Annotated in this window: 202 protein-coding genes and 5 pseudogenes (1 of these 207 cut by a window edge); 78 read left to right on the top strand and 129 right to left on the bottom strand. The window is 38.4% G+C overall.

What is annotated here, in order from left to right; genetic code table 11:
* The 5 genes in view from I6F54_RS01030 to I6F54_RS01010 are tightly spaced (at most 9 nt apart) and all read right to left on the bottom strand, a layout consistent with a single transcriptional unit that may run on beyond the window.
* Positions 1–1,033, bottom strand: partial view of a glycogen/starch/alpha-glucan phosphorylase gene (locus I6F54_RS01030; RefSeq protein WP_121954772.1) — the beginning only. 1,505 nt of this gene lie to the left of the window's left edge; only the first 1,033 of its 2,538 coding nucleotides appear in the window; it begins with the start codon at positions 1,031–1,033; its stop codon lies off the left edge, out of view.
* The gene (glgX, locus tag I6F54_RS01025) at positions 1,026–3,089 is read right to left on the bottom strand and encodes a glycogen debranching protein GlgX (protein WP_197139374.1); all 2,064 of its coding nucleotides are present in this window, start codon (positions 3,087–3,089) and stop codon (positions 1,026–1,028) included. Before glgX ends, I6F54_RS01030 begins: the two co-directional genes overlap by 8 nt.
* A complete protein-coding gene (gene glgB, locus I6F54_RS01020) occupies positions 3,082–5,352 on the bottom strand; it encodes a 1,4-alpha-glucan branching protein GlgB (RefSeq protein ID WP_197139373.1) in 2,271 nt (756 codons plus the stop codon). The genes glgX and glgB overlap by 8 nt, the downstream gene beginning before the upstream one ends.
* Positions 5,353–7,347, bottom strand: coding sequence for a 4-alpha-glucanotransferase (gene malQ / locus I6F54_RS01015; protein ID WP_197139372.1), 1,995 nt, complete (start codon positions 7,345–7,347; stop codon positions 5,353–5,355). It lies immediately after the preceding gene.
* Between the two features lie 9 nt (positions 7,348–7,356).
* Positions 7,357–7,659: an isoamylase early set domain-containing protein gene (locus I6F54_RS01010; protein WP_007580752.1), complete on the bottom strand. Its 303-nt coding sequence runs from the start codon at positions 7,657–7,659 to the stop codon at positions 7,357–7,359.
* A gap of 383 nt (positions 7,660–8,042) precedes the next feature.
* Here I6F54_RS01010 and I6F54_RS01005 point away from each other — a divergent pair, with 383 nt between their 5' ends.
* A complete protein-coding gene (locus tag I6F54_RS01005; protein ID WP_007580756.1) occupies positions 8,043–8,975 on the top strand; it encodes a hypothetical protein in 933 nt (310 codons plus the stop codon).
* Between the two features lie 59 nt (positions 8,976–9,034).
* Here I6F54_RS01005 and I6F54_RS01000 read toward each other — a convergent pair whose 3' ends face one another.
* Both I6F54_RS01000 and I6F54_RS00995 read right to left on the bottom strand, forming a co-directional pair.
* The gene (locus tag I6F54_RS01000) at positions 9,035–10,204 is read right to left on the bottom strand and encodes a cache domain-containing protein (protein ID WP_007580758.1); all 1,170 of its coding nucleotides are present in this window, start codon (positions 10,202–10,204) and stop codon (positions 9,035–9,037) included.
* 557 nt (positions 10,205–10,761) lie between these two features.
* A complete protein-coding gene (locus I6F54_RS00995; RefSeq protein WP_002958609.1) occupies positions 10,762–11,190 on the bottom strand; it encodes an Lrp/AsnC family transcriptional regulator in 429 nt (142 codons plus the stop codon).
* Between the two features lie 194 nt (positions 11,191–11,384).
* On the opposite strand from I6F54_RS00995, the gene I6F54_RS00990 reads away from it, so the two are divergent.
* Genes I6F54_RS00990 through I6F54_RS00975 form a run of 4 tightly spaced genes read left to right on the top strand, consistent with a single transcriptional unit; the run spans position 11,385 to position 15,989 of the window.
* Positions 11,385–12,590 (top strand): aspartate aminotransferase family protein, encoded by a 1,206-nt coding sequence (locus I6F54_RS00990; RefSeq protein ID WP_007580760.1) that lies wholly within the window; start codon positions 11,385–11,387, stop codon positions 12,588–12,590.
* Positions 12,591–12,640: 50 nt separating this feature from the next.
* On the top strand, positions 12,641–13,675 hold the full coding sequence (gene astA, locus I6F54_RS00985) for an arginine N-succinyltransferase (RefSeq protein ID WP_007580762.1): 1,035 nt from the start codon (positions 12,641–12,643) through the stop codon (positions 13,673–13,675).
* A 7-nt stretch (positions 13,676–13,682) separates the two neighbouring features.
* Positions 13,683–15,149: a succinylglutamate-semialdehyde dehydrogenase gene (gene astD / locus I6F54_RS00980; protein ID WP_197139371.1), complete on the top strand. Its 1,467-nt coding sequence runs from the start codon at positions 13,683–13,685 to the stop codon at positions 15,147–15,149.
* 36 nt (positions 15,150–15,185) lie between these two features.
* Positions 15,186–15,989: a DUF1338 domain-containing protein gene (locus tag I6F54_RS00975; RefSeq protein ID WP_197139370.1), complete on the top strand. Its 804-nt coding sequence runs from the start codon at positions 15,186–15,188 to the stop codon at positions 15,987–15,989.
* Positions 15,990–16,060: 71 nt separating this feature from the next.
* On the opposite strand, the gene I6F54_RS00970 is transcribed toward I6F54_RS00975, so the two are convergent.
* Positions 16,061–17,341, bottom strand: a complete 1,281-nt coding sequence (locus tag I6F54_RS00970; protein WP_008169642.1) for a flavohemoglobin expression-modulating QEGLA motif protein — start codon at positions 17,339–17,341, stop codon at positions 16,061–16,063.
* Positions 17,342–17,486: 145 nt separating this feature from the next.
* Here I6F54_RS00970 and I6F54_RS00965 point away from each other — a divergent pair, with 145 nt between their 5' ends.
* The 7 genes from I6F54_RS00965 to I6F54_RS00935 all read left to right on the top strand — a co-directional run bounded on the left by I6F54_RS00965 (position 17,487) and on the right by I6F54_RS00935 (position 24,265).
* Positions 17,487–17,744 (top strand): DUF3081 domain-containing protein, encoded by a 258-nt coding sequence (locus I6F54_RS00965; protein WP_101216982.1) that lies wholly within the window; start codon positions 17,487–17,489, stop codon positions 17,742–17,744.
* Positions 17,744–18,049 (top strand): hypothetical protein, encoded by a 306-nt coding sequence (locus tag I6F54_RS00960; RefSeq protein ID WP_007580773.1) that lies wholly within the window; start codon positions 17,744–17,746, stop codon positions 18,047–18,049. The genes I6F54_RS00965 and I6F54_RS00960 overlap by 1 nt, the downstream gene beginning before the upstream one ends.
* 409 nt (positions 18,050–18,458) lie before the next feature.
* A complete protein-coding gene (gene betI / locus I6F54_RS00955) occupies positions 18,459–19,034 on the top strand; it encodes a transcriptional regulator BetI (protein ID WP_010553010.1) in 576 nt (191 codons plus the stop codon).
* 1 nt (position 19,035) lies between these two features.
* Positions 19,036–20,499 carry a betaine-aldehyde dehydrogenase gene (gene betB, locus I6F54_RS00950; RefSeq protein ID WP_101217061.1) on the top strand — a complete coding sequence of 488 codons (1,464 nt, stop codon included), beginning with the start codon at positions 19,036–19,038 and terminating at the stop codon, positions 20,497–20,499.
* Between the two features lie 11 nt (positions 20,500–20,510).
* Complete coding sequence (gene betA / locus I6F54_RS00945; RefSeq protein ID WP_197139369.1) at positions 20,511–22,178, top strand: choline dehydrogenase; 1,668 nt, start codon at positions 20,511–20,513, stop codon at positions 22,176–22,178.
* A 158-nt stretch (positions 22,179–22,336) separates the two neighbouring features.
* Positions 22,337–23,554: a BCCT family transporter gene (locus I6F54_RS00940; RefSeq protein WP_197118926.1), complete on the top strand. Its 1,218-nt coding sequence runs from the start codon at positions 22,337–22,339 to the stop codon at positions 23,552–23,554.
* A gap of 9 nt (positions 23,555–23,563) precedes the next feature.
* Positions 23,564–24,265 carry a TorF family putative porin gene (locus I6F54_RS00935; RefSeq protein WP_197139368.1) on the top strand — a complete coding sequence of 234 codons (702 nt, stop codon included), beginning with the start codon at positions 23,564–23,566 and terminating at the stop codon, positions 24,263–24,265.
* 83 nt (positions 24,266–24,348) lie between these two features.
* On the opposite strand, the gene I6F54_RS00930 is transcribed toward I6F54_RS00935, so the two are convergent.
* The 4 genes from I6F54_RS00930 to fdxA all read right to left on the bottom strand — a co-directional run bounded on the left by I6F54_RS00930 (position 24,349) and on the right by fdxA (position 29,657).
* Positions 24,349–26,103 (bottom strand): bifunctional diguanylate cyclase/phosphodiesterase, encoded by a 1,755-nt coding sequence (locus I6F54_RS00930; RefSeq protein ID WP_165741158.1) that lies wholly within the window; start codon positions 26,101–26,103, stop codon positions 24,349–24,351.
* 365 nt (positions 26,104–26,468) lie between these two features.
* Complete coding sequence (locus I6F54_RS00925) at positions 26,469–26,927, bottom strand: Sbal_3080 family lipoprotein (RefSeq protein WP_007580787.1); 459 nt, start codon at positions 26,925–26,927, stop codon at positions 26,469–26,471.
* Between the two features lie 26 nt (positions 26,928–26,953).
* Entirely contained in the window at positions 26,954–29,197 is a 2,244-nt protein-coding gene (locus tag I6F54_RS00920; RefSeq protein WP_197139367.1) for a carbohydrate binding family 9 domain-containing protein, read from the bottom strand.
* 136 nt (positions 29,198–29,333) lie between these two features.
* Positions 29,334–29,657, bottom strand: a complete 324-nt coding sequence (gene fdxA / locus I6F54_RS00915; protein ID WP_007580791.1) for a ferredoxin FdxA — start codon at positions 29,655–29,657, stop codon at positions 29,334–29,336.
* 194 nt (positions 29,658–29,851) lie between these two features.
* On the opposite strand from fdxA, the gene I6F54_RS00910 reads away from it, so the two are divergent.
* Entirely contained in the window at positions 29,852–31,459 is a 1,608-nt protein-coding gene (locus I6F54_RS00910) for an NAD(P)/FAD-dependent oxidoreductase (protein WP_197139366.1), read from the top strand.
* Between the two features lie 95 nt (positions 31,460–31,554).
* A complete protein-coding gene (locus I6F54_RS00905) occupies positions 31,555–33,054 on the top strand; it encodes an amidase family protein (RefSeq protein WP_197118921.1) in 1,500 nt (499 codons plus the stop codon).
* 31 nt (positions 33,055–33,085) lie between these two features.
* Here the strand turns inward: I6F54_RS00905 and I6F54_RS00900 are convergent, their stop codons facing one another.
* From I6F54_RS00900 to dapA, 21 genes are all read right to left on the bottom strand, one after another.
* Positions 33,086–34,390 carry a DEAD/DEAH box helicase gene (locus I6F54_RS00900; protein ID WP_002958629.1) on the bottom strand — a complete coding sequence of 435 codons (1,305 nt, stop codon included), beginning with the start codon at positions 34,388–34,390 and terminating at the stop codon, positions 33,086–33,088.
* A gap of 90 nt (positions 34,391–34,480) precedes the next feature.
* A complete protein-coding gene (locus I6F54_RS00895; RefSeq protein ID WP_165740383.1) occupies positions 34,481–35,710 on the bottom strand; it encodes a beta-ketoacyl-ACP synthase in 1,230 nt (409 codons plus the stop codon).
* Complete coding sequence (gene fabG / locus I6F54_RS00890) at positions 35,710–36,435, bottom strand: 3-oxoacyl-ACP reductase FabG (protein ID WP_007580797.1); 726 nt, start codon at positions 36,433–36,435, stop codon at positions 35,710–35,712. Before fabG ends, I6F54_RS00895 begins: the two co-directional genes overlap by 1 nt.
* A complete protein-coding gene (locus I6F54_RS00885; RefSeq protein ID WP_024591752.1) occupies positions 36,432–36,887 on the bottom strand; it encodes an ApeP family dehydratase in 456 nt (151 codons plus the stop codon). Before I6F54_RS00885 ends, fabG begins: the two co-directional genes overlap by 4 nt.
* A complete protein-coding gene (locus I6F54_RS00880; RefSeq protein WP_197139365.1) occupies positions 36,880–38,049 on the bottom strand; it encodes a beta-ketoacyl-ACP synthase in 1,170 nt (389 codons plus the stop codon). Before I6F54_RS00880 ends, I6F54_RS00885 begins: the two co-directional genes overlap by 8 nt.
* Positions 38,046–38,606 carry a DUF3261 domain-containing protein gene (locus I6F54_RS00875; protein ID WP_165740373.1) on the bottom strand — a complete coding sequence of 187 codons (561 nt, stop codon included), beginning with the start codon at positions 38,604–38,606 and terminating at the stop codon, positions 38,046–38,048. The genes I6F54_RS00880 and I6F54_RS00875 overlap by 4 nt, the downstream gene beginning before the upstream one ends.
* Positions 38,594–39,832, bottom strand: a complete 1,239-nt coding sequence (locus I6F54_RS00870; RefSeq protein ID WP_165740371.1) for an NAD(P)/FAD-dependent oxidoreductase — start codon at positions 39,830–39,832, stop codon at positions 38,594–38,596. Before I6F54_RS00870 ends, I6F54_RS00875 begins: the two co-directional genes overlap by 13 nt.
* A 1-nt stretch (position 39,833) precedes the next feature.
* Positions 39,834–42,074 (bottom strand): transporter, encoded by a 2,241-nt coding sequence (locus tag I6F54_RS00865; RefSeq protein ID WP_197139364.1) that lies wholly within the window; start codon positions 42,072–42,074, stop codon positions 39,834–39,836.
* 46 nt (positions 42,075–42,120) lie between these two features.
* A complete protein-coding gene (locus I6F54_RS00860) occupies positions 42,121–42,630 on the bottom strand; it encodes an outer membrane lipoprotein carrier protein LolA (RefSeq protein WP_101216993.1) in 510 nt (169 codons plus the stop codon).
* A 23-nt stretch (positions 42,631–42,653) separates the two neighbouring features.
* Positions 42,654–43,082 carry an acyl-CoA thioesterase gene (locus tag I6F54_RS00855; RefSeq protein ID WP_007580812.1) on the bottom strand — a complete coding sequence of 143 codons (429 nt, stop codon included), beginning with the start codon at positions 43,080–43,082 and terminating at the stop codon, positions 42,654–42,656.
* Entirely contained in the window at positions 43,075–44,619 is a 1,545-nt protein-coding gene (locus I6F54_RS00850; RefSeq protein WP_024593020.1) for an HAL/PAL/TAL family ammonia-lyase, read from the bottom strand. Before I6F54_RS00850 ends, I6F54_RS00855 begins: the two co-directional genes overlap by 8 nt.
* Complete coding sequence (locus tag I6F54_RS00845) at positions 44,612–45,580, bottom strand: LpxL/LpxP family acyltransferase (protein ID WP_165740770.1); 969 nt, start codon at positions 45,578–45,580, stop codon at positions 44,612–44,614. Before I6F54_RS00845 ends, I6F54_RS00850 begins: the two co-directional genes overlap by 8 nt.
* Positions 45,570–46,319: a glycosyltransferase family 2 protein gene (locus tag I6F54_RS00840; protein ID WP_197118918.1), complete on the bottom strand. Its 750-nt coding sequence runs from the start codon at positions 46,317–46,319 to the stop codon at positions 45,570–45,572. Before I6F54_RS00840 ends, I6F54_RS00845 begins: the two co-directional genes overlap by 11 nt.
* On the bottom strand, positions 46,312–46,677 hold the full coding sequence (locus I6F54_RS00835; protein WP_197118917.1) for an ApeI family dehydratase: 366 nt from the start codon (positions 46,675–46,677) through the stop codon (positions 46,312–46,314). The genes I6F54_RS00840 and I6F54_RS00835 overlap by 8 nt, the downstream gene beginning before the upstream one ends.
* Complete coding sequence (locus I6F54_RS00830; protein WP_197139363.1) at positions 46,661–48,025, bottom strand: AMP-binding protein; 1,365 nt, start codon at positions 48,023–48,025, stop codon at positions 46,661–46,663. Before I6F54_RS00830 ends, I6F54_RS00835 begins: the two co-directional genes overlap by 17 nt.
* Complete coding sequence (locus I6F54_RS00825) at positions 48,018–48,584, bottom strand: hypothetical protein (protein ID WP_197139362.1); 567 nt, start codon at positions 48,582–48,584, stop codon at positions 48,018–48,020. The genes I6F54_RS00830 and I6F54_RS00825 overlap by 8 nt, the downstream gene beginning before the upstream one ends.
* 4 nt (positions 48,585–48,588) lie before the next feature.
* Entirely contained in the window at positions 48,589–48,834 is a 246-nt protein-coding gene (locus I6F54_RS00820) for an acyl carrier protein (protein WP_002958648.1), read from the bottom strand.
* Between the two features lie 21 nt (positions 48,835–48,855).
* Positions 48,856–49,113 (bottom strand): phosphopantetheine-binding protein, encoded by a 258-nt coding sequence (locus I6F54_RS00815; RefSeq protein ID WP_007580830.1) that lies wholly within the window; start codon positions 49,111–49,113, stop codon positions 48,856–48,858.
* Entirely contained in the window at positions 49,110–49,892 is a 783-nt protein-coding gene (locus I6F54_RS00810) for a lysophospholipid acyltransferase family protein (RefSeq protein ID WP_197139461.1), read from the bottom strand. Before I6F54_RS00810 ends, I6F54_RS00815 begins: the two co-directional genes overlap by 4 nt.
* A complete protein-coding gene (locus I6F54_RS00805) occupies positions 49,885–50,598 on the bottom strand; it encodes a beta-ketoacyl synthase chain length factor (RefSeq protein WP_173585785.1) in 714 nt (237 codons plus the stop codon). The genes I6F54_RS00810 and I6F54_RS00805 overlap by 8 nt, the downstream gene beginning before the upstream one ends.
* A 118-nt stretch (positions 50,599–50,716) precedes the next feature.
* Positions 50,717–51,634, bottom strand: coding sequence for a 4-hydroxy-tetrahydrodipicolinate synthase (gene dapA / locus I6F54_RS00800; protein WP_024608419.1), 918 nt, complete (start codon positions 51,632–51,634; stop codon positions 50,717–50,719).
* Positions 51,635–51,805: 171 nt separating this feature from the next.
* Here dapA and I6F54_RS00795 point away from each other — a divergent pair, with 171 nt between their 5' ends.
* Complete coding sequence (locus I6F54_RS00795; protein WP_165740781.1) at positions 51,806–52,459, top strand: DUF6058 family natural product biosynthesis protein; 654 nt, start codon at positions 51,806–51,808, stop codon at positions 52,457–52,459.
* A 9-nt stretch (positions 52,460–52,468) separates the two neighbouring features.
* Here the strand turns inward: I6F54_RS00795 and I6F54_RS00790 are convergent, their stop codons facing one another.
* From I6F54_RS00790 to dkgB, 6 genes are all read right to left on the bottom strand, one after another.
* The gene (locus I6F54_RS00790; protein WP_197139361.1) at positions 52,469–53,233 is read right to left on the bottom strand and encodes a 2-keto-4-pentenoate hydratase; all 765 of its coding nucleotides are present in this window, start codon (positions 53,231–53,233) and stop codon (positions 52,469–52,471) included.
* Positions 53,234–53,363: 130 nt separating this feature from the next.
* The gene (locus I6F54_RS00785; protein WP_197139360.1) at positions 53,364–53,768 is read right to left on the bottom strand and encodes a hypothetical protein; all 405 of its coding nucleotides are present in this window, start codon (positions 53,766–53,768) and stop codon (positions 53,364–53,366) included.
* 109 nt (positions 53,769–53,877) lie between these two features.
* Positions 53,878–54,036 carry a hypothetical protein gene (locus I6F54_RS00780; protein WP_007378675.1) on the bottom strand — a complete coding sequence of 53 codons (159 nt, stop codon included), beginning with the start codon at positions 54,034–54,036 and terminating at the stop codon, positions 53,878–53,880.
* Between the two features lie 26 nt (positions 54,037–54,062).
* Positions 54,063–54,407, bottom strand: a complete 345-nt coding sequence (locus tag I6F54_RS00775; protein ID WP_165740778.1) for a hypothetical protein — start codon at positions 54,405–54,407, stop codon at positions 54,063–54,065.
* A gap of 430 nt (positions 54,408–54,837) precedes the next feature.
* The gene (locus I6F54_RS00770; RefSeq protein WP_165741650.1) at positions 54,838–55,125 is read right to left on the bottom strand and encodes a putative quinol monooxygenase; all 288 of its coding nucleotides are present in this window, start codon (positions 55,123–55,125) and stop codon (positions 54,838–54,840) included.
* Between the two features lie 78 nt (positions 55,126–55,203).
* The gene (gene dkgB / locus I6F54_RS00765) at positions 55,204–56,019 is read right to left on the bottom strand and encodes a 2,5-didehydrogluconate reductase DkgB (protein WP_165728061.1); all 816 of its coding nucleotides are present in this window, start codon (positions 56,017–56,019) and stop codon (positions 55,204–55,206) included.
* A gap of 211 nt (positions 56,020–56,230) precedes the next feature.
* Here dkgB and I6F54_RS00760 point away from each other — a divergent pair.
* Together I6F54_RS00760 and I6F54_RS00755 are read left to right on the top strand one after the other, a co-directional pair.
* Positions 56,231–56,534, top strand: a pseudogene (locus tag I6F54_RS00760) (LysR substrate-binding domain-containing protein); the annotation flags it as partial.
* A 152-nt stretch (positions 56,535–56,686) separates the two neighbouring features.
* Entirely contained in the window at positions 56,687–57,727 is a 1,041-nt protein-coding gene (locus I6F54_RS00755; RefSeq protein ID WP_197139359.1) for a metal-dependent hydrolase, read from the top strand.
* 74 nt (positions 57,728–57,801) lie between these two features.
* On the opposite strand, the gene I6F54_RS00750 is transcribed toward I6F54_RS00755, so the two are convergent.
* Together I6F54_RS00750 and I6F54_RS00745 are read right to left on the bottom strand one after the other, a co-directional pair.
* Positions 57,802–58,764, bottom strand: coding sequence for a sensor domain-containing diguanylate cyclase (locus tag I6F54_RS00750; RefSeq protein WP_165741646.1), 963 nt, complete (start codon positions 58,762–58,764; stop codon positions 57,802–57,804).
* A gap of 328 nt (positions 58,765–59,092) precedes the next feature.
* Entirely contained in the window at positions 59,093–59,362 is a 270-nt protein-coding gene (locus I6F54_RS00745; RefSeq protein ID WP_007580861.1) for a hypothetical protein, read from the bottom strand.
* A 241-nt stretch (positions 59,363–59,603) separates the two neighbouring features.
* On the opposite strand from I6F54_RS00745, the gene I6F54_RS00740 reads away from it, so the two are divergent.
* Complete coding sequence (locus tag I6F54_RS00740) at positions 59,604–59,870, top strand: type B 50S ribosomal protein L31 (RefSeq protein WP_165728066.1); 267 nt, start codon at positions 59,604–59,606, stop codon at positions 59,868–59,870.
* Positions 59,867–60,001: a type B 50S ribosomal protein L36 gene (ykgO, locus tag I6F54_RS00735; protein WP_002958669.1), complete on the top strand. Its 135-nt coding sequence runs from the start codon at positions 59,867–59,869 to the stop codon at positions 59,999–60,001. The genes I6F54_RS00740 and ykgO overlap by 4 nt, the downstream gene beginning before the upstream one ends.
* A 62-nt stretch (positions 60,002–60,063) precedes the next feature.
* On the opposite strand, the gene I6F54_RS00730 is transcribed toward ykgO, so the two are convergent.
* Positions 60,064–60,450: an OsmC family protein gene (locus I6F54_RS00730; RefSeq protein WP_010553069.1), complete on the bottom strand. Its 387-nt coding sequence runs from the start codon at positions 60,448–60,450 to the stop codon at positions 60,064–60,066.
* An 83-nt stretch (positions 60,451–60,533) separates the two neighbouring features.
* Positions 60,534–60,923 carry a cytochrome b562 gene (locus I6F54_RS00725; protein WP_165728067.1) on the bottom strand — a complete coding sequence of 130 codons (390 nt, stop codon included), beginning with the start codon at positions 60,921–60,923 and terminating at the stop codon, positions 60,534–60,536.
* Positions 60,924–61,494: 571 nt separating this feature from the next.
* Between I6F54_RS00725 and I6F54_RS00720 the strand changes: the two genes are divergently transcribed.
* Positions 61,495–64,335, top strand: coding sequence for a TonB-dependent receptor domain-containing protein (locus tag I6F54_RS00720; RefSeq protein ID WP_165741868.1), 2,841 nt, complete (start codon positions 61,495–61,497; stop codon positions 64,333–64,335).
* Between the two features lie 373 nt (positions 64,336–64,708).
* Here the strand turns inward: I6F54_RS00720 and I6F54_RS00715 are convergent, their stop codons facing one another.
* The 8 genes from I6F54_RS00715 to I6F54_RS00680 form a co-directional block, all read right to left on the bottom strand.
* Complete coding sequence (locus I6F54_RS00715) at positions 64,709–66,487, bottom strand: sugar phosphorylase (protein ID WP_165741444.1); 1,779 nt, start codon at positions 66,485–66,487, stop codon at positions 64,709–64,711.
* Between the two features lie 55 nt (positions 66,488–66,542).
* Positions 66,543–67,763, bottom strand: coding sequence for a glycosyl transferase (locus tag I6F54_RS00710; protein WP_002958673.1), 1,221 nt, complete (start codon positions 67,761–67,763; stop codon positions 66,543–66,545).
* Positions 67,756–69,501 (bottom strand): HAD-IIB family hydrolase, encoded by a 1,746-nt coding sequence (locus I6F54_RS00705; RefSeq protein ID WP_165741446.1) that lies wholly within the window; start codon positions 69,499–69,501, stop codon positions 67,756–67,758. The genes I6F54_RS00710 and I6F54_RS00705 overlap by 8 nt, the downstream gene beginning before the upstream one ends.
* A gap of 144 nt (positions 69,502–69,645) precedes the next feature.
* Positions 69,646–70,884 carry a uracil-xanthine permease family protein gene (locus I6F54_RS00700; protein WP_007580880.1) on the bottom strand — a complete coding sequence of 413 codons (1,239 nt, stop codon included), beginning with the start codon at positions 70,882–70,884 and terminating at the stop codon, positions 69,646–69,648.
* Between the two features lie 9 nt (positions 70,885–70,893).
* Entirely contained in the window at positions 70,894–71,523 is a 630-nt protein-coding gene (gene upp, locus I6F54_RS00695; RefSeq protein WP_007580883.1) for a uracil phosphoribosyltransferase, read from the bottom strand.
* A 146-nt stretch (positions 71,524–71,669) separates the two neighbouring features.
* Positions 71,670–72,626, bottom strand: a complete 957-nt coding sequence (locus I6F54_RS00690; protein WP_165729564.1) for a phosphotransferase — start codon at positions 72,624–72,626, stop codon at positions 71,670–71,672.
* 925 nt (positions 72,627–73,551) lie between these two features.
* The gene (locus I6F54_RS00685) at positions 73,552–73,788 is read right to left on the bottom strand and encodes a hypothetical protein (protein ID WP_197139358.1); all 237 of its coding nucleotides are present in this window, start codon (positions 73,786–73,788) and stop codon (positions 73,552–73,554) included.
* A gap of 482 nt (positions 73,789–74,270) precedes the next feature.
* The gene (locus tag I6F54_RS00680; RefSeq protein ID WP_197139357.1) at positions 74,271–75,245 is read right to left on the bottom strand and encodes a transposase; all 975 of its coding nucleotides are present in this window, start codon (positions 75,243–75,245) and stop codon (positions 74,271–74,273) included.
* Between the two features lie 57 nt (positions 75,246–75,302).
* Between I6F54_RS00680 and I6F54_RS00675 the strand changes: the two are divergent.
* Positions 75,303–75,596 (top strand): annotated as a pseudogene (locus I6F54_RS00675) (transposase); the annotation flags it as partial.
* A 37-nt stretch (positions 75,597–75,633) separates the two neighbouring features.
* On the opposite strand, the gene I6F54_RS00670 reads toward I6F54_RS00675, so the two are convergent.
* The 5 genes from I6F54_RS00670 to I6F54_RS00650 form a co-directional block, all read right to left on the bottom strand.
* Complete coding sequence (locus tag I6F54_RS00670) at positions 75,634–76,584, bottom strand: hypothetical protein (RefSeq protein WP_165729605.1); 951 nt, start codon at positions 76,582–76,584, stop codon at positions 75,634–75,636.
* A gap of 321 nt (positions 76,585–76,905) precedes the next feature.
* Complete coding sequence (locus I6F54_RS00665; RefSeq protein ID WP_166421944.1) at positions 76,906–77,607, bottom strand: DUF2971 domain-containing protein; 702 nt, start codon at positions 77,605–77,607, stop codon at positions 76,906–76,908.
* A 297-nt stretch (positions 77,608–77,904) separates the two neighbouring features.
* A complete protein-coding gene (locus I6F54_RS00660; RefSeq protein ID WP_165729621.1) occupies positions 77,905–78,288 on the bottom strand; it encodes a hypothetical protein in 384 nt (127 codons plus the stop codon).
* A 144-nt stretch (positions 78,289–78,432) separates the two neighbouring features.
* A complete protein-coding gene (locus I6F54_RS00655; protein WP_197139356.1) occupies positions 78,433–78,870 on the bottom strand; it encodes a hypothetical protein in 438 nt (145 codons plus the stop codon).
* Between the two features lie 109 nt (positions 78,871–78,979).
* On the bottom strand, positions 78,980–79,696 hold the full coding sequence (locus tag I6F54_RS00650) for a hypothetical protein (RefSeq protein ID WP_231616967.1): 717 nt from the start codon (positions 79,694–79,696) through the stop codon (positions 78,980–78,982).
* Between the two features lie 241 nt (positions 79,697–79,937).
* Between I6F54_RS00650 and I6F54_RS00645 the strand changes: the two are divergent.
* Positions 79,938–80,683, top strand: a pseudogene (locus I6F54_RS00645) (integron integrase).
* A gap of 187 nt (positions 80,684–80,870) precedes the next feature.
* On the opposite strand, the gene I6F54_RS00640 reads toward I6F54_RS00645, so the two are convergent.
* The 5 genes from I6F54_RS00640 to I6F54_RS00620 form a co-directional block, all read right to left on the bottom strand.
* Positions 80,871–83,126: an acyl-CoA dehydrogenase gene (locus tag I6F54_RS00640; RefSeq protein ID WP_197139354.1), complete on the bottom strand. Its 2,256-nt coding sequence runs from the start codon at positions 83,124–83,126 to the stop codon at positions 80,871–80,873.
* 339 nt (positions 83,127–83,465) lie between these two features.
* A complete protein-coding gene (locus I6F54_RS00635; RefSeq protein WP_197139353.1) occupies positions 83,466–84,494 on the bottom strand; it encodes a zinc-binding dehydrogenase in 1,029 nt (342 codons plus the stop codon).
* A gap of 10 nt (positions 84,495–84,504) precedes the next feature.
* A complete protein-coding gene (locus I6F54_RS00630; protein WP_197139352.1) occupies positions 84,505–85,917 on the bottom strand; it encodes a TolC family protein in 1,413 nt (470 codons plus the stop codon).
* Positions 85,910–89,062 (bottom strand): efflux RND transporter permease subunit, encoded by a 3,153-nt coding sequence (locus I6F54_RS00625; protein ID WP_165729477.1) that lies wholly within the window; start codon positions 89,060–89,062, stop codon positions 85,910–85,912. Before I6F54_RS00625 ends, I6F54_RS00630 begins: the two co-directional genes overlap by 8 nt.
* A 9-nt stretch (positions 89,063–89,071) precedes the next feature.
* Positions 89,072–90,241, bottom strand: a complete 1,170-nt coding sequence (locus I6F54_RS00620; RefSeq protein ID WP_165729476.1) for an efflux RND transporter periplasmic adaptor subunit — start codon at positions 90,239–90,241, stop codon at positions 89,072–89,074.
* 119 nt (positions 90,242–90,360) lie between these two features.
* On the opposite strand from I6F54_RS00620, the gene I6F54_RS00615 reads away from it, so the two are divergent.
* Positions 90,361–91,299 (top strand): LysR family transcriptional regulator, encoded by a 939-nt coding sequence (locus I6F54_RS00615; protein WP_165729475.1) that lies wholly within the window; start codon positions 90,361–90,363, stop codon positions 91,297–91,299.
* Between the two features lie 10 nt (positions 91,300–91,309).
* On the opposite strand, the gene I6F54_RS00610 is transcribed toward I6F54_RS00615, so the two are convergent.
* The 7 genes from I6F54_RS00610 to I6F54_RS00580 form a co-directional block, all read right to left on the bottom strand.
* Positions 91,310–92,347: a GGDEF domain-containing protein gene (locus tag I6F54_RS00610; protein WP_165729474.1), complete on the bottom strand. Its 1,038-nt coding sequence runs from the start codon at positions 92,345–92,347 to the stop codon at positions 91,310–91,312.
* Between the two features lie 170 nt (positions 92,348–92,517).
* Positions 92,518–93,489, bottom strand: coding sequence for a GTP 3',8-cyclase MoaA (gene moaA / locus I6F54_RS00605; protein ID WP_024593165.1), 972 nt, complete (start codon positions 93,487–93,489; stop codon positions 92,518–92,520).
* A gap of 186 nt (positions 93,490–93,675) precedes the next feature.
* The gene (locus tag I6F54_RS00600) at positions 93,676–95,967 is read right to left on the bottom strand and encodes a xanthine dehydrogenase family protein molybdopterin-binding subunit (RefSeq protein ID WP_197139351.1); all 2,292 of its coding nucleotides are present in this window, start codon (positions 95,965–95,967) and stop codon (positions 93,676–93,678) included.
* Positions 95,968–95,979: 12 nt separating this feature from the next.
* Positions 95,980–96,468 carry a (2Fe-2S)-binding protein gene (locus I6F54_RS00595; protein ID WP_007582016.1) on the bottom strand — a complete coding sequence of 163 codons (489 nt, stop codon included), beginning with the start codon at positions 96,466–96,468 and terminating at the stop codon, positions 95,980–95,982.
* Positions 96,469–96,667: 199 nt separating this feature from the next.
* Positions 96,668–97,261, bottom strand: coding sequence for a nucleotidyltransferase family protein (locus I6F54_RS00590; RefSeq protein ID WP_197139350.1), 594 nt, complete (start codon positions 97,259–97,261; stop codon positions 96,668–96,670).
* On the bottom strand, positions 97,255–98,283 hold the full coding sequence (locus tag I6F54_RS00585; RefSeq protein WP_197139349.1) for an XdhC family protein: 1,029 nt from the start codon (positions 98,281–98,283) through the stop codon (positions 97,255–97,257). The genes I6F54_RS00590 and I6F54_RS00585 overlap by 7 nt, the downstream gene beginning before the upstream one ends.
* Before the next feature lie 85 nt (positions 98,284–98,368).
* On the bottom strand, positions 98,369–99,232 hold the full coding sequence (locus I6F54_RS00580; protein ID WP_024593161.1) for a DUF6279 family lipoprotein: 864 nt from the start codon (positions 99,230–99,232) through the stop codon (positions 98,369–98,371).
* A gap of 688 nt (positions 99,233–99,920) precedes the next feature.
* Between I6F54_RS00580 and I6F54_RS00575 the strand changes: the two genes are divergently transcribed.
* Complete coding sequence (locus tag I6F54_RS00575) at positions 99,921–100,646, top strand: tetratricopeptide repeat protein (protein ID WP_007582012.1); 726 nt, start codon at positions 99,921–99,923, stop codon at positions 100,644–100,646.
* Positions 100,647–100,776: 130 nt separating this feature from the next.
* On the opposite strand, the gene I6F54_RS00570 is transcribed toward I6F54_RS00575, so the two are convergent.
* The 12 genes from I6F54_RS00570 to dnaK all read right to left on the bottom strand — a co-directional run bounded on the left by I6F54_RS00570 (position 100,777) and on the right by dnaK (position 114,018).
* Entirely contained in the window at positions 100,777–102,195 is a 1,419-nt protein-coding gene (locus I6F54_RS00570) for a coniferyl aldehyde dehydrogenase (protein ID WP_024593160.1), read from the bottom strand.
* Positions 102,196–102,451: 256 nt separating this feature from the next.
* Complete coding sequence (locus I6F54_RS00565; RefSeq protein ID WP_024593159.1) at positions 102,452–103,927, bottom strand: SLC13 family permease; 1,476 nt, start codon at positions 103,925–103,927, stop codon at positions 102,452–102,454.
* An 8-nt stretch (positions 103,928–103,935) separates the two neighbouring features.
* The gene (locus I6F54_RS00560) at positions 103,936–104,892 is read right to left on the bottom strand and encodes a porin (RefSeq protein WP_197112693.1); all 957 of its coding nucleotides are present in this window, start codon (positions 104,890–104,892) and stop codon (positions 103,936–103,938) included.
* 174 nt (positions 104,893–105,066) lie between these two features.
* On the bottom strand, positions 105,067–106,431 hold the full coding sequence (locus I6F54_RS00555) for a sigma-54-dependent transcriptional regulator (RefSeq protein ID WP_197139348.1): 1,365 nt from the start codon (positions 106,429–106,431) through the stop codon (positions 105,067–105,069).
* Positions 106,424–108,154, bottom strand: a complete 1,731-nt coding sequence (locus I6F54_RS00550; protein ID WP_010553936.1) for a sensor histidine kinase — start codon at positions 108,152–108,154, stop codon at positions 106,424–106,426. Before I6F54_RS00550 ends, I6F54_RS00555 begins: the two co-directional genes overlap by 8 nt.
* A gap of 169 nt (positions 108,155–108,323) precedes the next feature.
* On the bottom strand, positions 108,324–108,587 hold the full coding sequence (locus I6F54_RS00545) for a CBU_0592 family membrane protein (protein WP_010553937.1): 264 nt from the start codon (positions 108,585–108,587) through the stop codon (positions 108,324–108,326).
* Between the two features lie 203 nt (positions 108,588–108,790).
* The gene (locus tag I6F54_RS00540) at positions 108,791–109,042 is read right to left on the bottom strand and encodes a hypothetical protein (RefSeq protein WP_010553938.1); all 252 of its coding nucleotides are present in this window, start codon (positions 109,040–109,042) and stop codon (positions 108,791–108,793) included.
* Positions 109,043–109,188: 146 nt separating this feature from the next.
* Entirely contained in the window at positions 109,189–109,557 is a 369-nt protein-coding gene (locus tag I6F54_RS00535; RefSeq protein WP_010553939.1) for a response regulator, read from the bottom strand.
* A 92-nt stretch (positions 109,558–109,649) separates the two neighbouring features.
* On the bottom strand, positions 109,650–110,054 hold the full coding sequence (locus tag I6F54_RS00530; protein ID WP_197139347.1) for a DUF1761 domain-containing protein: 405 nt from the start codon (positions 110,052–110,054) through the stop codon (positions 109,650–109,652).
* Positions 110,055–110,204: 150 nt separating this feature from the next.
* Complete coding sequence (gene ybaK / locus I6F54_RS00525; RefSeq protein ID WP_010553941.1) at positions 110,205–110,666, bottom strand: Cys-tRNA(Pro) deacylase; 462 nt, start codon at positions 110,664–110,666, stop codon at positions 110,205–110,207.
* A gap of 96 nt (positions 110,667–110,762) precedes the next feature.
* Positions 110,763–111,902 (bottom strand): molecular chaperone DnaJ, encoded by a 1,140-nt coding sequence (dnaJ, locus tag I6F54_RS00520; RefSeq protein ID WP_010553942.1) that lies wholly within the window; start codon positions 111,900–111,902, stop codon positions 110,763–110,765.
* Positions 111,903–112,104: 202 nt separating this feature from the next.
* Positions 112,105–114,018 (bottom strand): molecular chaperone DnaK, encoded by a 1,914-nt coding sequence (dnaK, locus tag I6F54_RS00515; RefSeq protein ID WP_008171317.1) that lies wholly within the window; start codon positions 114,016–114,018, stop codon positions 112,105–112,107.
* A gap of 242 nt (positions 114,019–114,260) precedes the next feature.
* Here dnaK and I6F54_RS00510 point away from each other — a divergent pair, with 242 nt between their 5' ends.
* The gene (locus I6F54_RS00510) at positions 114,261–115,076 is read left to right on the top strand and encodes a thioesterase family protein (protein WP_197139346.1); all 816 of its coding nucleotides are present in this window, start codon (positions 114,261–114,263) and stop codon (positions 115,074–115,076) included.
* Here I6F54_RS00510 and I6F54_RS00505 read toward each other — a convergent pair.
* A complete protein-coding gene (locus tag I6F54_RS00505) occupies positions 115,065–115,811 on the bottom strand; it encodes a substrate-binding periplasmic protein (RefSeq protein WP_024593152.1) in 747 nt (248 codons plus the stop codon). The two genes, I6F54_RS00510 and I6F54_RS00505, sit on opposite strands and share 12 nt — an antisense overlap.
* Positions 115,812–115,975: 164 nt before the next feature.
* On the opposite strand from I6F54_RS00505, the gene I6F54_RS00500 reads away from it, so the two are divergent.
* From I6F54_RS00500 to I6F54_RS00485, 4 genes are all read left to right on the top strand, one after another.
* Positions 115,976–117,142 (top strand): paraquat-inducible protein A, encoded by a 1,167-nt coding sequence (locus I6F54_RS00500; RefSeq protein WP_024593151.1) that lies wholly within the window; start codon positions 115,976–115,978, stop codon positions 117,140–117,142.
* Complete coding sequence (gene pqiB / locus I6F54_RS00495) at positions 117,139–118,794, top strand: intermembrane transport protein PqiB (RefSeq protein WP_007582433.1); 1,656 nt, start codon at positions 117,139–117,141, stop codon at positions 118,792–118,794. Before I6F54_RS00500 ends, pqiB begins: the two co-directional genes overlap by 4 nt.
* The gene (locus I6F54_RS00490) at positions 118,794–119,402 is read left to right on the top strand and encodes a PqiC family protein (protein ID WP_166420043.1); all 609 of its coding nucleotides are present in this window, start codon (positions 118,794–118,796) and stop codon (positions 119,400–119,402) included. Before pqiB ends, I6F54_RS00490 begins: the two co-directional genes overlap by 1 nt.
* 459 nt (positions 119,403–119,861) lie before the next feature.
* Positions 119,862–121,244, top strand: coding sequence for a Na+/H+ antiporter NhaC family protein (locus tag I6F54_RS00485; protein ID WP_197139345.1), 1,383 nt, complete (start codon positions 119,862–119,864; stop codon positions 121,242–121,244).
* Between the two features lie 71 nt (positions 121,245–121,315).
* On the opposite strand, the gene I6F54_RS00480 is transcribed toward I6F54_RS00485, so the two are convergent.
* Positions 121,316–124,198 carry an insulinase family protein gene (locus I6F54_RS00480; protein WP_197139344.1) on the bottom strand — a complete coding sequence of 961 codons (2,883 nt, stop codon included), beginning with the start codon at positions 124,196–124,198 and terminating at the stop codon, positions 121,316–121,318.
* A gap of 239 nt (positions 124,199–124,437) precedes the next feature.
* On the opposite strand from I6F54_RS00480, the gene I6F54_RS00475 reads away from it, so the two are divergent.
* Positions 124,438–124,854, top strand: a complete 417-nt coding sequence (locus tag I6F54_RS00475) for an MAPEG family protein (protein WP_197139343.1) — start codon at positions 124,438–124,440, stop codon at positions 124,852–124,854.
* Between the two features lie 64 nt (positions 124,855–124,918).
* Here I6F54_RS00475 and I6F54_RS00470 read toward each other — a convergent pair whose 3' ends face one another.
* Positions 124,919–125,659 carry a peptidylprolyl isomerase gene (locus I6F54_RS00470; RefSeq protein WP_101163565.1) on the bottom strand — a complete coding sequence of 247 codons (741 nt, stop codon included), beginning with the start codon at positions 125,657–125,659 and terminating at the stop codon, positions 124,919–124,921.
* A gap of 248 nt (positions 125,660–125,907) precedes the next feature.
* On the opposite strand from I6F54_RS00470, the gene I6F54_RS00465 reads away from it, so the two are divergent.
* Entirely contained in the window at positions 125,908–126,093 is a 186-nt protein-coding gene (locus I6F54_RS00465) for a hypothetical protein (RefSeq protein WP_024591811.1), read from the top strand.
* A gap of 87 nt (positions 126,094–126,180) precedes the next feature.
* Positions 126,181–127,812, top strand: coding sequence for a bifunctional UDP-sugar hydrolase/5'-nucleotidase UshA (gene ushA / locus I6F54_RS00460; RefSeq protein ID WP_121953579.1), 1,632 nt, complete (start codon positions 126,181–126,183; stop codon positions 127,810–127,812).
* 26 nt (positions 127,813–127,838) lie between these two features.
* On the opposite strand, the gene I6F54_RS00455 is transcribed toward ushA, so the two are convergent.
* On the bottom strand, positions 127,839–128,783 hold the full coding sequence (locus I6F54_RS00455) for a hypothetical protein (protein ID WP_165741119.1): 945 nt from the start codon (positions 128,781–128,783) through the stop codon (positions 127,839–127,841).
* Positions 128,776–129,642, bottom strand: coding sequence for a hypothetical protein (locus tag I6F54_RS00450; RefSeq protein WP_197119942.1), 867 nt, complete (start codon positions 129,640–129,642; stop codon positions 128,776–128,778). The genes I6F54_RS00455 and I6F54_RS00450 overlap by 8 nt, the downstream gene beginning before the upstream one ends.
* 251 nt (positions 129,643–129,893) lie before the next feature.
* Between I6F54_RS00450 and I6F54_RS00445 the strand changes: the two genes are divergently transcribed.
* The 3 genes from I6F54_RS00445 to I6F54_RS00435 all read left to right on the top strand — a co-directional run bounded on the left by I6F54_RS00445 (position 129,894) and on the right by I6F54_RS00435 (position 137,424).
* The gene (locus I6F54_RS00445; protein WP_165728351.1) at positions 129,894–130,748 is read left to right on the top strand and encodes a S1/P1 nuclease; all 855 of its coding nucleotides are present in this window, start codon (positions 129,894–129,896) and stop codon (positions 130,746–130,748) included.
* A 43-nt stretch (positions 130,749–130,791) separates the two neighbouring features.
* Positions 130,792–133,965 (top strand): TonB-dependent receptor, encoded by a 3,174-nt coding sequence (locus I6F54_RS00440; RefSeq protein WP_024607515.1) that lies wholly within the window; start codon positions 130,792–130,794, stop codon positions 133,963–133,965.
* Positions 133,966–134,301: 336 nt separating this feature from the next.
* Positions 134,302–137,424, top strand: coding sequence for a TonB-dependent receptor (locus I6F54_RS00435; protein ID WP_197119939.1), 3,123 nt, complete (start codon positions 134,302–134,304; stop codon positions 137,422–137,424).
* Between the two features lie 52 nt (positions 137,425–137,476).
* Here I6F54_RS00435 and I6F54_RS00430 read toward each other — a convergent pair whose 3' ends face one another.
* Positions 137,477–137,908: a MarR family winged helix-turn-helix transcriptional regulator gene (locus I6F54_RS00430; RefSeq protein WP_197139342.1), complete on the bottom strand. Its 432-nt coding sequence runs from the start codon at positions 137,906–137,908 to the stop codon at positions 137,477–137,479.
* A 153-nt stretch (positions 137,909–138,061) separates the two neighbouring features.
* Between I6F54_RS00430 and hmgA the strand changes: the two genes are divergently transcribed.
* Together hmgA and maiA are read left to right on the top strand one after the other, a co-directional pair.
* Positions 138,062–139,363, top strand: a complete 1,302-nt coding sequence (gene hmgA / locus I6F54_RS00425; protein WP_197139341.1) for a homogentisate 1,2-dioxygenase — start codon at positions 138,062–138,064, stop codon at positions 139,361–139,363.
* 2 nt (positions 139,364–139,365) lie between these two features.
* Entirely contained in the window at positions 139,366–139,995 is a 630-nt protein-coding gene (maiA, locus tag I6F54_RS00420; RefSeq protein ID WP_197139340.1) for a maleylacetoacetate isomerase, read from the top strand.
* A gap of 33 nt (positions 139,996–140,028) precedes the next feature.
* Here maiA and I6F54_RS00415 read toward each other — a convergent pair whose 3' ends face one another.
* Positions 140,029–140,262 carry a TIGR02647 family protein gene (locus I6F54_RS00415; RefSeq protein WP_007582405.1) on the bottom strand — a complete coding sequence of 78 codons (234 nt, stop codon included), beginning with the start codon at positions 140,260–140,262 and terminating at the stop codon, positions 140,029–140,031.
* Positions 140,263–140,400: 138 nt separating this feature from the next.
* Between I6F54_RS00415 and I6F54_RS00410 the strand changes: the two genes are divergently transcribed.
* Together I6F54_RS00410 and I6F54_RS00405 are read left to right on the top strand one after the other, a co-directional pair.
* Positions 140,401–140,703, top strand: coding sequence for a DUF1496 domain-containing protein (locus I6F54_RS00410; protein WP_008134362.1), 303 nt, complete (start codon positions 140,401–140,403; stop codon positions 140,701–140,703).
* A gap of 54 nt (positions 140,704–140,757) precedes the next feature.
* A complete protein-coding gene (locus I6F54_RS00405) occupies positions 140,758–141,066 on the top strand; it encodes a VF530 family DNA-binding protein (protein ID WP_010553962.1) in 309 nt (102 codons plus the stop codon).
* Positions 141,067–141,116: 50 nt separating this feature from the next.
* On the opposite strand, the gene I6F54_RS00400 is transcribed toward I6F54_RS00405, so the two are convergent.
* Positions 141,117–142,736: a diacylglycerol kinase family protein gene (locus I6F54_RS00400; protein WP_197139339.1), complete on the bottom strand. Its 1,620-nt coding sequence runs from the start codon at positions 142,734–142,736 to the stop codon at positions 141,117–141,119.
* Between the two features lie 349 nt (positions 142,737–143,085).
* On the opposite strand from I6F54_RS00400, the gene I6F54_RS00395 reads away from it, so the two are divergent.
* From I6F54_RS00395 to I6F54_RS00370, 6 genes are all read left to right on the top strand, one after another.
* Positions 143,086–143,610 carry a sigma-70 family RNA polymerase sigma factor gene (locus tag I6F54_RS00395; protein ID WP_007582398.1) on the top strand — a complete coding sequence of 175 codons (525 nt, stop codon included), beginning with the start codon at positions 143,086–143,088 and terminating at the stop codon, positions 143,608–143,610.
* Entirely contained in the window at positions 143,607–144,290 is a 684-nt protein-coding gene (locus I6F54_RS00390) for an anti-sigma factor (protein WP_197139338.1), read from the top strand. The genes I6F54_RS00395 and I6F54_RS00390 overlap by 4 nt, the downstream gene beginning before the upstream one ends.
* A gap of 158 nt (positions 144,291–144,448) precedes the next feature.
* Positions 144,449–146,041, top strand: a complete 1,593-nt coding sequence (locus I6F54_RS00385; protein WP_197139337.1) for a DUF4331 domain-containing protein — start codon at positions 144,449–144,451, stop codon at positions 146,039–146,041.
* Between the two features lie 11 nt (positions 146,042–146,052).
* Complete coding sequence (locus I6F54_RS00380) at positions 146,053–146,562, top strand: Ig-like domain-containing protein (RefSeq protein ID WP_165728360.1); 510 nt, start codon at positions 146,053–146,055, stop codon at positions 146,560–146,562.
* A 53-nt stretch (positions 146,563–146,615) separates the two neighbouring features.
* The gene (locus I6F54_RS00375; protein ID WP_165728361.1) at positions 146,616–147,641 is read left to right on the top strand and encodes a hypothetical protein; all 1,026 of its coding nucleotides are present in this window, start codon (positions 146,616–146,618) and stop codon (positions 147,639–147,641) included.
* On the top strand, positions 147,638–148,750 hold the full coding sequence (locus I6F54_RS00370; protein WP_165740725.1) for a HupE/UreJ family protein: 1,113 nt from the start codon (positions 147,638–147,640) through the stop codon (positions 148,748–148,750). The genes I6F54_RS00375 and I6F54_RS00370 overlap by 4 nt, the downstream gene beginning before the upstream one ends.
* 66 nt (positions 148,751–148,816) lie before the next feature.
* On the opposite strand, the gene I6F54_RS00365 is transcribed toward I6F54_RS00370, so the two are convergent.
* The 7 genes from I6F54_RS00365 to I6F54_RS00335 form a co-directional block, all read right to left on the bottom strand.
* Positions 148,817–149,443: a TetR/AcrR family transcriptional regulator gene (locus I6F54_RS00365; protein ID WP_165728363.1), complete on the bottom strand. Its 627-nt coding sequence runs from the start codon at positions 149,441–149,443 to the stop codon at positions 148,817–148,819.
* 97 nt (positions 149,444–149,540) lie between these two features.
* Positions 149,541–150,959, bottom strand: a complete 1,419-nt coding sequence (locus tag I6F54_RS00360) for an efflux transporter outer membrane subunit (protein WP_165728364.1) — start codon at positions 150,957–150,959, stop codon at positions 149,541–149,543.
* Positions 150,956–154,090, bottom strand: coding sequence for an efflux RND transporter permease subunit (locus tag I6F54_RS00355; protein ID WP_165728365.1), 3,135 nt, complete (start codon positions 154,088–154,090; stop codon positions 150,956–150,958). Before I6F54_RS00355 ends, I6F54_RS00360 begins: the two co-directional genes overlap by 4 nt.
* A gap of 12 nt (positions 154,091–154,102) precedes the next feature.
* Positions 154,103–155,272 carry an efflux RND transporter periplasmic adaptor subunit gene (locus I6F54_RS00350; protein ID WP_010553970.1) on the bottom strand — a complete coding sequence of 390 codons (1,170 nt, stop codon included), beginning with the start codon at positions 155,270–155,272 and terminating at the stop codon, positions 154,103–154,105.
* Positions 155,273–155,561: 289 nt separating this feature from the next.
* Positions 155,562–156,863: a hemolysin family protein gene (locus I6F54_RS00345; protein WP_197139336.1), complete on the bottom strand. Its 1,302-nt coding sequence runs from the start codon at positions 156,861–156,863 to the stop codon at positions 155,562–155,564.
* A gap of 149 nt (positions 156,864–157,012) precedes the next feature.
* Positions 157,013–157,702 carry a transporter substrate-binding domain-containing protein gene (locus I6F54_RS00340; protein WP_197139335.1) on the bottom strand — a complete coding sequence of 230 codons (690 nt, stop codon included), beginning with the start codon at positions 157,700–157,702 and terminating at the stop codon, positions 157,013–157,015.
* A gap of 129 nt (positions 157,703–157,831) precedes the next feature.
* The gene (locus tag I6F54_RS00335; RefSeq protein ID WP_165740761.1) at positions 157,832–158,941 is read right to left on the bottom strand and encodes an arginase family protein; all 1,110 of its coding nucleotides are present in this window, start codon (positions 158,939–158,941) and stop codon (positions 157,832–157,834) included.
* 454 nt (positions 158,942–159,395) lie between these two features.
* Here I6F54_RS00335 and udp point away from each other — a divergent pair, with 454 nt between their 5' ends.
* Positions 159,396–160,151 (top strand): uridine phosphorylase, encoded by a 756-nt coding sequence (udp, locus tag I6F54_RS00330; protein WP_007582384.1) that lies wholly within the window; start codon positions 159,396–159,398, stop codon positions 160,149–160,151.
* A 185-nt stretch (positions 160,152–160,336) separates the two neighbouring features.
* Here the strand turns inward: udp and cdd are convergent, their stop codons facing one another.
* Together cdd and ppc are read right to left on the bottom strand one after the other, a co-directional pair.
* On the bottom strand, positions 160,337–161,263 hold the full coding sequence (gene cdd, locus I6F54_RS00325; RefSeq protein ID WP_197139334.1) for a cytidine deaminase: 927 nt from the start codon (positions 161,261–161,263) through the stop codon (positions 160,337–160,339).
* A gap of 159 nt (positions 161,264–161,422) precedes the next feature.
* Positions 161,423–164,068 carry a phosphoenolpyruvate carboxylase gene (gene ppc / locus I6F54_RS00320; protein WP_165724946.1) on the bottom strand — a complete coding sequence of 882 codons (2,646 nt, stop codon included), beginning with the start codon at positions 164,066–164,068 and terminating at the stop codon, positions 161,423–161,425.
* 120 nt (positions 164,069–164,188) lie between these two features.
* Here ppc and I6F54_RS00315 point away from each other — a divergent pair, with 120 nt between their 5' ends.
* From I6F54_RS00315 to I6F54_RS00295, 5 genes are all read left to right on the top strand, one after another.
* A complete protein-coding gene (locus tag I6F54_RS00315; protein ID WP_197139333.1) occupies positions 164,189–164,587 on the top strand; it encodes a thiol-disulfide oxidoreductase DCC family protein in 399 nt (132 codons plus the stop codon).
* Positions 164,584–165,306, top strand: coding sequence for an SDR family NAD(P)-dependent oxidoreductase (locus I6F54_RS00310; RefSeq protein ID WP_197139332.1), 723 nt, complete (start codon positions 164,584–164,586; stop codon positions 165,304–165,306). The genes I6F54_RS00315 and I6F54_RS00310 overlap by 4 nt, the downstream gene beginning before the upstream one ends.
* A gap of 9 nt (positions 165,307–165,315) precedes the next feature.
* Positions 165,316–165,927 carry a flavin reductase family protein gene (locus tag I6F54_RS00305; protein ID WP_197139331.1) on the top strand — a complete coding sequence of 204 codons (612 nt, stop codon included), beginning with the start codon at positions 165,316–165,318 and terminating at the stop codon, positions 165,925–165,927.
* A 73-nt stretch (positions 165,928–166,000) separates the two neighbouring features.
* Positions 166,001–167,221, top strand: coding sequence for a M24 family metallopeptidase (locus tag I6F54_RS00300; protein WP_197139330.1), 1,221 nt, complete (start codon positions 166,001–166,003; stop codon positions 167,219–167,221).
* Positions 167,222–167,342: 121 nt separating this feature from the next.
* Positions 167,343–168,002, top strand: coding sequence for a DsbA family oxidoreductase (locus tag I6F54_RS00295; RefSeq protein ID WP_008134379.1), 660 nt, complete (start codon positions 167,343–167,345; stop codon positions 168,000–168,002).
* Positions 168,003–168,738: 736 nt separating this feature from the next.
* Here the strand turns inward: I6F54_RS00295 and I6F54_RS00290 are convergent.
* The 4 genes from I6F54_RS00290 to I6F54_RS00275 all read right to left on the bottom strand — a co-directional run bounded on the left by I6F54_RS00290 (position 168,739) and on the right by I6F54_RS00275 (position 171,071).
* Entirely contained in the window at positions 168,739–169,278 is a 540-nt protein-coding gene (locus I6F54_RS00290) for a hypothetical protein (RefSeq protein WP_197139329.1), read from the bottom strand.
* A 329-nt stretch (positions 169,279–169,607) separates the two neighbouring features.
* Positions 169,608–169,886 (bottom strand): peptidylprolyl isomerase, encoded by a 279-nt coding sequence (locus tag I6F54_RS00285; protein WP_008171402.1) that lies wholly within the window; start codon positions 169,884–169,886, stop codon positions 169,608–169,610.
* A gap of 120 nt (positions 169,887–170,006) precedes the next feature.
* Positions 170,007–170,429: a hypothetical protein gene (locus I6F54_RS00280; protein WP_197139328.1), complete on the bottom strand. Its 423-nt coding sequence runs from the start codon at positions 170,427–170,429 to the stop codon at positions 170,007–170,009.
* A gap of 192 nt (positions 170,430–170,621) precedes the next feature.
* On the bottom strand, positions 170,622–171,071 hold the full coding sequence (locus I6F54_RS00275; protein WP_197139327.1) for a DUF3592 domain-containing protein: 450 nt from the start codon (positions 171,069–171,071) through the stop codon (positions 170,622–170,624).
* 863 nt (positions 171,072–171,934) lie between these two features.
* Here I6F54_RS00275 and I6F54_RS00270 point away from each other — a divergent pair.
* From I6F54_RS00270 to I6F54_RS00255, 4 genes are read left to right on the top strand one after another with little or no spacing between them, the layout of a single operon-like run.
* Positions 171,935–172,084: a recombinase family protein gene (locus I6F54_RS00270; RefSeq protein ID WP_197139326.1), complete on the top strand. Its 150-nt coding sequence runs from the start codon at positions 171,935–171,937 to the stop codon at positions 172,082–172,084.
* 26 nt (positions 172,085–172,110) lie between these two features.
* The gene (locus I6F54_RS00265; protein WP_197139325.1) at positions 172,111–172,932 is read left to right on the top strand and encodes an ABC-three component system protein; all 822 of its coding nucleotides are present in this window, start codon (positions 172,111–172,113) and stop codon (positions 172,930–172,932) included.
* Entirely contained in the window at positions 172,929–173,156 is a 228-nt protein-coding gene (locus I6F54_RS00260; protein WP_197139324.1) for an ABC-three component system middle component 6, read from the top strand. Before I6F54_RS00265 ends, I6F54_RS00260 begins: the two co-directional genes overlap by 4 nt.
* Complete coding sequence (locus I6F54_RS00255; RefSeq protein WP_197139323.1) at positions 173,147–174,865, top strand: DUF2326 domain-containing protein; 1,719 nt, start codon at positions 173,147–173,149, stop codon at positions 174,863–174,865. The genes I6F54_RS00260 and I6F54_RS00255 overlap by 10 nt, the downstream gene beginning before the upstream one ends.
* A gap of 383 nt (positions 174,866–175,248) precedes the next feature.
* Here I6F54_RS00255 and I6F54_RS00250 read toward each other — a convergent pair whose 3' ends face one another.
* From I6F54_RS00250 to I6F54_RS00225, 6 genes are all read right to left on the bottom strand, one after another.
* Positions 175,249–175,527: a peptidylprolyl isomerase gene (locus I6F54_RS00250; protein WP_008171402.1), complete on the bottom strand. Its 279-nt coding sequence runs from the start codon at positions 175,525–175,527 to the stop codon at positions 175,249–175,251.
* Between the two features lie 102 nt (positions 175,528–175,629).
* Complete coding sequence (locus I6F54_RS00245) at positions 175,630–176,052, bottom strand: thiol-disulfide oxidoreductase DCC family protein (RefSeq protein ID WP_197139322.1); 423 nt, start codon at positions 176,050–176,052, stop codon at positions 175,630–175,632.
* 24 nt (positions 176,053–176,076) lie between these two features.
* Complete coding sequence (locus I6F54_RS00240; RefSeq protein ID WP_197139321.1) at positions 176,077–176,604, bottom strand: response regulator transcription factor; 528 nt, start codon at positions 176,602–176,604, stop codon at positions 176,077–176,079.
* Complete coding sequence (locus I6F54_RS00235; protein WP_197139460.1) at positions 176,601–177,842, bottom strand: sensor histidine kinase; 1,242 nt, start codon at positions 177,840–177,842, stop codon at positions 176,601–176,603. The genes I6F54_RS00240 and I6F54_RS00235 overlap by 4 nt, the downstream gene beginning before the upstream one ends.
* 61 nt (positions 177,843–177,903) lie before the next feature.
* A complete protein-coding gene (locus I6F54_RS00230; RefSeq protein ID WP_165735897.1) occupies positions 177,904–178,308 on the bottom strand; it encodes a nuclear transport factor 2 family protein in 405 nt (134 codons plus the stop codon).
* Positions 178,309–178,316: 8 nt separating this feature from the next.
* Entirely contained in the window at positions 178,317–179,624 is a 1,308-nt protein-coding gene (locus tag I6F54_RS00225) for a metal-dependent hydrolase family protein (protein WP_197139320.1), read from the bottom strand.
* A 153-nt stretch (positions 179,625–179,777) separates the two neighbouring features.
* Here I6F54_RS00225 and I6F54_RS00220 point away from each other — a divergent pair, with 153 nt between their 5' ends.
* The gene (locus I6F54_RS00220) at positions 179,778–180,857 is read left to right on the top strand and encodes a ketoacyl-ACP synthase III (RefSeq protein ID WP_197139319.1); all 1,080 of its coding nucleotides are present in this window, start codon (positions 179,778–179,780) and stop codon (positions 180,855–180,857) included.
* 70 nt (positions 180,858–180,927) lie between these two features.
* Positions 180,928–181,314: an SMU1112c/YaeR family gloxylase I-like metalloprotein gene (gene gloA2, locus I6F54_RS00215; RefSeq protein ID WP_165741174.1), complete on the top strand. Its 387-nt coding sequence runs from the start codon at positions 180,928–180,930 to the stop codon at positions 181,312–181,314.
* A 38-nt stretch (positions 181,315–181,352) separates the two neighbouring features.
* On the opposite strand, the gene I6F54_RS00210 is transcribed toward gloA2, so the two are convergent.
* Both I6F54_RS00210 and I6F54_RS00205 read right to left on the bottom strand, forming a co-directional pair.
* Positions 181,353–182,717, bottom strand: a complete 1,365-nt coding sequence (locus I6F54_RS00210; protein WP_165741173.1) for a leucyl aminopeptidase family protein — start codon at positions 182,715–182,717, stop codon at positions 181,353–181,355.
* An 87-nt stretch (positions 182,718–182,804) separates the two neighbouring features.
* Entirely contained in the window at positions 182,805–183,227 is a 423-nt protein-coding gene (locus I6F54_RS00205) for a hypothetical protein (RefSeq protein WP_165741172.1), read from the bottom strand.
* A gap of 112 nt (positions 183,228–183,339) precedes the next feature.
* Here I6F54_RS00205 and I6F54_RS00200 point away from each other — a divergent pair, with 112 nt between their 5' ends.
* The 3 genes from I6F54_RS00200 to I6F54_RS00190 all read left to right on the top strand — a co-directional run bounded on the left by I6F54_RS00200 (position 183,340) and on the right by I6F54_RS00190 (position 187,927).
* Entirely contained in the window at positions 183,340–183,510 is a 171-nt protein-coding gene (locus tag I6F54_RS00200) for an oxidoreductase-like domain-containing protein (RefSeq protein WP_197139318.1), read from the top strand.
* A gap of 310 nt (positions 183,511–183,820) precedes the next feature.
* Entirely contained in the window at positions 183,821–186,403 is a 2,583-nt protein-coding gene (locus tag I6F54_RS00195) for a TonB-dependent receptor plug domain-containing protein (RefSeq protein ID WP_010553992.1), read from the top strand.
* 90 nt (positions 186,404–186,493) lie between these two features.
* Positions 186,494–187,927 (top strand): tetratricopeptide repeat-containing sulfotransferase family protein, encoded by a 1,434-nt coding sequence (locus tag I6F54_RS00190; protein WP_165728406.1) that lies wholly within the window; start codon positions 186,494–186,496, stop codon positions 187,925–187,927.
* Positions 187,928–188,092: 165 nt separating this feature from the next.
* Here I6F54_RS00190 and I6F54_RS00185 read toward each other — a convergent pair whose 3' ends face one another.
* Positions 188,093–188,995 (bottom strand): alpha/beta fold hydrolase, encoded by a 903-nt coding sequence (locus I6F54_RS00185; protein ID WP_197139317.1) that lies wholly within the window; start codon positions 188,993–188,995, stop codon positions 188,093–188,095.
* Between the two features lie 128 nt (positions 188,996–189,123).
* Here I6F54_RS00185 and rlmF point away from each other — a divergent pair, with 128 nt between their 5' ends.
* Together rlmF and ltaE are read left to right on the top strand one after the other, a co-directional pair.
* Positions 189,124–190,056: a 23S rRNA (adenine(1618)-N(6))-methyltransferase RlmF gene (gene rlmF, locus I6F54_RS00180; protein WP_197139316.1), complete on the top strand. Its 933-nt coding sequence runs from the start codon at positions 189,124–189,126 to the stop codon at positions 190,054–190,056.
* Positions 190,057–190,096: 40 nt separating this feature from the next.
* A complete protein-coding gene (ltaE, locus tag I6F54_RS00175) occupies positions 190,097–191,101 on the top strand; it encodes a low-specificity L-threonine aldolase (RefSeq protein ID WP_197139315.1) in 1,005 nt (334 codons plus the stop codon).
* Here the strand turns inward: ltaE and I6F54_RS00170 are convergent.
* From I6F54_RS00170 to I6F54_RS00140, 7 genes and pseudogenes are all read right to left on the bottom strand, one after another.
* Positions 191,075–191,668 (bottom strand): thymidine kinase, encoded by a 594-nt coding sequence (locus tag I6F54_RS00170; RefSeq protein WP_166377125.1) that lies wholly within the window; start codon positions 191,666–191,668, stop codon positions 191,075–191,077. The two genes, ltaE and I6F54_RS00170, sit on opposite strands and share 27 nt — an antisense overlap.
* A gap of 53 nt (positions 191,669–191,721) precedes the next feature.
* A complete protein-coding gene (locus tag I6F54_RS00165) occupies positions 191,722–192,192 on the bottom strand; it encodes a methylated-DNA--[protein]-cysteine S-methyltransferase (protein WP_197139314.1) in 471 nt (156 codons plus the stop codon).
* Positions 192,192–193,543 (bottom strand): annotated as a pseudogene (locus tag I6F54_RS00160) (DNA-3-methyladenine glycosylase 2 family protein). Before I6F54_RS00160 ends, I6F54_RS00165 begins: the two are co-directional and overlap by 1 nt.
* 75 nt (positions 193,544–193,618) lie before the next feature.
* Entirely contained in the window at positions 193,619–194,230 is a 612-nt protein-coding gene (locus I6F54_RS00155; RefSeq protein WP_197139313.1) for a superoxide dismutase, read from the bottom strand.
* A 16-nt stretch (positions 194,231–194,246) separates the two neighbouring features.
* On the bottom strand, positions 194,247–194,753 hold the full coding sequence (locus tag I6F54_RS00150; protein WP_165740464.1) for a hypothetical protein: 507 nt from the start codon (positions 194,751–194,753) through the stop codon (positions 194,247–194,249).
* Positions 194,754–194,833: 80 nt separating this feature from the next.
* Positions 194,834–195,316 carry a GNAT family N-acetyltransferase gene (locus tag I6F54_RS00145; protein ID WP_165740462.1) on the bottom strand — a complete coding sequence of 161 codons (483 nt, stop codon included), beginning with the start codon at positions 195,314–195,316 and terminating at the stop codon, positions 194,834–194,836.
* Between the two features lie 12 nt (positions 195,317–195,328).
* Positions 195,329–200,092 carry a PAS domain-containing protein gene (locus I6F54_RS00140; RefSeq protein WP_197139312.1) on the bottom strand — a complete coding sequence of 1,588 codons (4,764 nt, stop codon included), beginning with the start codon at positions 200,090–200,092 and terminating at the stop codon, positions 195,329–195,331.
* A 252-nt stretch (positions 200,093–200,344) separates the two neighbouring features.
* Here I6F54_RS00140 and I6F54_RS00135 point away from each other — a divergent pair, with 252 nt between their 5' ends.
* The 5 genes from I6F54_RS00135 (at position 200,345) to bfr (I6F54_RS00115) (ending at position 205,776) form a co-directional block, all read left to right on the top strand.
* Entirely contained in the window at positions 200,345–201,220 is an 876-nt protein-coding gene (locus tag I6F54_RS00135; protein WP_165740457.1) for a cation diffusion facilitator family transporter, read from the top strand.
* 57 nt (positions 201,221–201,277) lie between these two features.
* Entirely contained in the window at positions 201,278–202,348 is a 1,071-nt protein-coding gene (locus I6F54_RS00130; RefSeq protein ID WP_197139311.1) for a PepSY-associated TM helix domain-containing protein, read from the top strand.
* Positions 202,349–202,420: 72 nt separating this feature from the next.
* A complete protein-coding gene (locus tag I6F54_RS00125) occupies positions 202,421–204,556 on the top strand; it encodes a TonB-dependent receptor (protein ID WP_197139310.1) in 2,136 nt (711 codons plus the stop codon).
* Positions 204,557–204,828: 272 nt separating this feature from the next.
* Positions 204,829–205,299 carry a bacterioferritin gene (gene bfr, locus I6F54_RS00120; protein WP_197139309.1) on the top strand — a complete coding sequence of 157 codons (471 nt, stop codon included), beginning with the start codon at positions 204,829–204,831 and terminating at the stop codon, positions 205,297–205,299.
* Positions 205,300–205,311: 12 nt separating this feature from the next.
* A complete protein-coding gene (gene bfr / locus I6F54_RS00115) occupies positions 205,312–205,776 on the top strand; it encodes a bacterioferritin (protein WP_024593101.1) in 465 nt (154 codons plus the stop codon).
* Between the two features lie 65 nt (positions 205,777–205,841).
* Here bfr (I6F54_RS00115) and I6F54_RS00110 read toward each other — a convergent pair whose 3' ends face one another.
* Both I6F54_RS00110 and I6F54_RS00105 read right to left on the bottom strand, forming a co-directional pair.
* The gene (locus I6F54_RS00110; protein WP_002960627.1) at positions 205,842–206,036 is read right to left on the bottom strand and encodes a (2Fe-2S)-binding protein; all 195 of its coding nucleotides are present in this window, start codon (positions 206,034–206,036) and stop codon (positions 205,842–205,844) included.
* 483 nt (positions 206,037–206,519) lie between these two features.
* Positions 206,520–207,101, bottom strand: a complete 582-nt coding sequence (locus I6F54_RS00105) for a helix-turn-helix transcriptional regulator (protein ID WP_101164255.1) — start codon at positions 207,099–207,101, stop codon at positions 206,520–206,522.
* A gap of 598 nt (positions 207,102–207,699) precedes the next feature.
* On the opposite strand from I6F54_RS00105, the gene I6F54_RS00100 reads away from it, so the two are divergent.
* Complete coding sequence (locus tag I6F54_RS00100) at positions 207,700–208,257, top strand: TMEM165/GDT1 family protein (RefSeq protein ID WP_165728421.1); 558 nt, start codon at positions 207,700–207,702, stop codon at positions 208,255–208,257.
* Positions 208,258–208,318: 61 nt separating this feature from the next.
* On the opposite strand, the gene I6F54_RS00095 is transcribed toward I6F54_RS00100, so the two are convergent.
* The 3 genes from I6F54_RS00095 to I6F54_RS00085 form a co-directional block, all read right to left on the bottom strand.
* Positions 208,319–208,843, bottom strand: coding sequence for a DUF6436 domain-containing protein (locus I6F54_RS00095; RefSeq protein ID WP_007581838.1), 525 nt, complete (start codon positions 208,841–208,843; stop codon positions 208,319–208,321).
* Positions 208,827–210,293 carry a methyl-accepting chemotaxis protein gene (locus tag I6F54_RS00090; RefSeq protein ID WP_197139308.1) on the bottom strand — a complete coding sequence of 489 codons (1,467 nt, stop codon included), beginning with the start codon at positions 210,291–210,293 and terminating at the stop codon, positions 208,827–208,829. The genes I6F54_RS00095 and I6F54_RS00090 overlap by 17 nt, the downstream gene beginning before the upstream one ends.
* A 148-nt stretch (positions 210,294–210,441) precedes the next feature.
* Positions 210,442–210,993 carry a hydrolase gene (locus tag I6F54_RS00085; protein WP_165728423.1) on the bottom strand — a complete coding sequence of 184 codons (552 nt, stop codon included), beginning with the start codon at positions 210,991–210,993 and terminating at the stop codon, positions 210,442–210,444.
* A 166-nt stretch (positions 210,994–211,159) separates the two neighbouring features.
* Between I6F54_RS00085 and I6F54_RS00080 the strand changes: the two genes are divergently transcribed.
* Complete coding sequence (locus I6F54_RS00080; RefSeq protein WP_197139307.1) at positions 211,160–215,659, top strand: EAL domain-containing protein; 4,500 nt, start codon at positions 211,160–211,162, stop codon at positions 215,657–215,659.
* Positions 215,660–215,733: 74 nt separating this feature from the next.
* On the opposite strand, the gene I6F54_RS00075 is transcribed toward I6F54_RS00080, so the two are convergent.
* Entirely contained in the window at positions 215,734–216,627 is an 894-nt protein-coding gene (locus I6F54_RS00075) for a cation diffusion facilitator family transporter (RefSeq protein ID WP_007581834.1), read from the bottom strand.
* A 383-nt stretch (positions 216,628–217,010) separates the two neighbouring features.
* Between I6F54_RS00075 and I6F54_RS00070 the strand changes: the two genes are divergently transcribed.
* The 3 genes from I6F54_RS00070 (at position 217,011) to I6F54_RS00060 (ending at position 220,010) form a co-directional block, all read left to right on the top strand.
* Positions 217,011–218,462 (top strand): diguanylate cyclase domain-containing protein, encoded by a 1,452-nt coding sequence (locus tag I6F54_RS00070; RefSeq protein WP_197139306.1) that lies wholly within the window; start codon positions 217,011–217,013, stop codon positions 218,460–218,462.
* 117 nt (positions 218,463–218,579) lie between these two features.
* Complete coding sequence (locus I6F54_RS00065) at positions 218,580–219,533, top strand: slipin family protein (protein WP_007581832.1); 954 nt, start codon at positions 218,580–218,582, stop codon at positions 219,531–219,533.
* A gap of 21 nt (positions 219,534–219,554) precedes the next feature.
* On the top strand, positions 219,555–220,010 hold the full coding sequence (locus I6F54_RS00060; protein ID WP_197139305.1) for an NfeD family protein: 456 nt from the start codon (positions 219,555–219,557) through the stop codon (positions 220,008–220,010).
* A gap of 34 nt (positions 220,011–220,044) precedes the next feature.
* Here I6F54_RS00060 and I6F54_RS00055 read toward each other — a convergent pair whose 3' ends face one another.
* Positions 220,045–220,917, bottom strand: coding sequence for an SMP-30/gluconolactonase/LRE family protein (locus tag I6F54_RS00055; protein ID WP_024593088.1), 873 nt, complete (start codon positions 220,915–220,917; stop codon positions 220,045–220,047).
* A gap of 366 nt (positions 220,918–221,283) precedes the next feature.
* Between I6F54_RS00055 and I6F54_RS20225 the strand changes: the two are divergent.
* Positions 221,284–221,417 (top strand): annotated as a pseudogene (locus tag I6F54_RS20225) (DUF6363 domain-containing protein); the annotation flags it as partial.
* Positions 221,418–221,426: 9 nt separating this feature from the next.
* On the opposite strand, the gene I6F54_RS00050 reads toward I6F54_RS20225, so the two are convergent.
* Genes I6F54_RS00050 through I6F54_RS00040 form a run of 3 tightly spaced genes read right to left on the bottom strand, consistent with a single transcriptional unit; the run spans position 221,427 to position 223,548 of the window.
* Positions 221,427–221,672 carry a hypothetical protein gene (locus I6F54_RS00050; protein ID WP_007581829.1) on the bottom strand — a complete coding sequence of 82 codons (246 nt, stop codon included), beginning with the start codon at positions 221,670–221,672 and terminating at the stop codon, positions 221,427–221,429.
* Positions 221,669–223,264 carry a PepSY-associated TM helix domain-containing protein gene (locus tag I6F54_RS00045; protein ID WP_197139304.1) on the bottom strand — a complete coding sequence of 532 codons (1,596 nt, stop codon included), beginning with the start codon at positions 223,262–223,264 and terminating at the stop codon, positions 221,669–221,671. Before I6F54_RS00045 ends, I6F54_RS00050 begins: the two co-directional genes overlap by 4 nt.
* Positions 223,261–223,548, bottom strand: coding sequence for a hypothetical protein (locus I6F54_RS00040; RefSeq protein WP_024591874.1), 288 nt, complete (start codon positions 223,546–223,548; stop codon positions 223,261–223,263). Before I6F54_RS00040 ends, I6F54_RS00045 begins: the two co-directional genes overlap by 4 nt.
* Positions 223,549–223,783: 235 nt before the next feature.
* Between I6F54_RS00040 and I6F54_RS00035 the strand changes: the two genes are divergently transcribed.
* The 4 genes from I6F54_RS00035 to I6F54_RS00020 all read left to right on the top strand — a co-directional run bounded on the left by I6F54_RS00035 (position 223,784) and on the right by I6F54_RS00020 (position 227,328).
* Positions 223,784–224,554, top strand: a complete 771-nt coding sequence (locus tag I6F54_RS00035; protein ID WP_165729517.1) for an undecaprenyl-diphosphate phosphatase — start codon at positions 223,784–223,786, stop codon at positions 224,552–224,554.
* 15 nt (positions 224,555–224,569) lie between these two features.
* Complete coding sequence (locus I6F54_RS00030; RefSeq protein WP_165729518.1) at positions 224,570–224,791, top strand: penicillin-binding protein; 222 nt, start codon at positions 224,570–224,572, stop codon at positions 224,789–224,791.
* A gap of 214 nt (positions 224,792–225,005) precedes the next feature.
* A complete protein-coding gene (locus I6F54_RS00025) occupies positions 225,006–227,027 on the top strand; it encodes a GAF domain-containing hybrid sensor histidine kinase/response regulator (RefSeq protein ID WP_165740004.1) in 2,022 nt (673 codons plus the stop codon).
* Positions 227,028–227,067: 40 nt separating this feature from the next.
* A complete protein-coding gene (locus I6F54_RS00020) occupies positions 227,068–227,328 on the top strand; it encodes a hypothetical protein (RefSeq protein WP_010555288.1) in 261 nt (86 codons plus the stop codon).
* 130 nt (positions 227,329–227,458) lie between these two features.
* Here the strand turns inward: I6F54_RS00020 and ahpF are convergent, their stop codons facing one another.
* Together ahpF and ahpC are read right to left on the bottom strand one after the other, a co-directional pair.
* Positions 227,459–229,033 (bottom strand): alkyl hydroperoxide reductase subunit F, encoded by a 1,575-nt coding sequence (ahpF, locus tag I6F54_RS00015; protein WP_197139303.1) that lies wholly within the window; start codon positions 229,031–229,033, stop codon positions 227,459–227,461.
* Positions 229,034–229,187: 154 nt separating this feature from the next.
* Complete coding sequence (gene ahpC, locus I6F54_RS00010) at positions 229,188–229,757, bottom strand: alkyl hydroperoxide reductase subunit C (protein WP_011329895.1); 570 nt, start codon at positions 229,755–229,757, stop codon at positions 229,188–229,190.
* A 364-nt stretch (positions 229,758–230,121) separates the two neighbouring features.
* On the opposite strand from ahpC, the gene I6F54_RS00005 reads away from it, so the two are divergent.
* Positions 230,122–230,559 carry a PACE efflux transporter gene (locus I6F54_RS00005; protein ID WP_165729524.1) on the top strand — a complete coding sequence of 146 codons (438 nt, stop codon included), beginning with the start codon at positions 230,122–230,124 and terminating at the stop codon, positions 230,557–230,559.
* Positions 230,560–230,686: the final 127 nt, after the last annotated feature.

The raw sequence follows: 230,686 nt of genomic DNA, 5'->3' as shown, positions 1-230,686 counted from the left end.
GCTCTGCAACAGCAATACTTGGGTGTGTATCGTTTAACTGAAAAACATGAAAATCAGCAAAGTCGCTAAAGTTCTCGCCATGTTGGGAAACCCACTGATCAACTACGTCTTGAATACTCGCAGATGATAAAAAGTATTGTTGGCGCAATCTAAGCTCTTTACCATTTTCGCTGCTGTCGTTTGGATACAGCACCATGGTAATTTGTTCAGCTAGGTTTTTTTGTGCGACGGCTTCTGAGTAACTGCCTGCATTAAATTCGGTCAAATTAAATTCATCTGTCGCTTCTGATTTCCATAAGCGTAGCGTATTTACAATATTGTTTTTATATCCTGGGACAGGGACATCGTAAGGGACAGCTAATACATCTTGTGAACTCATCCATTGACGATGCTCTCGGCCAAATTTATCCGTGTAACTTTGCACGTAGCCGCCAAATTTCACACGTTTTGCATGCTCTGGCGCGCTTAGCTCCCATGGGTGCCCTTCGCGCAGCCAGTTATCTGGTTGCTCAATTTGGTTACCATCTTTAATGGATTGGTTAAACATGCCGTATTCGTAACGAAGGCCATAACCAATGACAGGTAACGCTAGACTTGCACAACTATCTAAAAAACAAGCAGCTAGGCGGCCTAAACCACCGTTACCTAAACCTGCGTCGTGCTCGGCATCTTCAAGCGTTTCTACTGTTGTGCAGTATTCTTGTAATGCAGCAGCAACTTGGTCGTCTAAATCTAGGTTTAGTATTGCATTACCTAGCGCACGTCCCATTAAAAATTCAAGAGAAAGGTAAGCCGTTTTGCGGCGTTTCTCTTGCTTAATTTGTTGATTCGTTTCTCTGCAGCGGGCAACAAGTCTGTCGCGAATAGTCAGCGCTAAAGCATGGTATAAATACAGTCTTGATTCGCCGACCTTATCGCGACCTAGGGTATAATAAAAATGCCGTGTTAAGTCATCTTTAAGCGTACTTTCATCTATAACAGGACCTTCTTGCCAGCCCTTTACTACACACACTTGTTCACTTTGTTTAGCCATGACTTACATCCTCTAAATTAGCACTAAAAACCCAACTACTTTGTGCTGAAATTTCAACCATCACATCTTCATTACTACTCACAGATGCATTATTTACACTTGATAAAACCATTTGCCACGGCGCATTAATAGGCGAAGGCGGCATTTGGCAAAAAACTGTTTTTTTACTGGCATTAAATACCATCAGTAATGCATGATTGTTTTGCTTATCAAGTAAGCTATACATTAAAAACTGTCTGGTATCTTCATGCCAATGAGCGTCGGTCATGGTTTTACCTTGTTCAGTAAACCACTTAACGGTAAAACGCTCGTCTATATCATCTAAAAATACACTGTGTTTGAACGCACTGTGCCCGCGTCTAATTTTTAAAGCATCATCAATAAATCGTGTTAGCGAATGATTAAGTTGAGAATCTTTCCAGGCAAGCCAGCTAGTGCGATTATTTTGGCAATAAGCATTGTTATTACCCCCTTGAGAGTGCGCCATTTCGCTGCCAGCGGCAATCATGGGAACACCTTTTGAGAGTATTAAAGTAAGTAAAAAGTTCTTTTGTTGTTGCAAACGCAGTGCGTTTATTTTTGAGTCACTGGTAAAGCCTTCTACTCCACAGTTAAACGAATGATTTGCACTGTGCCCATCTCTGTTTTGCTCACCATTAGCTTCGTTATGCTTTTCTTCATAACTCACTAAATCGGCAAGCGTGAAACCATCATGACTCGTTATAAAGTTAATGCTATTAAGTGGTCCACGTTGGCTGTGCTCAAAAATATCAAACGATCCATGCAAACGTTTTGCAACGCTTGCTATAATGCCTTTTTCACTTTGCCAAAAACGCCTAATTACATCGCGGTATTGATCGTTCCATTCTCGCCACGGCGGCGGAAATGCACCCAACTGATAGCCACCAGGGCCGATATCCCACGGCTCGCTTATTAGCTTAACCTTGTTTAGCACAGGGTCTTGAGCTACCACTTGTAAAAAAGTATGTGCGGAGCTAAAGCCTGTTTTTGAGCGACCTAAAATGGTCGCTAAATCAAACCTAAAACCATCAACCCCCATTACCTCAACCCAATAACGAAGGCTATCAAGTACAAGTTGCAGTGTTTTAGGGTGGTCAATATTTATGGTATTGCCACAGCCGGTATCGTTTATATATACATCAGGCTGCCCCTCTACTGTGCGGTAATACGCTAAGTTATCAAAGCCTCTTAGCGATAATATAGGGCCATCTGCCCCCGCCTCTGCTGTATGGTTATAAACAACATCTAAAATAACTTCTATGTCGGCTGCATGAAGCTCTTGCACCATTTGCTTAAACTCGTTTATATCGTCGTTTACCAAATAGTCTTTATGAGGGGTAAAAAAGTTAAGCGTGTTATAACCCCAGTAGTTTTGCAGCCCTTTTCCTGTTAAAAATTGCTCACTAATAAATGAATGAACAGGTAAAAGCTCAACTGCTGTAACGCCAAAGCTTTGTAAGTGCTCAATAAAGCTTGGGTGGCTTATCCCTAAAAACTTTCCTTGAAGAGATTTAGGGATTTTAGGATGACGACACGTTGTGCCCTTAACATGACACTCGTAAATAACCGTGTTTGACCAACGGTGGTTTGGCTTTTTATCCGCATACAAAGTAGGAGCCGCTACTTTTGATTTAGGTATATCAATGGCATTATTTACGGTGCTTTTAGTGCCAATTGGCATTTGCCCGTAATGGCGTTCGCTCCAAGTAAACTCACCAAACAAGTCTTTTGCGTACGGGTCTATAAGTAGCTTATTTTCGTTAAATAGTTGACCATTTTTAGGATTATATTCACCCTCAACTCTAAAGCCATAAAGTGCGCCTGCGCTTAATGGCGAAATATGAATACTCCAAACCCCCCCTTCGTTGATATTCATCGCCATTTTTAGGATTTCTGAATGGCCACTTTTATCAAACAAACACACATAGGCTTGGCTTGCACCTGGCGCATAAAGCGCGAAGTTAACCCCATTATTAATAACACTAGAACCTAGCGGTTCTACATTACCGGGGGCTACATCAAATTGGTTACTCATCATCAACCTTTTGTAAGTAAATAGTTGTTAAGCCACCAATGGCAATTGAAATACTGTGTTTAAAGCCATGATTTGATTCATTTATTGCCTGAACTATCTGCGATGAATCTTTAGTTACCTCAACGCCAGAGCCAAAAAACTGAGTATCGTCTGTATTTAAAACAACTTTATAACGCCCTTTACTCGGTACGCCAATAACGTAGTTTTCATATGACGCGGGGGTAAAATTAGCAATAACAACCACAAAGTCTTTTGCGTTTTTAGCATAGCGAACAAAGCTTAAAATGCTCTGCTGATTATTATTGTTATCTATCCAGGTAAAACCAGCCGCGCTCGAATCTAACTCATACAATGCGGGTTGGTTTTTATAAACGGTATTGAGCGCTTTTACGGTGTGCTTTATACCGTTATGGCTTTGGTGCTCAAGTAAATGCCAATCGATAGAATGATCGTGTCCCCACTCTTTTCGCTGTGCAATTTCACCGCCCATAAACAAGAGTTTTTTACCCGGATGTGCCCACATAAATGCGTAGTAAGCGCGTAAATTAGCAAATTTCTGCCAATCATCGCCTGGCATTTTTTCAATTAACGATCCTTTACCGTGGACTACTTCATCGTGGCTTAATGGCAATATATAGTTTTCACTAAAAGCGTATACTATCGAAAAAGTCATTTCGTGATGATGATGCTGACGGTATAAAGGGTCGTGCTGCATGTAATGCAAACTATCGTTCATCCAACCCATATTCCACTTATAGCCAAAGCCTAAGCCGTTGTGCTCAACACTTTGGGTGACACCCGGCCACGCTGTTGACTCCTCAGCCACCATCATAATGCCTGGGTTGTTTTTATAGCTGCGCATATTGACTTGCTTTAGGCACTCAATTGCACCTAAGTTTTCGCGCCCGCCATAACAATTAGCAATCCACTCGCCTTCTTTTCGGCTGTAATCTAAATACAACATAGAGGCTACGGCATCTACACGCAGACCATCTAAACCAAATTGATGTAACCAATACATAGCATTTGAAATCAAAAAGCTTTTAACTTCAGGGCGGTCGTAGTTATAAATGTAGGTATTCCAATCAGGATGAAAACCTTGGCGCTTATCGGCATGCTCATATAAATGAGTGCCATCGAATCGATGTAAGCCATGCGGATCGCTGGGGAAATGCCCAGGCACCCAATCAAGTAAAATACCTAAATTAGCTTTGTGGCATTGCTCTACAAAGTATTTAAAGCTGTTGTAATCGCCAAAACGACTGGTAGGTGCAAATAAACCAACAGGCTGATACCCCCACGAACCATCAAACGGGTATTCACTTATTGGCATAAGTTGAAGGTGGGTAAAATTCATTTCAAGGGCGTAGCTAACGAGTTTGTCAGCAAGCTCTGTGTAACTTAAATAGCGGTTGTTTTCAGCGCGTTGCCATGAGCCTAAATGCACTTCATAAATACTAATTGGCGCATCAATATGATTACGCTTTTGTCGGTTTTGAAGTGCCTGAGCGCCGAGCGTTATAGGTTCTGGTTTATACTGCAGTACACTTGCAGTACCTGGTGCTTGTTGCATTTTAAATGCATAGGGGTCAGCTTTTTCGAGTACTTCTCCACTTTGGGCGGTAATTGCAAATTTGTAGCACATGTCGGCTTTAAGACCTGGTACGAATAACTCCCATACACCACTTGCAGGATGGAAACGCATAAAGTGGCGATTAGCTTGCCAAAAATTAAACTCACCAATAATAGAGACACTTGCTGCATTAGGCGCCCATACACAAAAGCGCACACCCTCTACATTTTGTTGAGTGCTAAAATGTGCACCAAAATGAGAGTAAGCATGTTCAAGGCTGCCTTCGTTAAATAAATACATTGCCTCTGCATCAAGTGTGCTTTCAAAGCTGTATTCATCATAAAAGGTAGTGCTGCTATTTGTGTACTGAGCAATGCATTGATAAGGCGCAGTGGGCAGCGCATCAACTTTGACTATAAATAAGTCACTTTGTTGGTAGCGCTGCGCCTTAATACTTTTATTATTTAATGTAACACTCACACTTATTGCACAAGGTAAGTAAAAACGAATTTCAACCTCAGCATCCGTTTTATGTGCCCCTAAAAAGCTAAATGGGTCTTTAAATCGTCCGGTATTTAATGCATGTACTTGTGCATCGTAACTATTTTCATGTACTGAGCTGTCCTGTAATGAATTAGCAAGCTCTGAGCTGTCCTGCGCTGAAGATTTTTTATTAATTGTACTGCTCATTTAACCTTTCCTTATTGAATCGATTGCAGCTAAAAGTGAGGCATTTTTGGTAAAAATTTCTTCACTGGTATGCGTTAATACACGTCGCCAATTAGGATATTCTTTGTCTGTCCCGGGGATATTAACCGGATACTTCTGCTCATCTAAATCATCTATTTGTATTGCAAATAAACGCGATTGAGAACCCGCCAAACATAATGCTAGTGCGTTATATACTTCGACTGAATTACTATGTAATAGAAGCTCGGTTGTATTGGTATGGCGATTAATAAATCGTAGTATCCTATGTTGCTCTTCTATTCGTTGTTGCTTTAATTGCTCGTATTCATTGCAAGTAATAAGCTTGTATTGTTGCTTAATATTTAAATCAGCATGCTGCCACCAACCTGTAAAAGGCGGTACATCATGATTGGCTATCATTAACAAACACTGTGTTGCTAGCTCATCAGTCGATAAAAACTCACCACTGTGTTGTTTTTCAAAATAAAATAAGCTGTTAGAAAAAATACCGCTAGATGCCAAAGCCTGCCTTACCTCTGGCGGCACAACGCCTAAATCTTCTCCAATAACAATACTCTGATTAATATGTGATTCAATTTTTAAAATGGCGAGTAAGTGCTCAAACGGGTAGTAAACATAACAGCCATCTTGTTCACTATTGCTTTCAAAGCACCACCATAGGCGCCTAATAGCCATTACGTGGTCAATTCTAAGTCCACCTACATTTTGCATGTTTGCGCGAATGAGCGAGCGATAGAATTGGTAGTGATTATTACTAAGACTTTGAGGATTTAGTGCTGGAAGCCCCCAGTTTTGGCCAGCTTCGGCCCATGGATCAGGTGGAGCGCCTACACTTGCACCTTGGCTAAACAACGACTGCTGATTTTTAAACTCGGCCCCATCGCCAGCACAACCAACAGCTAAGTCGTTTATTAAGCCAATAGCCATACCTCGCTCTGCACAACTTTTTTGACACAGTGCCAATTGCATATGCGCTTGCCACTGCAGGTAATAATCAAATGTTAAGTTGTCTGATTCGAGGGTATTTAACGTAGTTGAATGAGTATTACAAAAATCAGTAAACGCTTGGCGACGCTCATCACTTGCCGTTAATTCAAACTGATTATAAAGCGCTTCAAATAACGCATACTTTATACGGCTTACATTTTCATAATCTATAAATTGATCATTACTTTTTATAAGTGTAATTACATCGTCTCGTTGCATGAGGTCATGTAGAACTGCGTTATTTTGTGCGTCTTCGCTTAATACTATAGAAATATAAAGAGGGTTTAATAAAGCCCGACTACTAGGGCTATAAGGGCTTGCACGCTCTGGCATATCAGCAAATAACAAATGCAGTGGGTTAAGTAATATGTAATCCATATTTTGCGAGCTGCATAATTTTGTAAGCGTTAGTAAATCGTCAAAGTCGCCAATACCTAAATGCGCTTTATTTTTTAATGTGTAAAGCTGAATAGATAACCCTGTGCGCTTTGTGTCTTCAACTTGATAGACTTGCTCAGGCACGCACCAAATTTGTGTAATAGCGTGTTGCTCACCTACCTGAACATTGGCGTCATGATAGCCAATTGGCATATTATCTATGGGTAGTGCCAGCTCAATATAGCGAACGCCATGTAAGTAATATTCACCTGTAACTGCCAAATTATAAAGGTTCTCAACCGCTATATTAATCCCAAGAGAAGGGACATTAATGTTGGCGGCTAAATACTGCTGACGTTCGTCTATACGAAGCTTTAAAGCGCATTTTTTTTGGTCAACCAAACTCACACTGGGTACTAAATCCAGCCAAAGCGATGCATCTAAATCATAAGTTAGTTGAGTTATTTCGGCTTCGTTATTTGTATCAACACCGCAACATTGCAAAGCACGTTTACGCGTGTCTTCGCTAAAGAACACCTGTTCACCTGTATACTTAGTGAATTCAAAGCCAATACCATGCAGGTAAAACAACTGCGAAAGAGCATCCATTGAATCGCCTTAATTAATGCGTTGAGTATTTACTATGCTGTTTTCTGTGCCAAATGTATTGCCAATATAACCATCAGCTTGGTGGTCGTTATCCCAAATGTCTCCATTTATTAAATAACGAAAGTGAAATTGTTGATCGATAGGTAAGCGTTGCTTAAATTTAAACACACCTTGTTTTTTATTAAGCTTCATTGGCACAGGTTGCCAATCATTAAATTCGCCTAGTAAGCAAACTTCTTCTGCCTCTGGATGAGAAAATTCAAAGGTTACTTCAGCTTCATCTTTTGTTTTAAAAAAACGTTTATTCAACATAGCAGGCTCCAACTAAACCAAAAAGGGTACTTAATCTTTGCCACAGGCCATACAACTAAACAAAAAGGCGATGTGGATTCCATTCAAAATCATTAAACACGTTGTAAGTTAACCAAAACTTTATTTACGCATTGTTACAGTGCAACAATTCATTTTTTCTGCACTTAAAAAGTGCGGTTAGTATATAAACAATCTTTTTTAAAAAGCTCAGTAGTACAGAGCAATATTTGAACCAACTAAGCGTACATCACATATTATTTATTTAATCGAATTTAAAGTTAAATAATCCAAAAGTATTGCCTAAATTTATAAAATTCTTTTGTTCTGTACTTTCATCAGCGATAATACACAGCATCTTAATACTCTGAAATATCATAATTTTCATGTTGAAAAAAAGCATTTTAATAACTATAGCCATCATCTTTTTAATAATAGCCACACTTGTTGGTTCTTCAATCTATACCCTTTATAGTAAAAAAGAAATCTCAGTTGATCCTAAATTAAAAGAAATCTCAGGTATTGAATTTGATAAACAAAAACGTCTATGGGCTATTAACGACGGAGGCAACGAACCCAAGCTTTACCGCCTTAACAAAGATGGTTCTATCGCCAAAGAAATTTTGGTTGAAAACGCTAAAAACATTGATTGGGAAGACATGACCCAAAACAAATTTGGGCACTTTTTTTTAGGGGATTTTGGTAATAACAAAAATGATCGTAGATGGCTCACTATTTATAAAATAGAAAACCCTATAGATATAAAAACAAACACAACCCAAGCCGAAATAATTAAGTTTACCTACCCTGAAATGGATGGCAGTCCAATAAAACCCAATGACCGCAATTTTGATTTAGAAGCATTTGTAGCACTAGGTCGTCATTTATATTTATTTACTAAAAACCGCACAGAACCTTTCGATGGTATTACTAAAGTGTATAAAGTGGGCGATCATGCAGCAAATTTTGATGCTGAGCTAATTGACTCTTTTAAAACGTGTACCACGCTTGAAAAACTATGCTGGATAACCTCTGCGGCGCTCAGCCCCGATCGTAAAAAATTAGTCTTACTTGATTCAACAAGTCTTTGGTTATTTGAAAACTTTGAAGGTGATAAGTTTTTCTCTGGTGATGTATCAAAAATAGACTTAGGGATTGTTACTCAAAAAGAAGCAGTCACCTTTTTTGATGACAATACGATTGTATTTACAGATGAAGAGTTTAAAGGCATAGGCGGTAATGCTTATTTTATAAAGCTTGATAAAGCCAAAAAAGAAGTTATAAGAAAAAAACCTATTTCAGAAAAAACACTTCCATAGCATATAGTTAGCTAAGCTGAAGCATTAAAGCTTAGCTAACTTATGTGAAAGGTAATGAGTTAATTACTCTTTGCGTTTGACGAATGAAGTGCTTTTTCTACATCAACACCTAAAATTAACACTCCAATATGACTATTATTATCATCTAAAACAGGAAAACTTAGCTGAACTTGAAAATGATGTGTTGATGCATCATATGTGACGCTATCAAAGTTAAAATCTTTTGACTGTTTAAATATTTTAGTAAACTTATTTTCATCTCCTTGCCAGTAGTCACTGGTTAGCTTACTAATAGCGATGTTTTTTCCTTGGTTATCAGTCAATATCAGCTCAGTAACAACACCTTTAAATTGTAATTGCCATTTTTTAAATACTTTAGATAACGGTAAATTAAGCATAGTTAACCCATCAGGGTGCTCAACTTGTTTACTTTCTTTTATCCATAGCCGGTCTAGTTTTTTAATTTCAGATTCACTTAAGGGAGACTCATTACTTATTTGAACTTGTTCTACTAAACTAGGTAAGTTTAGTAAGGTTTTAGCACTACTGGACAACCTATCAAGTATTTGCTTTTCTTCACTTTTTGATAGTGAAAATGGAGCCTGCGCGCAAGTATTTATATTTTCATCAAACTGCTGCATAAATTTAGGGAAGCGTTTAATAAGTGAATGCGAAGCAAATAATCCCAAAGGCACATACCTAAAAAATTCTCTTTGATACTCATCTTCATTAATGCCTAGCTTAGAGGCTGCTAATTCAAAATCGTCTAAATCAAGTAGAATTCTATCAATCCGCTTATGGTGCATAACATTTACTATTTCTTCTAATGAATTTACTTCTACCTCAGCAATAATATTCTGAGTTTTAAACCAATTAGCCTGATAACTCCCTCTTACTGCACCATAACGCATTTTATTTTTTGGTTTATTAATGCTCTCTGGATGAGTAAACCAGTACCAGCTTTCTAAAAAGATGGGGGATGATATGCGCCCATAGGCCTTCATTTCAGGCATTAAATGAGTTGTGAAATAACCATCTAAGCGGTCTAACTTTACTTCTCGACGTGCACGTAACCATGGCAAGGTTTGTAGCTGAAAAGGGGCTCCCATTTCAAATAAAATACACTCAACTTGGTTGACTGCATTATCAGGTGCAGTGGTGGGTAAGTTTGTTCCAAACTGAAGAGGCTCAGTTAAACCCAATAAGAGGGTAAAAAAATATGCAGGCATAATCCATTACTAAATATTGTACAAATTAAAATGAGTATAGTCATCCATATTAAAAAAGCATAAATTCTCCTTACAAAATTTTGTATCTTATCAATGGCTTCAATTTTTAAATCTATGTTCTACTGCTATTAGCTTATAAAAAGTACACTTAAATATTTAAATTAATGCATTTATATCTAGGGTCTGTTGATCTTTGAGGATTAAAATTCGTTCAAACTAGGCGCTATTTAATCGCGGCGCGAGATTTGTAACCTAGTGGGCTCAATAACTGCTCCTGCGTTGTTCTAATGGCTTACATCCATGTAAGAATAAGTAAAAACCGAGCAAAGAGTAAATAGCGCCTAGGAAGGACCCTTTGAGCAGCGCCTGTTTGGCATTAATGCTACGTTATCGCCCATTTATGGGGAGTAACCACACTGCATAGGCTCTGCCTTGCCTGAATACTAAACAGGCTACTGAAATTCAACCTTGAAAGATCAACAAACCCTAGCCTTTCTATTACTTACCTAAAGTATACCGAGTGTTCACTTAACGACTAAAACAAAAACTCACTGACTCTAGCGCTTAAATTTAGTTTCTAAAATAACAGAAGATGTTGTGCGCTCTACTCCATCCAGATTTCCTATATCGTCTAGTAAATGGCTAAGCTGCTCTAAATTTTGAGCCTGTACTACAGCAATTAAATCAAACTCACCACTTATGGCATAGAGCTGCGAAATTGCATCAATTTGCTTAAGCTCGATATTTGTTTTAGTTGTTAATTTTTGTCTTACTTTTATAGACACATGAGCTGATACCATTTTACTGAGGTAGTCGTCACCATAATCAACGCTATAGCCTTTAATTACACCCGTTTCTTCTAGTTTGAGCATACGGCTTTGTACCGTTGAACGAGATAAGTCAAGCATACGAGCAAGGTCAGAAATACTCGCTCTAGCATTTGTTTTTAGTACAGAAAGTAGCTTTTCATCTTGTGGAGTTATCATAATGGTTATTTTCTTCGTTATTTTGTCTTTTATTTTAATCATTTTTCACAAAATAGCACTGCAATTTTAATAGCTAACCTTCGATAATGACCTCTACAAGAAATAATAACGTGTTTGCTGAAGAATAAAGGCTATATTCTTCTTTGAGTTAGCAACTAATCTTTTATCTAAGCCCATTAAATTTAGGTGTAAAAATGCAAGTAACAAGAGACTTATTTAACGACGTAATGGTACCAAACTATAATCCATCAGCAATCATTCCAGTTCGTGGTGAAGGTTCACGCGTTTGGGATCAAAATGATAACGAGTTTATCGATTTTGCTGGTGGTATTGCCGTTAACTGTTTGGGTCACTGTCATCCTGCATTAGTTAAAGCATTAAAAGAGCAAGGTGAAAAAATTTGGCATTTATCAAATGTTATGACTAATGAGCCAGCACTTCGTTTAGCTCAAAAAATGGTTGAAGCAACATTTGCTGATAAAGTTTACTTTGCAAACTCAGGCGCAGAAGCCAATGAAGCAGCGCTTAAGTTAGCGCGTCGTTATGCATTGGACGTATATGGCGCTGAAAAAACGCAAATAATTGCATTTAATAAAGGTTTTCATGGTCGCACATTCTTTACAGTAACTGTGGGCGGGCAAGCTGCATATTCTGACGGCTTTGGTCCTAAACCTGCTGACATAGTACATTGTGATTTTAACGATATAGCAGCATTTGAAGCGCTGATCAGCGATAAAACATGTGCTGTTATGATGGAACCATTACAAGGTGAAGGCGGTATTATTTCACCAACAGATGAATTTGCTAAAAAAGTACGTGAACTTTGTACTAAACATAACGCGTTACTTATTTTTGATGAAGTACAAACGGGTGTTGGTCGCACAGGCGATTTATACGCTTATGAAGGTTTAGGCGTTGTTCCTGACATTTTAACAACGGCAAAAGCATTGGGTGGTGGTTTTCCAATTGGCGCTATGATCACTCGTACACCAATTGCTGAGCATTTAAAAATTGGTACTCACGGTTCTACTTATGGCGGAAACGCACTTGCTTGTGCGGTAGCCGAAGCGGCATTTGATACAGTAAATACACCTGACGTACTAAACGGTGTTAAAGAGCGGGAGCAATTATTCCGTGACGGATTAAACGCAATCAACGAAAAATACAACGTATTTAGCGAAGTACGTGGTAAAGGCTTATTAATTGGCGCAGTACTAAATGACAAATTTGAAGGACGTGCACGCGACTTTTTAGTAGCCAGTGCTAATAATGGTTTAATGAACCTTGTAGCTGGCATGAATGTAATTCGCTTTACACCGTCTTTAGTTATCCCGTTTGAAGATATTAAAGAAGGCTTAGCGCGCTTTGAAAAAGCCGTTAGCGATGTAGTAAACGGTTAATATAGTTTAAATTAGCACGCCTACTGGCGTGCTATTGGAGCAAGCAATAAATGCAAGTATTACGTCCTATTACTGCCAATGATTTTGACGCGCTTAAACAAATAGCGATTGAGTCCGGTCATGGGTTCACCTCTTTACCTGTGGACGATGCACAGCTTAAAGAAAAAATTGAACGTGCTGAAAAAAGCTTTGCCAAAAACATTAACCAGCCACTTGATGAAAGCTATTTATTTGTTTTAGAGGACAGTGAAACAGGTGACGTTATTGGCACAACCGCTATAGAAGCTGCGGTAGGTTTATCGGTGCCTTTATATCATTATCATTTAGGTAAAACAGTACACCACTCGCCTACTTTAAATGTATATAACACCGTTGATATTTTGAGCATGTGTAACGACTACACAGGTTGCTCTGAAATATGCACATTATTTTTGCGCGAAAATAGCCGTAAAGGTTTAACGGGTCGATTTTTATCGCGTTCACGCTTTTTATTTATGGCTCAGCATAGCGAGCGTTTTGCCGATACTGTTATCGCAGAAATGCGCGGTGTTAGCGACGAAGACGGCCATTCTCCTTTTTGGCAATGGCTGCAAGAGCACTTTTTTAGTATTGAATTTCCAGAAGCGGATCACTTAGTTGGCTTAGGCGATAAGGTATTTATTAGCGAGTTAATGCCTAAATACCCTATTTATGTGAACTTGCTTAGCAAGAAAGCCCAAGCAGTTATTGGGCATGTGCATGAAAAAACGAAACCTGCGCTAAAATTATTAGAAAAAGAAGGTTTTGAGCACAGAGGCTACGTTGACTTATTTGACGCAGGCCCAACGGTTGAAGCAAAGCTTGGTAATATTCGCAGCATTCGCGACTCTCAAGTTTGCCCTATTACTATTGGTGAGCTTGATCACATATCACAAAATAGCTCTGATACGCTGGCTGTATGTAATCAAGGCGTAAGTGGCTTTAGAGCAACATTTACCAAAGACGCACATTACAATCATGCAAAACATACTCTCGTCATTAGCCAAGATGTGGCTAAAGCACTTAATTTAAGTCAAGGAGATGCAGCGCGATTTTTCCGCCTGTAAATTATTTATGAATACACACCTAATTAATAACCAGTGGCATGTGGGCCTTGGTCCAGCATTTGAGTCAATCAATCCAAGTAATGGCGATGTGGTATGGCAAGGTAATGGCGCAAACGCTGATCAAGTAGATTCAGCTATAAAAGCAGCCAGAGCAGCACAGGTACAATGGGCAGATAAGCCGCTTGAAGAGCGTATAGCCATTTTAGAAAACTTCGCAGCTCAATTAAAAGAACACAGTGAAGAATTTGCGACCATAATTGCACGCGAAACAGGTAAGCCATTATGGGAAACCCGCACCGAAGTGGGCGCAATGACAGGCAAAGTAGCTATATCTGTAAAAGCATACCATGAACGTACCGGTACAACCGAAAACCCAATGCCAGGTGCTAAAGCGTTTATTAGACACAAACCGCATGGCGTTGTGGCTATTTTTGGTCCGTATAACTTTCCGGGGCATTTACCAAACGGGCATATTGTTCCTGCAATTTTAGCAGGCAACACCGTGATATTTAAGCCATCAGAACTGACGCCGCACGTTGCAGAATTCACCCTCTCACTTTGGCTAAAAGCGGGCTTACCAGCAGGTGTTATTAACCTTGTGCAAGGTGAAATTGAAACAGGTAAAGCACTTGCCTCTCATCAAGACATAGATGGATTGTTTTTTACTGGTAGCTCAAACACAGGTCACTTACTACATAAGCAGTTTGCAGGACACCCTGGCAAAATTTTAGCACTTGAAATGGGCGGTAATAATCCTCTTATTGTAAAAGACGTGAGTGATGTAAGCGCTGCTGTGCACGATATTATTCAATCAGGCTTTATTACCTCAGGCCAGCGCTGTACGTGTGCACGCCGCTTATTTATTGAAAAATCGCTCAATGGTGATGCTATTTTAGAAAAGCTAATAAGCGCGACTAAAAACATAGTTGTAGACGACAGTTTTGCTACAGAGCAGCCTTTTATGGGTGCAATGATAAGCGAAAAAGCAGCATTAGGCATGGTCGCTGCGCAAAGTGAATTAGTGTCAAAAGGCGCGCAAATCCTTGTTGAACTTAAGCAATTAAAATCAGGCACCGGTTTTGTAAGCCCGGGTATTATTGATGTAACAAACATTACCGACATGCCAGATGAAGAACATTTTGGACCGCTTATTAAAGTGTATCGTTACAACGACTTTGACAGCGCAATCATTGAAGCCAATAACACAAGCTTTGGTTTATCTGCAGGTTTACTTAGCGACAGTGAAGATGATTACACTCACTTTTTAAAGCGCATCCGTGCAGGTATTGTTAACTGGAACCGCCCTATTACGGGTGCCTCAAGTGCAGCTCCATTTGGCGGTATTGGCGCCAGTGGTAATCACAGAGCAAGTGCCTATTACGCCGCTGATTATTGTGCATACCCTGTAGCATCTGTTGAGTCAGACAAAGTGAGCTTACCGCAAACCCTAGCGCCAGGCTTGGTAATTGAATAAGCAATAAAACCAAAATTTTAGATTTAAGGATTTAACATGCATACTGATGTAAACACATTATTTGAGAGCCTTTGGGAAAACTACTTAAACGTAACACCATCGGCAGACAAAATTCATGACCTTTTAGGGTCAACGCAAAAAGATGACATTATTAACGATCATATTGCGCTGCGTACGTTTAATATTGAAAAAGTGGGTCTTGAAAAGCTCGCTGCTCACTTTTTAGCTATTGGTTACAAAGAATGTGGTGAGTACCACTTTGAAGCTAAAAAACTTTACGCAAAGCACTACGAGCATAGCGATCCGAATCAGCCAAAAGTGTTTATCTCTGAGCTACTAGTAGAAAAATGCTCGCCTGAGTTACAAGCCATCGTAACCGACATGGTTGATAAAATTGATGAAAGTGCTGTTACTGCTGATAACTTTTTGTATTCAGGCACGCATTGGCAAGTAAGCACCGATACTTACAAACAACTGCTAGCTGAAAGCGAATATGCAGCGTGGATGTCGGCGTGGGGTTACCGCGCCAATCACTTTACCGTAAATATTAATACGCTTGCTAAGTTTGATAACATTCATGATGTTAACCAAGCCCTAAAAGACGCCGGCTTTTCGCTTAATACGTCAGGCGGCGAAGTTAAAGGCTCACCAGAGGTGTTACTAGAGCAATCGTCAACACTTGCTGATGAATACTCTGTTACCTTTAGTGACGGTGATATGAGCATCCCTAGCTGTTTTTATGAGTTTGCTATTCGTTACCCTAAAGCCGACGGTGAGCTTTATACTGGTTTTGTTGCAGCCTCAGCTGACAAAATATTTGAAAGCACCAACGCTCGATAGCAAAACCTAAAATACTTTATTTAAAAAGCCCGTTATGGGCTTTTTTTATGTCGGTAAGTTATGTTGATTAATTATAAAAATAACGGTTTATAATCGTTTTCTAACTTTTCAAACGATAAATCGCCAATAAAGCGGCCAAAGCTCAACCAAGTTGCCAAACCGCGTAAGTCTTTAAAGTGTGGTGGCACAAATTGTGGACTCTCTATTACACCTAAATCATGAAGCTGCGATATTAATCTAAAATCATCTATCGATATTTTACCTACCAGTAATAAAGGGAGTCTATCGATTCGACCAAGCTGTATCGCCACGCGTATTAAGTTATAAACCAGTACAAAGCCTTTAATGTAGGCAATATCTTTTGTAAAAGGCAGACCTGTTGGCGTACTGCCTCTAAATACACGCTGCGCGAGTGTGTAGCTGTCATCTTTTGATAAACCTTGCGCTACATAGTCACGGTAAATATCTACAAATTCAGCGCCATCTATTACCTTTGTAACGGCTTGAATACGATTCACTAATTTAGATAAACGCCTTGGAGTCGATTTTAAAGTAATAATTTCGGTTAATACCGCTAGGCCTTCTTGGGTAATAGTAGAGCTAGGCGTGCCTTTACTCAAACACGTTAAATAAGGCTGAGCTAAACCATTTTGAGTGGTACCTACGTGTATCCACCCTTCGTGAACTTCCAATATATCAAGTTCACGCTGAGAAAACTTAACATCTTGATTAAGCTTTATATTATTAGCACCTGCGGCTGCATCACTGACAATACCATCGCTAAGCATTACCTCTACGTTTATGCCTGCCATACTGGCATTTACTTGCTCAGACAAAATACGCACAGCATCAACAGCATCAATATTTTTAGGGTCGTCAGGCAGTATGTCGGCTATAAGTAAATTTTGCAGCGGTTTATCTAGCATATTAGCTAGCTCAGAAAGTGAGGGCTCACCAGCATGGAATAAATCTTTAGGGTGTCCAAATAACTCCACTGATAAGTCATGAAACTCTGGCGTTCCACGATACTCAAGCATACTTAATACCGTTTTATACTCGGTGCACATTTTTCCCATATATTGAGCAATCGGATTTAACTGTCCCAATTGGTTAATAATGTTACGGTGCAAAGTAGAAAATGCTTGGCGCAGCTCGCTAGGTACAAAACCAAGGTCGCGCTGTTGATAATATGCACGATCGATGAGTGGGTTTTTTTGACATTTCTGTCTAAAAAACTCCTCTTTAGTTTGTTTATCCCAATTAATAGCATCGAGTATCCTAATTGGAGTTTGCAATGCAATTAATTGATCCGATAACTCACGAGTTTTTAGTAGTAACGCCTTGTCTATCATGCTCTAAGCTCAACAATAAATGAGTTTTGAGCATAATTTAAAAAAGCGAAATTACAAAGCAATATCACACATTTTTAGCTATTGTTTTTAAGATGATCGACCCTCATATCATTATCGTATGAGGTATTAAATAAAAGGGTGAAGTATGAAAAACGAAATCGATAACAAACAGATTTTGGCTGTGTATGAACGTATCATCCAAAAAGGTGAAATGACTAATGAAGGTAAATATTATCAGGGTGTTACAGCTTATTCAGACGTAGATGGCTATACGATATATTTACAAGGTAGCGGCGTTGAACTGCGCTTTGGTTTTCATAATACTTACCACCTTGACTACGAACATGAAAAGCATAAAGACGACTTTTTGAAAAAATTATATAACATTGCAAACGAGAGCTAATGCAACCACGAAAACGCAGACACCGCCCTACCAGTAAGCTCAATACTACTTTTATAAACCAAGTAGTAGAAGAGCTTAGAGCTGATCCAAGCAAAGTCTCAATTATTCAAGAAAATTTAGAACAGTACCGTGCTCAAACTCATTTAAAGCGTGGTTTTTTACTGGCTATAGAGCGCTTTGATTGGGTTTTTGAAGCAAGCAAAGATATAGACTTTATTTGCCAGCAAATTTTAGCTGATGACTATATTGGCAATAGACTAAGACGTTACCCCCTCCTTTTTAAAGGCGTTATTAATAATGCCTGACCTTTCAAAACCAAGCCCTTTAAAACGATAAAACCACAAAGTTTACTCTCTATATAAATTTATTAGAGCACTAAGCAATTGCAGGTTTAGCCCGCTTTTGTATTAATTTAATACTATTAGTACTCTAACTATTACTGCACTAATGATTATTGATCATTTTATTCATTTATTGCTGTAAACAAATCATTACTATTATTTAATTTCAAAATAAAATTCACAAGCCTTTGTTTTAAATAAAATAAAACAAAGTAAAACCTTATCTTCTTTATCGCATTAGTTGCGCTTTTATTAATGATTAATCTACATTTTGGCATCTAGATATTTACTTCAGCCTTGAATTGTTAGAGCTATTACCTTAAGCTTATGTTTATTGAACGCTCAATTAATAAAAATTATGCCTAAAGTCGGAATGGAACCTGTCAGACGTCAGCAGCTAATTGACGCGACTATAGAGTCAGTTGCAACTAATGGACTACAAGGCACAACTATAAACAGCATTAGTAAAAATGCCGGTTTATCGTCAGGCATTATTAGTCATTATTTTGGTGGTAAGCAGGGGTTAATTGAAGCCACTGTTAGATACTTACTAACAAGCTTAAAACAAGGCTTGATAAGTAAAGTAAATAACCAAACGAATGCCATTGAACGTTTAATGATTATTATCGAAGCCAACTTTGCGCTTGTACAACAGCGTAATGATACAACCCGAACGTGGTTAAGTTTTTGGGCGCAATCGATGCATGATGAAGAATTACACAGACTACAAAACGTAAACAGTAAACGCTTGCAAAGTAATTTAGCATTTTCTTTTAAGCAATTAATGCCTATTGAGCAAGCAAAGCAAGCTGCAGAACTTAGCGCCGCAATGATCGATGGCCTATGGTTAAGAGCAGTACTGAGTAAATCAGACAATAATCAGTTTAAACACAGTGAAAAGTTAGCAAAAAGCTACGTACTTTCACTTATCAAGCAATATGGAGCCTAGCGTGACTACACCTGTCTATCAAAATTTTATTAACGGCCATTTTCTTGCAAACCAGAACGGCAAAACATTTGATGTAACAAACCCAGCAACGGGCGAGGTTATTTACGCAGTAGAAATTGCCGACGAATTTATTCAAAACGCAGCCATTGCCAGTGCAAAGCAAGGTTTTGCTCAGTGGTCAGCAATGACACCCATTGAACGTAGTCGCATTTTATTAAAAGCAGTGGCTATTTTACGCGAGCGCAACGATGAGCTGGCACTTGTAGAAGTACTCGACACCGGTAAACCAATGCAAGAAGCAAATTGTGTTGATATTGAAACCGGCGCTGATGTAATTGAATACTTTGCAGGCCTTGCGCCAGCACAAGTAGGCCAACAACAAATGGTTGGCGATGACTTTTACTACACACGTAAAGAGCCATTAGGTATTTGTGCGGGTATTGGTGCATGGAACTACCCACTACAAATTGCATGTTGGAAGTCGGGCCCTGCCCTTGCAGCTGGTAATGCATTTATATTTAAACCATCTGAAGAAACACCACTTGGCGCAATTAAACTTGCAGAAGTATTTGTTGAAGCTGGCGTACCTGCAGGTGTGTTTAATGTTGTTCAAGGCGCGGGCGATGTAGGCCAGTGGCTAACACAGCATAGCGACATTGATAAAGTATCGTTTACGGGTGAAGTAGGCACAGGTAAAAAAGTAGTGGCAAGTGCTGCCGGTACTTTAAAAGATGTCACGATGGAACTTGGTGGTAAATCTCCATTATTAGTATTTGATGATGCCAACATTGAGCAAGCAGTTAGCGCTGCTATGTTAGGTAACTTTTATACGCAAGGCGAAATTTGTACTAACTGTACACGTATTTACGTTCATAAAAATGTATATCAGCAGTTTATTGATGAGCTTAAAGCGCGCACTGAGAAAAACATTATTGCTGGCGACCCACAAGATTTAAATACTAACTTTGGCGCACTTATTTCTAAAAAGCACCAAGAACTAGTAATGAGCTACGTTAATAAAGGCATCGAAGAAGGTGCAACGCTATTAACCGGTGGTACAACGCTTTCACCTAAATCTGCACCTAATGGCTATTTTGTAGCACCGACTGTGTTTATTGATTGTAATGACGATATGACTATCGTTAAAGAAGAAATATTTGGCCCTGTAATGAGCGTGCTTGTTTTTGACGACGAAGACGATGTTATTGCACGCGCTAACGGGACTCACCTAGGCTTAGCCGCAGGCGTATTTACTAGCGATATTAAACGTGCGCACCGCGTGATTCATAAGTTACAAGCCGGTATTTGTTGGATTAATGCATACGGTAACTCACCTGCTGAAATGCCAGTTGGCGGTTATAAGCAATCGGGTATTGGCCGTGAAAATGGTATACAAACTCTTGATCAATACACGCAAACTAAGTCTATTTATGTTGGTATGGCCGACATAGAAAGCCCATTTTAAGGCGCCTTACTATGAGTAATCATTACGACTATATTATTGTTGGCGCGGGTTCGGCGGGTTGTGTTTTAGCAAACCGTTTGTCTGAAGATTCAAATAACCGCGTGTTACTACTTGAAACTGGTGGTAGCGATAAAAGTATTTTTATAAAAATGCCAACCGCGTTATCTATTCCTATGAATAGTGACAAATACGCATGGCAGTTTCATACGCAGCCTGAGCCTCATTTAGATAACCGTGAAATGCATTGTCCTCGAGGCAAAGTATTAGGCGGCTCATCATCTATTAATGGCATGGTGTATGTACGTGGCCACGCAAAAGATTTTGACGAATGGCAGCAACACGGTGCAAACGGTTGGGATTACCAATCATGTTTGCCGTATTTTCAAAAGGCAGAAAGTTTTTACCTTGGTGAAAATACTTATCGTGGTGGCAAAGGTCCGCTTGGCGTTAATAACGGCAACGAAATGCAAAACCCACTTTACCGCACCTTTATCAAAGCAGGTGTACAAGCCGGTTACGCCTCAACAGATGATTATAATGCGTCGCAGCAAGAGGGTTTTGGCCCAATGCACATGACCGTAAAAGACGGCGTGCGCAGCTCTGCTTCTCGTGAGTATTTAGACCCTGTTAAATCGCGTAGTAATTTAACAATTATTACCGGTGCACTAGCACAACGCGTGATTTTAGATGGCAAAAAAGCCACTGGCATTGAATACAAAGTAAATGGCGACATTAAAACTGCACATGCTGCAAAAGACGTTGTACTAAGTGCAGGGCCAATTGGTTCTCCACATATTTTACAACTCTCTGGTATTGGTGATACTCAAGCGCTTGAAAAAGCAGGCGTTGAAGTACAGCATCATTTACCTGGTGTTGGTCAAAACTTACAAGATCATCTTGAGTTTTACTTTCAATACAAGTGTAAGCAACCTATCACACTTAACGGCAAGCTAGGCATTGTTTCAAAAGGGTTGATTGGCGCGCGCTGGTTATTAACGCGTTCGGGTTTAGGTGCAACGAATCATTTTGAATCGTGTGCGTTTATTCGCTCAAAACCAGGTGTTGAATGGCCAGATATTCAGTATCACTTTTTACCAGCGGCTATGCGTTACGATGGTAGAAGTGCATTTGCAGGTCATGGTTTTCAGGTACATGTTGGTCATAACAAACCAAAAAGTCGCGGTAGTGTCACTATTGCTTCTGCGAATCCTGAGCAACCACCAACCATTTTATTTAATTACCTTGAACACCAAGACGATATTGAAGGTTTTAGAGCGTGCGTTCGCTTAACACGCGACATAATCGAGCAAAGTGCCTTTGATGAATACCGCGATGAAGAAATTCAACCCGGTAAACATATTCAAACAGATGAAGAAATAGATGCCTTTGTACGCCAAGCCGTAGAAAGTGCCTACCACCCTTCTTGCTCATGCAAAATGGGTGAAGATGATATGGCCGTTGTTAACTCAAATACGCAAGTACATGGTATTGAAGGACTACGTGTTGTTGACTCATCTATATTCCCAACTGTTCCTAACGGAAACTTGAATGCGCCTACTATTATGGTTGCCGAAAAAGCAGCTGACATAATTTTAGGTAAAGACCCATTACAGAAATCGGATGTGAATGTTGCCATAACAACAAACTGGCAAGACACACAACGTAGTTCGGAGATCTAACTTTAGCCACATGCTTAGGTTTAGTCTCGTCGGGCTAAACCAATGCGTGCCTTGCAGTGGCACACGATGTAAATAGGTTACGTTGTGTTAATGCGAGAATAAAACAATAAAATACGGAGTGCTTATGAATTATTTTTATTCATTACTGGAGGGTAACAATGACTATTTGGCTTAATGCAGGGATCATTTTTACCTTACTTGCCATTATCACTATTTTAATTAAATGGGGTAATGTTCGCGTAGTAGGTGTAACACCAGTTCGAACCTTTACGTTTATAGCAATACTATTTACTTCTGGCCTAGATGTTGGCCTTATCATGTTTCCTTTAACTGAGTTTGCAGGTTATGCAGACATAAAAGCAAGCCCAGAATACGCGTTTGCAAATCCACTAGCTATTGAGTTTGGCTATTGGGGATTTTTGATCTGGGGATTTTACTTTCTTACGTGCTTTTATTTCTGTGTAATAGAACCTAAAGTGAAATTTTTCGAAATTCCTTGGGTTAAATTTATCAATAATGTTGTAATTATTGGTACATGTGCATTTACCGCTTATTTACTGCTTACAAACCTACCGTGGTATTTACCCGAATTAGGTGATGGAACAAGCATAGTTTCTGAGTTTTATTTAATTGTGTTTGCGGCTATCTGTTTTGCGGTTTACTCAAGTACTGATATTAAATATGTGCGTATTTTAAGTATTTCTACTACGTGGTTATTTTTAGCTTTAATCGCCTTTATGTGGGCTGGCGCATTTGTAATTGGTGATAGTCAAATGTCAGCATTTACGAATAACTTAGGCTCTATTGGTACTTACTTTGCCAACATTAATGAATTTGTTTTACCGCTTAATGATTACCATGAGTTTTACTTATTCTGGTGGTTTGCGTGGAGCATAATGATTGGTCAATTTACATCACGCTTTGTTGGTGGACTTAAAACATACCAAGTATTGGGTGCGATGTTGATTTTCCCTTCTATTCCGATTGCGATTTGGTTTAGCGTACTTTATCACTACCATGAGGCGGGCATCCCTACTCAAGGTATTAAAAACTTTGCCATGGTATTTGTAGGTATCATATTTGTAATTAACTCTCTCGATTCGTTAGTGCGTTTATATACAGATAACCTAAACTTTACCGTAAAGCGTTTTGGCAAAATGAAATACATAATCGGAAATGTTGTTGCCCTATCACTACTTACACTATTGTTTAAATTAGAATTTTTACAAATTCAATGGGTAGGCGCATTAGTTATTGGCTTGTTCTTTATCTGTGCTGGCTTCATTGGTTACAGTAAATTTAAAACAGTAACGAATATAGATAGCTCACCAAAAGCAAACGCAATTGATTACACAAAAATAGACACAGTACACTAGGGATTAATAATGAATAACAAACTAAAACAACTTGTAGTAGCACTACCATTTGCACTTTTATCAACGACTGCAGCAGCTGATTGGTCAACAACAATCACGGCAGCGTCTGACTACACTTTTAACGGTGTAACTCAAACAGATAACGATCCTGCAATTCAAGGTAGCTTAGACTATGCCTTTGATAGTGGTGTTTACGCAGGTGTATGGGCTTCAAATGTAGATTTTGGTGACGACACTGATTTTGAGCTTGATGCCTATGTAGGTAAGTATGTACAACTTGATGAGCAATTTAGCGTTGACTACGGTATTGCGTATTACACTTATCAAGGTAATAACAGCGATGGCAACTACGCTGAGGCTTACACTAAATTTGGTTTCGCGAGTGAGTACGGCCAAACTGAGCTTAATTTTTGGTACAGCTGGGATTACTTTGGTCAAGGTGGAGGCCATGTAATCTCAATGATTGCACACACCTATGAGCTGGCTCCAAATCATGCACTACGTGCAAGCTTTGATATTTCAAACTCGCTTGATGGACAAAAATGGGCGTGGGACGTAAACGAGAAAAAATCATACAACCATTACCGTTTAGCATATCAAACTAGTTATGAAGGGTTTGGTATTGAAGTGGCTGCTGAAAACACAAGCTTAGATTACGATTATGCTGATGAGCGTATCGTACTTGCTGTTTCACGCACATTTGATCTTTAATACAATAATTACTGATTAAACAAAAAATGCCACTCTACTTAGAGTGGCATTTTTATTTGTAAACTAACTAACTAACTAACTAACTAACTAACAATATCCCAAGCACTTGTACCCGATGCTGAAAGGTTACTGGTGTTATTGCGTAATACTTTATTACCTACATTAGCTGATGACTCAGGTCGGCTTACTAAATAACCCTGAACAGAACTCACACCCATTTTTTTAACAAGTTCAAACTGCCCTATTTCTTCAACGCCTTCAGCTACAATTTTAAGGCCAAGTTTTTGTCCAAGCTCACTAATTGTATTTAATATATCATTATATTTTTGGCTTTTATTAGCTTGAGCTATAAACGAGCGATCAATTTTAATAACATCAATTGGTAAATCTGCTAATGTGCTCAACGAGCTAAAACCTGTACCAAAGTCATCAATAGCAATAGTAATGCCCTCTTCTCTTAGCCTGCTCAGCTCTTTAATTATTTTAGGGCTGGCTTTAATGAATGTTGATTCTGTAATTTCAAGCATTAAAGACGTAGCGGGTAAACCGGTTTTTTTGAGCTTCTTCATTATCCAATCATAAATGTCACGGTGCTTTAATTGAATGCCCGAAACATTTACTGATATTTTTACTTTACGCATACCTGCATTGTGCCATGCAGCCATTTGCCTACATGATTCAAGCATAATCCAATCGCCAAGTTCTAATATTAAATTAGACTCCTCTGCTATTGGAATAAATTCTGAAGGGGGGATCATGCCCTCAACTGGGTGGTCCCATCGGGTAAGTGCTTCGAAATAATCAATCATACAATCTTCAACATGCACAATTGGCTGAAAAGATAAGTAAAAATCTTTACACGCAACCGCTAAACGCAGCTCTTCAAGTAAATAATGGTAACGGCGCATTTTGTTACCCATTTCTGGCGAGTAAACTTTAAATATTCCCTTACCATCACTTTTAGCTCTATACATAGCTACATCGGCTAATTGTAAAAGCGCTTGAGGCGTTGATGCACTTTCTGGGTAAGCCGCAATACCAATACTGGCACTAATTTTTACTATTTTATTGCCAAGCACAAAGTCTTTTTCAAGCTCACTTAGTACGTGCTTAGCAATTTCAACAACTCTATCGCTATCATCAAGTAATTCTATAAAAATGGAGAACTCGTCTCCTCCTAACCTTGATAAGTTTTGCTCTAATTGGTTAGCACTATTTATGTTACTTAATTTATGGTGGCGTAAAACATTCGCAAGTCGGCTAGCAACTTGAACTAATATTTCATCACCAAAACTGTGACCAAACGAGTCGTTTACTTGTTTAAAACCATCAAGGTCTATAAACAGGAGCGCACACTTGAGATCTTCTTGATTAGCATGATTAATTTGTCTGTCGATATGTTCAATATATGCATGACGGTCAATTAATAACGTCAGTTTATCTTGGCATATACTGGTTTGAGTTTGTTTTACATAATTAGCCACATGCGTATTTAAACTATTTATTGATTGGCTTAAGCTGCTTACACCCAAAGGGTTCTCTGCCGGTTTTACTTGCAAATTAAATGCAGTGAGTAAGCTATTGGCTTGAAGATTAAGCTCCGCTATTTGATTTTTATAATGACGCTTTCTACGCTCTCTGCGTAAGTACAGGCCAGAACCAAATATTAAGATACATAAAAGTAAAAAATTAATAGGTGATGCAAGTGTCATTATAATTAACTTACTTGAATCAGCAGCTACAAACTGGGTGTCAGTGGTTTTAATAAGCAAAAAATCAGCTGTGGGCTGCTCAATTATATAATGGCCATTTAAGATCGGATTATACCAAGGAGCCATATCAAGAGTGGTATTCGTTATTTCGAAATTTCGTATATCAATACTGGTACTAAATAAATTTATACGATTAATCTGATTCGTTAACTCTATGTTTATGCAAAAACAAAATAGAATTATGATTAGGAAAATAAAACCGAGCGGCTTAAGTTTACTCATAAAAAAAATCCATCTATTTTGCTTCTCCTATCAAACCTATTACCAAAAACGGATTATATCGCTTGCATTTAGTACTACGCAAGCATTGATATAACCCTAAGCCATTAGAATAACAAAAAATTGTAACAATAACGGATTAACTAATTATATTTGATATAGTATAGGTGGGATTAATAAAAATAAACAAAAAGGTTCTAATTGTTTAAAATTTAATACATACCGTCAATAAGCTCTATAATTTTTTCTTCAGCGTCTATAAACTTATCCAATCCACCACCGGTGCGATAAGATGCTTGTGCTATTTTTTCATTCGTTTCAACGTCTTTAATCCAAATATTTGCGTATGCCATATAGAGCGCTATATCCCAACGCCAATTTGCTACGTAGTAAGCCACTGCATTACATCCTGTCGTATCCGCACCTGGTAATTCGGTCTGGTAGTCTTGGTGTTTCAATACATAATTGGCTGGAATTACCCGAGTTTCAACATCATGCTTTGCAAAACCTTTTTTCATTGCATCTATAACACCAGCTTTAACAGCCTTATGTTCAGCAATACATACTGTTTTAGGTATGTTTGTTTCAAATCGAGTAATGTCTTGCTTTGCAGCACAACCGGCCAAGGTGGCAACCATTGCTGCTGCAACTGTTATTTTTAACGTATTCATATTTATTCCTTTTTTATTTTTAATATTTAAAGCTGCCATGCATAGCTAACTTTTGTAAAAAATGTACGCTGATCTCGCTCAATATTTTTAAGAGAATCGTCTTGGTAACCTCTATCTGAGTAACCCAAATAAAACAGTGTTTCCGCATTAATTTTATATGAGTAAACAAGCTGGCTGCCGTAGTCTTTATTGATTTGACTAACTTGATAAAAGTAGGCGTTTTCGTCTCTATCAATGTCTTCAAATTGTAAAATTAATTTAAGAATTGAACGCATGCTAAATTTATAATGAAGTCTAAAATCAACTAAGTTAGCAGTAAATACGCGATCCCCTTGCGGGTTATCTAATTGACTGTAGTTATGTTTTATATCGAGCTGCCAATGGTCGTTAATGTCCCACACCACTTGGGTTTGAGTGTCAAACGCGTCGCCTAATTGCTCATTTGCATAATCAATGCGGCTAGCGTATTCAATATATAACGAAAGCTTTAAATCTTTAGAGGGTTTAAAGCCCGTATAAATAAAACCAATATTTTGATTATAAAAATTGTCGTTATAGTTTTCATAGCGGTGCACTAAACCAATTTCAAAAATAGATTGCTTTTGGCCTTTAAAGCTTAAAAAGCCTTCGTATTCTTCTTCAAGTAAGTCGCCGTTTTGCGCCCACGTTTTATCCCAGTCAGCTTCGTATGACCATGAGGTAAGTAAATCAGATTCATCTCTGTACCATGTTTGTCCGCCACCAAAGCCTACTTTTTCATAATCAACTTTAGCTTGATAACCTAAATCGGTGCGGTAGTCCTGCCCAATATTTTCATAAGATGCAAATAATTTGTAATCACGTTTATCGCGGGTAAGTTCCAGGGCATATGCTTCATCTGACTGAGTTTCAGATAAGTTATAATTTTGAATTAAAAATTCAGAGTTACGTGTATCAGCAGATGATACTTGATACAAAAGAGTATCCGATTGATTAAACCAGTAGCTACCATCCACTGATAATACAGTGTTGTGATAGTCATCACTTTCTCTGTGCGTGCTTGAAAGGCCAATAGTACCCTGCTGACCTAGGTCATATTGATAACGCCCTGCGGCAGCATTCGTTTTTTCGTTTAAGCTTGCAAAGCCAGAGCCCTGATTCGTTGGCAGTAAAATATTACTATTGTCGTCATCAGCGAGCATTAACGCATAACTATGATCACCCGTTTTACCCGTTAATTTTGCACCTAAAGTAGGCTCTGCAATTGTACGTGTATATAAAAGCTCAAATAAGCTGCTTTTAAAGTAAGAAGCTCCATCTAAAAAGAAAGGACGTTTTTCAGCATAATAAATAGAAAAGGTTGTATTTACATCGAGCTCTAAAGAGTCTGTTTCTACTTGCGAAAAATCTGGGTTGATAGTCGCATTTAAAACAGCGTCCTTGGTTAAACCCCAGCGCAAATCTAAGCCCACTTCGGTATCTATATCGCCATTATCCCAGTTACCCGGTAATTCAGATTTATTATCGTTACGAAGTGCTGTCAATGTAGGTGTTAATTGAATATTTTTACTCGATTCAATATCGCTAAAACCCACTAACTTATCAAACTGACAAAGGCTACATTTTATATTTCTATCAAATCCCATATTTGATAGCTGATATAGCACATCTCGTTGGTAGTTTCTCATTACAGAAAAACCCCACGTTAGCTCATTTTTATTTTCAGGAAAACGCAGTGCTTTAAAAGGAATACGCATTTCAACAACATAACCTTTGTCGTTAATTTGTCCTGCGCTATCCCAAATAGCATTCCATGAGGTATCTGAGCTCCATCCATCGGTGTCGGTCATTCGTATATCGCCTTGTGCACCAAGGGGATTTACATGAAATTCATAACCACTGCGTTCATCATTAAATGTATCAATAACAAGAATGACTACGTCGTCTTCCCATAGCGTATCGCGATCACGAAGTGATGCACGAATTTGTTCAGGGTTTGGATCCTCTGCAATGAAGGCAACATATAAGTTTGTGCCATCTTCGTAAATAAAGGCATCAGTTTTTACAGGAGGTGTGCCTTTTTCGTTAGGCTCATCTTGGTAGAGTAGAGGTATACGTGTCGCATTTTGCCAGTGCACTTCATCCATAACACCATCAATAGTGATATTTGAATCAATACGAGATAAGGATACTTGCTGTTTACTAGCCGCTACATCAAGGCTTGAGAGTAATAAAACGAAACTTAAAAATAGGAAGGTAAACTTTTTTATTATAATTATAAAGTACTGCATAAACATCCATTTAGACTGTAATTACTCATAGGGAGTAACTTAAGCTGGGGATTGTAATTTATCCAGGTACATTTGTTAATACTTTGAAATAAAAAATTAACTATTTAATGATAAAGGAGTAACTAATTGTTACGTATTATGTTTCGAGTAGTTTAAGTTTATCGTCTATGCCATTCCATATATCAGCGTCCTCTGGTGCAGGTTTAACCTCTGTAATGCGCGGCCAGACCAGTGCAAGTTCAGCATTCAATTCAGTAAACTCTTTTTGAGATTCTGGTAATTCATCTTCTTGATATATAGCATCAGCTGAACACTCAGGGACACATAAACCACAATCGATACAATCAATCGGGCTAATTGCTAAAAAATTAGGGCCTTCAAAAAATGCATCTGCTGGGCACACTGATACGCAATCGGTGTACTTACATTTTATACAATTTTCGGTGACTACAAACGCCATACTATTTTAATACCTAAGATTTTAAACAACAGTTGTGGATCATACCCATCCACTCCAAAAATACAATAAATAAGTGCCATATCACCCTATTTTAACGTAAAATACGCGCCTTATGTTTGCACACCCGTTGTGCCCTGCATCCCCTTATTGTGAGCGGTAATAATACCCCGCTATGACACCTAAAAGAGATATAAATGATACGTTTAACCGAAATAAAGCTGCCACTTGATCATGACGAAGATGCAATTGGTCAAGCAATTGTAAATAAACTAAAAATCCAACCAGAACAATTGCACAGTTTTAATGTGTTTAAGCGTGGTTATGATGCACGTAAAAAATCAGCTATTTTACTGATTTATACACTCGATATAGAAGTTGATAACGAAGCCGAGCTACTCGCGGCATTTGAAAAAGACCAACATGTAAAAGTAGCGCCAGACACAAACTATAAATTTGTAGCCCAAGCCAGCGAAAATATAACAGAGCGCCCTGTCGTGATTGGCTTTGGCCCTTGTGGTTTATTTGCAGGCTTATTACTTGCTCAAATGGGCTTTAATCCCATTATATTAGAGCGCGGTAAAGAGGTACGTGAACGTACCAAAGACACGTTCGGCTTTTGGCGTAAACGCACACTTAATACCGAATCAAATGTACAATTTGGTGAAGGTGGCGCAGGTACATTCTCAGACGGTAAGTTATATAGCCAAGTAAAGGATCCAAAACATTACGGTCGTAAAGTCATTACTGAATTTGTAGAAGCTGGCGCACCCGATGAAATTTTATACGTAAGTAAGCCACACATTGGTACGTTTAAACTTGTCACCATGATTGAAAAAATGCGCGCTCGTATAATAGAACTAGGCGGCGAAATTCGCTTTAGCACACGTGTTGACGATATTCATTTAGACGATGGGCAAGTAACAGGTTTAACGCTTTCAAATGGCGAGCAACTAAACACTCGCCATGTTGTATTAGCCGTTGGCCACAGCGCACGCGACACGTTTGATATGATCCACAAAAAAGGGGTTTATGTTGAAGCAAAGCCATTTTCAATCGGTTTTAGAATCGAACATAAACAATCAATGATCGATGAATGTCGTTTTGGTGCAAATGCAGGAAACCCAATTTTAGGCTCTGCCGATTATAAACTTGTTCATCATTGCGATAATGGCCGCACAGTTTACAGCTTTTGTATGTGCCCAGGTGGCACAGTAGTCGCTGCAACCTCTGAAGAGGGCCGCGTTGTTACCAACGGTATGAGCCAATATTCACGCAGTGAGCGCAACGCTAACAGCGCTATTGTGGTAGGCATATCACCAGAGCAAGATTTCCCGGGTAATCCGCTTGCTGGAATAGACTTACAACGTAAACTTGAAGAGCAAGCGTATGAGCTTGGTGGAAGCAACTACGATGCACCAGCCCAGTTAATTGGCGACTTTTTGAAAGGTAAATCATCAGAAAACTTAGGTGAAGTACAACCCTCTTACACACCCGGTATTAAGTTAACTGACTTGAGTAAAGTGTTACCACAATTTGCTATTGATGCCCTTCGCGAAGCGATACCAGCGTTTAATAAACAAATTCGTGGCTTTTCAACTAACGACGGTTTATTAACCGGCGTTGAAACACGTACTTCGTCGCCTATTAGTATTAAGCGTGATAAAACATTCCAAAGTATTAACACCAAAGGGCTTTACCCTGCAGGTGAAGGCGCAGGCTACGCTGGCGGTATTTTATCAGCGGGTATTGATGGTATTAAAGCGGCTGAAGCGGTCGCACTGTCTATGTTAGAAAACGCTTAAACCTCTTTTTTAAGCCGTTTATCGAAAAGCCTCACTTTGTGAGGCTTTTTTGTGCTAAATGTATAGAAAATAATAACACCTCAAGCACCTCAACAATGATCAAAACATTTACCTTTTCGTTGCTTAGTGTATTAGCAATTTTTAACGCTAAAGCACAAGAGCTAAAAACCATCGATGAAATTCACAGTGCATATAAAAATAATTCTATTAATGCACAGCAACTCACCCAAAATTATATAGACCGAATTAATAAACTTAATCCACACTATAATGCGGTTATTAGTTTAGAGCCTACAGCTATTGCTCAAGCTAAAACGTTAGATGAACTTGCCGTCAAAGGAACTTGGGCTGGGCCATTACATGGAATACCTGTACTTCTTAAAGATAATATAGAAACTAAAGGCACACTTCCCACAACGGCTGGCTCTTTAGCACTTAAAAATAACGTTACTGATAATGATGCTTTTGTTGTTAAACAACTACGTAATGCGGGCGCTATAATTTTAGGTAAAGCTAATTTAAGTGAGTGGGCAAATTTTCGTTCTTCCTATTCATCTTCGGGCTGGAGTGCTGTAGGCGGACAAACACATAATGCGCACGATGTAACACGTAACCCATGTGGTTCTAGCGCAGGTTCTGCTGTTGCGGTAGCACTTAACTTTGCGCCTATAGCATTAGGGACTGAAACAGACGGTTCAATTACGTGCCCTGCCTCAGTAAATGGAGTTTATGCAATAAAACCGAGTATGGGCCAAGTATCACGCTCAGGCGTTGTGCCTCTTTCAAGTAGCCAAGATTCAGTAGGGCCGATGGCGCATTCACTTAAAGATTCGCTGCTGGTTTTATCTGTTTTGCAAGGTGAAGACTCCCTTGATGCGACAACTACAGGGTTTGAATTAAAAACAGGTAATATAAAATCAAAATCGTCACTTATTATTGGTGCACTACCTAGCGACAAATTTACAGTTGAAACGCAGCGCCTTTATGCCAAGCAGTTACAAGCATTACAACAGGCTGGACACACTGTTATAAATGTAGATATTACTGATAACTTAGATACGCTATTTGTTGATGAATACTATATTTTACTTTATGACTTCAAAGCCGAAATTAATCACTACCTCGCAAGCACTCCAACACAAGTGGCTGTTAAAAGCCTAAAAGCACTTATTAATTTTAATATTCAAAATAAAAAAACAGAAATGCCCCATTTTGAGCAAGATATCCTAGTTCAATCACAGGCCATTGATTTAACTAACAAACAAAAATACCAAGAGACTAAAGAACGCTATCGCACTTTAGCAACGACAGCCATTGTTAATGTATATAAAAACAACAAGCTTGATATTGTTATAGCGCCTACAGTATCCCCCGCCTGGAAAACTGACTTAGTTAATGGTGATAATTTTAATGGCAGTAGTAGTTCGTTATCTGCTATTGCTGGCACAACGCACATAACCCTACCGGTCGGAAAAGTAAGTGGTTTACCGGTTGGTTTGTCCATAATAGCAAATAAAGAGGACGAGCAAGCGGCTTATTTATACGCAAACATTATTGATGAGGTGTTATCACCAGGCACAAAAAAACCTGAGTAAACTCAGGTTTTTTTAAACTAAACGGCGTTAACTATGACTTTTTAAGTGACAGTTTTTCGCCTTTTAAGCTTTTACGAACGCTTGAAATACGTGAGCGATTTACTGCTCTCGCTTCACCGGTTGCTTGTCCTGATAACTTGTTAGAACGTGTACGGCGTAAATGCGCTGGTTTTTTACCAATTTTATCAATTAGTACTTCACGGTTACTTACTTCGTAACCTTCTAAATATACACGTTTGATTTTTTGGCCGATTAGCGTTTCAATTTCAAACAAAGTGTTTTCTTCTTCGCGGCTAACAAATGAGATTGCTTGACCTTGGCGACCAGCACGACCTGTACGGCCAATACGGTGAACGTAATCTTCTGCAAGCCATGGTAAATCAATATTAATTACACGAGGTAAGCCATCAATATCAATACCACGAGCAGCCACTTCTGTAGCCACTAATACACGTACCTTGCCTTCTTTAAATTCACGTAAAGCACGACGACGGTTACCTTGAGATTTATCACCGTGGCAAACGCCTGCCGGGATACCATCAAGGTTAAGCTCTTTAACTAGCTCATCAGCTGTTTCTTTCATGTTTACGAAGACAAGCACTTGTTGCCAGTTTTTCTTACCAATCAATTCAGAAAGTAGCTCTTGCTTACGACGTTCTTCAACTGGGTAAACAACATGCTCAACGGTGCTTGCTGTACTGTTAGTTTGATCAACACGCACTATTTCAGCTTGTTTCAATACTTTAGATGCAAATTGTTTAATTGCTGCAGGGAATGTAGCAGAGAAAAGTAAAATCTGGCGCTCTTCTGCACAGCTTTTAATAACGTTTTGCATATCTTCAATAAAGCCCATATCAAGCATACGGTCAGCTTCATCAAGAACAAGGTGCTTAACACTTGCAAGGCTTAAGTTACCTAAACGAATATGATCAAATAAACGACCTGGCGTTGCAACAACAATATCTACACCTTCTTTTAAAGCATTTGCTTGGCCGGCAGTGCTAACACCACCAAATAAGCTAACGACTTTAAGCGATGTATGCTTTGCAAAATCTCTAAAATTATTTGCAATTTGTTCTGCAAGTTCACGCGTTGGAGCAAGTACTAATGCATGAGGTGCATTAGTTGTGCTGAGTTCAGACTCAACCAATTTTTGGATGATAGGTAAAGCAAACGCGGCAGTTTTGCCGGTACCAGTTTGTGCACTGGCTAAAACGTCTTTACCTTTACGAACAGCAGGAATTGCTGCGCGCTGAATGGGCGTAAGGGTGTGATAGTTAAGTTCGTCCAACGCCTGGATGATTTCAGGAGCGAAACTAAAAGATTTAAAATTCATGCTGTATAACCTACGGCCACATTATCAAGGGTCGCAAATTATACAGTAAAAACGAGCTAACAGTTAGTCATAACTTATCTTTTAACGTGTTTAATCTACTTTATAGCGTTTAAATATTAAAGAGGTGTTAATACCACCAAACGCAAAGTTATTACTCATCACGTAATCGGTATTAATCTCACGCCCTTGATGCCTTATATAATCAAGCTGAGCACATTCGTCATCAACGTTATCTAAATTAATTGTTGGTGCAAACCAGTTATCAGCCATCATATTAATGCTTGCCCATGCTTCTATTGCACCACAAGCACCTAATGTATGCCCCAAATAACTTTTTAACGAGCTAATAGGTTTGCTGCCCAATGCTTTAAACGTTGCGTGAGACTCGGCAATATCACCTTTATCTGTTGATGTACCATGAGCATTAACGTAACCAATTTTTTCTGGGTCTAAATTGGCATCTTGCAGTGCCATTTCTATCGCTAGTTGCATTGTTTTTGATGTTGGTTGAGTAACGTGCTGTCCATCAGAATTACAACCAAAACCAACCACCTCAGCTAATATTGTTGCTCCGCGCGCTTTTGCATGTTCGTATTCTTCTAAAATAAGTGTACCCGCGCCTTCGCCTATCACTAAGCCATCGCGATTTTTATCAAAAGGTCTTGGTGTTTGTTTTGGTGTTTCATTTTTTGTAGATGTTGCATAAAGCGTATCAAATACGGCGGCTTCAGTAATACATAACTCTTCAGCTCCACCAGCCACCATTATTTTTTGTCGGCCAAACTTAATCGCTTCATAGGCGAAGCCTATTCCTTGAGATCCCGATGTACAAGCAGAGCTTGTTGTTATAACACGCCCTTTTAAACCAAAAAACACACCAACATTTACAGGGGCAGTATGCGCCATCATTTTAATGTAACTCGTGGCTGTTACACCTGACATCGACCCCGTTTCCATCATATTTGCAAAGGCGAGTAGTGGCTCAGTAGAGCCCGTAGATGAGCCATACGCTATGCCCGTAGAGCCATCGGTTAGACTGTCGTGCTCGAGTAGTTTGGCTTGTTCAAGTGCGCATTCAGTAGCACGAGTTGACATAAGTGACACTCGCCCCATTGAACGGATTTGTTTACGTTTGTAATGACTTGGTCGCTCAAAGTGTTTAACTGGCGCGGCTAAACGAGTATTGAGGTCGTCAGCTATATCCCACTCTGGCATAGTAACAACAGCATTTTCGCCTTTAATTAAGGCTTGTTTGAATTCAGACCAATCATCGCCCAATGCAGTGACCACCGACATCCCTGTTACAACAACGCGTTTAATCAAACCATGCCACCATTAACCGAAATCACTTGGCGTGTTATGTAAGCTGCATCATCAGACATTAAAAAAGCGACTGTTCCCGCAACTTCTTTAACGCTCCCCATGCGTTTAAGGGGTATCATTTTCATCATTTCATCAATAGGTAATTCATCAGTCATCGCGGTTTCTATTAAACCAGGTGCCACACAATTAACTGTGATTTTGCGTTTTGCCAATTCTAATGCAAGTGCTTTAGTGGCCCCAATAATACCGGCTTTTGCTGCACTATAATTTACTTGTCCTCGGTTACCTGCAATACCTGACACCGATGACATTGTAATTATTCGCCCACCTTTACGGCTTTGTACCATAGGCATTACAGTTGGGTGTACTACATTATAAAACCCATCAAGGCCTGTACGTATTACACAATCCCAGTCTTCCCCTTGCATAGCAGGAAATGCCATATCGTTAGTAATACCTGCATTACACACCACGCCATAATAAGCGCCATGCTGAGCTATATCTTCTATTATTTGTGCTTTGGCCTGCTCTCTGTCGCATACATCAAATTGTAATAAACTGGTGGCTCTACCTAATGCATTAATTTCATCGCATGTTGCTTGAGCTTGCTCAACACCCGCTCTGCAATGTACGGCAATATCAAACCCTTGCTCAGCAAGTTTTAACGCAATAGCTTTACCAATACCACGGCTTGAACCCGTAACTAAAATTCTTTTTGTCATTGATTTTCTCTTATAAATTCCAACGGGTTTTCAGGCTGAAATACATTAATTTTTGCTTGGCAAAGTAGAGTTTCACACACGAGTATTTGGCATTCAAATACACTTAAACCTGACTCTTCTTGATATAGCTTTTTCACTTCAATAGTCAGCTTACTGCCGTTTTTAAAACACGGTTGATAAGTTTGATACTTTCGCGTGCCAATTAAAAAACCAATTTTTACAGGTTTATTTTCATCATTCGCTAACGCACCAGCGTAAGCGGCAATAGACTGCGCCATGTACTCAACACCAATATAGCTAGGTACGCCGTTAATTGCAGGACTAAAAAAAGGGCTTTGCTCAGTTATAGTAACGCCGCATTGAGCTTCATCTTCGCTGTGTGTTAAAAGGCTATCTATTAAAATCATAGGCGCATCGTGCGGGACTACTTGCTCTATAGGGTAATTAGTCAACGTTAACTCCCAATATTAAGCTGGCATTATTACCGCCAAACGCAAATGAATTAGATAAGCAGTATTTAAGAGCGGGCTTAAACGCTTGTTTTATTATTTTTATATCAGCCAAATCACTGCCTTCTTTAATCGCGTTATACGGCAGCATATGTTGGCCGCTATCTTTTAATAATAACCAACATATACCGGCTTCAATGGCGCCTGCAGCACCAAGAGTATGCCCTGTTAAATGCTTACTTGAGCTAAGCGGGGTATTGTTGCCAAACACGCGATTAATTGCAAGTGCTTCCATTTCGTCATTTTTTACAGTAGCCGTACCGTGAGCGTTAATATAATCAATATCACCACAGGATAACTTTGCGCTTTTTAGTGCTTTTTCCATTGAGGCTTGGGCGCCCATCCCATTAGGATCGGGGGCTGACATATGATGCGCATCTGAGCTTTCGCCACTGCCTAGTAACATAACGCCGTTATTTGTTATTGGCGTATTTTTAGTCATTACAAATAAAGCGGCCCCTTCACCAATATTAATGCCGTCTCTGGTGCTAGAAAAAGGCTGGCATAAACCCGAGCTTAAAGAAGCGAGCGAGTCAAAGCCATTAATTGTTAATTGGCACAAACTATCCGCACCACCACAAATTACCACATCGGCTAAATCAGCATTTAGCAAAGCTTGGGCGCTAATTAACGCTTTGCTACTCGACGTGCACGCAGTAGAAATACTGTAACAAGCCCCTAGAGCCCCTATTTTATGTGCAATGTAATGAGCGGGTGTAGCTAACTCTTGATCACTGTAACTAAAGTCATCAGGCCAGATTTTTGTACTTTCATAGCTTTTACGCGCTCTTTCGCCATCATGAATACCTGATGTACTAGTACCCATTACAATTGCGATACGCGACTTATCAATATGCGAAAGTTTATCTAAGGTTGGCTTAATCTGCTCTAAAGCTAGATCAATAAATGTATTGATACGTTTATTATTTGATAAAGCAATAGACTGAACTTGCCCGACATACAGCGGGGTTTGCTCAGCACTTAAACTTTTATTTAAAGTTAATAAAGGAGTTGCAGGGTTATATTTATTTAAGCTTGTTGTGGTTGCATCTTGGCCTATGCCCATCGCACTCACAATGCCTAAATCATTCAGCCAATATGTCACTGTTCTACCTTTTTAAATGTTATTTGATACTGATGTAAAATATTGTTCAACGTTGTCGACTCATCACTATATTCAATGGTGACAAATGTACCCTCATCGTTAAATACCTCCCGATTAGAGCCAACCTGCTCTATTAAAGCACCCTCTAACTGCTTTTGTAAAAATGCTACTGGCCAATGTACTAATGCAATATCCGCCAAAATATAATGAGGGTCTATCCCTTCTACCGCCAGCATATTTCGTGTTTTTACTGGGCCATTTAAAGGTTTTTCAAGCTCCATAATTGGAAAGCCTTGCACTGTCATTAACAATAACTTAATTGCACCTTTGTCATTTATAGCTAATTGGGCAAATACAGTGTGTGTTTTTTGCTGATTCGTAATATACAAAACATGCTGCCAAGACTTATCAAACATTTGTGCTGGCACGCTATTAATATTTAATTGAATATTAGGTGATAGATACACTCTATTTTTAGATGCTGTAAAACTCGTACATGCGCTCAATACAGCAAATATAAATACACTACACACCACATACTTAATTAATTTTGACATAACTGAGCCAACACATTTAAACGGCGTTCACTTTGTGCAACAAATGGGTTATTTGTATCCCATGCGTAGCCCGCTAAAATAGCACTAATCATTTCTCGCACCTGAGTATTTTGTTCAGAGTAAAATATCACATCCTGAAAACGCGTATCGTACCACCCTGTTACAAATGTTCTAAAACAATCGACTCCAGCTTGTAATGGCTGTGCGTAGTGAGCGTCAAAATCGACGACTTCGTTTTTTAAATAGCGATCAACAAGTGGGGCAACTAAATTTGCAGATTTGAGTGCAATTGTTACACCTGATGAAAATACCGGGTCTAAAAATTCCCCCGCATTACCCAATAAAGCAAAGTGCTTACCATATAACTTACTCACATTTGCCGAGTAGCCTTTTATATTTTTTGCTGGAGTTAATAACTCACGCTGTGCTAACAGTGTTTTTAAATAAGGGTCTTGCTCTATAAATTGATTTAGTAAATCGCTAGATTCATCATCATTAAAACGCTCTGACTGCGCCACAACCCCAATACTCGCAGTACCATCACTAAAGGGAATAAGCCAATACCACACGTCTGAATATTGAGGGTGTACGGTAATCAAAATTTTATTTCGATCAAAGCTTGTATCACTAATATTGTCTTTAAAGTGACTAAAATAAGCGCTTCGAACAGGAAAGTTAGAAGGAAGCTCTAAATCTAACAATTTTGGTAATACACGCCCAAAGCCACTTGCGTCCAATACAAATCGGGCATTAACGCGATAAGCTTGCTGCTGCTCATTGTGTACCACTAATGATGCACCATTTGGCTCATCACAGTAGTCAACCACCGTGTGCTTATATCTGATTTCTACGCCTTGTCCTTGTGCTTTGTCTGCTAATAATTTGTCAAAGTCGGCTCTTTTCACTTGATACGTAGTGCCTGGGCCTTTAGTAAATTTTTCAGTGAAATTTATAGTTGTATTTTGTCCTGACCGATGAAAAGCAGCGCCATCTTTAAACTGAAAACCTAAAGCTGCTGCATTGTCATGTAATGTATCGATTAAGCCCGCGTCTTCTAAGTACGCCATACATTGCGGCAGTAAGCTTTCACCAATTGAAAAACGTGGAAACGCCTGCTGTTCAAGTACCAGTACCCGCCATCCCTTTTGAACTAAAAGACTACTAGCCAATGCACCCGAAGGCCCAGCGCCAATAACAACAACATCGTACTGCTCAAGGTTATTCAAATTATTGTTCCTTTTGAGGCTTAAAAACACTCAGCGGTGATAAAAAGTAAATAGCTAAAATCCCTACCATTACACTCAGTCCAAAACTAAAAATAGCGGGTGTATCAGATGCACTCAACATGCCAAATACCCACATTGATGACGCAGCCGACAAGCTAATCGCCAACACATTTTTGGGCTCTAACTTATTTATTTGATAAAAAACGAGGTAATCAATTGCTAAGGCAATAACAAGTAACGCACCGAGTAAATTAAATAACGACAAGCTACCTTGAATCGCATTACATACCCAAAGCATGCTCAACACCACAACAGATAAAATGGTCACCTGCAGCAGCGCTATCTTAATCGTAAATCGCCAACTAAAAAGCAGCCAACTAATAAAACCCGCAAGCACTAAGCTTAATAGTAAATATTCACGGTAATCACTTAATAAAGCACTAATTTGTTTAGGTTTATTATAAATATAAACACCTTTACTTTTTTCAACTTCATTAATTAATTGATCAGATGAAATACCCGAAATAGACATCCACGTTATCGATTGTTCTGACTCAACAACCATTTGAGAAAGCAGTAATGGTTTAAATGTACTCGTGGCGAGTGTTTTATAAGTTAATAACGGTGCCTTTGTACTTGTTAACGCTTGCCCTGTAACGCGCTCTGCAATATCCAAAGTCCCTTTATTTTTAGCCTGTTCAAACAAGGCTTGGTTATCGCTCTGCTTTTGTAAACTAGGCAACCAATGGCTAATGCTATTATGTTTAAAATTAGGGTTTAGTTGGGTTAAGCGTTTTAAAAATTGTTCTTGCTTTTGTAAAAGCGCTTCGGAGCTATCTGCAAACATAAAAACAATTTGGCTATCCCATTGCCCAAGTAATAACAAATGCTTTTTTTCGTTTAGCATTAAATGTTCGGAGCTTGCATTTAATAGCTTTACATCATCATTAAAGCTAATAGGTTTTATTAAAAATAACGCACTTATAAGGACTAATAACGTAATGAGTATTGGTTTTTTTAAACTATTGCAGTATAAAAAAACCTTAATGAGCTTTTGACTCATCAATAAACTCGAAGGCGATAACGTGAGTGTAGATTGCCACAATGGCAAAACTAAAACTGAAAATAGCCAAGCACTCACTAAACCCGCAATAACAAACACACCAACTTGAGATAATAACGTTAGTGGCGCACCTAGTAAGCAGCAATAACCCAACGTAGTCGTAATAAGAGAGAGTAAAAGCGCAGATTGTGTCCCTTTGCTGTAGCCTTTTTCATGCTCTTTTTTGGCTAAGTCAGTCATACCATGAAATGCATAATCAATGGCAATACCAATCAAGGTAACTGCAAAAACAAGCGTTAATAAATGAATAGTATTAAACAGCAACACCATAGCGATAGCGCCACCAATAAGTGCGCTCAGTACGGTAAAGCTTGCTAATAAAATACTGTTTAAACGCCTAAATACCCAAAATACCATAGCAATAAGGGCTAATAAGCTAATGCCACCAAACAGGCTCATCTCGTATTTAGCTTGTTTAGCATTTTCAGCCGTATGAAATAGCACACCAGAGTAAGTAATGCTTAAATCAGGGTAGGTTTTATTAAGTATATTGATCTGTTTAATTATCGCGCCAGCTAAATCAATTGATTTATTAACCCCTAAATTTTCGGGCGCTAAGTTTGCCAAAATGACACGGTATTCAACGCCTTTTAAACGTCGAGTTAAACGACCTTGTTCAAGCGTAAACAATTGACTTTGTTTTAAGTTATCTTCTATAAATGCCGCTAGGCTCAAACTTGTATCTTTGCTTAAGGTAGCACTTACAAATGGGTTGCCTAACTGATTTAATTGCTCAAGGTAATAATGTTCAAACGTTGTTTTTTTGCTTAATGTTTGCTTGTAAGTATCACTTAATAACGCATGTTTGAAAGGTGAGAATGTTTGCGCTAAATCGTTAACGGACGGAAAGTTAAATGTGCTTTTAATTGCATTATCGTCGAGCCATTTTTGGAAATCATCAAATGCTTTATTTTTATTATTTCCTGCAAACGAGAACATAATACGGTTAGCATTTTGCTGAAAAAAAACATCTTCCGCATGTGCAATTTGGGAGTGCGACTTTGGCAATAAGCTAAACATATCGGCGCTAAACGTTGGTTTAGACAGCCAAAAAGCTGCAGCAAAAAGTAAAATTAAACTGCTAAACCACCCTACAATAACGGTAATTCGTTTTGTCACTGCACTATTCCCTTAATTAACCACTGCATTATTTAAAAACATAATTTTATTTGGAATAAGTAAACTCAATTTTTGTGTTATTTCCTGAGTGCTCATTTAGTGTAATACTGCTCACTTGCTTAGCAGTTTCACATAAAATAAAATCACTAAATAATTGCTGTAGCATCGCTTCTTTTGGTATTAACTGTGTGCAACTGTCTTGCATTTTAGCAATGTCAAAACGTGTTTCCAGAGCACTCATATTTACGCTAAGTAAGTCACTCAGTAATCCTACAAATTGCTCGCTACCGGGTTGTGGTATTAACTCACCATTGGCATTTTGTGCAAGCACTTTGCCGTTTTCTATTATGAGCATACTCTCAACAGGCATTTTCACTTGCCAAATTAGCTTTTCATCAATTAACGAAAAAACACCCGACGAAATAAAAGGCTTAGCAAATCCATTAAATTGCTTATATTGCTTAAACTCACCTTTAATAGCTGCTGCATTTACTACAGAGCAAAACAGCAAAAAGCTAATGGCTATGCTCAATGTAAAACATTTTAAAAAATTCATTTAATCGCCTATAAAATAAAAATTTAATTCAAAACCGCTTTTAACTTATTAAATAAAATAGCGGGTGATTCAAATTGCATTTCTTTGGAGCTAACCTCAACCGCAACTTGCGTGGTTGAGGCTTTAGTAAGGCGCTTATTAGTTAGCGAGTCAGTGATTACGTAATCAATCCGTAGTCGGTTCTCGTATTCTTTTAAGTAAGCCGCTACTTTAATTTTTTGAGTAAATACTGCTGAGGCAACATACTTTATTTGCATATCAACAATTGGCCACGCGTAGCCCGATTCATGCATTTGCGGGTAATCATAATCAAATAAACGCAGTAACTCGCAGCGCGCTACTTCTAAATAACGTGGGTAATTTCCATGCCATACAACATTCATTGGGTCGCAGTCATGAAATGGAATTTCAATTTCTACCACATGCGTTAATAATGCACCTTTACTATTCATACAACGCCCAACGTTTAGTTTGAATATACCCTATTGTTTGCCTTAGCACGGCTTCCATTGGTCTATCCTCAGTGAGGTTTTCAAAGTAATCAGTTATATCGGTATACATGTTTTGCATATCTTGCGTTAAAGTCGAAAACTCAAGATCGCCTTGTTTTATACGCAATCTAACACCTTGAATACTTGCTAATAACGTACTTGCTAACACTTGTTCTGTTAGCTGTAAAATACGTAAACAATCGCGAGACGCAATAGTTCCCATACTCACTTTATCTTGATTATGACACTCCGTAGAGCGAGAAAAAACGCTGGCCGGCATGGTTAGCTTTAATGCTTCAGCAGTGTAAGCGCTACAGCCAATTTGAACCGCTTTAAAACCATGATTAATATAACGGCGCTCTGGTGCACTATCAGACAAGTTTGAAGGTAGCCCATTGTTGTACTTAGTATCAACCAAAGAAGCGATTTGTCTGTCTGCTAAATCAGCAAGGTTTGCAACGGCTGTTTTCATGCTATCCATTGCCATTGCAATGTGGCCTCCGTAAAAATGCCCGCCGTGTAATACATGCTCACCTTGGCCGTCAATTATTGGGTTATCGTTTGCTGAATTAAGCTCGTTTTCTATCATGTGCCTAAAAAACGGCAGACTGTCTTGCAGCACACCAATAACATGGGGTGCACAACGGATTGAATACCTATCTTGAAGTCTGTCTGCATTACGAGGGTGATCGTGATGGTTTAAATCGTCTCTTATCCAACGTGCAATTTGTTGCTGCCCAGGATGTGGCTTAACTGAAAATAATATCTCATCAAAATGATGGCTATTTCCTTTAAGCGCTAAACTTGATAATGCAGTAATACGGCTCGCCAGTTTAGCTAAGTAATTAGCCCTATCAAACGCTAAACACGCTAATGCAGTCATTACCGCTGTGCCATTCATAACGGCAAGACCTTCTTTTGGCCTTAGTGTTAGTGGTTCTAAGCCAACTTCTTTCATAACTTCTGCACTGTTACGTACTTGGTCTTTGTAAAACACATCACGCTCGCCTACCATCGCACCTGCAACGTAAGATAACGGTGTTAAATCGCCACTGGCACCTACTGACCCTTCTTGCGGGATCACAGGCACTATATCGTTATTTAAGTAATCTTTAAGTAGGTGCAGCATTTCCCAGCTAATACCAGAGTAGCCCTGTGAAAGTGATGTTAAGCGGGTCGCTAAAATTGCACGCCCTTGCACTTTATTAAATACATCCCCGAGTCCACAGCCGTGAAAGCGAGTTAAATGCAGAGGTAATTCATCAACTAAATCAAGAGGTACAGCCACCGTTACAGAATCACCGTAACCAGTAGTAACGCCGTAAATCACGCCATCTTCTTTTAAAAGTGTGTCTAAAAAACGCAAAGCGCTATTAATTTTAACGCTAAAAGTTTCACAGCTATTTAATTGCACTTGTGTTTCATTAAAGGCAACTCGAACAATATCTTCAATTGATAATCGCTGATTGCCAAAAAGCTGTATATTTTGTTCAGTCACACTTGTTCTCCATTGATTGATCGCGCACTACCTGCTGATCACTTTTCCAAAAATCGTAAAAATTAAACCACTGATAAGGATATAAAGCTGCGTAATAACTCAAACGCTGTGCATAGTCAGTAATAATAAGTGTTAGCGCCTGCTGTCGCTCTCGTCGAGGCATTTTTAATGATTGGCTGTAATGTTCAAATATCACTTGATACTTTTTGCTTTTTTTATCTTTTAAACAAAACAAAAAGTAAACAGGGCAATCAAGCAGCGCGGCTAATATAAAAGGCCCCTGTGAAAATGGGGCATTTTTGCCTAAAAATGGTACCTGTACCGACCGAGAAGCCGTTGTTGTGCTTGTTCTGTCGCCAACAATAACGATTATTTCTCCCTGCTCTACTTTTTCTTTTAGTAAAATAGCTAAGTCAGGCCCCATATCAGTCACTTGTATTAAATTAACCGACACATCTGGGTTAATCTTTTTAAGCATTTTATTAAATTCAACAGCGTGATGGGTAAACACCAGTACATTTATTTTTTTACTGCTGCGGTGCTGGCTAAGTGCCCTGCACACCTCTAAATTACCCAAGTGAGAACCTATAAAAATAGCCCCTTGATTTTGCTCATCTAGCTCAGCAAATAAATGCTCATTCGTGTATTTAATATCACGTTGGGTTATTCGCCCAAGCCAAGCATCAATTTTATCTAATGCGCTATCTGCAAAACTACAAAAGTGCGCTAATTGCATTTTAAACGTAACAGGTTGTTTGCAGCCTTGGTAAACATTAACTTGCTCTAAAAACGCTTTAGATGCTACACGCGCTACTTTTCCTGTTAAAAAAAGATAAAAGACCACAGGAAACAAAACAATCCACAGCCCTTTTCTACCCAGTAATTTATGAGCAAATAACAGTATTTGAATACCTAAAAAATTACCGCGTTCTTGCATTTTAGACCAGTGTTTAGCGGCCATAACGCCTCTTTAATTTATGCCAAATTAACACAGGAGAGCGAATCAACATTCCAAAAAACAAGCGGGTGTGTAACCACGAAATACGCACGTTATCGTGTAATGGCTGAAAATGAGAAAGCCCATTTTCGGGGTAAATTACTTGGCTAGGTAAAAATACAAAAGGCACATTGCGCCAATATAAACGCACTAAAATTTCGGGGTCAAAATCCATGCGTTTTCCAAGCGATACCTCATCAATTAGCTTTGTACTTTGCTCAAGCGGATACACTCTAAAGCCACACATCGAATCTACAATTGTAAAACTTAACGTTTCAATCCATACCCAAACATGCGTTAAATAACGTGCTAAATAACGGTGTTTAGGCACTGAATCGTCATATATTGGGCAACAACTTATAAGCGCTTTAGGCTGAGCGTTTGAAAGCGCTATTAGTTTTTCAATATCAGATAAGTCATGCTGACCATCAGCATCAACCTGTATCGCATGCGAAAAACCTAGCTTATATGCTTGCTTTAAGCCGGTTTGTACCGCGCCGCCTTTGCCTTGATTATCGTCGTGGGTAACTACACTCAACTGCGCGTGTTTTGCATCAAGCTTACTAAACACATTTTTAGCTTCGACGTTGCTTGCGTCATCAACCATAATAATAGGAAGATTAAATGACGATAATTGGCTCAGTACATCATCAATAACCGTAATGTGATTATAATTTGGGATAACAATACAAAAATTATTCATTTATTAGGCTATCAAAAACAACACGGCCAGATGCATGCTGTCCTTTGTTTGAATTATACGAAAAGGTATATTTATTCTCTGCCTTTTGCTCAAGCAATAATTCGATTGTTATACTTGGGGTAATCACTACCTGAAACTTTAATACTTCAACATTTTTAACAGATTGCTGAACATTATAATATTTACAAATTGCAGCCACAGCCCAGTCTAATTGCACAACACCTGCGAGTATTGGGCCATCAGTGAAATGTCCTTTGAAATAATCTAAATCATGAGGAACTAGTAAGCTTAATTTATACTTTTGCTCTGCTTTTTCACAAGACAGTAAATCAGGCTGTGTTTTAGTCAACTTTTGCAAAAAGACTCTCCAATGCTTTTAAATTTAACTTTGCCTGTGAGTTGTATGGTAATTGATCTACAAAACGCCACTTTTTAGGGATACAAATTCGCTCAAAGCGCGCTAATGCATGCGCTTTTAATAAATTATTTGTAGCTAACTTACCGTCACCATTAAAAAATATCTGCCCTTTATGCGTAAGCACAACAATAGCGCCTACAATTAATCGCTCACCAGGCAAGGCGATTACTTTAGCTTCACTTACCCACTCACTAGTACACAAATGTTGTTCTAGCTCATCTAAACTTAATCGTTTTTCTTCTAATTTTATAATTCGATCGAATCGGCCTAATAATCTAAATTGACCATTTTTAAGTACTTCGCCTCTATCATCTAAAGGGTAATTTTTGTCGCGAACGAGCGGTGAGTTTAAAATTAAACGCTGATCGTCCAAAGCCCGTACTTTAATACCCGAAAATGGCTGCCAAAGGCTAACCTTTTCAAGTGAAGTAACTTGTCGATATGCAATACCACCGGTTTCGGTACTACCAAAAACTTGTGTAACTGGTTTATTTAATTGCGTAAACAACGATACAGCATCTTCGTTTAATAGCGGTCCACCTGATGAAAAAACCCATTGTAAATGAGACTTATCATCCACTAAAACATTATCAATACATAACCGTTTTAACTGCGCTGGGCTTGAAACAAACACTACTTTTTTAAATAACTTGAGCTTTGTAGCTATATGTTCTGGGTAATGCAATAGTTCTGTATTTACAACCTTTCCTGCACGTAATGGCCACAATAATCTAAACAATAAGCCGTATATATGCTGATGCGAAACACTCGCTATAAAAATAGGATTATCAATCAATGCGTAGCTATTAATTAATGTACTTAATTCTTTATTTATTACCTGCCACGTTTTTACAATTGGCTTTGCTTTACCCGACGAGCCCGACGTGTAAAAAACAATTGTGCCTTCTTGAGGCCACTTAATTGTTTCAATAGATACAAAGTGAGGTTGATTGACTAAGGTGCCTATATCTAAAAAATCAGCCTCTAAATCGGCTACTAATTCAGACTCACCAATAAAAAAAGGTGTTTGTTTAAGCAAGGAGTTTAACGTTACAGGTTGCCCATTAGGCGGCAAAATCACTGTGTTTCCGTGTAGTGCCAAAGCAAATAAGTACACGGCAAATTTGTAGGTGTCTGTGGTGTATAAAACAACCGATGATTTAGCATTTAACGTTGATAGTTTTGCTAAAACTTCGTTTATATCACTAACAAACTGACGCTCCGAAATATCATTATCAGTATGATTAAAACATGTTCTTATCGCATTACTTTGAAAAGCATTAAACACCGGCGTTCCTTTTTACTTTTTGTCTGACTAGCCACTCTATAGCAAACAATGTGCCCATAGCTAAGTAAGCAATAAAACCATTATAAAAAGCCCAGGTTTCTAGGCTACTAAAAATACTGGTGTACAGGGCAATACCACCGTTGAATACAAAAAACACACACCACACTAGCGTTACTTTTTTTGTATAAATTACACCGTTTTCATCAAGTGAGGGCTCAGTAATGCGCGCAAAGGTTTCAATAATAGAAGGCCCTTTATACAAAGAATACGCAAACACAACTAACATAACTAAATTAATGATTACGGGATACAAACGCAGCCCTAAGTCGCTATCCATTACCTTGGAAATCAAAATAGTAATGGCTGCTAAAAATGTAGCGGGCTTTAACCACGGCATTTTATCAAACAGGGCTTTGCTTAACCAAAGTCTAAGCCCGAGTAAAAATAGCAGTAATACTGTAATAATCTGACTATTAAAACGCGTAAGGCCTACGTACACAATAATAGGGTAGCAAGCCAAGCAAATCATAATTAACGTTGTTAAAACTGCTTTTAACATAGTATTAGTTAACTAACTTTTCTATTTCGGTGACTATGTCTTGCACTGTGCGCACAAGCTTAAAGGCATCAGGCTCAATTTTTTTACCTGTGATTTCTCTTAATTTTACAACTAAGTCAACTGCATCAATACTGTCTAAATCAAGATCTTGGTACAGGTTAGCCTCTAAGCTAATATCTTCTGGGTCTATTTCAAATTCGTTTTCTAAAATGCCGTGTAATACATCATAAATTTCAGCAGCGGTTTTCATCTTTCTTCCTACTTTTATATATTAAGAACGTGCTTGTTCAATAAATTTTGCTAAAGAATTAACTGAGGCAAAGTGCGCTTTAGTTTGATCAGAGTTTGCATCTATTTTCACATCAAATTGCTTCTTTATCGCAAGACCAAGCTCTAATGCATCTATGCTGTCTAGTCCTAGGCCATCTACAAATAAAGCGTCATCATCTTGTATGTCAGCAGTGGTCATGTCTTCAAGGTCAAGGCTTGAGATAATCAGTTGTTTTATTTGTTCTTTTAATTCGCTCATATATTTTTTAGCTCTTGTGTAAAATAATGTTGTAAATCTTTAGTCAATTGGCGTGATTGCATCGCAGGCATATCGCTGTCGTACGTTGCACAATTAAACTGCTGGCTCGCAAGCCCCATTGTAAAATGCGCCTGATATGGCGCGACCTTATACCAAGGTGTGCCTTTGGTTAAAGTGTTTGGCTTCATTTTAATTAAAAAAGTAGTAATGGGCGCATGACATCTAATTGCAATATTTGCAGCGCCTCGTTTAAACTTTAATGTTTTGTGAGGCTCTGTCCGTGTCCCTTCAGGAAATACAATTAAGTTATTACCCTTTTGCAAACTGCGCTCGCATTCTCGTAATAGCTCCTGCGGATCGTCATTACTTATATAGCCGGTGCTTTTAATAACGCCGCGCATAAAAGGATTTTTAAATAAATGCGCCTTTACTACGCAATCTGCATTTTTTACTACCGAAATTAAAACAACAACATCAATTAAAGAAGGATGGTTTGCTAATATCAGTTGCCCTTTTAAGCCTTCAACTTTTGCTTTATCGTTGACATGAAATCGAATAACGCCCGTTACATGCATTAAACTAACAAACCATTTGAAGCTGTAATGTACTGTTTTTCGAGCCTTAATCTTTTGTTTAACTGAGTCACTTTGAAATAGGCGCTGAGCAGGAAAAACAATAAAGGCTAATAGTAAACCACCAACCCCAAAAACTGAAAAGCAAAATGCAGTAGCAATAATCCGCCAAATCAACCCACATAACCTTTGTACATTTTTAAGCATGGTATGTAAGCTGCCAATCGTGCTCAAGCGTGTTATGAACAAGTAATGTATTGCTTCGCTCATACAAAGCTTTAGCGCATTGAATACTCATTGGTAAGTCGCTTTTTTCCATGCCCGTATTAAATACTTTGTTTAAACTAAAATGGGGTTCGCCTTTTTGCGGCGCTCTTATTATTAAACCAATAGAGTGTGCTATTTGCTGTTCATCGGCGTACTGAGCGTAAATATCGGGGAGAGTCTCGTCGGTATGAACTATTAACATGTGTTGCTGATCGTTATCAGCAAGTCTTACAAAGCCATCTACGAGTGCATAAATAAAGCTTTCGGCTCCTGCAGCTATAGCATTTGTAGCACTTGTATTACCCTGTATTATCCCAAAAAGTCCCGATGCGGCATTATGCACACTTAACCCAAAACCAGTGGGCGACAGTGGCTGATCATTTACTACATCAATAAGTAAGTTAGACGTTTTGTGAAAATCACCGTGGCGAGAAGAAAAAACACTCGGTAAATTAACATAGTTACCTTGAGTGCTTACTTGATGAGCACTAAAGAGTGCCATTTTAATAAAGGAAGTCATTCGGCGTCGCTGCATAGCAGGCACCCAACTAAGATTTAATACGGAGGAATCAAACCAATTACTCTCTTTTATTTGTCGCTGTTCGGGCTTTATCCATATAGCGAGTTCTTCAACAACAAATTTCACAGCTCTGCATATTTTATAAGATATAAGGGAAGGAACTTTACCGATTTTAGCAATAGAAGTAAATAATCATTAACAAAAAGCACTGAACTAACACTTTGTTCAGTGCTTGCTCATATTGCTAGGAAAGGAGGGCTATATCGTCCTGCTTTATACACTTAGCTGTGCCGCCAACAACATCGTTGTTATTTAACTCATTAATTAATACTTCGCCTTGAGCTTGCTGCTCATCACTAAGTGGTAAATACGGTAATCTAAATACAGGGTTTACTGCACCTGTCATCATCAACGCGGTATTAATAGCAATGGGGTTTGGTTCACAGAACAACCAGTTCATTAATGGTTGTAATGATGTATTTAACTCATCATTTTTAGTATCCATTAACTGACGGAATAACCCAGGTATTAAGTTAGAAGTAACCGAGATAACACCGTGCGCTTTATGTGTGTGGCGCGCATCGTGACTTTCGTCATCGTTACCCGACCAACATGCAATACCTTGTTGTTCATAATGGGCAATACGTTCATTACCGCCACACTCTTTTACACCAATAAAATATTCATGTTTAGCGAGTGGTTCAATAATATCAGGCGTTAGGTCTTGACCTGTGCGACCTGCTACGTTGTAAATAAAGGCAGGTCCAATATCAAGTACGCGCTTAAAGTGCTCTTTAACACCCGCAATAGACGTACGTCCGTAGTATGGATTAATTTGCAGTGCTGCATCCATACCGCTGGCAAAGCCATATTTAGTTGCTTTAATCGCTTCACGGGTGTTGTTACTACCGGTATTACCGACAATAACCAGTTTGTCACCATACTTGTTTGCACTGTGCGCTATAAGCATTAAATGCTCTTCCCAGTTCATTAACTGGCCTTCGCCTGTTGTGCCACCAACTACAATGCCGTCAACGCCTGCTGCAATTTGTATTTCTACGAGTTCATCGTACTTTGCTAGGTCTATTTCACCGTTTGCTAAGTATGGCGTTTTAATAGCTGTAATAAGGCTTGCTTGTTTAATTTGGTCTAGGGTGCGCATAAAAAATCATTATTTATAAAACTTGCGCTATTTGTAACATAATTGCCGGTACTTTTGGAGGTGTAAGCCTACATTTAATTATAAAATTTCTTGTGTTATTAAGTTTGGTAATACAAAATGAATAACTGTATATATGAACAGTATTTTATCTTTAACGATACCAGAGGCTTTATGCGTTTATCTGACTACTTAGCAACTCATTTTTATAACACCGATGAACTGTGCCAAGCATTAAATATAGATGCAGATACACTTTTAGCTTGGCAAGAGCGAAGTGTTTTCCCAAAACCAAGTTACTGTATTAAAAGTCAACTTAGCTGCAGCTCATATTCAGGTTTGTATGAATGCGAAGAGTATGACGACTATTACCCGCGCGGCTGTGTTAATTGGGGTCAAGGTCTTTTAAAACAAAAAATAGAATCATCAAGCCATGCTTTTAATTATTTTGCACAGCAATATACTGCAAGCCTAACTAAACTCGCTCAGCAAGGATTTACGTTTAGCGAAGAGCTATTTGGCTGCGAAATAGACGAGCACTTGCAGCAAATTTGGCAACAGTTTTTATGCAGTAAGTACGGCGTGCTTACTCAAAATGGATTAATAGACGAAATAGTCTCGGTAGATATTGGCAGGTTATTAGTTGACGACATTACCGAACTGCGCAGTAAAGCGAGTTTAAACCAAGACGAAAGAGCGCTACTACACCCAGCCATGAAGCTTTTAAACAAAGCACTAGGACACGGCGCCGACCATGAAAAACAACAAACATTGCGCACCCGTTACATAGATGCGCTTATTTTAAAGTACGATTTATCTATTAAATAACGTTTAAATTTACTTTGATAAAAACGTAGTGCTAAATGACCCTAAGTCTTCGTAACTAATCGTGGTTAACTGATCGGTATTAAGCTCAACAACACCACAGTAAGAGCCCGTTATAAACACTTGCCCTGCTTCTAAGTTGATTCCTTTGGCTGATAAGTAATTAACCGCCCAATAAAGTGGAAGTTGCGCAAGTTCTGCAGGGTGAATACCCGCCAAGCTTAACTCAGCTTCAATTTGCTTAACGTTAATGTTTACACTACTTGCGTTATACGCTTTGGCTTTATCTATTTTTGGGCCTAAATACACGCCTTGATTAGATAAACCATCGGCCAGCTTTTCAATGTGAGTGCTTGGAGTGTCTTCATCAAACCTTTTTTGAATAAGCTCAAGTGCTAAGTGGGCGCTGGCAAATGCAGTATCCACGTCTTCATTTGTATAGGTTTTATTACTTGGTAAATCGCTTTGCAAAATAAATGCAATTTCTGGTTCTATCAGCGCTTTATCTTTTGTTGTATACAGTGGGCAATTTTCAGCTTGTTTTATAGGTGCATGTAAAAGAGGTGCTAATATAATTGAGCCATCATCTAAAGGCAGCATACACTTCCAGCCATATACAGTTTGATCATTTAAATAAATCATCAACTTTTGTACTTCTATTGCATCGTCAGTCGAGTCTAATACCAACTCTTTAGGAAAGTTTGAACGTGCTGGGTTTTCTTCTCTTTGTGCCATTAAGTGAGTAGCAATTAGTTTTAGCTGTATTGAGTTGTTCACATAAATCTCTTTAAAATACGTTACTGGTTAATCAGTAAATAGGAAGGATTACATTATTAATTTAGGCATTAGTACATCGTGTTAAATGCCTATAATTAAAATTGTATTTAAAACAAAGCGTGGTAATTATTTAAGTATCAATAGATTTAAGCGAGCGTAAAAACAGCCCCAAGCCACCAAACGCTAAAACTATAATAACAATCAAATCAAACGACGTCATAGTTCGCATGCTAAACCGAACACTCGATATAACGCCAAATATTAGTGCGGTTAACGATCCTAGCGATAGCACCCAGCCTAAAATATTTTTAGAATTATAAAAAATCAGACCCACACCAAAAATAAAGGGGATCATAACCATGCCGCCTGTAACGCCAAAGCCACCTAAAGCATTAACACTATAAATACGAGAACTTAGTCCAAAATTAGAGGTCACCGAAATTGCGTTTAGCAGCATATAAAAGCCACCGCACATCATAATCAAACCAATAAAAAAATGCCCAATACCACCAGAGCTTCCACCCGCACCTTTCATTATTAATTATTCCTTTTATATTTTTAACTTAATCGTTTTAAATGGTAATTACTCGACTATTAACATTGACCGCGGTCTACATAATCAATCCGTGCACACGCGAAAACACTTATCGCGTAATTACATGCCAAATAACATAAAACCAAGATAAAAAACCATGCAAAATTGCCCATAACACAGACTCGTTAGCACTCCATGAAATAGCAATTGCTAGGGCTGTACCAAAAGAGACTCCATATTTTACTATTTCATTTCTTGAGTTTCTCATTAATTATATTCCTCGATTCTAACTTATTAGCTGCTTGATTTATTTACTAAAACTGAAAACTCTTTACCATCAATATTTATACTTGCTTCTTTGCCCAGCTCAACGACTAAAGAAGGTGCCATATGTTTTTCACCTAATTTCAGGTCGGTTGCTAAGCTTACGGTCGAGTCATCAATTGGCGTTAGTGTAAGAGCAAAACTATACGAGTTATCAACTGAAACTGATGCCTCTTCGTTTGAATTTACTACTAAAACAGGTGAACCAATTAAATTTTTATTATCATAAAATTTGGCATTTACTACAAAACTGTCATTAGCTTGTGCAAATGAAACAAAGCCTAACAACGCTACTATTGCGATTAATTTTTTCATTATTATTTCCATATAAATTGATACAACTTAAAGCTGTTAAGGCTTTATTTGCTGTGATTTTTTAGCTGGCTATTTTCTAGTGATTGATGTTACATCGTTCACTATACTTTCCATGTGCTAAGGCACTTAATAGTGCCTATGAGTGTTTCTATATTTACACCAGAGAACTTTAATGTAAACAATAAATTAAATAAGCCATTTATTAGAGTAATTTGTGATACAAAAAACGACTTTTAATAATTTTATGGAGCCTTTAGATTTCGCCACACTGCAAATTAACAAAAAAGAGTTCTAATAGATTTCATTGATATATTGGGGAAGTAGAGTATTTAGGCTGGTTAAAGTGTAAGAATAAAAGGTGATGTAAGTTAACAGCACCTATTTGAGTATTTACTTAGTTATGTAGTTTAGCTAAGTGGTATAAAACTGCTTAACCAATTGTTCTATATACATCAATACTACTATTGGTTAAAAGCCCAGTAACCTGCGTACCAAACGCTTTAAAGTGTGGCTCGTTTTTATGCGCTTCAAAGTGCTCATCAGACGCCCATTGTTCGCTAACTACATAGTCAGTATGCTCAGCATCACTTTTTACCGATAATTCATAACGTAAGCACCCTACTTCTTGGCGCGATGACTTTTGTAAATTTTCAAGTGCTGTAAGCATTACATCTGTATCAATATTTTTGCACGACAGTGCAGCTATAACCGTTAACATGTGTATTCCTTATAAAAGTTAAGGTATAGACAATCTACACCTTAAAATATTTGGTTTAACTTTGCGTTTGAGGTAAGTTTACTGATCCCACTGCGGCGCAAAGTCTGGTGTTGCTTGTCGGTCGCCACAATCTAAGCCATCAATGCGGGCTATGTCTTCATCATCTAATTTAACATGGTCGTTAAAGTTATCTTCCAAGTTTTTACGCTTAGTTGATGATGGAATTGTCGTCATGCCATTGGCGTTAACCCATGCTAAAACAACTTGTGCCGGGCTTGCATCATGCTTTTTAGCAATGTCGATAATGGTTTGATCTTTAAGCACCTTACCTACAACAAATGGCATATATGCTGTTACATGAATGTCGTGCTGGGCACAAAAAGCACGCAATTTAGTGTTAGTTAAGTACGGGTGTACCTCAACCTGATTGGTAAATATTTCACGTGAGTCAAGCGTTTGCATTGCTTCATTTAAGTTTGCAATAGTGAAATTAGAAACACCAATGTGCTTAGTTAAACCAAGCTGCTTTGCTTTTAATAATTCAGTAAGGTATTCACTCATTGGCTCGTCGTTAGCAGGCGATGGCCAATGAATTAGCAGTAAGTCGACCGAGTCTACTTGTAGCTTTTCAAGTGACTTTTTAACGCTTGGAATAAAGTCGCTTTTATTTAATTTGTTATTCCACACTTTGGTGGTTAAGAATATTTCACTGCGCGGAATATTGCTGTCTTTTATAGCTTGACCTACTTGCTCTTCGTTGCCATAAATTTGTGCGGTATCAATATGGCGAAACCCAACTTCGAGTGCCATTTTTACTGAGTTATAGGCAGTGTCGCCCTCTAATCGGAATGTTCCCATACCGAGTTCTGGCATTTCTATCACACGTTGTGTCATGGTTTATCCTTATAAAATAATCGGTTAAAAACAAGCTCTTTTAAAGCTTTACGAAATACACCTTTTACTTCTTATTACGACTGTCACTTAAAAATCTATGACCTCATAACAGGTATGAGGTCATTAATTTTAGTTTCAACCTTAACAGCTAAGACTTTATACTTGCTGAATTTCACGTTTATCATGCATACCGCTGTAACGCGTAACAGCAATTGCGCAAATTGATGATTTACAAAATCATAAGTTAATTGGTTTTAGTGACTCCCCTAAATTAAATACCTGGCCGTTAGTAAAGCCCGCTTTATTTACGTTTTCGCTTAGCGCAAGCAGCGGTGAAACAGTGCGCCAGCGGTGTATTGCAAACCAAGGTGTTGCGTTACTTTCTCACTTTATGATTGGCAATGACCTAAAAACAGGTAAATTAGTTGAAGTGTTACCCAATGCAATTAGCTCGCCAAATAACCGAGAAATTATACAAGCCATGTATTATAAAAAATAGTACGGTATCATCTTGAATTACAACGTTTTTAGATTTTATAAAGCCTAGGCTTAGTTTATAAGCTCTGTATATTGATTTACTTATTAAATGTTTTAACCGATTTTTTGACGCTTTTTAATAATCGAAAAGTATAAATAACAAAAGTAGTAATTAAAGGTATTAATTAAAATGGATTCTTTAACGCAGGTAGCATTAGGCAGTGCTGTAGGTTATGCGGTGTTAGGCAATAAAATAGGTCGAAAAGCCGTTTTATGGGGAGCAATTTTAGGCACGCTCCCTGATTTAGATGTATTTTTGCCATATGGCGGATCTGTAGAAGCATTTACTTATCACCGTGGCTTTAGCCATTCGTTATTAATACATTTATTAATTAGCCCGCTCATTGTATGGCTAATATTAAAAGTACACGCGGGAATGCAAATTTATAAAGTGCGCTGGTTTTGGCTAGTATTTTTAAGTTTATCTACACATGCCCTATTAGACAGCCTAACGGTATACGGTACACAACTACTCTGGCCTTTTACTGAGTACCCCTTTGCGGTTTCTAGTGTGTTTATTATTGACCCCGCTTACACGCTTCCTTTATTAATTGGCGTAATATGTACGCTAATACCCAAAATAAAAGCAGCAACGGCTTATCGTGTAAATGCAGCGGCTTTAGTTTTAAGTAGTCTATATTTATTCTGTGCTTTAATTTTAAAAATAAATATTGATAACAAGGTAAAAACGGCCCTCAATAACAGGCAAATACCAGTAAATGCGTATGTTAGTACGCCTGCTCCGCTAACTACTTTGCTATGGCGTATTGTTGTGATGTCTGACGGGCAATACTATGAGGGTTATGCATCAGTATTTGACGCGCCCAACGATGTTACTTTAACGGCTTATCAAACGACGCCTTCATTGTTAAATAATATTAGCGATGAATGGGCTATAAAACGCTTGCAGTGGTTTACTAAAGGGTTTTATTCGGTACGCCAACAGCAAAGCAATATTGTACTTTCTGATTTACGTATGGGTATGGAATGCAACTATGTGTTTAATTTTGTAGTGGGTCAAAAAAATGATTCAGAAGTAAACCTTGGTAACTTTGAAAAAATAAGTCAAAGGCCAAAATTAAACAATCTTCATAAAATATGGAACAGAGTTTGGCAACCAAATGTGTCTTTAGCATCACCCGCTGCAAAAAATGACTGCAATAGCGAATAACGGCATATTATAAAATTCGTACTAGCATGAGGAAGTTAAGTGAAGTTCAAGCAGCAATTAAACTAAACAGTTCACTAAAGTGATTGCTGCTTTTTTTGCTGATACATTGCAACATCAGCATCTTGAATCATATCCTCAACTGATTTACCTGTATCGTGTTTAAAGTGTGTTACTCCTACACTGTAATCAATTTTGTATGGCTTGTTTAAGGTATTATTAGCATGCGCTATTGCATCCGCAAACCTTTGTAAAACAAACTCTGCTTTTGTCTCGTCTGAGTCGCTTAACATCGCAACAAATTCATCTCCGCCAAGTCGACCTATGACTTCACAATCACGAAATGAACTAAGCATAATTTGTGCAAATTTATTTAATACAAAATCGCCTTCGTGGTGTCCATAAATATCATTAATTTGTTTAAACTTATTGAGATCAAACAATATAAACGACATTGATACTTTGTTTCGCCTACATACATTTAGCGTATGTTCGGCAAGGTTTAAAAAGCCACGTCGATTAGAGATTCTTGTTAACTCATCAATTGTGGCTAGTTGAATTGATTGAATTTCTCGCTCGACTAACGTGCCTAAATCTCTTAGTAATTGTTTTTCTTCATCATTGAGTTGTCTAGGTTTATTATCGGCAAGGCACAAAGTGCCTATAATGACTCCTTCCCTTAATTTTAAAGGAAAGCCTGCATAAAAGCGTACTTTAGGATCGCCTGTAACAAAGGGATTATCAAAAAACCTTTCGTCCTTTGCTGTATCTGGGATTATTAATAACTCGTCCTGATTTATGGTGTGGCCACAAAATGAGGTTTCGCGAGGAAGCTCAGGCGCATCAAGCCCCTGCCTTGATTTAAACCACTGGCGGTCTTCGTCAATCAAAGTAACCAATGAAATAGAAACATTAAACATACGCTTGGCAATACGAGTAACACGATCAAAGCGCTCTTCATGAGACGTATCTAGAATTTTTAATGCTCTAAGCGCGTGTAATCGCTCAGCTTCGTTATTTGGAATCTCAGGTTTAATCATTAAAGCTCTATTAATTTTAAATATTTTATAAATTACAAAACTGGAGCGAATATTTTCGAGTTTATAATCCGATAAACTTATTTAAATTATAAACAGTCTGCCTATTCAAACTAGAACATTACCTAAAAATAGCAATAAATAAATATTTATAAATATCAGTAAGTCGTGCCTAAATAAAGATAAGATTCAATCCGCAAAAAATTATGATTTAAGCAAGTGGGATTAGTGGTTGATACAACATAGCTACCCTTTAATGAAAAAGTAGTAGTGGCTATTTAGTTTTATTTAAATAACCACTGGATTTGGCATACATACAAAAATAAATACTTTAATTTTGGTGCTCATATTGTCCGCGGTAAACTTCAAATACTTTTAAAACAGTATGTTGCTCTTTAGTTAGGTTATCAAACCAATCATCAAACAGCTCATCATCTTCTTGCTCGCTTAGTGCCATATACCGCGCTAGTAATTCTACAATATCGTTATGGTTGCAGGTTAAAGGATTTACTTGTTGCGCCAAGGTACTGTGGTCGCGCTCTCTTAGGGTTTCCATTACCCCTTGATCAATTTGTTCTTGTTGTTGTGTTGCGTCACTCATACATAACCTCTGTAATAACTTTATAACCGTATTTGTTAACGTTTTAACTCTTAAATATAGTTATAACAGCCTAAACGCCAATAGCCAGCATTTTTGATTCAAGTGCTTATTTTTTGATTTATTTGCGCAAATAGCCAGCAATCACGGCCTTTTTGAGGAACATTTGAATAATTTGCAATGAGAGAATAAATACGTTAAATTAAAATGATACATTATCACATATCATTTATTAAGGCGTATTATGAAACCAAATATTCATCCTGACTACCACGTGGTTGCTTTTCACGATACCGCTGCCGATTCTTACTTTATTATTGGCTCAACCATTAAAACCAATCGCACAATCGAGATCGATGGTAATACTTACCCATACGTACCTATTGATGTATCAAGTGACTCGCACCCATTTTATACAGGCAAGCAAAAAACAACCGCTACAGATGGTCGCGTTGCGCAGTTTAATCGTCGTTTTAAAAGTTTATCGACTGTTAAAAAGGAAAAGGTATGAAAGTATTAAGCTCTCTTAAAAGTGCTAAGCAACGTCCGGGGTGTCAAATTGTAAAACGCAAAGGCCGCGTATTTGTAATTTGTAAAAACAACCCACGCTTTAAAGCAGTACAAGGAATGAAAAAGAAATAAGTTAAACGGGGATGCTCAACATATAATTAGGTAGCTTGCTTAAGCTACCTAATTTAGGGGGACTATTTTACCACTACTGAAAACTCTGGCACTGCCTGAATTACTTTTTTTACCGTACAGGTATTTACAGCTGCAATAAGCGCCTTTTTATACTTATCAGGGAAACCATCAGGTAAGTTAATCTCAATTGAAAATAACTTTTTACCGTTGTCATCTACATTTTCGTTGTTTTGGGTAAGCGTCATACCTTGCGTTGAAATATCACGCTGCTCGCAAAACTTACGCGCATAAAAACCTGCACATAAAACCATACTTACTAAAAAATAATCAAACGGTTCTGGATACTCTGCATTGCCACCAGCGTTTACACTTTGATCGCTTATTACTTCTAGGTCGCCAAATTTAGCGCTTTGCTTTTGGCCTTCTAACATTGAAACTGAAATTTCCATTGTGTTTCCTTATATTTATTGCTGCAGATACCTTTAACATAATTAGCTTAAAAGTAGCTACTAAAGATACATAGTGTCTAGGTTTATGAACCGAACAGTAATTCAAAGAACCCTGGAGGCTCGTGTAACTCATGATATTTTTTACGTAAGTTATCTATATTTTTCAGTGGTTCTTTTGCCGCACTTAGCCCCTGCTCGATTGCTGCCTTTTTTGCAAGTTCAGCTTGAGCAATCACTTTATCAAGGCCCTGCAATGACTGCTCAGGTTTTTTGTAAAACTTAGCTGTTTTACTTACTTTTACTAGCTTTATAAATTCATCAATCGCAGTATTAAATTCACTAAGTTGAGTTGCCTGCACTGCTTGTTTATAAGCAAGGCCCGTATTTTTCATATTTATTTCAAGATCGACTTCTTGCTGCGCAAAAGACATTGAACTAAACGCAAAGGTAAAAATAATTACTAAATACTTCATGGTCAAACCTATTAATTAAAAACACCTAAATTGTATCAAGTTTACGTAGTAAAGTAACTTTACGAGCTGTTATGAGTACTTTGAACTGTAAAGGGGGTTTACAAATTAATCATTTTAAAGCTGCAATAGTGAAAAATATTCAAATAACGATTTTTTTTGAATAAAAAACATCTAATAAAAATCATTTTAAAAGAGTAATAACACACATAACCTTTACAAATAAGTACATATAACACTCACTGGCAACTTCAAATAAATAAAAATTTATATATGAATAATTATAAACCGCAAAAAGTTGACTTAAAAAACAACTGAAAATTTAACAAATAAAAACCAATGTTAATAACTAAAATACATAAGAAAAACTAAATGTAAAAAACCTCAGTAAATCATTTAAAAAGCTTTTGTAATTAATACCAAAAAACACAACAAAATTTCTTCAGGTTATTTCAAGTTACTTACTTTACAGTGAGTTAGCTACTTTTAATAAAATAATCAGCATGCAATAATCGCCGCCCTCATAATAAAGCTACATTGTATTTAATTACTAAAAATGTTCTCTGGGAATCAAATGAAACGTCATAACTTACTTTCTACTAGCATTAAATGTGCATTAATTACTGCTGCTGCAACAGCAAGTAATTCTGTGCTTGCACAAGATGAGCAAGCAACAAAAATTGAACGTGTTGAAGTAACGGGTTCACGTATTTTACGTGAAGGTGCTATTGCGCCTGCACCTGTTACAGTCATCAGTGGCGAGCAGCTAATGAATACTGGCGCAGTAAACATTGGTGAAGCGCTAAATAACTTACCTGCACTTGGCAATACATATTCTATGGCTAACTCAGGCCGGTTTATTGGTACTGCGGGTTTAAATATTCTTGATTTACGTAACATGGGTACAGATCGTACTTTGGTACTTGTAAATGGCAAGCGTCATGTATCAAGCTCTGCAGGCTCTCAATCTGTAGATACCAACACTATTCCAAGTGTATGGGTTGAACGTGTAGAGATAATTACTGGTGGTGCATCTGCTGTATACGGTGCTGATGCGGTAACAGGTGTTGTTAACTTTATATTAAAAGACAACATTGAAGGCATGGACTTTAGCGTTACACGTGGTTTTGCCGATTTAAGCAGCTACAACAACGAAAAAGCGACGTTCTCATACGGCTCTAACTTTGATAACGATCGTGGTAATGCAGCTTTTGCTATTGAGTACTCAGGCCAGGATTCATTAAACGCACTTGACCACCCATGGACTAGCACTTCGTTTAGTAGTTTACGTAATCAAGCCCAAACAGAAGCAAACAAAGATAGCGCAGCTTTCCCTGATAAAATTTTAACGCCTAATGCAGGTTATTACGCTATTAATAACGCCGGTGTTTATGCACTTGAAGATGGATATACTAATAGCTTTAATGCCGACAGCAGCGCTCGCAACTTATACATAGGTGATAATGTAGATGGCTTGTCGTGTGCAAACTGTGATTCGTTTAATCTTGGTCAATTTGAAGAGATTCAACCTGAGTTTGAGCGCTACAACGTAAACTTTAAAGTTAACTACGATGTTACCGACGACTTAAACGTTTACTTTGATGCAAAATACGTAAATAGCCAAGGCGAAAGCATAGGTCAACCTGCGTTTTTCTTCTTTGACGATGAAAACAGCATCAAAATCGACAACCCTTACCTAGACCCAGCCATTAAAGCACGTATGGAAGAGCAAGGTGTTGATTCGATCATGGTTAACCGCATGATGACCGACCTTGGCCGCCGCATTGAAAACAATACGCGTGAAACAACGCGCTTTGTTACCGGCTTAAAAGGCACAGTATTTGATGATTGGGAATTAGATACCTCAATAGTATACGGCCAAACTGATCTAGAGCGCGAAAATGGCGCTAACATGATTGTAGCAAATTACTTTAATGCACTTGATGCCGTTGAAGATACAAATGGTAACGTAGTATGTCGTAGTGCTGCAGCCCAAGCTGATGGCTGTGTTCCTGTAAATATTATGGGGTTTGGTTCGCCATCTCAACAAGCCATTGATTACATTAATACGGTATCTGTTGGCACTTCAACTATTAAGCAAACAGTTATTTCTGGCTCACTCGCTAATGGCGCTATTTTTGAATTACCAGCGGGCTATGTAGGTGTTGCATTTGGTGCTGAGTACCGTAAAGAAGAAAGCGAAACTAAAGAGCCTGATAACGCTGAAGGTACTTTTTTTAACGCACTGGGCGAAGATAAGGGCTCGTTTAACGTTCGCGAAGTATTCTTTGAAGCGACGATGCCAATTTTAACTGATTTACCGCTTATTCAAGATTTAGTGTTTGATACAGCAGTACGTCATGCTGACTACAGTACGATTGGCGAAGCAACTAGCTGGAAACTTGGCCTTGATTGGACTGTAAACGATGAACTACGTGTACGTGTAACTCAATCTGCAGCACTTCGTGCGCCAAACATTAGTGAAGTATTTGGTGCAGCAAGCCAAACTTTCTACAATGTAGACGACCCGTGTCGCGCTGAAAACTTAGGTGACTTATCAAACGGTGCAACACGTACTGCAAACTGTGCCGCATTAGGCGTAGCGAGTGACTTTAACTCAGATTACGATTCAGCCTCTTTAGATGGTTTAAGCAGTGGTAACCGCGATGTAAAAGGCGAAGAGTCAACAAGTACAACTGTAGGCATTGTTTACCAACCAGAGTTTTTAGAAAACGCGCTACTTACTATTGATTACTGGGAAATTGAACTTGAAGATGCAATTGACACAATTAACGCGCAAGACATTCTTGATCGCTGTGTAGATAGCGCAACAGGTATAAACAATCAGTACTGTAACTTAATCACACGTAATGCTAATGGTGAAATTACTTTAATTCAAAACTCTGTATTAAATGTTGCTGGCCAAAAAGCATCAGGGATAGATTTTGAACTAGGTTACGATTTTGACGCGTTTGAAGGTAGCTTTAAAACACGCTTAATTGGTACTTACTTAATTGAACGTAAAGATTACCCGTTCCAAGACGACCCTAGTAACTACATTGAATACGCAGGTACTACAGGTGAAGCTAAGTGGCAAACTAACTTATCTGTAAGTTATGTTATGGATAACTTTTTCTCAACAGTTGAAACACGCTTTTTAAGTGAAGTCGATTTATACACAAATGTTGAACTTGAAAACAACCCTAACCCAAGTAATCAAATGTCTTACGGTAAATACTTTATTACCGATATGACTGTTGGTTATAACTTCGATAGCGGTTTAGGCGTTAAAGTAGGTGTTGATAACGTATTCAACCGTAAACTTCCGTACGGTTCACGTGGTACAAGCGCGGGTAGCGCAAGTTACGATAACATTGGCCGCTTTGGCTACATTAACTTAAGCTACAGCTTATAATTAATAAAATAACTTATTAGGGCGTGTTGATCATTGGTGGGTGAATTTGCAGCAGTATGTTTGGTTTTTAGGCAAGGCAGAGCCTATGTAGTGTGGTTATTCCCCATAAATAGGCGATAACGCAGCATAAATACCAAACATGCGCTGCCCGAAGGGTTCTTTCTAGGGACGATTAACTCTTTGTTGCCTACATGGATGTAGGTAAGGGGCGTGAGCAGGACGCGGAAGCTTTGCTCGGTTTTTACTTAGCCCACTAGGTTACAAACCTCGCGTCGCGATTTAATCGCCCCTAGATTGAACAAATTTCAATCCACAAAGATCAACACGCCCTAGTTAAAACAAAGGCTCGCAGTGCGAGCCTTTTTAATAGGTCTTATTTAATATTACTCAGCCACACGCTTTGGTATGGTTCTAGCTCTATCGTTAATTGGCTTTCTTCAATCGTTTTATTTGCCACCAAATCAAACCACTTTTGGGTGTTAATTAAGTTTAAGTCGGCCAATGTGAGTGTTTGTGGTTTATCGCTAATGTTATAAACACAAAATATACTTTGGCGCCTGTCAATGCTTTGTCTCCAAAAACCAAACAACCCACCTGCTAAATGCAGCGTAAACTGAGTAGCGTTAGGATGAAAAGCCCCCTGTTTTTTACGTACTGCCAATAAGCTTTTTATGCCGTTAAACACTTTATGATGATGGCTATACTTTTCGCCAATGGCCGCTAATAGCTTTGACTCTTGCCAGCGATGGCGGTTTATAGCGCGGTTATGCTGTGAATTTTCAAATCGGTCATAGTCGTTAGTTGTACCCAACAAACTATGAATATAAAGCCCTGGTATGCCTTCAAGTGCAAACATAATCGCGTGGGCACACATAAACCGCTCAAGGCCAAACTTATCTGGGCCATTGTGCGTTCCTTGCAGTGCATCAAATAAAGCAATGTTTAGCTCATACGGTGTATGTGTACCATCGTTACTGGTACGCATAGATACCCGACCACCAAATTGCATAGTGGTACTTACTAATGAGGCCACTTCGCTAGGTTGTAGTAAACCTTCAATTGGTCTGAGTCCTATTCCATCGTGCGAGGCTATAAAGTTAAAGTATGCAGTACCATTTTGCGCAGGCGGCATACTCATCATCCAATGTTTAATTGCTGTGCTATCGCCGCTAAGTAATGTGTGTAGCAACAATGGCGGCAATGCAAAGTTATAAATACTGTGCGCTTCGTTAGCGTTACCAAAGTACGATAGGTTTTCTTGGTTTGGAATATTGGTTTCGGTAATTATAACTACGCTGGGCTCTGCGTGCTCAATAAGCGTTCGCATGAGCCTTACGGCTTCATGTGTTTGCGGCAAGTTAATACAACTTGTATTAAGCTGTTTCCACAAAAATGCAACCGCATCGAGTCTAAATAAACGTACGCCATTGTCTAAATAATGCCTAATTATTCCCACAAACTCTTTAAGTACATCAGGATTGCCAAAGTCAAAATCAACCTGATCGTGACTAAACGTACACCATACGTGCTTTTCACCGCTTGGCGTTGTTACAGTATTTAATAACGATGAGGTTCGCGGGCGTACAACTTGGCTTAAATCATCCGTTAAGCTGGCTGTTTTAAAGTAGTCTTTACCAGGGTGTAAATCGTTTAAAAAGTTCTCAAACCATACGCTTCTGCTTGAGCAATGGTTAATAACTAAATCTGCCATTAACTTTACGTCTTTAGCGATGTTTTGAATATCTCCCCAATCACCTAACGACTCATTCACTTGCACGTAGTTCATTACGGCAAAGCCTTCATCTGAGCTATACGGGTAAAATGGCAATATATGCAGCGCATTTAACTGCATATCACATTGCTCTTTTATAAACCGGTGTAGTGTTTTAAGCGGTGCCTCCATTGGGCTCGATACGGCAAATTCACTATCATCGTGTTTAATAATAGAATCGCCATAAGCAATCAATACTATATCTTGTTCATCCCATCGGTTTGTATGGGGTGTCGGGTCGCGCAGTGCATTGCTACCTAATATAATTTTAATGAGTTGCTGAGCAAGCTCAGTAACCGATAAAGGCAGCTCAACACCCTCATAAATAATATGAAGATGTTGCTCTACTCGTTGTAAAAATAATTCGCTAACTGAAATCACATGCGCCCCTAATATTTATTATTTAGACTTATAGGCTAGTTAACCTGCGTACAGGTTAACTATATTCTTCGTTATCTAGTTCTACGGCTTCTTTTAAGCGCTCAAGTACGTCTGGCATTGCTGATACAACACGGTTCCAACTTGGTACAAATGGCGCTTCCATTGGGTTTTCTAAAAAGTGTTGGCCTGCTTCCATAATATTTTGTGCAAACATTTCTACTGCTTTTTCTTCTTGGTGTACATCAAGCGTTAGCCCGTTCATTAACGCATCGTTGTGATAGGTTTCAATAAAATCTAGACCGATACGGTAGTACGTTGCTTTTAGTGAGCGAATTGTTTCGCTGGTAAAAGTGACACCTTGAGTTGCCAGCTTTCTAAACAATGCCTTAGTAATATCAATCGACATTTTAGACAAACCTGCACTTTGGTCATCAAGTGAAAGTTCTTGGTGCTTATGATCGTAATTATCTGCAATATCTACTTGGCATAAGCGGTTATGGGAGTAATTACGATACATTTCACTCAGTACGCCTATTTCAAGGCCCCAGTCACTTGGAATGCGAATATCGTTTAAAACATCGCGTCTAAACGAAAACTCACCTGCAAGTGGGTACCTAAAAGAGTCCATATATTCAAGGTAGTCGGTATTGCCTAAAATTGTTTTAAAGGAGCGAAGCAAAGGCGTTACTAATAAGCGCGATACACGGCCATTAATTTTGCCATTCGCAGTACGCGGGTAAAACCCTTTACAAAATTCATAGTTAAAACGCGGATGCGCAACGGGGTAAATTAAGCGAGCAAGTAAGCTTCTGTCGTAGGTTAAAATATCACAATCATGCAGCGCAATAGATTCCACCTCTGCTGTTGCTAATTTATAGCCCATGCAGTACCACACGTTACGGCCTTTACCAAGCTCACGCGGTGCAACGCCTAGCTCTTGTAATTCTTTATCAAGTGCTTGTAAGCGTGGGCCGTCGTTCCATAATACTTTGTGGTTTTGGTTTAGCTCTTTAAAAAAACCAAGTGCATGGCGGTACTGTGCTTCGTCGGCTCTATCTAAGCCTATAGTAATTTGTGACAAATACGGTACTTCACGCAACTCGCTAACTATATTTTGCAGCGCAGGGCCTTCAAGTTCACTAAATAACGAAGGAAGTATTAATCCCATTGGGCGCTGCTTGCTAAAAGTAAGTAGCTCTTTTTCTAGATCTTCTATTGGTCTGTCGGCAATATTATGTAATGTTGTAATAATGCCATTTTGATAAAAATCAGCCATGAGATGTTTGCTCCTCAGAAATACTTAAAATAATGCTAATGCACGGCAACGATGTTATTTCTTCAATCCAGCCCAGCGGTGCTGGCGATTGAGAGTATCGTGCTTTATTGTGCGACAATTTAACCGGTTTTTTACTCGCCGGATTAGCGATAATAATGGCGATATTTGCATGCTCTAACATTTGCTTATCGTTATCGCTATCACCAAGTGCAATGACCGTGAGAGGCTTTCTGAAATGATGGGTAAACTGTTTAACTAACCACTGCTGTGCAGCGCTTTTATCGGTATTTTTGGCAATATGAATGAAGCGCCCACCAATTTTTATATCGTAGCCGAGTGCTTCAACATCGTTTACAAAGGCTGTGAGTAATTCGTCGTTGCCATACCAATAAAGAGGGTCTGAATAATCGCGAGTTTGTGCGCGTCTTGCTTGTGCATCGCTAAGACCAGTAAGCTCTGATATTTGCTCACTCGATAAGTCACTAAACAATTTGTAATGCGCTTTGTAATCCGCCTTTAAAGTATTTAAGTCCTTTAATAAACTCGATAACGGCTTTGCCATTGCATAACACCAGTACGCGCCTACTTTTTTACAACCAATTGGCTTTAATTCAAAATAGTCTTCTGGAATAAATACCGCTGCACCGTTTTCAACAATAAAAGGCTGTTGAATATTTAAATCGTTTTTAAGCTCTATAACTTCGCAAAAAGTTTTGCTGGTATTAAACACCACAGGAATATGCGCATTTTGCAGCTGCTGTAATAACTCACTGATATTATTTGTATTGTAATCGGCGTGATCGAGTAATGTACCGTCCAAATCTGTAAAAATAATAGGTTGAAGGGTGTCATCACTTGTTAGGTGCATACCGCTAATATCGCGATTGCTATCAAGTTCAATTAAAGCGTTTGCTTTAGCACTCAGTGTGTTTAAGTTCTCACGCGTAATGCGCTCAAAATGAGAAATAAAATACACCAATTGCTCGTTAGTCATGGTGCCTGAGCCTTCACCTTTTTTGGCTATTAGCTTTTGTTCTTGCTCTTGCCGCCATGTAAAAACATCACTAAAACTCGGTGCTTTTAGCATAACGGTATAATCAATTAGGTTAAAAACGGCTTTGTATTCGTTTGCCAAACAGCTATTTATACAGCGGCGCCAAACGCCCTCTTTATCAAATTGTTGCTCTAACTCGTTAAGCGGCTCACTCAATGAAAACAGCGGTTGTGGCTCACTGCCTACACACCACCCTTCTAAAATAACAATATCAACTGGCTTTTCGTTTGTTAGCCAATCACTTGCTGGCACGCAGTCGTCTTCGTGTTTATTAAAACGTGGAAGCGGTACGTTTACCTCTCCTGCCAGTAAATTAGTTATTGTGCTATTCATTAAAGCTACGTCGTGAGTTCCCGGTACTCCGCGAGTAGTAAAAAGAGGATGTACATCTTTGGCAAGCTCAGTACGTGCTTGTTTTGCTAAATAAAAGTCATCAATCGACAATGCAACACTGTTAAGCGGTGTGTTTTTAGAAAACCAGGTAACTAAAAAATCAGCGAGTGTTGTTTTTCCTGAGCCTTGGCATCCATTTATGGCAACAAAAATAGGAGTATTTGTTTTTTTAGATTCGAGGATGTCATGCGCAAGTGGAACAAAATATTGCTCACTCAAATATTGATACTTTAAAGGCAGTTGGTGTTTTGCTAAAAACGGGGTTATATCCACAATATTGGCCTCTGACATAGTTACTCCTTTGCATACAATGCGTCTGGGAGTTAAATGCAGATACTAGACCATTATTATTTTTATATATTTATTAATAGGTTAAAAAAATAGCGCATTATAAATGCGCTATTATGGTGCAATCTATTTAGCTAATGTGCAAAATTAAACTTTTTCAGGCTCTGCTTTTGGTAATACTAAGTTAAGTACTATTCCTAAAATAGCGCAAAGGCTTACGCCCTCTAAACTAAATTGGCTGCCACCAATATGCATACCGCCAATACCGCACACCAAAATAAGTGCAACAATACTTAAGTTACGTGGTGCTGTTAAATCATCGCCCGACTTAACTAATGTATTTAAACCCACTACAGCAATAGAGCCAAAAAGTAGAATCATAATTCCGCCCATTACTGGCACAGGAATAGTTTGCAAACCAGATCCCATTTTAGCTACAAACGCTAAAATAATGGCAATAACAGCTGTCCACATCATTACTTTAGGATTGAAGTTTTTGGTAAGCATAACTGCCCCCGTTACTTCTGAGTAAGTAGTGTTAGGCGGGCCACCAAATAATGATGCCGCAGAAGTCGCAAGGCCATCACCAAACAAAGTACGATGAAGCCCAGGCTTTTTCAAAAAGTCTTTATTGGTTACTTGGCTAATAGCCATCATATCGCCAATATGCTCAATTGCAGGTGCTATTGCTACAGGTACCATAAACAAAATAGCCTGCCATTTAAACTCAGGCCAAGTAAAGTTTGGTACAGCAAACCACTGTGCGTTAGTCACTGCGTCAAATTGCACAACGCCCATACCAAGCGATAAACAATAACCCGCTACAACCCCTGCTAGTATAGGTATAAGCTTAAATACGCCTTTTCCCCATACTGCAAAAATAAGCGTAACCACTAACGAGAACAACGAAATATAAATAGCGCTGGTGTAATCAATAATTTGAATACTGCCGTCGCCACTTTTACCCATCGCCATATTTACAGCAACAGGTGCAAGCGCTAAACCAATAACCATAATTACTGGGCCTACAACCACAGGTGGTAAAATTTTATGAAGCGTTGCAACGCCTTTAAATTTCACTAATAAACTTAAAAGCATATAAGCAAAACCCGCCACCATTAAGCCGCCCATAGTGGCCGGCACGCCCCACATTTGCACAGCGGCAATAATAGGTGCAATAAAGGCAAATGATGACGCTAAAAATATAGGCACTTGGCCTTTAGTCACTACCTGAAACAGCAAGGTACCAATGCCTGCGGTAAAAAGCGCAACATTAGGATCCAAGCCCGTTAAAAGCGGCACTAATACCAGCGCACCAAATGCTACAAACAGCATTTGCGCGCCCGTTAAAATAGTTTTTATTGAAAAGGTGTCATTATTTTGCACTTAAGACTCCTAAACAGTACCAAATATTTTGTCGCCCGCATCGCCTAAACCAGGGATAATATAGCCCTTTTCGTTTAAGTGGCTATCCACTGAGGCTGTAAATATTTCTACATCTGGATGAGCTGTAAGTGTTCTTTCAACACCTTCTGGTGCTGCAACTAGTACAATTACTTTGATTTCTTTACAGCCTGCTTTTTTAAGCATATCGATTGTGGCAATCATTGAGCCACCCGTTGCAAGCATAGGGTCAATAACTAAGCTTAAGCGCTCATCAATATTACCTACTAACTTTTCAAAATATGGTACTGGCTCTAGTGTTTCTTCGTTACGTTCAAGACCAACAACACTTACTTTAGCCGCTGGTAATAACTGCATTACACCGTCCATCATGCCAAGACCAGCACGCAAAATAGGCACTACGGTAATTTTTTTACCTTTAATATGCTCTACTTTTAATTTATTGCCATCCCAGCCTGTAATTTCGTTATCTTCTAACTGTAGGTTTTTTGTTGCTTCGTAGGTTAATAAAGTACCTACTTCAGAACACAATTCACGAAAGCTTTTAGTGCTAATACCATGCGCGCGCATTAGGCCTAATTTATGTTGAACAAGAGGGTGAGAAATAACGTGAATAGCCATGATGTAAACCTAGTGATAGAAGAATTTGCGGTATTTTATATTAAAAAAGGTCATTTGACCTGTAGTTTTAAAGAGATTTTCATACATCGTGCCAAAATGTATTGTTTTGCTTGATATTTATGCAAGCCATTAACCCTTTGTGTTTATTAAATGTTACTCGCTAACCAGCTGTTTACTTGCTGTTGCATATAACTATTTATTTTTTGATGCTCAGGGCTCCAGCCAGATAAAAATCGATAAAAGTCAGCCCATGCAGCAGGCCATAAAGCGAGCCAATCGTCAGCTATTTTATCGGCAGGTGCTAAAGGGTGATAAGTAGCAATAGCATTCTTTAAATTATCAAAATAATAAGCAAGATACTCATCAGCGCTTTCGTGTAATTGTGCATCACTTAAGCAACTGGTCATAAAATACATTACATCAATTATCCCGCAACCTGCACCTATATACTGAAAATCATAACCGAGTATTTTACCACTCTCATTTGCTGCAAAGTTACCAAGTTTTGCATCGCCATGAATCAGCGTTTTGTACGCACAACGTTGTAGTTGCTCATCTATTTTATGTGCAGCATTTTTAATATCGGACTTTTTATCATCCGTTGTTTTTAATTTATTAAACTCATCTGGGCGCGTGCTTAAATGCCAGTAATTGCCTTGCTGCCATAATCCATCTGCGGGTTTACTTAAGTTAAACGCATGAAAGTGTGCAAGCCATTTTAATATAGCTTTAACATGTTGCTGCCCCGCTTGAGTAAATCCATGTTTGGTGAAGTCCTTAAACACCAGCGCATATTCATCGCCTTTATTAATTGCGCTTATACATTCAATACTTTGCGCATGTGCTGGTAAATGCTGGCTATAAAGCTTATAAAAAGTGTATTCAACGCTATAGGAATACTGCTTTCTTTCAAGCGCAAATTCGCTTTGCTTAATTTTAGGGTGGTGTATATAGCTGGGTATTTTAATAGCTTTAACAACACAGGCTTTATCATCAAGCTGGCACTGCACAATACTGCCACAGCCACTCCAAAGTGATGTTAACGTATCGCCAATTTCAATGTGCTTAAAATGTGGTTGTAATAAAGGAATGTAAAATGCCATGGTAATATTAAGTAATTAAATTTTTTGTAGTTTAACATTAGTGGGCGTTTTTAATAAAACTAAGGCATAAAAAATCCCCACTTGGTTTTATACAAGTTTGTATGTAAATAGTGGCCAAAATCACTATGCCACTGCACTTTGATTTTGAAATTAACTGGGTAAAACCATGTCTTCCTAGGTTGAGTATATCTAGGCATTTTAGCCTCATCAAAGTGATGAGGAGGTGTCCACTAAAACGGGTGAGGAGCATTATCTGTTAGAACGCCTTGTTAGTTTACTTATCTATTTAATTTGCTAATACAGCTAAAGCTAAAACAAAAGAGATACCAAACAACAAGTAACGGTAACCATCGTTTTCATCTTTGTTAGCCATTTCACTTGAATAAGGTAAGGACATTGGCTTACCCGTACAGAACGGTAAAATATAATAGTGAGTCATGCTATATAGAATTAAAGACGCAATCCAATCTTCACTATTATTCCTTCCAGTCAAAATCCCACAAACAAAGAATAATGAGTAAGATGACAATAATATAATTTTAGTTAGACTCATATCTATTTTAATTCACTAGTAAACTAACGAGCCTGTAGATTAACTCGTTTTTTAATTGTTTTTATTGATAAACAAACCATAGCTGAGTTCCTATTTTGGTTCAATCTATTACTGTACTTTTACGCAGAATATAAAGAAGTGTTTGATATTGTTTAATTGGCGTTTTGGAAGGAATTACGGGGCTTGAGTGGCTTTATTTTAGGTTAAAAGGGCTTACCCTTCTTAATGCATCGTGTTTTACCAGATAAACTAGACAGCCACTTTAATTGTTAATTTATGAGCTAAATCGACACCAATTCTTAACTTATTCATAATTGAACTCCGAAAAATAATTTCTACTTCAGTGTAGAGTTTGGGAGTCCAATTATCTTGTTAGGTGTTTTTATCACTTTTGTTTGGAATGTCACTGCACAAAGCACACTCTACACCTTTACGTGATTGATATAGCCTTGAACATATAAATATTGCTGTTGTGATTGAAGACCAAATACAAGCAAAAATTAATGCTTCTTGGACTGAATGCTGTTTAAGCAACTCAACTATAAAAAGTAAAGCAGCTACTCCAAGAAATACTTTTAATGCTCTAACAAACCAAAACTTAGATCCCATTTGAACTCCAAACCTGAGAAACGCCTAACGAGCCTGTAGATTAACTCGTTTTTTGTTTGTTTTTATTGATAAACAAACCATAGCTGAGTTCCTATTTTGGTTCAATCGATTACTGTATTTTTACGCAGCATATAAAGAAGTGTTTGGTGTTGTTTAAATTGGCGTTTTGGAAGGGATTACGAGTGGTTGAGTGGCTTTTATTTAGGTTAAAAGGGCTTCCCCTTCTTAATGCATCGTGTTTTGCAGCTTTTTTATATGAACAGATAAACCAGATAAACTAGACAGCCACTTTAATTGAACAAACAAAATGTTGCCATTAAATTTAATTTGTAGGTTAATAATATATCTTTTATCGACAGGTTATTTTCATTTCATCCATCAAATAAGTCATTAGCGCTCTTAATCTAAATTGCACGCATGAAAATGACTGCATGGTGCAGTTGTAATTTATTATTGAATAGTTTTACTGAGTAGTTTACGTTTTATGCCAGTAGCTTTTCGCAGTTACTGATATTCGCTCGCCGCTTTCGCTTTAAGTTTTCACAATAAGCTTCTTGTGAGGCTGGCCTGCCCACTGCACCACGAAATACGCGCGTAAATTGGGTTGTAAGCTTTAACCAGTTTTCTGGAGATATATTCACCCTTTCCAGTAAAGACAAATGTGTACTTTCAATATACCCTCGCTTGTCTTCTCGTATGCAACGTCCTGTTAATTCAACAAGTTCAAGGTACGATTTAAGCTCAAACGGCAGCCCTTTTGGCATTATTTGACGTGGCATCCCTGCAAAACGAAGGAGTTGTTTTGGCTGCTTGCCTTCTTTTGCGCATATTAAGCGTACTTGAGCGCTGGTATGGTCTGACTCTTCTGGCGTTTTAGCCATCTTGGCTCTAATGGGGTTTAAATCTACATACGCCATACAGGCGGCAAGTGCGGCTTCATCAAGCAGTGCTTGTGAGCTAAATCTACCCTCCCAAAACCTGCCAGTACAGTTATCTTCCTTATTTGCTCTGCGAGCAATATCTTCATTTAACAACCGCATAAACCAGCTAATACTTGATAGGCGCTCTCGATATTCCTTTACTGTTTGATTAAAAAAGATGAGTTCAACTTTACTTAGCTTTTCACCCTGTACATATTTTTGCGTTAACAATGTGCCTTTACAGAGTTTATGCCAGCGAATAACAATCGCTTTATCATTCAGCCTATTCGCTTTCTTATCATCAACATACAGTACTAAATGGGTATGATTACTCATAACGGCATAAGCACATACATCAATACAAAACACCTTAGCTAACTCAAGCAGTTTGTCTTCAACCCAACCTCTACGATGCTCGTAAGACTTGCCTGTAAAACGGTCTTCGCCACATAAAAATGCACGGCGTACACAACGTGAAATACAGTGGTAGTACTTTGTATCAACCAAACTTACTTGACGCTTTCTTGCGATTGCCATAAGACACTCTGCTTGTTTTTTGCACTAAACAAAGGCTAGTCTTTAACTTCGAAAAGCGCAAAATTTAGAGTGGGTGTCTTGTTTATATTCTTTGCACCATTTAATCGAGAAAGTGGTGCTTATCAGGGTAAACGGATGATACGAGGTGGACGACCGAAAATTAGAACCGCAATGTATATGGCAATGATGTCAGCTATCCAATGTAACCCTAAATTTAAAGCTATTTATCATCGGCTAGTCGCGGCAGGGAAACCTAAAAAAGTGGCTATTATTGCCTGTATAAGAAAGCTTATAGTAATCATAAATTCTATGGTGAGAGATGGTGTCATGTGGGATCCTAAAATGGCTTGAAATTAGGAATTGACACCATAGTCACTTGTTATGTGCCTTATTTAACTCGATACCTGAATAATACAAGGTTATCTAAAACAAGATTGCTTGACCAAATAAATGAAGCACCAGAACCTGAGAACTGTTCTTGGAAATTCATATAAGCTTTCTTATTATTAACACCAATTTCATCTTCCGTAAATTCCACTGAATTTGGCCAAGATAAGTAACTTTCGTTTAATTTCCAATTTACTGGGATATCCCAATGTAACGAATAGGTCTCAATATACTTATCCGCACCATTGGTACTGCATTTTGTTGTTAAACGCTGATCTCCTATTTCTTTAGCACACTTCAGATCATAAACAGGAGAGGTATAAAAAGTTTGAGCTGACCATTTAGAATTGGTTTTCGTACCATCTGAGAAGCTTGCAATAAAGCCACCGTCTCCAGGGTGAAAACGTTTACCACGGTTATCTTCACTACCCAAGCCTGAATTTTCTTCCCAATCAACAACTTTGATTGCTATATCATATGGCTTTTTAACTTTAAATTTCACGATATTGGAATTAAAAGGAGTAAAAGGTATAGGATCCACGGCTATTAACTTACCGTTTATAAATAATTCAAAGTAATTATCTGCAAATATGTACCCAGTAATAACTTCCCCATCTTTATCTACTTCTATGATAGGTACGGACGACAAGTTAACCTCAGATAAAGATTTTGGGGTTACCTTCGAGCATTCATTATAAAGGTCTGTGGCAAAATTCTTTTGTTCATATTGAACCTTTGCAGGAACAAGATATTCAATATTATCATATTTTTTAATGCCGACTGGAGACGGACGTGAACGTCCGTTTTTACAGGTAAATAACGTTGAAACGTTGACTTCAGCCTCACCTTTAATTACATGAGCAGTCCCAGCATAATCACTAGAACTAGCTGATGACGAAAAACTTAACATAGTAAATAACGATAGTACCGAAAATTTAATTTTAATATTCATAAATATTCCCATATATAGAAGAGCCAAAGCATAGGCACATAACGAGACTGTAGAATAACTCCAACAGCCAAATTCAATTAAAAAAGCGAGCTCCTGTAGTTAACTCTAAGCGTTTTTAAAGCATTAGGTAATGCATTTGGAACCCATAAAACAGGCTGTTTTTCTTAAAAATGAGTAATTCTACAGCCTCAAACGCCCACATTAAGCGGACTAAAATTGTGTGCCAAACTTGTTGAGGAACGAAACATGGCACACTGTTTTAGTTCCGTTTAAATTGACTTGTTAGCTGGTATACGGCTCATAACTAATAAGCCTCGTGTACTAGCGACAAAAATCTTTTTGTATATCTTCCCTTTCATCGCACTTAGGGCAATAATCTTGACTTCTATCTGGTCTTTTAACATAAGTTCGCCTTCCTCTAGAAACCCATCTTATGTTATTACTTAAATTTTGCTTGCTCTCTATTAACACTTCAAGGTTTGGTTTACAGAGTTTCAATATGTGGACAAGCATATCAACTTTTGACTTTTCAGCTCTTCCACCAAACCTTACTGATTTGATAGTTATTAGCAAAAACTTTTTTTCTCCAACAATTAAACATCGACTTTCAGCTTCATACTTCCAAGGCTTTTCTTTATACAGTAGGATTTCTGCTGCCTTATCCATTGATATATGCTTTTCTGTTATTGAAGGTTTTTTTAAATATGAGACTTTATGAAAAATTTGGTTTTCTAATAATTGAAACTCAACAACACAACCCCTAGCTCCATCGGCGTAATGCGACCACATTAAGGGGCTGTCTTTATCCCTACTAAAGCAGACTATTCTGAATTTCTTTATTAACTCTTCCCACTCTTGTTCTTTTTCTTTAGGAATAGTCCCATCTACCTTTACAACACCTTCCATAGGATCATTTAGTTCATGATGACTTGCCGCATATATTCTTTCTTTGATAATCAAATCAAGTAGAAATTCAAAATTATCAAGTGATTTATATTTGTAGAAGGTTTGTAATTTCTGCACGACAACTCCAATTCTAAGTTTCCAGCTAACGAGCCTGTAGATTTTCTATTTTAGAAATAGCAACCTCAGAATTTATTAAAAATTTAGCCTCAAATTGCGTTGCTACGTGAAATCTGAGGGAATAATCCACTAGAAAGTGAATTTTAAAGGCTGTATGAACACAAAAATCATCCGTTACTTTCCACTTTTGAGTAATTCTACAACCTCAACGCCTCATTAAGAGGAAATTTATAGTTGGCTAAAATGTTGAACGCAGTGAAAACAGCCAACTGTAAATTTTCCTGCTTTAATGACTTGTTAGCTGCGCATTTCGTCTAGTTTTGAAACCAGTTCTTTTAATTGAGGAATTTCAATTTTTTTACCGCTATAGGAGCTTTTAGCTTTATTAAAATATGGTTTTGCCTTGGAATCACTACCAGCCTTTTCGTGTAGTAAGCCTATTCTTAGATAAGTAAATGACAAGTTATTTGGCCCAAGCTTGGAACTAGTGCTATCTGATTCTAGGATTCTTGCTAGAGCTTGAAGTGCGTAAAGTCCACTTTCAATAGAGCCTTGTATGTATTGAGTATGAGCTAATTCAATTTCTTTTTTAAGATAATCAGAAGAAATCTCATTCGCAATAGAAACTGATGAAACTACAGAGCCTAACGTAAATAGGCCTAATTTGATCATTTTGTTCATTTTAATATCCTTATAGATTGAAATATGCCGCAATTTTCTGTGCAGCTAACGCTTCGCATAAACAGCGGAGCAAGTTGGACGCTTTTTTGCGCCGTGTGTTTTGCAAAAAACGGCCTGCTTGCGGAGTCAGATTTAATGCGTTTGTTAGTTGCCGACATCTCCAAACCTATTAAGGTAATCATCTAGGTTGGGTGAAATATCTATACGATTTACTATATTTTTGCGCAAGAAAAACACTAACTCCTTGGATGACTCTACATATTCTTTAAATATACCGTCATTCACTTCTAAAACTAAAGTTGGAAAATGAGTTAATAGGTCAGGCTCATTAAGCCCAATTGGTTTAATACCATTTAACTGGGCAGTTTCAGCGTGTATGGAAATTCCCCATAATCTGAAGGCTGAATCAGGATCGAAATACAAATGTATTCCTTTTGAGTGATACTCCCAAATTTCGGAACTAACCCCGTCTTTACCCAACTCATTTTCAACTAAATCTGGATTCCCAAATATCTCGATAGCTTTATCTTTGGGATCACCAAACTCAATATTGTTCAATCCCAATAACGGCACAATTTTCATAAGGCAACTAACGCCTCACTAAGAGGCAAAAAATAGTTGGTTAAAATAAGCGACGCAGGAGCAAAAACCAACTGTTTTTTGTCCTTTTGAGTGACTTGTTAGTAGCCGATCATGCGCTATAGATCTCTGAAACTAAATTAGTTATTTTACTATGGGATACCGATAATAGTTCACGTACATCTAATGCAGTCCCCTTAAGTACAAACCTAACCCATTCGTATTTTCTTTCTATAGGTATATCGAGACCGGTTTCATCAACAATGTCTTTAATAGGCTTATCTTTAGTGACAACTAGTGGTCCTTTTGGGTTTTTGTGTTCCCCGTTTATATATATATTTCCTATAGTTAAATTACCACCACCTTCCATTCTTACGAGGTTACCAACGGTAGTTGTAGATTTGTCACTATTAACTCGGTCTTGTTGTTGTAGCTCAGTATGCTTATTAAAATTTACCGTTTTACAAAGATGAAGTAACCATTTATCCCCAGAAGTATGAGGCTGAATATTTTCAATTATTTCTTGATAATTACTAGAGAGGTCAGGGAGGTTTCTATTTAAACTTTTTATAAATATTTTTCTATCTTTTCCGTAAGGAAAATGAATATCTCTTGGTGTTTTAGACGAATTAGTAATACCTGATAAATCTGTTGCAATGTAATCAAGGCAGCTTCGAAGATGCTCAAGGCAACTTTTCACCTTAGGTTTAGCTATTTGGATAATTTCTTCGTTATTTTTAGCTCCAGCATAGCCTTCTTCGATTTGTTGCAATAGCTCAAAAGACTCTGCTAATAGTTCATTTATATCTGATTGACGATTTAGCACCATATCTCCTTGAGGCTACTAACAGCTTATTGAACACCACTTTGGGGGTTTATAACACCCCAAAACGGCGTATATTACATTGCTTAATAATTCCACTAAACAACTTCTATGTAAACAGGTAATTACGTATTTTGTAAAGTTATTGTTGTTAAAATACACCAAAACGACTTTTAATAATGTTATTGGACAAAACACGAACGACTGTCTATATATACAGTATGTTTTTAAAAGTTGAATATCATTTATGAAATCTCTCTTTCTAACCATGATTAAAGACCATATGTATAGCAAACGGTATGCAAAGAGCACTATTGAAGCTTATCTTTTTTGGATAGCTAGCTATATCCGCTTTAATAATATGCAGCACCCAAGCTCTATGGGAGACACTCAAGTAGAATCGTATTTGAACTGTAGTGGTACAGTGGTATGCGATTAATGGAGGTACTGCGTTTACGAGTTCACGATATTGACTTTGACTATAACTGCATTCGAATTTGGGATGGCAAAGGAGGTAAAAATCGTGTTGTAACGCTTGCAGTAGAGCTCATACCGCAATTACGTTCTCAAATACAATTAGTTGATAGTTACCTGCAATTAGATCTGAAAAACCCCTTATATAGCGGCGCTTATATGCCGCATTTGTTACGTAAAAAATATCCAAACCATAATAAGCAGCTGGGATGGCAATATTTATTTTCATCACATAAATTAAGTCTTGATCCCGAGAGTAAGCAATTAAGGCGCCATCATATCGATGAAAAGCAATTACAACGCGCTGTTAAAAAAGCCGCTTTTGATGCACATATTAACAAACACGTTACGCCACATACTTTGCGTCACTCTTTCGCTACGCATTTGCTGCAAAGCGGCGCTGATATCCGCACAGTACAAACACAACTAGGTCACAGTGACGTCCGTACCACACAAATTTATACTCATGTATTGCAGCAAGGTGCTAACGGGGTTGTTAGCCCTTTTTCAAGATTATAAGCGTCTCTTTTTAATCCTCTACAGATACATATTCACTTTCAAACCAATACCGTCATCTATTTCCATTTTAAAAACATAAAAAAGCCCCGCTTGTTTTTACACAAGCGGGGCTCCACACTAATACTTTTCAAAAATAAAAGCGCCGATACTGCGGGCGCTTTGCATCATTGAATTTTATTACTTTAACTTACTGATTAACTACGCTTTTAAGCGGATTAATCGGCTGTGCGTTATCGTCTAGTAGGTTCATATCAAAATCGAACTCATCTACACGAATCGCTTTTTCACGTTTGATGTTGTAATCAATTAACTGAACGTGTTCAGCTTGCGTGATTACGTTTGCCGCTAGTGCGTTATCAAGCGTGATGTTAAAGCGTATACCTGGTTTAATTACTTTAGCACGTAATGCTTTTTTAACTTTAGCCAGTTCGCCAAGTGATGCCATTTTAGCTTTGTAAGCTTGCTCATTAATATGATGGCCATCGCCCACTACTGGTTTAACTAAATGCGTGATTTGCGCTTTAAATGCGGTATCTAGCTGAGCTTGCTTAGCTAGTTCGCGGATTAAATCGTCACTAATTTTTGGCATTTTAGTTGAGTAGTTCATTGTAATAAAACGAATAAACTTACGTGTACCACTTGCAGGGAAGTTATCTAAAAACTTATGCAATGCTTCTTCAGCACTTTGTAGTGCAAAACGAGTCGCGTAATGGAAATAAGGTGCTGCTTGCTCACGGTCACTACTTGATACTTTTTGCTCGTAGTATTTAATTGATGCCATAGCTGCATATAAGAAGCTCATTACATCGCCTAAACGTGCCGATAGCATTTCTGCTTGTTTTAACTTACCGCCAAGTACAAGTAACGAAAAGTCTGCGTACACTGCAAGTTTTGCAGATAATTTATGTACTGCTTTTTCGTAGTCGCGTACTTCTGGTAATTCAGAATTAGCACTTGCTGTAAATGGTAAAACACCTAAGCGGAAAGCACGTAAGCTGTTTGCTGTGCTGTAGCCAATTGTTTTACGTAAAATACCGTTAAATTCTTTATCTGCGCCTTTGTCTTCGCTGTGAATTGACTCAACCATAGATTGTAAATATGGGTGACAACGCATAACACCTTGACCAAAGATCATTAGGTTACGTGTAAGAATATTCGCGCCTTCTACCGTAATGGCAATAGGTTGTGCAACATAACCACTTGCTAATGTATTTTGTGGGCCATTTTGAATCGCTTTACCTGCTTGAATATCCATTGCTGAATCAAGTACGTCGCGACCAAGCTCTGTCATGTGGTATTTAGCGATTGCGGTTACTACTGATGGTTTTAAGCCCATGCCTAAGCCTTCAGTTGTAAGTACGCGCATTGCTTCTTGTAGGTATGTTTTACCTGCAATGTCGGCTAGTTTTTCTTGAATACCTTCAAACTGACCAATGGCTAAACCAAACTGTTCACGCACTGCTGCGTATTCAGATGCTGATTTAAATGCAACTTGCGCGGTACTAACACCTAGCGCAGGTAATGAAATACCACGGCCAGCACCTAAACAGCTAACCAGCATTTGCCAACCACGGCCGATGTTTTTCTGTCCACCAATAACAAAATCCATTGGTACAAATACTTTGTTACCACGCGTAGTACCGTTGTAAAAACGAATACCCATTGGGTCATGGCGATTACCAAGCTCTACACCTGGGTGCTCTTTTGGAATAAGTGCACAGGTAATACCTAAGCTTTCTTTGCCACCTAATAAACCATCAGGGTCCATTACTTTAAAGGCTAAACCAAGTACGGTAGCAATAGGTGCAAGCGTTATATAGCGCTTGTCCCATGTGACTTCAAGGCCAAGTACTTCTTCGCCTTTATACATGCCTTTAGTAACTGTACCAATGTCTGGAATGCCACCTGCATCAGAACCCGCTTCTGGGCTTGTTAATGCAAAACATGGAATATCTGTACCATTTGCTAGGCGTGGTAAGTAATGTGCTTGTTGTTCTTGCGTACCAAAGTGAAGTAATAATTCACCTGGGCCTAACGAGTTAGGAACCATTACGGTTACCGCAACTGCTGAGCTTTTAGTCGCAATTGTGCCAACAATAGTAGAGTTTGCATAAGGGCTAAACTCTAAACCACCAAACGACTTAGGAATGATAAGCGAGAAAAAACGCTCTTTTTTCAAAAATTCTAAGATGTCATTTGGTAAATGAATGCCGTTTTGAATCACTGAATCGTCAATCATGCCCAATAACTCTTTTACTGGACCGTCTAAGAATGCTTGCTCGTCTGCGCTTAATGTAGCAGCAGGTACGTCGCGAAGTGCACTGAAATCAGGTTTACCTTGGTAGATAGAACCTTCAAGCCATACATCACCCGCGTCTAGCGCTTCTTGTTCTGTGATAGAAATACTTGGTAATACTTTTTTTAGTTTTGTACGTAAACTCATGATTGAACTCATCCGACCAGCTAAATAATACCTACATTACGTCATAAAAAATCGTTTAGATCAATTGCTCTATTCAATTAATTAACAGTTTTTTCAATTTATTTTCTTTACCTGAACGTAAACTGTTGAAACACAAAGGCTTACAGTTGTACGCTGAAAAAAAGTATTTTAACTAAAATGATGAATAAAACAGCAAAAGCTCTAGCGCTGTATCTATTTTTTGATGGACATAAAAAAACGCAGCACAAATAGGCTACGTTTTTATTCAATTTGTAGAGGCTACATAAACAATTAATTTAGCTAAAATCACCTAAGCTTAAATAAAATAGTATAAGCGCTTCACTTGGCTACTTTAACAATTTGTTTGCCGGTAAAACCACCCGCAAGCTGTTTATTAAGCGCTTGCGATATTGATTCAGCACTAAAATCTACGGGCGTTATTTCTGGGTGTTTAATGTCGCCACTAACAGCGCCTTCAAGTAACAAGTTGCCCATAAAACTCAAACGTTGTTGTGCACATAAACTATTAGCAAGCCATGCACCACCAATCGATACAACGCTAATATTGGGCGCTCGGTGATACATTAAGTCTTGATCAAAACAAGGGAGCGGATTTAAGCAGGCAATACGTCCGCAAAAACGCATTAACTCAATATTACGCTGAGTACACTCACCACCTATTGTATCAATAACCGCATCAAAGCCTTGCGGGCCAAGTTCTCTGCGGATTTTTTCGCATAGCTTTTTATCGCTATAGTCAAAAACCACATCAGCGCCTAGCTGCTTAACCAGTTTATGGTTACGCTTTGATGCCGTGGTAAATACATCTGCACCGCGCTGTTTTGCATATTGAATAGCAAACTGCCCTACCGCTCCGGCTCCGCCTTCAATAAAAATAGTATCGCCTTCACTAATGCCTATTTTATCTAAGCTGATAAGTGCGGCCATACCGGCGCATGGAAGTGTTGCTGCAATGGCCGGATTTAAACCGCTTGGCACAACCGACACTGCAAAGTTAGGTACTTTGGTGTATTCGCTCAAAGCACCTTGCTCACCAATGTTGGCATGCCACATAACGCGCTGGCCAACATTTGGAAACACACCTTTATTAGCTTTAACCACAACACCTACGGCATCTAAGCCTAAAATGTGTGGATACTGCCATTTACAAAAGCCTGTTTTAGCAAATTGACCATCAACTGGATTTAAACCAACGTACTCTACTTTTACAAGCAGCTCGTTATCTGCACAAATAGGAACAGGCAGCTCAGCATCCGCTAAGTCAATTGCTTCATTTGGTTCTGGCAGTACAATAGCGCGCATAGTTTGCGGGATAATGTATTCATGTAAATTTTCAGTATTTGGCATCAATATAACTCTACTTATTAGTGTCGTTTAACGCATAACTCCATTGCCCATTAAATGACTGGTAAGCATTTACTTTGGCAAGCAGTGAAGAAATTGTTGTTTCAACAGCATTTTCTTGTGCTATTAAAACATCCTGGCGCGCATCTAACAACTCAAGGTAAGGAATTTGACCTTCTTCGTACATTGCTTGTGCTTGTAAAAATGCTTTATTAGCAAAGTCATAACGTTCATCGGCAAAGCGTTTTTGCTGTGCTTGATTGACCAACAATTGCAGTGAAAGTTCACTTTCACTTAGTGCAGTTAATACTACTTGTTGATAATCGCTGTACGCAGCTTCACTTAAAAACTGTTGCGCGTCACGCTGCGCTAAAAGCGCAGGATAACTTAAAATAGACCACTGTAACTGCGGCGCTACTTGCCACTGTTGATCGGTATTTTTTAAGCCTGTGCTATCTATACTCACAACCCCTGCAAATGCAGATAAGCTAATATCGGGTAATAACGCTTTGCTAGCTGCAACACTTAAACTATTTGCTTGGCTAAAGTCAAACAGCGCGCGGCTAATATCTGGACGTAAGGCAATGGCATTATTAGCGTTTTTTAGTGCTACGCTAAAGTCACGTTCAAGCACGCCTTGCTCGTTTTCAATAGCAATATTTTGCGCTAGCTTACCGCTTAGTACTGCAAGCGCAGATAAATCGCTGTATTTTGCATACTCAATAGCAGGCATTAATGCTTGTTGCTGCCTAAGCTGCGCCATCGTACGGTTTAAATCAAGCTCGTTAGCTACACCTTCATCAACTCGTGCCTGTAAAACGTCAATACTTTGCTCAAGCGCTTCAATTTGAAGTGTAACAATGTGTTGTTTTTCAACATTCCCTTGGTAACTTACAAAGCCTTTAACGACTGACGAAACAACTTCAATTTGTAATAAGCGTACTTGCTCTGCTTGGCTCATGGCCGATGCATTTGCTGCATCAACCAACGCCGTTATGCGACCAAATAAATCTAGTTGCCAATCAAGTGCAACGTTTGCACTTGATTGGCGGTCAAACACGCTTGGTGCATCGCTTCGAGCTGCGCCAACATTTACGCCACCTTGCGGCAGGTATTGGGCTTTTTGCTCTCCTAATCGCGCTAATGCACTTTTAAGTGTTAACTGCCTTGTTTGCAAATTATAGTTATTTGCAAGCGCACCAGTAACAAGCTCATTTAGTTGATCAGAATTAAGCTTTTTCCACCAGTTTGTCTCATCAGCAACGCTAACGTTACTAGCAATATTAGCTTTAGCAACAAATTCGTTAACGGCTTTTTGCTCGCTCATGGTGTCTATTTTACTCGCACATCCTGCTAAAAACGCAGCAACTAATACTGCACTGGCGGTCAGACTTGTTTTAAGTCTTTTTTGCATTAATTTAGTCATGAGTATTCTCCTGCGCTTTCTCTTTTTTGTTAGTCACTAACATATAAAATACCGGCGTAAACAATAGGCCAAACACGGTTACACCTATCATCCCTGAGAATACTGCGTTACCCATTGCGTGTCGCATTTCGGCGCCCGCACCGGTAGCAAGAACTAACGGTACAACACCTGCTGTAAATGCAATTGAGGTCATTAATATTGGGCGCAAGCGCATACGACATGCCTCAAGTATTGCCTCTAAGTGCGATAAGCCTGAGTCGTGTCTATCTTTTGCAAACTCAACCATCAATATCGCATTTTTAGAAGCCAACGCGACCAGTACTATTAACGCTATTTGGGTGAATATGTTGTTGTCAGAGCCGACAAACCACACACCTAATAAGGCTGAGAAAATAGTCATTGGTACAATTAATATAATTGCCAGTGGTAAACGTAAGCTCTCGTACTGCGCTGCAAGTACCATAAATACAAGTAATACAACTAACGGGAATACATAAACCATGGTGTTACCGGCAAGTACTTGTTGGTACGTTACTTCAGTCCACTCATACTCAATACCTGTTGGTAGTGTGTCTGCGAGTACTTTTTCAATAGCAACTTGTGCTTGGTCAGAGCTATAACCTGGCGCTGGGCTACCATTTAGTTCTGCACTTGGGTAACCGTTGTAATGCATAACACGGTCAGGACCAATTGTTGGTGTTACTGTTAATACAGAGCCTAGTGGCACCATATTTCCTGAGCGGTTACGTACTTTTAGATTAAGTATTTGATCAGGGTCTAAGCGGTAGTCAGCATCAGCCTGTGCATTTACTTGGTAGGTACGGCCAAACATATTAAAGTCATTTACGTACACAGAGCCTAAGTAAATTTGCAGTGCGTTAAATACTTCATCAAGTGGAATACCTTGAATTAGCGCTTGCTCACGGTCAATATCAATATCCATTTGTGGAACTTGAATACGGAAACTCGAGTACAAGCCCATTAATGCTGGGTCTTGTTGCGCTTTACCGATAACAGCTTGCAGACTATTAAATAAGGCTTCAAATCCTTTATTTGCTCTGTCTTCTATTTGCAGTTTAAAACCGCCGGTAGTGCCTAAACCTTGAATTGGCGGCGGTGGAAATACCGCTACAAATGCTTCATCAATGGCAGCAAAACGTTTATTCAACTCGGCAGCAATCGCCATCGCTGATTGGCTTGGGTCGGTACGTTTGTCAAAGCTTTCAAGTGGTGTAAATACAATGCCGCTGTTAGGGCTATTAGTAAAACCGTTCACTGATAAGCCAGGAAAAGCAACTGTATGTGCAACGCCTGGTACTTCTAATGCAATTTGCTGCATTTGAGAAAGCACATCTTCAGTACGATCAAGGCTTGATGCATCAGGTAACTGCGCAATAGCCACTAAATACTGTTTATCTTGCTGTGGAATAAAGCCACCCGGTACGGTATCAAATAACTTAATTGTGCCACCAACAAGTGCTATGTAAGCCACCATAACAACAACGGTCATACGAATTAGTTTTTGTACCAGTTTTTCGTAACCTTTAGCACCACGATTAAATACGCGGTTAAATGGTTTAAATAACCAACGACCAAACAATTTATTAAGTAAACGCGTGAACGCATCTGGTTTTGCATCGTGCGATTTTAATAACAATGCAGCAAGCGCAGGCGATAACGTTAATGAGTTAAACGCTGAGATAATAGTCGAAATAGTAATTGTAAGTGCAAATTGCTTATAAAATTGACCTGATAAACCGGTAATAAACGCAGTAGGAATAAATACAGCACTTAGTACTAGCGCAATGGCAATAATAGGGCCTGTTACTTCACTCATTGCAACGCGGGTTGCTTCAAGTGGCGATAAGCCTTTTTCGATATTACGCTCTACGTTTTCAACAACTACAATCGCATCATCTACAACAATACCTATGGCCAATACTAAGCCAAACAACGATAAGGTATTAATTGAGACACCCAACCACTGCATTACGGCAAACGTACCAATAAGTGAAATAGGCACAGCAATTAGCGGAATAATTGATGCACGCCATGTTTGTAAAAATACAATAACAACAATAACTACCAATACAATTGCTTCAAGCAAAGTGGCAATTACCGCGTCAATTGAGCCGCGAACAAATACTGTTGGATCGTACACAATGTCGTATTCAACACCGGTAGGAAAATCTTTAGATAAGCGCGCCATTGTTTCGCGTACTTGATCAGATAGCTCAATAGCGTTAGAACCAGGGCGTTGAAATATTGGCATTGCAAGTGCTGGTTGATTATCAAGCTCTGCTCGAAGTGAGTAAGTGTCTTGACCTAAATCAACACGGGCTATATCAGATAAACGCGTTAACTGACCCTCGTCGCCTACTTTAATAATAACTTGTTCAAATTCTTCAATACTGTTTAAACGACCTTTAACGTTTAACAATATTTGAAATTGACTGTCGTTTGAAATTGGTTGCGCGCCTAAGCTACCTGCAGCAACTTGCTGGTTTTGCGAGCGAAGTGCTGTTACTACATCTGTTGCTGTTAATTCGCGTGCAGCAAGTGCATCTGGGTTTAGCCATACTCGCATTGAGTATTTGCCGGCACCAAACATGCGAATATCACCTACACCCGGTAAACGTGCAATTTCATCTTTAATGTTTAAATCGGCATAGTTAGATAAGTACGCTGTGTCGTGCGTTTTTTCAGGTGAATATAAATGCACTACCATGGTTAAATCTGGTGATGACTTTTCAGCCACAACACCTAAACGTTGTACTTCTTCTGGCAAACGCGGAAGCGCACTGTTTACACGGTTTTGTACTTGTACTTGAGCACGGTCTAAATCGGTACCTAATGCAAAGGTTACCGTTAGTGTCATGCGGCCATCACTGGTACCTTGCGAAAACATATATAACATGTTTTCAGTGCCGTTAATTTCTTGCTCCAACGGTGTTGCCACTGTTTGCGCAATAACGGTCGGGTTAGCACCCGGGTAGTTAGCGGTTACAACCACGGTTGGAGGAACTACTTCTGGGTATTCACTTACTGGTAGTTGGAATAGTGATATACCACCAGCAATTAAAATAACCAATGACAGCATGGCCGCAAATATTGGACGCTGTATAAAGAAATGCGAGAATTTCATCAATAAACCTTATTGCTTAGCCACAAGTTGTGCGTTGTCATTTAACAATGTAAATGCCACACCACTTGTATCAATTGTTACTGTTTGCGGAGAGATTGGCATACCAGGGCCTACGCGAGCTGGGCCATTTACAGCAATAACATCACCTTCGTTAAGGCCCGATGTAACCGCACGTAAGGCACCGTAACGCTCACCTGTAGTGATAAGTTTGTATTCAAGTACGTTGTTTTCGCCAACCGTTAATACAAAACGATTTTTTAAGTCGGTACCAATTGCACGTTCTGGGATAATAATCGCGTCACTAATAGAGTTGGCTGCAAGCTTAATACGTGCAAACGAGCCTGCGCGTAATTGGTTGCTGTCTTCATTAAATACTGCACGTACGCGTAATGTACCCGTTGATGAATTAATTTGGTTATCAATAAAGTTAATGTAGCCTTTGTATGCAAAATCGCTTTGACCCACTTTTTGCATTACAACAGTTTGCTGGCTCGCAGCAGTAACATCATTAAAAGAGCTATTCCATGTGCGTTCATCAACATCAAAATAAGCGTACATTGCTTGGTTTGAAACAATTGATGTTAATACGCTTTGACCCGCAAGTATGTTATTACCTTTAGTAATATTTGCGCGAGAAATAATGCCATCAATTGGTGATACAACTGACGTAAATTCTAAATCAAGTTCTGCTGATGTAAGCTGTGCTTGAAGTGCCGAAAGCTGTGCTTCGCGTTGGCGTAGTGTTGAAGTACGCGCTTGTGCTTGCTCAGTAGAAATTGCTTTACGGTCTAATAATCGTACCGCACGTTTGTCTTCACTTTTAGCTTGCTCTAAGGCAGCTTGTGCGCTGTTGATTTGCGCTTTTAAACTAGCAACCACAGCAGCAAATGGACGAGCATCTAATTGAAATAAAACATCGCCTTCTTTAACCACATCGCCTTCTTTAAATTCAATGCTATCGATGATTCCCGATACACGCGGCATTAAAGCAACTTCTTGTGGAGACTCTAAACGAGTTGTATATGTGTGCCAGCTTTGTACTGGTTTAACAAGCACCTGTGCTACATCAATTGGTTGAAGTTGCTGTGCAGGTGCTGATTGAGCTGTGCTCTCATCGGCACAACCTGCTAGTGTTAAAGATGCCGCAGTAAGTGCAGCAGCAATTAGATGTTTGTTCATGAAGACGCTCCATTGTTGATTAGCCTCGCATAATACGGATTTAACCCGTGTTTAAAAACCATAGATTTTTAAATTCATTAATGCCAAAATGGCATCAATTAATTAGTTAAGGTGTAATAATGGATACAACAAGTCGACTTTTAATGTTACTTGAAGTGGTTGAGCAAGGCTCTTTTGCAAAAGCTGCAGAATTACGCAACATAGATCGCTCTGTTATATCTAAACAAATTAGCCGTTTAGAGGATGAGTTAGGCGTTAGGTTACTTAACCGCACAACGCGTTCGTTTTCGCTCACAGCGGCGGGCGCCGAAATGATCAAAAAAGCCGCTGAGCTTAGAGAGTTGCTCGGCGAAACAGTACGCATGGCTGAAAACTACCATTTAGAGCCACGCGGGGTGTTAAAAATCACGTCATCAACATTGATTGGCAGGCGTTATTTGCAACCTGTACTTAATGATTTCCAAAAACGCTTTCCGCAAGTAGAAGTTGAACTGCGCTTAGACGATAGATTAGTTGATATAGTTTCTGAAGGGTTTGATTTAGCATTTCGTGTTGGTGAGCCAAAAGATTCATCCCTTATTGCACGTAAAATAGCGCGTAATCGCTTACTCATTGTTGCAGCACCAGAGTATATAGACACTTATGGTATGCCCAAAACAATGGAAGATTTAGCACAATTGCCAGCAGCAAGCTACGCCAGTAACTCTATTCGGATAGATGCAATAGATTACTACAACAGTAAAGGTGAGCCCTGCGAGCAAAAAATAAAAAGTGTGTTTAGAGCAAACGATGCAGAGTCATTACTGATGAAAACATTATCGGGCACCACTTATTTTGTCGCCCCTGCATTTATTATTGGTGATGAAATATCACAGGGTAAACTAGTGCCTTTATTAACTGATGTGAAACTAATGGAGTTTAGTGCGATGTATGCCGTGTATCCGCATCGAGATTTACCGGTAAGAACTCGGTTATTTTTTGATGCTGTACGCGAACATATAGGAAAAGATAAACCAATTTGGGAAAACGGGATCCCCAATTTTGAGCAAATGTATTAAGTAACCCTGCTTAAGCAACTACCGTTTCGTAGTCATGTTCTTTTTTAAACTTACAATACACTTTATTGCGACCAAATTGTTTTGCTTTGTATAACTGTTTATCCGCTTGGTTTACAAAGCTTTCCAATGAATTAGTACTTTTAAATTTTGCGATTCCAATACTCGTTGTAATATTGATAGCAAGGCCATCAATATCAAATGTTGTATTTTCAAAACGTGCTCTTATTTGTTCTGCGGTATCTAGTGCAGCCTCTTCATTTGCAAAAGAGCTAAATAAAGCGAACTCTTCACCGCCAACTCTAAATACGTACCCTCTGCCAAGTGCAACCCTTAGTAAAGTGGCCACTTCAACAAGTACTTGGTCACCGACACCATGGCCATGCTCATCATTTATCTGCTTAAAAAAGTCTAAATCGAGTAAAAACAAATATAACTGTGACTTATCTTGTAGTTCTACTTCAAAGTAGTGGTTCATTGAAAGGCGATTACCTGCACCCGTTAATGGATCAAGTAACGCTAAATTTTTAAGGCGCTTTGAAAAATGTGAGCGGCTCCCTTCAAAAACATGAGAAATCGCCCAAATACTTAAATAAGCACAGAGTAGATTAAGGGATAAGTTAAAAGTTTCAAAGGGGGCAAATGTAGACTTACTCCCTAAAATAAACACTTGGATAACTAATAAATTTGCAGAGAAAATCACACCATATTGTTTACCTAACAACAGGTAGTACAAAATAGGTAATGCAAACGACCATACGAATACACCGTTACGAGGAGATGCTAAAGCTGTAGCTAAAATAACAATAAACGTTACAAGTGCACACATCACAACGGATTGCCAAAACTGTAGTGGACAACGTGTAAGTGAAATATAAGTAAATATACAATAAATAGAAAAACAGATTTCGATATAGCCAAGCAGTGGAAAGTTATTTACGGTTAAATTAAGCCCCGCAAATCCTACCGATAAAGAACCAAAACAAAGACACATCCCTCTAAGGACGTCTTTTCTTAATGATTTAGTGCTATTAAGAGCTGCGATATCCATTCTAATCACTCAACAAAAAATAAAAATTAAGTTTAACGGGAAAATATAATTTAACAAGCCTTGTTGATATAAAACCATGTAGATACAACCAGTTATTTACCTTTTGGGGATAATGTCGTATGTTTTAGAAACACGTTTGATACTTTAATATCACTAAGTGGCTTTAACAACTAGCCACCTAACATGGATAAATTAGTAGTAATACCTGTATTACCTTGGTGTAAAAGGTGAGTTGGTTTTTTGGTTTTAATATAACGAGATAACAATGCCATTAATTCACTGTTTGAACTGTCGTTCATATATTCTCTTAGCGAAATACCCTCTTCAGAAAACAAACACAAGTGCAGATTCCCTTTTGCTGTAACCCTCAATCGGTTACAGGTACTACAAAAGTCGTTGCTGTAAGGCATGATCAAACCAATTCTGCCTTGATAATCAGGATGAGCAAACTCTTGAGCAGGACCTGCTGATGCACTACGCGCAACTTGCTGCCAACCCGTTTGTAATAACTGAGTTTTTAAAACTTGCCCAGAAACGTGGTTAGCATCAAAAAAGGCTTTGTTGTCGTTTGTTTGCATCAATTCTATAAAGCGGATGGTAACGGGACGGTGTTTAACCCAATTTAAAAATGTATCAAACTCTTTTGCGTTGTATTGCTTCATCAGCACGCTGTTTATTTTTACCGAATCAATACCCGTTTCAAGCGCAGTATCAATGCCTTTCATTACTGAGGTAAATTTGTCATGCCCAGTAATGGTGTTAAACATACGTGAATCTAAACTATCAATGCTTACATTAATGGCGTTTAAGCCTGCATCTACCCAGTCATGAATATTCTTATGAAGAGAAAAACCATTGGTAGTCATTGCAATTTTTTTTATGCCCGCGACATCTTTTGCCGCGCGAACAACATCTATAAAATCTTTTCTAAGAGTTGGCTCTCCGCCAGTGATCCTTACTTTTTCGATTCCATGGTGTGCAAACGCTTTAAGCGTGTTGCTAATTTCATCAATTGTGAGAAAACCACGGTCTGGCCCGCCCTGATAACCATCTGGTAAACAATAAACACACTTAAAATTACATACATCAGTAATAGACAAACGTAAGTAACTAAACTCTCGCCCTGTTGGGTCGATTAGCATAAATAAACCTTAACTAATATCAACAAGTAATAACAACCTAATACCAATTTGCAATAATACTTAATCATTTAATTAAGCGAATTAGTATAAACAACGCTACTTATTGATACATAAATAATAATTACATAAATATATTTAATAACTTAAAGGAGCAGCATAAAGCATACCCCTTTAGTTATTTTTGTTTTACGCTTCTAAGCCTTTTTTAAGTTCGCTTGGCTTCATTGGTAGGTCACGTAAACGTACGCCTACTGCATTAAATACAGCATTACCAATCGCAGGAGCAACCCCTATAACGCCAGGTTCGCCTAAACCAACTGGAAACTCATCGCTTTGTAAAAATTCAATGTCAATATCTGGCACATCTTGCATTCTTAGCGGTAAATAAGTATTAAAGTTAGTCGCTGATACCTGTCCATCTTTATACGTATTTGATTCATGCAATGCAAGGCTGCTGCCCCATAGTAACGACCCTTCAATTTGCGCCAGTGCGCCATCTGGGTGAACTATTAAGCCAGCATCTACAACAACATAGAGCTTTTTCAGCGTTATTTTACCACTATCACGGTTAACATGAACATGCGCTGCGGTTGCAAGCCATGCTGGCATAGTACGTTCTTGCCCTGAACTTACAGAAAAACCAATGCCCTCATCTTTAGCTAATTTTACAGAAGCTACTTTGTCAGACACCGTTTTAAGCACATTACGTAAGCGCAGTGCTCCACCAACGCTCTCAGGTGCTTTACCTGCTTGCTTGCCTTTGCCGTCTAACATTTCAATTCTAAATTGAACTGGATCTTTGCCTTGCTTATGGGCAATTTCATCAATAAACGACTCAAGACTCCATGCAATCCAACCTGGCCCTACTGAACGTAACCAACCTGGAGTAAAGGTGCTTTGTGCAACTTCGTTATTAATAGCGCGTGCACGATGACTGCTCATGCTGTACCAATGATCAGCGCCTGATGCCGAAAATGCATCAAATTTACCTTTGCCATCAACACCCGGTGATAAAAACCCTGGTGCCATTGCTTTAGTAGGCCAACCTGCAGAAAATGCATGCTCTAAACCAGTAAAAGTACCGTTTTTATCAAACGACGCTGTCATTTTTGCAGCAGATGCAGAACGAGATTGATCGAATAAACTATCGTCTGCTCGTGTAAATACCAGCTTTACTGGTTTACCTACTGCTTTTGCGGTTAGAGCTGCAGGTACAGTCCAGTCACCAAATAATCGACGACCAAAACCACCACCTAAATAATAAGGACGAATAATTACTTTGTTTTGTTCTATTTCGAGTGCTTTAGCAAGCGCAGGTAACGTAAGTGACTGCCACTGGTTACCTGTATGAATAATCCAATTTCCGTCTTTAAATTCTGCAACCGCATTTAATGGCTCTAGCTGATAATGACTCGCTGTCGCTGTGGTATACATTGATTCTAACGACTCACTGGCGTCTGCTTGGGTTTTCTTTATATCGCCTTGATCAACAAACAAAGTACCCGATTCGCGTTGCTCGCATAATCGCTTACCTTCTTTTTGAATATCAGCTTCAGATATATTTGCCGACTCACCCTTTTTGTAACTCACCTTTAAAGCATCTACTGCTTTAATGGCACTTGGGTAACTATCAGCTAATACAACAACCCAGCCTTGCACTGTGTTACTAGGGTCTTTTAAAATTTCATAGCCTTTGTAACCTTTAATAGCTTTTGCTGCACTATCGTCAACGTTTGTTACTGTACTGCCATAGCGTGTTGGTGGAATAACTGGTCGCGCGTACAGCATGCCTTCAACTTCTACATCTATTCCGTATACTGCGGTGCCATTTGTTTTGGCTGGTATATCAAGCGCTTTAAAGTCTTGTTTAAGCCCAGTTAAATGACGTTTATTAGCAGATTTGAGTGGCAGGTTTGCAACTTCATCGCTGGTAAATGTACGATTAAACTCGCCTTTTTTAACTATGTCAGCGTAACTAACCGATTTTTCGCCTGCAATAATATAGCCCTTTTCAGCACGACATTTATCTGCAGGCACGCCGAGCATTTTAGCTCCAGCTTCTATTAATGCAATTCGACCCGCAGCACCGGCTTGAGATAATGGCTTAAAGCTTTGAAATACAGACCACGAACCACCCGTTACCATAAAGCCCCATTTTTCATGGGTATCTACGTAGGTAATTGATACTTTATCCCAATCACATTCAAGTTCATCAGCTACAATGCGCGCAAGTGCAGTACCGATATGTTGACCCATTTCAGCTTTGGCAATACTCACTTCTACGGCGCCGTCGGTGCTCATAGTCCACCAAATAGTGGGTGAAAAAGCCTGTTGCGCAATTGATTCTTTTGCACTGAGCGAACCCGAAAATAACGCAGGGGCAAACGCCATGACTAAACCTGCGCTAGCAGTGCCAATCATAAACGAGCGACGATTTAAATTAACGGTTTCGCTATTTTTTTGAAATAATTTTTTCATTATCGGCTCCAGTTAAGCGTCTTGTGCATTTGGATCAAATATATTTACTACACTTTGTGACTCATCTGCAGCGCGTTGAATAGCAGTTTTAATACGTTTATAAGCCATACAGCGACAATAGTTACCATTCATATGGCTTACTATTTCTTCATCTGAAGGACTTGGGTTAGCTGCTAGTAATGTAGCAGCTTGCATTATTTGCCCCGATTGACAGTAACCGCACTGTGGTACTTGCTCTTCAACCCATGCTTTTTGAAGTGGGTGTTCGTTATTAAGCCCTTCAATTGTAGTAATGTTTTTTCCTGCAATTGCGCCAATTGGTAAAACACATGAGCGAGTTGCTTGCCCATCTAAATGCACCGTACACGCACCACACATTGCAATACCGCAACCAAACTTCGTACCTTTTAATCCAATTTCATCACGAATAACCCATAACAATGGTGTATCTTCACTTGCGTGTGATTCAACCACCTTGCCATTAATTGTAAACGTCACCATAGCTTGCCCCTTGATTAAGCTTTATAACCCGTGTTTAAATTATTTAATTTAAACACGGGTTATAACAGTTAAGATTGTTGTAACTACTAATCCATAACACATATAGTTACCGCATCAGCTACATTAACAGCTAAATACCATAACCACTGCACTAAAGCGTTAGCGCAGCTAAAACTTATTTTGCCCTACTAATACTTTTTCACTCATTTTTAGCTATAAAATTACTTAGCTGCTTTTGAGTATCTATGTCTAAACTCGCACTACGTAAACTAATTGTATTGACTACTTCACTGCTGGAGCGCAGTAATTGCTGTGCACCTCTATCTGAAGTTAAGCTTGCAAGCTGAGATAAATCAACCGCTGGGAATATAGCGGGTACACCTAAACGCTCGCCATAGTTTGCGCACCAGCGCGATGGATTATGTGTAAAACCAGTAACTAACTCACTTAAGTGCGCTACTTTTAGCTCAACCTGATCCGCAAGCATAAATAAAATCCCATCAAAGGACTTATTTTTAAACACTGTTTGAGAAGCTATCGCGATTGAATTACCTAAACCTTGGCTCCATTGCTTGTTCTCAATGAGCTCTATGTTTTTATAACCTGCCAGTGCTTGTGATACTTCTTTATGCCATGCCCCGGTAACTACATACACCGGCGTGTCATCAAGTGCTTGAAGTGTATTTACTGCATGCTCAATCATTGTTTTGCCAAACCCGATATCAGCCGTTAATTTACAGCCGTTAAAGCGAGATGATTGACCTGCGGCTAAAACAACTTTTGCAATTAGCACGGCTCCTGCCCCCAATGGCTTAGCGATTGGGCGTTTTTGTCACACAGCACTGCATGTATTTCACTGATCAGCGATAGTGCAATACTCTCTGGCGAGTCGCCGCCTAAATTTAAACCGACAGGGCCAAAAACAGGAGACTTTATTTGTGAAACACGCGTATTTGCGTGCTCTAAAACTTGTTCACGTCTGTGCTTAGGACCCAATAACCCTATGTATTTAAAAGAAACATATTTAAATTGAGCCAACGTACTGGCGTCAAGTTCAACGCTGTGAGCCATTAAAATAGCAGCATCTACTTTATTAGTTATGCAATATTCTTTTAACTCACTCGGTGTGAAGCGCAAAATAGCATCAGCATTTTTAAAATATTGCCTTTTTGCATTGGCAGCACGTGTATCCCATACAGTTACACTCCAACCAAGTTGTTTGGCAAATGTATAAACCGGAACTGCATCGGCCCCACCACCCACAATTAATAAATGAGGCGGCGGATAAATAGAGGTTTGCAAGCACGTAGCGCCTTGTAATTCTACCAACTGCGCTTTGCGGTTCATTGATAGACCATGTAACTCATCATTTTGCGTAAATACACCACTACCGGCTGGCAAAATGGGGCTTACTTGTTGAAGGTATCGCCCTGGTTTATTCTCATTAAGTGCTTTAGATACAAGCTCTAGCTGTAAATAGTCATTAGCTTTGTGAATGGGCTGCAGTAAAATGTGTACTATGCCCCCACAACCAATGCCAAGTTGAAATGTTAAATCGTCTTCATCGGTGGCATCATAACTAATGGTTTTACTGGTTAAAGTACTCATTACTTGTTTAGCGTGGCGCTGTATGTCAGCTTCTAAACAGCCTCCCGAAAGCATCCCCAAGCGCTCGCCTAGGCTCGAAATAAGCATCATAGCCCCTAGTTTTCTGTAGCTAGAGCCTTCAATTTTGTACAAAGTAGCTAAAACCCATTCTTGGTTATCCCTATTGAGATACCAAGTGTTTAAGATACTTTTTAAATCTGTAACCATATATTGCCCTTTAAAAAGCATTTTTTGCGTTTAAAAACAAACCAGCCTAAACAGCTAATTTAAAACTTAATAATTCACGCACAATTTAGTTTTCTATTATATCGTTTAAGGTCTCAATTAACTCATCAAATTGATCATTAACGCTTTGGCGTTGTTTATCATTTAGAGTTAGGTTTAATTCGTAGAGTAAATTTATATATAAATTTAAGTTTGCTTCATTGCTTTTCAATAGTGCGTCGCTCATATAAAGTTCGCGCTCTTCAATAACTGTACTTAACTGATTTATAAATTCTTTTTTTGTAATTTCAGCATTTGTAAATACCTGTTTGGCTGCATTCAAACGGTTTTTCTTGTACTCTAACCACAGCGCTCCTGAGTCTCGATGTTGTTCATTAGTTGATTTAATCAGCGCTTTTTGTTGTTTATTAAGCTTGCCTATCCACTGCTCGTAGTATTCAAATTGCTCTTCCAAACGCTCACTTTTTCGCTCAAGCGGGGTTTGTTCGTTAAACTCTTCGCGTTCGTCGTTAATTTTTATTTGGATATTGTTTAAAAGCTCACCTCTTTGCTCACTTGATAAGGTTGCTCCAAGCTCAGCTAAAGGCAGTTTTGCGTACCCAAGTAGGTTCTGCCAATGTTGTTTTGCAAGCACAACCTGTGTTTTTAATTGTTTAGCCTCCAATGTTTGGTTAAACAATACTTTTATATTTTGTATGTCTTGTCTGTAGGCGGGTAACTGGGTAGTTCGGTGCCAATTTTGTGTTGTTGTAATTATGTTTTTTAGCTGTGTATTTTGCTTTTTATTTAAATCAACATAATCGTCAACCCAAAACGATGAAAGCCAACTCAAATTATTGTAAGTAAAAGATGCCGAACAACTACATAAAAACAACATACTTACAGCAAGGCATATCTGTTTTAGTTTTTTTGCTTTGAAATTATTAAGCATAACCTTCTCTATTATTTAGATTGTGGCAAAGCTTCAAAACTTATTTGATAATAATTATCATTTAAGCATTGACTTGCATTTAGATCTAACTGATAATCGTTCGTACAAACACAGTGTAACGACCTCAGTGCCTACGGAAGAATATTCAGCAAGGATGCTGACACATTAAAAGAAGAGCGTGCCGCTTCGTGTTATTACTTACTCGACCCAAGTAATAACATCAAATATCACATTTACTTGCTACATTGCTCATATTAGTGACGGTTAATATGACTCAAAAAAGCCCTAACGGGCTTTTTTTATTTCTTTAAATTTTCTATAAAATCTGTATCTTACACTTCTTAAACTCGTTTACTTACCTTAAAAGTCCACCGCGCTATTATTTACATTTTATACGCACGATTTGATAAGGTATCGCCTTGCGTTTGCGCTAAAGCTGGCGTAAAACATAACAGTAGACACCCTTTTTTGCATCTATTTATAATAACCGATTTAGTCTCTGCTTAAATGCATTGAGTATTAAACGTTTAAAATGCGCAAATAGTGCAAAAATTTAATAATTTAGCATTTAACTAAAGTCTGTTTACCTTTCGGGATTAAAACTTGTTCTATTTAGGCGCTATTTAATCGCGGCAAGATATACTGGCCCTAAAACCTATCGTAACTATTACTAATTGGAGACATTAATATGTCACAGTTTAATTTGAAAGCACTCGTTCTTGCTGGCGTTTTACTTGCCAGCCCTTTCGCTCATGCAACATTAGAAGATGGCATAAGAGCAGCTAACGAAGGTGAATTTGCAGTCGCCCTAAAAGAGTTTCAATACCTTGCCGATAAAGGTTTTGCACCAGGAATTTACGAACTAGCTAAATTATACGAAGGTGGATACGGTGTAACACGCGATTACCGCAAAGCAGCTGCGCTTTATCAACAAGGCGTTAAAAAGAACCATCCGGATTCAATGTTTGCGTTAGCTGTTTTATACGACGAAGGTAAAGGCGTAAAGCTTGATCACCAAATGGCTGTTACCTTATTTGAAAAAGCAGCCAATAAAAACCTGCCTGCAGCTCAGTTTAATTTAGGTGTAATGTATTCCAATGGCGTGGGCGTTACGCGAGATTATGAAGCGGCACGCAACTGGTACGAAAAAGCAGCTGCAAACAATTACTCTTTAGCACAATTCAATTTAGCCCTCATGTATTTTGAAGGGCTAGGTATGCCAAAAGATTTAGAAAAGTCATACATTTGGAATACTATCGCTGAGTACAACGGCAATATGCAAGCGAGTCATAGCCGCAAACTTGATGAGCGTAAAATGCTGCCTAAAGAAATTGAAGAAGCTAAAGAAAAGGCCGATGCCATTTATGCAAAAATACAAGTGGGTACTTATGCTGGCGAAGGTCGCTTATTTTAAAGTTGAAGAGTTTAAGACCTTAGTTTGAAACTAATCTAAAAAGGCTGAATTACATAACGTAATTCAGCCTTTTTAATATCTTGATTTAGCAAGTTCAAAATCTATTCAACTTTACAAAATCAACATACTCTTATTTTATGTAAAGCCACTTTAGTAGCTTAATAAGAAGTTTGCTTTGTTTTAGCAGCATAACAATACGAGGATTAAACGAGCCCGATACTAACGTGTTTTTAGCATGGCTAAACGTTAAAAACCCTTCTATGCCATGATAATGCCCCATTCCTGAATGCCCTACACCACCGAAAGGGGCATCGTCAGCAGTTACTTGCACTAACGTATCGTTTATCGCCACAGTGCCACTGATTGTTTGCTTCATAATATATTCTTGAGCGTGCTTATCTTGCCCTAAAATATAAAGCGCTAACGGGTGATGATGTGCTTTAATGTAATCAATTACAGTGTCGAGCTTTTCATAACTCATTATTGGTAATATTGGACCAAACAACTCGTCTTGCATAAGCTGCATGTCGTCAGTAACTTGAGTAACGATATGAAGCCCCATACGATGCTTTTCTGCATCTTGTTGATTTTGTTCAAGTGGCTTGATGATGCTTGCGCCAAGCTCTTGTGCTTGCTCTAAGTAACTTGCTAAACGTTGATAGTGTGCATCACTAATAATAGAGGTTAAGTTTTTACCTTCAACACCCTCTTTAAAATGCTTTTTATATAGCTCACATAACTGCTGAATAAGTTGATGCTCAAGCGCTTTGGGTACAAATACGTAATCGGGTGCTACACATATTTGCCCTGCGTTGGCCATCTTGCCAAATAGTAAAGCTTGCGCCGCTTTTTTAATATCGGCATTTTGAGTAATAATAACTGGCGATTTACCACCGAGCTCAAGCGTTACGGGTGTTAAATTACGACTAGCCGAAGCCATTACTAACTTACCTACGGCCGTTGAGCCCGTAAATAATAAATGAGCAAATGGGAGAGATGAAAACTGCGCGGCTACGTCGCTACCGCCTTGTATTATTTTGCAATGCGTTTGCATGTCGTCTTTAAATATTTTTTCGATAACGACGTTTGTGTGAGGTGTAAACTCGCTTAATTTGAGCATGACTCTATTACCGGCAGCTATGGCGGTAAGCACAGGTACTAACGCTAGCTGAATTGGGTAATTCCACGGTGCAATAATACCGACTACACCCTTGGGCTGGTAATTAACACTGACTTTTGAAGGCCACAAACTTAAACCCACAGAGCGATTACTTGGCTTTGCCCATTTTGGTAGCTTTTTGATAATGTGCGCGAGTGTTTGAACCGTAGGTAATATATCGCCAAGTAGAGTATCGAAAGCGGTTCTGTAACCAAAGTCTTTTGAAGCAGCATCCACTAGCTCTTGCTCAAGTTCAACAATACGTACACGGAGTTTTTTTAATAAAACGAGACGTTTATCAATTGGCAAGTAAGGTGTTTCGAGAAAGCTTTTTTGCAATTCATCAAATTGAGGAATTAAAGGCATTGCCTGTGATGTGTCGGTGCTCAAAATAGATTACTCAATTTTTAAAGTTACCGCAGACTATAACCTTGTTCTGTTTTTCGAGCAATAACACTAATTTGCTTGAAAGCGTAATATATAACTTGAGTTTTTAAGGGTAAATCTACCCTAAGCAACTCTTTTGAACACTAATGGCGTGAATTTAACTGAAATAGATTAGATATAAAGAGTAGCTTTGCTTTAAGTTATAACTTTAAACAAAACTACTCTGATATAGGTTGGTTGGAACTAATTTAGTACAGTTTTAAAAGCCAAATACTTGCGCTGCGATAGTCATTGTCACTAGCGTAATTAATACAATGGCGACAATATTTAGCACAAAGCCGGCTCTTATCATGTCGCGCATTTGAATTTGCCCTGAGCCAAACACAATAGCGTTTGGTGGTGTCGCTACCGGCATCATAAACGCACAACTACACGCTATAGCTGCAGGAATAACCCAAACTAAAGGCGAACCTGTTATAGACTCTGCAACGGGTCCTAACAAAGGAAGAAAGCCAGCTGCAGTCGCTGTATTGCTAGTGATCTCAGTTAAAAATGTAATTAATGCCACAACAACAAGTACACTCATAACAAGTGGAATGGCACTAGCGCCTTCAATTAGGTGAGCAATAAATTCAGCAAGCCCTGATGACTTAATTTGAGATGCAAGTGTAAGCCCGCCACCAAATAATAATAAAACGCCCCACGGCACTTTAGCTGCGCTTTCCCAATCAAGAATACGTTCGTCACTGCCTTTGTTTGCAGGCAAAACAAATAGTAATAATGCAGCGGCAATCGCAATACCCGTATCAGAAATTTTAAGCCCTGTTATGTCGCCAAGTATAGGTCTAAATATCCAACACAGTGCTGCTAAAACAAACACAAATAACACGCCTTTTTCGGCACGTTGCATTATACCTAGGCTTTTTAGCTGCGTTGAAAACACCGCTTTTGTATCAATTTTTTGATCGTTTTTAACATTAGCATCTACTTTATACGCAAATTTGGTAAGCCAAACCCAACTAATAATAAGCATACTTAAAGACAGTGGTACGCCTACAATCATCCACTGAGCAAAGCCTATTTCAATTTGGTAACTGTCAGATAGGTATGCAGCCATTAATGCATTAGGCGGTGTACCAATTAAAGTAGCAATACCACCAATGCTTGCACCATAAGCAATTGATAGTAGCAATGCTTTGCCAAACCCTTCATTACTTGGGTCTGATTGCTTAACCAAATTGGTAATTGAAAGTGCAATAGGTAGCATCATTACGGCTGTTGCGGTATTAGACATCCACATCGACAAAAATGCAGTTACAAGCATCATTGCTAAAATTTGCAAACTTGGCTTTTTACCCGCATATAACATGGTGCTAAGCGCTATACGTTTATGTAACCCCCATCGCTCCATAGCGATAGAGATTAAAAATCCGCCTAAAAATAAAAATATTAGTGGGTGCGCATACGGTGCAGCCACACTTTTTATGGCTTCTATATCAGCAAGTGGTGATATTACCAAAGGGAGCAAAGCTGTAGCAGGAATTGGCACTACTTCACTTACCCACCACGATGCCATCCAAAATGCTAAGCCTGCTGTTTTAAATGCAGCAACCGACATACCCTCAGGTGGGTTTACTAGACAGGTAAGCAACATAACGCTTGGGCCCAGTAATAGCCAAAACCATTGCATACTCTGTTTTTTAGGAGAATTGTTTTTTAAAATTTGTTGAGTCATTACTTTTCCTAAAATTTATATTTAAGGCCAAGAGCAACACTGCTGTCGTCTTGTTCTTCTAAATTAAGATCGGTATATAAAAGATAAGCTGTAGTTTGCTTATCAAATACATAATCAAGGCCTGTGCTCCATTGCGTTGCCTCAGATGCTTGACGAAGAGTTGAGTCATCTTTAGCAAATTGAATTTTTGGCACCCACTTATCAAGTGTATAACTGGCACTTAATACGTAACCATTGCCCGACTTACTGCCATCTACTGATTCTGAATGCTGGTACAGCGCACCAAGTTGTAATTGTTCGAACTTATAAACACCGGCAATTCTACTTGCAGTAATATTATTAAGTGAATCAACATGGCTTAACGATAAGTAATATGAAGTACTTTTTAAATTACGATCACCATAAATAAGCGTAGCAGCAAAGCCTGCTTTATCGTCTTTATTGTCATCTTTTGGCGCATAAGTAAACGAAAACTGCGTATTATGCCAATAGTTTGAGGTGTAAGTTATAGTATCACCGAGGCGGTCTTGGCCTGCTATAACCTGTGCCATATCGGCTTGAGTTTCGTTAAAGTTATCGAGTTTACCTTCAGAATATTTAAAACGAGTGTCGTTACGACCTACAACAACTTCACCAAACGCGCCTTTTAAACCTAAATAAGTATTACGTGCAGTAAAAGGCTCTTGCGTATCATCTTCTTCAAAACCTTTAACTTGTACCTCATATTTAAAAACAGCACTTAAATATTCGTTAAGTTTATGATCGCCCTTAATACCAATACGCGAGTATGGCGCTTCAATTTGAGTACCCTCTTCGGCATAACGCATTATGCCCGTATCAGTACTGGCAATTTGTACTTCAGCTTTACCGTATACAGCGTACTCTGCAGCAAAAGATGTGTGTGAAAATGTAGCTAAGCAACCATAGGATAGAAATAAAATACAGGTGTGTGTAGTTTTTGTCATCGTGTGCCCTAATTATTAGAATCTACTTGTTGTAGCGCTAATAAGGCAACTTTACTGCCAAGTGTATAAAAGCAATCTATTTCAATAACTTACTAAAACAAATCGTTTGATTTAAATAAAAACGTGTGAATTACCACACATAAGAAAGTAGGTCCTGTCACCAAACCCACACATTTAGTCAGTAAACATATCTCTATTAAGATTGTATTTACTCATTTTATCGTAAAGTGTTTTACGAGCAATTTGCAGTGTTTCCATGGTGTTTTTAATACTGCCGTGGTTTTGCTCAAGCGCGTACTCAATAAGTGACTGCTCATAAAAAGAGACTTTTTCAGATAAACTTAAATCGGGAGATAAGCCACCTAATTGTTGTGTTTTAACTTCAGCAAAGGCAAGTTCGGCACCAAGTAATACAGCTCGCTCTGCTTGATTTCTTAGCTCTCTCACATTGCCCGGCCAGTCATGGGCAACTAACCGCTGTTGTATTTCGTAATTTACTGCTGCCGGCGGCTTATGATAGCGAGTTGCAGCAATAGAGCTAAAGTGTTTAAACAAAAGTAATATGTCAGCTTTTCGCTCTCGTAATGGCGGAATATTAACGTTAACCAAACTAAGTCTGTAGTATAAATCAGCTCTAAAATCACCCTTTTCAACTAACGCAAGTAAGTCTACTTTTGTAGCTGCAACAATTCTGATGTCTAAATCAATTGCTTTGTTATCGCCTACAGGTGTTACTTTTCGCTCTTCTAATACGCGTAATAACTTAACTTGCAGTGCCATTGGAGTGCTTTCTATTTCATCTAAAAAGACCGTACCACCTTGTGCATATTCAAACTTACCTTTTCGACTTTGAGTAGCCCCTGTATAGGCACCACTTGCTGAACCAAACAATTCGCTTTCTATTAACTGCTCTGGTACTGCGCCACAATTAATAGCAACAAAATTACAGCTAGAGCGATTACTCTGATCGTGTAGATACCGCGCTACAAGTTCTTTACCTGTGCCAGTTTCACCTTCAATCATTACATCGGTTGGGGTATCTATAATTGTGTTTAATAAGTGCATCATGTGTTGCATTTTAGGTGTGTCACCTAGTATGCGTACACCTGGGGCTGAGGTTTTCTGTACAGCCACTTTTAATGCGCGGTTCTCCATAACAAGGCTTCGTTTGTCGCACGCTCGTGCTATGCAATCAAGAAGATGTTCGTTAACTGGTTTTTCAAATAAATCATACGCACCTAATTGCATCGCTTTAACTGCTATCGATACATCAGCGTAACCAGTTAAAAATATTACAGGGAGCTCACTATCAAAAGCCGTTATTTGCTCTAAAAGCGTTAAGCCATCCATGTTCGGCATATTTATATCGCTCAGCACAACTCCAGCAAAGCGCCTATTGAGTTTGCTAAGGGCGGTACTTGCGTCATTAAAGCACTCAACGGTGTATCCTTCGAGAGTGAGCAATTGCTTTAAAGAGTCTCTGATCATTGCTTCATCATCAATGACTATTATGTGATTACATGGGGAGCTATCAATCATCTTTATTTTCCTGCCTGTTAGAGAGGCTAATTATAAATTCAGCCCCGCCTTCAACTCGATTGTGCGCGCTCAAACAACCATTAAACGAATCTATTATTTGTTTTGATATAGATAAACCAAGGCCTAAACCTTTACTTGATTTAGTACTATAAAAAGGTTCAAATAAATTACCAAATGCATGTTGCTCAATACCAGAGCCAGTATCTAAAATCGACAGTTTTACTCGCTCTTCAAAACACTCCAGCTGAAAACTTAAGTTACGAATAATTGCGCCATTCATAGCTTGGCTAGCATTAGTAATTAAATTAACGAGTACTTGTTCAAATTTAAGCGAATCGACCCACACAACGACTGTTTCATCAAACTGAGGTGGCTCTACTTGTACGTTATCTTGCTTTAACTGCGCGCTAGAAATCATTAATGCGTTATTAACAAGCCCTGCAAGAGGGTAAGGTCTGAGCTGCATTTTTGAAGGTTTACTAAAATGCTTTAACTGACCTACAATTTGGTGCACTCGATTAACTAATCCCTCAATCACTACTAAGCTTTCACCAAGTGCTGAAGTATTTCCTTTAGCTAATAAACGCTTTGCCGAAGCTAAATAAGTATTAATAGCACTGAGCGGCTGGTTTATTTCGTGGTTGATTCCTGCACTTAGCTGTCCTATTGTCGCAAGCTTTGCAGACTGCACTAAAGCCGTTTGTACTTTTTCCAAAGCCTGAGTGCGCTCAAGGACTTCAAGTTCAAGGCTATGTCTGGAGTACACCAGCTTTTTATAGCCCGCAAACCGAGTTAATAAAATATAACTAATAATAATAACTAAGCTACAGATAATAAATACCCAAAATAAGCGAGGCAGTTGAGCTGAATTAACTTTTGTTATATCAACGAGTACGTTCATTGTGGCATTAAAATATCGTAAAGGTCTTTGCGACATTACGTAAAGTTTTTTATCTATTTTTAAATGTTTAATACCTTCATTAGAAAATTGAAACTGCTTTATATACAAAGGCTGATGATCTAAATAAGCCCGACGAGATTTAATATCTCTGCGCATAGTTATATCAAGTTCAGTGAAGCTGTTTAATCGCCACGTTTGCATATCTGACATTGCAATTACCTCATCTGCAAGCTGCAAAAAAAAGTGACTACCCTTTGAAGTATTTAGAAGCTCTCTGTCATCCTCAAATTTACTTACATTCACTTTTAACACAACAACACCAATGGCTTTATTGTCGCGATATACTGCTTGTGAAAAGTAAATACCACGCTCTTTAGAGCGCATGCCTAATGCAAAGTACGCTACTTTTTCGCCTGCAAATGCACGTTTGAAATAAGGTCTAAACGCAAAGTTGCTACCTAAAAAAGTATAATCTGCTTGCCAATTACTACTGGCAATAACTTCGCCTTGAGTATTTAGAACAAAAATATCCGAGGCACCGCTGGCTTGTTGAATATCAGCAAGGTAGTTATTAATAGCGTTATAGTGCTGTGGCTGCGCATCTACAAAGTCTATCATTAACGAGTTATAGGTAAGTAATTGGGGAATAGCAGAAAAACGAGCAAGCTCAGTATCAATATAGTTATTTAATTGCGTAACTTGGCGCTCAGCCTGGTAGGTTGCTTGCTCAACATCATGAGAGCGACCAAGCCAAAACGTAACAACTAATATAAGTACGAGTAACACACAAACAGTAATGATTTTTTTAGAAAAAGAAAACATGAAGAACTCGCAAAAAATAGCCAAGAAAATTTTAGGGCGCTAGTGTAACGGCTAATCTCTAGCAGAGATATAAACTTTTTGTTAACAACAGTTTTAAAGTGTTTAAAAACAAAAATCGCCGTAAACAACTATGTTTACAGCGATCTGTTTAGCATTAAATTAAAAAAAATTAATTTGTAGCTAATGTTGATCTATTTTTAACATATTTATATAAGCCAATTAACGACGCTGCAATCCAAAATATCTCGATTACAAAGCTCGCTAAATTAAAGTTATAACAAAGGCTAATTAACAGTAAAATTGCCCCTGTTAAATTCATCATATTATACGTTAAGCTAGCTGGAGATGTTTTACCTAGCTGCAGTAAAAAAAATGAACCAACTACCAAAAAAGTACCTGTCATGCCTATGATGTCAAATAAGAGTGCTATCACGAAACTATCCTTTATCCATTTTTAAATAACCCAATAAACTGGCCCGATCCATGGGGAGGGTATTTTTTCATTCATTGAAACAGCAAACCGGGCGATTCTATCAATATGGTAAATTCTAACAAGGCCATATGTCCGCATGCACAAGGCTTTATACTTATTCGCTTAATTAAGTATTATTGCGGTTTAGTATTACTTCATATACCTTATTTAAAGGTTACTTTGCCGCCAATTATTTTATAGGCCGGCGCACCGCGAATAATCGCTTCTCGGGCAAATGGCCGGCTACAGTTAGGGCAAATACAAGCCTCTGTTGTAAAGTCTTGGCTAATACGCTCTTTAAAGCACTTAATTAATGCTCCTTTTCCCCCTTTTCGATATTTAAATAAAGAGGCTTTACAAGCAGAGCAAAAAATATCAACCGTTTTAGTAGGGCCTTTTTTGTTAGGTTTTGCCATTACGTCCTGCGGTATTATATAAAGAGTAATTAGCAATTATATCAGTTTAGATGGGTAAAGGTTACCACCTCTGACTTAGAATTTAGATACGGCAGACTTAATCTATAAAGCCCCATTACATATAACCTTTATAAAATAAACACATCCTAATCTTTAAAAAAGAAGCGGTTTAACTGAGATGACAATACATTCATATTAAAAGGTTTGACTATAAATCCTGATACTTTAGCTGCAATAACTTGCTTAACTTTATCTGTACTGTCTTCACAAGTAACCATTAAAACGGGAATATCAGCGAGTTCTTTATCTTTTCGAATGTTAGTAAGTAAACTAACGCCATCCATTTTTGGCATATGAAGGTCAGTAATAACCAAATCGAAATGCTGGTTGCGCAGAAATACCAAAGCTTGCAATCCATCAGTTGCTTCAACGATATTGCTATACTCTAGTTTTCTAAGCATATTAATTAATACGTGTCGCATGAGTGGCATATCATCAACAACTAATATTTTCATTAGTTTCTTTACCAAATTGTATAAATGGGATTATATAAAACTACTCTACTCGTAGATAAGGATCAAATTTGGATTTGCTGATTATTTAAATCTTACGGCCATATCCCTAAAATGAGCCCCATTAACGAAAATTGTAAAATATAGTACCCCCCGTTAATTAAAAAAAGCTTTAGAGGGCGTTGCTCAAATATATAGCTCAATCCAAATGAACTACTGATCCAAAAAAAGCCGATCACGAAGCCGGTTCCTATACTTTCACCTACGCTTGCATCCTTACCTAAAAAAAGAGATAGCATTAAAGCCGCTATAAAAACTAAAAAAAAACTGCCACCAAATATCAACTTAGGGTTAGCCGATTGTAAATCCAGATCAGTTAAGCCAATACTTTCTAGCCATGCATTTTTAAAGAGAGCTTTTGAATACCATATACCACCAAGCATAAAAGAAGACAGTGCAGCCACTAGTATCGCAAAATAATCTACATATAAGAGGTTCATACAGACAGCCGTATACAAAAAGTGTAATACCGTTTGGTATTAAATATTAACGGTATAAAGATACTCCCAATGTAGTTATAAATAGGGGATTGAGCAAATAGCCTAACTTAAATTAATTTTTGGTATAGAAGATAATTATAAAAATAAAATTTATAAATCGCCAAATTTTGCATTGGTCAATAAGGCTAAATCAGTTGGCGAGAGTGCTATTTCTAAGCCTCTTTTTCCGGCGCTCACATAAATAGTGTCAAAGAGAGAAGCACTGCTATGAATAAACGTAGCTAGACGTTTTTTTTGTCCAAGCGGACTCACCCCTCCTAAAATATAACCGGTACTAACTTGTACTTTTTGTGGGGCAGCCATAATTACTTTTTTAGCACCACATAGTTTAGCTAACTGTTTTAAATTAACTTGTTGAGATACAGGCGTAACAGCAACAATCAGTTGCCCTTCATGTGTTTCAAGTACTAAGGTTTTAAATACTTGTGCACTGTCTAAATTTAACTTTTCAACGGCTTCAAGCCCGTAGTGACTATTATTCTTATCGTGCTCATAACTGAGTACTTCAAAGGTTTTTTTTTGCTTTTTAAGTAGATCTATTGCTGGTGTCATGCTGTTTCATCTTTTTTATTCACAGTAACAAAAATTAAGTTTAAAGCAAAAAAAACGACGCTAAAAGCGTCGTTTTTTGTTCATAATAATTTAAATTTATTTAGTTAAATCATCAAAAAACTTTTTAACACCGTCAAAAAAGCCTTGCTCTTTAGGACGGTTTTTAGAGCTATCTGTGCCCATGCTTTCATCTAACTCTTGAAGTAGTTCACGTTGACGCTCGTTAAGATTAACTGGCGTTTCGATTACCACTTTACAAATTAGATCGCCTTGTGCACCACTGCGTACAGACTTAACACCTTTGCCACGCATACGGAACATTTTGCCCGTTTGAGTTTCAGACGGTATTTTAAGTTTTGCACGACCATCAAGTGTTGGCACCTGAATTTCTCCACCAAGGCCTGCTGTAGTAAAGCTAATTGGTACTTCACAATATAAATTATTCGCTTCACGTACAAATATTTCATGTTCACGAACCGATACTTGCACATACAAGTCGCCCGATGGCGCGCCATGCATTCCGGCTTCGCCTTCACCCGTTAAGCGGATACGGTCGCCTGTATCAACGCCAGCTGGAATTTTAACTGAAAGCGTTTTAGTTTTTTCTACGCGGCCTTGTCCATGACAACTGTTACAAGGGTCTGAAATAATTTGACCTTGCCCCTGACACGTTGGACACGTTTGCTGAACAGCAAAGAAACCTTGGCGCATTTGCACTTGGCCAGCACCATGACATGTAGTACATGTTTTAGGTTTAGAACCCGCTTTAGCACCACTGCCATCACATGGCTCACAACCAACCCATGTAGGTACTTTAATTTCAACTTCTTTACCACGAACAGCTTCTTCTAAGCTTAAGTCCATGTTGTAACGTAAATCAGATCCACGTTGTTGACGAGATTGACGTCGACCACCGCCGCCACCAAAAATATCGCCAAATACGTCGCCAAATACATCACCAAAGTCGCCATGTCCGCCACCAAAACCACCGTGACCACCGCCACCACCTTGTTCAAAGGCTGCGTGACCATGTTGGTCATACATTTGACGTTTTTGATCGTCGGTTAAAATTTCGTACGCTTCTTTAACTTCTTTAAATTTTATTTCGAGATCTTTATCGCCTGCGGTACGATCTGGATGATATTTCATCGCTAAGCGTTTATACGCTTTTTTTATGTCTCGCTCACTCGCATCTTTGCTTACGCCGAGGACTTCGTAATAATCGCGTTTTGACATATCTATCACACTACTCTTTTCTGTTTACAGCGTAAGCTGCAGGATAAATCGATAAATCGCATCGATTTATCATTGAATTTTTAAACCTTGAATACATGCAAAAGGCGCGACAAGCTATTGCTCGCGCGCCTCAATTGTTCATCCTAACCTAAACACCTAACTGAGTTAAGTGTTTTTGGCTAGCGAGAAGCGGTAGCAACAATTACTTGTCGTCTTTCACTTCTTCGAACTCTGCATCAACAACGTCGTCGTCTTGCTTAGTTGACTGTTGTTCGCCAGCGTCTGCTGAACCTTGCTGTGCTTTCGCTTGAGCAATTTCCATTAGTTTTTGAGACTTTTCAGCAAGAGCTTGAGTTTTAGCTTCAATCTCTTCTTTATTGTCGCTCTTAATTGCAGCTTCTAAATCTACAACAGCAGCTTCAATTGCTTCTTTGTCTTCGTTTGGTAATGCATCGCCAGCTTCTTCAATTTGCTTACGTGTACCGTGAACTAAAGCGTCAGCTTGGTTACGAGCAGCTACAAGTTCTTCAAACTTTTTATCGTCTTCAGCATGTGCTTCTGCATCACGAACCATCGCTTCAATTTCGTCATCGCTTAAACCAGAAGATGCTTGAATCGTAATTTTTTGCTCTTTACCTGTATCTTTATCTTTAGCAGATACATGTAAGATACCATCGGCATCAACATCAAATGTAACTTCGATTTGTGGTGTACCACGTTGTGCTGGACGAATACCTTCTAGGTTAAATTGACCTAGAGATTTATTGTCACTTGAACGTTTACGCTCACCTTGAAGTACATGAATTGTTACAGCAGATTGATTATCTTCAGCTGTTGAGAAAGTTTGCGATTTCTTAGTAGGAATCGTCGTGTTTTTCTCAATCAATGCAGTCATTACTGAACCCATTGTCTCAATACCTAGAGATAATGGAGAAACGTCTAGTAATAGTACATCTTTAACGTCACCAGCAAGTACACCACCTTGAATCGCTGCGCCTACGGCTACTGCTTCATCAGGGTTAACATCTTTACGAGGCTCTTTACCGAAGAACTCTGCAACGATTTTTTGTACTAAAGGCATACGTGTTTGACCACCAACAAGAATAATGTCGTTGATGTCGCTTACTGATAAATCAGCATCAGCAAGTGCACGTTTAAGTGGCTCAATTGTTTTAGTTACTAAATCTTCAACTAGTGACTCAAGCTTAGCGCGTGTTAGTTTCACGTTCATGTGCTTAGGACCAGATGCATCAGCAGTTACATACGGAAGATTTACTTCTGTAGACTGTGCAGATGAAAGCTCAATTTTTGCTTTTTCAGCGGCTTCTTTAACACGTTGCATTGCAAGCGGATCATTTTTAAGGTCTAAGCCTTGATCTTTCTTGAATTCAGCTACTAAGTAGTTGATTACGCGGTTATCGAAATCTTCACCACCTAAGTGAGTGTCGCCGTTTGTAGCAAGTACTTCAAAAGTGTGCTCGCCTTCAACTTCATCAATTTCAATGATTGATAAATCGAAAGTACCGCCACCTAAGTCATATACTGCAACTACGTTTTCGCCACGGTTTTTATCCATACCGTAAGCAAGTGCCGCAGCAGTTGGCTCATTGATAATACGTTTAACTTCAAGACCCGCAATACGACCAGCATCTTTCGTAGCTTGACGTTGTGAATCATTAAAGTATGCAGGTACTGTGATTACGGCTTCAGTTACTTCTTCACCTAAGAAGTCTTCAGCTGTTTTCTTCATTTTTTTCAGTACTTCAGCAGAAATTTGTGGTGCAGCGCGTTTTTCGCCGCCCGCTTCTACCCATGCATCGCCGTTATCAGCTTTAACAATTTTAAACGGCATGATGCCGATATCGCGTTGTACTTCTTCGTCTTCAAAACGACGACCAATTAAACGCTTAATTGCAAATAATGTGTTTGTCGGGTTAGTAACCGCTTGACGCTTAGCAGATTGACCTACTAATGTTTCGCCGTCTTGCGTGTAAGCAATAATAGACGGGGTTGTGCGATCGCCTTCCGCGTTTTCAATAACACGTGCTTTGCCACCATCAAGTACTGCAACACAAGAGTTTGTAGTACCTAAATCGATTCCAATAATTTTACCCATGAAACTTCTCCAACTTCAATATTCGTTAATACGTTCGATGACATAGTAAATAGGGATGCGCCAAACTTATTTCAACTGTAAAAATGAAAAAAAATTCATTTTTTATGATTTATTTACAAAATAACCCTAATAATTGTAAGGAATGATGATTTTTACACCGCTGGAGTCGCTTTTAATTACTGGTCTGACTAGTTTGATTGTGTTATAAATTTATTAAATCGCACTATAAAAGGATATCTTCTATGCATTTTGAACAATTACTTCAGCAAGCTTCAAAAATTGGAAATTCAGACAATACCGAACAATCAACTTGCACAATGCAATTCCCAGAAAACTGGTGTCAGGGCAGAACTGCTTTTGGTGGGCTTTCGGCTGCACTGTTATATCAAGCAATCAGAGGCAAGGTAACGGATGATCGTCGCTTACTTTCACTCAGTACTAATTTTGTAGGGCCATTACTTGCCGATACCTCTTTTTCATTGTCTGTTGAAATACTGCGCCAAGGTAAAAGCAGTACACAGGTACTCGCCAAAGCGATTCAAAATGAACAAGTGTGCGTAATTGTACAAGCGTGTTTTGCTAAAAGTAGAGAGTCGGGTATTAATGTGCCTGTTTCGAAGTCTTTGGGTTTAAAGCCAGTAGATGAGCGCCACACGTTACCTTTTATAAAAGGTCAGATGCCTGAATTTTTCCAACATGTTGATTTATGCCCCCAACAAGGTGCTATGCCATTTAGTAGTGCAGAAACTTCTCATTTAGGTGGCTGGATGCGCTTTAAACATACGCCCGAACAAATAACTGAAGCCCATGTGATTGCACTTACCGATGCATGGCCGCCAACACTTTTACAAATGTTTAAACAACCCGCTCCTGCAAGTAGCATGTCGTGGTATTTAGAATTTGTGCAAGAGCCAAACTTAACACCTGGAGAATGGCTTGGCTTTGAAGCAATTACTCATCATTCAAAAGATGGTTACGGTTTAGAGGATGGCTGTATATGGTCGCAGTCGGGTGAGCTAATAGCGCTTACACGTCAAACAGTGGCTTTATTTGATTGATGAATGGGTTTGGCCTTCATCAACAATCCTTTTATAAGTACCATTTTGCTTGATGAGCGCCAAACCAATATCAAACTCAGTAGCTAAAGAGAAGTTGTTAAAATAAGCAGGTCGATCTGCTTTTGGAAATAAAGTGTAAATTTGCACAGCTTCGGGGGATTTATGTTGATTGTAGTAATAGTAAAAAATACGCTTATCTAACACAATTACATCAACCCAACCTTTTAACAGCTTATCTACCTGCGCTTTTTGATTAATAACCTCTTGATATGAGCTAAAGTGTTTAACATTCCTTTTAAATATAGGAGGCAGATATGCCGTTGCATTTTGAAAAGCAAGAACGTTTTTATTAAACATGCCTTCTATTTTATCGATGTTATATTTATTTCGCTTGAGTGTAATGGCCACATTTTCATAACTAAGTACCGTTTTACTTGGATAAATACCCGCACTAATTCCTCCAGCATAATTTAAAAGTATATCTACTCCTTTATTATGTAATTGATGCTCAGCGCGTTTATTCGACATATATTGCACATTAATATTAGCAAATCCATTGGCATTTAACGCGGCTTTTATTAAATTTAGGTGTATACCCGAGTCCGTTTTTACAAAAACATAGGGGTGAATTGATGCGCTCGCAGCGATGATTACCTCTCGCTCTTTATTAATAGCCACAGCATTTTGCGAGCAAATAAAGAGCCACATTAATATGTAGTAAAAATAATATTTCACATGCTTCCTTTATATAACGAACAGCTTGATAGCAGAACGCGTTGTATTAATGTATTAAATATAGCAAAATTGAAGAAATATTCTTCTTGCTTGGTATTAAATTGCAAACTGTATGCCCCTGCTGCGATCTGATCATAGATATACCTCGCATAATCGCAAAACAAATGGCGATATGCCCACATTGCCACCATAAACTTTGCGAAGCCGATGTTAATCACGATAGTCGTATAGTTGCACTAAGCTTTAGCGCACTATTAATGCTGCTGAGCAGTATGTTTTACCCTTTTATTTCTTTTAGCAGTAGTGGTATTACTCAAACTATTACTCTGCCCGACGCGGCTCGGATTTTATTTAATTACGATAGTGAACTGCTTGGCTTATTTATCGATTTGAGCATTATTGCTCTGCCTATGGGTTTGCTTCTTATTTTAATTCCTTTGCATCTTGGGCTTTTAAAAACATTACCAGAGGGCATAGCAAGGCGACTACTAAAGTTCACCCTTGCGTTAGAGCCCTGGATTATGTCGGAAATATTTTTAATTGGCGTACTTGTTAGTATGGTTAAAATCATGTCGCTGGCTGATATTAGCTTTGGCACGAGTTTTTGGGCTTATGTGGGGTTTGTTATTTTATACATAGCCGCGCTTGTTCACTTAAATCGCCCACGCTTATGGGCTCAAATAAAGCCTGTAAAAGTACTCGAAGGCGCAGAGCATGCTAAACGTGCAATAGATGAAAATATTAAAGCTTGCCATGTGTGCCATCAACTTTGTACAGGTAATGTATGCCAGCGTTGCCATACTAAAACACATGTCAGAAACCCTTACAGCGTACAAAAAGCAGCAGCTTGGCTAATTACCTCTGTTGTTTGTTATATTCCAGCTAATGTTTTGCCTATTATGCATACCACTAGCCTTGGGGATGAATCCCCTTCAACTTTAATTGGTGGCGTAATTACACTTTGGAAAAGTGGCTCCTACCCTATTGCCGCTATTATATTTTTAGCCAGCGTTGTGGTGCCACTTGCTAAAGCTTTTGTATTGAGCTTTTTATGCTTTATGGTAACGAGGCCTGCCAATAGACATACAAAAAGTTACACCCGAATTTATCAACTGACTGAGTTTATTGGAAAATGGTCGATGATAGATGTATTCGTGGTTGCTATTTTAGTTGCCTTAGTTCAACTGGGTAATTTAATGTCAGTAACACCAGGATTAGGCATTGTATTTTTTACAGTTATGGTAATATGCCAAATGATGGCTGCCCATGCCTTTGACCCACGCTTGTTGTGGGATTCCCCTAAAAACAAAAAATCAGAGAACAAAGCATGACCGAAACTGCCGAAATAACAAAAGAACCGAAAATTTCCGCTATCTGGATCATTCCGGCAATTGCGCTGTTAGTGGGCATGTGGATGTTATACCAATACCAAGCTAATAAAGGCCCTACAATTTTTATCGAAATGCCACAAGCTGAGGGCATTATTGCAGGTAAAACTGAAATAAAAGTGCGCAGTGTAAAAATAGGTCAAATTGATCATGTTCGACTATCAGACACCCAAGACAGCGTTATTGCCCGTGCGCAAATAGACAAAAACTACAATAACTTATTAACTGATGATGCCAAAATTTGGGTCGTAAAACCACGCATTGATGAAACGGGTATTAGCGGAATGAGCACGCTATTGTCTGGTGTATATTTAGAGTTTTCACCCGGTGAAAGTAAAGAGCTAAAAGAGCGTTTTAAATTACAAGACGAACCCGCCCTCATTGGTAAAGATGTGAAAGGTGGCCGTTTCAAATTAATGAGTTACAACGCTGAAGTGCTTGATGTGAGTACCGGTATATTTTTCAAAAATTACAAAATAGGTCAAATAGAAACCGCCACTTTTGATTGGGAAAACCAAGCAATGAAGTACGGCGTATTTATTAAAGAACCTTATCAAAATCTCATCACCATGAACTCTATTTTTTGGGTGAACGCAGGGATTGAAATTGACCTATCTGCCGATGGCATCAATATTAATACGGGCTCTTTAAGTAAACTTTTAAAAGGCGGCATTTCGGTTGGCTTACCTGAACAACAGGCCCCGGGTGAAATAGCACAAGATGGGCATAGCTTTTCGTTAAGCCAAAGCTATAAAGAAGCGCTAGAAGAGCGCTTTTACGATTTTGATTACTACCTCATTGAATTTGAACAATCAGTTCGAGGACTACGCACTGGTGCTCCTGTCGAATATAGAGGTATGCGTGTAGGTACTGTTGTTGAAACCCCTGCCAATGTAATTATTGACGGTAAACCTGCCCACTTTAGAAACCATAATACGGCGGTTCCAGTACTTATAAAAGTAGAATACGGACGCTTGTATCACGACAGTGCCTCAGCTAAAGAGTATTGGCAAGGTAGTTTAAAAGGCTGGATTGAAAGTGGTATGCGCGCCTCGTTAAAGCCTGGTAATTTATTAACGGGTGCAGTGTACGTTGATTTTGATATATACCCAGATGCACCGCAAGCGCACCTAGGTAAACTTGTGCAGTATGATGTTTTTCCGAGTATTTCTAGCGGCATAACCGTATTAGCAGACCAAGTATCTGACGTACTTAATAAAGTAAATAACTTAAAAGTTGAAGATAGCTTAGAACAAATGCAAGCCACATTTACCGATTACCGAGCGCTTGCTAATGAAATGCGAGAGCTGCTAAGCCAAAAAGATACACAAAACTTACCAGGCGACTTTAATCGTAATTTCGAAAAGATGACAAAAAGTATGGAGCAGTTTGAAGTAACTATGCGCCAATTTGATAAAACCATGGCCAGTTACCAAGCAGGCTCTGAGCTTCATCATCAAATACAGCAAACGTTAAAAGAATTTAAACGTTTAAGTGAAGGCCTACAGCCACTTACTCGCGGTTTGAACGAGCAACCTAATATGCTAATTTTTGATAAATCATTACCAGCAGATCCAAAACCAAGGAAGCAATAATGAAATCGTTATTTTTAACTGCAAGTTTATTATTACTATTGGCAGGTTGTAGTTCATCAATACAAACTGCGACACAGTATTATCAGTTTGAGCAGCCTATTGGTGCATCATCTCGAAACGTTGCTGATACAGACGCACAATTAAGAATACAAACAGTTGTACTTAGAGGTGCTTTAAATAATTTAGGCATCGCTATGAAAATAGATAGCAACCAAATACATGCTGCTAATTACAACCTGTGGGGTGAATCGCCGGATGTAATGCTCACAGCAACAGCCCAGCAAACACTTTTTAATGCTATGCCTAACTGGATGGTGATAAAGGGCTTACCGGTGATTACTGAACTCGATCAACAAACGTTTTATGAACTTGAGTACGAGATTCACCACTTTAATGGCGATATGCAAGGTAACGCTGATATTTCTGGTCTTTGGCGATTATATTACACACACCCAGAGACCGGCAGGCGTTTGATCAGCATTCATAACTTCTCAAACGTAGTAGCTATTGATGATGACGGCTACGATGGTTTAGTTTCAACGCTTGAAGCAACATGGCTCAATATAAACCTAAATGTTGCAAAACAAATAGAACAAGCAAGACTCTAATCATTGAGTAAAAATGCAAGCACGGCGGTTTTATCATCAATTACCGCCGTACCTTTCGCTTAAAACTCCTTCTTTAATAATTTTCATCCTGCTCAACACTCCGCGCCACAAAAAAGTGAGCCATATGAATCACACTATTAAAGCCGCCTCTAATAAATTTTATCAATCATGTGTTTTTTTGTTGACTGAAATACAAAAGCAGATTATTTTTGCGCTGATGTTTTTACAGGCACAACAATAGCGGTTTGCACTCCTTGCACCGTCTGGCGCCAAAGCCAACGCGTTTCACTTAAGCTGCTATTTAACATAACTGTTTATGTGTCCCTCCCTCGCGTACAAAAGCAGTGACTTGGAAAATGATTTAACAACAAACTTATCATCTTCTTTGTTTTTGTATAAGCAGCTTAAAATTAATATTTTTTAATTTTTATGCATGCTTTTAATTTTGTGAATACTTAAATGCTTGAACCTTCTGCGTTGAGTTTACTACCACCGTTAGTGGTGGTTGTATTGGCTGTTGTATTACGCCGCCCTATTTTATCTTTACTTATTGGTGCATTAGTTGGTTTAGTTATAGCCGACCCTGCACAAGTACTTACTAACTTTGCGAGTACATCGCTAAAAGTGATGACAGACGAAACCATCGGCTGGCTAATACTTGTATGTGGTGGTTTTGGTGCTCTTATCGCGCTATTAGTACGTACAGGTGGCGCGTCGGCTTTTGGTAAGTTAGCCCTTAAATACACCAAAGGTAAGCGTTCATCTTTGTTTATGACCTTTTGCTTGGGTGTGGTTATTTTTATTGATGACTACTTAAATGCGCTTACCGTGGGTGAAACCATGAAACGCATTACCGATAAATTTAAAGTTAGCCGCGAAATGCTTGCCTATGTTGTTGACTCAACTGCTGCACCTATTTGTGTACTTGTCCCTTTATCTACCTGGGCGGTATTTTTTGGTGGCTTACTGGTGGATAACGGTATTGCTGAAGAAGGCAAAGGTATTGCTGTTTATATTCAAGCTATTCCGTACATGTTTTACGCGTGGTTTGCAGTGCTTGTTGTTTTACTTGTTGTGCTGGGTATTATTCCTGCGATTGGTCCAATGAAAAAAGCAGAACAAATGGCGCAAATTGAGCAAGCTCAAGTCGATCCAGCTCAATACAATGATGTTCAAACAGCGGATGAATACGCAGTAAAAGCAGCTGAAGAAAACTTTGAAGATGCCGATCCTAAAGGTAAATTACGTAATTTTTTAGTGCCGATCATTTTACTGGTCGCATTTACTGTTTACTTTGAAATAGACGTATACAAAGGCTTACTAGCAACAATGGCGGTCACTCTCCCGTTTTATGCGCTACAAAAATTAATGAGCGTAAGTGAAATGATTGAGCGCATGCTTGATGGCTTTAAAAGTATGATCCCCGCTATTGGCACTGTTATAGCGGCGTTTATATTCAAAGACGTATGCGACTTAATTGGTTTGCCTCAGTTTGTTATTGGTAGCTTAAGCCCTTATATGACCGCTGGATACTTACCGGCTGTGGTGTTTATTTCGATGGCTATTTTAGCGTTTGCAACAGGGTCTAGCTGGGGTATTTTTGCTGTATCAATTCCGATTGTTATGCCACTGGCAAATGCGGTTGATGCAAACATCCCCTTGGTAATTGGTGCGCTATTATCGGCTTCTTCTTTTGGTAGCCAAGCGTGCTTTTACTCAGATTCAACGGTGCTCGCAGCGCAAGGTTCTGGTTGTAATTTAATGAGCCATGCGGTTACACAATTGCCATATACACTAATTGCTGCGGCACTTGCCGTAATAGGCTTTTTAATAATGGCTTAAATTAGCTTAAAAAATAATAAACCCCAATGTAGCGATACATTGGGGTTTATTTTTAACCGTACGAATAAAGGTTACTTTTGTAGTTTAATACCATTGTAATAGGCATCAAGCGTTGTGATTTTTGTTTGATTAGGTAAATCAGCAAAGTCACTTTCTATAAACTTAGTCCCGCGTAACTGCACATTTAAACGTGCTGCATTAGGGTTAAGCATTGTTTGCTTGTAGTAATCTTTTATATCAGCGAGCGTTACTTTTTCAACTTCATCAATCAGCTTTTGCTTAGAATCAAAGGTAAAGTTTTCACGGTACCAATCGCTTATAAGTGGGCTCATTTCGTCGCTTAAGTTTTTAGGCTGCTCTTTAAGTGATACAAGGGTTGAGTTTTTAAGTTGCTCAAACGTCTCTTCACTCATGTTATCAAGCTCAACAGCATATTCTTTTTTAAACTTATCGAAACGATTTTGAATTTCTTTAGGGCCTTTAACTGGTGTTTGTATAAACAAACCAATTGCCGAATAATCTTCAATTGGGCGAGCCAATGCACCTACTGCATAAGCAAGCTGCTCCTCAGTACGCATTTTATCAAACGCAACTGTTCTAAAGTGGCTTTGTAATACTGCCGCCTGTGCTTTTTGTTTATAGCCAGCAATTGGATGAACGGTCATATCAACTACGGCTACGTCCGCTACATCAATGTCTTTTTGCAGTACCAGCGTTTCACCTGGTTGTGGTAACCATGCTTTACTACGTGCAAATTCAGTACGTGTATGATTACTTGGTAGTGTTGCGCTTAGCTCTTCTGCAATTGCGTTAATATCTTGTTGGTTGTAGTTACCGTAACTAAATACGCGTAAATCATTTTGTGCAAACGTAGCTGTTTTTAATTGTGCTAAGTCGGCAACACTCAGTGAGTCAGCGGCTTTAATAAGCGCATCTGTATCAAAACCACCTGTACGCGTTAGTTTTGAATATTCACCAAATGCTTGTGCATACGGAAACTGTTTTTGTTGGTTTAGTAAATTACGTTTAAAGCGATCAACAGCTTGGCTAAATGCTTGTGCTGTTTCATCGGCTTTTAATCCGGTTAAAGCTTGTTTAAGTAATACATCTTGTTTATCTGTAAAACCACTCATAGATAAAACAAGACCGTTACTCGGTGCAAGGCTTACGCTCATACCAGCGATTGCCGCTTCGGTACTTAACTGACTTTGTTGAATGTTATATAAATCAGCCCAAACAGAGTATAAAACTTCTGCTTTAATGTCGTTCAAACCCGGTTGGGTATTTATATATACTTCAACAAGCCCTTTGGGTTGCTCTGCAAATTTTTGACTTGCTTGGCGCCATACTTTTACACCATTTTTATCGTAAGCAAGCTCAGGGTGTTTTTGCTCTTTAAAAGCTTGGGTTTTTATTGCAAAGTTTTCAGGTAATAAATTGTTTACAGTTGGTAATGCTAGCTTAAACTCGCTTGGCTTTTTCCAGCTGGCAATTTCATCATCGCTAATATCACTAATGCGGTATTTACCGTCGTAAAAGTGTAGTTGTGAGTCTGTTTCTTCTTGCTGCGATACATACCAAATACGGAGAGTATCGGCATTTAACTGCTTAAGTACATTGTTTACAGCGTCAGCATCAAATTTTGCATAATAATATGGCGCATTAATAGCGTGATTTAACGGATAGTCTTGCATGCTTTGTGTAAGCGAGCTTACATAATTAAACTCATCACCTTTTTCTAAAAACTTAAACTGGTTATTTAGTGATGTACGAATTTCGTTGAAGTACTTGCTATCAACGCCTTCTTTTTTAATTAAATCGATGTACTGCATAATAGTCGCAACTATTTCGTCACGATTTCTCATGCCTTCATCTGTAAGCTCTGCGTTTACGTTTAATGACCCGTAGTTACCATATTGATTTGGTGCAGCTGAAGCCGAAAGCTGAGACACCCACCCTTTGTCGCGAAGCAGTTGCGCTGGGCTGCCCGGCATTTCATTACTTAGTAAATATGCTACAAACCGATTTGGTTTAAGCGCGAATTCGCTATTATTATTAGCAATGGTGAAATCAAGTTGTAGCTGTTTTACATCTTCATTTGGTGCATAAAACACGCGTTTTCCGCCAGCGTTATCAAAATCAAGTTTTGCAGTTACTGTTGGTTTTTCGATGTTTTTATTTTTTATATCAGCAAAGTATTTTTGCGCTTTTTGCTCCATTTCTGCAATCGATAAATTAGAAATAAGCGCTACTTTCATAATATTTGAAGAGTAATATTTATTATAAAAATCAACCGTTTCTTTGTGAAGAGAACTGCCTTCTTTATCACCAAGGGTTTCTAGGTTACCAATTAAAAAGCGATTAGCGGGGTGATCGCCCATCATTTTACGTGCTAATTTAAACTGACCAAAAAAGTCCATTTCGCGGCGCATTGACCATTCAGCATTTACTGCATTTTTTTCTTTGTCTGTGTACTCTGGGTATAACTTAGGCGCTTTAAAAAAATCAGAAAAACGATCTAGTCCTTCATCAAACGCGTCGTTATTAATTTTAAACATGTAATTAGTAATATCGAGCCACGTATACGCATTGTGCGCACCACCATTTTTGGTCATAAAATCAGAATACCCTTTTGTGTCTGGGTAACGATCTGTGCCTAAAAACAGCATGTGCTCTAAATAATGCGCCATACCTTGTTGCGACATCGGGTCGTGCAGTAAACCAACACCTACGCTTAATGCCGCTGCTGATTTTTCAGCACTAGGATCAGACACTAAAATAACTTCAATGTCGTTTGCTAATTTAAGTGTTTTATATTCGCGGTTATCATTAGGGCTTACAACTAACGTATCTGATAGTAAAGAGGCCTGAGGCGCCACAGAAACCGAAGCTGTATTTGAACAACCACTTAAAACTGCAAGTGCAATAGCACTAAAACCAATAATCTTTTTCATTTTTGTTTTCCATTAAAAAGTATTGCGCAAAATAGCATGCGCCAATTCAAAGCAATATAGTTAAGCTAAACTAACATTTTCGATTAATAACTTTCTACAAAATAACGCTATTTTGTGTAACACATTGTGAAAAATGTCTTCATAATCGAATATTAGTTACGAGTCTGCCAACCTTCCGTGATTAAAATTCACTCAATATCAAAATATACACAAACCCTAAATAATAATAAGGAAAAACGATGGAAAAAATCATCATACTTGCCATGTTTGCACAAGTTACGCTTTCACTGGTTGTCATGCTCATTATGGGTAAAAGGCGCTTTGCAGCAGCTAAAAACAATCAGCTAGATTTAAGCGATTTTAAAACAATGCAGTTAGATAAGGCTGGCGACACTATTAGGGTTGCAGATAGAAACTTTTCGAATCAGTTTGAAATACCTGTGCTTTTTTACGCGGGATGTTTACTTGCACTACAACTAAATAGCGCCAGTACACTTGTGGCTATACTGGCCTGTTTATTTGTAGCAACACGTATTGTGCATAGTGTTATTCATTTAGGTGAAAATAACGTACGAGCACGTTTTAAAGTGTTTTTACTAGGGTGTATTTGTGTGTTTACAATTTGGCTGGCAATGGTTTGGCGAGTAATGCTTTAAACAGCAAAGTTTAATAATAATGTGGGCGGCTGGTTTCCGCCATCCACATTACCGTTAATTTTAATTATTTAGCACGCTTTAAACGAGGAACCGCAAGTAAAAAAGCACCTAAAAGCCAAATTAATCCGCCGCCAGAACTGCTACCTGAATCTGTTGATGTGTCAGAATCAATTAGCGTATTTTCAGTAACAGTAAGACCTGCGGCTGAATTAGGATCATCATCCATTACCGCCACGTTTTGAATAGTCACTAAATTAGCACTGCTAATTGTTACATCAGTGCTTGCACATTGTTCAGCAGTAATACCAACAACGGGTGTTTCACCACAGTGTACTAATGCTGCAATTTTATCTAACGTTGATTGGCTTGCTGCAGTAATTTGTCCAAACACAGTAAAGCCACCGTTTTGCGTATCAAGTGCTGCACTATTGTCTGTAATATTAAAAAACCACTGGCTTGTTGCGCTATTAGCATCACCCGATAGTTTAGCCATCGCAATGGTGCCCTTAACATTAGAAAAAACGGGTTCATTTTCTACAGCAGGTTTTGTGGTAATCGCATCTAGCGAGTCAGAAAATGTAAATCCCCCCCCTTGAATAACAAAGTTACTAACAGAGCGGTGAATTACTGTTTCGTTATATGAATCGTCTTGAACGTAGCTTAAAAAATTTGCAACTGTTTTAGGTGTTTGTTGATCAAACAAGTTAATTTCTATGACACCTTGGCTCGTGTTCATTTCGACAATAGTGGCAGCACTTGTAAAGCTTGCTGCGGCGAGTACTGAGCCAAGTAAAAGTTTTTTCATGTTGTATTCCTGTTGTTATATTTTTAGATAATTGTTAATGCGTTAACACATTAATGCCATAGGCGATTAAAATCGATTCTAAAGTGCGAGTTGATACAAATTAGACCGTGTTGATAACAAATTAATTACATATACCATTACTTATATTCTTTTTAGCTATATAAATCTAATTATTTAAAATTAAATCATCTTAAGAGTATGGCTACTTTTTGTTACCTTTAAAAAACACAAAACAACAGGATCTTATAATGCCACACACTAAACATGCAATTTGCGACTTTGGTTTACACAAAGGCGAACCCTATACAAAACTGCCAGCAAGCTTTTTAACCTGGATGATAGGTACTAATCACCACAAGCGAGAGTATGCGAATACGGAGTTGAAGCGTCGTGAACGTGCTGCCACAAACCAATTAACAGCCCCTTCCAAATAAAATGTAAATAAGTACGTTTTTTTAGCATGGAACTAGTTTAAACTAGCTGCCTGATAAATTAAGTAGACCTTAATCCATAGGTATTTTATGCGTATAATTATTTTATTTTCGGTTATTTTTAGTGTACTCGGATGCACATCTCCTGCTCCTGAATCCGTGTTTAGCGCTACCCCGACTAAATATTTAACTGTTCTTCATACTAATGATAACCACGGGCGTTTTTGGCAAAACGAAAAAGGCGAATACGGTATGGCCGCTCGCAAAACGTTAATTGACTCTTTACGCAATAAAGCTCAAAAGCAAGGTCATGCAGTATTACTACTCTCTGGTGGTGATATAAATACAGGTATTCCTGAGTCAGACTTACAAAAAGCAGAGCCTGACTTTAAAGGAATGTCGCTGATTGGTTACGATGCAATGGCATTGGGTAATCACGAATTCGACAACCCTATTGATGTATTGAAGCAACAGCAAAAATGGGTGAACTTTCCTTTTCTATCAGCCAATATATTTGAAAAAGAGTCAGGCGAACACGCGTTTGATAGCTATAAAATATTCAAAAAGAATGGATTAACTATTGCTGTTATTGGTTTAACAACAACCGACACAGCTAAAATTGGTAATCCTCAGTATATTGGGCACTTAGAGTTTAAAGACCCTGTTGACGTTACAGCAAAACTAGCTAAAGAAATAAAAGCTAAGTATAACCCTGACATTACAATCGCCCTGACTCATATGGGTCATTATGTTGATGCTAGCTTTGGTATTAACGCACCCGGTGATGTAACACTCGCTCGCTCACTTCCTGCAAACACCCTTGATATGATCATTGGTGGCCACTCTCAAGAACCTGTATGTATGAGCGATACAAATGTAAATGACGATAGCTTTAAACCAGGTCTTGCCTGTAAACCAGACCAACAAAACGGTACTTACATTATGCAAGCCCATGAATGGGGTAAGTATGTTGGTAAAGCTGAGTTTAAGCTTGAAAACGGAAAATTAACGTTACTAGACTACAAACTGATGCCAGTTAATTTGTATGTAGATAAAGTACAAGCTGATGGCTCAACTAAAGAAGTATTAGCAAACGAGTACATTAAACCAGACTCAAAACTTGAATCTTATTTAGCGGTATACCAAGCTAAAGGCGCTAAACAAATTGAAGGTACCATTGGTGAAGTAGATGCTCGCTTAGAAGGTGACAGAAACAAAGTTCGCTACCAACAAACAAATCTTGCACGCGTAATTATTCAAGCTCAAATGGATGTAGTGGGTGCAGACTTTGGACTAATAAGTGGTGGTGGTATTCGCAGCTCAATAGAGGCTGGTGAAGTGAGCTATAAAGATATTTTAAAAGTACATCCTTTTAAAAATCGTATTACTTACATGGATTGGCAAGGCAGTGATTTATGGGACTATTTAAATACAGTAACGAGCTTCCCACCGGATGCTGGCGCTTACTTGCAATACCATAAACTATCGTTTGAGCGTAAAAATAATCAGTTAGTTAATGTTGTTATTAACGGCCAACCTTTGAACAAAAATAAAACTTACCGTATGAGCTTAAATAGCTATAACGCATCAGGCGGTGATGGCTATCCTGCGCTTACAAATAAAAAAGGCTTTGTTAGTACAGACGAAACAGATGCCCAAGCACTTCAAGATTTTATATCAAAAAACAGCCCTCTTAAAACGGCTGAATTTACTCCTAAATAGCCTCTAATAATAGGAAAGTAACCTTGTTACTTTCCTATTATTTCAATACTGCCCTTTTTAATATTTGCCAGCCCATAACTATGCAGACGAGAGCGAGAACCCTCCCCGTATGCTTTAGGTGGATAATATAACTCTTTTTCTTCAGGATACTCACTGAGTACTTCATCTAATGCAGCACGTACTTCGCTCAGGGTTTTTTCTAGGCTATTATTAAAGTTAGGCCTTTTTCTAACCGTATGGCCGAGTTCGACCAACCTATAAAAATACTTGTTAGCAAGCTCTAGCAGCTCCTCTGGCACATCTTTATTATGACTAAGCGCTACATCATCGTTATTTGTACAATACTCTACAAGTGCTAAATAAAAGCACAATGGCTTATTGGCTAAACACATTTTTTGTTCTGTATTACAACTACTTGATAATGTTTTATCGTTAAGGTCAACAATAAGTATCAGCGGCGTAGGCTCTTCAATTGATTGATGCTGTGCATTATTAAACTGCTTATTGCTCTGTTTAATAAACGCAAATTTCACCCAAAAACTAATCAATACACTTAATACTAAAAATATAAAATAGTAAATAAAATGGCTCAATGTAAAGTGGGCTTGTTGGACGTTAAATACAACTAATACGAACCCATTATTAGTGCTCAAACTACGTATTATTTGGTGTGAGTTTACAGGTGTTACCATCTCGTTTTTTGGTGCAATAGCAACAACTTTGAGCTCGTTCGAATTAATGTAGCTGTTTAAAGTTTTAATGTAGCTGTTAACTGCATCTTTATTACCTGAATGCTTTAGCAGCTCATTTGATAAATCGAGTAAGGGTAAGTCGAGTGCTATTTGCCTTTCTATCTGCGTAATTTTTTGTTTAGCTACTTGCTGGCTTTTTTGAGTTACAGAAATATAAAAGACAGACGACAAAATAAAAAACAAACTTATAATAACAAGTAATTGCTTATACTTACTCATCACCAACCTCCTCTTTTAAGCCTACTGAGCTGGCGCCACAGCGCCAAAATGGCTGGACGTTTTGATAGTAATGCAAACTTTGATCTTTAGACATATCAAGCAAATTTTCCTGCACTGCGCATAATAAATCAGTGTTGTTTTGCTGCATTTTTAAATACCATCTTGTTCCAGAAATATTATTACTCAATGGCGTAATATAGTTTTTTGAAAAACGTTTTTCGTCGCTCTCTTTCCAAAACGAAGCAATAATATCTACTTTTCCATTAGCGAGTAAATCACGTAATTCGTTATGAGAGCTAGCATAAGTGATTTTCAAATTGGCTAAATTAATATCCAACTCTTTAAACGTTTGCTTTGGTAAAATATGCCCTGATCGGCTGGTCGGATAATCAAGCAAACCTATGCGCTTATCTAAAAAGTATTGTTTAGTAACTCTAGGTTTTTCTTTAGAAGATATAAAAAAAGCCGTGTAGTCAGAAAAGCCAACAACGGGCTGGTAGTTATAGGTCGACTCTGCTTTAAAGGCTGCCATAATATTGTTTTTAGCCAAAATTAAGTCAGCAATTCCTTTACCCACAAACTCAAAGCTGTCTGCCGTTCTATACCCCCAATACCCTTTTACAGAGCCATATTGCTTAGCCACCACGTTATCAGAGCATAACTTTTGTGTTAATAACTTAGCTATTTTTTTTGATTGCGTAAAAACAATTAATTGGCCTTTGTTACTTGTTGCAGTTGTTTGACACTCTGTTGAGGTTTCGATCATAACTGGAAAGTGTAATTCATCATTGTATACACTAACTTGACCGCAAACCCACGTAACGACCAATAATAGAAACAAAAATGTAACAATTAACATTTTGTGCAACACGATATTTTTAAAATTCAAAGCAATGCCACTCAAAAATAGACTATATAGTGCATTTGAACAATTTCGCTTACTTATTACAACAAGTAATTTTACCTGTTAAACATAAACTATTGATTTAAAAGTAATGTGAATAAGAAACTATGAATTTTAATGAGTCCTTCCTATCAACACCAAAAGTAAGGACAATTGACCGCATTAGCCTGTAGCAACGCCATGAAATATTCATTAAGGAAGTTCTAATGCATAGCAATATAAAGTACTCGATATCTTCTGCGCTTTTGATTAGTGCAATATTTACAAGCACTGACTCACATGCTTGGGGTCAAAATGGCCACCGCATTGTAGGTAAGATTGCAGAATCTCATATAAGCGAAACAACTAAAGCGGCAATACAACCCTACCTTGATGGTGAATCACTTGCACAAATATCAACGTGGCCTGATGAAATGCGCTCTGCCCCTGGCGAGTTTTGGCAAAAGCAATCATCTCGTTGGCATTATATTAATGCAGCACCAGGAAAATCTTTCAGCTTCAATCACGAGCACACTAAAAACAAAGAATCTGTAAGTAATATCCTAGAAGGCATTCACTATTCAATGCAAACGCTCACTGATAAAAATAGCACCTTAGATGCTAAACAGTTCAGTTTACGTTTTTTAGTACATTTGGTGGGCGACAGTCACCAACCATTTCATGCTGGTCGAAGTGAAGATAGAGGTGGCAACCGTATTAAGGTTTCATTTTTTAACGAAGAAACAAATCTTCACAGCCTTTGGGATACAAAGTTAGTTGAGAACGAGAATTTATCGTTTACTGAGTACGCACAATTTATTGATACAAATAACAGCGAGTTAATTGCTGAGTATTTACAAAGCTCACCTATGACATGGGTTGAAGAATCTCATAATTTAGCCACAAAAATTTATAAATATACCAACAACGAAATTGGTTATAGCTACATATATAACAATACTCCAATTATAAAGACGCGCTTACAACAAGCGGGTATTCGATTAGCTGGATTACTAAATGCCCTATTTGACCCTTCTGCAAAAGAGTTAGAAACGGCACTGAAAATGACGACTGACAAATAAACTGTATTAAATTTATATAACCTACACACGGGAAATCAACATTATGACTAAGCTTCGCCTTTCGAAATTAACTGGAGCGGTAATTTTAGCTCTAGGTGTTTCTACAAGCGCAATGGCTGCTGATACTTCATCTGCAATGCGTGGTAAAATTACAACGCCTTCAGGTGGCAGTGCTGCAAACGTTAAAATCAAAGTAATTCACCAACCAACAGGTACTATTAGCGAACTAACTACAAACGAAAGTGGTACGTTTATCGCTAATGGTTTACGTGTAGGTGGTCCTTACATGGTTATCATTGATTCTGATACGTTTAACGATACCACTGTTGAAAATATATACTTGAACCTTGGTGAAACTTACCGTTTAAGCTCGCAGCTTGCTCCGCTAAACATCGAAAAGATTGAAGTGTCTGGTTATAAGATTGTTCAACAATCAGGTGGCTCTAGCAGTACATTTGGCTCTGACACTATTGAAAATATGCCAAGCTTTAATCGTGACATTAAAGATATTGCGCGCTTAAACCCACTTGCCAGTATTAATGGTAATGGTGAGCTAACGTTTGCAGGTAGTAACCCTCGTACCAACGGTTTAACAGTTGACGGTATTGGTCAAAATGATGACTTTGGCTTGAACTTTGGTGGCTACCCTACTTCTCAGCCTCCTGTAGCACTTGATGCTATTGAACAAGTTTCTGTTGATGTATCTCCTTTCTCAGCTTCTAAAGGTAACTTTGGTGGCGGTACTATTAACGCAGTAACAAAATCTGGTACAAATGAGTTTAAGTTCTCTGGCTTTTATGAAATATCTACTCCTGAGATAGCTGGCGATGTTGATAATATTGTACAAGAAGACGATCTTGATGAGCTAGGTCATAAAACTTACTCTACAAATAAAGTAGAGCCGATTAAAACTGAAGAAAGATTTGGTTTTAATGTCGGTGGAGCGATTATTGAAGATGAACTGTTTTACTTTGTTAACTATGCAGAATGGTCAAGTGAATTAGATCTAGATTACGGCTTTGACGGTTCTGGTGCTTCAAATGAATTTAATACTTCTGAAGCTAACTATAATCGTTTCATTTCTATCTTAAATAATGAATACGGCTTAACTGATTCATTAGCCGGTGCGCCAGAAGATACAAACAAAAACTTGCTTGTTAAATTAAGCTGGAACGCAAGTGATGACCACCGTTTAGATTTCACTTATCAATGGCAAGACGACCAAGATGAGCGTAACTCTAGCACAGGCGGTGATAATATAGCCTTAGTTTCAAGCACTTATGCATACGTAACTAAGTTTAATAACTTTTCATCTAAACTTTACTCTGATTGGACTGAAAACTTTTCAACAGAAATTGGTGTGTCGTATAAAGATGTTACCTCTGATAGCGCAACTCGCTCTAACTTAGGAAGCATTACTGTTGAGGAAGACGGTCGAAATGGTCCTTCTTACAACTTTGGTACAGATCAATACCGCCATGCAAACCGTTCAGAAACACAAAACCTAACTTTTACGTTAGACGCTACGTATTTAATGGATGAGCATGAAATAAACTTTGGAGCTCAGTACGAGTCACTTCGTTTATATAACTTGTTTGCTCAAAACTCTCTTGGAACGTGGAAATTTGATAGCTTAGAAAATTTTGAAAACCGTGAAATTGGTTCTTATGATTTCTCTTATCAAAATGCTTACACTAATGATTCAGCTGATACAGCATATGATGTAAGACGTAACCAGCTAGCGCTTTACATAGAAGATACTTTTTATGTAGGTGATGATTTAGAAGTTACAGCAGGTGTTCGTTATGAGCGTTTGTCATCTGATGATAAACCAACTCTAAATGAAAATTTTGCTAATACGTATGGCTTTACTAACCAAGAAAATCTTGATGGCCTAGACATTATACTTCCTCGTGTTGGCTTTAAGTACTACGTAACAGAAGCGCTTACTATTAATGGTGGTATTGGTCGTTTCCAAGGCGGCATTCCAAATGTTTGGTATAACAATTCATTCCAAAGTGATGGCATTACTTTAGTATCAGCACAAAACGATGTAATTAATGATTACTATGCAAATAACACAGCTGATATTACTCAGGTTCCTGATGAAATAAAAAATACATTAGAGCAAGGTGCTGGTAGCGTTGCGTATATCGACCCTGACTTTAAATTGCCTTCAAGTATTCGTACTCAAATAGGTTTTGAATATGAGTTTGATTCTGAACTATTAGGTGATGGATTTAAATGGCAAGCTGAAATTGCTTACCATAAAAAAGAAAATGAAGCGGTATGGCATAATTCGTCTATTAACCCAGTAGGCTTAGCTGCGGACGGCGAACGTGTTATCAATCAAAGTATTTACAGTGGCGATAATGTTGACATAGAAATGACTAATTCATCGGATGATGGTCGTTCAATTATTATTTCAACGGGTATTGCTAAACAATGGGACAATGGCCTGTTTGTATCGGCAAGCTATGCTCACCAAGATGTTACAGAATCGTCAGCAGGTTCAGCTTCTCAGGCAGAAGGTAACTATAAGCACAATATTACAGTAAATCGTAATGAAGATATTGCAGCACGTGGCTTTTACGAAGTTGAGCACAGCTTTAAAATTAACTTAGCGTATAACACTGAATTTTTTGAAGGATATGCAACCAAGTTCAATGTTTATTTTGAACGTCGTTCAGGTCGCCCATTTAGTTACACAATGAATATGTATAAAGATGAAGACTTAGGTGATACTAGCTCTTTATTCACTAATGGTGCTTACTTACCTTATATCCCTACAGGTGCTGATGATCCGAATGTAAATTGGGCTGATTCTAAAATGACTTGGGCTGAGTTAGAACCGTTATTAGAGCGTGCTGGTATATCTCAACGTGGTGGGATTTTAGGTAAAAATACAGCAACTCAACCTTGGGTTACTACAATGGATGTTAGCATTAAGCAAGAAATACCTGGCTTTGCTGAAGGTCACACTGGTGAGGTTTATCTAATGATTGATAATTTCGCAAACCTTCTAAACAGCGACTGGGGTGTAGAAAAACGCTTAGGTTACTCTAACCAAACTATTTATGACTTTGGTGGTCTTGATGATCAAGGTAGATATAAAATAGACAACAGTTTTGGCGGTGCGGATGTGCGTAATTACTCGCAAATCAGTTCATCGTCATCAGCTTGGCAGGCTAAAGTTGGTATTAGCTACAAGTTTTAAGTCTTAATAGGTAAGTAATAACACATTAAGTTATTTGTTAACAAAACCCATTGCAAAATTGTAATGGGTTTTTTGTTTTTCACACCCCAATTTCACATGTTTGTCATAAAGCCCACGTAATATATACCCCGATATAGAGTTATTGCTCGAAAAAACACTCAAATAGACAAAAATAGTACTATTTATTAAAAATATATTGCAGTTGTATTTTATTTGTAACGAATAAATAAGGTACACTAGTAACGGATTTTGAATAAATGAACTTCAACTGTTTATTTTGAAAAATTTTAAAATAAAAATATAAAAATTTAATTAATAACTACACGGGAAAATTAAATGAAAACTCAATTACGCAAAACAGCTCTTTCACTTGCTATTGCAGCATGTGTTGGTGTAAGTGGCGCTGCAATGGCTAACGAAACGACCTCAGCAATTAAAGGTCAAGTGATGGGGCCTAACGGCAACCCAGCAGCCGGCACTAAAGTAACAATTTTACACGTACCTTCTGGATCAGTAAAAACAACTGAAGTAAATGACGCTGGTTATTTCACAGCTAAAGGCCTGCGAGTTGGCGGTCCTTATAAAGTAGTTGTTGATTCAGATGTATATGCAGACCAAGAATTCAATAACATAATTCTTAATATTGGTAACGATTACCCAGTAAACGTTTCTCTTGAGTCACAATCAAGCATGGAACAAATTGTAGTTTCTGGCGCACCAATCAGCTCTATGTCAGGTGGTACTGGTCCGGCGTCTACATTTACGCTAACTGATCTTGAAAATACACCAGCTATTAACCGTGATTTAAAAGACATTATTCGTATCGACCCGCGTATCACAATTGATGATAGCCGTGGTTCAATTAACTGTGGTGGTGGTAACCCTCGCTACAACAGCTTAACGCTAGACGGCGTTCGTATGAACGATAACTTCGGCTTAAGCTCAAATGGTTACCCTACTATTCGCGCCCCTTTCTCTTTTGATTCAATTGAACAAGTTTCAGCTGAACTTGCACCGTTTGACGTTCAATACGGTGGTTTTACATCGTGTAACATCAACGCTGTAACCAAATCTGGTGGCAATGATGTTCATGGCGCTGTTTTCTACGATTACACTAGTGACTCTTTCAAGGGTGATAAAATTGAAGGTGATGACGTTGATAACGGTAACTACACCGAAAAACGTTACGGCTTCAACGTAGGTCTTCCACTAATTGAAGATAAACTATTTTTATTTACTTCATATGAAAAACTTGAAGGTGTTCAACAGTTTAACTACGATGGTTTAAGCAGCGGCAGTGTAACTGCTGATGATATCTCGCGTATCACAAGCGTTGCTCAAACTGTATATGGTTACGATGTAGGCGGAATGCCTTCAAGTATGCCTGTTGAAGATGAAAAAATCTTAGTTAAACTAGATTGGAACATCAACGAAGATCACCGTGCAAACTTAATCTATAACTACAACGATGGTAATACTGTTTCACAGTCTGATACTGGTTCTAGCCGTGTATCACTATCTAATCACTTTTATGACCAAAGTGCAGAATTCACTTCAATCATTGCATCTGTTTACTCTGATTGGTCAGATGACTTCTCTACTGAAGTACGTATTGGTAAGTCTGAGCTAGATGCAACAGTACAATCACTAGATGCAGCAAGCAGCTTTGGTGAAATGCAAATTCGTACCGAAGATGGTGGTACAGTTTATATTGGTCCAGATGACTCACGTCAATCTAATGACTTAGACTACGATACAACTACATTTAAAGTTGCAGGTACTTACTACCTTGATCAGCACACAATTACTGCTGGTTACGAGTTTGAAGAGTTAGATGTATTTAACTTATTCGTTCAGCATACTGAAGGTGAATACCGTTTCAACAATGTTGATGATTTTGAAAATGGTATTGCAAGTGCTGTTTACTACAACAATGCTGCTGCTACAAATGATCCAAACGATGCTGCTGCGAGTTTTTCGTACGCTCAGCATACATTTTACGTGCAAGACGAGTATTCGTTTACTGACTTAGACGCAAATATTACGTTTGGTTTACGTTACGATAAATACACCAGTGATGATGTACCTAACTTAAATCAAAACTTTACTGATCGCTATGGCTACAGTAACCAAAGTACATTTGATGGTATTGATTTAATTCAACCTCGTGTAGGCTTCCAATGGTACGCGACAGATGCACTTGAAGTACGTGCAGGTGTTGGCTTGTTCTCAGGCGGTAACCCTAACGTTTGGTTATCTAACTCTTACTCAAACGACGGCATTACTAACATTAGTGCAAACCAGTTTGGTTCTATCGACTTGTTCGCAACACCTAATGTAAATAATGGTACTCCAGGATTTGAAGTACCTCAGTCTCAATTTGATGCAGTAGCTGACACTGTAATCGGCTCAGGCGATTCACAAGCAAACGCTGTTGACCCAGACTTTGAAATCCCATCAGAGTGGAAATACTCACTTGGTGCAACGTACACAACTGAAAACGAGTACGTAATCTCTCTTGATTACTTATACTCGAAGAAAAAAGATGCTGCGTTAATGCGTGACATCGCACTTCAAGATACAGGTACAACTACGTTTGACGGCCGCCCTATTTACGAATCAATTGAAGGTCGTTCAAACGAATACTTACTAACAAATGTTAGCGGTGATAGCGGTGATTCATCAGTTATCTCACTAGCTGTTAGCAAAATGTTTGATAATGGCGTAAGCGTTAACTTTGGTTATGCATACACAGATTCTGATGATGTTAACCCAATGACTAGCTCTGTAGCTGGTTCAAACTACGGTAATATTGCGCTAACAGATCCAGGTAACCCAGGTGTTGCTTCATCTGATTACGAAATTCCACATCGTTTTACTATGACTCTTGGTTATAGTCATGAGTTTGTTGATGGATTTGCTACTCGCTTTAACCTATTCGGTGAAGCATATAAAGGCCTACCATACAGCTACACATTTGATGGCAGTGATAAAGATACTTTTGGTGACAACAACTGGAATGGCAACCGCCAGCTATTGTATGTTCCACTTGAAAACGATCCTAACGTTGTTTACGACATGAGCGCTGCTGATATCAATGAATTCAATGATTTTATCGCATCAAATGGTTTAGAACGTGGTCAAACGACTAGCCGTAACGCTGAAAACTCTGATTGGTTTGTTAAGTTTAACTTTAAGTTAACTCAAGAGCTTCCTGGTTTTATGGAAGGTCACAAAGGTGAAGCATTCTTCGTAATTGATAACCTTACAAATCTGTTAAACGATGATTGGGGCGTACTTAAAAAAGGTCCTTTCGTAGGCGCTAGCATGATCGAAACATCACTTGATGATCAAGGCCGTTACGTTTACTCAGGCTTTAACGGAAATAATGCAAATACATCAGTACAAACTGATGCATCTGTATGGCAAATGCGTGTAGGTCTTCGTTACACTTTCTAATTTAGAACTGTAACCTAAAACATCTTTTAAAAGCCCACTTTGGTGGGCTTTTTTATGCCTTTAATTTATTATTTAACTTTTCAAAAATACTCACTAGCACTTCGTATTCTTCGTTAGTTAAAGTGCTCAGTAATTGTTTTTCCCAATTCAATGCATCGGGTGCTATTTGCTCATATAAGCTTTGCCCTGCTTGGCTCAGTACAAGTAATGCTGCGCGTTTGTCTTGCTCATTTAGCTCACTTCTCACTAAACCTTTATCTATTAAAACTTTTACCGCGCGCGACACTGTCGACTTGTCCATATTTGCTTGCGTGCATAAATCCTTTGCGTTGCTTTGGCCATACTGCGCTAAATTAGCAAGTATTCGCCACTGGGGAATATTTAAACCGTACTTAGTTTGATAAACCTCGGCAAAGTCGTTACTTACACGTGTTGCTACATTCGTTAATTGATAAGGTAAAAACGTTGCTAAATCGATTTTCATTTTTAGTTATCCCAGCTTTGTAAGGTTTACTTTGGTGTTCATTAATATTTACGCAGATGCATAGTTGCACATTTGATATTAGTCTCACTTGAGAGTATCTTAACTGAAATAAAAATAATATTAAACCAACCCCCCCTCTCACAGGAGTCAGTAATGGCGACACAATTAAATTATATGACAGGTTTTGGTAATGAATTTGAAACACAAGCGCTACCCGGTGCACTGCCAATAGGACAATTTAGCCCACAAAAGGTTAAATACGATTTATACACTGAGCAATTTAGTTCGACTGCATTTACGGCTCCTCGCGCTTCAAATCGCCGCACTTGGTTTTACCGCCTTCGTCCTTCGGTAGTGCAAGGTGATTACCAAGCAATTGATAACGGCCTAATAAGAACAGCCCCAATTACTGAGGCCGTAACACCACCAACAATGCTACGTTGGAATCCTATTGATATGCCTTCACAGCCTACTGACTTTATTGATGGCTTGGTAACGATGGCAGCTAATGGCAGTGCTAATGGGCAATCGGGTATTGGCATTCATCTATATGTCGCTAATCAGTCAATGCAAGGACGTTACTTTTGCAATGCCGATGGCGAAATGTTGTTTGTTCCTCAGCAAGGTGAGTTATTAATTCACACCGAGTGCGGCAAGTTAAGCATTAAACCAGGTGAAATTGCTGTAATTCCCAGAGGAATTAAGTTCTCTGTTGATTTAATTGATGATACAGCGCGGGGTTATATTTGTGAAAATTATGGCCATGCGTTAGAGCTTGCAGAGCGAGGACCTGTTGGTGCAAACGGTTACGCCAACGACAGAGACTTTCAATACCCCGTTGCTGCCTTTGAAGATAAAAAAGGTGACTTTGAGCTTGTATCTAAATTCAACGGTAATTTATTTAGCTGTGAAATTAAGCACTCTCCTTTTGATGTGGTTGCATGGACCGGTAATAGCTCACCCTATAAATACGACTTATCGCGTTTTAATGTAATAAATACAGTGAGCTTTGATCACCCCGACCCGTCTATATTTACCGTGCTAACCTCTCCTTCTGCTACTGAGGGTATGGCAAATGTCGATTTTGTGATATTTCCACCACGTTGGATGGTAGCCGAAAATACATTCCGCCCGCCGTATTATCACCGCAATATTATGAGTGAATTTATGGGCTTGATTGAGGGTGTGTATGATGCAAAAGAGCATGGTTTTGTACCTGGTGGTGCAAGTTTACACAATTGTATGTCGCCACATGGACCTGAAGCCGACGTATTTGAAAAAGCCTCAAATGCTGAGCTTACACCACAAAAATACGAAAACACATTGGCCTTTATGTTTGAGTCGCGCTATATAATTTCACCAACAAAATATGCACTAGAAGGCAAAGAGCGCCAACCAAACTATACCGATTGCTGGCGTACTATTAAAAAACAATTTACAGGTTCACAGGATTAATTATGAAATTATACAGCTACTTTCGCTCATCAGCGGCCTATAGGGTACGTATAGCGCTTAACTTAAAAGCAATTGATCATGAACTTGCTATTGTTAACCTTTTAAAATCGGAGCAGCTTGGGGAAGAATACTTAGCGACTAATCCGCAAGGGTTACTACCTGCACTTGAAACCGATAATGGTGTTTTAGCACAATCGCTTGCAATACTGGAATGGCTTGATGAAACTTATCCGCAATCGCCATTAATTACAGGAACTGCGTGGCAAAAAGCACAAATAAGAAATTTAAGCTTTGCCATTGCCTGCGATATTCATCCTGTTGATAATTTACGCGTGCTGAAGTATTTATCGAACGAATTAGGTGTTGATGACGAGGCTAAAAATAAGTGGTATCGACATTGGATAGAAGTTGGTTTTGAAAAAATAGAACTGATGCTAAACGAAAATGATGACTACTGTTTTGGTAATCAACCAACACTTGCTGACATTTGTTTAGTGCCGCAAGTATTTAATGCAATTCGTTTTAACGTAAATATGAGCGCTTATCCAAAAATTGCAGCTATTTACGAACACTGTAATAAATTAGCTGCATTTAATGATGCTGCACCGCAAAATCAACCCGATGCAAATTAAGCTAGTTCAGTAACTAACTAGAGTTCAGGTTAGCTAGCTTTGTAGCGCACTATGAATAACCGTAATGTGCTCAATTAAATCTAAGCCCAGATCAGTTAAATATCCGCCATCTGGGCTATCTATAATCCCTTTTTCAAATAAACGTTGCGCTGCACTAAGTAAGCTTGGCTCTGCGTCTGAGTGTAATTTAATACCCTGCATTTTACTGTCGCGAGGAAACTTTGCTAATAGTGTGAATTCTTCGATCATTGTTTGATTAAATTGCATTGTGTGCACCTTTTTATTTGAATCCAAGTTGTTCTGTGAGTAACTAAGTTTATAATTAAAATCACTTTGTGTACTTTACACTAGCACGTTTTTTAGCCTAATGTATTATTTTTAACCCTCCCTATTTAAAGGCCTCTAATGCGTAACTTTTTAATTCTATGCTTTTGTTTTAGCAGCTTATCGTATTCAATACTTAGTGAAGCAACAACCCTTAAAACCCATTCAATTATTGATGCAAACCAGTTTGTAAATGAAGAATCAAACTGTTGGTACGACAACAAACGCTATAGCGAAGGCGCATTAATACAAATTCACTCATTTACACTTTTGTGCGGTGCTAAAACACCCCAGCACAGTAACAGCCAACTCATTTGGCTTAAAATAGATAAACAGGGTAATGCTATTTACCCAACAGCTCCTAAAACAATCACTGTGAATTAGCGCTAAAAGCTGATTTGAGCTACAATGCACGCAGTTTAAATAAGTAGTATGGCTATGGATAATCAACCTAAAAACCCTTTACATGGGGTAACGTTAGAACAAATACTTGTTGAGTTAGAACAGCGACTTGGCTGGAGAACACTTGGCGAGCAAGTAAAAATCAAATGCTTTACTGATCAACCGAGCATTAAATCGAGTTTAAAGTTTTTGCGTAAAACGCCTTGGGCTCGCGATAAAGTGGAAGCACTTTATATTCACACTATAAATAACAAACCTATTCGTAGACCAAAAAGTGCGCCGAGAGAAACATCTTCTCAAGCGCCGGATACAACAGGGTTTGTTTGGCCATCAATTAAAAAATGATGTAAAAAAGGAGCTAATTTAGCTCCTTTTTTGATTGTAATTAGCGCGATTTATTGCTCTTTGCAAATCACATTTAATGAGGCCGGCTCAATAGTAATAACGAGTTTGTGAGCAGTTTTAACTTCACCGTCAAGTACGTACTTAAGCTCTCCTTCACCTGTCACCTCGACTCTTTTAGCATTTGTATGATGCGAATTTATAGCTAAATGTGTTTGAGTTAAACTGCTAAACATCAGTTCTGCAATGCTCAATATTGTCGTAGAATTTTCATTATTTGGTGTTAGCCAATTCACATCAAGAAGCCCGTCACTATGATCTGGCTGCCCACCACCTTGAGCCAATAACGTTGTAAAAGGCGCAGCATTAGCCACAATAAAGCTATTTGTACATATTTCTTTCGGCTCATTATCATCGAGTTTCACACTAAGTAACTGTGATTTTTGCTCGCCAAACGCTTCAAAAAAGCCATTTAAATAGGCAAGTTGCCCCGACTTATTTTTCGACTCTCTATCTGCTTTTTCAATCATTGATTGCTCAAAACCAATGCCCGCTAATAAAAGTACTAATTCGTTATTACAATAAGCGGTATCTATTGTGCTTGTTTGACCATCAATTATTAAATCACAGGCTTGTTCAACAGGAATAAATTTAGAGCTAATCCCCATCAATACATGCGCAAGTGCGTTTGCAGTCCCCATTGGTATAATACCTAGCTTACATTGTGTATTTACAAGTACGCTTGCAACTTCGGCCACTGTACCATCGCCTCCACACGCTATTATCATGTCTGGTTTTTGCGTAATCGCTTGTTTAGCAAGCTCAATACCGTTTACGTCTTGTGAAGTAGTAAGTACTTTTAAATCGTAATAGGCCGATAACCGCGCAACAATTAAGTGCTCTTTTTCTTGCCATAATCGTGTACCAGATACTGGATTTGCAATTAAAACTGCTTTGTTTTTAATCAGCAGCTCGCCTTTTTTATGACGCTTAGCTAAATGACGCAGCTGATGCTTATTTAAGTTTGCGGTTTCGCGGGTTTCCTTTATTTGTGCAAGTACTTCATGTACATCTGCATTTTTGTTTTGACTCAATAAATAAGCCGCCATTACAAAAACTGACCGCCCACGGCCTAAAGCACAATGTACAACTACGCGACGGTTTTCTTTAATATGATGATGTATCCAATTAATAGCCTGATTTAACTGAGAATGGGTAGGAATACTATGATCGAGCACCGGAATGTTTAAGTAATTTATATTCTCTTGTGTTGAACTCCACTCGAGTCCGTCAAATTCACACGTAACGTCTAAAATTGCAGTAATTCCGTTATCTTTTAATGTGTCTATGTCTGAGGGAAATAATCGGCAAGCTAAAAATAGGTTTTCGTTTATTTTTTGAATTGGCGGCACTTTATCGCGCTTACGTGACCAGGCATTATAAATTTGCACACCAAATAAAAATGGCACAAACGCCCAACGTATATAAAATGGGATCACCCCATTTTCACGTTTTCTAAATATTTTTGCTGTATTAAAAATATATGCGGTACTCACTAATAAAAGTGACAGTGCAGTCCAATAAAAAACAATAGCAAAGTAAACAGAGTTTACTTCCCAACCAATAAAAATAAGTAGTAATGCTAAAAGTGAATAACCAATTGCAGCCCACATAGTTTCTCCTTTGTGTAAATAATTCCGATTTTCTAATTTTAATTTAAACGGCTTTATGTACTCTTTTGCAAATATCACGCCATATAAATGGCATTTTAAATTCAAATTAAAATCATAAGCTATTGATATATAATGTTAATAATAAAATAAATTTAAGTACAATCTGCTCTTTGTACATTTTTTACAAACATGTGAATAAATTATACCTACACGTCTAAATTTCAAACACTGATCGGTTATTGCTTGTACTAACGTATAAAGCAGCTAATCTAAAAATCAATTAAATTTTTTGCATCCAAATCACACTCTCAAGCGTTTACTCAATGATAATAAGAAAAACAGGACCCCTATGGATAACGATGATTTACTCCCTCTTTTGTGCGCAACAGCACAAGGAGACAAAAATGCTTTCTCAAGTTTATATCAACAAACTAGCGGCAAACTTTTTGCTATTAGTTTAAATATGCTCACTAACAGAGCTTATGCGGAAGAGGCACTACAAGACGCTTTTATAAAAATTTGGCATAACGCATCTGAATATAACGCCTCTAAAGGCACCGTTATTAGTTGGATGATAAGTATAGTTAGGTATAGAAGTCTTGACTCACTGCGCTATCACAAAGTACGAAAAGAGCAGTCGTTAGGCGATGACGAATATGAAAATGAAAGTGTTGACGTTAATTACGATGAAGAAACGAAACTGGTTAATTGTATCGAACAACTTGAGCCGCAACAAAAACAAGCTATTCACTTAGCTTATTATAAGGGGCTGAGTCATAGCGAGCTAGTGGATCATATAGAGACGCCATTAGGTACAGTTAAAAGCTGGATCAGGCGTGGGCTTATGCAGCTACAAAGGTGTTTAACATTATGAATTATAATAAACCCGAACTATTAGACGCGCTTGCTGGGCAGTACGTGCTTGGCACACTTAGAGGGCTTGCCCGTAAGCGTTTTCAGCGTCTGTTACTTAACTCAAATCAAGCACGTGAAGCAACAAGTCTATGGGAGCAAAACCTAAACAACTTAGCGAGTGCTATTACACCGCAAACGCCACGTGACGATGTATGGGTAAATATACTACAGCGTATTGAAAACAGGCCACAAACAAGTAAAACAGTCATACATACCAAGCCTTCAATTTGGCGTACATGGTCTTTTGTGGCAACTGCTGCGTGTATTGTTTTAGCCTTTTTGGTTATTCAACCTAGTACCGATGTTATGCACACTCAACAAATTGCTTTGGTTCAAAATCAAGATAAACAATCATTGTGGTTTATTGATGTAAGCGAGCAAGGGCTCTCAATTAAAGCCAGTAGCCAATTGGTTGCCCAAACTAATAAAGATTATGAGTTGTGGATGATTTTAAAAGGGCAAGATGCACCTATTTCACTGGGTTTACTGCCCAAGCAAGGCAGTAAAATATTATTTAAAGATAACCGCTTTAACGCAAGTGATATCGCATTGTTAGCAGTGAGCTTAGAACCTATTGGTGGCTCACCAAATGGATCTCCTACTGAGGTACTATACACCACAGAGCTGGTACTTTTATAACCCTACTATTATGACTAAAGTTGGCTGTTTACTTAAAGCAGCCAACCTTCTTTAAAACTTTTTTAACAAAAAATAAAAATAATTTAACTTTTTTGCATCCAATTTAAATCCTGCCCCGTTATTAGCTATGACTTCAATCAAAACTAAAGGACAAAGTCATGAAAGCTTTAACTCCATCAATACTCGCAGTAGTAATATGTAGTACGTTTGTAAGTGCACCAAGTGAAGCATCAAGTCACAGAGAAGCGCCAAATATAAGCCGTTTCCCGACTTTAGATTCAACCGATTTTTATATATTTAATAGTTACGAGCAAGGTCGTGATGATTTTGTAACATTAATTGCTAACTATATCCCGCTGCAAGATGCATACGGCGGTCCTAATTACTTTGCAATGGACCCAGATGCTACCTACAGCATTCATATAGATAACGACGGCGATGCTGTTGAAGATATTACATTTGCGTTTAACTTTAAAAGCATGCTTCCTAATGATAACCAAGGTGTGCAATTAACTGTTGGACCTGAAGGTAATCAGCGTACCGTGTCTGTACCGCTTAAAAATGTAGGCGGTGTATCTGCCGGTGATGACAGCGCTGCAAATTTTAGCGAATCATACACAATGAGTATGATTAGCGGCGCGCAGCGTACTGGCGAAACAACGCTACTAAACAACACAGCATCAAACTCAAGTACATTTTCTAAACCACTTGATTATGTGGGCAATAAAACATTTGGTTCAATGAGCGATTACCAAACTTACGCTGACCAATTTGTGTATCAGGTTTCAATTCCTAACTGTGAAAGCATGGCACAAGTTTTTGTAGGACAACGTAAAGACCCATTTGTAGTTAACCTAGGCAAAACATTTGATTTAGTTAACTATGTACCTGTAGAGGGTGATAGCGCCCCTGGTGCTGGTGACGGCGGTGGTTTTCCAGGTGGTATAACACAATCAGCTGATAACGACGACCTTGCAGATAAAAACGTAACATCAATCGCTATCGAAATACCTAAAAGCTGTATTGTTGGTGAAGGTAACGGCGTAATAGGTTCGTGGACAACAGCAAGCCTACCTCAAGCTCGCGTATTAAACCCTAATGCTAAATTTGCTAATAACGCCGTTAATGGTGGTGCTTTAACACAAGTTTCACGCTTGGGTAGCCCGCTTGTAAACGAGCTTGTAATTGGCATTAAAGACAAAGACACATTTTCCACTGCTCACCCTAAAGATGATGCACAATTTTTAGATTATGTATCTCATCCAGCACTACCAGAGTTATTAAACATTTTATTTAAAGATGCTGTTAATACGACCCTTGGCGCAAACTTAGAAACACTGGCACCCACAAACTTCCCGCGTACTGATTTAATCACTGCATTTTTAACAGGTTTTGCAGGCGTTAATCAACAAGCAACTGTAACACCTTCAGAAATGCTACGTTTAAATACAGGCATTGCAGCAACAGCGCAAGCTGATCAATCTGCATTTGGTGTAGCGGGTAATGATTTAGCCGGCTTCCCAAATGGTCGTCGCCCGGGTGATGATGTGGTTGATATTGCACTTCGTGTTGTGATGGGTCGTTTATGTCATCCTATTCCTGTAAATGGTGAAGACACTGATTTAGGACTTTGTGCACCAGAGGATGCTAATACAGGCACAGTGCCATTTACAGACGGCGCGCCTATTGATGCAACAATGATGGATTCATCATTCCCATACCTTGCAACACCGCTTGCTGGCTCTAAATAAGGAGTAAAATAATGCGTAATTTAAAAACTACCCATATTTGTGTTCTCCTCAGTGCATTAACATTGGGAGCATGTAGTAGCGATGACGATAAAAAACAACCTACACCGGTTGTAAACACAGCGCCTACCGCAAGTGATGCAATGCTAACTACACAAACTGAAGTAAGCATTACCGATATGCTTAGCGCAACCGACAATGATGGCGATTCGCTTACTTACTCGTTAACAAGTGAGCCAACTCTTGGAACTGTTACCGTTAATAGCGATGGTAACTTTACCTATACACCGCATAAAGAAGTGACAGGTTCAGATAGTTTTATGTTTGGTGTAAGTGATGGCGTTAATTCGCAAGTAACTGCAACAGTGAACATTACAATTGACGCACTACAAGTCGACTTTGCTCAATTTGCAACCGATGCATTTAATCAAGCCCCAAATGCAGAGCCGTTAACTGTTAACGGTCGGGTGTTTACAAACACCGATACCGATGTTGATGGATTAATTTCAACAAACGGTAACTAACCAAGTAATTAAGCTGACAGGCCATGGATGGCTTTTTTCAAAGGATATTTATAATGCATTTATCAATTTTTAAGTCCGTCGCATTTATTACTTTCTGCCTAACACCCATTGCGTTAAGCGCTGCGCCTTTTACCCCAAAAGATGATGCAGTTATTGCCAAAAGTAATTCAACGCTTAGTGCTTCTCTGTCTGTTGAGGAAATAAATACATTAGTCACTAACAGCCAATATGCAGGCCAAACAGAGCGCTTACAGGGGCTACTTAAAACCCGTTTAGCCCAGCTATATAAACAAACACCCTCATCTCAAATTGGTTACTTATATGCTCGCGTTTTACAAAAAGAGCACCTTTTTGACGAAGCTATTGATATTGCTAACAACGTTTTGATTGGAGAGCCAAAACATAGTAATAGCCATTTATTGCTAGCCAATATATTTATGACTCAAGGTAAGTTCGCACAAGCAAAAAAACACTGCGTAGCCTTAATTGGGCAAGTAAGCACTATTACTGCTAGCACCTGTGTACTCGATGTACAAAGCCAACATGAAAGCGTTTTAGACAGCTACCAAGCATTAGTAAAAATTATAAATAATAATCAAACTAGCCTAGCTACAAACCATGTTTTAAGTGAAATGAGCTACCGTTTAAATAACTACAAACAAGCGTTGTCTCACTTACAAAGTGTAGATTTAGTTCAAGCCCCTGTGAGCCTTATTGTTTTATGGGCCGATATTCAAATTGCTCTAAATCAACCACAACAAGTATTAAATACATTAAGCGTACTGCTACCTGATAAAAGTAATTTAGAGGATGCTATTTTGTTAAGACTTTCAATCGCAGAAAAAAAACTAAATAAACGCGATAAAAAATGGCAAAATACAATGGCGCAAAGAGTTACACTACGAGAGCTTCGCAAAGATTCTTTTCATGCAAGTGACTTAGCTAAATATTACCTTGATGTACAACCAAATCGCGAAAAAGCACTTTACTGGGCTCATATTAATTGGCAACAGGCTAAAATGAGCACCGATGAGCAATTACTTACTCAAGCAAAAGCGATGCAACGAGACACACTATGAAAACGCCTTATCTATTTATACTCACTTTAATGCTGTGCATTTTTTCAACTTACAGCTTTGCCCATCAATTAAGTACAAGTTATATAACCTTAAATAGCGAGAACAATAACGACACCAACAAAAACCAATACACGGGTACCTGGCAAATTAATATAGCCGACTTAGAGCACGCAGTGCCTCTGGATTTAGACAAAAATGGGCAAATTTCGTGGGCAGAAATAAAAGCAAAACGCAGCTCAATTAATAACTTCATTGAAGAAAATTTAAATATCACGCAAAACGCGCAATCATGCCCTTTAAAAAGTGAAGGTATCTATCAGCTAGATAACCATTTTAACCAGCCTTATTTGGTTATTCCGCTGCTGTTTAGCTGTGATGACAATGAAGCAATCTCCCTTTCCTATTCCGCTTTTTTTAAAACCGATGCCAATCATAAATCCATCGTAAATATAAACGGTGTATCTCGTGTATTTAATATCAACGAGGCACAACAAACGTTCAGCTTTGAGCAAACAAGTTATTTAAGTACGTTTAATCAATACGTGTATCAGGGTGTTTTACATATTTGGATTGGTATTGATCATATTTTATTTTTAATCGCCCTGTTACTTACCTGTGTTTTAAAACGCAGCGATAAAGCATGGCAAGGTATTAGCTCTAAAAAACAAATTATTAAACACACAGCATGGATAGTAACCGCGTTTACGCTTGCGCACTCTATTACGCTTACCGGCACCGCTATGAACCTTGTATCACCAAATAGCCGCTGGGTAGAACTTGGAATTGCTATATCGGTTTTATTTGCAGCATTAAATAATGTGTGGCCGTTGGTACTTCGTTTAGGTTGGCTTACTTTTGCTTTTGGTTTACTACATGGGATGGGATTTGCGAGCGTACTTGGCGAACTTGGCTTGTCGAGCGACTATCAACTGCTTAGCATTTTAGCGTTTAATTTAGGCGTCGAAATCGGCCAACTTAGTATCTTACTAGTAGCCTTACCAATACTCATTTATGTACGACACTACACTTGGTATAAAAAGTGGTTAATGCCAATGGGCTCCGTTGCTATCGCAATCATTGCACTTCAGTGGTCAATCGAGCGCTTTTAAATAGACTAAAATAAAAAAGCTAGCCAAAATATTGGCTAGCTTACTTTTGGTTATTTATTTTGAGCGTTACTGCGCTTCATCAAATGGCATCAGTAATGTTTTCATTGCAGGGCGAAGTGCTATTAGTACCGTTTCTTCGGTTAGCTCAGGGTAAAGTAACTTTCTGAGTAATAACCCCGCCATCATCGAAAAAATAACATTAATTCGGCTTTCAAGTTCAAGTTCATCAATATCTTTTAGCGCACTTCGCTCACTTGTTAAAAGCTGTCTCATGCGATCTCTTGCCTGAACATCAGTTTCGCGTAAAAGTGTTGCCACTTTAACATTTCGACCTGCTTCAGCCATCATGTCTAAATCAATAACACACGATCCCGTGTCCATGTGCCTTTGCACACCAATGTTTAAGCCATCAATGAGCGCTTGAAGTACATCACCAGGATGATCTTCAAACTGTTGGAAGATAGAAAACATCTCTTCCATGTCTTTTTCAATAATGCTTTCTATAATTGCTTCTTTACTTTCAAAGTAATTATAAATATGGCCTGCACTCATCCCTGCCGTTTTAGATATTTCAGCCATGCCTGCACCGTGGTAACCTTTTCGGTGAAAACACTCTGCAGCAGCTGTTAGTATTTGTTCGCGCCTAGCTTGCGCTATCGCGGGATCTGTTTGCCTTCTTGCTTTAGGCTTCATGTTCAACTCCACTACTAAGTCTTAAACTCAGTAAAGCGAGCACTATAAATAGCCTCGCTGTATCATTAAAATGCAGCTCGCCAGCGAGCTGCTAATATTACTGCTCTTCCTGAGTTGTTTTGTCGCTCGTATTCCATCCGCCACCAAGCGCTTTGTACAAGTTAATTTGGCTTGCAAGATACGCTTGCTGACCCGAAATTAACTGTTGCTGTGCGCCGTACCATGTACGCTGAGCATCAAGTACTTGCAAGTAGCTATCTGCGCCTTTTTCGTAACGCATTTTTGATAAATCAAATGTGATTTGTCGGCTACTTATAAGCATATCAAGTGCACTTAATTGCTCTTGGTAACCTTCTCTATCAGCAAGAGCATCGGCAACTTCGCGAAACGCATTTTGAATTTTTTGCTGGTACGTTGCCACCGCAATTGCTTGATCGGCTTTTGCTACATCAAGATTTGCTTGGTTACGTCCCATATTAAAAATAGGTAAGCTAATTGACGGCACAAAACTCCATGTACCTGAGCCCGAATCAAACAAGCCACTTAAATCACTTGAAGCAGACCCGGCATTGGCTGTTAAGCTAATACTTGGATAAAACGCCGCACGTGCAATACCAATATTGGCATTTGCAGCAAGCATTAAATGCTCAGCGGCTTTAATATCAGGGCGTTGCGATAACAGGTCAGACGGTAAACCGACCGGCACTTCTGGCATACTGATCAAGTTGGTCAGGTCTTTACTAGGCAGTAAATCAGCTGAAACAGATTTACCCACTAATAAATCTAGGGCACTTTTATCACGCTTTAACAGACGTTTGTACGTTGCTATGTCTACTTTTGCTGTAGCAACTGTACTTCTAAGCTGCTCAAGGGTAATTGAAGAAGTTGCACCTAAATCAAAGCTTTTTTGCGTAAGCGATAATGACTCTTGCTGAGAGGTGAGCGTTTCTTTTGCAAGCTCTAGCAGTTGTAAGTCCGTCGCGTAACTAAGCCACGCATTTGCCAACTCTGAAATTAAAGACACCTGCGTACTGTATTGGCTAAGCTCTGTAGAGTATAAATTTTGGAGTGCTTGCGCTGATTGATTGCGTACTTTGCCCCAAATATCTAACTCGTAAGACGTAATGCCCACTGTTGCACTGTATTGCGAGCTAATAGCTGCATCGCCAGTACCTGATAAGTCAGCCGGTAAACGCTGGCGCGTACCAGAAGCATTTAAATCAAGCGACGGATACAAAGCAGAGTCTTCAATTTGATACAAACCACGCACACGCTGCACATTAAGCACTGCAATTTGCATGTCTTTATTGTGCTCAAGGCTTTGCGTAATTAAGGTTTGTAGTTTTTCATCATTAAAAAACTGCTGCCAATTTAATTGCTGCGCAGCGCTTTGCTCAGTACCTGATGCATAAGCATCAGATACTGGTAGAGCAAGGTCTTTTTGCTCTGGCGCTAATTGACAACCACTTAGCACCAATAAAGTAATTGCACTTAGGCTGAATGTTTTAATACTCATTCTGCACTCTCCTTCGTTGTCTCTTTAGCTTTACCTGGGAATACACGGCGAACTAAAACAAAGAATAAAGGTACAAAAACAACAACTAATATTGATGATGCAAGTGTGCCACCAATAATCGAAATACCTAGCGCATTTTGCGCACCAGAGCCCGCGCTTGAGGCGATTGCTAGTGGGATTACACCACAAATAAACGCCATTGAAGTCATTAAAATTGGACGTAAACGAAGGCGTACCGCAGCAACTGCAGCATCAACAAGCCCTAGTCCTTCATCCATTTTATGAATCGCAAACTCTACAATCAGTATCGCATTTTTAGATGCCAAACCAATGGTGGTCAACAAGCCAACCTGCAAGTAAATATCGTTAGATAAGCCACCGCCTAGCGCTGCCATAATTGCACCAAATATACCCAGTGGCACAATCATCATTACCGCAAACGGTACCGACCAACTTTCATAAAGTGCAGCTAAACATAAAAATACAAACAATAGCGATAAGCCATATAGTAAAGGTGCTTGACCACTACTTGAGCGCTCTTGGAATGAAATACCGGTCCACTCAGACGAAATACCATTAGGTAATTGTTTAACTAAACGCTCCATTTCATCCATTGCTTGGCCTGTACTGTAACCCGGCGCTGCGCTACCTTGAATTTCCATTGCTGAAAAACCATTGTAACGCTCTAAACGTGGCGAACCATACGTCCAGTAAGCACTAGCGAACGCTGAAAACGGCACCATATCGCCATTATCATTGCGCACATACCACTTATTTAGATCCTCAGGCACCATGCGCGATTGTGCATCACCTTGCATATACACTTTTTTAACTCGACCACGGTCAATAAAGTCATTCACATAACTACTACCCCATGCTGTCGAAAGTGTACTGTTAATATCGTTTTGCGACACACCAAGCGCTTCGGCTTTTGCCAAATCTGTATCAAGTTGTAGTTCTGGCATATCTTCTTGTCCATTTGGACGTACGCCCGCTAAAATTGGACTTTGGCTTGCTAAACCTAATAACTGATTTCGTGCCGCCAAAAGTGCGTCATGGCCAAGGCCTACACGGTCTTGTAAGAAAATATTGAAGCCATTAGCAGTACCCAGTTCAACAATTGCAGGTGGCGGGAATGCAAACACAAACGCTTCTTTTATCGTTGAAAAGTAGCCCATCGCTTTACCTGCAACACCTTGAACAGATAACTCGTCACGTTGACGCTCATCCCAATGTTTAAGGTTAACAAAGGCAATTGCTGAGTTTTGGCCAGAGCCTGCAAAACTAAAACCAGTAACGGTAAAAATACCATTCACAGCTTCAGATTGATCGTTTAAAAAGTGATTTTCTACCTTTTTAACAACCTCAAGCGTTTGCTGTGTTGTAGAGCCTGCTGGCAGTGAAACTTGGTTAAACAAAATACCTTGGTCTTCGTCAGGTAAAAATGCCGTTGGCAAGCTTGAGAATACATAAACCATACCGCCCACAATCACGCCATAAATAAGTAAGTAGCGTTTAGAGTGCGTAAGCATACGGCCTACAAAGCTTTGTGCACCTGAATTTGTTTTATCAAAACCACGGTTAAAGCCTGTAAAAAATCGGCCAAATAACGTCTCATTGTTATGTACATGGCTTGGTTTTAAAAGCGTTGCACACAATGCAGGCGTTAAAATAAGAGCAACTAAAACAGATAACCCCATCGCCGATACCAGTGTTATAGAAAACTGACGATAAATAATACCGGTAGAGCCACTAAAGAATGCCATTGGGATAAATACCGCAGAAAGCACCATGGCAATACCTACCAGCGCGCCTTTAATTTCATCCATCGATTTACGCGTAGCTTCAAGTGCCGAGAGTTTTTCCTCGGTCATTAAGCGCTCAACGTTTTCTACCACAACGATTGCGTCATCTACCAATAAGCCTATGGCAAGTACCATCGCAAACATCGTTAGCGTATTTATTGAATAACCAAAGGTGTACAAAATACCAAACGTACCTAGTAAAACCACTGGCACTGCTATTGTTGGTATAAGTGTTGCCCTAAAGTTTTGTAGGAACAAATACATAACTACAAAAACAAGTACAACAGCTTCAATTAAGGTGTGAATAACTTTTTCGATAGATAACGATACAAACGGCGTTGTGTCGTAAGGTATAACAGCATCTAACCCTTCAGGGAAAAACGGTTTTAGCTCTTCAATTGCTTTTTTAACTCCAGCGGCAGTATCAAGTGCGTTAGCACCACTGGCTAATTTAATACCTAACCCTGATGCAGGTTGCCCATCGTAACGAGCAACAACGCGGTAGCTTTCACCGCCAAGCTCTACTCTAGCAACGTCCTCTAGACGTACAAAAGAGCCATCTGGATTAGTTTTAACCAATATTTGTTCAAATTGCTCTGGCGTTTGTAATCGACTTTGCGCTGTTACTGTTGCATTAAGTTGCTGACCATCAACGGCAGGCATACCGCCAAGTTGACCGGCAGATACTTGTGCATTTTGCGCACTAATTGATGCACTAATATCAGCAGGTGTCAGCTTATAATTTTGTAACTTTGAAGGGTCTAACCAAATACGCATCGCGTACTGAGAACCAAACAGCTGCACTTCACCTACGCCTTCAACACGCGAGACAATATCTTGCACGTTTGATGAAACATAATCGCCAATATCAATATTGGTCATGCTGCCATCTTTAGACACAAAAGCATAAACCATTAAAAAGTTACGCGCTGACTTTGCAACTACAACACCTTGCCTTTGAACGGCTTCTGGTAATAGTGGAGTCGCTGTTGCTAGTTTATTTTGCACTTGGACTTGTGCAATATCAGGGTCAGTTTCAGCGCTAAACGAAAGTGTAAGCGTAGCAGAACCACTCGACTCAGAAGTAGATGACATATAAAGCAGGCCATCAAGTCCTTTCATTTTTTGCTCAATAACTTGCGTTACCGTATCTTCAAGTGTACGTGCAGATGCACCAGGGTACGTTGCAGTAATACTCACTGCAGGTGGTGCAATTGAAGGATACTGCGAAATAGGTAAACTCCTAATCGCCAAAATACCTGCAAGCATCACTACAATAGCGAGTACCCAAGCAAATATCGGTCTATCGATAAAAAATCGTGACATTAAAACTCTCCGTTATTGCGCTTGATCGGCTTTAGTAGACGATTGAATTTCAGATGGATTCACTGGTGCACCAGGGCGGATTTTTTGTAAACCTTCAACTATTAATTTATCGCCATCCATTAAGCCATCAGTAACAAGCCAATCAGAACCAATCGTTCTATCTACTTTTAATACGCGGCTTTCTACTGTGTTATCTTTGCTGACAACCATTGCTGTTGGTTCGCCTTTTGAATTACGGCTAACACCACGTTGCGGAGCTAAAATAGCACCCGCCTTAACACCTTCCACAATAGAAGCTCGGGCATACATGCCTGGCAGTAATAATTTTTCTGGGTTTGAAAATTTAGCACGTAGTATTACTGAGCCAGTACTTGGATCAACTGTCACTTCAGAAAACTGCAATGTGCCTTTATGAGGATAAACAGAGCCATCTTCCATAATAAGTTCAACGTCAGTTTGGCTAGTCGAATCAACACTTAGAGCACCTGATGATATTGCTTTTTTAAGTTTGGTAAGCTCATTACTTGATTGTGTTAAATCGATATAAATTGGATCTAACTGAGTCACTGTAGCAAGTGCAGTACTTTGGTTAGCACTAACTAGTGCACCTACAGTTACGCTTGATTTACTAATTTGACCACTAATTGGTGACGACACATGGCTGTAATCAAGGTTAATTTGCGCCGATTTTAACTGCGCTTTAGCCGTTAATAATTCTGCTTTTGCTTGTTTGTATGCGGCATCTGCTTCATCAAAGTCTTGCTGACTTACCGCTTTTATTTTTAAAAGCTCGCTAAAACGAGATGCTTTAGCTTTACTACTTGAAATACTCGCCTGAGCACGTGCAACACTTGCTTCACTTGCTGCTAAGTCTGCTTCAAATGTCGCAGGGTCTATTTGATACAGAGCCTGGCCTTGTTTAACCTCTTTACCTTCAACAAATAAACGAGATTGCACAATACCACTTACTTGTGGGCGAATTTCAGCAATTTGAAATGCACTGATACGACCAGGAAGTTCTTTTTTGAGAGTAAGCGCTTGGCTTTTTAATGTAAGTACACCCACTGGTACAGCTTTAGGAGCTGAAGCTTGTGACTGCTCAGCAGCCTGATCGCAACCAGTTAAAGCAACAGAACCGACGAGGGCTGACAATACAAATAAAGCGATGCGGGAACGCTGCATGTTAAATACCTTTTAGTTTAGAGTGAACGATCATTCTAAATTAAAACGCGCTGATAATGAATCTTAATTAGAAGAAATTTACACAAACTTACACTCCTCAGTACAATATACGTCTTAGGTTGCATTTAATGTTAATTAGATGAAAATAGAATCAAGACTGTATGAAAATAAAACAACTTAACATATTGAAATAATATCTCATTTTAGAAACGAAGTTTTTAGCAGACACAAAAAAGCCAAGCAAATACAGCTTGGCTATTTATATAAAAACTAAAGCGCACACCTTATTTTAAAGGATATTAGCACTCTGCGGGTTAATAACCCTTGAAACTAACAACTGCTCTACCCTAATTCCTTCTACATCAACAACTTCAAACTTAAAACCTGAAAAAGTTAAATGCTCCGCGCGTTTAGGTATTCGCTTCATATTGTAAATTAAAAAGCCAGCGACCGTTTCATAGTGCATCTGGTCAGGAAATTCTTCTATATCAAGTACTTTTGCTAAATCGGTAATTGGGGTTAAGCCATCTACAAGCCATGAATTTTTATCGCGTTCTATGATTAATTCGTCGCCTTGATGAGTGATTAAATCACCCATAAACCCTTTCATTAAATCTTTTACCGTAACAATACCCACAGAAAGCGCATATTCGTTTACTACTACCGCAAATGGTTTTGCTGCACTTTTAAACGCATTTAAAGCTTCTGATAGGCTTAATGTTTCGGGTAAGTAAAAAACATCTTTATCAATTAGGTCGTCGTTTATATTGGCGGCTTCGCCTTTTAGGACTTGTCGTAAAATATCTTTAGATTCAACAGAGCCATGCAACTTATCTAAATTTCCTGACACCACTAAAAAGTGATTATGAGGATGATCTATAATTTTAGTGGCAATATCATGGCTAGATTCGTTTAAATCAAAATACACAATTTGGTCACGTGGCGTCATCACGCTTGATAAAAACCGTGCTTCTAGGTCAAACACATTGCCAATGAGTTCATACTCTTGCTTTTGCAAACTGCCATATGCAGCACCTGCATCCATCATGGCAACAATGTCCTCTGTTGTTACATTGTCTTCTCGCTCAGCCGGCACCTTAAATAAGCGCAGTACAAAGTTAGTAACACCATTAAAAAACATCACCAGCGGGGTTAATGCAAAGGTAACCCAGCGCATAATGGTTACTACACGAACTGCAACGGCTTCTGGCATGATCATCGCTAAACGCTTCGGCATTAAATCGGCAAACAATATAAACAAAGATGTAATAGTAAAAAATGAAAGTAAAAAGCTAATCTTTTCTAAATGCACACCTTGATAAAACAATACCAACACACTTTCAACATAAGGAGATAGCGCCTGCTCGCCCACAATACCGCCCAATATCGCTATCGCGTTGAGTGCTATTTGGATCATGGCAAAAAAAGCCCCTGGATTTTCTTGTAGCTTTAGTACCGCTGCTGCCTTTATATTCCCTTCATCTGCCATTACTCGCAGTTTTATTTTACGCGACGCTGCAATTGCTATTTCTGACATAGCAAACAACGCACTGATCAAGATCAATAAGCTAATCCCGATTAAATCACCCATTTAACGCTCCAAAAAGTTAGTGCTTTTTTAAACATAAAGCAGCTGGATTATAATCGGTTTTTAAAATGCGGCAATTTATATTTATAAAATATATTAAAGTAATTTAATTTCATGAGGTTACATTGATCAAACTGTTTTTTTTAAACTGTTTAATTGCCTTTAAAGGCGACTTTTAATTGAACAACTAAGGCCGGATCCATATTTATATTACAAGCAAAAAATAATGGAGATTGAGCTGTATTTAGATTTAGTAATGGCTCGAGTAGCTCAAGCCTTGGCTCAGTTTTTATTCGATAGCTAAATTGCTTTTTGCTAAGAACAACAAAATCAAGAATATCGTGACGAGTGCTTATAAGTTTATCTATTTTATCTAGGCTATCGATGAGTAATAAATGCTTGCTTTCACTAAAGCCCCTTTCAAGCAAATAGTGATGACTAAAGTTATCACGCAGTACTGCTATTTTATATTTTTTAGCATCATTGAGAGTATTTAACTTTATACCTCTAGATTTTAGACCATAAATAGCAGAATCAAAGCTTTCCAGTTCGCCTACCCAGTTAAACTTACTTTCTCTATTAGGTAGTCGAACAATTGAAAATATACAGGTATTTTTATCGCGTAACGCTGCATTGTAAGATATGGCCCAACTATGCGCCAACATAGTGTATTTTATACCAGTGCCTTCTAGCGCTTTATGAACTTTATCGACAGAACGGCCAACGAGTTTATTATCTTCATTGAGATACTGAAAGTCCGGAAATACTTCCGTTACTATTGTAATTTCAGTTGCATCAACTTTAATACAGCTAATGAACAATAAAAAGATCAATAATTTCATTTAGCAAGGCCTCAACTAACTCATTATAAGTATTTAATAAATATAGCTGAGGCTTTATGAACTGCTAGTTTTTAGTCATGTAATGCACACTTATACGCTGATAGTGCTAGTATTTATAGCTCCTACAGCTTACTTGTTCATCGCACTAATTAAAAAGGCTGAAATTTTAGCGCCTTCTCTAAGTGTCGTTTCAGAGCTTGATTGGCCAACTAAAGAGCTGTCGGTAAATGGCGCTATTTCCATCATATCCGCACCCGTAATCGGAAACTCATCCGCAATGGCTGATAAAATATCAAGCGCATGCTGTGGTGTTAAACCATTATGTTCTGGCGTACCTGTGGCAGATGCAAACTCTGCATCAAGCGCATCAATATCAAAGCTTACGTATACTTCATCAACGTTATCAGCTTTTAATTGTGCAATAGCGTCGGCAGCAACCGCTGCTGCGCCGCGCTCAATGATTTCATGTGCCCAATGTTGCTTAACGCCAAAGGTACTTTCCCAGTGCGCTTTAGGCTTGCCACTTGAGCGTATACCAAATTGTATTAAATGATGTGGTGCTGGTAAAAATTCTAAAATATGCGTACACCACGAGCCAAAACATAAATCTATGCCTAGGCGCTCAACAAGTAAATCGGTATGCGCGTCAAAGTGAATAATAGCGGTACGCTTACCTTGCTCACGTTTTGCTTTTAAGTACGCTTTGGTAAGTGGGTAACTAATTGAGTGATCGCCACCAATACCAAATATCCCTTTATCTTTAAATGTCGCGTAAAAGCTGTCGCATACATCCTCAGTGATTGATAATGGGCTTACGTAATAGTCGTTATCTTCATTACCGTACAGGGCTTTTTGGCAATTAGAAATGGTTGCATCATTTAGGTATTTATCATGAAGTAAATGTGGGATTACACGTACATCGCCTAAATCAAACGAGTGACACTGCGGTTGCTGATCAATTAAAGCTGAGCGCACAAACAGTGGCCCCCAGTTTGCTCCGCGTAAAATACCACCGCCACAGTCTGAGCTAATACCTAACATAACGGCTTTATGTGGAGAATTTGGTAATTCATTTAAAGACTCGCGCCACAAATTATCAACGTTTTCAGTTTGTCCATAAAGTTTATCACGCAGTGCGGCTTTGCGCTCTTTTGCAGTATTTACTGTGTATACGCCATCACCAGGTGCGCACAAACAGTGCTCAACTTTGTTTTTAAATGCTTCAAATTGTGTGCTCATAATAAACTCCTTCGATTTTTATTCTGTACGTAGCTAATTACTTTTGATTAGTTATGCAAAATCACCAAAAGTGCCTAAACTTCAAATAAATTCCACTTTGCTAAATAAGTCTGTGCCTAATATAAATAAACACGTTACCTTTTACGTGCTTAATACAAATTTAAGCCATTGAATTAATTTAATATTAATGAGTATTTACCATAAACTATTTAATTGTAGTTACGCGCTTGGTTGATACTTATTATGTCTGCTTGAACATGTCAACAGCACAACAAGCCTACGTATATAAGCACTTGATTGAATATTCATAGTTGATGAATAAATCAAATTAATCCTTAAAATTATTAAGACTTAATTGGAGGAGTTAAGATAAAACGGACAATCGTCCTGTACTTGATAAACGTTTCTAGCAATGATGCTAGATTGACACAATTTATTATAAAAAGGCTTAGCTATGGAAAAGGTATTTCACTTAGGACTATGTATTGACGATCTTAAAGGTGCAAAACTTGCGATTGTACCGGGCGATCCAGATCGTGCTGCACGCATTTCACAATTCCTAGACAACCCAACTTGCCTTGCTCAAACTCGTGAGTTTCATGTTTACTTAGGTCAACTAAACGGCCATTCGGTGGTTGTTTGTTCCACGGGTATTGGTGGTCCATCTACGTCGATTGCAGTAGAAGAATTAGCACAACTTGGCGTGCGTAAATTTTTACGTATTGGTACAACAGGTGCGATTCAGCCACATATCAACGAAGGCGAAATTTTAATTAGCCAAGCGTCTGTACGTTTAGACGGTGCAAGCCAGCATTTTGCTCCTCTTAGCTACCCTGCTGTGTCTGACTTTTATGCAACACAAGCTATGGTACAAGCATGTAAAAACTTAAATATCGATTTTCATATTGGTATTACTGCATCAAGCGATACATTTTATCCAGGACAAGAGCGTTACGATACGCATTCTGGTTACGTTCCTAAATCACTACAAGGTAGCTGCGAAGAGTGGCAAAAACTGGGCGTGATGAACTACGAAATGGAATCAGCAACATTATTCACTATGTGTGCAGCCCTTGGTTTACAAGCAGCATGTGTAGCAGGCGTACTTGTTAATCGTACTCGCCAAGAAATACCAAATGTTGACCATGGTGAAATTGAGCGTAAATCTGTAGCGGTAGTATTAGAAGCGGCTAAAGTATTACTTGATTAATACGGATTCTATTATTAATGGGCTATTATAACGATAAGAAAATGGCTCAGTAACAAGGCAAAAATTATGAAGTATAGTTGTCTTATATGAATAATTTTTAACGCAGTTAGTGAGTTATTTAATTCGATAGAATGGCGCATTTTAATAAAGCACAGCTTTGCCTGTGCTTTATTGTTTTTAAGAGGTTATTTTAGCTGAGCGCTAATTACTTCTATTGCCGGTAAATTTTTAAAACTTGCAAGTACAGCACGTGCTACACCCGCTTGGTTTTCATGGCCTGCGGTTTCTAAAAGTGTAATACCTTTTACCGTCTGCTCATCAAAGCTAAGCCCTGCGATAAATAATTGGCTAAGTGCACTTTGCAGTGGCGACAAGCTTGGGCTGTACGCTGCGTTTTCTGCGTAACTTCCGTAAAAATCGCCATTTTCAAATGTACTAATTTTTACTGCACTAAAGTTTTTACTATAGGGTACGTATGCGTTTAATGCTGTACTTGCTAGTTTTTCATCTAGTTGATCATTTGCAAATACTTGCTGGTGAGGCTCTGGATTAAACAAGCTAAACGCGTTACCTAAATCAGTCGGCCCAAACGAGTACGGCAGTAATTCTGCCAACTTAAAGTGTTGCTCTGGCAATAAAATATCAAACTCTTTCGCATCAGCGAGTTCGTTCATAAACTGGCGGCAATATCCACACGGTGCATCGCTAATCGCTATTTTAACTATTTTTTTGGCGCCGTTTAACCATGCGTTATTTATAGCCGATTGCTCTGCATGAACCACTAAACTCAATGCTTGATGATTAAATTCTACATTTGCACCAAAGTAAAAGTTTACCTCATCGTTTTCATCAAGTGCTTTAACAATTGCGCCTACATGAAAATCTGATATCGGCGCAACAGCATACTCAGAAGCCAAAGGTACTAAACCTTGTAATAATGCATCATCAGACACATTGAGTTGTGCGCATAACTGTTTAATATTATTAGAATTTAATATGCCACGTTGTGATTTTAATTGACTACGTAATGACGCTGTTTGCGCTACGTTTAATGTGATGTGCGAATTTGTAAGTGCTGTATCTTGCTGTACAGTAAAAGTTGCTGAAGCCATAACATTTTTTAATTATTCAATGGCTACGTAGTTTAAAAGGTTAGGGTGTTAAATACCAGCCTATTTAACGCAAAAAAGGGAACACATCGCGTGCTCCCCTTAATTTTAACTGATATACCCAACAAAATAATTAATTGGTATACCTAACAACATAACATGTTAACCGGTATTACGCATACCTGCTGCAATACCTGTCATCGTGATCATTAATGCATTATCAATGTCACCTTCGTTGCGTTTTTCCTCTGAGCGAGCACGACGTAAAAGCTCAACCTGTAGTAAGTTAAGTGGATCGGTGTACGGGTTACGTAAACTAATCGACTCCTTAATCCAAGGTTGTTCGGCTAGTAGGCTTTTTTGCGGGCTAAGTGACTGTACTAGGCTAATAGCTTCTTGTAGCTCTTTACGAAGCGTTACACCCAATGGTTTGTACATATCTTCCACCAGCGCATTATCGTAATGCTCACTCAACCAACAATCGGCTTTACTAAATACCATTTCTAGCATTTCTAGGCGCGATCTAAAAAACGGCCACTGTAAGCTCATTTCATTTAGTGTTTCGGCGCCGTATTTATCAAGCGCAGCCTTTAAGCCAGTTAACGCACCTAACCATGCAGGAAGCATTAAACGGTTTTGACTCCACGCAAAAATCCACGGAATAGCACGTAGGCTTTCAACGCCACCATTAGGATTACGTTTTGCAGGACGCGAGCCAAGCGGTAACTTAGACAGTTCAAGCTCAGGTGTTGCCATTCTAAAGTAAGGTACAAAGTTTTCATCATGGCGAACTACATTACGGTAATGCTCACACGACTCCTCACTTATTAGCTTCATTACTTCGCGCCACTGCGGTTTTGGCTCCGGCGGCGGTAATAAGTTACTTTGCAGAACTGCGCCTGCGTAAATATTTAAGCTTTGCAGTGCTACATCGGGTAAACCAAATTTAAAGCGAATCATCTCGCCTTGCTCGGTTACACGCAAGCCACCTTTTAATGAGCCAGGCGGTTGTGAATGCAGCGCTTGTGCAGCGGGTGCACCACCACGTCCTACTGTACCACCACGTCCGTGGAATAAAACAAGCTCAATACCACGTGCATCAGCAAGCTGTACTAGCTTATCCATTGCTTCGTACTGCGCCCAACCTGCTGCCATCATGCCAGCATCTTTAGCTGAATCAGAGTAACCAATCATTACGTTTTGGGTGTTTTTAATGTGCCCGCGATACCAAACATTATCAAGCAATGTGGTAATTACATCACTGCCTGCGTTTAAATCGTCGAGTGTTTCAAACAACGGTGCTACTGGTAAATCAAAGCTACAGCCGCTTTCTTTTAGCAACAGTTGTACTGCTAAAATGTCTGACGCTGTTCGTGCCATCGAAATAATATACAAACCAAATGTTGCTTCGTCTTGCTTGGCAATTACATCAAAGGTATCAAGTACTTCTTGTACATCAGGGCTTGGTTGCCAATGTTTTGGAATAAGCGGTCTGCGCGAGTTAAGCTCTGCAAGTAAAAATGCTTGTTTGTCTTGCTCTTGCCATTGGTTGTAGTCGCCTAAACCTAAATAACGAGTCAGTTCTGAAAACACATCGCCGTGGCGAGATGAATCTTGGCGCACATCAAGTTTGGCTAAACGCAAACCAAAGCTATTTATACGGTGCAGTAAATCAAGTAATAAGCCATCCGCAACTACTTTCATATTACACTTTAATAACGAGCGATAGCACACTTCAACTGGGTGCTTAAGCTGATTAATATTAGTAATTAAATCTTGTGAATCGCTGCGCTTATTTTTAATTTTAGCACCTAAGTGCGCCACTGTTTCTGCAACCTGATTTTTAAGCTTTTTGATTACTGCTCTATATGGTTCAAATTCCTGCCCTGCAAGCTCAACAAGCTCATCACTGGCATCTGACATAGAGAGTTCAGCGCACAACGTTTTTAAGTCTTGAATGTATAAGTTAAGTGCCATCCAACGACCATGATCAAGCACTTCTTTTGTTACCTGCGATGTTACAAACGGATTACCATCACGGTCTCCACCCATCCACGATGTAAACTCAATTGGGCTGTAATCTATTGGTAACTCTAAGCTCAACTGGTCTTTAACATTCGCTGAAAATTCACGTAAAAAGCGCGGAACCGCATGCCACAGGCTATTTTCTATTACTGCATAGCCCCATTTGGCTTCATCAACTGGCGTTGGGCGAGAGCGACGAATATCGTCGGTATGCCAAGCTTGGCTAATCAGCTGTTCAATACGATTTAAAATATTGTCTCGCTCTTGCACTAAGTTATCTTTTCGCTCTAATGACGCTAAGCAATCACTTAGTTCAACGTGTTTGTTAATAATAGTACGGCGCGTAACCTCGGTTGGGTGAGCGGTCAGTACTAAGTTTATGTGGAGTTTTGAGAGTGTTTCGGCCAAATGATTACTGTCTAACTGGCCTTGTTCTGCTTTTGTAGCTAACGTTTTTAATGTTTGAGTGAGAGGGTTTTGTTGACCAAGGCCAACGTCGTTAAAACGCGAAACGGTATGAAATTGCTCTGCTACATTAGCAAGGTTTAAAAAATGATTAAATGAACGGGCAACCGGTAAAAGCTCTTCATCACTAAGCGCATGTAAAACATCTATTAGCGCTTGTCTGTCGTCTTCGTTACCACTGCGAGATGATTTTGATAAAGCACGAATTTCTTCCACTTTATCTAAAATCGCTTGACCTTGGGCATCTTTGATTGTTTGTCCTAGTAGTTGCCCTAGTAAATTTACATTACCTCGCAAGGCGGCGTATTGTTCACTCATTTATCAGTCTCCATTTTTTCGTAGGACACTATTAATATCATCATGAAGAGATATTTAATAGATCCATTTGCAATGTCTTGTCGTAAAAAAGTATATATAAAATAATCACAAAGCATTCACATGATCATTTTTTACGATGGTAACTGCCCTCTTTGTAGTACCGAAATGCAGCAACTAAAACACGCTGATAACAAAAACTTAATTACGCTTGAAGATCTTAACGCGAGCGACTTCAGTGAGCGCTACCCGTATATTGATAAAGACAAAGCAATGAACTACCTTCAAGCTCAAAAGCAATCAGGTGAAATGATTTATGGGCTTGATATAACTTACGAAGCATGGAAAATAGTGGGTAAACACGGCTGGTTGAAAATTTTTCGCTTGCCAATAATTCGCTTTTTCGCTGACTGCGGATACCTATTATTTGCTAAGTATCGGCACCCCATCAGTCGCTTTTTAATGCCAAATACTCAGTGCAGTAATGGCCAATGTGGACTAAAAGCAAAAGGTGATAAATGAAAATTATTGTTTTATTCGGCGCAAGCAGTGCCATAGCAAATGCATATATAGAACATCTACAAATAAACACGCCTACTCATCAGATCGTTTGTATTAGTTCAAAAAGTATTGAATCTGGCTCAAGTGTTGTCCACCTGCATACTGACTACACAAAACAAAGTTTAGCGCGCGTTACTAATTACCTAAAAGAGCAAAATGCCGATATACAACAAGTTATTATATTCAATGGTACACTGCACAACGAAACCCATATGCCTGAAAAAAAGATGGAGGATTTAGACGCTGAGTATTTTAGCCAACTTCTAAATTCAAACACCCTAACTCCCCTACTTTGCTTGCAGAGTATTTTGCCGCTGTTAACCCACAAAACGCAGTGTACTATTACTGCATTAAGTGCGCGCGTAGGCAGCATAAACGACAATAAATTAGGTGGTTGGTATACTTACCGCGCATCTAAGGCGGCGCTTAACATGTTGTTTAAAACGGCGTCTATTGAACTTGCTCGTCGTGCTAAAAACACCAAACTCGTTTTGTTTCATCCAGGCACCACCGATACAGCACTCTCTAAGCCTTTTCAAAAAAACGTACCTGCAGGTAAATTATTTACGCCTGAATTTGTAGCTAAGCAACTTTTTGAATTAACAAACAATAACCCCGATTTAAAACTAAACGGTGAACCTGCTTATTTAGATTGGCAAGGCTCTACAATACCGTGGTAAGGACTTTTAATGCATTTTACTAAAGCGCAAATAGACTCACTTGAAAAACATACCCGTACTCATTTAATTAATTCTCTTTCGGGTTTTAAAAGCGCTAATTTAATTGGTACGCAAGACTTACTTGGCAATACCAATCTATCTATTGTCAGCTCCGTTATTCACTTAGGTGCAAATCCACCGTTAGTCGCAATGATAATGCGCCCTCACAGTGTGCCGCGTCATACGTTTGAAAATATTTTACAAACGGGCACTTACACCATAAACCAAGTGAATAAGTCAATTTATAAGCAAGCTCATCAAACCTCAGCTCGTTATGATAAAGACGAGTCTGAGTTTGATGCTACAGGCTTAACACCTGAATACTTAAACGACTTTGCAGCGCCTTTTGTACAAGAAAGCCGCTTAAAGTACTCGGTTAAATTTGTAGAAAACCAACATTTAGCCATCAATGGTACCGAGCTTGTTATTGGCGAAATTATGGATGTATATGTAGATAAAGCAGCACTACAAAGTGATGGCTTTTTAGATTTACAAGCAATAGAAACAGTGGCAGTAACCGGGCTTGATAGCTACCATACCAGTAATAAATTAATGCGCCTGCCTTATGCAAAAAAACCTTAGCGTGCATGTTATCTCATAAAATTGAATTCCCTTTTCACATTGCGCACAATGCCTAAAAACCAAGGAGAAAAACATGACCACCATAGGTATAGGTACACAATCAAGCGAGCAAGCGCTGGCAAGCTTAAGTAATATGACGCAAACGCTAACCCCTATTGCTGCTGACGAACATTTAGAGCGCATAGCCAAGGCGCAAGCGTATATGCTAGCAAACAACATAGATGCAATATATTTAAACGCTGGCACCAATCTAACCTACTTTACAGGCATGAAATGGTACGCGAGCGAACGCATGGTTGGCGCAATATTACCCGCCCTTGGTGACGTGCAATATATAGCACCATACTTTGAGATTGGCTCGTTAAACGGGTTTAAAGTGATAGATGGGCCTATTCATGGGTGGCAAGAGCACGAAAACCCTTACGCACTTTTTGTCGAAGTGCTAAAAAAACTAAACATTAATGAAAACGCAACCATTGGCATTGATGAAAGCGCACAGTTTTTTATATTCGACGGTATTAATAAAGCGCAAACGGGTTTAACACTCATAAACGCACAACCTGTAACGGCGCATTGCCGTATGCATAAATCAGTTCACGAGCTTAGCTTAATGCAGCGCGCTATGGATATGACCTTAGCCGTGCATCAAGCCACAGCAAGCATGCTTTATGAGGGAATAACCACCACCGAAGTAGAAGCCTTTATTAAGCAAGCACATCAAAAAGTAGGCGCACCAGGTAACTATTTTTGTATTGTTTTATTTGGTGTTGCAACGTCTTTCCCGCATGGTGTTAAAGACGCCCAAGTACTTAAAAAAGGCGATATGGTATTAATAGATACCGGCTGTAAAGTACACGATTACCTATCGGATATAACCCGTACTTATGTATTTGGCGAACCAACAATGCGCCAACGCATGTTTTGGGATCACGAAAAAGCAGCGCAAATGGCGGCATTTAATGCAGCTAAAATCGGTGCTACCTGCGAAGACGTAGACGCTGGCGCACGGACTTATTTAGCCGCGCAAGGGTTAGGCCCGCATTACCAAACACCGGGTTGCCCGCATCGAACGGGGCATGGCATTGGGCTAGACATTCACGAATGGCCATACTTAGTTGGCGGTGATAAAACCCCACTTGCCCCAGGCATGTGCTTTAGTAACGAGCCAATGTTAGTTATACCCGATGAATTTGGCGTACGTTTAGAAGATCATTTTTACATGACCGACAACGGCCCTCATTGGTTTACACAACCAAGTTATAGCATTGACGACCCATTTGGGCTTAACGCTTAAAACTGATTACCTTCAAGAGCAGCTGTTTAGCTGCTCTTTTTAGTTTGAGGATTGATAATGCATACTTCGTCCCAATATCCTTTTTTATACTTAGTTATAAGCAATCCTCAAAAGGATAAATATGAAAAACTTTAAAATTGATATCGTTTCAGACGTAATGTGCCCTTGGTGTGTAGTGGGTTACAAAAACCTAGAAACTGCACTAGAGCAACTTAAAGACGAAATGAGCGCAGATATTACGTGGCATCCTTTTGAACTAAATCCAGATATGCCAATTGAAGGTCAAGACTTAAACGAACACTTAATGCAAAAGTACAACCTAAGTGAAGAGCAAGGCGACGAAAATCGTAAAAACATGTTCGAAGCAGGCCAGCGTGCTGGGTTTACCTTTAATTTTGATGGCAAACGCATCATGATCAACAGCTTTGATTTGCATCGTTTATTAATGTGGGCACGTGAAGAAGGTAAGCAAACCGAGTTAAAACTCGCCTTTTTTGAAGCACACTTCACCGATTTAAAATACTTAAATCAAGAAGAAGCGTTGCTCGACGTTGTTGAAAAAGTGGGTCTTGATAAAGAAACTGCGCGCGGTATTCTACATTCAGACAAATACGTACAAGACGTACGCCAAGAGCAAGACAACTTTAAACAGATGGGTATTACTTCCGTCCCTACATTTATCATAAACGATAAATATGCACTTACTGGCGGACAACCAAGCGACTCATTCATTCAAGCACTAAAACAAATTAGTGAAGAAGAAGCCAAGCAAGACGCTTAACGAGTTAAATAGTTGTTTAATACTTAAAAAGGCTGCACATTGCAGCTTTTTTATTACGTATAAGTAAGCGAACAATAATCACCTTACTATAAACTTATTTGATATTTTATCGTCAATATACAGTATTAAATGCGCGTGATTATTCGTAACATCACAAGCGACTTATCTCTAACATAGCCTCTAAGATTCTCGTAAATGAACTTCTCTGTATAAAAATCAGGATGGGTATTTGTAGTGTTCAACTAATTTCGGCTGATGGGCACAACGCTCAGGCAACGCTATTTTCGTCTGCGTAAAAATTTAAGTTAAACCCCCCGAATATTCAATATTAAACAACCAGCCTGGCAGAGAAGGTAACCACCACTCTTCAAATATATTTAAAAATGGTGGTCGGATAAGCAAAGCGCCATCCGACACAGTAACTTATTTGAGTGTCGACGCACATAAACAGCTAATTTATATAGAAGAATAAAGCAAGACAGGCACCTTAATTGAACAAGCAAAGCTATCCCAATTAAGATGGGTGCCACGTTAATTTATTAACTCTAAGCGCTTTTAAAGCATTAGGTAATGCATTTGGAACCCATAAAACAGGCTGTTTTTCTTAAAAATGAGTAATTCTACAGCCTCTACGCCTCATTCAGAGGCAAATAATTGTTGGCTAAAATAAGCGACGCAGGAGCAAAGCCAACTGTTATTTGCACTGCTGAAATGAATTTTCATCTCTATTTTTCAATCACTTAACTTTAACTTTAACTTTAAAAAATTTAGGTGTCATCATAAAGAATGATAAATCAGCCATAATAAGCGCCATTGTAATATTAAACAAATATCTAGTCGAAGTTTCGCTAAACCGCATTCCCTTTTCAGCGACTAATCTTTTTACCTCACGATTAATAGGTGAAAATGACTGTAATACTCCGATAAATTTATCTCTAAGTATTTCTAAACTCATCACTGTAAAAGTGTGAGCAAAAGGATTTCTAATATTTTTTCTAAAACCATCAAAAAATGATATTTCTTCTTTTGTTAAAATATGAAACCTATAAGCAAATTTCAATTTAGAATCGAAACCACTTAATACACCATGAGGACCAAATATGTGATCTTTATCACCTTCTTCTTGTTTTGGGAATCTTTGTTGCATTATTTTTGAAAGTTCGTGCTCAATAAATGCACTAGCGGTAAGTACAGCGCCTCGATCACCTTCTGATTCTAAAATTTTGAAGTACAAATCAAAAGCGCTTTGGTATAACTCTTCTTTTTCAGAATTCACGAATTAAGAATCTCCAGACATAAGGCTAACGAGCCTGTAGATTAACTCGTTTTTAAATTTGTTTTTATTGATAAACAAACCATAGCTGAGTTCCTATTTTGGTTCAATCGATTACTGTGTTTTTCATAGAATATAAAAAGCTGGTTTGGTGTTGTTTCAATTGGCGTTTTGGACGGGATTTCGAGTGTTTTAGCGGCTTTATTTTAAGTTAATATAAATTAAGATGACACCCATCCTAATTCTTAGTTCGTCAAAGTATAAAATTTAGGATAGGTGATGAGATGGACGCTCCCCAATACGGCGTCAATTTGCCAAACTGTTTAAGTAAATTAAGTACGATAAAGTACTTTAATTACATGCCAGCCAAATTTAGTTTTAACTAGGTGGGGCTCTAAAATTGCGCCTTTAAACGCAATTTTGTCAAACTGTGGGACCATTTGGCCGCGTCCAAATTCACCTAAGTCACCGCCTTTTTTGCCCGATGGGCATGACGAATACTTTTTAGCTAAGGTTTGAAACTTTGCACCTTTACCTAATTGCTTAATAATGTCTTCTGCAATTTCTTTGTGCTTAACCAAAATGTGAAGTGCATGTGCTGTGTTTGCCATGAAAAAAGCCTTTTATACCGTTAGCTAAAATTAAACGCGGCGATTTTAACACAGCCGCCTAAACCTAGCATCTACTTATAGCTAACCAATCAAATAATTGGCGTCACCCAATAGTACGCTTTAATTCACAAAGCCTGATATTTGGTCTAAGCAGCTATATTCAGGGTCCGAGAGTGGGCTTAACCTAGTTACTTTTCTAATTCGTGGTGCTTTACTTTTTTCATGGCTGGAAATAACGCCCTCTACTAAAAGCATTCTATAACTACAACGCTTAACAAACCCCTCAGTTACATCACCGTAAAATGGGAATACTAAGTATTGCTTTGACATTTTTTCTAGATCTGCACGATCTTCATAAAAACCAAGGTGTCCATAATATCCAACTAAGCACACTTTAGTTCCAATCAGATCACTTTGATTCTTAAACAGTTGACCCCATAATATTTTTTTACATTCAATATTTTCCTGTAAAGCAAATGCTTTTACAGAAAAAACAACGACTATTAAAATTAACAATTTAAATATAGATATAAATTTTTTCATATTTGGCTTCTATTAATTTTCGGGGAGGATTGCCCTATAACGCGTCCGTACACTATAACCTAATAGGCCTAGTCATTTTATAACCTATCAATTTGTATAAATTAATACCTCAAGATTAGCAATAATCAACCAAAGGCAAGAAGAAAACCTAACCCAATTAGTTTTCTGTCTCTGCTACAAGCCTCGTTAAAATCAGTTTTTTAATAACGTTCTTAAATTCACGGCTGAAAAAAACACCATTGCTATACACGCAAACAACAAAAGATAAATACCGTAGTCTACGCCTACTATTAAGTAGGCTTTACTGCGCTCCTGAGGGTTATAATAAACATTAACTTTATTGCTCGTTTCATATTTCTTAAGTTGTAAATCTCGATCCGCTCTATCAAGCATAGAGTTAAAGTTAGATACTCGGTTTCCGACAAATAGCTTTTTCTCAACTGAATAAGAGTATTCGACTTCTATAATATAGCGCTCTTGGTTATGTTGTATACGCAGTGCATTACTAGAAATAACAGTACCCTCGACCACGGGCCAACTTTTCGTAGCCAGACCTTCTGAAACAATTGTTACTAAATAAGTACTCCAAGCGAATGAAGCTAAAAACATTACGACAAAAAAAACTTTGCTTTTTTTAAACATATTAACACCTAATTCCAGGGGGGGCTTCACAATGCTGTGTAGCTCTTTCAACCTTCTTAATAGCTGAATTTAATCCATTCGTTATACCATCGATGCTTTCAGGTATTGAAAAGTCCCAAACAGCTGACCGATGCATAAGCAGCTTATATTGCATCATTGCGGTTATTATACGGCTTAAAATATTTGTCTAATGGAGTAAAAATTTAGGATGGGTGTCTTGTTAATTTTTTTGTTAATTTTTTAAGTTAAACCCACCGAATATTCAATATTAGACAACTAGCCTGGCAGAGAAGGTAACCACCACTCTTCAAATATATTTGAAAATGGTGGTCGGATAAGCAAAGCGCCATCCGACACAGTAACTTATTTGAGTGTCGACGCACATAAACAGCTAATTTATATAGAAGAATAAAGCAAGACAGGCACCTTAATTGAACAAGCAAAGCTATCCCAATTAAGATGGGTGTCACGTTAATTTGCCTCATGTTGGGGTCTATTGTTTTAAACCCTAGAAATTAAACAACCACTCTAATTGAACAAACAAAGCTGCGCTACTAAATTGCTCGCGGTTTCGGTCTGAATTTTCACAATAACTTTCTTGAATTTAAATGGGTGTCTTCGCAGTTTAAATTGTCTTCAATTCAACCTATACGATTATCGTAAAATGGTCTCAATAACATAAAATTAGAGATTATCAGCGTTAGTCCCCCTCATATCTTGAATTAGAATGGCTGTCATGTTTAATTTATTTTTTCTATTCGCCCGATCATCAATACTCACATGAAAACAACTTGTTTAGGTGTAAACAAACCCGTAAAGTTATCTACGTAAAATTTTCTTATCTTTTATTTACGGTATAAATAATGAGAATTGGCTACGCCAGAGTAAGTACAGAAGAACAAAATAAAGATGCTCAACTTGATGCATTGAATATAGCTTATTGTGAAAAGCTATATATTGAAAAATGCAGTGGTAAATCAGAGAACCGTCCACAGCTAGAGCAAATTAACTAAATGAATATTAGAATTAAAGGATAGTTATGTCAGGTCCAAGGAGCTATACGGATAAAACATTAAAGCGCTTATTTGGTTTATCCAGAAATAAGTGCTCTTTTCCTGGTTGTGAAAAAGAAATGAGTGATGATAGATCAGCTAAACATTCAAATATTTGTCATATTGAAGCTGCAAATAAGGGGGGTGAACGTTGGAATGGCAATATGGAAGATTATAAGCGCGCTGATTACGACAACCTTATTCTTCTCTGCCCTCCTCACCATGATGAAACAGATGATGTAGAAAAATATACAGTTGATGTTTTGAAAAAAATGAAAAAGAGGCATGAGCGTGAAATGGCTGAGCGTTGTTCTGCAAAAAGACCCCTATCACAGCGACCGTCTTTGTTGGCAGACGTTATCAATAAAATATCAGGAATTGATATTGATAAAGTGACGGATGAGCCAGTTATCAATAGCTTCTCTGTCGACGATAAAATTTCTTATAATGATGTTATTGAAAATGCGCCGATCATTCAAGAGTACAGCGGTTACCAGGGCAAGATAAATGCGCTATATAGTGAATTTGAACGTTCTGGTAACGGGCGTAAAACTTCACTTTTAAGAAATGTAAGAAATACTTACCTAGAGGCTAAAGGAAAAGTGTTAGGTAATGATCAATCCTTGAATAATATAAAAATCCATGCGGATCAGCTTATCGAATATGTTAAGCGCAGCTTGCATGAGCAAGTTGATGCAAGCCTCAATAATGATAGTACTTTACCCTATGAAGATGTAGAATTTGCAGTTTCTATCGTAATGGTTGATGGTTTTATGCGCTGTAAGATACTAGAGGAACCTAAAAAGTGATCGTAAATCAAGATAACCACCCTCAGCGGCAGGTTTATTATTTAGGTGCTAAAGCGCTTAAAATATTAAGTTCTAAAGGCGGAGCTGTGGATTTTTTTGATATTTACCAAGAATTAAAAGTAAAAGAAGACATTTCTCTAAGGTTATTTATATTAACTATCGACTGGCTATATTTACTTGGAACTATAAGGTCAAATAAAGGAATAATTGAACAATGTTCTTAAAATCATTAACCATAGAAAGTGAAGGACATACGATACGTAAAATTAACTTCCACAAAGGGATAAACTTCATTGTTGATGAAACAAAATCATCCGAAGGAAGTGATAAACAATCAGGTAATAATATTGGTAAAACCACCGTTATACGATTAATTAATTTTTGTTTAGGTGGTTCAGATAAAGGTATTTATCAAAGTAAAGAGTTTAAGAATAACCTCAATGAAGAGGTTAAAGCTTTTCTAATAAACAATAGTGTTGTCATAACACTTCGGTTGAGAGATGACCTTGACGACCCCTTTTCGAGACAAATTGAGATACGTAGAAACTTTTTAAGTAACAGTAAAAAAATACTAGAAATCAATGAGAAAACAGTCAAGGTAAAAGATTTAGACAGTGAGCTTAAAAAGCTTATTTTTGGTTACGAGGAAGATAAACCAACCTTCAAGCAGTTGAAAGCTAAAAACATACGAGATGAAGCGGAGCGTTTGGAAAATACCGTCAGAGTGCTTGGTAATTTTGGTAAGGCTGAAGAGTATGAAGCGTTATATTTATTTTGGTTGGGCGTTAATTATCCTAGTGCCGAGAAAAAACGTAGCTTATTAGAAGAAAAGAGAATTGAAGATACACTGTATAAACGTTTAATTTCAGATAATAGTGAATCTAAAATACAACAATTTTTAAATATTGTTGAGCGTGATATAGAACAGTTAGAGAGAAAAAAGTATAACTTTAATATCAATGAAGATTATGAAAGCGATTTAGAGTCATTAAATGAAGTAAGAGCTCGTTTGAACTTACTATACGCCAAGCAAAGTCAACTCAGCCTGAGAAAAGAACTAATTGAAGAAAGCAAAATTGAATTAGAGCGAGATATCGCAAATGGAGAGATATCTCAAATTGCCGAGTTATATTCACAAGCGAAAGTGATCATTCCTAGTCTCCAGAAGAGCTACGAAGATATCGTTGCATTTCATAATCAAATGATTTCAGAAAAAATCCATTATGTAACTGAAGAGCTGCCAAGTCTTCAAGAGCAGCTCATAAAAACAGTTTCTGACATACAACTTAACTTAAGTAAAGAGCAGCAGTTTGTGGATTCGCTGCAAAAGGCTGACGCTGTTGATGAGCTGCAAGTAATTATTACTGAACTCAATGGAATGTATGAACAAAAAGGTCGATTAGAAGAAAAGTCTGAACAATTACAAAAAACAAAAGCAACATTGAGCAAAATTGAAAAAGATTTATCTGTTATAGATGCCTCAATATTTAGCTTAAACGATATTATACAAGAACGAGTGTCCTCGTTTAACGGGTTTTTCTCTGATATATCTCAAAGGCTATATGGTGAAAAATTTGCCATGAGCGCCACGTTCGAAAAAGCCAGAAATTCCGAATCATCTTTTTATAAGTTGTACATTGACTCTCTGAATGGGCAAACAGGAACAGGTAAGAAAAAAGGTGAAATTGCTGCCTTTGATATTGCCTATGTTAAGTTTTCAGATAAAGAGCATATACCCAACTTGCATTTCATCTTACATGACCAAATGGAAGTTGTGGATGATAATCAAATTATTGGTCTCGTCAGGGAAGTCATTGATGCAAATTGTCAGTTTGTTGTACCAATACTTAGGGATAAATTACCAGATGAGTTAGATAAGCCAGAGTATCGAGTTTTATCTTTATCACAGAATAATAAACTATTTAAAATTTAAGAGGAAATTTATCCTTCGAACACCACCAAGTTAAGTATTATTAGTCTGGAATAATAGTATCCAGATTAATAATTTTTCAATTTATTTTGTCAAAATAAGATTTTTCGGGAAAGAAGCTAGGTATTCTATTTATCCTCGTTTTCCAGGTTTTGATGTCAAAAGTATTGAATTACTGTGAGATAAGCTTTACAAGTTTAAAAACACAAGGCCCTTTATGTTAATTAATGGGTATTTATTTGCATTAAATTTACCCATTGGCTTAATAAATCCAAATTAAGATGACACCCATCCTAATTATTAGTTCGTCAAAATATAAAATTTAGAATGGGTGATGAGATGGACGCTCCCCAACACGGCGTCAATTGCCAAACTGCTTAAGTAAATTAAGTACGATAAAGTACTTTGATAACATGCCAGCCAAATTTAGTTTTAACTAGGTGGGGTTCTAAAATTGCGCCTTTAAACGCAATTTTGTCAAACTGTGGGACCATTTGTCCGCGTCCAAATTCACCTAAATCACCGCCTTTTTTGCCCGATGGGCATGACGAATACTTTTTAGCTAAGGTTTGAAACTTTGCACCTTTACCTAATTGCTTAATAATATCTTCTGCAATTTCTTTGTGCTTAACCAAAATGTGAAGTGCATGTGCTGTGTTTGCCATGAAAAAAGCCTTTTATACCGTTAGCTAAAATTAAACGCGGCGATTTTAACACAACCCCATAAACCTAGCATCTACTTATACTGCAGTGTATTAATGCCTAATTTATAAATAATGTTTGGCATCATCAGGGTTGGGAATTCTGCAGTACTGATATTTTCCAAATAAGGTATAGCGGTTTAAGGCAACCCTATCGTATAACCAATTATTTAACCTATTTGGCAAAATACTAAATACGTTTGCTAGTTTGTATGGGTAACCAAGTTGCTTAACAACGTTAAAAAAAGCGTGACTTTGTGTATAAGCTTTACCGTTTTCTAGGTAAACCATTGAGGCATATTCATTCGTCGAAAAACCAAAGTGTGTTAACAAAAATTCACCTTTAGGAGATTGCACGCTACATAATTTAAAAATGGTATTGGCATCGTTGTTAATAATAAAGTTACACCACGCGCTGCATAGCTTACATTGCGCGTCGAATAATATAATTTTTTGATTAAGCATTAATTTAGCTGCATCATCACTCATAACACTTTCCTTAAATTAAGTACTTTACTGCTGCACCGGCTTTTTTTGTAATTTACGCTGTAACGTGCGCCTGTGCATATTAAGTTGCCTTGCGGTAACCGACACATTGCCATTATTGCTGTGAAGCACTTGTTGAATATGCTCCCACTCTAAGCGCTCCGGCGACATAACTGCATCATCAATAACATTCGATGCCGATGCCACAGGCTCGGTGTTAAGCGCTTTTAATAATGTTGCCATATCAACCGGTTTAGTAAGGTAGTCGTTTGCGCCTAAACGCATTGCCTCTACTGCGGTTGCAATACTTGCAAACCCGGTTAGTAAAACAATATGTGCTTGGGGGAGCAAACTACGCAGCGGCTTTATGAGTACAAGTCCGTTGTCGTCACCTAGTTTCATGTCTAATAAAACAAAGTCAGGCAATAGTTTACGCGCAGCAAGTAACGCATCACTTTGATTATGCGCCACCTCGCAGGTAAAGACTTGTTTAGTTAAGCGCCTTGCCAGTGTATTGGCTAAATTAATGTCGTCTTCAATTATAAGTAACTTCATGAGGCGTTATTCTCAGTGTTTACAATAGCGAGTTTAACTTTGGCGACAGCGCCGCCATCTGCATGGTTAAACAAGGTAAGTGAGCCATTTAAACGCTCAAAAGTAACATTTGATAAAAGCACAGCAAGCCCCATTCCCTGATCGCTTGGCATAAGTTGCCCGCCCAGCTCTGCTAATTGCGAAGATGAAAAGCCAGGGCCAAAATCGCGAATTAACAAGTAAACGCATTCGCTATGTAAGTTGTCTTGCTGCCAACTCAGCTCTAATTGAGTTTGACCTTGCTTTTGATTGGCAAGCGCGGCGTTTTGCAATAAATTCAAAATAGCAGGCAATAACATCGCATCACTCAATAGCGTTGCTGCAATTGGTGGCGTAATCCATTTAATGTGCTGATCAGGGTATTGCAGTAAAAGTGTGTCTGTAATTTGCGTTTGCAGTTGCTTTACAGTGGTATGCTCTTGCGAATTTTTAAGGCGTAATTGCTCTGAGAGTTTTCTAAAGTCGTTAAGTTGCGTACTGCACTGAGCAAGCGGCGCTTGCATGTGCTTAACAATAGGGTTGTTTGGTTGATCTTCTAATAACTCTTCAAACAATAGTTGTAAATTTGCTATAGGGGTCGCAAGTTGATGGGTTATTTGTGCAGCAGCGCCATCAAGGGTAACAAGCTGTTCATTACGCAATTGTTTTTCACGCACGTTTGCAATAATTCGCTCTCGCTCTTTAAGTGCCCTGCTCATTGCGCCAATAACAAGTGCAATTACACTAGCACTTAAAACAAAATTGACCCACATGCCAATAAAGTGACCACTCATATTCATTTGATGCATACTGTGATCGGGCATCTTTATCAGCAAAAAACTGTATGCGGCAATGGCTAACACCGCAATATAAACTAATCCTTTTTCTCGCAGCGTAACAGCAGCTATCATTATCGGGAGCAATAATAACGATACAAATGCATTAGTTGCACCGCCGCTTAGCGAAAGCAAAACCGTTAAAAATAATACATCTGCAGTTAGCTGCATCAACATACCCAAAGGTTTAGCTTGGCTTACATTACGATAAGCAAACAGGCTAATAAGCTGAAAAACAGCCTCAACAGCAATAACAATCAGTAAAGGCAGTAATGCAATTTGATGTTCTAGTAAAAAATAAACGCTAAGCACAGCAATTAATTGCACGGCAATTGCGCCGCTTCGCAGCATTAATAGTCGACTAATAGTGGGGTCGGTACGCATTAACAAGAGGTAATTGCCCAATCAAATGTTTAATAAAGGTATTTTAACGGGTATATGGTTTTTAATCATCATCCATCGAAATTGAAAACGGCGCACAAGGCGTTCCTTGATGAAACACCATTTTCCATTGCTCGCCTTGTTTACGCCAAAGCGACATACGCAACGAGTAATTAAATTCACTGCGAGCAGAGCGCCTATAAGCAGCTTGATAACTAAGTTGCACTACATCATCACTTAGCATTCGGCCCTTAAAATGCTGATTATAAAACTGTGGCACAACCTCGGTAGGTAAGCGGGTAAGCACTTGGTATTTATTGAACGTAGTGCCGTTGGCAGCAATTTCGATAAATTCATCATCGAGTAAAGCATCTAATGCGCGCTCAGATTGGCGAACTTCTGGGTCTAGTAACTGGCGCTCAGCGTCAATCAAATGATTAAACAACGACACTTTTATTTTGCTGCTCATAACCTTCCCTATTGTTTATAAACTTGCCCAGCTTTCATAACAAATTGCACGTTTTTAAGTACGTCGATATTTTTAAGCGGTGAGCCATTCACACTGATAATATCTGCTTGTTTACCAACACTCAAGTCGCCAATGAGTGCACTTTGTCCCAGCAGTTTAGCTGCTTGTATAGTTGCTGATTTAATAGCTTGGGCTTCGCTCATACCATTGTTTACCATTAAACTAAATTCGTTAGCATTGAGCCCATGACGCGACACCCCAGAGTCTGTTCCAAAAGCTATATTAACCTTATTCTTCAGTGCAAGTTTAAACGAAGCCTGCATTTTTGGAGTTACTTCACGCACTTTATCGGCTATTGCCGGTGGCATATTTGGATTTGTAAGCACCTCTTCACTGACCGTTGCACCCGCTAAAAGCGTCGGTACTAAATAAGCTCCCGTTTTTTTAAATAACTTTATTGCCTCTTTATCTAAATAAGAGCCATGCTCAATAGAATCTACACCGGCTTTTAAGGCCGCTTTTATACCTTGTGTACCGTGTGCATGCGCTGTAACTTTACGCCCTAAGTGGTGAGCCGTATCAACAATTGCAATCAGCTCTGCATCTGTAAGTTGTTGGTTAACACCAGCAGCGGTATTACTTAGTACTCCACCCGTGGCAGTAATTTTAATTACATCAGCGCCACTTTTAATTACCTCGCGTACCGCACGGCTACAATCATCCGCGCCATTACATATACCAATCCCGCCTGTAACCGCATCTGTAATATCTTTTCGATAACCGTGCATATCTGCGTGTCCACCGGTAGGCGATATTGTATTACCCTCTGCAAAAATGCGAGGGCCGTTAATATCATTTCGGTCAATAGCACGTTTTAGCGAAAATATAACTTTGTGATCGCTACCTAAATCTCGCACTGATGTAAAACCCGCATCGAGCGTACGTTGTAAATATTTAATTGAGCGCAAAGCATAATCGGCGTCATATTCTGTTGCCCAGCGGTGAGGGTTTGCTTTAGCATCTCGCTCAAACGTAACGTGAACATGCATATCAATAAGACCAGGCATTACAAATTGATTTTTAAGATTGATAATATCGGCATCAGGTAGGTTAAGTTCTGCTTTTGTGAGGTAGCCGTTTTTAATGGCTGTTATTGTATTATCTGTTATGACTAACGTTTGCTCTGTTTTTACTTTTTGATCCTCGGATGCAAGTAAACTGCCCGCATAAATAATTTTATGTTGTTGAGCAAAAGCCCCATTTGCTATTAATGCCAGCGTTATTGCAGTGAATGTTGTTATTAGTGTTGTTTTCATACTTGCTCCTTTTTTATACTAGCATTACCTTAAATAACCTGTAATTGCGAATATTTACGACACAAAGCATGCTATAAACTAGTCTTGAAAGCCGTTTTTTGGTATAACTCACCCATTAGTAATACATGTCAGACCACCTTAAGAGAACATACTATGCCTTACGCACATATCACTGGTTGGGGTAAATGCATTCCACCAGCAAGCATTAGCAACGATGAAATTAGTGAAATAGTTGATACCACCGACGAGTGGATAACCACGCGTACTGGCATTAAATCTCGCCGAGTGAGCCATGTAAGTACCGCCGAGCTGGCAACCGTTGCAGCTAAGCATGCTATTGCGTGCGCAGGCGTTGATCCTAAAGATATTGATTTAGTGATATTAGCAACCTGTACACCTTCTACAGTTGTGGCAAATACTGCCTCACAAGTGCAAAAAAATATTGGTGCAACAGGCGCTGCCGCAATGGATACAAACGCGGCATGTTCGGGCTTTTTATATGCATTGCAAGCTGCTACAGCACAAATTCAAGCGGGTATGATCAAAAAAGCAGTGGTCATTGCCGCTGAGCGTATGACCTGGTATGTAAACTGGGCACGTCGCGACAGCGCTGTTTTATTTGGCGATGGCGCAGGTGCTGTCGTACTTGAAGCGGCAGATACGCCAGCTGGTTTACTAGCAACCAAAACTGGTTGCGACAGTGAAGACCGCGATATTTTACACATCACTAACTTTGGTAGTGATTTAAATAAATATGAGCCAATTGGTCCATCTGATTTATTATTTGAAGGTCGTGAAATTTTCAAACGTGCTGTCAAAGGCATGAGCGAAGCGTGCGACGATGTACTTAAACAAGCCAACTTAAGCCTTGATGACATTAATGTACTCGTTCCACACCAAGCTAACTTACGTATTATTCAGGCTATTCAGCATCGTTTAAAAGTACCTGACGAAAAAGTAATGGTTAACATTGGTGAGTATGGTAATACCTCTGCTGCTACGATTGCTATTGCGTTATGTGAAGCCGTTGAGCAAGGGTTAATTAAACCGCATTCAAACATTATGTCTGCTGCATTTGGTGCAGGCCTTACGTGGGCTGCAAGTTACATAAAATGGGGCGAACGCGTAACGCCTATTAGTGTAAGCGATGCCGCTTTACCGCCATGTGATAAAACCGGTTTAGAACTTGTAGCACCGGCCGTTAAAGCATGTAAAGAAGCGCAGCCAAGCTAACACGAGATGTAATAAGCCACATTTAAAACGCACTTATTTAAGTGCGTTTTTGCTTTTTAAGGAATTAAATTTGAAACTTTTAGGGATTCATCACGCTGCGATTATTTGTAGTGACTACGCACGTTCTAAACACTTTTATAGTAATGTACTTAAACTTAACGTTATTAATGAGCACTTTAGAGCTGATCGTAATTCATATAAATTAGATTTAGCCATGCCCGATGGTAGCCAAATAGAGCTATTTTCGTTTGATGGAGCGCCTGTAAGACCAAGCTATCCCGAAGCACACGGCTTAAGACATTTAGCTTTTAAGGTAGCGGATGTACAGAGTGCTAAAACGTATTTAGAGTCGTGCGAAGTAAACGTTGAGGATATTAGAGTGGATGAAATAACCGGCAAAAAGTTTACCTTTTTTGCCGATCCAGATAACTTGCCACTTGAGCTGTATGAGGTTTAACACTCATAAGCTCAAGTTCTTACTATTGAATCAAAAACTTATTTATTAAAACGGTTTTGTAAGTAGTTAAATACAGCACGAATACCTAACGCTTCACCACCCGTTGGACGACCTGGTAATGCACGTAAGTTCCACGCCATTACATCAAAGTGTACCCACGGTGTTGTTGGTTCAACAAATTCTTTTAAGTAAAGCGCTGCAGTAATAGCACCACCAAACGGTGTACTTGCGCAGTTTGCCATATCGGCTACATCACTTTTTAGTAAGCTTTTGTATTGCTCAAACAACGGAAGTTGCCAAACAGGGTCGTGTACACTTAAACCTGCATCAATAATACCGTTTGCTACATCGCGCTCTGTTGAGAAAAAGCCCGGAAGCTCTGTGCCTAATGCAACACGACATGCGCCCGTAAGAGTAGCAAAATCAATAATTAGTTCAGGGTTATCGTTTTGTGCTTCACTTAATGCATCACACAAGACTAAGCGCCCTTCAGCGTCGGTATTATCAATTTCGACCATAATACCTTTGCGCGTTTTAATTACATCGCCTGGGCGAAATGCATTACGCGATACTGCATTTTCAACAGCAGGTACAAGCACTCGTAATCTAATTGGTAAGTTAGCTGCCATAATAAGCTGTGCTAGTGCAATTACGTGCGCCGCGCCGCCCATGTCTTTTTTCATGTTACGCATGCCAGAGCTTGGCTTTAAATCAAGTCCACCTGAGTCAAAACATACGCCCTTACCTACTAGTGTAATTAATGGAGCATCTGTCGCGCCCCATTTTAAATCAAGTAAACGTGGTTTATTTTCGCTTGCACGACCCACCATGTGAATAGTCGGGTAGTTTTGCTCTAGTAACTCATCGCCAATCCACTGTGAAAATTCGCCATTGTAAGTTGCAGCTAAATCTTCCATTACTTGCGATAAATGTTGCGGCATCATATCTACCGCTGGCGTATTAACTAAATCACGCGCAAGTGTAATAGCATCAGCTTGTTGGCTAATACGCTCAAACAACGCTTTATCGCTAATGGCTAATTGCGCTTTTGCTGTTGGTTTTTCTTTGTATTCACTAAATTCATAACCACCAAGCACAAACCCTAAAGCAACTTGCTCTACAAAAGCGCTCTCGCCTTGAATTTGATAAGTACCAGTAGGCAGTGTATTTGCTAAATTACCCGCTGCCCAAAAATCATCGTTGCTTTGCATTAAACAAAATACGTGGCTTAACTCGCCAGTTTTAGCATCAGGGATTAAAGCAACACCTTGCTTTTCAAAACCTGTATTAGTTAACCAATTTTGTATAAATGCAGGCTGCTGTGCTTGCCAGTCAGATAATTCGTTTTTAAGAATAAAAGATAAAGGAATACCAGAAGATGTATGACGTAGTAATGCACTCATTAAAAAGCTCATATAATATAAAAATGGTACTTAAGAGCATATCAATAAGCGCACCTAAAAGGTATCGCTAATTTGAAGGGATTTTAGTTACTTTTTTAAGCTATTTTTGGATTCTTGCTTTTGATTTTCTTGATCTATTTTAGCATCAAGTTCTTTAATAGATTTGTTCATATTAAACGAACTTGGCAGTACATCAACTCCCACTAAACTCCCTAATTTAACAACTAAAGGAATTGTAAGCGGGGCAAAAGGTAATACTGCAAACACACCGAGCCCTAACCCTTTCAAAATATCAACAAACTGTTCATTAGCGCGTTTTAATTCTTCTTTACTTGTTTGGCCTTGGGTATAGCGCCTATAAATAGAAAGCATCTCTTTGGTTTCTTGCCTTTCTTGAGCAAGTGCAATTTTAAGCGCCACCATAGCACGACGAAAACGCAGCTGTTGGCGTTTCTTACTAATTTTAACTACCCGCCAAGGTGCACGGTGAATAACTTTATATAATCGCATAACTTTTATTTTCACACAGCAACACAGGTTCACAAAGAATAATTTACTTACAACATCCTTTAACTTATCCTTTGCACCAAATTAGTATTAAATACATACAACAACACTGAATATGACAAACCAACTACCGCAAAAACCTGAAAAACCAAAATCTGATGAATGCTGCGGTGGAGGCAGTTGCTGCCCCTGCGTGTGGGATGAATACAAAGAAAAATTAGCAGCTTGGCGATGCGAACAAAACATTGAATCCTCCACAAAAAAGAAACAAATAAATAACATTTAAACACTTCCAGCGCATTAACACTCCCCTAAAAAGCCCTATTTGCACCTATTTAGTTCATTTTGCCTTTACTTTGCACCACTGTTGCATTTTTTCTTAAATTGAATCTTTTTGTTATCAAATAGTTAATTAGTAATTGCCCTTCCTGTTTTTTATCTATAGTCTGTAAATAGGACTTCACAAAAAGTAAGCTTAATTGATTAGGCTTTTGAGCTAAACCCTCAAACTTATGTGAAACAAAAAATTAAGTTAAAAATAAATGATGTGAAATTAGCATCAAAAATAAGAATTATTCTAACTGGGGAAAATTAGAATGAAATTAAAAAATAATGCGCTAAACCAAGCAATCAAATTTGCTTTAGCTACAACCACTGCAGGGTTGTTTTTTTCGGGTTCTGCTATTGCAGCAGACGAGCAACAGCAAACTAAAGTAAATAAAAACGTAGAGAAAATTGCCGTAGTAGGTACGCGCTCAGCTCCACGTTCAATCGGTGACTCACCAGTTCCAATCGATATTATTGGCGGCGAAGAATTAGAAAGATCAGGCAATACCGACATGCTTGAGCTTTTAAAAGGTGCCGTGCCATCTTTTAACGTACATCAAAATCCTATTAGTGATGCGGCCTCTCTTGTTCGCCCAGCTAACTTACGTGGTTTACCATCAGACAGCACATTGGTTCTTTTAAACGGCAAACGTCGTCATCGTGCTTCTGTAATTGCATTTTTAGGCGGTGGTATTAACGATGGCGCGCAAGGCGCAGATATTTCAGTTATTCCAAGCATTGCTATTAAACAAGTAGAAGTACTTCGTGATGGCGCAGCAGCTCAGTATGGTTCTGATGCGATTGCCGGTGTAATGAACTTCCAACTAAAAGACGCTTCTGAAGGTGGTAAATTAGAAATCCGCCATGGTCAATTTTATGAAGGCGACGGCGATACAACACAAGTGTCGGGTAACGTGGGTTTACCGTTTACCGACAATGGCTTTGCTAACTTAAGCTTTCAATATAAAACAGCTGATGCAACAAGCCGTTCAGTTCAACGTGCCGATGCCGCAGCACTTTCAGCGGCCGGTGTTCCTGATGTATCTTCTCTTGCACAAGTATGGGGCGCACCAGAAGTAAACGACGATATTACAATTTTTGGTAACGTAGGTTTAGAGCTAACAAACGATTCTGAATTTTACATGTTTGGTAATTACTCTGAACGTGATGTACGTGGTGGCTTTTACTACCGTAACCCGCAAACACGTTCTGGCGTTTACTCAAATGATGGTGGCGAAACACTACTTGTTGCAGATTTAACACCTGATATGAGCGCTAACTGTCCTACTATTGCAATAACAGATGGCAACGTATTAGATGATCCTGCTTATATAAATGGTGTAGCGAACAACCCAGATTGTTTTGCCTTTAACGAAACGCTTCCAGGTGGCTTTACACCTAACTTTGGCGGCAACATTACTGATACTTCTTTAACTATTGGTACTAAAGGACGATTCACTGGTGGTTTCTTAAAAGATACTTACTATGACTTAAGCGGTACTGTGGGTTTAAATGAATCACGTTACTTCATCTATGACACGGTTAATGCTTCTTTAGGTGCGGATACGCCACGTGACTTCAGTCCGGGTAAATATGAACAGCTAGAGAAAAACTTTAACTTTGATTTATCAAAGGGTGTCGACTTTGGTTTAGCTTATGATGTAAACATTGCCGGTGGTTTTGAATGGCATGAAGAAACATTCACTATCATTTCTGGTGATGAAGAATCTTACACAGCAGGCCCTTTAACAGCACAAGGTTTTGGTATTGGCTCTAACGGCTTCCCTGGTTTTAAACCATCACAAGCAGGTGAGTTTTCTCGTCGTAACTATGCAGCGTATGTTGATGTTGAAGCACCCTTTACTGAAGACTTTTTAATGGGCGTAGCGCTTCGCTTTGAAGACTACGACAGCTTTGGTACTACAACTAACTACAAAGTAATGGCTCAATACCATTTAACTGAAGATTTAAATATTCGTGGTTCTGTAAGTAGCGGTTTCCGTGCACCTACAGTTGGTCAAGCTAACGTAAGTAACGTACAAACAAGCTTAGACAGCGGTGTATTACAAGATTCAGCGCTTCTTCCACCAACAAACCCTATTGCAGTGCAATTAGGTGGTACAGAGCTTGAGCCGGAAGAATCACAAAGCTATACACTTGGTGCTGTATACACAATCGGCGAGTTATTTTTAACGCTTGATTACTACAACATTCAAGTAGATGACCGTATTAGTCAATCAGATAAAATCAACTTAAGCCAAGCAGATAAAGATACACTTACAGCCGCTGGAGTTCCTAATGTACAAGGTCTTGCTCAGGTAAGCTTTTTTACAAATGACTTTGATACAACAACTCAAGGTATCGATTTAGTTGCAAACTATACTGCTGAACTAATGGGCGGTAGCTCTACATTTAGTCTTGCTTATAACTGGAATGATACTGAAGTAACTCAATTTAGTGAGATTACAGGTGCGTTTAAAGTTAAACGCTTAGAAGAAGATTTACCTAACCATCGTGCAACGTTCACATTGTCTCAACAATGGGAATCAGTTTCTGCATTTGCTCGTGCAAACTACTACGGCGAATACCAAGGTGTTCACGTTGATTATGATGCAACAGCTAAAACAGCAGATGCTGCAGTCACTATTGATGCTGAAGTAACTTACTTCTTAAATGAATCAGTTAGCTTCTCTGTAGGCGCTCAAAACTTATTCGACCAAGATGCTGAAAAACTTGATTTTGCAGATGCAACGGGTATCCCTAATAACAACTGGGGTGGTCAGTTCTACGAAACATCTCCGTTTGGTATTAACGGTGGCTTTTACTACGCTAAAGCAACATATACTTTTTAAACTATTTTCATGAAGAACCAAAGGCGAAATGTTAAAGACATTTCGCCTTTTTAATTTTATAGTTAATAAAAATAATAATAATGTCTAACTATGTTACTTAATAAAGCCAACCAATTATTTCAACAAAATAAACTCAAAGAAGCTGAGTTTCATTTTAAAACGCTATTAAATAGTAATCCCGAAAATGGTGAAGCTTTATTTGGCTTAGGCAGAATTGCCCTACGATTAGAGCGTTATGACGCTGCCGTGTACTTACTCCAAAAAGCGTGTGAGCGCATGCCTCATATGCTTGAACCATTACATGCCCTTGCTGATGCATTTAACGGTGTTAATTCGCCAAACGATGCGTTAACGGTGCTCGAATACGCAAAAAAATTAGCAAGTCATAACCCAGAGCCTCATTATTACTTAGCACAGCACTATTTAACACATGGCGAGTTAGATAAAGCCCATACAACCTTTGCTCATGCACTCAGTATTGGGGTATACCCTGTAACAGCTTATATTTTATTTGAACTTGTGCAGTTAGGCCGGTTTGATAAAGAGCATAATTATGTAAGTAATTTGCACCACTTACTAACTCAAACGAGCAATTTACGTTTAAAAATGGTGTGTTACTACGCATTAGCAAACAGTTACGATGCACTTGAAGATACCGAGCAAGCATTTAATTATTTTATATTGGCAAATAAATTACAAAGAAAATTAAGTGAATTTAACACTAAAGATTTAATCCCTTTTTACGATGAAATAATAAAATACAACACCGAGGAATTTATTGCCTCTGCCGATAAAAAATTTACAGGTAATATTACACCTGTATTTATTATTGGTATGCCTCGTAGTGGCTCTACCCTCCTGGAGCAAATGTTGGCAAGCCATAGTCAGTTTTCGAGCCTAGGAGAAAGTACGAGTATTAGTAATAACGCGGTTGCTTTTATCGAGCAAAAAACGGGAGTTGCTTACCCGCAATGTTTAGCGCATTTAACGCCTGACTTAATCAAAAAAGCCCGCGAGCTTTATATCGCAACATTAAAAACAGCATCGCCCATCAGACCTTTTATAATAAATAAACTGCCGAGTAATTATCAGTCGCTCGGACTAATATATATCCTATTTCCAAATGCCAAATTTATAAACTTAAGTCGCAACTTTAATGCTACTGCGTTTTCTATTTTCACTAATTACTTTGCCGAAAACGAGCCTTATTTTTGCTCACTACCTGAGTTTAAGCTTTACCATAGTGTGTATGAAAAACTGATGAGCCATTGGTACTCCTTTAAAAGTATGCCAATTTATGATGTCAGTTACGAAGATTTAGTGAGCAACCCAAAAGAGCAGCTAACGCAGTTACTTGGTTTTTTAAACTGTCATTTTGAACAGCGTTGCTTAGCGTTTTATAAACAAAAAACACCGGTAACCACGTTGAGTAAACATGCTATTCGCCAACCTATTAATAACGCCGCAATCGCTAAGTGGGAGCGTTACAAAACACCGCTTTTAAAGTTACTTGATGAGAATTAATTAGGGCCTGTTTATCTTTCGAGGTTAAATTTGCAGTAGGCTGTTTGGTATTTAGGCAAGGCAGAGCCTATGTAGTGTGGTTGTTCCCCATAAATAGGCGATAACGTAGCATAAAGACCAAACATGCGCTGCCTTTTGGGTTCAACCCTGAAAGGTCAACAGGTCCTACAGATGTGCTTTAAACCAATTAAGTAAATCTTTAAATTGATCATCACGCGCACTTCGGTGGGTAAGCATATTAATATGATCGTAATCAAAATTATGCCCGTGTTTACGACCGTAAATTCGCATTTGTTGAATGCCAGGCCCTGATTCGTCCATAAACTTTTGAATATCGATTGGTTGCGCTAATGCTTTATCTTTTACCGCAGCAATATGAAGCGTTGGCGGTAAATGCAGGTTGTTTAGAGCTTTTGCATAATCAAAATTATCATCAGAATCTATCCATGGCTTCTTTTTAGCCCATTGCATACTTTGATAATGCGACTTTTGAGTTTCGTTATCGCTTCCCCACTTATAACCTTTAGCATTTAAATAGCCGTGTTTTTTAGCAAGTAAAGGTGCCATAAAATACCAAATTAAATTGGCTTGTAATAATTTTTGAGGATGGTTATTAAATAAAGAACGCTTAGAGCCAAAATACACACACGCTTTTACATCATTAATATACTCTGGAAAACGTGCAAACGCGCTGTTCATCAATACCCCGCCCCAAGAGTGAGCGACCCAGTAGTCAGGCTTCTTGCCTTCAATCAACTCTATTTGCTTAATAAAGGTAGGGATGTCTTCTAGGATAGACTCAGTTTGTCCATATTCGGACTCGCTCGAAATAATTGGCTTACTATCACCTCGTCCACGTAAATCAGCCACATAGCATCGGTACCCATGCTCAGCCAAAAAAGGGGCAAGCCCTTTATTAGAATGGGTGTAAAAAATTTTACCGTTTTCTACAGCTCCATGCATAAAAAATACGACAGGCCCTTGCTGATTATCATCGCTGATTCGACGTAAATGAAGTGTTTGGTGAGCGTCTAAATTGATAATTATTGATTGCTGAGAAATCGCCACAGTTATTCCTTTTTATTATTTTCAACTCATCCTACCAGCAATATTAAATATACCAAAGGAAATGTCTGCACTTTACTCATCAGCATTTGTTACAATCACCACATTATATCTGTTGTTAAAATGAAGCCATGAAAGAAAATAATACACGTTCAAAATTACATCCTCGTAACCTACATAAAAATGGATACGACTTCGATTTATTAACAACAGAGCACCCTGCTCTACTGCCTTTTGTTATAACCACACCTGCAGGCACTAAAAGCATTGATTTTAGTGACAACAAAGCGGTAAAAACACTTAATCAGGCGCTTTTAAAAGCACACTACAATATTAATTTTTGGGATATTCCTGAGCATAATTTATGCCCACCTATACCAGGGCGTGTTGACTACATTCATTACTTAGCCGATTTATTAAGTGACGATAATCAACAACAAATACCTTTAGGTAAGCAAATTAAAGTGCTTGATATTGGCACTGGCGCTAACTTAGTTTATCCACTTACGGGTACAAGTGAATATAAATGGCATTTTACAGGGACTGATATTGATGCAGCATCAGTAAAAATAGCAAAGCAAATTGCGCAGTTTAATGGTTTGAAAATAACCTTAAAGCAGCAAAAAAACGCATCGCATATTTTTAAAGGCATTATAAATCAAAAAGATTTATTTCATTTAACACTTTGTAATCCTCCGTTTCATGCCAATGAAGAAGAAGCAACTAAAGGCAGTGAACGTAAATGGAAAAACTTAGGCAAAACACCCAGTAGCGCACTTAATTTTGGTGGTCATAATAATGAATTATGGTGTGAAGGCGGTGAAGTACAGTTTATCTCTAACATGATTAAAGAGAGCGAAGACTTTGCAGAGCAAGTACTGTGGTTTACGTCGTTAGTATCCAAAAAAGATAATATTGCAGCTCTTGAAGAAGTATTAAAAGCTCACCCAATAGCACAATATAAAATAGTTGATATGGCACAAGGTCAAAAAACAAGCCGCTTTATTGCATGGACTTACTTTGATAAAGACACTCGTGAGCAAATTTGTAGCGAGCTTGATTAATAGCTATTTCATTTAAAACAATAAAAAGGATAAGGCAATCATGATAGATTTTCGCTCTGATACAGTTACAAAACCAACAAAAAAAATGCGCGATATTATGTACAGCGCACCGGTTGGTGACGATGTATACGGTGATGATGAAAGCGTTAACCAACTAGAAGCCTATGCGTGTAAGCGTTTTAACTTTAAAGCCGCACTTTATTGTAGCTCAGGAACACAAGCCAACTTACTTGCAATAATGGCGCATTGTGAGCGAGGTGACGAATATATTTGTGGCCAAAATGCGCATAACTATAAATTTGAAGGTGGCGGTGCAGCCGTTTTAGGATCTGTGCAACCACAGCCTATCGAAAACGAAGCTGATGGCAGCATCCCTTTTAGTAAAATAGCGGCGGCTATAAAACCAGACGATTGCCATTTTGCTAAAACTCGATTACTTAGCCTCGAAAACACCATTGGCGGCAAAGTGCTCCCGCTTGAATACCTAGCCCAAGCACGCGAATTTGTTAATACACATAATTTAGCGCTGCACTTAGACGGCGCACGTGCTTTTAATGCCGCTGTTGAGCTAAATGTTGATATAACTGACATTACAAAACATTTTGATTCAGTTTCTATTTGTTTATCTAAAGGTTTAGGTGCACCCGTTGGCTCTTTATTATTAGGTTCACCAGCACTTATTAATAAAGCAAGGCGATGGAGAAAAGTACTTGGTGGCGGTATGCGCCAAGCCGGAATGCTTGCAGCCGCTGGGCAGTACGCACTTGAGCACAATGTAAATCGCTTAAAAGACGATCATGCAAATGCACGCTATTTAGCGCAAAAATTAAGTGAGATAAGTGGTTTTACTGTTGATATGAGCAACACCACTAATATGGTTTATGCAACGTACACTAGCAGTATAAACATTGAAGAGGTTGCACAAGCGCTTAAACAACAAGGTATATTATTTAGCCCAAGCAAGCAGCTTAGGCTAGTAACGCATTTAGATATTACGCGCGAAGATATTGATACATTTTTAAATGCTTTGTCGGCCCATATTTAACGCGGCTTTATAATGTTTGCGGCATACCGAAACATATCGGTCATTGCCGCCAATTTCTACTTGGTTACCATCGGCTATTGCATCACCATTTTCATCGGTACGCAGTACATGGTTAGCTTTACGCCCGCAGTGGCATACAGTTTTAAGCTCAACTAACTTATCAGCCCACGCAAGCAAATATTGCGACCCTATAAATAACTCGCCTCTAAAGTCGTTACGCAAGCCATAACACAGTACCGGTATACCTAACTCATCAACCACATCGGTTAATTGCATTACTTGTTCTTTTGATAAAAATTGGCACTCGTCAACTAATACACAATGGCGTTTTTTATCATTGTTGAGTGATTGAATAAGATCAAAAACATCTTTGCTAGCATCAAATACATGCGCATCTGCTTGCAAGCCAATACGAGACGATACTTTACCCACGCCTTGTCTATCATCAATGGCAGCAGTAAGGATCACAGGTTCCATGCCACGTTCTTTATAATTAAATGCAGATTGTAATAACGTGGTTGATTTACCTGCATTCATTGCAGAGTAGTAAAAGTATAATTGAGCCATTGCAGTGCCATTTTATAAAAAGTGCGCTTATGCTACCTTAATATTAAATTAATTTACATTAATCCTTCGTGTTTCAGTAACCAACGTTTTCTATCAAGCCCCCCTGCATAACCCGTTAGCTTTGCATTTGCGCCAATGATCCTATGACAAGGCACTATTATGCTAATCGGATTTTTACCATTAGCAGCACCTACCGCCCTCACTGCTTTTGGGTTATTGAGTTGGTTTGCAATATAGCCGTATGTTTGCGATTGCCCAAAAGGCACCGTTAATAGTGCTTGCCATACGCTTTGTTGAAATGCTGTACCGTTTGTATCAAGTGGTACATCAAAAGTAGTGCGTTTTTTTGCAAAGTACTCATTTAACTGCGCAGCACAAATAAGCACCGCCTTGTTAGCGACTTGCTCAAATGGCGTATGAGGGTGTTCAACTGGTGGATAAAACCCAACGTAACTCACGCCTTTCTCGGTCGCTTGAATAATTATGTCGTCTATAGGGCTCGAAATGGATGTTTGAATGATCATTATAATTGCTGCCAAAGTTGAAAAGTTAAGTAAGAGCGAAAAGGAGCGCTGTTAGCAGGTACGAAAGGGTTTGCCGCCGCTTGAGCTTTTTTAACACCTAAGTCGCCATCAAGTAATATATCGGGCTGGCTTTGCCCTCGCAACTTTGCATAATTTACTGTCCAAGGACCATTCCCTTTAAGCTAAGCCACTCGTCTAAATCGTCGTTTTCGGAGTTTAAAGCACAAAACTGGGCTAAGTTATGCAGTGCATTTTTGCGCGCTTGTGGCATTTTAAAAAATGCAAAGTCACTATTAGCAACAATTTTAGCTGCGGGGAAGTAAATAACATCGCCCTCTTTTTCGCCTAATTCATCAACTAACTTTGTTACTAAATTATGCGCGGCAGTAACACTCACTTGTTGCCCAAGTACTGCCCTTATACCGGCTTCAAAGCTTGACCAAATCCCGGGAAGCCTGAGCCCTTCACACACTGTAAATGCGTTGTTTATATTGGCCCTTAAATGCATTTGAATTAAATTAATATCGGCATCTAAATCAAGCACACGACGTATATTATTTATAACCGATTGCAAATAAACCGTATTATCTATATCGATAGATACACTAAAATGGTTTTTACTCGCTATAAATTCAGCGGTAAAGCTTCCTTTATATTCCTCACTTGCAAAAGTGCGCCCGTAACTCGTTTGCGTTATCCACTCCATTGGTTTTATCAAACGCCTTTGTAAAAAGCTCTGCAAAGCAGGCCAATTATAAGGCGGCCTAAATGGTAGCGTTAAAGTGAGTGTTGATGTTGGTTTTTTATCGCCACTGCGCAGCTTTGAGGGAGCTATATTTAACTGCTGTAAAAAAGCATCATTAAAGCGCCTAATGCTTTTAAAGCCTGCGGAAAACGCTATTTCGGTAAGGGGTAAATGTGTTTCTTGAATCAGCTTTTTAGCAAAGTGACATTGGTTAAATAATCGATATTGCGTAATTGACACGCCAAAATACTGCTTAAACAACTGTCTTAAATAACGACTACTTACACCTAAACGAGCTGCTAATTTTTCGCAATCGTGCTCGTCATTTTGATCTATTAACTGTTTTGCTCTAAGTGCAGTCGTTTTTGTACCCTGCCATGCTGCGCTGCCTGGGGCACTATCGGGTCTGCATCGTATACAGGGTCTAAAACCATCTTGCGCCGCGTTATGAGCAAACTGATAATAAGCAACGTTTTTTTCGTGAGCCGTTGGCGCAGGGCAAATAGGTCTGCAATAAATACCGGTACTTTTTACCGCTACGTAAAAAAGCCCGTCAAAACGAGGATCGCGACTCTGACGTGCTTTTTGCCAATGTGAAGTGTCCATAAACGGCTCTATAAATTAAACCTTATAGAGCCTAGCTTATACAAAAAAAACTGTATTACTAGCCATATTCGGCACTCAACCAATAGCCAATAAATAACGCCTTTGTACTTCTTTCCAATTAATTACATTATAAAATGCAGCAATATAATCAGGACGTTTATTTTGATACTTCAAATAATAGGCATGCTCCCATACATCAAGTCCCAAAATAGGGATATTTCCCTGCATTAAAGGGCAATCTTGATTAGCACTATTTTCTACAATCAACTTTTCATCCGGCGTTACACATAACCACGCCCAACCACTACCAAATTGGCTAATTGCCGCGGCTGTAAATTGGTCTTTAAATCTATCAAAACTGCCTAGTTGCTCATTAATAACCTGAGCCACAATACCTTCAGGTTCACCTCCTCCTTGTGGGCTCATTATCTGCCAAAATAAGCTGTGATTAAAATGCCCTCCTACATGCTCTTGTACTGCTTTTTGCAAATTACTAGGCAGGCTGTTTATTCCCTTAAGTAATTTTTCAGCATTTGCGGTTGCATATACAGTATCTGCTAAAGCAGCATTGGCTTTATTGATATACGTTTGATGATGCAATGTGTGGTGAATATGCATAGTTTTGCTGTCTAAATGAGGCTCAAGCGCATCGTATTCATAATTAAGTGCTGGCAAGGTAAACGCCATAAATTACTCCTTTATTTTAATGTAGCAGGCTGTTTGTTGAGTCTTTAGAGCATAAGCAAAAATTCACTTGCTCAATCAGTTCTGGAAAAGAAGGATAACGCTGTGCAAATGATACAAGTTCAGAGGAAGTTTTAATGTAATGATGCTTACTCACTTTTTGTATATCGTAATGAGTATGCTTAATTAATGAAGAGAGTGTTAAGTGTACTTCGCATAACCATTTACATGCATTTTCAGGCTGTTGCATAGCAATATAGGTATCAGCTAAATTATGTGAAGCAACAACAAGTGCGGGTATACAATGCTCAATAGCATGAATGGCATTATTATTAATCTGAGCGTATAAAAACTGCTGAAGGAGATGATCTGCGAGTGTTTTGGCTAATAAGTATTTATCGCGTGCTTCGAGTAAAGCACCTTGTTCAAATGCATAATTACCTTGCATTATGTTCGACTGCCAAGGGCTTAATGCTTGTTCAAGATAGAGTAGATCTGGCTGGGGCTGTTTTTGACTTGAGATCATATAATCATCTGCACATTTAATTATTGAGTGTGTATTTAACTTACACACCCAACAACGCAAATGCAAATGATTTTCATTAACTATTTAGCGAAATCTAATAATTCCTGCCCTGTTAAGCGATATATAATCCATTCGTTTTGTGGCTTTGCACCAATGCTATTGTAAAAATCGATAGCGGGTTTATTCCAATCAAGGACCACCCATTCAAAACGGCCACAGTTATTACTAATCGCATTATTAGCTAAGTGCTTCATAATGGCTTTGCCTGCACCATTGCCACGACTATCAGGGCTTACATATAAATCTTCTAGGTACAGGCCATTTTTACCTAACCAGGTAGAGTAATTATAAAAATATACTGCAAAACCAATTGGCTCATCGCCTTCTAAACAAATTATGCTGTGCGCGGTTGATCCTTCGCTAAACAAAGTATCTAGAATTGCTTGTTCATCTGTTTTTACCGCATCAGGTTCTTTTTCGTATATGGCAAGTTCGGTAATAAAGTGCAAAATTGTTTTTGCGTCACTTGGTTTTGCATCACGTATTATAACGGGTTTACTCATTGTATTTTGACCTTAAATATACAGCTCTAATTTATCTTTTAAAATATCTAATTGAATAGGTTTACTCAAGTAATCATCCATTCCAGCAGTTATACAGCGCTCTTTATCGGAGTCCATTGCATTAGCAGTGATGGCAATAATTTTTATATTTTTGTGCTGCTCACCCGCGACCCCTTCGCGTATAGCTGCAGTTGCCCCAAAGCCATCCAAAACTGGCATTTGGCAATCCATAAGTACAAGCTTAAAGAATCCTGAATCATGCGCTTTTAATATATCAATTGCCAATTGACCATTCCCGGCAATCGTAACGTCACAATTAAGCTTTTTGAGCATTAATTTAGCCACCTGTTGGTTAATGGGATTATCTTCTACAAGTAGTATTTGGGCAGATTCCTGCACCTTTTCTTTTTTAAGTGACGAAATATAGCCTGACGTAACAAGTGGAAGTGTCTCGCCTGCATCATTACTCGTTATAACCGACAGTGCAGAAATTAAATCGGCAGTGGTTACTGGTTTAGGAAAATATGCCTGAAAGCCAGCGTCAGAATAACGCTGAGCGCCTTCCATACCAGCAATACTAGTCATCATTACAAGTGGCATTGATTTATAATGTGCATGTGCTTTTAGTGCTTTACAAAGCTCTATGCCGTCCATTCCTGGCATTTGCATATCAAGCACTGCAATATCGTACATACAATTTTTGCTTTCATATTGCTGCGCGCACATATCAAGTGCTTGATGTGCATCGCATGCAAGCGCAACCTTAGCGCCCCAATGCTCAAGCTGTTGTAAAATTACTATCCGATTTGTTTCGTTATCATCAACAACTAAAACCGTTAACTCTTTCATATTAATATTAGGAATATAACGCTCTTTTTGATCGCCAGGGGTCAGCATTATAGTGGCAGTAAAGGTACTTCCTTCGCCGGCTTCACTACTAAGAGAAATTGCCCCACCCATTAGCTCACAAAGCTGCTTACAAATAGCCAGCCCTAAGCCACTGCCCCCGTATTCACGCGTTGTTGATGCATCTACTTGAGAAAACGGAGTAAATAATTGCTGCTGTTTTTCTAAACTGATCCCTATACCTGAGTCTTTTATACTGACAATAAATTCTAAGCCTTGAGCCACTTTATTAACTTTCGCACTTACAACAACCTCGCCTTTACTCGTAAACTTAACGGCGTTACTTAGTAAATTAGTAAGTACTTGGCGAATTCGCCCAGGATCACCGCATAACTGCGAAGGTTCAAGTGCAACCAAATCTAAAATTATTTCAATCCCTTTGTCTTGAGCTGTAAATGCTTGCGCGGCAGCAACTTCACCAATTAAATCGCGGGCATTAAAGTTAATTTCTTCAAGCTCAATTTTACCCGCTTCAGCTTTAGAAAAATCTAAAATATCGTTAATGACACCCAATAAAGAATGTGCACTTGTTTTGGCTATATCGACTTTAGTTTCTATTGGTTTAGGTAATGACTCTAATTGAACAAGCTCTAACATACCAAGTACACCATTCATTGGCGTTCTTATTTCGTGACTCATCGTTGCTAAAAATTGGCTCTTAGCAATAGCTGCATCCTCTGCTTTTACAAGCGCAATTTTAAGCTCTTCACTAATTACTTTTCGTTTTTGAGAAACCAACGTACTGCCCACTAAAGTAGCTAATGATCGAAGATAGGTTTCTTCACTTTGCGTCCAATAGTGGTGCTCGCCAACAGTTTCAGCACATAAAACACCTAAATTACCATCGCCTGTTGCTATAACAGCATCAAGTATTGATTTAATATCGAGTGGTTTTGCATACGCTTCTATAAAATCAACAGTGGCCGGGTGAGTATAAACATCATCAATAGCCACTAAGTTTTGCTCATAAATGGCGTTATAATATGCAGGATAGTCTTTAGCAGTTAAAACAGCATCTGTATCTACAAACCCTTGCCCATCTATATATAAGCTATGACACGCCATTGCGTCTCGTTGTTCGTTAAAAATCCATACCGACGCACGTGCAATATTTAGCACTTCACACATAGATTTAACCGCTAGCTTTTTAACTTGCTCTACATCACTATTTTGTACTTCAGGTGCAACCGTAAGCGCGGCTAAGTTTTTGTTATATCTATTGGCTTTTTCGCTTTCAAGTTCAAGGCGTTTATGTGCATCGATACTTTGAAATGAGCCAAAAACACGCACACATTTACCATCTTTAAACTCTGTTTGCCCCATCGATTTAACCCAGCGTTCTTGCCCAGCATAGGTTAAAATAATAAGTTCAACACTCCAGCTTTCACCTAATGTTACTGCGCATTCAAACAAAGTATTTATAGTATCTCGGTGCACTCCTGGTTTATAAAAATCAATTGCGGTATCAATACTAGGCTCAAAACCCTCTGGTACTTCGTGGATAACTTTAACTTCATCAGACCAATAAAGCGTATGTGCTTCTAAGTCAATTTCCCATGCACCAATCTGCCCTTGCTTACTCATTGACTCTAGCAAGCTTTGCTGACGATTTATTTTTAATTGCGTATTGTATCGCTCTGTAATATCTAAAATAAATCCATCTAAATACAAAACGTTACCAGTTTCATCGTAAATCGCTTGGCCTTTTTCATTTACCCAATGCAAAGAGCCATCGCGAGCTGTAATTCTATACTCAACAGACCATGACTGCTTAGCACTGGCACAGCGTAAAATTTCAGCTTTTATTTTTTTAGAATCGTCTTCGCATATTAAATCAAAAAAGCTTAGAGCATCATTGCCTATCAACTCATCAGGTGAATAGCCTGTTATCTCACTTGCTTGCTCACTCATATAAAGTGTGCTTAATTTATCATCAAATTTACACCGATAAATAATACCCGGTATATTTGATACCAAAGATGCAAATCTATCTCGGCTTCCTTGCAGTTCAAGTTCAGTTGCTTTTTTATCTGAGATATCTAAGTGAGTACCTATCATTCGCTTAGGCGAACCATCACTATTCCATTCAACCACTTTAGCTGTATCAAGCACCCACACCCAGTGGCCATTTTTATGCTTCATACGCGCTTCACTTTCGTAGTAATCTGTTTCACCAGCAAAGTGCGCTTTTAGCTTTAAGTCTGATTCAATTAAATCCTCTGGGTGAATAAATTTATACCAAGTTTGTATTGTACAAGGCTCTATTTCGCTGAGTTTATACCCTATAATTTCAGCCCAACGGTTATTTAAAACAGCTACGTTAGTATCAATATACCAATCCCAAATACCTACAGCAGTTGTATCTATCACTAACTGCAACTGTGTTTTATGCTGCTCAAGTTCTAGTTCTTGCAGTTTAAGAAATGTCATATCGGTACGAATAGCAATATAGCTTTGCGGTTTACCGCTTTCATCTAAAAATGGCGCAATGGTCGTATCTACCCAATAAAAACCACCATGCTTCGCTTTATTGCATATTTGCCCGTTCCATACATCTCCGCGTTTGAGGGTTTTATACATATTTTTAAAAAATTCTTTTTCGTGCTTTCCTGAATTTAAAATACGATGGTTTTGACCTATTAATTCATATTCATCATAGCCACTAATTTCGCAAAATTTCTTATTTACAAAAGTAATGGTGCCATGCAGATCAGTTACTGCAACAATGGCATGTTCATCTAATGCGCTTTTTTGCTCAGCTAATTGTTTTAATGCAATTTGAAGTGCAGAGCGTTGTTTTTGCAGTATGCTTTGCTGTTCTGCTTTTACGGCCACTAACTTACGCAGGCCTAATGAAAGCTGATTAAACTCTATGCTGTCGTTTATTATTGGCACTTTAACCACATCACCTTTGGTGATGTTTTCAACAATTTTAGCTAAGTTAATTAAAGGACGAGAAAGCCGACGACCAAACCACCACGACGACGTTAATATAAGTAGTAACGCCCCCATATTTGTTAATATAGCGAGCTGCTTATAATAATTAGACCCTTGCAATGCAACGTCTTTTGGTTTTGATACAAGTAATTGCCAACCAGATTCATTTAAAAACTCTAAAGAATTAATATACCCATATAAAGTGGCTTCATCTTTATTACTATAAGAAAAAACACGTTGTGTTGGTGAGCCATTCTGAGAGAAAAATAGTGGTTGGGCATCGTCTGTATTATTACTCTTTTGAATTTTATTATTGTGCATAACATAAAATGTTATGTCTTTATTAGCTGTGTGTATTTTACTTAGATTATTCAATAAGCCGTTTAAATTTATATCTGCGAGCAATATGGTTTGTAACTTATTTTCGCCATTTAATACCGGTAAACCAATAATATGATACTCACGCCCTGAGACAGTCATTGACTGAAATTGAATTTTTCCTGTATTTTTAATACCAGAACGAATGTCGTTAAAGCGTTGATCTTTAATAACATTAAAAAAGGGGGATGTGGGGAGTGAATTAACGAGGTCTACATCAATAAGCTCTACATTATTAACAAAGTCGTACTGCTCAACAAATTGACTGATTAATTTTTGCTTTTTAGCAGGGCTAATATCAAACTGTGTCCTGAGCAAATATAAGTCTTTAACATGGTCCGCAAACCAAATATCAGCAAATTGCTTACCTATATTATTGAGCTCGTTTAGTTCAGTGTCTGCATTTTGTTTAAGGGTGCGATTTACGTGTTCAAGACTAAACCACGTAAGTATACAAAGTGGCCCTAAGGCTATAATTATAAAGGTTATAATTAACTTACTTCGAACAGATTGTCCTTTACCTGTTAATTCACCAAAGTTTAAACCTTTGTCCATGCTTAATACCCAGCAGCTTTTAATCATTTAATATTACTTACATTAATGCACTAAATATATAAAGACGCAAGTTTTGAGCTGTAAACTCCTTAAAAAATCGACATTTAGCGTTACGATCTTAAATTCACGCATTCAAAAAAAGTACGTCTTTATTACTAACTTACAATTGCGTTCATTTACGCTATAACTCCTGTAGCTGTTTTAAATCACCCATGATATAAGCAATATTCAATCAAAGCATTTGAGAGCATTATGGCGCACGATCACTCACATAGTCATGTAGACGAAAACCAAAGCAATAAACAACTCACCGTCGCGGTTGTTATTAATGTATTGCTAACCGTAGCCCAAGTTATTGGCGGGATATTTTCGGGCAGTTTGTCACTTATAGCCGATGCCCTTCATAATTTAAGTGATGCTGCCGCTATATTTATAGCCTTGGTTGCACGTAAAGTTGGTAATAAACCTGCTGACGGCACTCATCACTTTGGCTATAAACGCGCTGAAATACTCGCCACACTTTTTAATAGCTGTACATTAATATTAATTGGCGTGTATTTAATTTTTGAAGCCATTTCGAGCTATTTAAACCCTCAACCAATTAATGGCTGGATAGTTGTGTGGGTGGCAGCAATAGCATTGGTAATCGATTTAGCAACCGCATTTTTAACCTACCGAGCGGGTGCAAATCACAGTATAAATATAAAGGCGGCCTTTATTCATAACGTATCTGATGCAATGGCGTCTATTGTGGTAATTATTGCGGGCACCTTAATTATTTTATACCAATGGTACATTGTCGATTTAATTGCCACTGTACTTATTTCTATCTATGTAATTTATCATGGCATTTTACTATTAAAGCAAAGCTGCAAAATTTTAATGCAAGCAGCACCCAATAACATCGACACACATGCTATATCGAATGCTATTGGTAGTGAATTTAATATCGAATCGGTAGTTAGCATTAAGCTTTGGCAACTAGACGATAAAGAAAACTACTGCGAGCTTGTTATTAGCACTCAGCAAGCAATTGATTTGCTAACCTTAAAAAGCTTTTTACACGACAATTTTAATATCGAAAACTGCATAATAGAAATCCAACCAAATACACAACTATTTAATTGAAAACAGCTCGTATTATCATTTACAATGTTGCCATTAACTCATAATGAGATACCGTTTTTGAAACTTTGGTTACGTAGAATTCATTTAGGCCTTGCCCTTATTAGCGGACTATTTTTATTAATAGTGAGTTTAACCGGTGCTGTTATGATTTATGCAAAAGATATACAGCACCTAATAGAACCAAATAAATGGCTCGTAACGCCACAAACAAACTTAATGCCTTACGATGTACTTATACAAAATGTACAAGCTCAAACTAAGCAAAAAATCACCTTTTTTATGCCCGAACAAGCGCCAAACGCCGCATGGCAATTTAGGTTAGCCAATAAACACTACGCGAGTGTTAATCCCTACTCAGGGAGTGTACTAAACGTCTATGAATCAACCGACACGATTTATGGGTTTGCGATGGGATTACATCGCTGGCTGTTGTTTGAAAACAGTAAGGGTGAAAAAACCTTTAGAAATTGGATGTCGGTGTGTGCATTGCTACTTTTAATCAATGTATTACTCGGCTTTTATTTATGGGTAAAGCCCAAAAACAGAGTTAAACGTTTAGCCATAAAACCCAAAGCCAAATTTAGAGTGCTCATGTATCAATTACATACCGTACTGGGTGTTTACTTTTTTATACCGCTGGTACTTATTGCCTTCACTGGCATGGCATTTAATTGGAAAACACAAACTCAATCGGTATTAGAATTTGTAACGTTTAATAAAGTAGAACAAAGGCCTAAAGCACCGAAAATAATACAGCCCTCTCAGGCTACTTTAGACTATAACAAAGCAATTAAAAATGCAGAGAACGTATTTCCAGATGGCAAAGTATATAGAATTTATTTACCTAAAAAAGCCGACGAAGCAATAGCACTGAGAATGCAAAACCCTGGCGAAAGCCACGCTTACAGTTGGGTGTGGACCAACCCATTTACTGGTAAAGTATTAAACTCATTTGACGCCAGTAAAACTAACTTCACAACACAAGCATGGAACTTTAAGTATAAGTTTCACATTGGTGATTTTGCAGGTCCTATAGTGCAGTTTTTATGGTTATTAATAGCCCTTTCACTCGCGTTTTTTATTGTAAGCGGTGTGTATTTTTGGTTAAAACGCCATAAATGGAAATAAATCTCATTAACACTTGCGCCATTAGTTGATAATAATTACCATTACGGAAATTATTATCAACTAAGACACCCCATGTTAAAAACTTCGCTTTGCCTTATTGCTGTTGCAATAAGTGCTAACACGTTAGCAAATGAAAATAATAAAAATGAATACACTTCTGATCAGTTAGAGCACGTGATTGTATCTGGTAGCCGAATATCAGAAAGCATAGACGAAGTACCTGCCTCTATTACCGTTATTAATCAGCAACAAATACAACAGCATTTAAAAGTAAGCTCAGAACTGGGAAGTTTACTCGCGCAAATGGTTCCAGGACTTGCCCCAGATACAGGCAGTTCAAGCAATTCAGGACAAACACTCCGTGGCCGTGCGCCTTTAATAATGATTGATGGTGTACCGCAATCAACCCCTCTTCGTAATGGTTCTTTAGGTGTGAAAACGCTTGATGCAAGTGCCATAGCGCGCATTGAAGTCATAAAAGGCGCAACGTCTATTTATGGTAATGGTGCCTCAGGTGGCATTATTAACTACATAACAAAACAGGCTCGCAGTGATGGTAAGCCTGAAGGCGAAATAAGTATTTCAAGTCGCTTTAGTGCGGTTAAATTAGCAGAAAGTGGCGGCGGTAGAATATCGGCAGCAGTAAACGGTAAGCTCGATAAACTAAGCTATCTGTTAACAGCAAGCTATGAAGAAAACGGCGTACAACGCGATGCAGAAGGCGATATTTTAGGTTTACAATATGGTTTATCCGACTCTGAAACGCAAAACTATTTTACCAAACTAACTTATGATTTTGACGACGAAAAGCAACTGCAGTTTAGCTATAACTTTTACAGCTCACAGCAAAAAACTGATTTAGGCGATGTTACTGGCGATGGCAATATAGGGGAAAAAACATACGCTATACACGTCCCCTTAGCGCTTCAAAAACAAGGTAAACCGCAAGGCCCAGAAGGCAACGAAAATATAACCCTAAAATATGTTGATTACGCGTTGTTTGAAAACACACAAATGACCCTCGATCTGTATAAACAAAATATAGAAAACGTATTCTTTTTCTCAACCGCTTTAGCCAATCTTGATGAAGGTTATAGCGGTGGTCAATCGGTTATTAAATCAGATAAGCAAGGTGCAAGAGCTACATTTAATAGCCAGTTTGATTTTGAAAACGTAACAGCCACCCTAATCTACGGTATTGATGCCTTAAACGATAAAACATCCCAACCTTTAGTAGATGGCCGTGTGTGGGTGCCAGAAATGGACATGGAAAGTGTGGCTGGCTTTTTACAAACCAAATGGGTAATAAGCGACGACATTATTGTAAAAGCGGGTGTAAGAAACGAAAGCATTGATTTGAGCGTAAGAGACTACCAAACGCTAAAACTTTGCAAAACCGCATCGCAATGTTCAGTACCATTAAATGTGCGTGGCGACACCATTAATTACGATGCAACAACCTATAATGCCGGTATTAAATATAACTTAACCGATGTCTTTAGCCCGTTTTTTAGTTACTCACAGGGCTCTGATATTTCTGATATAGGTCGCTTACTTCGCGCAGCAACCGTCGACGATATTGCGCTAATTCAAACCCAAGCTTCAATAATCGATAATTACGAAGTTGGTTTTACTTCACAGTTTGAAAACGTGCGTTTTGAATTTGCTCTTTACAGAAGTACCTCAGAGCTTGGTACAAGTAATGAGTATAATGAAACAACGGGTGTTTACGAACCTGTACGCGCACCACAAGAAATATGGGGTTACGAAGGGTTAGTTAATTACACTATTACCGAAGACCTTAAATTAAGCGCCACATACAGTTACGTAGAAGGTAAAAACACCGAAGCTGATGACTATCTAGGCGCAAGCCAAATTAGTCCACCTAAAGCAACAGCGAATGTAACGTGGCAAACAAATGACGAACTATCTCTTGCAATGAGCTTTTTATATGTAGGCGACAGAAAGCGTTTTGATAAAAATGCGCAAGGCCAATACTCGGGCGATCAGGGTCCTGTTAGTAGCTACAACACATTCAACTTAAGTGGCCAATACAATGTTAACGCCAAGTGGAGTGGGTATTTTGGAATAGAAAACCTATTTAATAGCGATTACTACCCTGCCCGCGCACAGGCTTACACCTACGGTGGATATAATATTAAAGGATTAGGAATAACGGCCACCCTAGGTACTAAATACCAGTTTTAATTAGTGATAGACTCAATAAATAGGCATCAGCATGCCTATTTATTTAAAAAGATAATATGAAAAGCAGTATCTCTACTTATTAATTATAAATACCTCTAGTAATCATTCTCAGATACTAATAAAAATAAAAAACTGTCCATAAACCAAGCAGTAACGCAAACTTAAATAAGAATCAAAACCAATAGTAACGCAATGATTTTTATAGAGAAAACTTGCAATATAAGCTATTTGTACTACACTGCATACAATTGAAATAGTTAAGGCGATTTATCATGAAAGGTAATCAAAAAGTAATCGATGCGTTTAATACATTGTTAGCTAACGAATTAGCAGCAATCGATCAGTATTTTATACACTCGCGCATGTATGACGACTGGGGTTTAAACAAACTATACGAGCGCCTTAACCACGAGATGGAAGAAGAAAAAGATCACGCAGACTGGCTTATTAAGCGCATCTTGTTTTTAGAAGGTGTACCAAATATGACTAAGCGCCGTGATTTACTTATCGGTAACGATGTAAAAAGCATGATGCAAAACGATTTAACACTAGAGCTTGAAGTAGTTGCATGTGTTAAAGATGTAATCGCAATATGTGAAAAACAACAAGATTATCAATCTCGTAGCATTTTAGAAAAACTGTTATTTGATACCGAAGAAGACCATGTTTACTGGTTAGAGCAACAACTTGGCTTAATTGATAAGATTGGTTCTGAAAATTATCATCAAGCACAAATGGCTTAGTAGGAGCATATTATGAAAGGCGATAAAGACGTTATTGCAGCGCTTAATAAAGTACTCGCTAATGAGCTTGTTGGTATTAACCAATACTTTTTACATGCACGCATGTTTAAAGATTTTGGTTTCACTCAACTAGACAAAGCAGATTACAAAGTATCAATTCAAAAAATGAAAAATGCCGATCGTTTAATCGAACGTATTTTGTTTTTAGAAGGCTTACCAAATCTTCAAGACTTAGGCCGATTACGTATTGGTGAAAACAGCGAAGAAATGATTGCAGCTAATATGAGTTTTGAACTTGATACTATTGGCGAGTTGCAAAGCGCAGTAAAACTGGCTGAAAGCAAAAAAGATTACATTACCCGCGAAGCCCTTGATCACATTTTAAATGAGCAAGAAGAGCAAATTGATTGGTTAGAAACCCAACAATTGCTTATTAAAAATACGGGTATTAAAAACTACTTGCAGTCTCAACTGTAAATAGTAACAAGCATAAAAAAAGCAGCTAAAAAGCTGCTTTTTTTATATCTGAATTTTATATGTAATTAAGCAACTTGATCCGTTACATCCGCAATTTGAATAAGTCTGCGATTAAGGATCTTTTTAGTACAACCACAACACTTACCGCATTGGCTGCCTACTTTAAGCTCTTTAGTTAATTCACGCATGGTCGTTGCACCATCGTCAATTGTTTGCTCAATTTTTTTATCAGTCACACCGTGACATAGACAAATATACATGAATACAAACCACTCTCAATTTCATTTAGTGCGTACATACTAATCTAAACGAAAATGGTTATCAATTGTTATTTAACTAATATGTATTATTTTAAACTTTTTTTGGCCAGTGCCACTTAAATTGAGAATTCGCGACAGCTTTAAAAAACTAAACTAAATTCAGCTAAAGTATAGTGCATAAATTGAGCATTGTTAATTAGAGCCTACCTTAAATGTAAGTAAAATTAGGTTTAGCTAAATATTTTAATAGTTGAATGGTTGAATGGTTGAATGGTTGAAAATTAATTACATTAAGGCTTTAAAAACCTTAATGTATAAATACGGAATTTACGGGTCGGTTATTTCCGATTTATGCCAGTGCAGATCGGATAAGCGAAGCGCCATCCGACACAGTAAAATACCTTGTCAATTATTATCAACATCTTATGTTGTCGAATGGCCGGAGATGGATGGTCGCAACCTTAGACACTTATTAGCAGTATATTAGTCAGTGTTAGTAAATTTTGCATAATTAGTAGTGATTTTCGTTCCTTTTTCAGTTTTTGTTATTATTGCTTTTTCAATAAAAACAACTGAGTTACCCAAATAGATCTTTACACTACCACTGGCTATTTCCGGTGTAGCTGTTTCCCACTTTGAATCAACTAACACTTCATAAGTAAGAGTTTTTGGCAAGAAAATCTCTACATTGTTACTGTAAACTCGATAATCATTATTTTTAGATGTTGTAACTTTATCTGAGTGTATCTTAATATCTGATGCCATTGTAGATGGCACTAGAAATAAAACACTACTGAAAATGGCTGCAATCATTGAAGATAACACTGCTATTTTGGATTTAGAGTGATTTTTCTTTAATGGGATTTCAGGCTGGAATAACTTAGTAACATCTAGCTCAAAACAGGAAGCTAATGCTTTAACAGTTTCCAATGAACCTGAACCATTATTTTCTACTCTTTGAATGGTTCTTAAACTTACAGCACTAACATCAGCTAAATGTTGCTGACTCCAAGCTCTGACTTTACGTTCTTCTATAATTTTTTTAGCGTTTAGTTTCATTTCCATTTGTATTTCTCACATGAATATATTGAAGCTATATCCTGTTCAAAAACTCCTTTTTTGTATACGACACATTTGCGTCACCTTAACGACAGGTCAATGCCATACTGCTAACAGCTTTATCAAAGGTTCCCTATCTTAGAGCGAAAACGTCCTTATTTCATGAGCTTCTATTATTATCAAATAGTGTAAATTATTACCAGCTATAAATATTATGCTTACTGTAGTTTATTTACACATATGAAAAAGGAGATAGTTTCCTTTTATTCTTACTAAGTTAATGACAACTCACCTGAGTGACGGCTTATCGCCCTTTCCTGACTATCAACTAATTGCCAAAAGCTAACTTTATTACTCCCGAATAAATTAACTATATTCGATTCTTAATATTTACCACGCAAAAGTTTTGTGGAATAATGCCCGCCTCTTAGGGGAGTAGCCCGCTCAGTAATGAGTAAACTTATCAACATAATTGCACCTCATGTGCATGGTAAGTTTGTAATGTTGTAGCAAGCGTTATCGGCGAGACCTAGGTAGACACTATCCTCATGGCGGGAGATAGTTGTTTGCCTTGGTTTAGTATTCCCGCCTGTAAGAATCAATAATGGAAGTTTTTTTAACCTCAACCGTCACTGTCACACTTGCCGAAATAGGCGACAAAACTCAGCTTTTATCACTCCTATTAGCAGCCCGTTTTCGTAATAAAAGCGCGCTTATTCTTGGTATTTTAGCCGCAACCTTACTCAATCATGGTTTATCAGCGTGGTTTGGACAGTGGTTAAGTAATAGTTTTTCTTCTGAATATTTGCCTTGGCTTGTAAACATCAGCTTTATTGTTGTTGGCCTTTGGCTATTAGTTCCAGACAAAGACGAAGCTGTAAGTAGTAAATACGATAGCTACGGGGCTTTTTTAGTCGCTTTTGTATTATTTTTTATTGCAGAAATTGGTGATAAAACACAAATAGCGACGGTGTTGTTAGGGGCACAATATCAGTCTGTGTTTTGGGTAACGGTAGGAACCACATTAGGTATGCTAATTGCTAACGTGCCTGTCATATACGCTGGTAATGCATTACTAAAAAGAATATCTCTAAACACCGTACGTGCTATTGCGGCTTGTGTGTTTGTGTCATTAGGTATTTATGGCTTAGTTACAATTTAATCAATATTTAAGCTCGCAACTGTTGATTTAAGTGCGAGCTTTAGTTTTTCCTGCACGTTGTTTATGCATTATTTACACAGTAACATCCCTTGGTTTGTGTAATTAAGAGGTTTGAGTTAAAACCAGCAGCTAAATTAGTGACCGCAGTTTCAACAAAACCACTTCCTTGGGCACAAGCTAACCCTTCAGAGAGCGGCCCAGCATAAACAAACTCACCGTTTTTATTAATAATAACGGCGGCAGGCGTTGCCGGAATAACGTGTTTAAGCTTTGGTGTTAATTCAACTTGTACAACCTTCATAGCTTTATTGGCAGCAAAAGAGGTTAACGATGAAATATGCGGCTTAGCTTGTATAGTACACCCGCATTTTTTTTCTGTTATAAGCACTAAAGACGGCTCACCAGTATCAACCCAATCCAATTGCTTTTTAAAGTTATTAAACCAGTGTTTTTGCAATAAAACTTTTGAGCTATCAAACGGTTTAAGCTGCTCTAATTGAAAATAAACTAACCCTGCAACAACACAAATAAGCCATGTAGCTATAAGCGAAAATACGAAAGTGTTAGATTTATTTAAACTTGGCAATGCTTTGCTCTAACACATCAATACTTACATCGATTAACTGCACCTTAGCGGTTAACTGCTGCACTATTTGCGTATCTTGGTACTGATTTTGGCGCATAGTATCAGTACTGCTTGCTATTAATTCAGTATTACCTGCCTGCTCAGCTACAACTTGTGCAACTGAATCAGAGCTTGAAGATACTGCGGCTATTTGCTCGCTCATTGCTGAAATATTCTCTTTCATTGCAGCACTAATACTTGTTAAATCGACTACAAAATTCACACACTGACTCATTGATTGTGTTGACGTTTTACTATTATTAACAAGATCTTTTAATGTTAGACTAATTTTATCTGTTGTTGCTTTACTATGGTTAGCTAAAGATCTTACCTCATCAGCAACGACAGCAAAACCTCGACCATGTTCGCCTGCACGGGCAGCTTCAATAGCGGCATTTAAAGCAAGTAAGTTTGTTTGCTCAGCAATACCTGATATCTCATTAAGAAGACCTGAAATAACATCGCCCGCTGCCACTAAGTGGTTTATTTTTTCTTCGGTATGGTTAAGTAGTGTTAACAACTCTCTACTTTTAGCGTCTGTTTGAAGCACTTCTTTTAATGCATCACCTGCAGATTGTGTAATGTGATCAACTTGGCGCTTAAGTACCTCACTTTCTTCTTCTACAAGTTTAAAACCATTAGCAACTTGAGCGCCAGAATTAGCAATATCATCAGTTTGTTGTGTACGCTGCACTGCACCACCGGCCAGCTGATCATGAACATGTATAAGCTCTTGTGAGTTTTTTTGCAGTGATTCTGATTGAGTTTGTACCTGTTTAATAACATCAGATAAGTAATCTAGTAACGTGTTAAACCCTGTTACAGCCTCACTTTTAGTGTCATCAGCACGAAGAGAGAGTTTAATGTTTTCAGGGTCTTTCATTATTTGATCTGTCGCATAACTTAAAGATAAGCCAGCACGACGTTCGCGTTGCAACATTACGGCAATGTAGCCTGCAACTAACACTTCAACTATTGCGTATCCAGCATGAATAAGCACCGTAGTAAAAGCAAGCCTATCAGGGTCAAATACATAAAATCCTGTATTTTGAGTTTGTAAATAATAAAAAGATAAATGATGAACAGCTACAAATACAATTGTAGTAATAAACACTCGCCACTGTACAAAAACAATTAACATGGGCATTAAAATAAATATTTCAAAATGGACTTCAATCAACCCAAAAGTTTGTTGAATGTGCAAAAAAGAAAACATCATTATGGCGGCAGCTACCACATGCGGGGTAACAGGACTATCCCCTTGTGTGTTTAAAAGCCATATAGGTAATAAACACAATGGCAAACCTATCATAAAGGCCTGCGCTAATGTGTCGAAATACAAGCCAATAGCGATAGATTCGACAAACAAAAGACTAAAAATAATTGTAAATAACCGGCCAATACTAGACATAAGAACCTTAAAATTGTTGTTTGCATTGTTGTTTTATAAAGCAGTCTGCAATATACGTATCAAAACGAGTTTCAGTTTACTGAACACAATAATAAACTACCGACACGTCAAAAAATAATACATTTAATTTACATTATATACATGCGGTCTACTTAATTATAGGCAGTATTTTTTTAAACGTAGGCGTTGCTGCTTTTTTTGTCCATTGAAAAACAACTATTTCAGCGCATGAAATTACCGAACCAGCTTGGCGTAGCTGTTCAATCGCCAAATTTTTATGTTGCGGATTTCTCGAGCCAACTCCGTCGTGTACGATAATAACTTCAAAACCATTTTCTATTAAATCTAAGCATGTTTGTAAAACACACACATGCGCTTCAGTGCCAACAACAACAACTTGCTTTTTACCATAGCTTTTTAACTTATCAACAAAGCCAGGCTCTGCACACGCACTAAAGTACGTTTTATGAAAATACGTAGCATTAGGTAACGTATTTTTAATTTGCTGATTAGTCTCGCCCAACCCCTTGACATATTGCTCGGTTATTAAGACTGGGACGCCGTGAATAATACCCGCCTGCGCTAACTGCAATGTACTTTTTAAAATATTCGGAAAGTCTTTAATTGCAGGAGCAAGCAACTCTTGTAAGTCTATTATTAATAACACGCTATTTTTTGCATCAATATTAGATAAAACCACTATACTCTCCTTATGAATATTAACTGTTATCTATATAGATTAGCTCACTATTTGAAAATAGAGCTTTTAACTTTACGTATATTATTTGCAATTAAAAAATAAAAACTTATGCTATATTTACTATCTAGCTAAGTATCATCCTATCCTCCACTGAGAGTGTTTATAAGTGCGTTTGAGCAAACTTTTTTTTCATATCACCATTGTTTTTTTACTATGCATCCAAAGCACTTTTGCATCACAAAACTATGCTCAACAATTACAACGAATTTCTACTGACGAAGGTCTCTCGCAAAGTTACGTTTTGCAGTCGCAAGAAGATGACATTGGCTTCATATGGATAGCAACCCAACAGGGTTTAAACCGTTTTGATGGTTATAAAGTAAAAACTTTTAATGGTGGCTTTGGCTTAGATAAACACTATATTTATGCATTATTTAAAGCCGAAGACGGAAAAATCATTGTCTCAACTGATCTTTCTGGTGCGTATATAATAGATCCCCTCACTTTAAAAACCGAAAAAATCTATTCTGGTCAAATAGATAAAGAAAAAAAGATGTTTTCTCCAATCTCCGCAATGACTCAGCAACAAGATACTTTTTACTTCGCCATAGATGGTCAAATATATACATTTGATGAGACGAGTAAACACTTTACACTTAAGCTAGCACTCCCAAATAAAAGGGACTACATTAGGTCATTAACGATATATAAAAACACTTTATATATTGGTACAAATGATGGTTTATACACTGCAAATATAGATAATTCAGAACTTGTAAAAATCCCTCTTCATCCCCCTGAAAAAAATACGATAGATAATATAAACGTCAAATTTTTAAGTGTAGATAATGAATTAGGATTACTTGTTGGTACTGTCGAAGGTATGTATCAATTAGCATTTGATAATAACAAAAATATATCTGCAGCAAATGTTACAACATTAATTCCTGATTATAATATATGGGATTATGCCAATACTGTTTACGGCGAGTTTGTAGCAACCGAAAGTGGATTATTTAGTTATCACCGCGAAACCAAAGAGTTAGAGTTCATATTAAATTATGAAAAAAGTAAGTTTAATATTAATGAAAACTCAATCAACGATCTAATGATTGATAAGTCCGGCGTGCTTTGGCTCGCATCTAGAACCCAAGGCGTGTTTACCTGGCCAATTAAAACCCGACGGTTTAAACACATTTTTTTACCCGGTAACAATACTGTTCATGCCACCTACCAAGATAAAAATAATATTATATGGCTAGGAACAGAAGATGGAATTGCGCGCTATAACAAATCAACAAATAAAAGTGAAGTATATTTAAGCTCGACCGACTCAAAAGCAATATACGGAGCATCTGCGGTATTTGATATTTTTGCGTCTTCAATTGGAAACGATCAATTTTTTTGGCTTGTTACTTATGATGGTTTTAAACTTTTTGATAAGCAAACGGGTAAAGTTATTGAAAATAAAGACACAGACAATAATGTAATTAACCAGCTCAACTTATTTGGTTTTGCCCAAGTTGATGCAAATAAATATGCATTTATGTCTGATGATAATTTTTATATTTTTAATGAAACAACCGGAAAAACAAGAATTATTAAAGGACTCAAAGAGCAAGTTGACCCTTTATTTTCTTATGCTTTTTATAAACCCCTCGACACACATCCTGAAGAGTTTGTACTTGGCACATCAAAAAGTTTTTTTAGGTACAACGAAAAAACGAAAACTTTAACGACTATATTTCAGTCATTTAATCCTAAAGAAGATATTTTTTACACTGTAGAAAATTTTTACTTAGACTCAAAACGAAATATCTTATGGTTGGCAACCACCCACGAAGGCTTGCTTGGTGTTGACCCAGTTACTTATGAGAGAAAACACTACATAGGATTAAAAAATTCATTTAATACTGACTCTATCTATTCGTTACTTCCTGATGAAAATGGTTTTTTATGGGCAAGTACCGACAATGGTTTATATCAAATAAACCTAGATACACTCAATGTGGTGAGTTATTCAGTAAAAGACGGGTTGAATATAAACCAATTTACTCCTATAGCAGCAACAACATTAAACGATGGCAGGCTTATATTTGGTAGTAATGCGGGCGCCCTACTTTTTGACCCCTTAGACTTTGATGAAAAAGAATTATTTAAAAAAAATAGTGTAGCGATTACCGATATAAATCTTTTTACCAAAGAGCTCGATTATTACCCTCATAAATACCTTAGCCAACCACTTGATCTCAGTTATGAAGACATGGGCCTTACAGTTAGTTTTTCTAACTTTTCTTACCCCAATATAGACAAAGCATATTATAAGGTAATTCTTTCAGGGCCAACGTCCCTTACATATGAAGACTTACAATCTAACCAAGTGTTTTTCACAAAACTTCAACCCGGTAGTTATTCGCTAAAAATATCAGCACATAATCGCGATGGTATTGTTACAAGCGAACCTGCCACACTTAATATCAACGTGGCCTACGCACCATGGAAGTCGCCCTTTGCTATTGTCGCCTATGTAGTTTTAATAATTGCCGTGTTGTTTTTCATTTTTTGGCAATACCGCAGCCGCCAAGTTGCAATTGAACAAGCCCATAGAGCGACTATTCATTCGCAAAAGCAAACAGAACTCGCGCTTAAAAATAACAAAAGTGGCGTGTGGGATTATAATTTTAAAGATGCTTCCGTAAGTACGCTCAGAGGAAGTGAATTAGGCTATACAGGCTTGCCTGTACGCGTACACATAGAACAATTTTTAGCGCTTATACACCCAGATGACCGACGTCGTTTTGAAAACCAATGGGAAAACTACTTCAAGTACAAAAAACAACAAAACTGGCAAGCAACTTATCGTCTACAGCATAAAAATGGGCATTGGTTATGGTATCAAGATACAGGACAAGTTATATACGATCCTCAAACAAATGAGCCGCTATATGTTTCTGGCATATATACCAATATCACGGAGCAACGGGCTAATGAGCAACAAGCAAAAATTCTAGGTGAAGCGTTTAGCCAAATAAACGACTGGTTACTTATACTCGATAAGCATTTAATGCCATTTTCTGCGAACAACAGTTTTATTGAAACGTTTTCAAGTGAACAAGCAGCCACTAAAATTAGCCCAAAATTATTTATTAGGGCCATTGGTAAAGATAAGTGTAGAGAGTTTGCAAATATTTTAAAAAAATTAAAAGCTACAGAAAACTGGCAAAGTGATGCTTATATAAAAACAGCAAAAAGTAACGAACATCCAATACATATAAGCGCCACAGCCGTAACAAAAGATACTGCAAGCTACTACGTGGTTGTTATTACAGATTTAACTGAGCAAAAACGTGCAGAAAACGAACTGCGCTATTTGGCTAATTTTGATCCTCTAACGCATCTACCTAATCGTAGTTTAATGTATAAAAATATTGAAGACGCGATTAAACATGCCAATGAAAGTAATACACAATGCGCATTATTATTTATTGATTTAGATAAGTTCAAACCTGTTAACGACTCTTTTGGCCACGCAGTTGGTGATAAGCTACTTTGTAATATTACCCAAAGAGTAAACGGTATGCTTGGCGTAAACGCAAAACTTGGCCGTCAAAGTGGTGATGAATTTTTAGTGCTGATTCAAAATATAAAATCGCTTCAGTCTCTTCGCGATACAGTAAGAAAAATTAGTAATGAGTTAGCTAATAAAGTAATTATTGAAGACTTCTCTATTAATATTTCAGCCAGTATTGGCGTCGCTTTATACCCATTCGATGCTGTAACCACCGATATACTTATCCGTAATGCCGATGTTGCGATGATGCACGCTAAACAAGGCGGGAGAAACGACTTTAAGTTTTTTAGCGATGAAATGAATGAGCTGATAAAACAAAAGTTACTGCTCGAAAATGATTTAAAAGATGCAGTAAAAGACAACCGATTTTTTAATCACTATCAGCCCATTATCGACATACAAGAAAAAACAATAAATGGCGTGGAGTTACTCATGCGCTGGAAAAATCAAGGACAGTTGGTATCGCCAGCACTTTTTATACCGGTAGCAGAAGAAACTGGTTTAATAGAACTCCTTACTGAGCAAGCATTGCAACGAGCTCTTATTGAAATTGCACCTATACTCAGCGCAAACCCATTGTTTTATATATCTTTAAACTTATCCCCTAAACACATTTTAAAAACAAACATAACCCAGCGGTTAATGTCCATATTAGCGGACTCTCAAGTTCATCCAAGACAATTAAGACTTGAAATAACAGAGAGTATTTTACTAGAAGATAAACTCAAAGCAGCCAAGCAGCTACAAAACTTAAAAGCTGCTGGGTTTAAATTACTACTTGATGATTTTGGTACTGGTTACTCGTCACTCACCTACTTGAGCCAATTTCCTATTAATGTTATTAAAATAGATCAAAGCTTTGTAAACAGTATTGGTATAGATAAAGGGGATGAATCGATTATTAAGACCATTCTTTCATTGGCCGAAAACCTAGATCTTTACTGTATTGCAGAAGGAGTAGAAACGCGCGAACAGATGATCTTTTTAACAGAGGTTGGGTGTACTGTACTGCAAGGTTATTACTTTGCAAGGCCAATGGATGCTAAAGACTTACGTAAAAGCGATTGTTTTAGCAATATCATTGATTTGATTTGATTTGATTTGATTTGATTTGAAACATTAAAAGCGTGCTAATCATTATTACACGCTTTTATATTAATTAGATGCTACTAATGGATGTGATGGCATTCGTGGCTTTCTATTTGTAATACACTATTGCGTACATTAAATTTTTCAGCTAACAGTTGTTCTACCTTCATACGACATGCTTCATCGTGTTTTTCAATAGTACAATGCTCTTTAAGTACAACGTGCGCCCCGACTACTACCCCCTTATATTTGCGCGTTACAGTGACGTTATGGACATTGTGAACATGCTCCATATCTGTAATCTCACTTTCAATATCTGCAACTTTAGGAAGTTTGGCCTTATTTAAGCGTAAACCTTTTATACAACTAATAATGACCTTAACACCGGTAAACAACACGAAAGAGGCGATTAACATGCTCGATAAAATATCGATAACAACCCAGCCCGTAAAATATATAAGAATACCAGCCACAAATGTCGATACAGTAGAAATCAAATCAAAGAATGAATGTAAAAATACCGCGTAAACATTAATACTCGCTTTGCGGCCTTTATATAAAACCCATGCAGCAGCACCATGAAACAAAAAACCAATAGCAGCAATAACCGACATTAAATAACTATTAATAGCCAGCTCATTTCCTTCATGCTGGTGTATATAGCGCTCACCACCTTCATACAAAATAATTAAACTGATTGCTAGGTATAAAAATCCGTTCACCAGACCACCCAAAAGCTCGGCTCTTTGATGACCATCGTTATAGGTTTTAGCAAAATGAATAGCGAGACTTGATGCAATCAGTGCGATGAATAACGAGCTATTGTGAACAAACAAATGCCCCGCATCGGCAAGTACAGCAAGCGAATTAGAATAATAAGCACCTATAACCTGAATTACCATAAACGAACACGTAATTGCTAGTGCAATAAGTAACCGACGACGAGAAGCTTGGTGTGTAGTGATTTCTGTCATGAAATGCTTGAATAACCTATACTTAAAGTGCAAATAAACCAAAGATGGCTTAGAGTAGAAAAGGGTAATGATATACAGTATCAATTATAATACGTACTGCCCTCAAACGCACTAAAAACTTAGTAAATCAAAAAAAATGTGCTAATAATTAGTAGGGCTTGTTGAACTTCGGTGGTTGAATTTACACCAGTATTTTTGTTTTTTAGGCAAGGCAGAGCCTATGTAGTGTGGCTATTCCCCATAAATAGGCGATAACGCAGCATAAATACCAAACATGCGCTGCCTTTTGAGCTCGATCTAAGGACGATTAACACGCCCAAGTAAAAACAATAAAAATACAATAGATAACAATTTAATTGTGGCTTAAACACATGGAGAGTTGAGTGAGTAATAACCTATCAAATGAAATATGGCGAAACTTGGAGTTACTGCCGTTTTGTGTATTACTTTATGATGCCAATGAAAATATATTTAAAGTTAACAGCCAAGCACAGGACTTGTTTGGCTTAAGAAATAAATCACATTTTAATAAAATTGATTTTTCACACATCACTTTAACCAATCATCACAGTAAAAAAGAACTATTAGTCGAGGAGCTATTCTTTGATTATTTCACTGCAAATAACCAATGCCAGTTTGTTTTATCAAAACAGGTATCTAAATTGCTACTCAATGTAAAATTTGCAAAATTACCTAACTCAAGCTCCATTATTATAATCGATGTATTGAATAATAATGTAGATGAACAATATGATTTTGATAATATTATTTCGAACATATCAACTGACTTAATTGATATTCAAAACGACGACGTTGATAAGCATATCAACTACGCATTAAAAGCTATTGGTACCGTTTGCCACGCAGATAGAAGTTATCTTTTTAAGTTTGCCGAGGATGGTAAAACCATAAATAACACCCACGAATGGGTCAATAATGATATACAAGCATTTAAAGAGGACTTACAAAACCTTCCGAAAAGCGATCTCCCCTACTTTTTTAGTTTGATGGCACGTACTCACTTATTTAGAGTTAACGATGTAACGTCGTTACCCATTCAAGCAATGAGCGAAAAAACAATTTTCCAGCGACAAAAAATAAAATCAGTACTTTGCATTGGTCTACGTTATGACAAAGAGCTCGTTGGCTTTATAGGCTGTGATTGCGTTGTTCAAAAGCGAAACTGGACTGATTTAGACCTTATTCGCTTAAGGTTAGTAGGTGAAATGCTTGCTAATGCTTTCAAAAATTTAAATTACAAGCAAGAGCTACAACAAGCTCAGCAGCAACTCATTAATGCCAATCATAAACTTAACAAACAAGTTAATACTGATGGCCTTACAAACATTGCTAACCGACGCTGTTTTGATCAAACTTTAAAATGCGAAATTAAGCGCGGCGCACGTAATAAAGAACCCATTAGTTTAATAATGTGTGATATTGATTTTTTTAAGCGTTATAACGATAACTATGGACATCAGCTAGGCGATGAAGTACTAAAACGAGTAGCCAAAGCGCTGCACGATTTGTGTAAACGAGAAGGTGATCTAGCAGCTCGTTTCGGTGGTGAAGAATTTGCGATAATTTTACCTGCAGTCGACACAGATCATTGTCAAAGATATGCAGTTCTTATTCAGGAAAAAATTGCAGAACTTGCAATTGAACATAACTTTTCAAGTGCCAGTAAATACCTCACTTTGAGTATCGGATTTTATAGCCTTATACCCAATCAAAAAACAACACCTAAAGAAGTTATAACTAACGCCGACATAGCCCTTTATAACGCAAAAGAAGCAGGCAGAAATAAAATAGCCAGTTTTAAAAAAACCGACTAAGTCGGCGCGCTACAGTGAGTTTTAGTGGTTAAAAGTTCGCTGTAGTGATAATCTATACACGCTGAAATTATAAACAATACAACCACTCAGCGTTTAATTATTATAAGGAATGTTTAAATGGATCCAGTCACACAAATTCTCGATATGGTTTTTACTGTTGAGGCTTTTTTACTTGTTTTTGTTATCGTGCTTTTAAAAAGTAGCGTTAAATTTGTACCACAAAACCGCGCCTGGTTAATCGAACGTTTTGGTAAATACCAATCAACTAAAGAAGCCGGCCTTAACTTTATTATTCCATTTATTGATAGAATCTCGGCTGATCGTAGCTTAAAAGAACAAGCTCAAGATGTACCATCGCAGTCAGCTATCACTAAAGATAACATCTCACTTATAGTTGATGGCGTACTGTACTTTAGGGTACTAGACCCATACAAAGCAACGTATGGCGTTGACGACTATACATTTGCAGTTGTACAACTTTCGCAAACAACAATGCGTTCAGAATTAGGTAAAATGGAGCTTGATAAAACATTTGAAGAGCGTGATTTACTTAATACCAACATTGTTGCAGCTATAAACCAGGCATCTGAGCCTTGGGGTATTCAAGTACTTCGCTACGAAATTAAAGATATTGTGCCGCCTAACTCTATTATGGAAGCGATGGAAGCACAAATGAAAGCTGAGCGTGTTAAACGAGCTCAAATTTTAGAGTCAGAAGGTGATCGCCAAGCAAATATCAACGTTGCTGAAGGTAAAAAACAAGCACAAGTACTTGCTGCTGAAGCCGACAAAGCCGAGCAAATTTTACGCGCTGAAGGTGAAGCAACAGCTATTACTACGGTTGCAGAAGCACAAGCAAATGCACTTATTAAAATAGGTGAAGCTGCAGATACAGAGCAAGGTCAAAAAGCAATTCAGTTAGATTTAGCAACTAAAGCAATCGCGGCTAAAGAAGCGATTGCTCGTGAATCATCAATTGTATTACTGCCAGACAACGCGACAGATGCAAGCTCAATGGTTGCCCAAGGTATGGCAATCATTAATAGCTTAAATAAAAAGCATCTGGGTTAATAACTAAATAAAGAGGTTTGTATGGATTTTATTACGCAAAATTTACCGCAAACACTTATGGTACTTGGTATTGTTGCTTTAATAATAGAAGTAGCAGTACTTGGCCTTTCTACATTTATTTTGTTGTTTTTTGGATTATCGTTATTCCTTACAGGATTATTAATGAGTTTTGGTATTTTACCTGACTCATTAACAACAGCCCTTTGGAGTAATGCAGTTGTAACAGCTGGCTTAGCCGTTGCACTTTGGAAACCATTAAAAAAAATGCAAAATCGCGTAGATAAAAAGCAAGTGAATAGTGATTTTGCTGAACTTACTTTTGTACTTACTAGCGATGTAACAGAACAAGGTTTAACTACACATCAATATTCAGGTATTAGCTGGAAACTCAAAAGTGAGCAACCAATTAGCGCCGGTACTGAGGTTTTAGTAACCAAAAAAGAAGTGGGTGTTATGTGGGTTAAGCCTAAAAGCTAACCATCACTTTAAAACAAGCACTGTGTATAATAAATTACAGTAAAACGGGCGGCTCAAACTGCCCGTTTTTTATGCCTGAGATTTGAAATACAGCGCCTTGTTCAGTAACAGTATTATTAATCGATTCATCAAATGCCGATGTCACAAGTAACAATTCAGCATTTTTACCGCCAAATGCAGTGCATGTCGGTTTTATTGCACAAAGCTTTATTGTTTTAATTAGCTCACCGCCTGGGGATAAACACATAACACACCCCATTCCCCACACAGCTAGCCACAAATTACCTAATTGGTCGGTTACGCAGCCATCGGGGTCAACATCAGTATTATTAAATTGATAAAAAACACGTGGCTCAGAGCAAGGCTCGCCAGTTTGCTCATCCAAATCTAATACATAAATACAACTCGTTAAAGAGTCGCAGTAATAACCGCGTAAACGTGGCTTATCAAAGCACAATCCATTTGGGATACTCAAGTTACTTACAACGACTTTAAGCTGGTGTTTATAATAACGGTATATTTTACCGTCACCCTTTTTAGCATTTACGTCCATTGTACTTAACCAAAAACCACCCCATGGATCAGCGCGGCCGTCGTTTGAACGCCTATTTAGTTGCGTATTTTCAATATTAAGAATAAGGTGGCGAGTGCACGAATTAATATGGTATTTGTATAAACCAGTACTTGTACCTAGCAACAAGTGCTGCTCATCAATCCACGCTATTGCACTTAGTGTATCAGGCATATTAACTGTTTTTAGTTGGCTTTCGCTGTGTATTTTTTTGCTTAAAAGTAATTTTTTATTTATGTCGACCCAAAAAAAAGTATTCAGCATAGGGTGCCAAAGAGGACTTTCTGCAAGCTGATTCTGTGTGCTTTCAAAAATGGTTACGCTAGGGTCAAACATAAATACTTATTCTTTATTATTAACAAAGCCTTGTAACCCAAACCTTACCAGAAAACAGTTGATTTCGCGATACGTACCTGGCTTTAATTTATCAACATACCCTAGGGCGTGCTGATCTTTGGTGGGTGAATTTGCAGCAGTATGTTTGGTTTTTAGGCAAGGCGGAGCCTATGTAGTGTGGTTATTCCCCATGAATAGGCGATAACGCAGCATAAATACCAAACATGCGCTGCCCTTTGGGTTCTTTCTAGGGACGATTAACTCTTTGTTGCTCGGTTTTTACTTAGCCCACTAGGTTACAAACCTCGCGCCGCGATTTAATCGCCCCTAGATTGAACAAATTTCAATCCACAAAGATCAACACGCCCTAGTGACTGCAAAATCAATATCATTGCACCACCGGCTAATTTTAAAGTTGGGCGTACCACTAAAAGTTTGAAATACTTAATAGTGGTTACAACATGGGAGTTGATACTGCTAAGACCTTTTTAGCTAAATAACTGCATTATTTAACCTAATAATTGCGGTGCTTTACCCGCAATAACTGCGGTTAGTAAACCAGCTAACATAGCTCCTACAACGGTGCATATTGCACCGCCTAAAATACCGTAAACACTCATAAAACATATCAGCGCTAAACCAAATAGCAGTGCACTTAAAAATGTTTTAGTCGCTAATGTAAGTGTGTTTTTTCGTAGGTTGAGCATCATTAATAATAAACTTACCATCGCAATTGTAATTAGTAGCTCGTTCATGCGGGTTGTACCTCAATTTGTAATTTTTGTGTTTTTTTTATTTTTAAGGCAACAAACATACACACGATACCCACCACCATAAAGCTTATATCTACTACCGCGACAAGCGAGCTATTAAGGTTAATAACATTGCTAACGCCAAGTAAAATATTAAGTGGCAGCACCAAAGCAAGCGAAGCGCCGCATAATAAAAGAGTCAGCTTAAAGTAGTTTTTATAACCAATGGGTAATACACTTAAGAGTAACCATGCCAACCACGTATAAAAGAACACGGGTCCAAAAAAGCTATTTTGCGCCACACCAACAACGCTATAATTAAGTACAACTTGCACAGGAAATAGCACAAAGCTTGCTAATACCAAACCGCCACAACTGCCAATAATAAAACGATTCCAGTGTGCATATGCCTGCATACTCAGTGAAGGGCTACTGCCACGTGTGCGCTTTGTTAGCCACATCATCATGCCCGAAATAGGTAAAAGCGCAGTACTTAAGCCAAGCAATACCCAAAGTAATTTTACAAACACTCCTGCAAAGTTCCCAAAGTGCAGCGGAAACATCAACTCAATTACTTTTATCGAAACACCTGAAATATCACCAAAACTACTCATCGACTGCACAAACTCACCATTGCCCTGATAATGCAGTAACTGAGAAGCAACAGCCTCACCACCTAACAAACGCAAATATACCTGCGCATTCGCATCGTTATGCGCCATTATTGTTACATCTCTAATTATTGCTTTAGGGTAACGACTATGAGCATGCTCTAAAATAGTGTCTATTTTTGTAGGTTGCTTAATGTGACTAACTACAGGCTCAGGAATGGCGGTAAACGTTTCTATTAACTTATCTTGATCGCCACCAAAGCTCACAAACGCAGCGGCTGGTAGTAAAATAATGGTCGCGAGCCCTAAAAATGATCCTGTAAAACCAATCACAATGTTAAAAACGCTCCCCCAAATACCTATAACCTTATGAGCATCGCTCACTGCAATATCTAATCCTTTATCTCGCCTAAACGTAAAGAGCTCTTTTATCAATTTGCGATGAATAAACAAGCCTGTCACTGCACTTACTAAAAGCGTTAAACCTAAAAATCCAGTGAGTATTAACCCTATTGGTCGCCCTAAATGCAAATCTGCATGAAACTCACCTATATAAGTTGGCGCATCCGTTTTTTTATTGGCGTAAAACTCTTTACTAGGCCCATAGTAAGTATTTTCCAGCGTCAACGTATCGGGATGAAATTGAAATACTCTGGCCACCTCTTGGTCGTAATTTTCATCGCCATGGTGAGATTCAAATACCAACGTTAACAAATGAAAGTTATGCCCACTTGGTAAAAACACATGAATGTTTTCGCCAAATTCACTAGGTACTTTTTTATGGTATTCGTTTACTAGTCGGTTAATTTGCGCGCTGGCAACGTATTGGCTAGATTGTAGTTCTGGATTAGCCCATATTTTTAACTCAGGTCGCGACAGAACTGCTAACGCCCCACTAAATGCAACAATAAATAGCAGTACCGCAGTAATAATTCCTACCCAGCTATGTAATAAAAATAGCTTTTTTAAAGTAATCGACTTCATCCCTGCCCCTGCGTTAACGCCCAAAAACTCAATAAACCATGTAATACACACAATGCAATCATTACTACAAAAGGTTGCCATACTTTTTGCGCCAAATACGCATAAATAAACAACGCAGTCCAAATAATAGGAAAGAGTAAAATAGGCAGTAATATTTGTTCATTCATTTGAAACGGTAAATAGGTTGTCATACCCGGAATCATTATTACCGCTGTAACTAGCGCTAATACACACGCAATTAGGTGCCTTCGCCGTGTAGCTGTAAACGTTTTTTTATTATTCATTATTCGCTCAGTAAATTTGCCCAAACATATACAAAACAGCACATGCAAATGATAACAATTGCTATTATATTGTGCATTTAATGCTTAATGCAATTTATTAAACAAATTAAGTCTAAAAACACTGTTGGTTTGCCTTAAGAGCTTTTATGCTACGCCTCGCAATTTAGGTACGCAGTAATGCGTCATTTCAGTTAAGCCGAGTTCGGGCTTTTTAATTTTCAGGAAGCAGTAAACCGTGGATATAATTAACGCGATTATTTTAGGTATTATTGAAGGTATAACAGAATTTTTACCCATATCATCAACTGGGCACTTAATTGTAGCGTCAAAGTGGTTAGGCATTGAATCAACAGATGCTAACCTCGCCTTCGAAGTAATTATCCAGCTTGCCGCCATTTTAGCAGTACTAGCCAACTATAAAGACAAGTTCAGCCCTAAACATTTCAATTTATGGGTGAAAGTTGCCATTGCATTTATTCCCTTGGGTATTATTGGCTTTATATTTAGCGATGTAATAAAAACACTATTTAGCGTACCAGTAGTAGGTGTTATGTTTATTGTAGGCGGTGTGATTTTTTTACTATTGGAGCGCAGTTATAAAGAAACTCACTGCACAACTACCGATGTAACCCAAGTTACTTATAAACAAGCTCTTTGGATTGGCGTAGCACAAGTATTTGCGTTAATTCCGGGGACTAGTCGTGCTGGGAGCTCTATTGTTGGTGCCATGTTATGTGGCTTAAACCGAAAAGCCAGCGCTGAATTTTCATTTTTACTTGGTTTACCTGTACTTGCAGCAGCCTCAGGGTACGACTTACTTAAACATTACCAACTGTTTAGCTTAGATGACCTAACTGCCCTTGCTATGGGTTTTATTACCTCTTTTGTTGTTGCCTATTTTACTATTAAACTGTTTATTCGATTTTTAGAAAACTTCACTTTTGTAAGTTTTGGTATTTATCGTATTGTATTTGGTGTTATTTTATTAACCCTAGCTTACATTTAAAATTCGAGGAAAATCATGAGCGAAAAAATAAACGAAGAAGCACTCCACGCACTTAAAATAGCCTTTACGTATATGCCTAAAGCTATTGAAGTTACAAAGTACGAATATGGCGAACGCTACCAAACAGTGCTTGATCACATAGAAGCTGTACGCGAAACATTGCTTATTAACGATGTAGATCCAGAAGAAGTGGGCGGCGATATCAACCCGCAATATACCCCAAATTCAACGTATTAAAAGTATACCGCTGAGTATTACATGCTCGGCGGTATATACTACTATTAATAAACCACTAACTTAGTTCATAAAAACATAAGGTTATAAAATTTAATACGTATCAATTTTAGTTATTAGTAATTAAAACTGCTAAACTGGATTTTAAACTAATACCAATGCCCTAATTGGCCTATGTATTATATAAATTGAACAAAAGCTTACGGGGTGTTTTCTTTTGAATTTTTTACGATGTTTTCACGATATAGTTTCTAATCAATCTCTTGATTTTGAAAATAAAATTAATAAGCTCTTAGTGTTTGGGTTAGAAGTATTTGACCTTGAGCTAGGTATTATTAGTAAAGTAGATGAAAACAGCTACACCGTTTTATATGCCAAAACCCCTGACAACTCACTTTTACCCGGTACCGTGTTTGAATTACAAGGCACCTATTGCGTACATACGCTCGCTGCAGGCTCTGCACTTGCCTTTCATAAAGCATCTCAAAGCGCAATTGCAAACCACCCCTGTTATATAAACTTTCAGTTAGAGTCTTATATTGGCGCGCCAATAAAAATTGGTAAAAAAACATTTGGTACCGTTAACTTTTCATCCATAAACAGCTCTCCAGCTTTTAATGATGCAGCCTATGATTATATTGAGTTATTTGCACAATGGCTTGGATCGGAATTTGCTCGCACCCAAGCTAAAGAACAACTCATAAAAAATAGTAATACTTTATTAAAGTTAGAAAACGTTGCAAATATAGGTACGTGGGAGGTTGATCTAATCTCCGATAAAATTACCTGGAGCGAGCAAACATACCTCATACATGAGGTGGATGAACAATTTCAACCGCAAATGAATTCTGCAGTCGAGTTTTATAAAGAAGGTCCAAGTCGTGAAGGCATTACTCGCGCGGTAGAATTAGCCATAGAAAAAGGCAAAAAATGGAATCTAGAACTAGAAATAGTAACCGCTAAAAATAAACATTTATGGGTGGCTACCTTTGGTGAGGCCGAATTTGATGAAGGCCGATGTGTCCGATTATTTGGCACCTGCCAAGATGTCACCGAGTCAGTAATGCTCCGAGAAGAGCTTAAACAAAAGCAAGCTCAAGCAGAGCGCCTACTTGAAGACAGAAGCATGCTATTTGCCAAAATCAGCCACGAATTAAGAACCCCACTGAATGGCATTACAGGTATGCTAACCACATTAGTTGATGAACACAGTGAAGAAGTTCGCGCTGAAAAAATTAAAATAGGACTTAGAAGCGCCGATATTTTACTTAGTATTATTAACGAAGTGCTCGATTTTTCTAAAATTAATCATGGTGAGCTAAAGCTTGAACCTACTGACTTTTTACTAAAAACAATTTTTACCGATTTAACTTCTTTGTATACACCTCTATTTAAAAACACGCATGTAACGCTACAAGTAAATAATACAATTGATGACAACTGCTGGGCGTTTAGCGACAACACACGCCTTAGTCAGATTGCTTCTAATTTACTGAGTAATGCACTTAAATTTACTGAAAATGGTTCAGTTACATTAAACACCAGCCTTTCTAAAATAAAAAATAAGCTAAGTTTAAATATTGAAGTGTCTGATACAGGCCGAGGAATGAGTAAAAACTTTTTAGAATCACTGTTTTCTCCTTTTTCTCAAGAAGTAGATGCTAAGAATTCAAAAGGTGGAACAGGCCTTGGCCTTGCAATAGTAAAAGAGCTTGTTGAATATATGGGCGGGAAAATAAAGGTAAAAAGTACACCTAATAAAGGCACTACGTTTTTAGTAAATATTCCTATTGAGAAAGGGACAGAACAAAAACAAGAAAGCCTTAAATCAACGTTAGATATCAACGGCAGTGAACTATCAGTGCTTGTAGTCGATGATAACGACATCAATCGGTTAGTACTTCATGCCTCTTTAGGCAAGCTTAATATTAAAGCAGACTCAGCAGTTGATGGCCAAGATGCTGTATTAAAATGTCGCCAAAAGCATTATGACCTTATTTTTATGGACTGCATAATGCCCATACTCGATGGATTTGAGGCAACAAAGCAGCTTAGATCAGAAAACATCTGCTCGCATGAAGAAACCTACATAGTGGCTATAACTGCTAATACTTCATCACAAGACAAACTTGCCTGCAAACAAGCCGGTATGGATATGTTTATATCAAAACCGTTTAAACTACCCATACTTGAAAAAGCGGTTATTAATGCGCTTGAGCATACCGTAAAAATCAGCTAATTTTTACTGCACTGCCACTGGTAAAAAATAAGAACATAAAATGAAAAACATAATTAGAACTATATTACTAACAGTACTTATTGTTGCAGTATTTAAAGGCGTTTCCACTGGGCAATGGAGCTCATCAATAACAATTGTTATCGTATCAGGCGTATTGCTGTTAGTTACATTTATCAGTGCTAAGTCATCACGTGGATCATCCGCTTATACTGGCAGTGACTCATCAGTTTCCTCTAGCAGTAACTCATCGCACTCTCACACAAATTGTAGCGGCGGTGATTCTGGTGGTGGGTGCGATTAAATCGTGTGCTAATTCTTAAGCATTAAAAAAGCCGCCTTTGGAGAAGGGCGGCTTGGGTTAACAAACAGCTATGGGTGTAGCCTTGCTGTTATATCAAGAGAGTTTTTACTAAATTTTTTATTAAATAATGTTAAGCAGCGCTTTGATCAGCGTCTTCAGAGTGACGAATTAAATAATCAAATGCACCTAAACTTGCTGTTGCACCGCTGCCCATTGCAATAATAATTTGTTTAAACGGAGTATTGGTTGCATCCCCCGCGCCATAAATGCCTGGTAATGACGTCGCGCCTTTAGCATCAATCAGTATTTCACCAAATTTGCTTAATTCAAGATCGCTGTCTTTTAACCATTCTGTATTAGGTATCAAACCTATTTGTACAAATATACCGTCAAGTTCAAGCTCTTTGCTCTCTCCCGACACTCTATCTGTGTACATTAAGCCAGTTACTTTTTTACCATTGCCTAATACTTCAGTTGTTTGTGCACTTTTGATAATAGTAATATTGGCCATGCTTTTAGCTTTACGAATAAGCACTTCATCTGCACGTAATGTGTCTGCAAATTCAAGTACCGTAACGCTTTGTACAATATTGGCTAAATCGATTGCCGCTTCTATACCTGAATTACCACCGCCAATTACAGCAACAGGTTTACCTTTAAATAAAGGGCCGTCGCAATGTGGGCAATATGCCACACCATGGCCGCGATATTCTTGCTCCCCGGGTACGTTCATTTCACGCCAGCGTGCACCGGTGGCAAGTACGAGCGACTTAGCTTTAAGTACTGCGCCATTTTCTAGTGTAATTTCGTAGCCATTGTTATAACCAAGTGCTGCTGCGCGCTGATTATGCATTACATCCACGTCGTATTCTTTAACGTGCTCTTCAAGCTGGGCAACCAATTTTGGCCCTTCAGTGGCTTTAATCGAAATAAAGTTCTCTATTGCTAATGTATCTGCAACTTGTCCGCCAAATCTGTCGGCAACAATACCTGTATTTAACCCTTTTCGTGCTGAGTAAATCGCAGCCGATGCGCCCGCAGGCCCGCCACCAATTACAAGTACATCAAATTTATCTTTTTTACTTAGCGATTCAGCTTGGCGCTGTGCCCCTTTGCTATCTACTTTATTAAGTATATCGGTAAGGCTTAGTGCACCTTGGCTAAATGGTTCGCCATTTAAATACACAGCCGGTACAGCTAAAATATTTCGCTCTTCTACCTCACTTTGAAATAATGCGCCATCAATCATGGTCGCTTTAATATTACTGTTTGTCGCTGCCATAGTATTAAGTGCTTGCACTACTTGCGGGCACGTTTGGCAACTTAAACTTATATATACTTCAAAGTTGAGCTCTTGAGTAAGCGATTGTATTTGCTCAATGTCTTCACTTTTGGCTTTACTTGCGTGTCCGCCAGTATGTAAAAGCGCTAACACTAAACTTGTGAATTCGTGGCCCATAGGTACGCCTGCAAACGTAATATGAGTGTTTTTAATAGGTGAATGTACAACCATTGACGGGCGACGTGCGCTTGTGTCGGGGTTGTTTATTACCGTAAATTTATCGCTCAGTGAGGCTAAATCGTTTGCTAAGCTTTCTACTTCTGCTGATTTTTTGCTGTCATCCAAGGCAATAAGCAGCTCAACAGGTTGAGTAAGCGATTCAAAATGGCTTTTTAATTGATTTTTTATGTTGTTATCTAACATGGCTTAACCCTTTTAGGAAAATTTAAACAGCAAGCCTCCCATGCCAAATAATGCATGTGCTTAAACAAGTATTTTGATATAGGAGGCACCAACAAACGGATGTTCGTTGATTTAAGGGCAGTTACCTGCCCTTATAGTAGGAATAAATCTATACTTAGATTTTACCCACTAGGTCTAATGAAGGTGCAAGTGTGTCTTCACCTGGCTGCCAAGATGCAGGGCAAACTTCTCCGTCGTGAGTTGCAATGTACTGTGCAGCTTGTACTTTACGAACAAGTTCTTTAGCGCTACGGCCAATACCTAAATCGTGAGTTTCGATAATTTTAATTTCGCCTTCTGGGTTCATTACAAATGTACCGCGAAGTGCTAAACCTTCTTCTTCAATCATTACGCCAAAGCTGCGTGTAATGCGGCCTGTTGGGTCGCCAATCATTGGGTAAGTAATTTTACCAATAGTGTCTGACGTGTCATGCCATGCTTTATGAGTGAAGTGAGTGTCAGTAGATACTGAGTATACTTCTACGCCCATTTCTTGTAATTGTGCGTAATAATCTGCCATGTCGCCAAGTTCAGTTGGGCATACAAACGTAAAATCGGCTGGGTAAAAGAAGAAGATTGACCATTTACCTAGAACATCTTTTTCAGACAATTCTACAAAGTCACCGTTGTGGTAAGCGGTTGCATTGAATGGTTGTAATTTTGTATTGATTAATGAAGTGCTCATGGTATTTCCTCATCTATGTTTAATGTATTTAAAAAGTAATCAACGCTTTCGTTTTAAACGACCTTTTGCGTTGGCTTGATTAGTACAATAAGGCTAATGGGTAATTAAATAAAATTGATTGTTTAGATTAAAGCAATCTATTTTTTAGATTGTAAGTAATATCCATAAATATGGGGGAAAACAACAAGCCAGCCAACTGTTTGGTTTATATCCAACAAACTAAAAATAGCCAATAAACGCAGGTAATTTAGATACGTTTATGGCGTACTTACAGCAACATACCTGTACAATTATTTAAAACGCGAGGTACAATTTAACTGTATCAATCAATTGTTAAGCTAAGTATCTTAAACAGGGATTAATTATGACTCCTAAAAAACGCCGAGTATTACAGGCTGTCTTATATGAATTTTTTGCCATTGCCTTTGTTGGCCCTATTATCAGCTTTATTTTTGACAAATCAGCCTCTTCAGCAATCGGTTTAGCGATTGTTTTATCAAGTATTGCACTTGGCTGGAATTATGTATTTAACGCTTTATTTGAACGCTGGGAAGCAAAGCAAGCTGAGCGAGGGCGTACTTTAGGCAGGCGTCTATTGCACGGCATTGGTTTTGAAGGTGGGTTGGTATTATTACTAATCCCTGTAATGTCGTTGTGGTTAAATATATCAGCCCTAAATGCATTAATAGCAAACCTTGGCCTGTTTGCGTTTTTCTTTATCTATGCAATTATTTTTACATGGGCGTTTGACCGCGCTTTTGGCCTACCAGAATCCGCCAAAAGCGATAAAACAACGCAGTAAAACACCTTTTAATTAAGCCTCTTTAAGCTGTCTCTTGATCACAAGTCTGGCTCAAGAGATTTTGCTAAATCGTAGCCTTCCAGGATGGCTTGTAACTTAAGCCATCCTTGCCATAACACTTTCACAG

The sequence above is a fragment of the Pseudoalteromonas sp. SWXJZ10B genome (genome assembly GCF_015864475.1).
GTDB classification, from domain to species: Bacteria; Pseudomonadota; Gammaproteobacteria; order Enterobacterales; family Alteromonadaceae; genus Pseudoalteromonas; species Pseudoalteromonas arctica.
This window is presented reverse-complemented; position numbering and strand designations above follow the sequence as displayed.

Bases quoted from the DNA above. Each gene is read 5' to 3' on its own strand.
- glgX (WP_197139374.1), bottom strand. From the start codon at position 3,089: ATGAGTAACCAATTTGATGTAGCCCCCGGTAATGTAGAACCGCTAGGT.
- glgB (WP_197139373.1), bottom strand. From the start codon at position 5,352: ATGAGCAGTACAATTAATAAAAAATCTTCAGCGCAGGACAGCTCAGAG.
- malQ (WP_197139372.1), bottom strand. From the start codon at position 7,347: ATGGATGCTCTTTCGCAGTTGTTTTACCTGCATGGTATTGGCTTTGAA.
- I6F54_RS01010 (WP_007580752.1), bottom strand. From the start codon at position 7,659: ATGTTGAATAAACGTTTTTTTAAAACAAAAGATGAAGCTGAAGTAACC.
- I6F54_RS01005 (WP_007580756.1), top strand. From the start codon at position 8,043: ATGTTGAAAAAAAGCATTTTAATAACTATAGCCATCATCTTTTTAATA.
- I6F54_RS01000 (WP_007580758.1), bottom strand. From the start codon at position 10,204: ATGCCTGCATATTTTTTTACCCTCTTATTGGGTTTAACTGAGCCTCTT.
- I6F54_RS00995 (WP_002958609.1), bottom strand. From the start codon at position 11,190: ATGATAACTCCACAAGATGAAAAGCTACTTTCTGTACTAAAAACAAAT.
- I6F54_RS00990 (WP_007580760.1), top strand. From the start codon at position 11,385: ATGCAAGTAACAAGAGACTTATTTAACGACGTAATGGTACCAAACTAT.
- astA (WP_007580762.1), top strand. From the start codon at position 12,641: ATGCAAGTATTACGTCCTATTACTGCCAATGATTTTGACGCGCTTAAA.
- astD (WP_197139371.1), top strand. From the start codon at position 13,683: ATGAATACACACCTAATTAATAACCAGTGGCATGTGGGCCTTGGTCCA.
- I6F54_RS00975 (WP_197139370.1), top strand. From the start codon at position 15,186: ATGCATACTGATGTAAACACATTATTTGAGAGCCTTTGGGAAAACTAC.
- I6F54_RS00970 (WP_008169642.1), bottom strand. From the start codon at position 17,341: ATGATAGACAAGGCGTTACTACTAAAAACTCGTGAGTTATCGGATCAA.
- I6F54_RS00965 (WP_101216982.1), top strand. From the start codon at position 17,487: ATGAAAAACGAAATCGATAACAAACAGATTTTGGCTGTGTATGAACGT.
- I6F54_RS00960 (WP_007580773.1), top strand. From the start codon at position 17,744: ATGCAACCACGAAAACGCAGACACCGCCCTACCAGTAAGCTCAATACT.
- betI (WP_010553010.1), top strand. From the start codon at position 18,459: ATGGAACCTGTCAGACGTCAGCAGCTAATTGACGCGACTATAGAGTCA.
- betA (WP_197139369.1), top strand. From the start codon at position 20,511: ATGAGTAATCATTACGACTATATTATTGTTGGCGCGGGTTCGGCGGGT.
- I6F54_RS00940 (WP_197118926.1), top strand. From the start codon at position 22,337: ATGACTATTTGGCTTAATGCAGGGATCATTTTTACCTTACTTGCCATT.
- I6F54_RS00935 (WP_197139368.1), top strand. From the start codon at position 23,564: ATGAATAACAAACTAAAACAACTTGTAGTAGCACTACCATTTGCACTT.
- I6F54_RS00930 (WP_165741158.1), bottom strand. From the start codon at position 26,103: ATGGCTCCTTGGTATAATCCGATCTTAAATGGCCATTATATAATTGAG.
- I6F54_RS00925 (WP_007580787.1), bottom strand. From the start codon at position 26,927: ATGAATACGTTAAAAATAACAGTTGCAGCAGCAATGGTTGCCACCTTG.
- I6F54_RS00920 (WP_197139367.1), bottom strand. From the start codon at position 29,197: ATGCAGTACTTTATAATTATAATAAAAAAGTTTACCTTCCTATTTTTA.
- fdxA (WP_007580791.1), bottom strand. From the start codon at position 29,657: ATGGCGTTTGTAGTCACCGAAAATTGTATAAAATGTAAGTACACCGAT.
- I6F54_RS00910 (WP_197139366.1), top strand. From the start codon at position 29,852: ATGATACGTTTAACCGAAATAAAGCTGCCACTTGATCATGACGAAGAT.
- I6F54_RS00905 (WP_197118921.1), top strand. From the start codon at position 31,555: ATGATCAAAACATTTACCTTTTCGTTGCTTAGTGTATTAGCAATTTTT.
- I6F54_RS00900 (WP_002958629.1), bottom strand. From the start codon at position 34,390: ATGAATTTTAAATCTTTTAGTTTCGCTCCTGAAATCATCCAGGCGTTG.
- fabG (WP_007580797.1), bottom strand. From the start codon at position 36,435: ATGACAAAAAGAATTTTAGTTACGGGTTCAAGCCGTGGTATTGGTAAA.
- I6F54_RS00875 (WP_165740373.1), bottom strand. From the start codon at position 38,606: ATGTCAAAATTAATTAAGTATGTGGTGTGTAGTGTATTTATATTTGCT.
- I6F54_RS00860 (WP_101216993.1), bottom strand. From the start codon at position 42,630: ATGAATTTTTTAAAATGTTTTACATTGAGCATAGCCATTAGCTTTTTG.
- I6F54_RS00855 (WP_007580812.1), bottom strand. From the start codon at position 43,082: ATGAATAGTAAAGGTGCATTATTAACGCATGTGGTAGAAATTGAAATT.
- I6F54_RS00845 (WP_165740770.1), bottom strand. From the start codon at position 45,580: ATGGCCGCTAAACACTGGTCTAAAATGCAAGAACGCGGTAATTTTTTA.
- I6F54_RS00840 (WP_197118918.1), bottom strand. From the start codon at position 46,319: ATGAATAATTTTTGTATTGTTATCCCAAATTATAATCACATTACGGTT.
- I6F54_RS00825 (WP_197139362.1), bottom strand. From the start codon at position 48,584: ATGTTAAAAGCAGTTTTAACAACGTTAATTATGATTTGCTTGGCTTGC.
- I6F54_RS00820 (WP_002958648.1), bottom strand. From the start codon at position 48,834: ATGAAAACCGCTGCTGAAATTTATGATGTATTACACGGCATTTTAGAA.
- I6F54_RS00815 (WP_007580830.1), bottom strand. From the start codon at position 49,113: ATGAGCGAATTAAAAGAACAAATAAAACAACTGATTATCTCAAGCCTT.
- I6F54_RS00810 (WP_197139461.1), bottom strand. From the start codon at position 49,892: ATGCTTAAAAATGTACAAAGGTTATGTGGGTTGATTTGGCGGATTATT.
- dapA (WP_024608419.1), bottom strand. From the start codon at position 51,634: ATGCGCACCCTAGACCAAATTAAACAAGCAAGCCTTATTACAGCTATT.
- I6F54_RS00795 (WP_165740781.1), top strand. From the start codon at position 51,806: ATGCGTTTATCTGACTACTTAGCAACTCATTTTTATAACACCGATGAA.
- I6F54_RS00785 (WP_197139360.1), bottom strand. From the start codon at position 53,768: ATGAAAGGTGCGGGTGGAAGCTCTGGTGGTATTGGGCATTTTTTTATT.
- I6F54_RS00780 (WP_007378675.1), bottom strand. From the start codon at position 54,036: ATGAGAAACTCAAGAAATGAAATAGTAAAATATGGAGTCTCTTTTGGT.
- I6F54_RS00775 (WP_165740778.1), bottom strand. From the start codon at position 54,407: ATGAAAAAATTAATCGCAATAGTAGCGTTGTTAGGCTTTGTTTCATTT.
- I6F54_RS00770 (WP_165741650.1), bottom strand. From the start codon at position 55,125: ATGTTAACGGTTATAGCTGCACTGTCGTGCAAAAATATTGATACAGAT.
- dkgB (WP_165728061.1), bottom strand. From the start codon at position 56,019: ATGACACAACGTGTGATAGAAATGCCAGAACTCGGTATGGGAACATTC.
- I6F54_RS00755 (WP_197139359.1), top strand. From the start codon at position 56,687: ATGGATTCTTTAACGCAGGTAGCATTAGGCAGTGCTGTAGGTTATGCG.
- I6F54_RS00750 (WP_165741646.1), bottom strand. From the start codon at position 58,764: ATGATTAAACCTGAGATTCCAAATAACGAAGCTGAGCGATTACACGCG.
- I6F54_RS00745 (WP_007580861.1), bottom strand. From the start codon at position 59,362: ATGAGTGACGCAACACAACAACAAGAACAAATTGATCAAGGGGTAATG.
- I6F54_RS00740 (WP_165728066.1), top strand. From the start codon at position 59,604: ATGAAACCAAATATTCATCCTGACTACCACGTGGTTGCTTTTCACGAT.
- ykgO (WP_002958669.1), top strand. From the start codon at position 59,867: ATGAAAGTATTAAGCTCTCTTAAAAGTGCTAAGCAACGTCCGGGGTGT.
- I6F54_RS00730 (WP_010553069.1), bottom strand. From the start codon at position 60,450: ATGGAAATTTCAGTTTCAATGTTAGAAGGCCAAAAGCAAAGCGCTAAA.
- I6F54_RS00725 (WP_165728067.1), bottom strand. From the start codon at position 60,923: ATGAAGTATTTAGTAATTATTTTTACCTTTGCGTTTAGTTCAATGTCT.
- I6F54_RS00720 (WP_165741868.1), top strand. From the start codon at position 61,495: ATGAAACGTCATAACTTACTTTCTACTAGCATTAAATGTGCATTAATT.
- I6F54_RS00710 (WP_002958673.1), bottom strand. From the start codon at position 67,763: ATGGCTGATTTTTATCAAAATGGCATTATTACAACATTACATAATATT.
- I6F54_RS00705 (WP_165741446.1), bottom strand. From the start codon at position 69,501: ATGTCAGAGGCCAATATTGTGGATATAACCCCGTTTTTAGCAAAACAC.
- upp (WP_007580883.1), bottom strand. From the start codon at position 71,523: ATGGCTATTCACGTTATTTCTCACCCTCTTGTTCAACATAAATTAGGC.
- I6F54_RS00690 (WP_165729564.1), bottom strand. From the start codon at position 72,626: ATGGCATTTTACATTCCTTTATTACAACCACATTTTAAGCACATTGAA.
- I6F54_RS00685 (WP_197139358.1), bottom strand. From the start codon at position 73,788: ATGGGATCTAAGTTTTGGTTTGTTAGAGCATTAAAAGTATTTCTTGGA.
- I6F54_RS00680 (WP_197139357.1), bottom strand. From the start codon at position 75,245: ATGGCAATCGCAAGAAAGCGTCAAGTAAGTTTGGTTGATACAAAGTAC.
- I6F54_RS00670 (WP_165729605.1), bottom strand. From the start codon at position 76,584: ATGAATATTAAAATTAAATTTTCGGTACTATCGTTATTTACTATGTTA.
- I6F54_RS00660 (WP_165729621.1), bottom strand. From the start codon at position 78,288: ATGAACAAAATGATCAAATTAGGCCTATTTACGTTAGGCTCTGTAGTT.
- I6F54_RS00655 (WP_197139356.1), bottom strand. From the start codon at position 78,870: ATGAAAATTGTGCCGTTATTGGGATTGAACAATATTGAGTTTGGTGAT.
- I6F54_RS00650 (WP_231616967.1), bottom strand. From the start codon at position 79,696: ATGGTGCTAAATCGTCAATCAGATATAAATGAACTATTAGCAGAGTCT.
- I6F54_RS00640 (WP_197139354.1), bottom strand. From the start codon at position 83,126: ATGAGTTTACGTACAAAACTAAAAAAAGTATTACCAAGTATTTCTATC.
- I6F54_RS00635 (WP_197139353.1), bottom strand. From the start codon at position 84,494: ATGCCAAATACTGAAAATTTACATGAATACATTATCCCGCAAACTATG.
- I6F54_RS00630 (WP_197139352.1), bottom strand. From the start codon at position 85,917: ATGACTAAATTAATGCAAAAAAGACTTAAAACAAGTCTGACCGCCAGT.
- I6F54_RS00625 (WP_165729477.1), bottom strand. From the start codon at position 89,062: ATGAAATTCTCGCATTTCTTTATACAGCGTCCAATATTTGCGGCCATG.
- I6F54_RS00620 (WP_165729476.1), bottom strand. From the start codon at position 90,241: ATGAACAAACATCTAATTGCTGCTGCACTTACTGCGGCATCTTTAACA.
- I6F54_RS00615 (WP_165729475.1), top strand. From the start codon at position 90,361: ATGGATACAACAAGTCGACTTTTAATGTTACTTGAAGTGGTTGAGCAA.
- I6F54_RS00610 (WP_165729474.1), bottom strand. From the start codon at position 92,347: ATGGATATCGCAGCTCTTAATAGCACTAAATCATTAAGAAAAGACGTC.
- moaA (WP_024593165.1), bottom strand. From the start codon at position 93,489: ATGCTAATCGACCCAACAGGGCGAGAGTTTAGTTACTTACGTTTGTCT.
- I6F54_RS00600 (WP_197139351.1), bottom strand. From the start codon at position 95,967: ATGAAAAAATTATTTCAAAAAAATAGCGAAACCGTTAATTTAAATCGT.
- I6F54_RS00595 (WP_007582016.1), bottom strand. From the start codon at position 96,468: ATGGTGACGTTTACAATTAATGGCAAGGTGGTTGAATCACACGCAAGT.
- I6F54_RS00585 (WP_197139349.1), bottom strand. From the start codon at position 98,283: ATGGTTACAGATTTAAAAAGTATCTTAAACACTTGGTATCTCAATAGG.
- I6F54_RS00580 (WP_024593161.1), bottom strand. From the start codon at position 99,232: ATGCTTAATAATTTCAAAGCAAAAAAACTAAAACAGATATGCCTTGCT.
- I6F54_RS00575 (WP_007582012.1), top strand. From the start codon at position 99,921: ATGTCACAGTTTAATTTGAAAGCACTCGTTCTTGCTGGCGTTTTACTT.
- I6F54_RS00565 (WP_024593159.1), bottom strand. From the start codon at position 103,927: ATGACTCAACAAATTTTAAAAAACAATTCTCCTAAAAAACAGAGTATG.
- I6F54_RS00560 (WP_197112693.1), bottom strand. From the start codon at position 104,892: ATGACAAAAACTACACACACCTGTATTTTATTTCTATCCTATGGTTGC.
- I6F54_RS00555 (WP_197139348.1), bottom strand. From the start codon at position 106,431: ATGATTGATAGCTCCCCATGTAATCACATAATAGTCATTGATGATGAA.
- I6F54_RS00550 (WP_010553936.1), bottom strand. From the start codon at position 108,154: ATGTTTTCTTTTTCTAAAAAAATCATTACTGTTTGTGTGTTACTCGTA.
- I6F54_RS00540 (WP_010553938.1), bottom strand. From the start codon at position 109,042: ATGGCAAAACCTAACAAAAAAGGCCCTACTAAAACGGTTGATATTTTT.
- I6F54_RS00535 (WP_010553939.1), bottom strand. From the start codon at position 109,557: ATGAAAATATTAGTTGTTGATGATATGCCACTCATGCGACACGTATTA.
- I6F54_RS00530 (WP_197139347.1), bottom strand. From the start codon at position 110,054: ATGAACCTCTTATATGTAGATTATTTTGCGATACTAGTGGCTGCACTG.
- ybaK (WP_010553941.1), bottom strand. From the start codon at position 110,666: ATGACACCAGCAATAGATCTACTTAAAAAGCAAAAAAAAACCTTTGAA.
- dnaJ (WP_010553942.1), bottom strand. From the start codon at position 111,902: ATGTCAAAACGCGATTATTACGAAGTCCTCGGCGTAAGCAAAGATGCG.
- dnaK (WP_008171317.1), bottom strand. From the start codon at position 114,018: ATGGGTAAAATTATTGGAATCGATTTAGGTACTACAAACTCTTGTGTT.
- I6F54_RS00510 (WP_197139346.1), top strand. From the start codon at position 114,261: ATGCATTTTGAACAATTACTTCAGCAAGCTTCAAAAATTGGAAATTCA.
- I6F54_RS00500 (WP_024593151.1), top strand. From the start codon at position 115,976: ATGGCGATATGCCCACATTGCCACCATAAACTTTGCGAAGCCGATGTT.
- pqiB (WP_007582433.1), top strand. From the start codon at position 117,139: ATGACCGAAACTGCCGAAATAACAAAAGAACCGAAAATTTCCGCTATC.
- I6F54_RS00490 (WP_166420043.1), top strand. From the start codon at position 118,794: ATGAAATCGTTATTTTTAACTGCAAGTTTATTATTACTATTGGCAGGT.
- I6F54_RS00485 (WP_197139345.1), top strand. From the start codon at position 119,862: ATGCTTGAACCTTCTGCGTTGAGTTTACTACCACCGTTAGTGGTGGTT.
- I6F54_RS00480 (WP_197139344.1), bottom strand. From the start codon at position 124,198: ATGAAAAAGATTATTGGTTTTAGTGCTATTGCACTTGCAGTTTTAAGT.
- I6F54_RS00475 (WP_197139343.1), top strand. From the start codon at position 124,438: ATGGAAAAAATCATCATACTTGCCATGTTTGCACAAGTTACGCTTTCA.
- I6F54_RS00470 (WP_101163565.1), bottom strand. From the start codon at position 125,659: ATGAAAAAACTTTTACTTGGCTCAGTACTCGCCGCAGCAAGCTTTACA.
- I6F54_RS00465 (WP_024591811.1), top strand. From the start codon at position 125,908: ATGCCACACACTAAACATGCAATTTGCGACTTTGGTTTACACAAAGGC.
- ushA (WP_121953579.1), top strand. From the start codon at position 126,181: ATGCGTATAATTATTTTATTTTCGGTTATTTTTAGTGTACTCGGATGC.
- I6F54_RS00455 (WP_165741119.1), bottom strand. From the start codon at position 128,783: ATGAGTAAGTATAAGCAATTACTTGTTATTATAAGTTTGTTTTTTATT.
- I6F54_RS00450 (WP_197119942.1), bottom strand. From the start codon at position 129,642: ATGTTAATTGTTACATTTTTGTTTCTATTATTGGTCGTTACGTGGGTT.
- I6F54_RS00445 (WP_165728351.1), top strand. From the start codon at position 129,894: ATGCATAGCAATATAAAGTACTCGATATCTTCTGCGCTTTTGATTAGT.
- I6F54_RS00440 (WP_024607515.1), top strand. From the start codon at position 130,792: ATGACTAAGCTTCGCCTTTCGAAATTAACTGGAGCGGTAATTTTAGCT.
- I6F54_RS00435 (WP_197119939.1), top strand. From the start codon at position 134,302: ATGAAAACTCAATTACGCAAAACAGCTCTTTCACTTGCTATTGCAGCA.
- I6F54_RS00430 (WP_197139342.1), bottom strand. From the start codon at position 137,908: ATGAAAATCGATTTAGCAACGTTTTTACCTTATCAATTAACGAATGTA.
- hmgA (WP_197139341.1), top strand. From the start codon at position 138,062: ATGGCGACACAATTAAATTATATGACAGGTTTTGGTAATGAATTTGAA.
- maiA (WP_197139340.1), top strand. From the start codon at position 139,366: ATGAAATTATACAGCTACTTTCGCTCATCAGCGGCCTATAGGGTACGT.
- I6F54_RS00415 (WP_007582405.1), bottom strand. From the start codon at position 140,262: ATGCAATTTAATCAAACAATGATCGAAGAATTCACACTATTAGCAAAG.
- I6F54_RS00410 (WP_008134362.1), top strand. From the start codon at position 140,401: ATGCGTAACTTTTTAATTCTATGCTTTTGTTTTAGCAGCTTATCGTAT.
- I6F54_RS00405 (WP_010553962.1), top strand. From the start codon at position 140,758: ATGGATAATCAACCTAAAAACCCTTTACATGGGGTAACGTTAGAACAA.
- I6F54_RS00400 (WP_197139339.1), bottom strand. From the start codon at position 142,736: ATGTGGGCTGCAATTGGTTATTCACTTTTAGCATTACTACTTATTTTT.
- I6F54_RS00395 (WP_007582398.1), top strand. From the start codon at position 143,086: ATGGATAACGATGATTTACTCCCTCTTTTGTGCGCAACAGCACAAGGA.
- I6F54_RS00390 (WP_197139338.1), top strand. From the start codon at position 143,607: ATGAATTATAATAAACCCGAACTATTAGACGCGCTTGCTGGGCAGTAC.
- I6F54_RS00385 (WP_197139337.1), top strand. From the start codon at position 144,449: ATGAAAGCTTTAACTCCATCAATACTCGCAGTAGTAATATGTAGTACG.
- I6F54_RS00380 (WP_165728360.1), top strand. From the start codon at position 146,053: ATGCGTAATTTAAAAACTACCCATATTTGTGTTCTCCTCAGTGCATTA.
- I6F54_RS00375 (WP_165728361.1), top strand. From the start codon at position 146,616: ATGCATTTATCAATTTTTAAGTCCGTCGCATTTATTACTTTCTGCCTA.
- I6F54_RS00370 (WP_165740725.1), top strand. From the start codon at position 147,638: ATGAAAACGCCTTATCTATTTATACTCACTTTAATGCTGTGCATTTTT.
- I6F54_RS00365 (WP_165728363.1), bottom strand. From the start codon at position 149,443: ATGAAGCCTAAAGCAAGAAGGCAAACAGATCCCGCGATAGCGCAAGCT.
- I6F54_RS00360 (WP_165728364.1), bottom strand. From the start codon at position 150,959: ATGAGTATTAAAACATTCAGCCTAAGTGCAATTACTTTATTGGTGCTA.
- I6F54_RS00355 (WP_165728365.1), bottom strand. From the start codon at position 154,090: ATGTCACGATTTTTTATCGATAGACCGATATTTGCTTGGGTACTCGCT.
- I6F54_RS00350 (WP_010553970.1), bottom strand. From the start codon at position 155,272: ATGCAGCGTTCCCGCATCGCTTTATTTGTATTGTCAGCCCTCGTCGGT.
- I6F54_RS00345 (WP_197139336.1), bottom strand. From the start codon at position 156,863: ATGGGTGATTTAATCGGGATTAGCTTATTGATCTTGATCAGTGCGTTG.
- I6F54_RS00340 (WP_197139335.1), bottom strand. From the start codon at position 157,702: ATGAAATTATTGATCTTTTTATTGTTCATTAGCTGTATTAAAGTTGAT.
- I6F54_RS00335 (WP_165740761.1), bottom strand. From the start codon at position 158,941: ATGAGCACACAATTTGAAGCATTTAAAAACAAAGTTGAGCACTGTTTG.
- udp (WP_007582384.1), top strand. From the start codon at position 159,396: ATGGAAAAGGTATTTCACTTAGGACTATGTATTGACGATCTTAAAGGT.
- cdd (WP_197139334.1), bottom strand. From the start codon at position 161,263: ATGGCTTCAGCAACTTTTACTGTACAGCAAGATACAGCACTTACAAAT.
- ppc (WP_165724946.1), bottom strand. From the start codon at position 164,068: ATGAGTGAACAATACGCCGCCTTGCGAGGTAATGTAAATTTACTAGGG.
- I6F54_RS00315 (WP_197139333.1), top strand. From the start codon at position 164,189: ATGATCATTTTTTACGATGGTAACTGCCCTCTTTGTAGTACCGAAATG.
- I6F54_RS00310 (WP_197139332.1), top strand. From the start codon at position 164,584: ATGAAAATTATTGTTTTATTCGGCGCAAGCAGTGCCATAGCAAATGCA.
- I6F54_RS00305 (WP_197139331.1), top strand. From the start codon at position 165,316: ATGCATTTTACTAAAGCGCAAATAGACTCACTTGAAAAACATACCCGT.
- I6F54_RS00300 (WP_197139330.1), top strand. From the start codon at position 166,001: ATGACCACCATAGGTATAGGTACACAATCAAGCGAGCAAGCGCTGGCA.
- I6F54_RS00295 (WP_008134379.1), top strand. From the start codon at position 167,343: ATGAAAAACTTTAAAATTGATATCGTTTCAGACGTAATGTGCCCTTGG.
- I6F54_RS00285 (WP_008171402.1), bottom strand. From the start codon at position 169,886: ATGGCAAACACAGCACATGCACTTCACATTTTGGTTAAGCACAAAGAA.
- I6F54_RS00280 (WP_197139328.1), bottom strand. From the start codon at position 170,429: ATGAAAAAATTTATATCTATATTTAAATTGTTAATTTTAATAGTCGTT.
- I6F54_RS00275 (WP_197139327.1), bottom strand. From the start codon at position 171,071: ATGTTTAAAAAAAGCAAAGTTTTTTTTGTCGTAATGTTTTTAGCTTCA.
- I6F54_RS00270 (WP_197139326.1), top strand. From the start codon at position 171,935: ATGAGAATTGGCTACGCCAGAGTAAGTACAGAAGAACAAAATAAAGAT.
- I6F54_RS00265 (WP_197139325.1), top strand. From the start codon at position 172,111: ATGTCAGGTCCAAGGAGCTATACGGATAAAACATTAAAGCGCTTATTT.
- I6F54_RS00255 (WP_197139323.1), top strand. From the start codon at position 173,147: ATGTTCTTAAAATCATTAACCATAGAAAGTGAAGGACATACGATACGT.
- I6F54_RS00250 (WP_008171402.1), bottom strand. From the start codon at position 175,527: ATGGCAAACACAGCACATGCACTTCACATTTTGGTTAAGCACAAAGAA.
- I6F54_RS00245 (WP_197139322.1), bottom strand. From the start codon at position 176,052: ATGAGTGATGATGCAGCTAAATTAATGCTTAATCAAAAAATTATATTA.
- I6F54_RS00240 (WP_197139321.1), bottom strand. From the start codon at position 176,604: ATGAAGTTACTTATAATTGAAGACGACATTAATTTAGCCAATACACTG.
- I6F54_RS00235 (WP_197139460.1), bottom strand. From the start codon at position 177,842: ATGCGTACCGACCCCACTATTAGTCGACTATTAATGCTGCGAAGCGGC.
- I6F54_RS00230 (WP_165735897.1), bottom strand. From the start codon at position 178,308: ATGAGCAGCAAAATAAAAGTGTCGTTGTTTAATCATTTGATTGACGCT.
- I6F54_RS00225 (WP_197139320.1), bottom strand. From the start codon at position 179,624: ATGAAAACAACACTAATAACAACATTCACTGCAATAACGCTGGCATTA.
- I6F54_RS00220 (WP_197139319.1), top strand. From the start codon at position 179,778: ATGCCTTACGCACATATCACTGGTTGGGGTAAATGCATTCCACCAGCA.
- I6F54_RS00210 (WP_165741173.1), bottom strand. From the start codon at position 182,717: ATGAGTGCATTACTACGTCATACATCTTCTGGTATTCCTTTATCTTTT.
- I6F54_RS00205 (WP_165741172.1), bottom strand. From the start codon at position 183,227: ATGCGATTATATAAAGTTATTCACCGTGCACCTTGGCGGGTAGTTAAA.
- I6F54_RS00200 (WP_197139318.1), top strand. From the start codon at position 183,340: ATGACAAACCAACTACCGCAAAAACCTGAAAAACCAAAATCTGATGAA.
- I6F54_RS00195 (WP_010553992.1), top strand. From the start codon at position 183,821: ATGAAATTAAAAAATAATGCGCTAAACCAAGCAATCAAATTTGCTTTA.
- I6F54_RS00190 (WP_165728406.1), top strand. From the start codon at position 186,494: ATGTTACTTAATAAAGCCAACCAATTATTTCAACAAAATAAACTCAAA.
- rlmF (WP_197139316.1), top strand. From the start codon at position 189,124: ATGAAAGAAAATAATACACGTTCAAAATTACATCCTCGTAACCTACAT.
- ltaE (WP_197139315.1), top strand. From the start codon at position 190,097: ATGATAGATTTTCGCTCTGATACAGTTACAAAACCAACAAAAAAAATG.
- I6F54_RS00170 (WP_166377125.1), bottom strand. From the start codon at position 191,668: ATGGCTCAATTATACTTTTACTACTCTGCAATGAATGCAGGTAAATCA.
- I6F54_RS00165 (WP_197139314.1), bottom strand. From the start codon at position 192,192: ATGATCATTCAAACATCCATTTCGAGCCCTATAGACGACATAATTATT.
- I6F54_RS00155 (WP_197139313.1), bottom strand. From the start codon at position 194,230: ATGGCGTTTACCTTGCCAGCACTTAATTATGAATACGATGCGCTTGAG.
- I6F54_RS00150 (WP_165740464.1), bottom strand. From the start codon at position 194,753: ATGATCTCAAGTCAAAAACAGCCCCAGCCAGATCTACTCTATCTTGAA.
- I6F54_RS00145 (WP_165740462.1), bottom strand. From the start codon at position 195,316: ATGAGTAAACCCGTTATAATACGTGATGCAAAACCAAGTGACGCAAAA.
- I6F54_RS00140 (WP_197139312.1), bottom strand. From the start codon at position 200,092: ATGGACAAAGGTTTAAACTTTGGTGAATTAACAGGTAAAGGACAATCT.
- I6F54_RS00135 (WP_165740457.1), top strand. From the start codon at position 200,345: ATGGCGCACGATCACTCACATAGTCATGTAGACGAAAACCAAAGCAAT.
- I6F54_RS00125 (WP_197139310.1), top strand. From the start codon at position 202,421: ATGTTAAAAACTTCGCTTTGCCTTATTGCTGTTGCAATAAGTGCTAAC.
- bfr (WP_197139309.1), top strand. From the start codon at position 204,829: ATGAAAGGTAATCAAAAAGTAATCGATGCGTTTAATACATTGTTAGCT.
- bfr (WP_024593101.1), top strand. From the start codon at position 205,312: ATGAAAGGCGATAAAGACGTTATTGCAGCGCTTAATAAAGTACTCGCT.
- I6F54_RS00110 (WP_002960627.1), bottom strand. From the start codon at position 206,036: ATGTATATTTGTCTATGTCACGGTGTGACTGATAAAAAAATTGAGCAA.
- I6F54_RS00105 (WP_101164255.1), bottom strand. From the start codon at position 207,101: ATGGAAATGAAACTAAACGCTAAAAAAATTATAGAAGAACGTAAAGTC.
- I6F54_RS00100 (WP_165728421.1), top strand. From the start codon at position 207,700: ATGGAAGTTTTTTTAACCTCAACCGTCACTGTCACACTTGCCGAAATA.
- I6F54_RS00090 (WP_197139308.1), bottom strand. From the start codon at position 210,293: ATGTCTAGTATTGGCCGGTTATTTACAATTATTTTTAGTCTTTTGTTT.
- I6F54_RS00075 (WP_007581834.1), bottom strand. From the start codon at position 216,627: ATGACAGAAATCACTACACACCAAGCTTCTCGTCGTCGGTTACTTATT.
- I6F54_RS00065 (WP_007581832.1), top strand. From the start codon at position 218,580: ATGGATCCAGTCACACAAATTCTCGATATGGTTTTTACTGTTGAGGCT.
- I6F54_RS00060 (WP_197139305.1), top strand. From the start codon at position 219,555: ATGGATTTTATTACGCAAAATTTACCGCAAACACTTATGGTACTTGGT.
- I6F54_RS00055 (WP_024593088.1), bottom strand. From the start codon at position 220,917: ATGTTTGACCCTAGCGTAACCATTTTTGAAAGCACACAGAATCAGCTT.
- I6F54_RS00050 (WP_007581829.1), bottom strand. From the start codon at position 221,672: ATGAACGAGCTACTAATTACAATTGCGATGGTAAGTTTATTATTAATG.
- I6F54_RS00045 (WP_197139304.1), bottom strand. From the start codon at position 223,264: ATGAAGTCGATTACTTTAAAAAAGCTATTTTTATTACATAGCTGGGTA.
- I6F54_RS00040 (WP_024591874.1), bottom strand. From the start codon at position 223,548: ATGAATAATAAAAAAACGTTTACAGCTACACGGCGAAGGCACCTAATT.
- I6F54_RS00030 (WP_165729518.1), top strand. From the start codon at position 224,570: ATGAGCGAAAAAATAAACGAAGAAGCACTCCACGCACTTAAAATAGCC.
- I6F54_RS00020 (WP_010555288.1), top strand. From the start codon at position 227,068: ATGAAAAACATAATTAGAACTATATTACTAACAGTACTTATTGTTGCA.
- ahpF (WP_197139303.1), bottom strand. From the start codon at position 229,033: ATGTTAGATAACAACATAAAAAATCAATTAAAAAGCCATTTTGAATCG.
- ahpC (WP_011329895.1), bottom strand. From the start codon at position 229,757: ATGAGCACTTCATTAATCAATACAAAATTACAACCATTCAATGCAACC.
- I6F54_RS00005 (WP_165729524.1), top strand. From the start codon at position 230,122: ATGACTCCTAAAAAACGCCGAGTATTACAGGCTGTCTTATATGAATTT.